The organism is Pelagibius marinus (genome assembly GCF_014925385.1).
In the GTDB taxonomy this organism is placed as follows: domain Bacteria; phylum Pseudomonadota; class Alphaproteobacteria; order Kiloniellales; family Kiloniellaceae; genus Pelagibius; species Pelagibius marinus.
This window is the reverse complement of sequence record NZ_JACSDK010000018.1, coordinates 1-199108: the sequence shown is the minus strand read 5'-3', so window position 1 is coordinate 199108 and position 199108 is coordinate 1. Positions and strand designations below refer to the sequence as shown.

Here is a 199108-nt window from a genome sequence, read left to right as displayed (position 1 = left end):
GGGGGGCGGTTGAGGGGGGCCCCCCCCCCCTACCCATCCTCCCCCAATGGGGGGGGAAGGGGTCTCTATTGCGGCAGCAGCACCTTTTAAGTCCCCTCCCCCTTGACGGGGGAGGGCTAGGGTGGGGGTGATCCCTACCGCACGTTGGTCTGGCCGGTGATCTTGTCGAGGGCCTGGGCCAGGTTTGCCACACTGCGGTCCACGTTGTGCAACTTGTCGAGGCCGAAGAGGCCGACGCGGAAGGTCTGGAAGTCCTCCGGCTCGTCACACATGAGGGGCACGCCGGCGGCGGTCTGCAGGCCCTGCTCAATGAACTTGCTGCCCGACTTGATGCCCGGGTCGTCGGTGTAGCAGACCACCACGCCCGGCGCCTCGAAGCCCGTCGCGGCGACCGACTTGAAGCCGCGCGCGGCCATCAGCGCGCGCACCTTGGCGCCCAACTCCAGCTGTTCGGCCTTCACCTTGTCGAAACCGTAGGCCTCGGTTTCCTTCATGGACTCGCAGAAGCCGCGCAGCGCATCCGTTGGCATGGTGGCGTGATAGGCATGGCCGCCGTTCTCATAGGCTTCCATGATCTCCAGCCACTTCTTCAGATCGCAGGCGAAGGAGGTGCTCTGCGTCACCTTCACCTTCTCCCTGGCCGCGGCGCTCAGCATGACCAGGCCGCTGCAGGGCGAGGAGGACCAGCCCTTCTGCGGGGCGGAGATCAGCACGTCGATGCCCACGGCCTGCATGTCGACCCAGACCGTGCCGGAAGCGATGCAGTCCAGCACGAAGAGGCCGCCGACCTCGTGCACCGCCTCGGCCACCGCCTGCATGTAGTCTTCCGGCAGGATCATGCCGGAGGCCGTCTCCACGTGGGGCGCGAAGACCACATCCGGCTTCGCGTCGCGGATCGTCGCCGTCACCTCCTCGATGGGCGCCGGCGCGAAAGCGGCCTGACGCCCCGCCTCGATCTGACGGGCCTTCAGGACGATGCTCTCGGCGGGGATGTTCCCGGCCTCGAAGATCTGGGTCCAGCGATAGGAGAACCAGCCGTTGCGGATCACCAGCGCCTTCCTGCCCGTCGCCAGCTGGCGGGCCACCGCCTCCATGGCGTAGGTGCCGCCGCCCGGCACCACGGCCACGCCATCAGCGTTGTACACGCCTTTCAGGGTAGTCGAGATATCCCGCATAACACCCTGGAAAGTCTGAGACATATGGTTCAGGGCGCGATCGGTGAAGACGACGGAGTATTCGAGGAGCCCGTCGGGATCGACGTTGGGCAGCAGGGCGGTCATGACTTCTCCAGGTGCGGCAAGGGACTCTGGGGGAAAGGTGAGAGGGCCGCACCATAACGAAAATCGCTGCCGGGGGAAGGTTGGAAATTCGTCGCAGGCGATTAGAACCCTGCTCTGCCGGATAAAGGCTGCTGCTGTACGCCACTCCCCCTCACCCTCCCGCTTCGCGGACCCCTCCCTTTCCCACGAAGGGGAGAGGGTCGCCTAGCCTTTGTGAGATCGGAAGATCGAACTTCGGCGGAGCTGGGTGAAGGAGAACTGCGTCCCTAGCCCGTCACTTCCAGCAGCCAGGCCAGCAGCAGGTCGAACTGCGCCTTGGCGAAGGCCCAGGCTTCCCCGGCCGCCGCCTTGCCGTCGCCCAGCCAATCGTCCAGCCTGCCGCCGAGGCCGTCCAGAGAGCCGGAAAGATCGAGGCTGCTTCCAAATTTCTGATAGGCGAACCAGCCGCCGGCGGCGAGGCCGCCGATCAGCAGCACCCGCTTCAGCGGGCGCAGTAGCGCGCCCAGCTTCTGGCGCCGGGCCAGGGAGCGCAGGGCGCCGCGCTTCCTGTTGGACTGGGCGCCGAGTTCTTTCTGCCACTCGGCGCGGGCCGCGGAGAAGCGCTTGGATTCTTCTTTGCGCCACTCCTCGCGCGCCGCCGAGATCTGGTTGCGGGAGTCTTCCTCCCAGCTCTTTCGTGCTTCTTCCAGCTGCGCCTTGGCCTTGGCCTCGGTCCGGAGGATCGCCTGGGAGACGGCTTCGGAGATGCGCTCCTCGCCTTCCTTGTTCCACTTGGCGAGCGACGTCGCCTCGGCCGCCGCGGCGCGGGTGCGGGAGGCCTCCAGCTCGCCGGCCTGCGCGGCCAGGCGCTGCTCGGCGGCCGCCGCCGTCGCTTCCGCGGCCTCGCGGTAGGAACGCTCGACCGCCAGCTTTTCCTCCCAGGCCTGCTCCAGGAAGTCCTTCTGCTCGGCGAGGTGCTGCTGCAGTTCCGCCTTGCGCGTCGTATGGCCCTGGGTCTCAGCCTCCTCCAGGCGTTCGCGCAGCTCCTGCAGCTTGGTCTCGGCACTGGAGCGGTGTTCCTGCTCACGCGCCAGCTCTTCGCGGAGGCGCTTCTCCTTCGCCTCGGCGTCCTCCTGCCAGCGCGCGCGGGCATCCTGCAGGCGCGCCTCGGCGGCGGCCTCGGCTTCCCGCGCCACGCTCTGCACCGCCTCCGCCACCGCCTTTTCGACCGCGGCGGCGACCTTCGCCTTGCCCTCGGACTCCGCCTTCACCTCGGCGGTGACCAGCTTGGCCTGAGCTTCGGCCAGGCGCGCCTCGGCCTCGGCCAGGCGGGCGGCGAGGCGCTGCTGTTCGGTCTCCGCCTCGGCCCGCTGCAGGCGCGCCGCCTCGGCATAACGTTCGCTGTCGCGCCGCCAATCGGCCTTGGCCGTCTCCAGCCGGGTTTCCGCCCGCGCCTCGGCCTCGCGCCTCGCCTGCTTGGCGGCCTCCTGCACCGCCGCGTCGATGCGCGCGCGGGTCCCCGCCTCGATCTCCTCCGGATCGGGGCCTGCCGCTGCCTCGGCCAGCTGCGCCTCGGCCTCGGCCAGGCGGCGCTGAAGCTCCCGCGCCCCGTTCTCCGCCCGGGCCTCCGCCTCCTGGCGCCGCGCCTGTTCCGCCGCAAGGGCGTCCGCAGCCTCGCGCCGCCCTTGCTCGGCCGCCGCCAGCTTCGCCTCGGCCTCGGCGGCCCGCGCTTCCACCGCGGCGCGCTCTTCCTCCGCCTCCGCCTGCCAGAGTGCGCGCGCCTTTTCCAGGGAAGCGCCGCCGCCGCGCGCCTCGGCGAGAACGAGGCGGGTTTCCAGTTCCTGCACGCGCGCTTCGGCCGCGCCGCGCTGGCGCCGTTCCTCTTCCAGGACGCGCTCGGTCTCTTCCCTCCAGCCGGCGTAGGATTCTTCCAGGCGGGCCACCGCTGCGGCCTCGGCCTCCCGAGTAGCAGCGCTGTGCCGGGCCTCGGCCGCCTCGGCAGCGGCGGCGGCGTCGGCGCGGGCCTGCGCCAATTCCTCGGAAAGCGCCGTGATTTTCTGCTCGGAAGCTTCGGAGGCATCGGCGGCGGCCCTGGCTGCCTGCTCCACCTCCGCCGCGCGCTGCTCGGCCGCCGCCGCGACCGCCGCGGCTTCCGCTCGCGCGCGTTCCAGTTCCTCGGTCAGCCCCGTGATCTGCCGCTCGGACTCTGCGGCCGCCGCGTCCGCGTTCTGCACCGTCTCCGCCACCCGCTGCTCCGCAGCCGCGGCCTGGCGCTCCGCGTCCGCGCGCACGGCGCGCTCGGCCTCCAGCTTTTCCTGCCACTCCTGCTCCAGGCGCCCGGCCTGGTCGGACAGCAGCGCGTCACGCTCCACCGCGGCGGCCTCGCGCAGCTTCTCTTCGGCCTGGCGCTGCTCTTCCTGCAGATCCTCGCGCAGCCGGGCCTCGGCTTCCGAGACAGCTTCGCTCTGGGCCTTGGCCGCCCGGCGTTCGGCAAGTCGCAGTGCCGCCTTCACCCGGCGCTCCATGCGCGCCCGAGGCACCGCGGGCCCGCCTTCCGGCGCCCGCGCCACCCAGAGCGGCAGGTCGAACTGGCCGACGATGGTGGCATTCTCGTCCCGGTCAATGCCGACGACGCGCACTGCCAGGGCGATGGGCGGCTCGACATCCTCAGGCAGCAGCAGCGCCACACCTTCCAGATCGTCGGGGGTCAGCGACCAGCTGCCGTCCTCGTTGCCGTTGCCCTTGGAAAAGCGCGCACGCGCCGGCAGATGCACCACGCGCAGCAGCAGGCGCCGATAGCGGGCATAGGGTGCCAGCAACGGAGCCAGGTCCAGCGGAATGCTGACCAGGGGCTCGTCGTCCTCCGGCAAGGCGGCGGTCATATCGCTCATCGCATCGTCCTTCAGCGGCCCCGCGCTGAACGCGCTTTTCTCTGGGGCCGGCATCGTCTCCGGCGTGTATTCTCCCCCTGAACGAGTAAACCCTTCGTTCATACGCCCACATTTCAACCCCACGCAGAATAGTCCAGGACGACTGCACGGCAGCGTTTATTCGAATTTGAACTAAATGCCCTAGGCGCCTTCTCCGAGCGCAGAAACACAAGCTCGAGCCACGGCGGACAGCCGCCGGCCGGGCTGCTAGGCTGCCCCGGTTCTCTCCCGTGGCCAGGAGCAGTAACCATGAGCAAGACCCCAGAGCCAACCACAGGTGGATGCATGTGCGGCGCGGTGCGCTACGAAGCTCAAGGCAGACCCTTGGGAGTCGCTTACTGCCATTGCCGGAGCTGCCGCAAGCAGACGGGGGCGCCGGTGGTCACCTTCGTTGCCTTCGAAGCGGACAAGGTGCGGTTCCTGAACCGGGAACGGAAGATCCACCATTCCTCGCCGGGCGTGAAACGCGCATTCTGCGATCACTGCGGCACGCCGCTGTCGTGGGAGGGCCCTGCCCGCACCTTCGGCGCAACGATCATCGAGTTCTACATCAGCACCCTCGACGATCCCGATGGCTTCGTTCCCGACCGGCACTGGTTCCACGGCGAACGCCTTCCCTGGTTCGACGTCGCCGACGACCTGCCCCGCTTCCACGGATTGGAAGTGGGCGAAAAGCCCGTGCAGCATGGGCCAGGTCCGTCCCGCGCCGCGGTCGGTCCGGAACCCTGAGGCGCCGGGCCGGGGTGGAAGGTCAGCCGCCCGCCTTCGCCACGAGGCGCTGCTGGACGGCGGCGGAGAGCGCTGCTGCATCCGAACTCGACACCGAGACGTTTTGCCGCCCAGCCGGCAGCTGCCCGGGCGGAACGTCGACGAAGACGTTTCCCCTGCGGCTCACCCCTTGCAGATAGGCCGTGCGCTCGAGAAAGCGCGCCACGTCGCCGTCGGTGTCCGGGGCGAAGATCACCAGATCGACCGCCGCGAGCCCCAGGCCCGCCTCTCCAAGTTCCGCAACGAACCTCTCCACGACGATCGCTTCGGCCTGGCGGTCGGACATGGCGCGGCGCATGCCCTCGAGGTTCGCATGGAAAGCGTCGCTCCAGCTGACGGCATCGACGAAGTAGCCCTCTCGCGACGCGGCCGCCACGCTGCGCCCCCCGCTCCCCAGCGCCGCCGCCACGGTCGCGGTCAGCGACGTCGCCTTCTGTTCGGTCACGATCACCACGACCGGCACGCGCAAGGCCTCGGGTCCGCCGGTGATCGCGTTCACGAGGTTCACGGCGGAGTGGGACTCCGGTCCCTCCAGGCGACAGGTCGTCAGCGCCGGGAAGGAATTGATCTCGTTGATCGCGTAGCCGATCTCCAGCGGTGGTGCCGAGACGTCCGGACAGATGAGATCGAAGCCGCAGACGGGGATGGGAATGGTCGCATGAACCCGCCGCAGAATCCTCTCGTAGTCGGGATGCACCTTGTCCGTGACCTCGATGGTCATGCCGCCGTGGGCGCCGCCGCCGAAGTAGCAGAGGTCCAGGCGCTGTCCTTCCTCGGGCACCGAGTCGGCGGTGAGCCCGAGGTCTCCGTAGGGCGTCTTGCCCTTGCTCTCGATGGCGGCGAGATCGATGGGCGGATAGGCGAAGCGCTTGCCCTTGCCGCGCAGGGGCGAACGGTTCTCCTCGGCGACCAGGTCCCCGATGCTGTCGCGGCCATTCCCGGTGATGTGCGGCGGTTCAAGCTCGAAGGCGTTGACCAGGCGACCATTGACGGCGGTGAGCCGGTAGCTTCTGCCCGGCACGTAGGTCTCGACCAGGAGATCGCGGCTGCGTGGCGCTGCCCGCGCACAGGCGTCCTTCAATTCCGCCTCGGAGCGGACATTGAGACTGACGCCTCTTTGCCCGCCGCCGGTCGCGGGTTTCACCACGACCGGATAGCCGAGATCGGCCGCCGCTTTCCGGGCCCCCTCGAAAGACCTGGCGCGACGCTGTCTCGGCACCCTGATGCCGGCGTCATGCAGCAGCTTCGAGGTCCAGTTCTTGTTCGAGCCGAGCGTATAGGAGATCCAGCTCTCCGGATCGAACATTCCCTTGGTGGCACGATGGGTGCGGGCGCCGAGCCCGAGTTCATAGATCAGGGCGCCGCTCAGCAGGTAGCGGCAGGGAATATCCTGCCGCTGCGCCGCGCGCCAGACGAACCAGCTGTAGAGATCGATCCGGTCGAAGAGATCGTCGAGCCTCCCCGCGACGGTGGCCAGGAGTTCCGCCCTGTCCGGCCGCGCCGGCGCCAGGCCGACGAGCTGCCTGGCCAGGCGCAGGGCGGTCAACGCGATGCTCCGCTCGACGCACTCGAACCACCAGTGCCCCTTCAGGCCCTGCCCGTCACTCTGTCCATAGTGGGTGACGTCGTAGCCGATCTGCCTTTGCAACAGGACGGCGACGGCGGCGATGGCACGGAGGCCGTCGACCGGCGCGCCCTTCGCCAGGTCGGCGAGCCAGGACGGCGCGGGATGCGCGAAAATACAGGGTGTCTCCAGAATCGCGCTGAGCAGGCGTTGCAGGTCGTCGGCGTCGACCGCGGTGCCGGGTCCGGCGGCGACGAAACGAATGATGCTCTTCACACTCGATGCATTGGCGCCGTCCACGAAATAGGCCGTCAGGGTCGGTTGCATGGAGAGTGATCTTTCCTGCCTGCGATGAGCCTAGCGCCTGAGCGACGCGTCCTCGACCAGCCAGCCGCAGAGTTCGGCCAGCGAAATCCCGGCTTGTTCCAGCTGGGCGTCGAAGGTGCCGCCGCCGGCGAAGCCGATGGCCGGCTGGGTGTTGGTCTCCAGCACCACGAAGCCCGCCTGCCCCTTGGACTCGTCCCAGCGCAGGTCGCTACGGCTGATGAAGCGGCAGCCCAGCGCGCGGTGCGCGCCCTCGGCCAGCGCGTAGCAGGCGGCGCGGATCTCCTCGGGCAACTCGGCCGGCGTGATCACTTCCGCCTCGACGATATGGTACTTGGAGTCATAGTCCCACACGCCCCGGGCGGTCTTGATCGCGCTCACGCAGAAGCCCTTGTCGCGCAACACGCTGACGGTCAGGTCCTGGCCCGGCGCGAACTGCTCCACCAGGAACCACTCCGGCAGCTCGGGACCGACGGCCAGCGGCGGCATGGTGTCGTCGAGGACGAAGTGAATGCCGATCGAGGAGCCCTCGGCGTTGGGCTTCAGGACGTAGGGCGGCGCCATGGGGTGGCCGGCCGCCAGCTCGTCGCGGTGGAGCAGCCGTCCCTCGGCGACCGGCAGGCCGGCTTCCCGGTAGACGGCGCGGGAGCGCGCCTTGTCCATGCCGACGGCCGAGGCCAGCACGCCCGAGTGCGTGTAGGGGATCCGCATCCACTCCAGCAGCCCCTGGATGGCGCCGTCCTCGCCCCAGCGGCCCATGAGGGCATTGAAGGCCACGTCCGGCTTCGCTTCCAGCAGCCGCTCGGCGACGTCATAGCCCGCGTCGATCTCGACCGTGTCGTAGCCCGCCTCGCGCAGCGCCGCCGCGCAGTTCCGGCCCATGGTCACAGAGCCCTCCCGCTCGGCCGAGACGCCCCCCGACAGCACCGCCACTCTCTTGCCCGGCATGATCTCCCCTTCCCCCCGGCGGCAGATTTCCGCGCACCTTTATAGCCGCCCTCTTATACCCTGGGGAGAATGTATAGGGGGTAAATCCTTTGGCGCGCTAGCTCCGCGCCACGGGACTGCTGAAGAAGATCCGCCGCAGCTCCCGGCCGCCCAGTTCCCGGCGCAGCACGCCGAAGGCGTTGTAGGCCATGAAGGCGACGCCGGTCCAGATGATGGTCGCCCAGACCTGGTGCACGTCGCGATGTTCGAAGACGCCGGCCACCGCCGCGCCGAAGCCGCCGTATTCGTCCCGTGCCTCGAAAGCCTTTTCCAGCAACAGGGCGGCCATGGTCGCCACGGTGTAGAAGCCCGTGCGCGCCACCACGTCGAAGATGGCGGGCCGATGCTGCAGCCAGCGGCTGATCGGCACCTTCTGCAGCACGATGACGACCTTGGCGGTCACCAGGGCGACCAGCATGGCCGTGGCGAGGCCGCTGAAGCGGATGCCGTACTGCGCCAGCAGCAGCTGCTTCAGCACCATGATCAGGGTGAAGCAGGCGGCGAAGTAGACCGTCACGCCAACCAGCAGCTTCAGTTCATCGGTGAGCCAGTGCAGGAACTTCATGGATCCCCTCCCCGCTTGCCACCCCGGTCGACTGGCGCGCGGGCCCCGTGCCGTCCGGCGACCCCGCGCCCGTGAAGGTTAGCTGATGACCGTCCCCCGTGCCATGGGAGAGCGCGCCCTTCGCCCGAGGGCCTTGCCCTCTTCCCCCTCTCCGCGCTTCACTTGGGACAGAAGGAGGAGACCATGTGCGGGCGCTTCACCAACCAGATCACCTGGCGCGAGCTGGTCGAGCTCTACGAAATCCATGACCAGCCGGCCCTGAACCTCCGCCCGCGCTACAACGTGGCGCCCAGCCAGGACATTCCCATCGTCCGGCCCGTCCCGGTCGAGGATGAAGAAGACGAAGACGCGCCCCGCGAGGTGGTCATGGCGCGCTGGGGGCTGGTGCCCTTCTGGGCGAAGGACCTGAAGGTCGGCTACAAGATGATCAACGCCAAGGCCGAGACCGTCGACGAGAAGCCGGCCTTCCGCAACGCCTTCAAGCGCCGCCGCTGCCTCATCCCCGCCGACGGCTTCTATGAGTGGAAGAAGCTGGATAAGAAAGAGAAGCAGCCCTACCGTCTCTGCCTGCCCGAGCAGCGCGCCTTCGCCTTCGCCGGCCTGTGGGAGGCGAACGACAAGCTGGAAGTCACCAGCTGCACCATCATCACCACAGAGCCCAACGCGGTCGCCGCCGAAATCCACGACCGTATGCCGGTGATCCTGCCGCCCGAGGCTTACGCCGGCTGGCTCTCACAAGCGACCCCGCCCGAAGAGGCCAAGGCCCTCCTCAAGCCCTACGCCGGCGAGATGATCGCCTACCCCGTCGACAAGGCGGTGGGCTCCCCGAAGAACGACGGGCCGGAGCTCATCGAGGAGGCGGCGAAAGACGCCTGACCTTCGCTGTCCGCTTTCGACCCATCGACAGACATGTCAGCCACCCTTGGGCGGCGGTTGCTTTGTTTCAGCCCGGTCCGGCAGCTTGACCAGGGACAACTGCCTGCGCATGATCTGGTCCATGGAACCAGCTCATCCGGGCGATCGCGATGCGTCACGAAAGGCCAGCGAGCCTGACCCGAAGACACCTCCCGGCATGGTCACCCGTATAGATGAGTCCGAGCTTCCTGACGGCGCGCGGCAGTTGTGGGCCTGGTGGTCCGCGGCGGAGAGGCACCCCGTGCCGCCACGGCGGGAAGACTTCGACCCCGTCGAAGTCCCGCGCACCCTGGGCAACATCGCGATCTTCGACGTCGAGCGCGATCCCTGGCGCTTCCGCGTGCGCCTGGTGGGGACGCGGATCGTGGAGGAAACCGGCCGCGACACGACCGGCGTCTATCTGGATGAGTTGGAGAACGTCGAGACAATCACCCTGCGGGCCCGCTGGGCGGCAGAGAACGGCCGCCCCTATTTCGTGCCCCAGGCCCCCGTGGCCTGGACGTCGAACAAGTTCAGGCACTACTCGGCCCTGGCCCTCCCCCTCGTCGACGACACGGGCCAGACCTGCATGATCCTCTACTACATGTCGTTTTCCTGAGGGGTGGGGAGAAGGCCGCCTATCCCGGCGACAAGGCGGTGGGGTCACCGAAGAACGACGGGCCGGGACTGATTGGGGAGGTTAAGGCTTGGCACGAAACACTCTGCTGCGGGACAGTATGCGCTAGAGATGGCTGTCCAGAATTGGCAGAAACACGAAACCGCGGGTGCGCCAAACTGACCAAGGAATCAACAACACATCGAAACTATGCGCAGTCACCGGCGATGCTCCAGTATCCTCTCCGCAAGGTCCTGTGTAATCTCTTCGCCAGGCTCCAATTTGTGTCTTCGAATAGCGCGCTCAAGAACTCGCCTGCAATCCTTAAACAAATTCCGCGGCGTCAAGGTCGTCTGGTTTTCGACGATGTGCGAAATTGCCGCTTCCGAGAAGGGATAGAATGTTCCCTGATAAGGACAATCTACAGGCCTGAAGGTGTTAAGTTGTTCTTTGAGGAATTGGATCGCTTGCCCATCCTCCAGCATGGGCACTTCGATAAAGTCATGCGTCATGCGCTTAAGTAGGTGCTGAGGCATGTAGGCTTCGATTAGCGCAGTAGCTGCCGAAAAACTAAGTATCAAGCCCAGTCCATAAGGGAGACCATTGATCAGTTCGCGAAAGCCGCTGAACACCGGGTCACTCTCAGTAGCCTTCGCATCGAAGAGAATCTCGCATTCGTCAATGAAGATATACACTGACTCAAAAATACGGCGCTCAGGTCGGAGCTCAGAAGTCAAAACGCGGAGCAAATCACCAAGAACCTTCGCTGCCATAAAATCCGAATCGATCTTCCCTTCATACTCGCTACCATCGCATTTGATAGCTCCACTTAGAAAATCGAACACTTTGTCCGGCTGACTAGCACCACGTCGAAGCAGCTGAGCCATGTTGCGATTATTTTTCTTAATGCCTTCAATAGCACGAGGTTCGAAGCTGCTTTTGTTCGGCTCGTCACCAAAACCAGCAGCAGCAGCCAATTCACTAATAGTTATGTCAATCTCTTCCTTAACATTTGCACAAAACACCTTGATGCGATCTCTACCAATTTCGGCAATAATGAATTTGTGTAGCTCTAAGAAATTTAACTTCGCAGACACGCGTGGGCGCTCCACGTATATCGCAAGTGAATTAAAAGTGCTTCCTGGCTTCTCGATCTGAGTTTTGAGATAGCGAAGCGCATGGCTCTTGCCGGCGCCGAGCTCCCCATGAAGCACAAGAAACTCCGTCGAACCGATATCAGATGCGCGGACCCCCATTACGAGATCCATTAGGTCTTCCTTCAGTTCTTCCCGCCCGGCCCAATTGTCCACTGGACCGTCTGGCACGATGGCGAAGGGATCTTGCGTCAGTCCATAATTCGTAAGCACTAGAGTGTTTCCTCTTGCCCTTCAGGGAGTTCGTGCGAAACCCACACATTATACGGCATTGCCCCGCGGTCTCTCATTCGCGCAATTTCGCGATGGGAAGGGGAGCTCCCTCCCACGCCTTCCAGCTCTGCAACGAGTTCATAGTTGCGCTTGAGGCCACCAATTGTGAAGTTTGATGAACCAATAAAGCTTCGAAAAAAACCTCGAGAATAATCAAAATGATAGAGTTTCGCGTGAAGATACGGTTGGGTCCGAATAAATATTTCTACGCCTTCAGCAGCCAAACGCTTCGCAATATCCACTGACAATGCGTTGCTATCCTTTCCAGGCGGTCTTGTTATGATTTGAATGTTCTTTGCGCCTCGACGAAATTGATCAATACAAAAGTCAAGCACGTTATCGAACGGAGAAGGAAGCTGGTCGAAATATGGAGAGCAGATCACTAGACTATCGATTGGTTCGCTCAAAGACGATATGAAACGCTGATAAAAGCTGCGGGTATAATGCACGTCCTGGTAAGTAATCCGATTGCGCTTCGTTTCTTCCATCTTACGTGGCTTCCCTGCTCTTCGCTTTGTAGAAACCAATTGGCCCCTTTCTTGCGGACAAACGCTCGAGCATCGGACGTTTTTGCCTAAAGAGATGTTCGAGAATGTCTTGCCATGCGTAATTAGCGCCGTCCATGTAGGATCGATACTGGATATAGGCAATCGGCAAGTGCAATGACGCTTGCGGTGCGTAGACAAGCTTACCTGCCTCATAACCTTGCATCATTATCTGAGCAGTTTTTTCGATCAGATCTTGCACCTCCGATTCATTGGGCACTCGTGAATTTGCGCGAAATGTTATGTTGTCTTCATAAGGTCCAGCTCGCCGAGCGTTCTCTGGAATCCGCAGTGCCTCCTGCAAGCCACTTGGCGGGCCAAGCCAGAAGTACTCCCCATCTGCCGCGAGCGTTTGCAGTATGTCACCCCCAAGCTCCGTCAGCGATTTTTCCGGCTCGTCAACAAGTCCGAGCCACACGAGCCAATCTTTCCGGGGAGTCGTATGGTGTCGCGCCGTGTTCAATGTGATCGGCGCAATCTCATACTGCGCATTGATCGATTTCTCACGCTTGAGCCAAGGCAGCTGATCGGTGATACGCTTAAGCAGTTGTTGCTCCGGAAAGGCCTCGTACAACCACTCAAGTCGCCGGCAGCGGATTGAGAAATGAAAGTCTTGATAAGCAGCGTGCAAATCAGATGCAGATTCGCATTTCTGGTCCAATATTAGAACTGAGATCAGTGCGTCTGCATCGGCCATAAGGACGATATTCGTGACGAAAAATTTGTAAAAACCGGGGTCGCCGGACTGTGTAGCGCCCATTACTGAACGACCAAGCTGCGTCGGTGCTAGCTTCCTTATCCGCGCATTCCGGTCCGACACAATTTCGACGATTTGCATCGCTGTTGCGAAATCAATTACATCATTTAAGTATTCCTCACTGGGCGTTCGACGTGTTTCAACTTTTTCATCGTGATGACTCACCTTGAGAAAGTCTACGAGTTCAGATTGATAGCCTGATGGTGCGTCCGAGAAGAAATCCAATACTGAAAAGATCCGATTCAGATCGTACGCACCTGTGGTGTAGCCAATGTATCTGGACAAAGATCTAACCAGATAAGATTCGAGCTCGGCACGAGTCCCACGGATTGTCATTTTGGGGTCGCTCCACCGTGGGCGCTGACTCGTGGCCGCATCTTGGCGATAAACGCTCTCCCGCTTGCACTATCTGCAACAATAGCTTCACCAGGCCCAAGGTTTCGAATTATGTCCCCCAGCGCACTAACCTTTTGATTGGCAATCTCATACTCCACAGATGTGCGCGTGGGCATACGCGCAACGGCCGCAGATAAATCAGCATCGAAGCCGAGCGTGTGAGTAATCGTGAGATCAACTTGGCTCATAAGCTTCGAGTTCACGGCCGACGGTTGCTGTGTCGCAAATATCAGGGACAATCCCGCGTCCCTTCCGCGCTTTACGTAGTCTACCAAGGGCCCTGTGGCAGCCGTCGTACCATCAGATGGCACCAGAACATGAGCCTCATCGAGCACCATCCAGAACCGACGCGTCAGATCGGGCAACTCCAATTCTGATTCCCGGGCAGTGCGCAGGGCGACTTTTCGGGCTTGTTGAACTCTACCCATGCGATCTGCAATAAGCCGCGACATCACTCCAACCACGAGACCGCGCACAGACTCGGCGAGATTTCTCATCAGAATGATCGTGAGCGATCCCGGCTTCAAAACATCGTCAATTGAGATACCCGAGGCAGCAACGATGCGTGTTTCTTCGAGGCTTTCAAGGCGCCAACGAACGCCATCCACAGTACTTGTCTGGAAGCTGGACAGGGCGGGGTTGTCACTACAAGCTCGAGCGAGTTCGCCCGGCGTGCTTGGTCCGAGCGATCTCAAGAGCGTGAGCAATGCCTGCCCCATAGCGCTGTATCGATCTAGCTCAAGAATGGCGAGCCAATCGGAACTTGTGAGTTGCTCTGAGGCTAGCGCAAAGGGTTTAGCACCTGGAACCTGCGTGTCACTCGCCTCAGGAACGAGAACACTCACGCTCTGGACGGCTCGTGGCTCCAGTCCCCAGCGACGCAATTCGTCCAATTGTCCCTGATCTTCTTCGATACCTTGGTGCGGAGTGTAAGCAAGTGTCCAAAACTGATCCTGCACGTCAAAGATTATCGCCGCATCGGATGTTTGCTCTGACTGGAGTGCAAAAATTCCTTCAAGAAATATACCTAAATCAAAGCTCTTACCACTTCCTCGACTCCCAAAAATTCCAATAACGTGGGGAAAGCTAATGTCGCAAAGCACGCTGTAGTCGAGAATATTTGAGGTTCGCCCTTGCTCTATAAGTTTACCAACCAGTACCGTTCTTGATTCATCGGATCTCGCCCCACAAATAATCGATTTTCTTTTCGCATCTGCATTGAAATTATTCTGGGCTTTGGTTGTAAACCGCGTCGTTGAGAAGACCTTCTTGTACTTCATTGCGGAGAGTCCTCTAGGACAATCGCGCTATCACCTCGACGAAGAAGAATACGTTGATCGGGTTGCAACACTGACCCTACCCGATCGTATGATGCGGTCGCTGCTACAAATGCGACATTGTACTCTCTAACTAGATGCCGTATGCGCCTGCACACGGCCGCCATTGTAAATGCATCGAGAGGCTCGCAGAAATTGTCTACTGCAACAATCTGGGAATGCTTCAAGAATGCGAGAGCGATCTGAAGGCGATACATCTGGCCAGAACTTAGCGTGCTTACCGGACGTACAAAGAGTTGCGGCTCGGCAAGGCCACATGAAGCCGTCACCTTCAGAAACTCCTCAAGGCCGCCCTTACCAATCAGATCAAGCGATGCTATGTGACCAGGAATACTCTCGAGTCCACCGACGCTAGCAATCCGATTTATCTCGCCAGCAATATGAACCTCTGCATTCTCTCCGCAAATCTCCGTATCGCATGCATGCTTTTGACCATCTGAGAGTTGAGATAGGGCTTGCACCAGCAGAGTCTTACCAGAGCCACTTCCACCGCAAATCAAGGTGATCGTTCCGGGAGCAAGGGTAAAATCGAAGGGCTGAATAATGGTCGCGTCTAGTTCGCTTCCAACAAAGCCAAAGCTGTCTTGCAAGGAGCGCGCCTCACGCGACTGAGCCATCTGAGCGCGCGCGTGTACAGAGATGCCTGTAAAAATGAAGGGCTCTTGCTCCTCAGAGCCCTCCACTGCACAAGGCTCCTTCTCAATGGCCGAACCGACCGTAGCGTAGTGGTTTTCGCAGCGTTCGCTGACAAAGGACTTCGCATTTGTGGTAAGGCCCATGATATAGGAAGGTTTAGGTCTACGGTTAAGCCGATAGAGCGCTTCCCATGTTTCTTGGTCTAGCGTAGACGGGTCAAACTTCAACGAATGGATGACATCCGGGAGCGACTTGTTGGTCTTCTTTAAGTATTTAATAAGCTGCGCGGCATAGCCCCGCTGAAGAGTCATAATCCCCCCCCCACCTTGCGGCATACCCCGGATATCCTCACCCGCTTGAGCGCGTCGGACAAGGTAGCTCATATCCTTTTGAATACGGTGCCCATTGCCTTCAGTTTCACCCATAAACACAAAGCTCTGGCCCACAAACGGATAGTACCGAAGCATGTCTGCTGTAATCTCAATGAACCGCGGCTTGAAGCCCCCAAAAAACCACCTTTGCTCGGCGTATTGAATCGCTGCTTCTAAGAACTCCTTCGCCAGCCCCAAACCGCGGAGTTCAGGATGGATAACAAAGCGCGAAATGCGGCAGATCATGTTAGAGTACTTGCGCGCTGAAGCATGATCCCATCGGCTCCAAAGCAGTTCTCCATTTTCCCGATAGGGATAGTCCAGAAAGCGCTTCCTTGCTGTATTGGCGATCATGCTGGACGACACTTCAATGAATCCAAGAACTGAAGGAAGATCCCAGATATTGGATCTCCCTATGATCGGCACAGTGCGGCCGGCACCACCTCCACCCCGGTAGTGGAACTTGCGAAGCGCCTCAAATTGCTCAAGTTCTTCGAGTGTTTCGATTTCTTTAAACTCGACTTGAATAGTCTTGCCCAAAAATTTCAGCGTGATGTTTCGGATCCAAGCATCGAAAATATTAATCCAAACATCATCGCGTTTGGCTAAAACCCATAGCTCCCCTTCCCGCATCAAGACATGATCGCCTTTTCCAAGTGGCAAGAATCGGCGAGCTTGAAATACGCTGCCATCTGCGAGAGTAAATTTGGAGCTATCTGGCATAGCAACTCGCTTCACGACCTCCGTTGTTCCATCGCATTCATTGGGGAAAATTGGAGTGAACTGAGTATGAAGCATATGCTCTGACATGTGCCCTATTCGTGTTTGCGCGAAACTGAATAGTTCGAACGACTCTGAAAAAACAACACAAAAACTTTAATTGAACTTCTATTACCATAAGTTAATCTAGCATTGAACTTCTTTCCCATTAAGTATCTACAGAAGAGCGTAGCGCTACTTTGATTTTATCCACCATCTACTATACCAAATCTATGTACTGCCATTTCACGACTCTGCATACCGATAAAATGGTAAACTAGGCTGCACTTTATATCCATGCACTGTTGATAGCTCCTGATGCCTATCGACAATGCGCACCGCTTATTTGCTTCTGTGCAATCAGGACACCTAGTAGAGCTGCGGGATATCAAAGTCCCCCTACCCCCTCACCCGCTCCCCCTTCGGGTCGTAGAGCGGCTTAAGGCTGGCTTCCGCCGCGAAGCGGTCGCCGGCCACCTCGATCTCGTAGGCTGAGGCCAGCAGGTCGGCGGCGCTCTCGCCCGGCTCGCCGTGCACGTAGCCCAGGCCGATGGCGGCGCCCAGGTGGTGGCCGTAGGCGCCGCTGGTCAGGTGGCCGGCGATGGTGCCGTCGCGCCAGATGGGCTCGTTGTGGTAGAGCAGCGGCTCGGGGTCCTTGAGCCTGAACTGGACCAGGCGGCGGGTCAGGCCCTCTTCTTTCTTTTTCAGCACCGCGGCGCGGCCGAGGAAGTCGCCGTAGGTGCCGGCGGGCTTCTCCGTCTTCACCGCGAAGCCGAGGCCGGCCTCCAGCACGTGGTCCTCGTCGGAGATGTCGTGGCCGAAGTGGCGGAAGGCCTTCTCGATGCGGCAGGAGTCCAGCACGTGCATCCCACACAACTTGAGACCCTGCGGCAGACCGGCTTCGAGGATCGTGTCGAAGACGTGGCGCGCCGTGTCGGCGGGCACGTAGAGCTCCCAGCCCAGTTCGCCGACGTAGGAGACGCGGTGGGCGCGGGCCTGCGCCATCCCGATCTCGATTGACTGCGCCGTGCCGAAGGGAAAGGCGTCGTTGTCGAGGCGTGACGGCGTCAGCGGCTGGAGCAGATCGCGCGCCTTGGGGCCCATGACGCAGAGCACCGCCTCGCCCGCCGTCACCTCGGTGGCGACGCAGTGCGCGTCCTCGGGGATGTGGCGCTGCAGCCAGGCGAGGTCGCGGCGGCCCACCGCCGCGCCGGTGACGATCAGGAACTCGGTCTCGCTGAGACGGGTGACGGTGAGATCGGCCTCGATGCCGCCGCGCTCGTTCAGCCACTGGGTATAGACGATGCGCCCCGGTTCCACGGCGATGTCGTTGGCGCAGATCTTCTGCAGCACGGCCTCGGCGTCGCGCCCCGCGACGCGGATCTTGGCGAAGGAGGTCATGTCGAAGAGGCCGACGCCCGCGCGCACCGCCCTGTGCTCGGCGGCGGCGTAGTCGAACCAGTTCTGCCGCTTCCAGGAATAGCGGTAGGCCGCGGCCTCCCCTCTTGCGCGCGCCTCCGCCGGCAGGAACCAGTTGGCGCGCTCCCAGCCCGCGGTCTCGCCGAAGCAGGCGCCGTGCTGAGCCAGGCGCTCGTGCAGCGGGCTCTGGCGGACGCCGCGCGCGGTCTCGAACTGGCGGTAGGGGAAGTGGTCGGCGTAGAGCAGGCCCAGCGCCTCCTTGGCGCGCGCCACCAGATAGGTCTTGTTGTTCTGGAAGGGCTGCAGGCGCCGGATGTCCACGTCCCAGAGGTCGAAGGGCGGCGCGCCCGCCTCCATCCACTCGGCCAGCGCCTTGCCGGCGCCGCCGGCCGACTGGATGCCCACCGAGTTGAAGCCGGCGGCGACGTAGAAGTTCCTGAGCTCCGGCGCCTCGCCCAGCAGGTAGCGGTCGTCCGGCGTGAAGCTCTCCGGGCCGTTGAAGAAGGTGTGGATGCCGGCGGTCTCCAGGATCGGCAGGCGCGCGACGGCGGCCTCCAGGATCGGCGCGAAGTGATCGAAGTCCTCCGGCAGCTGGTCGAAGCAGAAGTCCTCGGGGATGCCCGCCATGCCCCAGGGCTTGGCCTTGGGCTCGAAGGCGCCCAGCAGGATCTTGCCCGCGTCCTCCTTGTAGTAGGCGCACTCGTCGGGCACGCGCAGGACGGGCAGATTGCGCGGCAGCTCGGGGATGTCCTCGGTGACGATGTAGAAGTGCTCACAGGCCTGCAGGGGCACGGCGACGCCGGCCATGAGGCCCACGTCCCGCCCCCACATGCCGGCGCAGTTCACGACGTATTCGGCGGTGATGTTCCCCTTATCCGTCTCGACGCCGGTCACGCGCCCGTCCTTCTGCGTGATGGCGGTGACCTGGGTCTGCTCGAAGATCTGCACGCCCTTCTGGCGCGCGCCCTTGGCCAGCGCGTGGGCGATGTTGGCCGGGTCGGCCTGGCCGTCCTTGGGCAGGAAGACGCCGCCGGTCGCGCCTTCCAGGTTCAGGAGCGGGTATTTGGCCTTCACCTCCTCCGGCGTCAGCACCTCCACCTCCAGGCCGAAGGTCTTGGCCATGGAGGCGCCGCGCTTCAGCTCCTCCAGGCGCTCATCGGTCAGCGCGACGGAAAGCGAGCCGTTCTGTTTGAAGCCGGTGGCGACGCCGGTCTCCGCCTCCAGCGTGGCGTAGAGTTCGGCCGAGTACTTGGCGAGCTGGGTCATGTTCGACGTCGCGCGCAGCTGGCCGATGAGGCCCGCCGCGTGCCAGGTGGTGCCGCAGGTGAGCTGCTTCCTCTCCAGCAGCACCACGCCGGACCAGCCGAGCCTGGCCAGATGGTAGGCGACGGAGCAGCCGATGACGCCGCCGCCGACGATGACGGCCCTTGCGTGCTTGGGGGCGTGTTGGGGGAGATCGGTCATGGCATTTCTCTTCTGTTGGCGCTGCGCCTCACCCCCCACCCAACCTCCCCCCATCAAGGGGGGAGGAGTTCAAGCAGGCGGTTTCTATAATCTTCCCCTCCCCCTTCGATGGGGGAGGGTTAGGGTGGGGGTGATCCCCTTTCAGGTTCCAAGCCTTCGCCGCGCCGCACTCACTCAATAGACCGGCGGCGAGATGACCCAGATCACCTCGCAGGGGACCTTGCCGGGATTGCGCCAGCGCGTCGGCTCGCGTTCGGTGCGGAAGGAGTCGCCGGCCTTCAGGTGGAAGTGCCGCCCGCCGATCCACAGCTCCAGCTCGCCGGCCACCAGGTAACCGGTCTCCTCGGTATCGCGGGTGATGACCTGCTTGCGCTCGGCGCCCGGCGCGAAGACGCTGCGCAGCACCTCGAAGCTGCCGCCCAGGTCCGGCGACAGCAGTTCTTCGGTCAGGCCGGTCTCGGCCGAGCCGATGTGGCGCCGCCCGGCGGCGCGCACCACCTGGCCGCGCTCATCCTCGGGCACGTCCTCGTGGATCAGGAACCAGGACAGCGGCGCCTCCAGCGCCGCCGCCAGCGCCCGCAGGTCGTCGATCCCCAGTTCCGAGATGCCGCGCTCCACCTGGCTGAGGAAGCCCACCGAGCGGCCGACCTTCAGGGCCAGCTCGCTGAGCGTCAGGCCGCGCGTCTTGCGCAGCGCCCGCAGGTCCTGGCCCAGCTTTGCGCCCGGCAGCAGCGCCGCGCTGACCTCCACCGCTTTCCGGCTCGCCGCCATGCGGCCCCTCCCCCTCTCGTCATCGCCTTGCCGGAGGGTGACTCCGCTCCTATGAAAATTCCAGTAAAAATTTCACGAGCGAGGCGGTCTTGCGCTGAGGGAATTCCCTCAAATCACGCCCGGAGCCTCACAGGAGTTCAAAGCGGCGGCGGAAGGCCCTATAACTCGCGGTGATAGCGCTCCCATAAGAAAGACCGCACGAAGGAAAACCCGCCCGATGGACCTGACTCCCGACCTCATCCTCCCCGACGACAAGACCGCCGGCCTGCTGATCGGCCGCGCCTGGCTGCCCCCGGCCCACGAAGGCGACACGCCGGGGCCGAGCCCGGTAGTCCTGGACGGCACCCAGGTGCGCGAGCTCACCGCCCTGGCGCCCACCGCCGCCGCCCTCTTCGAGCTCGATGGCCTGGCCGCGCGCATCCGCAAGGCCCTCGGCGCCGGCAGCCTGCCGGTGGTGGGCGACCTTGAGGCCATGCTGGCCAACTCGGCCTGGGACAAGGCGCGCAACGACGTGGCGCACTTCCTGGCGCCGGCGGACCTGCAGGCGCTGCGCGCCAGCGGCGTCACCTTCGTCGACTCCATGCTGGAGCGCGTCATCGAGGAGCAGGCCAAGGGCGACCCGCAGCAGGCCGAGGCCATCCGCGCCGGCATCGCCAAGGAGATCGGCACCGAGCTGGCGGCCCTGAAGCCCGGCTCGCCGGAAGCCGCCCGGCTGAAGCAGACGCTGATCGAGCGGGGGCAGTGGTCGCAGTACCTGGAGGTGGGCATCGGCCCCGACGCCGAGATTTTTACCAAGGCCCAGCCCATGTCCGCCGTCGGCAGCGGCGCGGAGATCGGCATCCTCGCCACCTCGGTGTGGAACAACCCGGAGCCGGAGGTGGCGGTGGTGGTGAACAGCCGCGGCGAGATCCTGGGCGCCACGCTGGCCAACGACGTGAACTTGCGCGACGTGGAGGGGCGCAGCGCCCTGCTGCTCGGCCGCGCCAAGGACAACAACGCCTCCTGCGCCCTCGGTCCCTTCATCCGGCTTGTCGACGAGACCTTCAGCCTGGACGACCTGCGCAACGTGGTGATCGAGGTCGAAGTCGCCGGCGAGGACGGCTTCAAGATCGCCGACAACTATCCCCTGGCCGCCATCAGCCGCGACGTGACGGACCTGGTGGCCCAGGCGCTGAACAGCGACCACCAGTACCCGGACGGCCTGGTGCTGATGCTGGGTACCATGTTCGCGCCGATCCAGGACCGCGACCGCCCCGGCGAGGGCTTCACCCACAAGCTGGGCGACCGGGTCACCATCCGCAGCAGCCAGCTGGGCGCCCTGGTGAACCGGGTGAACCACTGCGACAAGATCGCGCCCTGGACCTTCGGCAGCAGCGCGCTGATGCGGAACCTGGCGGCGCGGGGCCTGCTGTAGCGCCTGCGCCGCCGGCCTCCCGCAACCCTGAATTGATGACCTGCACGCGGCGCAGCCGAGGATCACAAAAACCATGAAAAAACTGCGGCTTTTGGCCGCAACCGCTTTCGCCGCCCCTAATCGTTTGCGTAGATTATCCAATCACAGCGACTAGAGTTGGGCAGCCATGTTGGACCCGCGGCAGGAAGAACTTTACCGCGCCTGGTGCGCAGAGACGGCCCGGTGCCATCACGTGCCGCCCCGTGCCTCCTTCGATCCCGTCGACTTTCCGCGCTGCCTGCCGACGCTGGTGATCTACGAGTTCACCAAGGACGACGCCGTGCGCCTGCGCCTGGTGGGCACCGAAATCGCACAGGTCTGGGGCAGCGACTACACGGGGCGCTGCCTGCACGAGTTCATGGACGGCGACTACCACGACTTCATCCGCGGCCACATCGACCAGTGCCGGGCCGAACGCGTGCCGCTGTTCTCGCACAGCCGTTTCCAGTGGGATCGCGGGCGGGCGTTGGACACGCGGCGCCTGCTGCTGCCCTATGCCGACAACGAAAAGCCCGAGCGGATCGGCTTCGTCCTGCTCAGCCAGGTCTTCGACTACGACAAGACCGGCCCCTCCTTCCCCCTGGTGCGACTGGGCAGCGGCTTCGACTTCTTCGAACTGGATCGCAAGGTGCTGACGCAGCACGGCGCCGCCGCTCCCTGAGCACCAATCGCCGCCATCACCTCTGGACCTGACGCCTTCGCGCCCCCATGTCTCGGGAGGACCTCTCTAAGGAGAGGCGCCGGCGTCTTTGCGCGCCGGGGCTGCCAGAAGACACAGCCAAACGACACAGTTTGACCGAGTACCGGAGATCGCCGATGACCGAGAAATCTCATACCGCCACCGTGTCCATGGCCGGAGAGCCCTATGTCGCGAAGCTCGGCGAGGCCACCATCGCCCTCTCCGACCGTGTCATGATTCTGGAAGAGGTGAACGGCGAGAAGAGCTACCCGCCCGTGGTCTATTTCCCGCTCGACGACATCGACCCGGAGTACCTGGAAGCCACGGACCACCGGACCCACTGCCCCATCAAGGGCGACGCCAGTTATTTCAGCGTGAAGGCCGGCGGCCAGACTCTGGAGAACGCCGCCTGGACCTACCCCGAGCCGCTGCCCCTGGTCGGCGCGGTGAAGGGCTACGTGGCCTTCTATCCCGACAAGGTGAGTGTGAAGAAGGCGGCCTGAAAAAACAGCGCCTTCACTTCCACCATTAGCATCATGCCCGGACTGGTTCCGAGCATCCAGGGGCCGGCGCCATGGCCTATTGCCCTGGACCCTCGGGACAAGCCCGAGGGTGACGATCTGGCGTGTGGGAAAGATCAGATCAGGCGCTTGCGGAGCTGGGAGGAGATGATGTCGATGACCGAGACCACCAGCACCACGACGATGATCACCGCCGCGGCGCGGTCGTACTGAAAGGCGCGGAACGACTCGTAGAAGGTGAAGCCGATGCCGCCGGCGCCGACGATGCCCAGCACGGTGGCCGAGCGCACCAGGGTCTCGAAGCGGTAGAGCGAGAAGCTGCTCCATAGCGGCAGCACCTGCGGGATGACGCCGTAGATCACCTGCTGCAGGCGGCTGGCGCCGGTGGCGCGGATGCCCTCCACCGGGCGCGGGTCGATGGCCTCCACGGCCTCCGAGAACAGCTTGGAGATGACGCCCAGGTTATGGATGAAAAGCGCCATGACCCCGGCGAAGGGCCCCAGGCCCACCGCGGCCACGAAGAGGATGGCGAAGACCAACTCGTTGATGGCGCGGGCCGCGTCCATCGCCCGGCGCATGGGCTGTACGATCCACACCGGCGCGATGTTGTTGGAGGACAGCAGGCCGCAGGGCACGCCGACGATGATCGACAGCACGGAGCCCCAGAGGGCGATCTGCACCGTCTCGATCATTTTCAGAACGAAGGTGTCGAGGTCGGTGAAGTCCGGCGACAGGAAGTCACTGATGAAGACCGCCATGTTGTCGGCGTCGGTGATCAGGAAGGTCCAGCGGTCCACCTCGGCCGGGTAGTAGGAAAGCCCCAGCATCACTGCGATGACCAGCGCCACCCCGGCGCGATTCAGGAAGCCGCTCCAGCGCGGCTGCAGCGCCTCGCGCACCTCCGGCGAGAGATCCTCCAGCCTGGCGGCGGGTGATGCGGCGTTGGCGGTGGCGAGGCTCATCGGCGGCGGCTCACGAAATCAAGGTATGAACGAACGAAGGAGGCTGCCGGGAGCGGCCCTGGCGGACCGCCCCCGGCTTCCCGTGGCTTTAGCTTAGTAGCCGGCTTCGCCGACGATCTTGGCGTAGGCCTGCAGGTCCTTCAGCTTCTCCTCGGCGGCCTTCACGCCCGCCTCGTCGCCGGCGTTCTGGGCCTTGATCTTGGCCTTGAAGGCCTCGATCTGGCGCACGTCGAGCAGCTGCGCGTTGGAAGAGGCCAGGAAGGGGCCCCAGCCGTCGGACACGCTGGCCAGCACCTCACGCTCGCGCTTCACCTTCTCCGCGTCGCCGAAGCGGCCGTACTGCATGAAGAAGTAGTAGATCTTCTGCTTGGCGTCCTCGGCCAGTTCCTTGCGCCACACCATCGGGTCGGAGGGGATCATCGGCGAGCGCCAGATCTCCTTGATGTTGGCGGCGGCTTCCGGATTGGACTTGGCGAGGCGCGCGTAGATCGACTCGGTGTTGTTGGTGGCCACGTCGACCTTGCCGCTGGCGACGGCCATGGCGTTGCCTTCGTGGTTGGAATTGGTGACCCGGACGAAGCAGTCTTCCGGGTTCTTGTTGTTCAGCGCCCAGACGTAGTAGCCGGGGATCGCGAAGCCCGAGGTGGAGTTCGGGTCGCCGTTGCCGAAGGTCAGCGTCTTGTCGCACTTCAGCACGTCGTCCAGGGAATTGATCTTGGAGTCCTTGTTGACGATCAGCAACGAGTAGTAGCCCTTGGAGCCGTCGTCCTTGATGGTCTGGGCGAAGACCTCGCCGCCGGCGCGGTCCACGGCCTCGATGGCCGACTTGTTGCCGAACCAGGCGACATCGACCTTGCCGAAGCGCATGCCTTCGATGACGCCCGCGTAGTCGGAGGCGAAGAAGGGCTTCACCTTCACGCCCAGGCTCTTCTCCATGTCCTTGAGGAAGGGGCTGAAGGACTTCTCGAGGGCCGAGGAGGACTCGGTCGAGATGATGCCGAAGTTGATCTGCTCGGGCATCTCGGCCTGGGCCACGGAGGCGCTGAAGGCCAAGGCCGTCGCAAGACCGGCGGCGGCGGTGGTGAGGGTCTTGAGCATCATTTACTCCTGTTTGACTGATGCGTAGGCGGAAATGAGAGTCAGGCGTTGGCGGCCACGCGGGCGGCGAGGTCGTCCTGGCGGTCCAGCCCGTTGCCCGGATAGGCGCCGGCCGCGGGCCGCAACGGCCCGGCCTTGGCGGGCTCCTTCACGGGGGCCTTGACGAGGTCGAGGCTGCCCGCCGCCACCCCGTAGAGGTTTGCGATGTCGTCCGGCGTGATGCCGCCGGTCGGGCCGTTATGGATCACCCGGCCGTCCTTCAGGGCGATGATGCGGTCGCAATGCTCGAAGGCATGGTCGATCTGGTGCAGGGAGACGATCACCGTGGTCTTGTCCTGGCGGTTGATCTCCCGCAGGGTCGACATGATGAGCTTTGCGGCGGCCGGGTCGAGGGAGGCGATGGGCTCGTCGGCGAGGATAAGCCGGGCCTGCTGGGTCAGTACCCGGGCAATGGCGCCGCGCTGCTGCTGGCCGCCGGACAGCGTGGAGGCACGCTGATGCGCCTGCGCGATGAGGCCGACGCGCTCCAGCGCCTGCAGCGCCATCACCTTATCGCCCTGTGGAAAGAGGCCCAGCGTGCCGCGCCAGCGCGCGATGCGTCCCAGCCGTCCGGCCAGCACGTTGGTCAGCAGCGACAGGCGGTTGATGAGATTGAACTGCTGGAAGATGACGCCGACCTCACGGCGCAGCGCCTCGCTGTTTTCGCTGAAGCGGCCGTCCTTCTGGGTTTCCCTGCCGAAGAGGGCGATACGGCCTTCGGTGCCGCGGTCCATGCGCTCCAGCCCGCAGATGAGGCGGATCAGGGTCGACTTGCCGGAGCCGGAAGCGCCGATCAGGCCCACCATCTCCCCTTCGCGCACTTCCAGGTCGACACCGTGCAGCACGGTCTTGTCGCCGAAGGACTTGCGGACGCGCGACACAGCAATAACGGACATGCAGAGAGCCCCCTGGATACGATGGGCCCGGCCCCAACCGACCGAGCGGATCGCCCCAAGCTCTACAGCCCGCCTGTGACTCTATGATGACAGGATTGCTTCGGTTTCTTTGCGGCTACACGGCACCCGCCGCCGCTGCACCGCCCTATTCCGCCGCGGCTCGCTGCTTTGCCTTGCCCTGCGGCATCGTCCGCGCTTTCTTCCGCTCTTTCAGCTTATGGCCGACGTCGGCGATGGCGTTGATCGCAGGAACCAATTGCTGGCCCAGATCGGTGAGGGAGTACTCAACGGAGGGCGGCGAGGTCGGCTTCACCTCGCGCAGGACGACGCCCTTGGCCTCCAGGTCCCGCAGCCGGGTCGTCAGCACCTTGGCCGAGACCCTGGGGATGTCGAGGCGCAGCTCGTTGAAGCGGCGCGGCCCGCCGCTGAGGTACCAGATGACGTTGGGCGTCCAGGCGCCCTTCAGCACCTCCATGCACTTGGAGAGCGGACACTCGTTGGGCGGCTCCGGGCTGCGGTTCTTACGTATCTTCAAGGCCATGAGGTCACCTTTCCCGCCTCTAAGTTACCATCGGTTACCATTAGTTACTGAACGGATACCCGATAATCGCGTAACAATCAATCAGCAGGTATACAAAAGTAACTCCTGCCCCTACGTCTTCGGGGCGCCGCAGCCGCGGCCGTTTCGAAGAAACAGGAGATCTGCAAGATGAAGCTCTATTACCTCCCCGGGTCCTGCTCCCTCGCCTCCCACATCGCCCTGCGCGAAGTCGGCGCCGATTTCGACCTGGAGCGCATCGACGCCGCCAACAAGAGCGCCGACTTTCTGTCGCTCAATCCCAAGGGCTACGTACCGGCCCTGACCCTGGACGACGGCGATCTGCTGACAGAGAACGCCGCCATCCTGCAGTTCATCGCCGACAGCAAGCCTTCGGCGGCGCTGGCCCCGGCCGCCGGCAGCCGCGAGCGGACCCACCTGCAGGCCTACCTGAACTTCGTCGCCACCGAACTGCACAAGGCGTTCAGTCCTCTCTTCAAGGCCGACAGCGGCGAGGCCGAGAAGGAGGCCGCCAGGAAGAAGGTGCATCAGAAGTTCGACTACGTGAACGACCTGCTCTCCGACGGCCGTCAGTACCTGATGGGCGACAGCTTCAGCGTCGCCGACATCTATCTCTTCGTGGTCGCCAACTGGACGGGACCCACGGGCATCGGCCTGGACAGCTGGCCGAACATCGCCGCCTTCCAGCAGCGCGTCGCCGGGCGCGACGCGGTGCAGGCGGCACTGAAGGCCGAGGGCCTCGCGGCCTGAGCGAGCAGACCATCATGGACGAACGCTTCGGGACGGTAGCGGCCGCCTTGCAGACCTACTTCGACGGCCTCCACCACAGCGATACCGGAAGACTGAAGCAGGTCTTCCACCCGCTGGCCCACTACGTCACGGCGACCGAAGCGGCAGACCAGGGCGGCGAGCCGGTGCATCTGACGATGGCGCAGTACTTTCCCATGGTCGATGCCCGGCCCTCCCCGGCCAGCCGCGGCGAGCCGCGCCGCGACCGCATCGTCTCGCTGGAGTTCGCCGGGCCCGTCACCGCCCTCGCCCGGGTGGAGTGCGCGATCGGCCCGAAGTTCTTCACCGACCTCTTGACCCTGATCTTCGTCGGGGGGCGCTGGCAGATCATCTCCAAGGTCTTCCACTTCGACCTCGACCCGGCAAGCTGACCCAAAGGGAGCAAGCCCCATGCCCTATGTAAACGTAAAGATCACCCGCGAAGGCGCGACGCCCAAGCAGAAGGCGGCCCTGATGCAGGGCATCACCAACCTGCTGGCGGAGGTGCTGGACAAGAACCCGGCGACGACTTTCGTCGTCATCGACGAGGTCGACACCGCCGACTGGGGCATCGCCGGCCTGCCGGTGGAGGAATTCCGCCGGCGGCAAGAAGCGGCTGCGACCTGACCGAAGGACCCTCGAGATAAGTCCTCCACATGACGGCCCGGCAGCTGCAGGCACACTCCACTGTGGTCCCGGCACTTGATGCCGGGACCCATTGCCCTCTCCACTGCATCGAGCTCAATGGAGCTCCTCGCCGAATCGCCTCGCGCTGACGTCGTTGGATCCCGGGGTCAGGCCTGGGATGACGGTCTTTGATATGGCTACTTCCGGCTAGGTTGCTTTGCGTGGTGGGAAAGTACGACCCATGAAGCGGTCGGCGCGCTCGAGGCGGCGCTGCAGGTAGGTCTTGGTCCGCGTCTGCCCCTCTGAGGTGTCACGGCACCAGCGCGCCAGGGTGGCGAGGAAGATAAGGGTCATCCCGATCTCCTCCACCGAGCGGCGCTGGCCCGTGCCGTCGAGCAATGCCGCCTCGCGCCACCACTGCACCGTGCGTGAAGTCCAGGTGACAAGCTTGAGGTTATGGTGGACGTGCACGGGCCAGAGCTTGGCGCGAAACATTTCCGCCGTCACCTTGCGGTGGGGCGCCAGGGCGTCGAGCCAAGTTTCCAGCACGATCTGCAGACGCTCGCGGGCCGGAAGGTCGGCAAAGCCCCGCCTCGGCGGCGCCAGCATGGCCAGGTCGGCTGTCGCAATCCAAGCGTCGGCGATGGCATCGCCGTCGCGGAACTCAGCGCGGACGGCCGCCAGCGGCAACTTCAACCGCTCGGCCACGTGATGCAAGCGGATGTCGTACCAGCCCCAGTCTTCGGCGATGTCCAGGGCCGCTTCGATGATGCGCCGGCGCAGGCCCTGGCTTTCTGCCGCCGGCGGCTTTGATTTACTTTTTGAAGATGGCTTCGCAGCGGCCATGGGAAGTCTCCTGTGGACGATGCAACCACAGGAAAGACTAAGGCCACAGAGGCCACGCTGTCCACCGAGTCAGCCCAGCAGGGCTTCTGCCATCCACTTGTTGAAGCAGTGGGTCGGGCCGTCCATCGCCGGCGAGAAGACGCCTCCCTCGAAGGCCGGCGAGGCGCGCCCGGCCTGCATGCCCTCCACCACGCCGCGGTCCTCCTCGAAGACCGTCATCCACTGGCGGGCGTTGGTGGCGCGCAGGTCGGCGTAGGCGTCGTCCAGCACCGCCTCGTCGAAGTAATAGATCTCGAAGTGCTCGCGCGTGGCGCCGGCGCCCAGCGGCTCCAGCACCACGGTGTAGAAGTGGTCGGAATGGACGCCGAAGAGCACGTTGGGGAAGAGCGCCAGGTACTCCCCGGCGCCGTACCAGCTTTCCGGCAGGCCGGGGTGCGCAGGAAACTGCCGCCCGTCGCCGCTCAGCGCCGGCCGGTAGGCGGTGCTGCCCTGCCCGGCCATGTGCCCCGCCTCCTCGATGATGTAATGGTCCTCCAGGCGGGAGTACTGGTTCAGGGCCGGATGGATCCACGGCAGGTGATAGGCCTCGCAGTAGTTCTCCACCGCCAGCTTCCAGTTGCACTTCACCTCGATGGCAAAGGCCGAGTCGGGGCCGCCGTGGCGCAGGCGCGCCGGGTCGAAGGCCTGCCAGCGCTCGGCGATGGGGGCGATGAAGTCCTCGAAGGGCGGCGCCTCGCCGGAGAGATCGACGAAGACGGCGTCGCACCACACGGCGCTGCGCACCGGTTTCAGGCCGTGCTTCGATTTGTCGAAGCCCTCGCAGGTCTTGGTACCCGGCCCGCCGATGAAGGGCGTGGCCTTCAGGCTGCCATCCAGGCTGTAGCTCCAGGAGTGGTAGCGGCAGCGGATCAGGCCCTTCGACTTGCAGGGGGCGCTGACCAGTTCCAGGCCACGGTGGCTGCAGACGTTGTGGAAGACCTTGATCTCGCCCGCGCGGTCGCGCAGCAGCAGCAGCGGCAGGCCGAGAAGCTGCACCGGCTTCAGGTCGCCGGGCTCGGGCACCCAGTTGCCGACCCCGATGCAGGTCCAGGTCCTGGCCAGCACCTCGTCGCGCTCCACGGCGGCGAAAGCCTCGGAGGTGTAGGCCTCGTTGGGCAGGCCGCAGGCCTCCGCGATCGGCTTCAGAACCTGCTGCAGGACCTGCCGTTTCGCTTCGATTTCTCTGGGGAGCCAGGTGCTCATGAGGGCCGCCTCCGCGCCAAGGGGAATGCCGTGCTTCAGGCTCCACTCTTCCGCGTCGGCTCGGGGCCCGCGACAGGATTTGCGACAGAGGTGTTGCAGGAGCGACAGGGTCGGATCAGTTCCTTGATCTCGGTCATCGACAGCGCCCACGCTCTCCCCGACAACTGACGCTTTGACAAAGCAAGGAGGGCGAATTGCACAAGGATTGGAAGAACGCCAACCAGACTCTGTCGCAGGCCATCACCGACTACCGCAAAGCGTCGCCGGAACTGGCGAAGGCCTTTTCCGGGCTCGCCAACGCGGCGACAACCCCCGGCGAACTGTCGCCGAAGATCAAGGAACTGATCGCCATGGCCATCGGCATCGCCGGGCGCTGCGACGGCTGCATCGGTTTCCACACCGCCGCCGCCATCCGCCACGGGGCGACCCGTGCCGAAGTTTTGGAGACCATCGACGTGGCGATCTACATGGGCGGCGGCCCATCCTACGTCTATGGCGCCCAGGCCCTGGAGGCCTTCGATCAGCTTTCGGCGGGCTGAGGGGAACAGCGGAAGGTTCGGAAAGGCCGTTGAGCCACCAGCGGTTGGCGGTCCCGTGGATGCTTCGGGTGTACCCTCGACTTCCGCTCAGTCGTCGTCCCGGCACTTGTTGCCGGGACCCAGTGCCCTATCCGCACAATGGCCCGCAGCAATTCGTCTCGGGGTGAATGCCAATGGGTCCCGGGGTCAAGCCCCGGGACGCCAAAGGAGCAAGTTACGGCACCGCCCTTAGGTAGCGGATCGGCCGCCCCGCCGAGGCGGCGTTGGCCGCGGCGACGATGGCCTCGGTGCCGATGCGGTGGTGGCCGTAGAGGTCCTGCACCGTGCCGGTCTGCCCGAAGTGCTCGACGCCCAGGGCCTGCACCCGGTGGCCGCGCACCGAACCCAGCCAGGACAGCGTGGTCGGATGGCCGTCCAGCACCGTCACCAGCCCGGCGTCGCGGTCGATGGGCGCCAGCAGGTTCTCGATGTGTGAGCGCGCGTTCACGTCGCCTTCCTGGCGCGCCCGCTCGGCGGCATGCCAACCCGCACTAAGTCGGTCGGCGGAGGTCACCGCCAGCACGCCGACGTCGCGGCGATCCTCGGCGATGAGCCCGGCCGCGGCGATGGCTTCCTCGGCCACCACGCCCTGGTAGGCGATGACCACCTCGCAGTTCGGCCCGGGCCGGCGCAGCCAGTAGGCGCCGTTGATGATGTCGGCCGAGAGGTCGTCGTCGATGGCCCGCTTGGGCTGTTCCAGCTGCCTTGTGGAAAGGCGCAGGTAGACCGAGCCGCCCTTCTCGTCGCGCAGCCAGGGCCCGGAGGGCTCACCCTCGCCGTTCCGCTGCAGGTAGTCGAAGGACCAGCCGAGAATGGTCGCGAGTTCGTCGACGAAGGCCGGCTCGAAGGAGGCCAGGCCGTCCTGGGCCAGCCCGATGAGCGGCGAGGACACCGACTGGTGCGCGCCGCCTTCCGGGGCCAGGGTGACGCCCGAGGGGGTGGCCACCAGGATGAAGCGGGCGTCCTGGTAGCAGGCGTAGTTCAGCGCATCCAGGCCGCGCTGGATGAAGGGATCGTAGAGCGTGCCGATCGGCAGCAGGCGCTCGCCGAACAGCGAATGCGACAGCCCCAGCGCGCCCAGCAGCAGGAAGAGGTTCATCTCGGCGATGCCGAGTTCGATGTGCTGGCCTTCCGGCGACATCATCCATTTCTGCGCCGAGGGCACCTGCTGGTCGCGGAAGGTGTCGGCCAGCGGTGTGCGGCTGAACAGGCCGCGGCGATTCACCCAGGGCCCCAGGTTGGTGGAGACGGTGACGTCCGGCGAGGTGGTCACGATGCGCTCGGCGAGCTGGGACTTCCCGCGGGCGATCTCGTTGAGGATCTTGCCGAAGCCTTCCTGGGTCGACATGACGTCGCCTTCCGGCGTCGCCAGCTTGGCGGGCACCTCCACCGAGGCCGCGTCGTAGCGCCGCCGACCCTCGGCGTTGAAGGGCACTGCCTTGAGGAAGGCTTCGACGTCCTTCTTCGCCGGTGCCATGGCCTCGAAGGGCTCCCACTCGTGGCCTTCGCGCACGCCCAGGGAGACGCGGAAGCTCTCCATCTGCTCCGGCGTCATCAGGCCGGCGTGGTTGTCCTTATGGCCGGCCAGCGGCAGGCCGTAGCCCTTCACCGTGTAGGCGATGAAGCAGACCGGACGGTCATGGTCGACCGAGTGAAAGGCCTCCAGCACCGCCGGCAGGTCGTGGCCGCCGAGGTTGGTCATGAGGCGCGCCAGGTCGTCGTCGCTGCGGCTTTCGATCAGGGCCGTGACCGGTCCCTGATCGCCCAGGTCATCCAAGAGACGTTTTCTCCAGGCCGCGCCGCCCTGGAAGGTCAGCGCCGAGTAGAGTTGGTTGGGGCAGTCGTCGATCCACTGGCGCAGCTTCTCGCCGCCCGGCTCCTTGAAAGCGGCCTGCAGCAGATGGCCGTACTTGATGGTGATGACCTCCCAGCCCATGGAGCGGAACAGCTTGTCGAACTGGCCGTAGAGGTTCTTGCTCGCCACCGCGTCCAGGCTCTGCCGGTTGTAGTCGATCACCCACCAGGTGTTGCGCAGGTCGTGCTTCCAGCCCTCCATGAGGGCTTCGTAAATGTTGCCCTCGTCCAGCTCCGCGTCGCCGACCAGCGCCACCATGCGGCCTTCGGCACGGTTTTTCGACCAGCCCTTCTCGCGCACGTAGTCCTGCACCATGGAAGCGAAGGAGGTGATCGCCACGCCGAGGCCGACCGAGCCGGTGGAGAAGTCGACGTCGTCGCCGTCCTTGGTGCGCGAGGGATAGGACTGGGCGCCGCCGAAGCCGCGGAAGTTCTCCAGCTTGTCGCGCGTCTGGTTGCCCAACAGATACTGGATGGCGTGGAACACCGGGCTGGCGTGCGGCTTCACCGCCACCCGGTCGGCCGGCCGCAGCACGTCGAAATAGAGCGCCGTCATCAGCGTGGCCAGGGAGGCGCTGGAGGCCTGATGGCCGCCGACCTTCACCTCACGCCCTGGGCCCTTGGGACGGATGTGGTTGGCGTTGTGGATGGTCCAGGAAGACAGCCAGAGAACCTTCTTCTCCAGCGCTTCCAGCATCTTCAGGTGGCGGTTGTCGATGGTCGCCATGGCGGATTTCCCGGTTTGAAGGGCGGCTCAGGATGAGAATACGCCAATTTCTCTGGCATTTCATGCCAAATACGCCATTTTTCGTGAATAAACTGGCATTATCACCTATCCATCGCGGCATGGAATGGCATAATATGCCAGCCATGAAACTGGACGCCATCGACCGCAAGATCCTCGACGCCCTGCAGGCCAATGGCCGGCTCTCCAACGTGGAACTGGCCGAGCGGGTCGGGCTCTCCCCTTCCCCTTGCCTGCGCCGGGTGCGCCTCCTGGAGGAGGCCGGGGTCATCAACCGCTATGTCGCGCTCTTGAATCAGGATGCCGTTGGCCTGCCGGTCTCGGTCTTCATCTCCATCAAGCTGGAGCGCCAGCACGAGGAGGACCTGGACCGTTTCCAAGCCGAGGTGAGCAGCTACCCAGAGGTTCTGGAGTGCTATCTCATGACCGGCACCCGCGACTACCTGCTGCGCGTGGCCACCGCCGACCTGGCCGCCTACGAGCGCTTCCTCAAGACCAAGCTGACCCGGGTGGAGAACGTCGCCTCCATCGAGTCCTCCTTCGCCCTGCGCCAGGTGAAGTACACCAACTCCCTGCCGCTGGAGACGACCGGCGGCTGATCAGCCGCCGGGCCACAGAAGGCTGCTTTCCTTTGTGCTGGGCGCACCGTCAAGTAAGGGGCAGTATTTGCCGATAGGATCACGATAGAAACCCGAAAGTGGTCGATGGGGATGCCCTCATGCAGGACGATCAGACGCTTTCAAACCGCTCCACCGAGGGCATGGTTGACTACAATGCGCATTCCTCGGCGCAGCAGTCCATGGTGGCCAACCACGCCGCCACAATCCGCAAGCTTGTCCAGAATATCGGTCCGGTCCGGCCGGAGTTCAGAATAGCCGACTATGGGTGCGGACCGGGCCTCAGCACGATCAACGTCGCCCGCTCGGCGATCGAGGCCTATCGCGAAGTGGAGGGCGACGGACCTGTCGCCGTGTGCCACCTGGACCAGCCCGGAAACGACTGGAACACCTTGTTCACACTCCTTTGCGGCCCGGAGGGCTACCTCGAAGGCCGGACCTGCATCCGAGCGGAAGCTGCAGTGGGGTCATTCTATGACCGGATGGTGTCGGATGAATCGGTCAATCTGGCGACCTGTTTCGCCGCAAGCCACTGGCTCTCCCATGCGGTCCATCTCGACGCTCCCGGCAGCATCTGGTTCGCCGATCTGCAGGGCGAGGCGCGCCGGAAGATGGCGACACTGGCACGCAGTGACTGGGTTCGCTTCCTTCAGCTCAGGGCACAGGAACTGCGGCCGGGCGGCCATCTGCTCGTGTCCACACTCGGATCGGTCCCGGATGCCGACGAGGCCAACGGCGCGGCCGCGTCGGGACGCGGCATCTACCGCGCAATCCAGGCCGCGGCGCAGTCGATGGCCGATGAAGGGCTGCTCGACAAGGCCAGTCTCGATCGCTTCGTTTTTGCGCTCTGGTTCCAGACCGAGAAGGACGCAAGGGACCCGATCGAGTCGGATCCTGTCCTCTCGAAAGCGTTTGAGATCAAAGAGGTATCGGTAAAGCCCGCGCCGGCCAATGCAGATGACGTCTTCGGGGCCCTGATCGGCGACCCGGCCGCCTACGCCCGAAAGTACACCGGCTACATGCGCGCCTTCGCCGACACCACGCTTCGCACGCAGCTCTTCGGTCCGGCAGCCAATGACGTCGAAGAGGCGGACAGCCTGGCGGAGGAGTTCTACCGTCGCTTCGAGGCCCTCTACCGCGAGCACCCGGGTAAGTACAGGTTCGAGCTCTGGAACCTGACCGTCGTTCTGCGCAAACGGCCTTGACCAGAAGGCCCCGCCCCTAGGTCCTGCGCTTCATGTTCGCCTGTCAGCTCCCACCGGAAGTCTGCGTGGATGGCGCAGGTCCCTGCAGTTTGATTACAAGGTCAAGGTCCATCACCGCGCCCTCCAACGCCCGCCGAAGACCTGCAAGCCGTTGATGGGCTTCTTCGATCGGCATTGGTTCCAGCAAGCGCAAAGTTACCTCGGCGAAGACCTGATGTCCGCAACAGCGCGTGCGCAGTTCGGCGAGTTCCGCCGGCTGAATGCCCTCCCGATATAGCAATGCCATGAGAGCCGCCTCCCGCTCGCCGTCCAGGGGATGGTCAATCAGATCGCACACGCAATTCCAGGCCTGCCTTAAGGCGGAAGCGACAACGATCGACGAAACGACGGCCGCGCCGAGAACATCGACCCAGAACGCAACCTCCAGATCCTTCGCCAAGACGGCGGTGGTCAGAAAGATCTGGACAGCGACAAGCAAAACGAAAAGACGGCGGCGCCGGCTGAGCAGGATCCGCTTCGCCTGATCGTCGGGCGCGACATGTGCGTAGACCAGAATGCCGTGCCAGAGCGCAACAAGCGCATTTGAGGTCGCCACAAGGGCGAAACCAAAGGGAGTTATCTCATTGAAACCAGATACGATGACACCGAAAGATTCACCCGCGAGCCAGACGCCGGCAAGGATCGTGCACAAGGCGATGCCCAAGTTGCCGGCCTGGACCGCCTTGCCAGGGCCATACTGAAAGTGACGCGAGGAGTCCCCCTGCAGTCTGCGTGAAAGGGAAACCAGCAAGGTCTCGCGGGTGGCCAGCGCCAAGCCGGCAAGGGATAGGCCGATAAGGCTCAACGAGTTCGAAATCAGCGCCACCGCCAGTAACAGCGCCGCAAACCCAAAATCGGCAATCCGCAGGAACGTCCCGGCATTCATGGTTCTTGCTCCATCAGACTCCCACCTAGTTCGACTCGAGGCCCGTGCTGCCGGTTTCATGAACTGCGATCGTGATATCGGCGTCGGGAATCTGGCTGCGCAATCGGGTCTCGAGTTCGCCGGCGCGTTCCAGGAAATCACTGACCCAGACGCAGCCCGTCGTCGACAGAGTGAGTTCGATATGAGGAAAACTTCCGGCACGACGGGTTCTTCGCTGCGCGATTCCAAGGGTACCGGCTTTTGCCTCATCCAGAATCGAGTCGATGCTGACTGAAAGCTCCGCTTGAACCGCACGGTCGAGCAGATCCGGCAGGCAACTCCAGACCATCCGGGCCCCAATGGCGACCATCAGTACTCCGACAAACGACGCGCCAAGCCCGTCGAGCCAGGCCGCAACCAGCGGGTCCTTCGCCAAGGCGGCAGCGGTCATTGTTGTTTGGACAATGATCGAGGAAAGTAACTTTACCGTACGCGCGCGCAACTGTGCGCTGAAGATCGCCGAGTCGTCGGGCCGTGCCGCCGAAACCATGGCGAACCAGCCCAGGACGTTAATGGTCAGGTTTATGCCGTTGATAACCGCAGCGGTTGCCAGGCCAAGAGGACTCGCGGCCGCTTCTCCGAGCAGGATCGCCCGGACCACCTCCTGAGCAACCCACAGACCGCTGAGCACCAGGCACGCGCCGATCACCAGATTGCACATCTGCTCAAGCTGACCGATTCCGAAACGAAACTTTCCCAGGCGCCCCCGATGCACAGCCCTGAGGACGAAATATGTATAGAACTCGATGGTAAGCATGAGTCCGACGCGGATCGCCTCACTCAGCAGAGAGAGCGACCTTGTCAGCGTAGCGAAAATAATCTGGAGCACGAGAATCGAGAGATCGGCCAGAGCCGTATAGAGGACCGCTCTCTCCTTAGCTATTTGCTCGGGGGTCGGTGCTCCGGCCATGGCTCGGTCGGCCCTCCTAGAGCCGCAGGCGTGCTCTGATTACGTCGATGAGGCCAATGTCGACAAAGTCCACATAAGCGGCAAGACCGACCGGACACTCCTCGAAGCTCTCAGCCTCATGAGAGAAATCGAGCAGAACCTGCGCCACGCCATCGCGGCGGCCTTTGGCGACCGCCGCAAGGTCCGTGCTTCCAAGGGTCGAAGCTGAACCCCGGGTTAGAATCGTCTTTGCCCTGCGAGTCTTGCTTTCGCCTTCCAGGATGACATCCGCCTCCATGCCCATCTTTATCAGCGAGACCTCGGGATCAGCGAGTGGCACGTCTATCATCAGGACCGAACAGTCGAGCCACGCGGCCACGGATTGGCCGTTCACCACCGCAGCGCCCCCCGCCACAGGCTGACTCCATAGAATACTGCCCGGCGGCACGCTGATGCTGGCCCCGCTCATCCTGTCGAAGTCTCTCTGCTTTTCCTCGGCATCCAACTGCACTTCAGTCAGCTCCACCTCCGCTTCTCTCAACTCGAGGCGGGCCCGCTTCTTTTCCAGCTTGAGTTCCAGACGCGAGCCTCGAACCCAGGCCGGATCTTCTCCATTCTGGTCAATGAACACGCCTTTGTCGGCGGCTTGACGGCGGACCTGGGCCTGGTCCAGGCGTTCTTGCAGCTCTGCGAGATAGAACTCCAGGTCCGAGACCCTGATCGCATCCTCGTGCGTGACGATTTCCGAGACCAATCCTTTGTTCAACAATTTCACCTTGCGCGCCGCGATGTCACGCATCAGAACGAGCCGGTCGTTATTCACCTTGATCTTGCGCTTCAAGCTCGCAATTTCGGCATCCAACTGAGCACGAAATGTATCGGCGTAGTCTCCTTTCAGATCGGCACGCTCCCGATCCAACTGTTTGATATCTTCGAGATAGGCCTTGAGCTGATCCACCTTGGCCTGCACCAGTTTAATGCGGAGACCATGTTCCTCCAGCGCATGGCGACTCATGTACACGTTCTCGATGCGGGCGATGACACCGTCGGCACCGACCTTTTGTTCGACACCGGAGGACTGCCAGGTGATCGTGCCTTCGATAGGAGCGGTGGACCAGTTCAACCACGTCGTCACCGTGGCATCCCGGACGATGATGGAGCGCAGATAAGGAGCCATGATCCAACCCGCATAGGCGAGGAAACCGAGGATCCCGATAAAATAGATCCAGCGTCCGGACCTTCTTGCGATCGGTTGGGCAGGCTCAGCCATCGAGACTCTCCAGCGAAGAGGAATCGCAGGCGCCAAGTGCAGCAACATCGTGCTACAGGTTACGAAAGGATATCAACCTCGAACTCGCTTTAGGGTTGAGATGGTAGAATGGAATTTCTTAAATACTATCTAAAGGAGAATTGCCGAAGCGAAGATCGTCATCGACTCCTCCCTCGCCCTGCGCCAGGTGACGTACACCCCACTCGCTGCCGCTGGAGACGACGGGCGGCCCGGCACAAGCGGCCGTCTCATGAGCTTCCGCCGACAACAGAACCGGAATACAAAGTGATGCGTCTTTTCCTGATGCTGTCGGGAGCCGCTGTTTCCGTCGGGGCCCTGCTGTTCTGGATTTACCTGCAGGCCATGGCGAAAGCCTGGCACACCTCAAACGCCAAGCAGTCCATGAAATGGCTGAACAAAGAGGCTCTGCGAATCTTCTGGGTGCCCTTCGCGGCGGGCGCCGCCATCATCTTCATAGGCTGGTCTCTTCCGTGAGCAGGCAATGAAGCGCGGCGCCGTCGCTTTGGCTGCGCTATTTCTGGGTTGCGACCAACAGTCATAACGGATGTTCGATAGATGCGTATTTTCTTGATGCTGCTGGGTGGGGTCATTTGCGCCGGCGCCCTGCTGTTCTGGATCTTCCTGAACGAAATGGCCGCCGGCTTCTACACCAACAACGCCAGCCGTTCCTACGAGTGGCTGACGGAGGAAGCCCTGCTGATCTTCTGGCTGCCCTTCGTGGTCGGCGCCGGTATCGCTTTCCTGGGATGGAAGCGCCGCTGAGGGGGCCGCGCGGCACGAGCGCGCCCAAGCATTTATTCTTCCTCTACAAACGTCGAAGAGCCTGCCGGTGCGGCGGCAGGACGAAATCCCCGACCCCTTTGAGACGGGGTAAGCGGCTAATTACGAGGCCGGGTATTCAACTTATAAAGACCGCGACTCTACTACCCATAGTTAATATTTGGAAATATTATTCACCTTTTATTGTAATACCTGAGTAGTAATACAATTGCTTCTCTAGGGAAGTGCACCATTTGCTCTAATCTCTTGTGAGGAATACCCCCAGAACTCTTGGACCCTGAAAGGCTTTTTTGCTGTGAACGCGGTTCCAAGAATCAAGATCCAACTGAGCGGTCCCCTCCGCGTCGAGAACGGCGACGGCACGGATATCACGCCCCGCGGCAAGAGAGCCAAGGCGCTGATCGCCCTCCTCGCCCTGGCAAAAACCGGCGTGCGCAGCCGCAAGTGGATCCAGGACAAACTCTGGAGCGAGCGCGACGAGGAACAGGGCGCCGCCAGCCTGCGGCAGGAATTGAGCGGGCTGCGCCGGCACTTCAGATCGCTCGGCATAGAACCGATTTCCGCCGACCGCGAGATTGTCCGGCTTGACCACTCTGCCGTGTTGATCGACCTCGCCGACAGCTCCCCCGACGGCCCGACCCAGGAGCTGCTCGAAGGTCTCGACCTCGGCGATCCGGAATTCGAGGATTGGCTGCGTGGAGAACGACAGTTCCGCCGGGACGCGGCCGACAGCGGCGTGAGCGCCGACAGGTCAGTGCCCCTCTTGGTCCGGGAGCCTGCCGCGGACAGCCCGTCTCCTTCCTTGTCGCGGCCCTGTATCGGATTGCACGGCGATTCCCCGGCAGAGCTCGATCCCGAGGTCTGCTCCGTCGGGAACCTGTTTCTCGACATGGCGGCACGCAGTTTCCTGAATGTCGACGCCGTCGACCTCATCGATCTGCGGATTGACCGCGCGCCCGCCACCCAGCTTGGGGCGTCAAGCGGCCCGGACTGGATCCTGCACATGAAGCCGGCAAAGCTGGCCGGCGGCGCCAACCTGTCCGTTCAATTGCACAGGGTCGAGGACGGGCATGTGCTGTGGTCCCAGACCCGCAGGTTCGGCGACGGCGAACTGGCTTCGCCGGAGCAAGTCGATCTTGGCGCCTTCGTGAACGATTCGGTCTTCGCCACGCTGGACCAGATCGTCCGGCCGGCCCGGCCGCACAATGAGACACGCCATGAAGCATCGCGGCTGGCGATCGGGGCGATCTATCAGATCTTCCGCCTTACGGATGCCGACATCGACTCCGCCGAGAAAATGCTGCTGCGCGCCTATGAGCTGGATCCGAAGAGTTCCTATCTCGGCTGGCTTCTCTTCATCAACGCGACACGCCTGGGTGAGCGCCGGGTCGGCCACAGTGGCGCCTTCTGTGAACAGGTCCGCGACTATGCGCGCCGCGCAGAGGAAAGCGACCCCTACAATCCCATCACCCTGGCGCTGACCGCCCATGCCTACTCGTTCATCCTTCGCGACTACCACTACGCCCTGGACCTCGCCGACCGCGCCGTAGCCGCAAACCCGAACCTGGCAATCGCGCGCGACCTGCGGGCACTGACGCTCGGTTATCTGGGTGACGTGGAGCGGGGCTATAAAGACGCGGTGATCGCGCGAAAGCTGGGGGGGCCACCGCCCTACCGCTATTGCATCGACACCACCTGCTGCATCCTCTCAACGCTGAGAGGCCGCTTCGACGAGGGCATCGCGCACGGCAGGCGCGTCCTCGCGCAGCAGCCGAACTACCTGCCCGCGCTGCGCTATACCGCCTCCTGCCAGGGATACATGGGCGAGGGCCAGGAAGCTTACGACACACTGCAGAGAATCCGCGAACTGGAGCCGGATTTCTCCTTGGAGCTGCTTCACGACCGGGACTACCCGATCGCCGGAGTGCTCGGCACCGCTGTTATCGAAAGGGGTCTATCACGCGTCGGCCTGGTGGCGCACCCGAACTAAACTCGGGCGGCGGCTGCGGTCCATTGCCCTAGCGGAGGGAGTGGACCGGCTTGCCGGGAGCCGCTGGGCGAAAGAGGGGGTGGTCCATGCCTACGCTTGCTCAAAGTCTGAGAGATGCCCGCTATCGCATTCGCCACGACGAGTTGCGCGAGTACCAGTTGGTCGCGGGTTTGGAGGCAAATCCCGACTTCAGTGCGGGCCTTCTCGAGTTCCTCATCGCGGGCGAGTACCTGCCATCCTCGGAATTCATCGTCCGCAAGACCACGCGCAGCGAGCTGGCGATATCCCCCAACCTTCTTCTGATCGCGACGGGGGACGCCCCTGAGGAGGAACTTCAGACACGCGTGTTGGCGCTGTCTCTCGGTTCCGCCCAAGGCCGTGGCCGCGGCAGAGGGCGGGGACGCGGCCGGGGGCGCGGCAGGGGCCGCGGTAGAGGACGCGGCCGCGGCCGGGGCCGCGAAGTCTTCGAGCTCGACGCTGAAGCTCTGCCTTCCTGGTACGAGCACCGGGGGCTGTGCCGCTTTGGTCTCAACGATCTGGGGCGGCTGCTCGGCGCGATCTGGGAGAACATCGCGATACCGCCCCCGCCGGGGCCGAGCGAGAGCCTGCTGGAGACAGCCGGCCTCCTCGACCTGCAGGCGGCCTTGGCCAACGACCCGATCAGGCGGGCCGAGATCGAGCGACAGGCAACTTTTGAGATCTCCGACTATACGGCACCGCTCGGCATCGACTCGGCCGGTGGCTTCGAGGCGACGCGGGGGCTGATCATCGCGGTACTGGAGGTCACCGAAATCGTCGGCCTGATCTACAAGGACCGCTTCAACCGCCGGCGGCCGAACATCATCGAGCCGCGGCTGCGGCCCATATTGCCTGTCCCCTCGCATGCCTCCTACCCCTCGAACCACTCCTTCCAGTCCTTCTCGGTAGCGCAGGTCTTCCAGCGCATCCTTCCGGAGCATCCCGGCATCTCGGCGCTCTTCCACCGGGCACGACGGGTGGGAGAAAACCGCGAATGGGGCGGCCTGCACTACTCGAGCGACACCGAGGCGGGCCACGAGCTCGCCGCCCGGGTCGCGCCCTATCTGATCGAAGCGATGGACGGCGCGATGCGCGCGGCCCAGCGCGAATGGCAATAGGCGGAGGGTGTCATGGCCGCGAATCTGCAAGAACAAGGCTTCGAGTTCTACGACTGGTACCACTACCTCTGGCACCTGATTGCGATCCGTGCCGTGCGCGCGAAGCCCGGTGGCGCCGACCCCAACAACGCGCCCGAATTCGACGAGGAAGCAAGGTACGAGATCGAGCCGGACGCCTGGACACTTCTCAATCTTCCCGACGGTATCCTGCCCGGAACGGGCGAGGTCATCGCCATGATCGACACCGGCGTCAACGACAAGCATCCCAATCTCGCGCCGAGCATCAAGCCCAGCGTCGACTTCGCGGTTCACCCCTTCGGCGCCGTCTACGCCGCAGGACCGGCGATCACCGATGCCTCGCCGGCACTGCTCGCACAGGCGAACGTCGCGCAACCGATGAACCGCGGCTTGGAGGACCCACTTGACGCCAGTCTAGTCAGCGCCGCCACCTGGAACTGGGCGAAAGGTTTTCTCGACGCCAACGGCGACGCGTTGATCGACCGGCTGTCGGGCGGTCTCGGCGTTCGGCACCACGATGCCCAGCTGTCCCGCCAGCGCTATGGCGGCCACGGCACGGCCTGTGCAGGTCTCATGGTGGGTCACCCCGCCGCGGAGGCCGGCGGAAACGGGGGTAACGGGGGGAACGGCGCAGATTCCGAATTGCCGGACATCGGACCGGTACCCTACTGGGGGGTCGCTCCCGGCGCGGAAATTCTGCCCATTGTCGTCTCTGCCGAGCCGACGGCGCAGCAGCTCATCTTCGCCTTCCTCTATGCCCGCGACCAGGGCGTGTCGGTCATCCACTTTCCGCGCGAAGCCGCCGACCCGAAGCGTGCCAACCGGTATCGCAGCGACCTCGAGGAGAGCCGCTACGACTCCGATCCGGACCGGCAACTCGCCTGGGACGTCTTCGAAAAGATCCTGGAGGAAGTGAGCAACGAGATTCCCGTCGTCTGCGCCGCGGGCAACAACGGCTACGACCACCTGATCTACCCGGCGAATAAAGCCGACGACAACAACGGCATCATCTCCGTTGCAGGGGTGACATACCTGGCCAAGCGTTCATCCTATTCGAACTACTGCGCCGAAGCCGCGGACTGCAAAGTCACCATTGCCACGCCTTCGGACGACGAAGAGATGTACAACCGTCACGAAGTCCGCCTCGACCGCGAGGCGCCGGGCTGGCGCGACCACAATTTCATGCTTCACCTGGCGGCAAATCCGGGACTGGAAGTCGACTATTCGCCGCAGGGGCTGCTGACCACCGACGTGCCCGGCCCCCGGGGCTACACGGACGGGGTCCTCGAAAGCCTCTCGACCGAGGAACAGGAGAACGACGACCGCTCCGCGCTCTACACGCTCTTCGGGGGGACTTCCGGGGCCTCTGCCATCATGGCCGGCGCCGTCGCCCTGCTGCAGTCGAAGGAGCGCGCGGACACAGGCGCTCCCGCCGACGGAAACGGGGTCAAGGTCGCGGTCAAGGCGAGCGGCAGCCTGAACGTGAACTGGCCGTGGCTGGGTGGAACACCCGCCAATCCGGTGCCTCTGAGTGTCGACAAACCGAACGGCGAGAGCGCGGTAAACGCCGAGCAGCAGTTCGGAAAGGGCGTCATCGACCTCAGCCAGCTGCTGGCCTGACGCACGGCACCCCTTCCGGATGCCGAGACTAGTCCTTTTTTGCGGGGAATTCCGCGGTTTATCGCGAAGTTATGACGATCATTCAACGGACCTCTGACGATGCGCTTGCGTTGTGCGGGCACACTCAAGGGCATCGAAAGCCGCAAAGGCCGGCACCAGAGGAGGTCGCGTGATGAGGTCACTGAACCATGAGGTCAGTCTGCCACGATGCCCCGGCACCGCCCCGGCAGTCTCGCCCGTCCACCTGACACGCACCATGACCACGGTCATGTTCACGGATATGGAAGACTCGACCGGGCTCGCCCGCGCGCTTGGCATCGTCGGCATTGCGATGTACCTGAACCAGAACCTGGCACTGATCCGGGACGTCATCGAAGGCAACCGCGGGACGGTGCTCTGCAGCACCGGCGACGGCGTCTTTGCCTTCTGGGACACGGCCTTTCCGCACTACGCGTCATCGGCCCGGCTCGCGCTTCTGGCCGCAGCCGAGCTGAGCGGCCAGATCGCCGAGGAGAACGCCCACCGCCGTTCGGCAGGCCTGCCCACCCGGCGGGTGCGCATCGGCCTCAATTCGGGCGAGGTGGCCGTGGAGCGTCCCCGAGACGAGTGCGAACCTCCGCGCCTCTACGGCGCCACGATCCACGAGGCGCGCCGTATCGAGCAGGCCGGCAAGAATTTCCAAAACCTCGGAGAGGAAGCGATCATCATGGCGGCCCCGGCAACCCTCAAGCTGGCCGGCATTGACATCGGCCAAATCTGCAACGGGGCCGAGTCCGCCGCATCGCTCGCCGCGCCGCACCCCGCTTTGGGCGCCGACGCACAGGAGTTCGCGGCAACACCTGCCTGCGCGGCCATCCCTCTGCACCCAAGAGACGTTCTGGCGACGCTGCTCGGCTGCCCGAGCAATTGAGCGAAGGCCCGCTTACCGCAATTACGCAACCAACCTGCTTTGGAGTTCGATCGCAGCGGAGGAGCGCTTCGGGCCTCAGCATGACTGCAGACCGGGAACCGGCGACCGCCGCTCCCCTATGGTGTTTCGATCCTGCTGGGTTGCGGCGGCACGCGGGCGATGACGCCCTCGCGGAAGAAGGCCGGGCGGTCCTCCATGGCCGGCACGCCGTGGGGCGAATCCGCGACGGCGCGGGCGGCGGCATGACACTGCGGCAGAAGTGACAAAAATCGAGCATTACCGCAGCGACCTTGTCACACGGCTCCCGAGCACCAAACTTGGTGGCCAATGACTTGACCTTCCATCGCGGGAAACCCTCATCCCTCCCCGCAACAAGCAAGTGGAACCGATTCGCTGGTGATGAACTTAGGCGCGCGCATGATTGCTTCGGCGATGGACCTGGCCCGGATGCTGGCTGTTGTGGCGGCACTGGCCGTAGCGCTCAACCTGCCGCCCGCCCATGCCCATGCAGTCATAGATCCCCTGTCCGGCGGGCAATCGAACACCGATTGTGCCGATCATGGTCTTCCTTCCAGCGGCGAAACCCCTTCGTCCGCCGATCAACGGAACTGCAGCCACCATTTTCACCCGCTGTTCGACACAGTGAGCCTCTCTCTGGACCCCTATTTCTTTGACGTGGTTTCGGTGGGCAGCGCCGAGCTGTCGCAGCAGGTTTTCCACAGCTTCGATCCTCCCCCGCCACGGCAGCCGGGCTGAGTCAGTGACGCACACCCCAGAGCGCGCAACGCCACCGAGCTGACCGGCCGGTCGACTGACGCCTGGGCGTCCCATTCCCATGACATCGTTGCAAAAATCCCGCACGGTGCGCCGCCGTGGCGCAGGCTGCAGCCGCTTCCTTGGCATCAGCAGCACTTACCATGCGACCGTAGTGAACAAAAAGGACCTTATGATCAATGCGAATTGTACTTTCCAAAGCCGTCCTCGCCCTCCTCGCCGCTGCAGCCCTGTCCACTTCGGGCAGCGCCCTCGCCGCCGGCTCGCATTCGGGCGGCCATGGCCACGACGCCGCCATGAGCTTCGGACAGCCGGCCAAGCCCACAGAGGCCGACCGTACCGTCGAGATCGACATGAACGACAGTCATTTCGAGCCGAAGCGCATTTCGGTGCACCCGGGCGAGACGGTCCGCTTCGTCGTCACGAACGCAGGCGAACTGCTGCATGAGTTCAACATCGGCACCGCGGCGATGCACGCCGCCCATCAAGAGGAGATGATGGCGATGATGGACAGGGGCGCTATGACCGCCACCGGCATCAACTACAGTGAAATGGGCAGCGGACACGGGGCCGGCATGGGACATGACGACCCCAACAGCGTCTTGCTGGAACCGGGCGAGACGGGGGAACTGGTGTGGAAGTTTTCCGGGCCAATGGACCTGGAGTTCGCCTGCAACGTGCCCGGCCACTACGAGGCGGACATGCATGGCGAGGTCGTGTTCACTAACCCCCCCAACGCCGGCAGCTGACGAGCGCGGGCGCGCCGGCACCCGCCGGCGCGCCACTCCGGCTCTCCTAACATCCTTGTGAAGGCATGTGACCACCTTCCCTTCGCCGCTTTGACATACTCAGGAACCTCTGCCTGAGTTCTCACCCACTCCTACGGCGAAGGAGACCATCATGCTTCGTATTTCTGCACCATTGCTGGCCCTGACGCTTTCTCTCTCCGCGCCGGGCCTCGCGCTGGGCGCGGCGTCCACGGCCATGCCGATGAAAGCCGAGTCCATGGAACTGACCGGCGAGGTCATCGATACCTGGTGTTACCTCTCGGGAATCATGTACGCCGAGGGCACGGCGCACCATCAGTGCGCTATCTGGTGCGCAGCCGGCGGCGTCCCCGTCGGACTGCTGACCGAAGACGGCGATGTCTACTTCATCGTCGAGTTCGAAGGACGCAGCGACACCCTCGCCGATCCCGGCCTGCTTGAAATCCAGACTCACCAGATCAGCATCGACGGCGATGTCTATGAGCGCGACGGTCTGAAGTACCTCTCGGTCAACAAAGTGCTCAAGGATGAAGGCATCGTGAACCTGACCCATGAAGAATACGGCATCCAGCCGTTCGGGGAGTAGAGCCATGCATCCCAGGACCTTTGCCTTTGTATTGACCGCCGGCATGTTCCTTGCCGGCACCGCGCAGGCCGCCAACAGCTGGGGTCTGCCCAATGAGGAAACCGCGCGCTTCGAGGCCAAAGTGGTCGACGTGCTCTGCGAGCTGAAAGACGATTGCCCGACCGACGGCGGCGCCGGACGCCGGCAACTTGGTCTGCTACTCGACGACGGAACGCTGGTCCTTCCGGTCAAGAACTCGACACCCTTCAGCGGCACGCAGGTCGAACTGCTGCCCTTCCTCGGCAAGAAAGTCGTCGCCGACGGACTCTTCATGACCAACCATGGTGTCAGGCTCTTCGCGCTGCAGTTTGTCCGCGAAGCGCCTGACGGAGAGTGGCGCGGCGCCAACCGCTTTCTCAAGGCCTGGGCCGAGAACAACGGCTACACCGCGGATGCCAAGGAAACCAAACAGTGGTTCCGCCACGACCCGCGCGTCAAGGCGCTGATCGGGGAACAGGGCAAGCTGGGACTGGGGCCGGAAGCCGACAAGGCCTTCCTGGAAGAGTAAGCTGGCCGCTCACTCCCTGCGCACCGTCACAGCCTCGGCAACGGCGGCACACGGGCGATAACGCCTTTGCGGAAGAAGGGCGGGCGATCCTCTATGGCCGGCACGCCGTGGGGCGAATCCGCGACGGCGCGGGCGGCGGCCAGGATATCGGCGAGGTCGCGCTCCGGGTCGGCATCACCGATGAGGTAGCTCCACCTTTCGGGATCGCCACCTGCAGCGCGGAAAGCCAGAGTGACCGGACGGTCGCAAACGGCGAAGCAGTCGACCGGCGCGACGTTGATGTCGGGAATCTCGGCGGTGGCGGTCAGGAGGGACTCGTAAAGGCGGCGGCCGGCGGGGACTTCCCCACCGGCCGCGGACTCAGAGCATAGGCCTTCACAGGATACACAGACCTGCAGGCAGACCGCTGCCACGAAGTACCCTCTGGCGGCCTAAGCCGCCGCGGTGGCGGCCTGCTTCGCCTCGCCGCGCTGCCAGACGTAGCCGGCGACGGTGCCGGCCAGCGACCAGACGACCGCCATCACCACCAGGGAGGCGGCGGCGAAATGGCCGGAGAGCTCGGCCGGAACCTCGCTGACGAAGCCTTCCGGATGGGGCGCGCCGACCACGTGCGGCAGGATCATCAGGACGATGCCGCCGGCGATCGCCCAGGGCTTCGAGATCCTGAGCGCCAGCCACAGGCCGGCGGCCGTCGCAATGGCCGTGGCGATCCACCAGATCTGGCGGTCCTCCAATACCGCCGCGGCCGAGCCCGGCAGTTCCGGGCTGAGCCCCAGCGCCGGCGCGAGACCCGCCGCGGCGAAGCCGGCGATGCCCCACATGAGCCCGCTGCGCGCGGAGATGCGCGCGTCGGCCAGCACCATGACGGAGAGCAGGATCAGCGCGAAGCCGAAGGCCGTGCCGATGGTCACCACGGAGGTAGAGAGCGTGCGCTCCAGGCCGTCGGCAGGCGCCCAGATACCGCCCTCGTCACCATGGTCCTCGCTGGCATCGGCGAGGATGAGCCGGGCGCCGCCGAAAGCAGCGCCCCCTGAATCCGAAGGGGCCAAGCCGGACTGCGCGATGCCCGGCGCCTCGCCGTTCTCGTAGAGCTCGGCTTCGAGGATCAGGGGGGTGGTGGTGAAGTGCTGCAGCACTGCGGTCGCGAGGCCGGCCACGAGGCCGGCGACCAACGCCGCCCAAAGGATGCGGTGAAGCATTGTTCTAATCCAGCGCCGTTGGGTCAGTGGCAGGGAAAGGCCATGGCGTGACGCGTGTCGTGCGCCGCGTTGTGCACCGCCGCCGAGTTGGCGAAGCCGCTGAGGAAAATCAGCCCCAGGCCGAAGGCCAGGGTCGCGGCGGCGATCATGCGCCGGCTCTGAGAGAATGAAGAAGTCTGGGTCGCGGTCTGCATCAAGTCCTCCAACTGCCTATCGTTCTTCGGACAGGGATGCGCTGGAAAGACATCTGCACGGCACGGCTGACCCGCCTGCCACTCCGCCCTTCCGAGCAACCCCGCCCGGAGTGAGAAAAACCCGATGGCAGGTCTCCTGGCTTGCGGGTCTTCGCTCCACTCCGCCTTCCCGGCCCGCGCTGGGGCCAGTGGCTTGTCGGGTGTCGCTCTCCGCTCACAGTTGCGGGGGCAGCCACGGCTTCGGTCCCTATAGGGTACGCCTCACCGTGTTCCCATTTAATCCGCCGTGCCGTTCGGACTGGCGGAACCATCTGAAGCGACATTATCCGCGATTCTCCCCGCCCCGCAACATCTCCGCGCGACCCGCAATGAACGATCCGCGACCAGACGGGCCGACAGTGAGCCCGCATGACGGCGCACGCCGGCAACTGCAGCCGACGCTGCATGGCGTAGAGAAACGGAAAGCGGCGGTGCTAGAACGTGATCAGGCCGAACAGATAAGTGACCCCGACCACGACCACCACGGCGACCAGGATGCCCTCGACCCAGCGCCAAAGACGCCGGCGTTCGCTGCCTTCCTGCTCGCTCTCGATGACCGAACGATACATGCTGTCTCCCTCCCCGTGCGGCTCCTGAATGGCCTTCCTTTCCGGACGGTCCTCTTGGCTTGGGGCGCCATCCCTCGCGGCGCCGGGAACCCTGCACGTAGCCAAAGGATAGCAAAACCCCGATGGGCCGAGAAGCCCTCACGATGCGCCCTCGCCCCGCCGTCGCCGCGCCCGGCCCCGGCAACCCTGGGTAACCGTCTGGCTGCGACATCTCGCTGCGCGCGCCCGGGCCCGCCCCGGCGGCCCGCCAGGCGGCCTCTTCAGAATTTCTTCCCAAGTCGTCGGCAGAAGTGATCGCGACTCCGCAAGTCGGGCGACAGTGCTGCGGCGGTCACCGGTCACGGAACGGGACAGCGAGGTCCCCTTTCCGACAAGTCGCGGCGCTGCAGGGCTTCGAATATTGCAAGCCGGCGCCCATAATCCGAATGATTATTTTTAAAATCACTCCAACATACTACTTTCAGAGAAAATGGCGCAAAATCGTCATTGCGGTGCAACATTTTTGTTGCATTCAAATGCTGGTCCCGGTATCACCGCGCCCATGAGTGACTCCACGAAAAACTCCAAACCGAAATCGGACCGCGCCTACGAGAAGAAGCGCCGGAACTGCCTCATGTGCAGCTCCGAGTTCGTGAGCTCTTGGCCGGGCGAGCGCGTCTGCCAGTCCTGCAAGTCCACCAGCGCTTGGCGCGAAGGCATCGCCGCCTAAGGCTCGCGATCATCCCTACCTGACCCTGTCGCCGCGGCTTTCGACTGCGGCGTCGATTGGTTCCGGGGAAGACTTCACGCAACGGCACGGCCTCCGGCCGCCTCCATTTCGGTATCTGGATACGACAAAAAACCGCGCGGACCCACCGGTCCAGCGCGGCTTTGTCATTTGTGGACCCGCCCCGCCCGACGACGGAGCAAGGCCGCGGCCTTACGACTTGATGTCCAGCAGGCTGTCGGTCAGCTCGTCCTGGGTGCGGATCGCCGCGGCGTTGGCCTCGTAGGCCCGCTGCGCCTGGATCTGGGTCACCAACTCTTCGGCCAGGTTCACGTTGGGAACGGCGGCGACGCCGTTGGCGTCCGCATCCGGGCGGCTCGGGGCATAGACCTCGACCGACGGCGGATCCACCGGGCGAACCTCTGCGCGCACGCCACCGCCGGCGGTGGTCACGTCGTCCACGCGCTTGGGCACGTAGGCCCCCGGCTGTTCAGCCGGGCCGTCCTCGCGCAGCCCGCGGCTGCGCATGTTGGCGATGTTGTCCGCCGAGACCGCCAGGCGCTTGCTCTGCGCCATCAGCCCCGACAGGGACGCCGAAAATCCGGCAATCATGGGCAACCCCTTCGTCCCTTCAAAACACGCCATTCTACGCGCCTGCGATGTCAGGTTCAAATATTTGAATTTTATGTACTTTTTCGGAAAACCCCGGCTTCCGGGGCGGAAAAGCACGCCCTATGCACTGGCCGCAGGGCCGCTGCCCACCTATATAGGGTTGATATATGTCAGGCTGATATAGAATACTCGCCCTCGAATAGTCCCAGACGCGAAATGAAGACCTATGGATGCAAAGACCCTCTGCCTCGGTGTCCTGCTGCGCGGCGAAGCCAGCGGCTATGAGATCAAGAAGGCCTTCGAGGAAGGGCCCTTCAGCCACTTCCACCAGACCAGCTTCGGTTCCATCTACCCGGCGCTGAACGCGCTGAGCGCCGAGGGGCTGATCACCGGCCGCGCCCAGGCGCAGGACAAGCGCCCGGACAAGAAGCTCTACTCCATCACGCCGAAAGGCCGCAGCGCGCTGATCTCGGCGCTGAAGATCGAGCCGGCGCCGGACGTCATGCGCTCCGATTTCCTCTTTATTCTTTCCTTCGCCCAGTTCCTGCCGCCCAGGCGTGTCGGCCACCTGATCGACCAGCGCATCGCCTGGTACCGGGAGGCCCTGGAGCGCATGGAAAGCTGTGCCTGCACCAATACCGTGCCGGCCGGCGCCGCCTTCGTGCGCGGGATGGGCATCGCCGTCTACCGGGCCGCCGCCGACTACCTGGAAGCCCACCGCGCGGAGCTGATCGCCGAAATCAGCGAGTCCGCCACGCTGGTGGCCGAATAGGATCCCGGAAACCCGCAAGTCGGGCGTGAACGAAAACGCCCTTCCCTGCGTATCGTGAACAGACAAAGACATGCAGCTCCTCAATCCACCAACCATGAGCGCCCCCCGATGAAACGCTCCGTCATCTTCGCGGTCCTGCTCGCCGCCGCCGCCGCCCTCTGGGTCCTCTCGGGCCAGTTCGGCGACAGCGGCGCCCAGCCCGAGGCGCAGAAGCCGCCGGCGGACCTGACGGCCCTCGACGAGGCGCCGGCGGTGCGCGTGCGCTCTTCCAGCGCCCGGCCGCACGCGGTCATCGACCTGCTGCGCGGCCGCACCGAGGCCAACCGCCTGGTCGAGATCAAGTCGGAGACCGACGGGCGCATCATCGAGCTTACCGTCGAGGACGGCACCCGGGTCTCGGAAGGCGAGGTCATTGCCCGGATCTCGGCCGGCGACCGCCCCGCCCGCCTGGCCGAAGCCAAAGCGCTGATGGCGCAGCGCAAGATCGAGCACGAGGCCGACCAGAAGCTCTCCAAGAAGGGCTTCCGCGCCGAAACGGCGCTGGCCGCCACCGAGGCCGAGCTGGAAGCTGCCGCAGCGGCGGTGAAGATCGCCGAGGTCGAGCTGGCCTACACCCGCATCCGCGCGCCCTTCGACGGCCTCATCGACAAGCGGGTGGTGGAGATCGGCGACTTCGTCGACCGCGGTGACGCCATCGCCCGGCTGGTCGAGCTGGACCCGATCCTCATCGTCACCCAGGTCAACGAACGCGACGTCCAGCGCCTGGCGGTCGGCGCGCCCGGCAAGGCCCGCCTGATGACCGGCGACACGGTGGAAGGCCGCATCCGCCATATCTCAGCTGTCGCCGACGAGGCGACGCGCACCTTCCGCGTGGAGTTGGAGGTGCCCAATCCCGAAGGCGTCATTTCCGACGGCATGACCGCAGAGATCGCCCTGCCGCTGAGCCGCGTCCAGGCTCACCTGGTCTCGCCGGCCATTCTGACGCTCTCCGATCGGGGCCTGATCGGCATCAAGGCGGTTGATGACGACAGCCGCGTGGTCTTTCACCCGGTCAAGATCGTCGATACCGACAACAACGGCGTATGGATCAGCGGCCTGCCCGACGAGGTTACCCTTATCACCGTCGGTCAGGAATACGTCAGCGACGGCGAGGCGGTACGGGCAATCCCCGAGTCCACGGTGGAAAAGCGGCTGAAGGAGCTGTCGTCTTGAACGCCATCATCGACGCCGCCATCTCCCACAGCCGCACGGTGATCCTGGCGCTTGTCCTGATCCTGGCGGCCGGCAGCTTCGCCTACGTCTCGATCCCCAAGGAAGATTCGCCTGACATCAACATCCCGACGCTCTACGTCAGCGTGAACCACGAGGGCATCGCGCCGGAGGACGCCGAGCGGCTGCTCATTAAGCCGCTGGAAAAACAGCTGCGCGCCATCGAGGGCGTGAAGGAGATGACGTCCACCGCCTACCTGGGCGGCGCCAACGTGGTGATGGAGTTCGACGCCGGCTTCGATGCCGACCAGGCGCTGATCGACGTGCGCGAGAAGGTCGACCTGGCCAAGCCCGATCTGCCGGAGGACGCCGACGAACCGACGGTGCACGAGATCAACCTCTCGCTCTTCCCGGTGCTGACGGTCTCGCTGTCCGGCACGGCGCCGGAGCGGACCCTGCTGCGCATCGCCCGCGACCTGCAGGACCGCATCGAAGGCATTTCCAGCGTCCTGGAAGCCGAGATCGTCGGCGACCGCGACGAGCTGCTGGAGGTCATCATCGACCCCCTGGCGCTGGAGAGCTACAATCTGGACGCCGAGGACATCCTCACCATGGTGTCCAAGTCCAACCGGGTGATCGCCGCCGGCGCCCTGGACACCGGCCAGGGCCGCTTCGCCATCAAGGTGCCCGGCCTCTTCGAGACCATGCAAGACATCATCAACCTGCCGGTGAAGGTGAACGGCGATGCAGTTGTGCGCTTCCGCGACATCGCCAGCCTGCGCCGCACCTTCAAGGACTCCGACGGCTACGCGCGCCTGAACGGGCAGCCGGCCCTGGCGCTGGAGGTGAAGAAGCGCACCGGCGAGAACATCATCGAAACCATCGAGACCGTGCGCGCCGTCGTCGAGCAGGCGCGCGCGAGCTGGCCCGAAACCGTCACCGTGGCCTACAGCCAGGACAAGTCGACCGACATCCGCAACAACCTGCTGGACCTGCAGAACAACGTGCTGAGCGCCATCCTGCTGGTCATGGTGGTGGTGGTCGCGGCCCTGGGCATCCGCACGGCCTGCTTCGTCGGCATCGCCATTCCCGGCTCCTTCCTCACCGGCATCCTGGTGCTCTCCGTCGCCGGACTGACCGTGAACATCGTCGTGCTCTTCGCCCTCATCCTCGCGGTCGGCATGCTGGTTGACGGCGCCATCGTGGTGACGGAGTACGCCGACCGCAAGATGAGCGAGGGCCTGCCGAAGAAGGAAGCCTACGGCCTGGCCGGCAAGCGCATGGCCTGGCCGATCATCGCCGCCACCGCGACGACGCTGGCCGCCTTCCTGCCGCTGATGTTCTGGCCCGGCGTGGTCGGCGAGTTCATGAAGTACCTGCCGCTGACCCTCATCGCTACGCTGTCGGCCTCCCTTGTCATGGCGCTCGTCTTCGTGCCCACCCTGGGCTCGGTCTTCGGCAAGCCGGGCGGCACCGCCGATCCGGAGACCATGAAGGCCCTGGCCGCCGGCGACAGCGGGCACCTGGAGGAGATCCACGGCCTGACCCAAACCTACCTCAGGCTGCTCGGCGGCGCTCTCCGCCATCCGGGCAAAGTCCTGCTGACCGCCGTCGCGGCGCTGATCCTTGTGATCGCCGCCTACTACACCTTCGGGCGCGGCGTCGAATTCTTCCCCGACGTCGAGCCGCCCAACGCGGTACTGCAGCTGCACGCCCGCGGCAACCTCTCGGTCGAGGAGCGCGACCAGTTGGTGCGCCAGGTCGAGCAGGTTGTGCTGGCCGTGCAGCGCGAGCACGGAGAATTCCACGCGATCACCGCCCAGTCCATGGCCTCCTCCGGCCAGCGCGGCGGCGAGGAAGCCGAAGACCTGATCGGCAAGATCACCCTGGAATTCACCGACTGGTTCTCTCGCCGCCCCGCCAACGAGATCCTCACCGAGATTCGCGAGCGCAGCGAGATCTTCGCGGGTGTCCAGGTGGAAGCCCGCAAGGAAGAAGCCGGCCCGCCGGTCGGCAAGCCGGTGCAGATCCAGATCTCCGCCTCCGACCCCGCGCTGATCGAGCCGGCCGCCAAGCGCGTCGCCGCCGGCCTGGCCGACCTCGGCGGCTTCGTCGACGTGGAGGACGGTGCGCAGATTCCCGGCATCGAATGGGAGCTGGCGGTCGACCGCGCCCAGGCCGCGAAGTTCGGCGCCGACATCAGCCTGATCGGCAGCTACGTGCGCATGATCACCAACGGCATGAAGCTGGGCGAGTACCGCCCGGACGACAGCACCGAGGAGATTGACATTGTCGTGCGCCTGCCCGAGCAGTACCGCAATATCGAACAACTCGACCGCATCCGCATGCAGACCTCGGCCGGGCTGGTGCCGATCTCCAACTTCGTCACCCGCGTGGCCAAGCCGCGGGTCGGCCTGCTGCGCCGCTCCGACAGCCGGCGGGCCATGACGGTGAAGGCCGACGTCGCGGAGGGAGAGCTGGTCGACACCAAGGTGCAGGAAGTGCGCAGCTGGCTGGCCGGGCAGGACTTCGACTCGCGCCTCACCTTCGACTTCAAGGGCGAGGACGAGGAGCAGAAGGCGGCCCAGGCTTTCCTCGGCAAGGCCTTCGGCGTCGCCCTCTTCCTCATGGCCATCATCCTGGTCACCCAGTTCAACAGCTTCTACAGCGCCTTCCTGATCCTCACCGCCGTGATCATGTCGACGGTGGGCGTGATGATCGGCTTGCTGGTCACCCATCAGCCTTTCGGCATCGTCATGTCCGGCATCGGCGTCATCGCCCTGGCCGGCATCGTGGTGAACAACAACATCGTACTGATCGACACCTTCGACCGGCTGCGCGAAACGACGGACTCCGTGCGCGAAGCCATCCTGCGCACCGGCGCCCAGCGCCTCAGGCCCGTGATGCTGACCACCATCACCACCATCCTGGGCCTCATGCCCATGGTGCTGGCCACCAACATCGACTTCTTCTCGCGCACGGTGCAGGTCGGCGCGCCATCGACCCAGTGGTGGCGCCAGCTCTCCACCGCCATCGTCTTCGGCCTCACTTTCGCCACCCTGCTGACCCTGGTGGTCACGCCCTCGGCGCTGATGCTGCGGGAAAACCTCGGCCGCTTCGTCCGCCGCCGCGGCACGCGCCACTCGCCGCCCAAGGACCAGGACAAGACGGCCGGTGGCAAGAAGGGCTCCGGCAAGAAGGGGGACGGGCAGATCCCCGCCGCGGCTGAGTAGGGACGCCACGCGGAGGATGCGGGCCAATGCGGGAACTCCGTCTGGAAGCCGTCCACACCCATCTCTATCCGGGACTCACGGGCAGCCTCCACGGCGCGCTCCCGAAGGACGGCCAGGGCGCGACCTGCGAGGTCGCCTTCTCCGACGGCTCGCAGGCCCTGGGGACGCTGGTGATGGAAAACGGCACGCAAGGCGTGCTGGAGACCGGCCCCTATACCACCGCCGCCGGCACGGGAATCCCCGCCAAGCGGTGGCGCGTGGATTTCAGCGACACTGAAAGCGCTCCGGAATTCCGCGTGCGCGCGAAACTTCCCCTATCCTAGGTCCTCGTCTTCGGGCAGGACCGGCTCGTCCGGGGTCTCGGACACGCCGTGGCGCAGTTCACGCCGGTGCTGCAGCACCGCGAGCGGGATGCTTACCAAGTAGGCCAGGGAGATCAGCGAGACGGTAATCCAGGTCTCGCCGATCAGCATGGCCACGAAGATCACCATGCCGACCATGGCGATGAGCCGCTGCGGCGCCTTCAGCTTCAGGCGCTTGGCCGAGAAAGTCGGCACCCGGCTGACCATGAGGATGGCCACGCCCAGCAGGGTCAGCGCGTTGACCGCGTCGTTGCGCAGCACCAGGTCGCCCAGCACAAAACTCAACACCAGGGGCAGCAGCGCCAGGCCGGCGGCGGCAGGGGCCGGCACGCCGACGAAATAGCGCGAGGCCAGCGGCGTCGGCGTTTCCTCGACCAGCGCGGTGTTGAAGCGCGCCAGGCGCAGGGCGCAGCAGGCGGCATAGACCAGGCAGGCGGCCCAGCCGATGCCGCCGGCATCCGACAGGGTCCAGAGATAGATCATCACCGACGGCGTGACCCCGAAGGCGATGACATCGGAGAGGGAGTCGAGCTGCGCGCCCAATTCGCTGGTCGCCCCCATGAGGCGCGCAATGCGCCCGTCCAGGCCGTCCAGCAGCATGGCCACCAGCACTGCCACCACCGCCACCTCCCAACGGTCCTGCAGGGCGAAGCGGATCGCCGTCAGCCCGGAGCAGAGCGCCAGCAGGGTCAGCGCGTTGGGAATCATCCGGTTGATCGACAGGGCTGTCACCCGGCGGCGGCGGAAGCGCGTCATGCTAACGTTCCTCGCCCTGGCGGACAGGTTCGTCGGACTGCAGATCGGCAAGGACCGTCTCGCCGGCGACCGTCGTCTGGTAGGGCACGACCAGCGGTGCGACGCCTTCGGGCAGGAAGACGTCCATGCGGCTGCCGAAACGGATCAGGCCGAAGACCTGACCGGCGCGCACCGGCTCGCCGACCTTCAACTCGCAGATGATGCGCCGGGCCACCAGGCCGGCGATCTGGATGAAGCCCAGGTCGACGCCGTCGTAGGTGGTCACCTTCACGGACATGCGCTCGTTGTCCTCCGAGGCCTTGTCCAGCGAAGCGTTGAGGAACTTGCCGGGTCGGTAGGACAGCGCCGTCACCGTGCCGTCCAGTGGCACGCGGTTGATGTGCACGTTGAAGATGTTGAGGAAGATCGAGATCCGGGTCAGCGGCTCGTCGCCCAGTTCCAGCTCCGGCGGCGGCACCGCGCGCTCGATGGGCAGGACCATGCCGTCGGCCGGCGCGATGACCAGCCCCACCCGCGTCGGCGTCACGCGCGGCGGGTCGCGGAAGAAATAGGCGCAGTAGGCCGCGGCCAGCAGGCCGAGCCAGAACAAGGGCACCCAGAGCAGCCCCAGCAGCACGGCGGCGGCCAGGGCTATTCCGATGAAGGGCCAGCCGGCCCGGTGGATTGGCACCAGAACGCTTCGGAACACGCGGTTTTCCTGTCTGCAGCGGCGATTCGACTAAACCCTACTAGAACACGGCAGGTTTGGCCAAGCAGTCGAAAAATCAAGCTCCGCTGATACTTTACCGATCCTTAAAGCCTGCCGTGCTAACCAAAATACTTCTACGCTGAGGGGAGCTAACACTTTGGACGACAAGGGGATCGAGGGGCGCGATTCAACTGACGCCCAGGAATCAGAGACTCCTGATTCCGGGGCCCAGGACGCCGCCGAGGCGCAGGACGTCAAATCGGCCGTCAAGCAGGTCGCGGAGACGTCCCTGCCCCTGGAGGTCGGAAGCGTCGTTCTCGGCGAAGACGGCCACATCCGCCCTGTCAGCGAAGACCGTCCGCTCCACTTCCGCTTTTCGGCCTGCGGCATCGAGTTCGAAGCCGACCTGGCCAGTAAGACGGCGCCACTGCGCCTGCGCGCCAACCTCGGCAAGCTGCCTTTCAGCGCGGAGTCGCCCGACGGCCGCCGCCTTGCCCGCACGGTGATGGCGGCTACCGACCGGCTGCGCCGCGGCCACATCCTGCTCTCCGAGGAACAGGACATGGTGCTGGAAGGGGAACTGAACCCGCCGAGCCCGCGCACGCCGGTCGCGGTCATCGCCACGGCAGTGGCCTTGATCATCGACTTCAAGCCCTACCTCGACCTGCTGGGCGAAGCAGTGTCGCTGCGCCGTCCGCCGCCGCCGGACGAGGAAGCCGGCACCCCCGTCGAAGCCTGAGCGCTCTCGTAAAACTTCAGTTGGTTTTGGGAACCTCGAAGACCTGGCCTGGATAGATCAGGTCGGGATCGCGGATCTGATCCTTGTTCGCCTGGTAGATCACCGTGTAGCGGAGGCCTTCGCCGTAGGTCCGTCGCGCGATGCGCCATAGTGAGTTGCCGGGTTGGACGATGACGAACTCCTCGTCCGCCTGCGCCACCCGCACCGCCTCGCGCGAGAAGGGCGTCTCGACGCGGGCCAGCACGCTGCCGTCCTGGGCCACGCGGTCGACCCGCAGGGCATGCAGCCCTTCGGCGACCGGATCCTCTGGCGAATGGCTCCAGCGACCGTCGGGGCCGGCGACGGTCTCCCCGACAAGCTGGTTGTCGAGATAGATGCGCAGGCGTGAGCCGTGAGCGGCCCGCCCCCCGACCGTCACCCGGCCGAGTTCGTCGTAGTCGACGCTGTCGAGCACCAGATCGCCGGCGGCGATGCCGTCCTCGGCTTCCGGTCCCTGCTGCAGCACCTTGCTCGCCCCCTCGCCCTGGCGCGGCGTCAGGACCGCCAGGACCTGATCCCGCGCCTTGGGTTTGGCGGGCGCCGCGCTGCTGCTCTGCGCAGCGGCCGGTTCGGGCACCACCACCACGACCACTTCTTCGGAGAGATGGGTCTCGCCCTCGGCGTCCTTGGACTCGATACCGATTTCGTGGCTGCCCGGAGCCAGCGGCTGCTCGGTGACAATGGCCCAGGTACCGCTGCGGTCGGCGTGCGCGCGGCCGAGGGATTCGCCGTCCTCTGTGGTCACGTTCACTTCGCTGTCCGGCTTCGCCCGCCCGGCAATGACCGTCTCGCCGGTCTTCTCCACCCGGACCACATCAAAGCTGGGCGCTTCGGACTCTTCACCGTCCCGCGCGGCGGGGGCCTCGGCGCTTTGCGTCGCCGACGGGTCACGCGGCTTCACCTGCACGATCGGCGTCGAGGACTGCGGCTGGCCGGAAGCGGCGGGCGCCGCGGTGGTTTCGGCGGCTTGTGTTGAAGACGGCGCGGGAGGCGCAGGCGGCGCCGGGGCCTCTGCCTGCGGCGCGGCGCTCTCGGCCACGACCGGCGGTCCCTCTTCCTCTGCGCCGAAGAAAAAGAACCCGAAAATGCCAGCCGAAACGATGACGGCTGCGCCGATGGCAATAAGAACTCGCTGCAAACGCCTAGCCTCCACACCCCCGCGAAACAGCCTAGTACGCGGGCCGGTCCGGCGCAATGCCGGCCACGGTGTCCTCAGGGCATAGGAATTGGCGTTAAGTCTTTGAGATATATCGATATTGCGGTGCGGTCTTCGTCCGTCAGCTGGCTCGTGGCGTTGTCGATGACCTCCCCCATGGAGTCGCTGAGGAAATCACCGTCCGGCGTGATCCCGCTTTTCAGGGCGTAGGCGATGTCCGATTCGCTCCAGTCGCCCAGTCCGCCGGGGCCCGGCGTCAGGTTCGGCACCTTGCCGCCGTCGGGGCCCTGGGGATTGCCTGCCAGTTCCCGCGAGGCGTCGACCGCGCCCAGGAAACCGCGCGGGCTGTGGCACTCGCCGCAGTGACCGAGGTGGCGCACCAGGTAGGCGCCGCGGTTCCACTGTGCGTCCTTTCCGGCTACCGGCTGGAAGGCGCCCGCCTCGAAGAACATCGCCTTCCAGATGCCCAGCGTGAACCGCATGTTGTAGGGAAAGCCCAAATCGTGTGCGCGGTTCTCTCGCGCTACCGGCGGCTGCGCCATCAGGTAGGCGAAGAGGTCGCGCATGTCCTGGTCGGTCATGCCGCTGTAGGAGGTGTAGGGAAAGGCCGGGTAATAGGGATCACCCTGCGGCGAGGTCCCGTGGCGCAGCGCCGTGACGAAGTCGGCCTCGTTCCAGGCGCCGATGCCGGTCGCCGGGTCCGGGGTGATGTTGGGGCTGTAGAAAGTGCCGAAGGGAGTCTTCAAGGGCCGCCCGCCGGCCAACGGCGCGCCGCCGCCCTTGCTGTCGGTGTGACAGGCCAGGCAGCCGGCCGCCTTGAAGACATAGGCGCCACGCGCGACCGCCGGGTCGCTCAAACTCTCCGCGGTCGTCTCTGCGCCGCTTTGCGCCCGCGCCCCGGCGACGGAAACGAGCAGCGCCGCCAGAACCACAAGGCCCGCCGAAAAACACACCACTAGCGCCCTAGACATCGATATCGCAGTTCCCGGGTGACAATCGGAGATCCGTGTTGGGAAGACACCGTATCGAAGAAAGACGGGCACGCGGCCGCGGGGGAAAAGTCCCCCGGGGCCGCGGCCCGGATCGAAGCCCCGACCGTCGGCAGGGGCGGGAAAAGTCCGGCTACTCGACCTTCGGGCCGCGGAAGTCGTCGTGGCAGCCGCCGCAGCCGTTCTTGCCCATGTCGCCGAAGGCCGTCTGGATGGCGCCGGAGTCACCGCCCTCGAAGGCGGCCACCAGCGCCGCGCTCTTGGCTTCGAGGTTCTTCGCATTCTCCGTGAAGCCCTCCCAGTTCAGCCAGATCTCCGGCTTGCCGCGGTTCTTGCCGACGGCGTCCATCTCGTCCAGCGTGGCCTCGGTCTCGAAAGCCGCGGGGATCTTCTGCGACAGTTCGCCGATCTTGGCCGCCGCCGCCTGGGCCTCGGCCGCCGTGCCTTTGGACTCCTTCAGGAAGTCGACGATGGCCTTCATGTTGCCGCCGATCGACTTCATGAGTTCCTGGCGCTCTTTCACCGCCGCCATTTGCTCGGCGCTCGCCAGTTGCACCCGCGCGCTTTCGGACGCCTGAACCAGGGGGGTGGCGCCGAAGGCGACGGCGGCCGCAACGGCGGCGGCCCCGGCGGCTGCGAGAAGAGTGTTTCGTTTCATGTGACCCGCTCCTTCCTTGTCTACGCCACGTGCGGTCAGCAACGGGGCATACTTGTTGTCTAAGGCTTCTCAGCGCGCCAATCCGAGCGGCAATCGGACCCTGCCCCGAGACGACCTGAGGTGGATGGAAATAACAGGCCTGTGCTACAAGGCGAACACGATGAAGTGACGCAACTAAAACACTAGTGATTCGGCGTACGATTTCAACGCCCCCCTGCTTCCCGCCCCGCCGGTAACGAGTTTGTGATCATGGAAATTCAAGCACTTTGCGTCTATTGCGGTTCCGCCAGCAGGGTCCGCGAGAGCCACCTGCAGGCGGCGCGCGACCTCGGCAAGCTTGCCGCGCAGGCCGGCGTCGCCATCGTCTACGGCGGCGGCCGGGTCGGCATGATGGGCGCCGTGGCCTCGGGCGCCATGGACGCCGGCGGCCATGTGGTCGGCATCATTCCCCAGCACCTGGAAGCCCTGGAGGCCGGCAACCGCGACACCGCCGAGTACCACGTCGTCGATTCCATGCACGCGCGCAAACAATTGATGGCCGAGCGCTCGGACGCCTTCTGCGCCCTGCCCGGCGGCTTCGGCACGCTGGATGAAACCTTCGAGATCATCACCTGGCGTCAGCTCAAGCTGCACGACAAGCCGGTGATCCTGGTCAACATCGACGGCTACTGGGACCCGCTGCTCCGCCTGGTCGACCACCAGGTCGCCGAGGGCTACCTGCGCGGCGACCCGGCCGACCTTTTCCTGGTCGTCGACCGGGTCGAGCAGGTCCTGGAGACCGCCGCCCGGGCACCCCAGCCCTCCCTGCCCGACAAGATCGAGCGCATGTAGCCGGCTTCCGGGCCCGGGCAAAGCTCCCGCAGAGCCCTCTTAAAGCACCGGTGGAACCCCTCAGGCGGGCTAATTTCACCCCCGCCCCGCCCCCTATCTTGCAAGGCCGCCGCAGCCTGCTATCTTGCGCCGCAAAAATCGGCCCAGGGCAGCGCGCCCGAGCCGGCCTGGTCAGCACTCCTGGAGGAAAAAGATGGGGAAAATCAAGGTCAAGAACCCGATTGTCGAGCTCGACGGCGACGAGATGACGCGGATCATCTGGGAGAAGATCAAGGAAAAGCTGATCCTTCCCTATCTGGATGTCGACCTGAAATACTATGACCTCTCGGTCGAAAAGCGCGACGAGACGGACGACCAGATCACCATCGACGCCGCCGAGGCCATCAAGGAACACCGGGTCGGCGTGAAATGCGCGACCATCACCCCGGACGAGGCCCGGGTCGAGGAGTTCGGCCTGAAGAAGATGTGGCGCTCGCCCAACGGCACGCTGCGCAACATCATCGGCGGCACCATCTTCCGCCAACCCATCATCATGCAGAACGTGCCGCGCCTGGTGCCGGGCTGGACCCAGCCCATCGTCATCGGCCGTCACGCCTTCGGCGACCAGTACCGCGCCACCGACTTCAAGGTGCCGGGACCCGGCAAGCTGACCATGACCTTCCAGCCCGCCGACGGCGGCGAGGCAAGCACCTACGACATCTTCGACTTCCCCGAGGCGGGCGTCGCCATGGGCATGTACAATCTGGACGAGTCGATCCGCGGCTTCGCCCGGGCCTGCCTGAACTACGGCCTCAACCTCGGCTGGCCGGTCTACCTCTCGACCAAGAACACCATCCTCAAGGTCTACGATGGCCGCTTTAAGGACATCTTCCAGGAGACCTACGACAAGGAATTCAAGGACGCCTTCGAGGCCAAGGGCATCCACTATGAGCACCGCCTGATCGACGACATGGTCGCCGCGGCGATGAAGTGGTCCGGCGGCTACGTCTGGGCCTGCAAGAACTACGACGGCGACGTGCAGTCCGACACCGTGGCCCAGGGCTTCGGCTCGCTGGGCCTCATGACCTCGGTGCTGATGACGCCGGACGGCAGGACCGTCGAGGCCGAGGCCGCGCACGGCACGGTGACCCGGCACTATCGCCTGCACCAGCAGGGCAAGCCGACCTCGACCAACCCCATCGCTTCGATCTTCGCCTGGACCCGCGGCCTGCACTTCCGCGGTGAGTTCGACGGCACGCCCGAGGTGGTGAAGTTCGCCGCCGACCTGGAAAAGGTCTGCGTCGACACCGTCGAGGGCGGCTTCATGACCAAGGACCTGGCGCTGCTCATCAGCCCGGACCAGAAATGGATGACGACCGACGAATTCATGGACAAGCTGGACGAAAACCTGCAGAAGGCCATGGGCTAATTCCATTTTAGGGAGTTCCTTTGCATGAAATCCCTCCTGTCTCTCATTGCTATCGGACTACTTGCCATGACCCTTGAATCCAGCGACGCCGGCGCCGCACCGGATCCCGAAAACGTCTTGGTCATGGAGCTGAAGGACGGCATCGTGAAGATCGAGATGCTGCCGGACCTGGCCCCCAAGCACGTCGAACAGATCAAGACTCTGACGCGCCAGGGCTTCTACGACGGCATCGTGTTCCACCGTGTCATAGATGGCTTCATGGCGCAGACCGGCGACCCGACGGGCACCGGGCGTGGCGGCTCCGACCTGCCGGACATTCCGGCCGAGTTCTCCGCCGAACCCTTCGAGCGCGGCGTGGCCGGCATGGCCCGCAGCCAGAACCCGGACAGCGCCAACAGCCAGTTCTTCATCACCTTCGCCCCGGCGCGCTTCCTCGACCGCCAGTACACGGTCTGGGGCCGCGTCATCGAAGGGATGGAGTTTGTGGACATGATCAAGAAGGCGCCGCGCGGCGACCAGAGCGGCACGGTGCGCGCGCCCGACAAGATCATCTCGCTGAAGGTTGAAGCCGACCTCGAGTAGCGGCGGCGCCTCCTCCCTTGAGGTAACGGCCATGCAGCTGGATGCTTCGGAGGTGGATCAGTTGAGCGGCCTGGCGGAGCTGTTGCTCGGCTACGCCCTCGACCTGGCCGCCGGCATCGTCATCCTCCTGCTCGGCTGGCTGCTGGCCGGCTGGGCAGGTCGCCTGGTGCAGCGCCTGCTCGACCGCACGCCCAACATGGACCGCACCCTGAAGCCGGTGCTGGCCAGCATCGCCCGCTACACGGTGCTGGTCTTCGTCATGGTGGCGGTGCTGGCCCAGTTCGGCGTGCAGACGGCCAGCATCATCGCCCTCCTGGGCGCCGCCGGCATCGCCGTGGGCCTGGCCTTGCAGGGCACCCTGCAGAACATCGCCGCCGGCATGATGCTGCTGCTCCTGCGACCCTTCCAGGTGGGCGAATACGTCTCCGCCGACGGCATCGACGGCACGGTGGAGGAGATCGGCCTTTTCGTCACCACCATGACGACCTTCGACGGGCTCTACCGCTCGGTGCCCAACGCCAAGCTGTGGAACGCCACCATCACCAACTACGACCGGCGCCCGACCCGGCGCCTGGACCTGACCATCGGCATCAGCTACGGCGACAGCATCGAGACGGCCCGGCGCCTGCTCATGGGCCTGCTGGAGGGCGACAGCCGGGTGATGGACGAGCCCGCACCCCAGGTGCTGGTCGGCGCGCTGTCCGATTTCTCGGTGGATCTCATCCTGCGCTGCTGGTGCGCCAAGGCAGACTACTGGCCGCTCAGCTTCGAGCTGCGCCAGGCGGCCAAGGAACGCCTTGAGGCCGAAGGCCTCACCATCCCCATCCCGCAGCGCGAGGTGCGGGTGGTCGAAGAAGGCAAGCTCTCGGACTGATCGCTCAGGAGGCGGCCAGGGCCGCTTCGATGGCCTCGATGGCCTTGGGGGCTGCCGCGCCGTCCGGGCCGCCGGCCTGGGCCATGTCCGGGCGGCCGCCGCCGCCCTTGCCGCCCAGGGCCGCGGAACCGACCTTCACCAGGTCGACGGCGCTGGCCTTGCCGGTGGCGTCCTCGGTAACGGCGACGACCAGCGAGGCCTTGCCGTCGTTCACCGCCACCAGCACCACGACGCCGCTGCCGATCTGCTTCTTGATGTCGTCGGCCAGCGGCTTCAGATCCTTGGCGGGAATGCCGTCCAGCACCTTGGCGGCGAACTTCATCCCGGCCACCTCGCGGACGTCCTCCGCGTTGCCGCCGCCTCCGCCGCCGGTCGCCAGCTTGCGGCGCAGTTCGCCGGTTTCGCGCTCGAGGCGCTTGCGTTCGTCGAGCAGGGCCGAAAGGCGGGCCGGCAGTTCCTCGGGCGCCACCTTCAGCGCCGTCGCGGCATCCTTCAGCAGTTGCTCCTGGTGCTCCACATAGCGGCGCGCGGCGTCACCCACCACCGCCTCGATGCGGCGCACACCGGCGGCCAACGCCGCCTCGCCGGTCAGCTTGAAGAAGCCGATGTCGCCTGTACGGCGCACGTGGGTGCCGCCGCACAGCTCGGTCGAATAGGCTTTGCCGTTCTTGGTCGGGTCGGCCCCGCCCATGGAGAGTACACGCACCTCGTCGCCGTACTTCTCGCCGAACAGCGCCAGGGCGCCCGCCTCGATGGCCTCGTCCGGCGTCATGAAGCGGGTTTCGACCTCGGCGTTCTTGCGGATGCGTTCGTTGACCTCTGCCTCGATGGCCACGACGTCTTCCGGGGTCAGCGGCTTGGGATGGCTGATGTCGAAGCGCAGCCGGTCTTCGGCAACCAATGAACCTTTCTGCGTCACGTGGTCGCCCAGGCGGCGGCGCAGCGCCTCGTGCAGCAGGTGGGTCGCCGAGTGATGGGCGCGCAGGGCCGCACGGCGGCGCCCGTCGACACGCATTTCGACGGCGTCGCCTAGCTTCAGCTCGCCGTGGCTCATCTTGCCGATGTGAACGTGCAGGTCGCCCAGCTTCTTCTGGGTGTCGCGCACCTCCATCTCGCCGCCCTCGGCGCTGAAGACCGCGCCGTGGTCACCCTGCTGGCCGCCGGACTCGCCGTAGAAGGGCGTCTGGTTGGTCACCAGCATGACCTCCTGGCCGGCCTCGGCCTTCTCGACCTCCTTGCCGTCGACCACCAGGGCGACGATCTGGCCCTCGGCCTCCTCGGCGTCGTAGCCCAGGAACTCGGTGGCGCCGAGGCGCTCGCGCAGCTCGAACCAGAGGGCCTCGGTGGTCGCTTCGCCGGAGCCGGCCCAGGCCTTGCGCGCGGCCGCGCGCTGGCGGTCCATGGCCGCGTCGAAGCCGTCGGTATCGACGCTGCGGCCCTGGCCGCGCAGGATGTCCTGGGTCAGGTCCAGGGGAAAGCCGTAGGTGTCGTAGAGCTTGAAGGCGACCTCGCCGTTGAGCGCCTGACCCTCGCCCAGCTTGTCGGTCTCTTCCTCCAGCAGCTTCAGGCCGCGGTCGAGGGTATCCTTGAAGCGGCTTTCCTCCAGCTTCAGGGTCTCGGTGATCAGCGCGCCCGCGCGGTTCAGCTCCGGGAAATGCGAGCCCATCATGCCGGCCAGGGTCGGCACCAGGCGCCACAGCAGCGGCTCCTTGCAGCCCAGCTTGTGGGCATGGCGCATGCCGCGGCGCATGATCCGGCGCAGCACGTAGCCGCGCCCCTCGTTGGAGGGCAGCACGCCGTCGGCGATGAGGAAGGAACTGGCGCGCAGATGGTCGGCGATCACCCGGTGGGAGACCGCGTGCTCGCCGTCCGGGTCCTGGCCGGAAGCCTCGGCCGAGGCCTCGATGATCGAGCGCAGCAGGTCGGTGTCGTAGTTGTCGTGCTTGCCCTGCAGCACCGCGGCGATGCGCTCCAGGCCCATGCCGGTGTCGATCGAGGGCCGCGGCAGCTCGACCCGGGTATCCTTGTCCTGCTGCTCATACTGCATGAAGACCAGGTTCCAGATCTCGATGAAGCGGTCACCGTCCTCGTCGGGGCTGCCCGGCGGGCCGCCGGGAATATGCTCGCCGTGATCGAAGAAGATCTCCGAGCAGGGCCCGCAGGGGCCGGTGTCGCCCATGGCCCAGAAGTTGTCCGAGGTGGGGATGGGGATGATGCGGTCGTCGGGCAGGCCGGCGATCTGCTTCCACAGCTTGGCCGCCTGCTCGTCCTCGGAATAGACCGTCACCAGCAGCTTGTCCTTGGGCAGGCCGTATTCCTTGGTGACCAGGTTCCAGGCCAGCTCGATGGCCAGGTCCTTGAAATAATCGCCGAAGGAGAAGTTCCCCAGCATCTCGAAGAAGGTGTGGTGGCGCGCGGTGTAGCCGACGTTCTCCAGGTCGTTGTGCTTGCCCCCGGCGCGCACGCACTTCTGAGACGTGGTGGCGCGGTTGTAGGGGCGCGTCTCGTTGCCTGTGAAGACGTTCTTGAACTGGACCATGCCGGCATTGGTGAACAGCAGGGTCGGGTCGTTGCGCGGGACCAGCGGCGAAGAAGCCACGATCTCGTGCCCGTTGCGCGCGAAGTAGTCCAGAAAGGCGGAGCGAATTTCGTTACCGGTCGTCATAGCAGATAGATATTATCCCTGAGCTTGCACCGCAAGCTGGAACCCTTCTAAATTTCTTCGCAGCGGGCGGGCAAAGCGCGCGAAAGCGGAGCGTTTTAGCGCGCCCCAGGGGGGCTGTCCACCGAAAGGCCCTTTCGGTCCCCGGGGACCGGCCGGGCGCCCTGCCCCCCTCTGCCTCAAGGATTATCCTGGCAATTGCCGTCCCCTCCCCCTATTTGAGGGGCGCGAGACCAAGGGACACAGCAATGCTCTGGCCAAGCCCCGTCCTCAGGAGTTAGTTTCACTTTATGCCTTCATATACTGCGTTTACTTGCCCGATCCGCGGCACCGCCTCGGCTCGACCTGTTCACCGCCGTGGCGCGCGCCTTGTGGCGGCGGCGCTGCTGAGCGCGGGCCTGGCGGCCCCGGTGGTCCCGGCGGCCGCCCAGGTCCAGCTCCAGATTCCCGACCAACCTGCCCCTCAGGGCCAGGCGCCCCAAGGCCAGGCACCCCAAGGTCAGGCACCCCAAGGTCAGGCGCCGGCCGGCCAGGGCCCGGCCACGGCCCCGGAGCCCGAGCGCTTCGGCGACTGGGTCCGCCGCTGCACGCCGAACCCGCCCAAGGACGCCTCCCCGCCCAAGGAAGGCGAACAGGTCGCCTGCTTCATCACCCAGCAACTGGTCGATCAGAACAGCCAGCGTCCGCTGCTGAAGATCACCATCGGCTTCTTCCGGCCGAACCGCCAGCCCATGGCGGTCATCGCCATGCCGCTGGGCGTGCCCCTGGCCGGCGGCGTCCAGGTGGGCGTCGATGGCAAGGGCATCGCCGGCGCGCCGTTTCAGTTCTGCCGCGTCGACGGCTGCCAGGCCTACCTGCCGCTTTCCGCTGAGGTCCTGAACTCCTTCAGGGCCGGCAATCAGGGCGTGATCCAGCTGCACGCCAACAAGAACCAGCCGATCAACATGCAGTTCTCCCTCAGCGGCTTCACCGCGGGCTTCGGCAGCATCGAATAGCCCGACCGGGCGGGCGAAGCCGGGAAAACCAGGCGCAAAAGCAAAACGGGCCCCTTTTCAGGGGCCCGTTTCGTATCTCTGCGCCGGGGCTCGCGGCCCCCTGGGCGGAGAGGCCTGGAAGCCTCAGGAGGCTTCCGCGGCCTCGCCGTCACCGGCGCCGTCGCCCTCGTCCTCCGGGCCTTCCAGCATCGCCGCCGAGACCAGCCCGGCGTTCTCGCGGACCTTCCGCTCGATCTGCTGGGCGATCTCCGGGTTCTCCTTGAGGAAGGTCTTGGCGTTCTCGCGGCCCTGGCCGATGCGCTGGCCCTCGTAGGAGAACCAGGCGCCGGCCTTGTCGACGATGTTCGCCTGCACACCGAGGTCCAGCAGTTCGCCGGTCTTGGAGATGCCCTCGCCGTAGGTGATGTCGAACTCCACCACCCGGAAGGGCGGCGCCATCTTGTTCTTCACCACCTTCACGCGGGTCTGGTTACCGACCACCGTGTCGCGGTCCTTGATGGCGCCGATGCGGCGGATGTCGAGACGTACCGAGGAATAGAACTTCAGCGCGTTGCCGCCGCTCGTGGTCTCGGGATTGCCGAACATCACGCCGATCTTCATGCGGATCTGGTTGATGAAGATCACCAGGGTGTGCGACTTGGAAATCGACGAGGTCAGCTTGCGCAGCGCCTGGCTCATGAGGCGTGCCTGCAGGCCCGGCAGGGAATCGCCCATCTCGCCTTCCAGCTCCGCGCGCGGCACCAGGGCGGCCACCGAATCGACCACCAGCACGTCAATGGCGCCGGAGCGCACCAGGGTGTCGGCGATCTCCAGCGCCTGCTCGCCGGCGTCTGGCTGGGAAATCAGCAGCTCCTCGACGTTACAGCCCAGCTTACTGGCGTAGGCCGGGTCGAGGGCGTGCTCGGCGTCCACGAAGGCGCAGGTGCCGCCGGTCTTCTGAGCCTCGGCCACCACGTGGAGGGCCAGGGTGGTCTTGCCGGAGCTTTCGGGCCCGTAAATCTCGACGACGCGCCCGCGCGGCAGGCCGCCGATGCCGAGGCCGATATCGAGCCCCAGGGAGCCGGTGGAGATCACTTCCGTCTCGACCACCTGGTCGGCGCCGAGCTTCATGATCGAGCCCTTGCCGAAGGCCCGCTCGATCTGCCCCAAGGCCGCGTCCAACGCCTTTTTCTTGTCCACCGTATCTTTCTCCACCAACCGTAAAGCGCTCTGAGCCATGGGCTGAACTCCCTTATGTCATAGGGGTCGAGGGTCTGCAATGAGGGGAGTTTGTACCAACTTTGTTCTCGTCGACGCAAGGAAAAAGCGGATCAAAATGAGAACATTCCATAAAATTAGAGACAAATTGCCCTAATTTTCAGACCAGAAGCCTGCTGCAGCGCGGAATCGACAGCGGCCTGATTGAGGCGGAATCGGCGGGCGGCCGGGATGGGGAATCGGGGGCGGACTCAGCGGTGGAAGCTGAGCTCTTCACCCGGCACCTCCCTCGCCTCGCCGGCGAGCGGCTTCAGTTTGAACCGCCGTGCTGTCCAGTCTGATCCTGGTGACTTACGGCCGCCTCGCACGTGACCCAATGTGGTCTGCCGCCTTGGTCTGCCCCACGCTTCTCAGAAACGTTTCCGCGGAGTGACTGAATTCATCGATGACAGCGGGATCGGCCCCGGCGGTCAGCAGCAGATCGACCACTTCCGTTGACCCTGCACAAAAAAGCGGGGTCTGCCCCTTTTCACCTATCGCATTGACGTCAGCGCCCGCAGCCAGCAGGGCCGCTACCGCCTCGGCGTCGCCCCAGCGACTGACTAGGTGCAAGGGGGTGTCGCCAAAGATATTGGTGTCGTTTACGCCCAAGGGCGTTTCTCCGAGAAAGCCCCCAGTGCTCTCACATTTTCCGAGGATTTCATCGATCATCTTGCCGGACATTTCCCCAAGGAACTCCTCGTCCCCCGCGCCTGGCTACTCGCCCAGCACTTCCTTCACCTTGCCGGCCAGCTGCTTGAGGCTGAATGGCTTGGGCAGGAAGTGGATACCGACCTCCTCGTCCAGGCGCTTCCTGAAGCTGTCCTCGGCATAGCCGGAGATGAAGATGACCTTCAGGTCGGGGCGCGTCTGGCGCACCTCCTTGACCAGGCTGGGCCCGTCCAGGCGCGGCATGACCACGTCGGTGACCAGGAGGTCGATGGGCTCGCCCTCGCCTTCCAGGATCTCCAGCGCGGTCTCGCCGGAGTTGGCCTCCAGCACGTTGTAGCCCTTGTTGCGCAGGGCCCGGGCCGAGAAGGCGCGCACCGCGTCCTCGTCCTCGACCAGCAGCAGGGTGCCGGCGCCGGTCAGGTCGCGGCGCTCCAGCGCCTCGACGTCCTGCAGGGTGGCGGCGACCTCCTGCTCGGCCACCTGCGGCAGGAAGATGGCGAAGGTGGTGCCGCCGCCGACGACGCTGTCGACGAAGACGTAGCCGCCGGTCTGCTTGACGATGCCGTAGACCGTGGAGAGACCCAGGCCGGTGCCGGCGCCGACCTCCTTGGTCGAGAAGAAGGGATCGAAGATGCGGTCCAGGTTCTCCGACGGAATGCCGATGCCGCTGTCGACCACCTCGATGACCGTGTAGTTGCCCGGCGGCATGGACTCGTCCTTGGACTTGCGCCGTTTCTCCACCTTCTCGTTGCCGGTACGGATGGTCAGCACGCCGCCCTCGGGCATGGCGTCGCGGGCGTTGACCGCCAGGTTGATGATGACCTGCTCCAGCTGGCCCTGGTCGGCCTTGATCATGCCCAGGTCGCGGCCGTGGCTCATCTTCAGCTCGATGTTCTCGCCGATCAGGCGGCGCAGCAGGTGCGACAGTTCGGCCAGGATGTCGGTCAGGTTCAAAAGGCGCGGCTGCAGCGTCTGCTGGCGCGAGAAGGCCAGCAGCTGGCGCACCAGGTTGGCGGCGCGGTTGGCGTTCTGCTTGATCTGCATGATGTCGGCGAAGGACTGGTCGCCGGGGCGGTGGCGCAGCAGCAGCAGGTCGGAGAAACCGATCATCGCCGTCAGCAGATTGTTGAAGTCGTGGGCGATGCCGCCGGCCAGTTGGCCCACCGCCTGCATCTTCTGCGACTGGGCGAACTGGCGCTCCAGGTTCTTCTGCTCCGTTGAATCGATGAAGTGCACCACGAAGCCCGCCAGCGAGCCGTCGCTGCCCTCGGTGCGGTTCACGAAGAGCGTGCAGACCGGCCCCTCGTCGCTGGCCAGATGCACCTCCAGCGGCGGCGCCTGGCGCCGCGCCGGCTGGGAGGCCCCTGCTTTGTGATCCTGGGGCGCCAGCGCCGTCTTCAGGGCCTCGACGTCGCCCTTGGCCACCAGGTCGAAAAGCGAGACCGAGCGCAACGCCTTGGGCTCGCGCCCGACCAGGCGGCCCAGGGCGTCGTTGCATTCCTGGATCGTCCCCTCGGGACCGATCAGGGCGATGCCCGCCGGCGCCTTGGCGAAGAGCTGCTCGAAGCGGTATTCCGATTCCTCCAGCGCCGCGGCCATGGCCATCTCGCGCGACAGGTCGCGCACCACCGAGCGGGTGCGCTGCACCTCGCCGTTCTCGTCGGTCACCAGGTCCTGACGGATGGAGGCGCGGAAGGTCTCGCCGTCGGCGTCCTTCAGCAGCACCTCGCCCTGGGAGGCGCCGGACACCCCGAAGGGGTCGTAGGGCCGCGCTCCCGCGGGCAGCCCCTCGACCACGTCGTGCAGGCGCACGCGGCCCAGTTCCAGGTCGTTGTGGGCCACGCCCAGCCATTCGCAGAGCGTGTGATTGGCGAAGAGGAAGCGCCCCTCGGCGTCGGCCGAGTAGAAACCGACCGGCGCGTTCTCCAGCAGGTCGACGAAGCGCTCCTGCTCCTCGCGCATGATCTGTTCCATTTGGCGGCGCGGGGTGATGTCGTCCACCACCCAGTAGACGTAGCCGGGATGGTCCGGCAGTGGATAGGCGGCGACGAAGCGCCAGTCGTAGCCGCCGTTGCCGGCCCCGTTGGCGGCGGGCACCCGTACCTCGACCTGGCCCAGCAGACCGCGCTTGGCCTGCTCGGCGATCAGTTCGATCTGGCGGCGCGCCTCCGGGTCGCCGGCGACCTGCTCCAGCAGCATCTCGGGGATCGGCCGCTCGTCACCGCCGAAAAAGCTGTCGAGGGCGGCGTTGGCGAGGATGGTGCGCCCGGCGGGCGAGACCACCTGCCAGGGCTTGGGCACGGCGGCAAAGACGGAGGCGCAGAGGCCGCGGCGGCGCTGCCAATACCACATGCCGGCCGCCCCCCCCGCCAGGCCGAGGAGGCCACCAACGACAAATGCAATGAGGCTCAGCAACTGCAGGCCCCTCCCTGTCCTTCCACGCCACGCATAAGCTTCGGAAAACTATCCGCTATTAATTAATGAAGATTAACCATAGGCACCGAGTCGCGAGCAAGACGAATAGCGCGGCGGCGGACATGAACGCTGTGGTTCTGGGGGGCGCCGGGGCGCTCAGCCGGCTCGGCGCGGCGCGAACCTCAGGTGCGGCGTGGAGCCGGCCCATTCTTTACCGCGGAGCGCGGGCGGGCAGGCCCTTCTTCAGGCGCATGACGTAGCCGATGATCTCGGCCACCGCCTTGTAGTGCTCGGGCGGGATTTCCTGGTCGATGTCCACGCTGGCGTGCAGGGCGCGGGCCACCGGCGGGTTCTCGACCACCGCCACGTCGTTCTCCTCGGCCACCTCGCGGATGCGCAGGGCCACGTTGTCGACGCCCTTGGCCACCACCCGCGGCGCCTCCATGGTCCTCTGATCGTACTTCAGAGCCACGGCGTAGTGGGTCGGGTTGGTGATCACCACGTCGGCCTCCGGCACCGCCGCCATCATACGCTTGCGCGCGCGCTCGACGCGGATCTGGCGCAGGCGGCTCTTGATCAGCGGGTCGCCTTCCGACTGCTTGTGCTCGTCCTTGATCTGCTGCTTGGTCATGCGCAGCTCTTTGTGGTGCATGAAGCGCTGGTACATCACGTCGGCCAGCGCAATGATCGTCATCACCGCCAGAACGCCGACAATGATTTTTGCCGCCTCCGTGCGCACCAGTTCCAGAACGCTCTGAACTTCCATGGTCGGAATGACGAGCACGTCGTCGCGGTCCGGCCAGACGATCAGCGCCACCACCACCCCGACGACGGTGAGCTTCAGAACGCCTTTCAGGAAGTCGGCCAGCGAGCGGCTGGAGAACATCTTCTTGAAGCCGCGCTTGAACCCGATGTTGGAGAGCTTGGGCTGGATCTGCTCGGTGGTGACGATGATGCCGTTCTGGATCGTCCCGGCCGCCAGTCCCGCCACCAGGATGATCGCCAGCGGGATCGCGGCCGCCTTGAGAATGCCCAGCGCCGTCCCGCTGAGCACGTCGCGCAGGCCGCCGTTGTCCAGCACGATCATGTGCGGCTGCTCCACGAAGGGCCGCAAAAGGGCGCCGATATCCGACATCAGAGACGGCGAGAAGATGCCGACCACCAGCGCCAGGGCCAGCATCATGAACCAGTGCGAGACCTCCTGCGAGCGGGGTACCTGGCCCTTCTCGCGCGCATCGGACAGGCGTTTGCTTGTCGGGTCTTCTGTTTTTTGTGAATCGTCGTCTTCACCGGCCATCCGCGCCTGCCCCTAGTTCAAGCCCGCGAAGGGCAGCATGACGTCCTGGAAGCCCGAGATGAACCAGCCGATGAGCGTCGGCAGGGCGATCATCAGGATGCCCATGCCGATCAGGATCTGCAGCGGGATGGCGATGAAGAAGACCTGCATCTGCGGCATGAGGCGCGACAGCAGGCCGAGGCCCAGATTGAAGATCAGCCCCACGGCGATGAAGGGCGAGGCGATCTGGAAGCCCAGCAGGAAGGCCCGCGCCACGCCACGGGTGATCATCTGCGAAACGTCGCCCACCAGGATCGACTGGCCCGGCAGGAACAGCGCGTAGCTTTCGATGACGCCGCGCAGCAGCAGGTGGTGCAGGTCGAGGATGATGATGATCAAGAGCGCCAGGGTCGAGAGGAAGGAGCCGGCGATGGAGCCCTGCTGGGCCGCGGTGGGATCGTTGGTCAGCGCGTTGGCCAGGCCTGTCACCGTGGCGATCATCATGCCGCCGATGGAGAGTGCCGCCATGAGGATGCGCGCCAGCGAGCCGAGAAACAGGCCGACGAAGGCCTCGCCGAGGATCAGCAGGAACATCGCCACGGCGCTGTCGGGCAGCGCCGGGATGACCCCTTGCGGCAGGGCCGGCTGGATCACCACCGTCACCGTCAGCGCCAGGAGCAGGCGCACGCGCGGGGAGATGTAGTTCTCGCCGAAGCCGGGCATCAGCATCATGGCGCTGCCCAGCCGCACGAAGACCAGCAGCAGGGCGAAGACTTGATCCGGCAGAAGTTCGGCGAGCATGGGAGAGGCTCCCGCCCTAGCCGAGGGAGATCATGCGATCGAAGAGGCCTTGGGAGAAAGTCGTCAGGCTACTCAGCATGAAGGGCAGCATCAGCATCACGCCGACGAAGATGATGATGATCTTCGGCACGAAGGTCAGGGTCATTTCCTGGATCGAGGTCAGGGCCTGGAACAGGGCGATGGCCAGGCCGACGGCCAGTGCCATCAGCATAACCGGGGCGCCGATCTTCAGCATGACGAGGATCGTCTCGCGGCCGATCTCGATCGCTTCCGTGCCGTTCACAGGGGCCCCCTTCCCTTGCCTGCCAACGCCGCCAAAGCCGTCAGACCGGCATCCGCAGGATTTCCTGGTAGGCCTGGACCACCTTGCCGCGCAGGGCCCCCACGGTCCCCAGGGTCATCCCGGCCTTGGACACGGCCATACCCACCTGGGTCAGGTCGGCCGCCCCGGCCCCCGCCTGGATGGTCTGCTTCTCGCCTTCCAGCATGGTGTCGGCGGCGCGCTCGGCGGCGCGCTGCAGCAGGGAGGAGAAATCGGCGCCGCCGCTGTCGCGCGCCTCCAGGCCGGGCGCGGAACCGCCCTGGCGCAGCATCCGGTCGTAGGCCTGAACAGCCCCGTTGATATTCATGGTCATGGCTCGCTCCTCAGGCGCCCGGTCCTCGGGTGCCTATGGGGGCCGTCCTGGCGGTCGGCGGCGCCCTCCTGGCGCCGCGTAACGGTTGCGCTGGGCTCAGCGCGGGATATCGCCTGCGCCTCAGCGCAGAAGGTCGATCGTCTTCTGCAGCATGGTGCGCGAAGACTCGATGGCCTTCAGGTTGGCCTCGTAGCTGCGCTGCGCCTCGCGCAGGTCGGCCATCTCCATCAGGGAATTCACGTTCGGCAGCAGGACGTAGCCTTCCTCGTCGGCCGCCGGGTGGCCCGGCTCGTAGCGGCGCTGGAAGGCGCTGCGGTCGGCGACGATGGAATCGACGCGTACCGTCTCCAGGCCCAGCGACTGGTTCAGCTCGTTGTCGAAGGTCACCAGCTTGCGCCGGTAGGGCTCGCCGCCCGGCGCCTGCGCCGTGGAGTTGGCATTGGCGATATTCTCCGCGATCACCCGCAGACGCGTGCCCTGCGCCCGCATGCCGGCGGCGGAGATGTTCAGTGACTTCTCAAGATCCATCGCTTCTGCGTCCTAGGCGCTTCGCGTTGTGGCCGATCAGCCCATGCGCCCGCGCAGCGCCATCTTCAACATCGACACCTGCTTCTTGTAGAGGTTGGTGATCGCGTTGTAGTCGGCCTGCGTCTGAGCGACGTTGATGAGCTGTTCTTCCAGGATCACGGCGTTGCCGGAAGGCGCGGTCTCGTAGCGCTGCTTCTGTTCGACGCCACGATTGTCGGCGTTCAGGCTGGAAGTCTGGATATGCCCGGCCCGGGTCGCGTCCGGCTTCATTGTCGGCAGGTAGTTGCGCTCGACCATACGGCGGAAATCCTGCGCCTTCAGATCGTGCGGCACATAGTCCGGCGTGTCGGCGTTGGCGATGTTCTGCGCCAACACCTTCTGGCGCTGGCCGAGCCATTCCATTCGCTTGCCGAGCAGGCTGAAAATTCCGGGTTTCCCGTCCATGACGTTCCTGGCAGTTGCATCGAGCGCCGCTTTCGCCCCCGGCGTCCCAAGGGCCGCGGCCCCAGGACTCCCCCTACTTTTCCGGGGCCTATGGGTCCTATGATCAAGCCTGCCTTGTTAAGAATCAGTAAAACGAGCTAAATTGTGTATATTAACTATAGCCGTGGGCCGGGGGAGGCTGCGGTCTGCGGCGCGGGGGAGCCAAGAGGGCGATGCTTTATCTGACACGCAAAATCGGCGAATCCGTCATCATAAATGACAATATCGAGGTGACCGTGGTCGATATCCGCGGCAAGTCGATTAAGCTTGGATTTACCTTTCCAAGCGATGCGACGGTCCTGCGCCGCGAGATTTTCGAGCGCATCCAGGAAGAAAACCGCGCCGCCGCCGTGGGCGACGACGAGGCCCTGGCCGAGGCGCTCAAGGGCGCTGCGCCGCCGGCGGTGCCGAAAAGCGAGAGCGGCGGCTCTTAACCCCCTCCCCGTCCCGCCGGGGCACCTTCTAAGGGCCTCTGGCGCTTGGCGTTTTTTCCGCCCTTCCGGGCCCGCTGAGGGCTCTCCTCTAACCATTCATTAAGCATGATCGGTCACCATTGGTGAACTGCCGGCGATCCGGGCTGCCCAAGCGGCTGCCCGGGAGCTGTTCGAGCCGGCGGCAGAGCCGTGAATTGCCGGACCGTGAGCCGATGGTGACGCAGAAACCCCGCCCCGAGCGCAGCCTCGCCATCGCGCTGGAGAACGTGACGCCGGACGCTATCGAGGGCCTGGTCCGCAACACCGCCGCGCAGGCGCCCAGGGTCACCGCCAGCGGCCGCGGGGCGGTTGCCGAGCAGATCCTGCAGATTGCCTTCGAGCGCGGCGTGAAGGTGCGCACCGACGCCGATCTGGCCGAAATCCTGGCGGCTGTCGAGGTGGAGAGCGAAATCCCCCTGGCCGCGCTGGCCGGGGTCGCGGAGATCCTCCGCTACCTCTACCAGACGGACCGCAAGCCAGCCGGCGGCCACAGGGTTGAAGGGAAGCAAGCCGGCGCCGCCGCCGGTCACAAGACATACGAGGAGAAGTAAGCGTGAGCCATACAGCCGCCATCGAGTCCGAAATGCATTCCCTGACGGCGCGCTTGCGCAAGGCGCGCCAGGGCCTGTCGACCGGCACCATCGTCGATCTGACGCCCATTGAGGAGGACGTGAAGGGACTCTGCAAGGCGATCGAGACCCTGTCGGCCGACGACAGCCGCCAGCTGCGCCCGCGCCTCTTCGGGCTGGTTGAGGAGGTCAACCAGCTGGGCGAGAACCTGCGCGCCGGCCTGGGCGAGCTGGCGCAGCTGCTGAACGCCGCCAGCGAGCGCCGCAAGGCGCTGACCGCCTACACGGCGCCGAAGACCGACAAGCCCTAGCAGCGCATCAACCGAACCGCCTTGGGGGGCGATTGGGGAAACTTTATGGATCTCGGTGAGTACTTCCGCTTTTTTCTGGCGCTGGCCTTCGTGCTGGTGCTCATCGCCGGCCTGGCGGCCCTGCTGCGCCGCTCGGGCTTCGGCGAGCGCCTGGCCGCGACGCCGAGCAGCGCCGGTCAGCGCCGCCTCAGCCTGGTCGAGGTGCGCCCGCTGGACGCCAAGCACAAGCTGGTCCTGCTGCGCCGCGACGACCGCGAGCACCTGGTGCTGCTGGGCGCGGCCAGCGACCTGCTGATCGAAAGCGATATTCCGGCACCGCCGGTCCAGCCGGCCGAAGCCCAGCCCGGCGCCACGGCCGCCCCGGGCGCTCCGGGCGCTCCGGGCCCGGAAACCCTGGTGACCCGCCTGGCCGGCAAGCTGCGGAGGCAGACGCCGTGAAGCGCATCGCTCCCCTCGCGGCCCTCGCCGTCGTGCCGGTCCTGCTGTTGCTGCTGCCGGGCGAGGCCCTGGCCCAGGCGCTGACCTTCGACCTCGGCGCCGAGACCGCCGGCACCACCACTGGGCGCATCATCCAGCTCATCGCCCTCATCACGATCCTGAGCCTGGCGCCCTCGATCCTGGTGATGATGACGTCCTTTACCCGCATCGTCGTGGTGCTGTCGTTCCTGCGCACGGCCATGGGCCTGCAGCAGACGCCGCCCAATTCGGTGGTGGTGAGCCTGGCGCTCTTCCTCACCGCCTTCGTCATGATGCCGACCCTGGAGGCGGTCTACGACGAGGCCCTGGAACCGCTGATCGCCGAAGACATCACCGAGTTCGAGGCGCTGGACCGCGCCCAGGGCCCGGTGCGCCAGTTCATGCTGGGGCACGTGCGCGAGAACGACCTGCGCCTGTTCCTGGACCTCACCGACGCGAACGAGGTCGAGGGACCGGAGGCGACGCCGATGCGCGCGCTGATCCCCGCCTTCATGATCAGCGAGTTGCGCCGCGCCTTCGAGATCGGCTTCCTGCTGTTCCTGCCCTTCCTCATCATCGACATGGTGGTGGCCTCGATCCTCATGTCCATGGGCATGATGATGCTGCCGCCGGTGATGATCTCCCTGCCCTTCAAGCTGATCTTCTTCGTGCTGGTCGACGGCTGGTACATGGTCGCCGGCAGCCTGGTGCAGAGCTACGGAACGTGAGCGGAAAGTGGGCCTTGCGCCGGTTGCCCCTCTTGCTCAACCTGAAGCAGAAGCTAGACTGCTGCCAGTCCGCATGTTCACTGGTCATCGGTCCGGTCTTCGCCGCCGGTACAGCTTCGAAGGGTACGGGCCATGTGCAGAGTCTTCTTCAGCTTCCTCCTGTTCCTCTCGGTGGCCGGAATGCATTCTGCCAAGGCCGCCGGAACAGAAGATACTTGGCTTTTTCTGAAGAGAAGCGAGTTAGTTCACATTCTCTCACAAGGCAGCGAGAGCACGCCGCCCACCGTGCGGACGCTTAAAGAATTGCTAGATAGCCATCGCCCCGCAGACACGCCGGCTGCGGAGCGGGCCGAGAGCAAAGCTCTTGCTGAAATGGAACGAATGGCGCCGGACTCGATCTGGGTCATGCACGGTTCGGAACTGCCGTTCTGGGTGACCATGGCCGGCGACGACGAGCGAATCCATTCCCTGCGAATCTTAATGCCTGTCGTCAAGCATTCAGAGGAGGAAAGCCGAAGGGCGTTCGAGACGCTGTCGGCTCTCTTCGCGGCGTTACATCCCGGATCACCAGATGCTGCCAACTGGCCGGAGGAAAGCTTCAGGACTGCTTGGGAAAACTACCCTTTGTGGTACAAAAACCTACTGCCCGATCCCGACGATGTCTTTGTGCGACTCACCACCGATGGCGTCACCAGTTCCACATTCGGCGTGCCGCCCAATATCGTCGTATACGACATCACGGTCCGCGAGATCTGCATCCCCATGACGGCATCCGGCAATCCGTTCGAGCACTACGTCTGCTAGATCTCGTTTCATCCCCGCTGCGCCCTCCCGATTTCCCTTCCCTCGCCCGCCGGACCGTTTCACAATGATCCGGTGATCAGGCTCGCAAAGAAGCCGAAACGATAACAGCCGGGAGGACGCGATGATCATCTATCCGGACATCGAACTGCAGAAGGGACGCTGTGTGAACCTCCGGCGGGGCCGTTCGGAGGAGCCTATCGTCTACGATATCGATCCTATCGAGGCGGCCCGGGACTTCGCCAAACAGGGCGCTGAGTGGATCCACGTGGTCGATCTCGATGCCGTCTTCAACCAGGGCGACAACGCGGACGTCATCCAACGGATCATCGACGAAGCCGGCTGCCCGGTGCAGGTGGGCGGCGCGATCCGCTCCATGGAACGGGTCCATCACTGGATCGACGCCGGCGCCCAGCGGGTGGTGCTCGCCACGGCCGCGGTGAAGTCCCCTCACCTGGTCAAGGAAGCGGCGACCAGCTTTCCGGGCCAAGTGGTCGTCTCCGTCGACGCGCGCGACGGCCACGTGGTGGTGGAGGGCTGGCGCGAGGCGACCATCTTCACGCCGATAGAGTTCGCCCGCCAGTTCGAGGACGTGGCGCTGGCGGCGATCATCTACACCGACATCGACCGCGACGACGACCAGCCGGACAGCAGCCTGTCGCAGGTGACCGAACTGGCGGCGGGCATCAAGACGCCGGTGATCGCCAGTGGCGTGGTGAAGTCGCTGCAGGATGTCTCGGTGCTCCAGCATCTCCCCAATATTTCCGGCGTCATCACCAGCCGTGCCCTCTTCGGCGGTGCCTTTACGCTGGCCGAGGCGCTGGCGATCGTCCGGGAACCCGTGCCGGAGCCGGCGCCGTTCCTTTAGGACAGAACCTCTGTCGGCGCCTTGCCGCTCCGCAGCAATCTTCCAAGGCGTGCGGTGGGGCGTGCGGTGGGGCGTGCGGTGGGGCGCGCCTTCATCTGGCACTGGCCCCTGTGCTAGACTGCACCCCACACGCCATACCGGAGCCTGGAAGTTGGGCAGCTGAGGGCCGATGTCGGGTTCAGTGATCTATTGCATCGACGGGGATGACCGCATCTCCGAGGTGAATGAGGAATGGCCGCGTTTCGCTGAGGAAAACGGCGGCGTTGCCGACCCTATGGCCGTCCTCGGGCACAAGCTCTGGGACTTCATTGCCGACGAAGGCAACCGCAGCCTCTACCGCTGCATGGTCCACGAGGTGCGCCAGAAGGCGGCGCCGATCACCGTTCCCTTCCGCTGCGATTCCCCCACCGTCGAACGCCACATGACCATGACCATCGCGCCGGGCAGCCTGGGCGAGGTCGTCTTCGTCGCCGCCCTGCAGTACGCCTTCGACCGTCAGCAGCAGCCCGCCGCCGGCACGCCGGAGAAGGCCCGGACCATTGTCGAGTGCGAAGGCTGCCACCGGCTCTATGCCGGACAAGGTTGGCAGAATTGCTGGGAGGTCATCCGCCAGGGCGATATCGAGATCGACGACCGTCCCATCAGGGTGCTGCACACCCGCTGCCCCGACTGCTGACGGTCCCGCCGGAAAGCCGCACCGGGGCGAGCCTGGACCAGAGAAGGGCGCATAGCGGAAATCCGCCCTTTCGGGAAAACGGCAGGCTGAGGCATCACCGCCACGCAAAGGCCCCCGCATGCCCAACGCAGCCCTATCCGGCGATTGCATCGACTTCATCCACGCACTGCAATACGCCGACATTCCGGAGAGCGCCCGCCATGCGGGACGCCGCCTGCTGCTCGACACCCTGGGCACCGCGGCCGCCGGCAGCGCCACCCGGGCCAGCCGCATCCTGCGCGACCATGCCGCCCGCTTCCACGGCGCCGGCGAGGCCGGCGCGCGCCTGCTCTTCGACGGGCGGCGGGTTGCGCCCCAGGGTGCGGCCCTGGCCGGGGCGGGCAGCATCGATTCCATCGACGCCCACGACGGCCACCGCCTGACCAAGGGGCACGCCGGGGTCACCGTGCTGCCGGCGCTGCTCGCCTTCTGCGACGAGCTGGCGCCCTGCAGCGGCGCGGAGTTCCTGACCCGCCTGGTGCTGGGCTACGAGGTCGCAACGCGCGCCGGGATCGCGCTGCACGCCAGCGTCGCCGACTACCACACCTCCGGCGCCTGGAACGCGCTGGCCGCCGCGGCGCTCGGCGCCCGCGCACTGGGGCTCTCCCGGCCGCAAACCGCCCATGCCCTCGGCATCGCCGAGTACTACGGCCCGCGCAGCCAGATGATGCGGGTCATCGACCACCCGACCATGCTGAAGGACGGATCCGCCATGGGTGCCCTGGCCGGCGTCAGTGCCGCCCTGCTGGCGGCCGAAGGCTTCACCGGCGCACCCGCCGTGACCGTGACCGGTGACGCGACGGCGGCGACCTGGCGCGACCTCGGCCGGCGCTGGACCATCGAGGAGCAGTACATCAAGGCCTATCCGGTCTGCCGCTGGGCCCAGCCGGCGGTGGAGGCGGTGTTGTCCCTCAGGCGATCGCATGACATTGCGTCCCAGGCCGGCGCGCGCGTGACCATCCACAGCTTCACCGAGGCGGTGCGCCTGACGACCCGGCGGCCGCGGACCACCGACGAAGCCCAGTACTCCCTGCCCTTCCCGGTCGCCGCGGCACTGCTGCGCGGCCGCCTGGGTGTCGCCGAGATCGACGGGCCGGGCCTGGCCGACCCGGAGGTGGTGGCCCTCAGCGAGGCCATGGTGTTGGTGGAGGAGCCCGCCTACTGTGCCCGCTTCCCGGCGGAGCGCTGGGCCCATGCGGTCATCGACCTGGCGGACGGTCGCCGCCTGGTCTCCGAGCCCTGCCCGGCGCGCGGCGATCCTGAAACGCCTTTCAGCGATGCCGAGCTGGAAGAGAAGTTCAAGGGGCTGGCGAAGCCGCTGCTGGGCGAAAGAAGATGCGCGGCGCTGGTTGACGCCTGCCGGGCGGTCGACGGCTTCGCCGACAGCGGCGCTTTCGTCGACGGCCTGCTGGCCCCGTTGGAAGCGCCAGCCTTGGCAGCGGCACCCAGCGAAATCTAGTTGAGCTGGCTGAGGTTGCCTTGGCGCAGGCGTTCGCGGTAATTGGTCATGAAGTCCTGTGCCTCGCTCACCTTGCCGAGCTCGTCGGCAATGGAGGTGATCGCGACCTTTTCGCCGTCGCCGACCAGTAGCTTGAAGGTGTCGGCGTGGGGGCCCTTGGCCATGGCCGCGCCATAGCGCCGGTTCAGGTCCTCCAACTCAACCGCCTGGTCCGACAGCATGAGCGCGACAGCCAGGTTCACGACGAGCTGGCTTTCTTCCTCAGCCATCGGGCGGCGCGGCGGCAGCAGGGGGATGAGTTTCGCGAGGGAGGTGACCGCCGAGGGCCATTGGCGCTGACGCCAGTGGATATCGGCGCGCAGGTTTTCCGCATCCAGGCTGTTGTCGCCTTCCAGCAACTTCAGGGCTTCGTCGGTGCGCTCCAGGTCCGACAGGCCGCGGGCGCGCAGCTGGCGGCGCTGCTTCTTCAGCTTGTCGCCGATATCCTCGGCCTCGCTGATCTGCAGTGCATCCAGCGCCGCTTCGGGATTGCGGTCGAGCAGGCGCACCAGCGCCAGGCGGGCGCCGATGCGCGCCTTCTCCTGGCCCTCCAGGCGATAGCGCACCTGGCCTTCCAGCAGCTCCCCGGCGCGATCCAGCAGGTCGACCTCGACCAGGCGATCGGCCAGGGCGGCGATCATGCGGTCGCCCTCGGGACCCACAGGGGTCAGCTCCATGAATTCCTGATACAGCGCCAGGGCGCGCAGCGGCGGCACTTCCGGGTCTCCGGGGCCGCGGTAGATCTCGGCGAAGACTTCGCGCATGCGCTGCGCCGCGTTGCGCGCCGCCGGACTGTCCGGGAAGTTGCTGACCGCCTCGCGCAGCGCATAGAGCGCCTCACGATGGAGGTTCTCCTGCGCGTAGAGATCGGCCAGCTTGCGCAGCAGGGTGAATTCGAAGAGGTCGCCGCGCCAGGCGAAACGCAGGCGTTCCAGCTCGGCAATGGCCGCTGAGGACGACAGCGATCCCAGTTCCATGCCCAGGTCGATCAGCGCCAGGCGGGCGCGCGCCTGGGTGGGGCGGTGCGGCCCGTCGCGGGCCTCGGTCCACAGCTTGCGCGCTTGCTCGGGATCGCCGTTGGCAAGCCGCAGCGCGCCCTGGATGATCTTCACCCGGGCCAGCTCCCGCTTATCGGGCTGGGCGCGCAGCAAGGCGCCGAGCTGTATGGTCGCGGCCTCCAGGTTGCCGGCGCGCAGGAAGGATTCCGCCGCCGCCAGGCCAAGGTCGAAACGCACGTTGCGCGGATAACTGTCGATCAGGTCCAGGGTCTCGGCGAAGCCGGTCGCCGCCGCCTGCCAGTCCTCCGCCTGGGCGGCCAGCGCGGCCTGCCACAGCAAAGCTTCCCGCTCCCCGACCAGGGCCGGATGGGCGAGGCTGACGGCAGCACCGCGGAAATCCTGCAGCAGGATCTGGCTGGCGCCCTTCAGCAGGTGCACTTCCGGGTCCAGCGCCAGGCGCGGGTTCTCCGCCTCGATCACCTCGATCGACCCGAGGGTCTCGCTGTCCAGGCCATGGGCGAAGTAAAAGCGCGCCAGGTCGAGCCGGGCGATACCCAGGCGCTCGCCCTGCAGGCCACGCAGGGCGTGCTGCAGGCTCTGGCGGTTGTCCTGATAGTCCTCGATCCCGCCGCGCCGCCAGGCCGCCAGGTCGAAAAGGCCCGGGCTGTTGCTCAGCGGATCCGCCGCGCGCTCGGCGCTGCGGCGTTCCTCCGCGTTGGAAACCAGCAGCCCGTGACGGTCGCGCACCAGGACGCCGCTGCGGATGGTGGCTACCTCGATCCCCGGGCTCAACGGCTGCAGGGCGATGCCCTGATGGGTCTGCAGACTGCGAAACTGCGGGAAGCTGTACGGCAGGGTCAGTCCCATGCCGGCGCCGCGCGTCGGCACGACCACCAGGCGGTCGCCGGCGTTCGGATCGCTGACCCAAAGCATGCGCCCGGCGCCGATCACCGGGAAGCGGATGCGGGCGACGCCTCCCGCTTCGTCTGTCGGCGACTCGATGACCGGCGCGGCCAGGCCGCGTTCCGGCAGCGGGCTGCGGGGGCGCAGGTCAACCGTCCAGCGGCTGCCTTCGCGGCTGAGCCGGGGTGCCACGGTGGGGGCCGCGCCGATGATCAGGATGGTCGAGCCTCCGTCCTCCATCAGGCGCACCTCGCCCAGATGCGGCGCCGATGCGGCGATGCGCTCGACCACGTCCTTGGGCGCCGGCCGGTCGAAGACGAGCCAGAGGTTCTCGCCGCGCCGGAAGGCCGCCGCCGCCGTGGGGCGCTGCCAGGAGAAAGTCATGACCACCGGCACGAAGGCTTCCGCCTTCGGGCCCTGGGCCCGCGAGGTCATGAAGCTCGGCGTCGGCTCGGTCTTGATGGCGAATCCGCCGCGGGCGCTGTCGGGAATGGCCGCCACCTTGGCCGGCGCGGTCTTCCCCGGATCGCCCTGCGCCTTGATCGGATCGGCCTGAGCGGCTTTCGCGGCCGGCTTGGCCGCGGCCTCGGTGGCCGGTTTCGGCTTGGCGGGCGCGGCGGCTTCCTGTGCCGGGACCTTCGCCGCTGCCGGCGGCGCGGCCGCGGCATGGCGCGGCGGCTGCGCGGAACGCGGCGTCGCCTCCACCTTGCCGCCCATCGTCTTGGGCACCAGCGGTGTCGGCACCGGGCTCTCCGCCACGGCCGGGGCCTTCTCAGCCGCTGCCTCGGCGGGCTTTTCAGCAGGCTTTTCGCTAGGCTGTGGCTGCGGCGTTTGGCGTGGCGTCAGATCCGCCACCTTCGGCTCCGCCGCGTCCGGGGCCTCCTTCGCCGCCGGCGGCGCGGCTTTCTGCTTCTCCGGCCGGGCCTCGGCGAAGATATCCAGCACCACCTTCGCCCCGCTGCGGGTGACCTTCAGTCGGCTGCCCTCGGGCACCTCGACGGTGACGCCGTCCTCGGCGGCGGAGACGCCGGCGACCTGCGCCAGGCGTTCGGGACGCAGGCCGGCGGTATCGAAGTCCGCCGGGCGGTCGAAGACGATGCGCGCGCGCCCGGGCGCTTCCTCCAGAACGCTGCCCACCGGCTCGGCCCAATCGAAGACCAGGCGGCTGAAGCCGCCGTGCTGGCCGCCGCGCACCCGTACCTTGGGCAGCCCGGCTTTCGGCGCCGCCGCGGCGTCCTTCGGCGGTTGCCCGGCCTTTGCCGTCTCTGCAGCCCGGGGGGCTTCGGCCGGGGCCTTCTGCAGGTCGACCACCACCTTGTTGTCGAGGCGGAAGTGCTTCAGCCCGTGGCCGGCGGTCAGCGGCAGGCTCAGGGTCCGGCCGTCGCTGGAGGCCTGCGGCGCGGCGGCATAACCCGCCAGGCCGTCCCGCATCACCCTGCCCTGGAAGTCTGCGGGCTCGCTGAAGCGAATCACCAGGCGGCCGTCCTCGACGCGCGCCTCGTAGTCGACGCGGCGCGGCCAGTCGAAGACGATACGGCCATAGCTCTCATGAATACCGCCGCGAACGGCCACGCTGTCGGCGGCGCCGGCCGGCACGGCAACGGCAAAGATCAGGAAGAGGCCGAAGAGCAACGCCCGCATCAGCGCACCTCCTCGGCGTAGCTGTGCACCACGATATCGACGCGGCGCGCCTGGGCCAGCCGTTCCTCGGCAGACAGCTCGGCGTCGATGTCCTGAAATTGAGCGGCGCCGTAGCCGCGCACGACGATGCTGCCCTGATAACCCAGCTTGGTAAGGCGCCCGGAGACCGCCGCCGCCCGGGCGAGCGAAAGCTCCCAGTTGGAAGGGTAGAGAGACTGCGGCTGGTTGGGGTCGGCGTGGCCGGCCACCTCGATGACGTTGCGCAGGTTGCGCAGCACGCCGCTGAGGGTGAAGACCGCCTTCTCGCCGGCCTTACCCAGCTCGATGGCGCCCGGCGGGAACAGCAGATCGCCGGGTACCGAGATGACGAGGCTCTCCGCCTCTCGGCGCACCTGCGCGCCGCCCAGCACGTCGTTGGCGGCCATCTGCTCCTTCAGCACCGCGGCCAGGTAGTCCAGGTCCGTGCCCGGCACCCGCTCCACCGCGTCGGCCGCCTTGTCGGCGGTCGGCAGGGCGACGGTCACCTCCTGCAGGCTGGGCATCTGCGGCGACAGGGCGTCGACCAGGTTCTGCCAGTCCTCGTCCTTGATCGTCGACATGGAAAACAGCAGCACGAAGAAGGTCAGCATCAGCGCCGCGAGGTCGGTGAAGGTGAGCAGCCAGGCCTGGGAGGTATCTTGGCGCCCGCGGTAGACCAGCAGGCTGCCGGCCATCGTCTGCCAGCCCGCCCCCGCCGGGGGCGGCGCCTTGCGCTCGTCGGACTTGCCGCGCGCCTTGGCGTCTCTGGAGCTGCGCTCGCCGGCCATGTCAGTTCTCCCCAGCGCCCGCCGCCGGCCCCTCGGGCCGGGACGTATCGCTCTGGGGCGTGTCGAGTTGGATGGTGAAGTAGAAGCGCACCTGACCTGTGAAAGACGGCAGCAGGCCGGTGGAAAGGCGCGGCGCCTCCAGGCCCTGCCGCTCCAACTCGCGCACCAGCACGCCGGCGCGCACCAGAGCCTCGCGATGCCCCTCCAGGCCGCTTTTGCGGCCCTGCAGGCCGTACAGCAGGTCCAGGCGGTAGCTGGGCCTGGCGACCGTAGGATCGCCCAGCACGCCGGCAATCAGGCGCAGCGTCTCCGCGCCGTCGGGCAGCAGTTCGCGGCTGCCTTCGGCGAAGAGCTGGTCTTCGGGAATGTCGACCTGCAGGGTCCAACTGCCGGGGCTGTCCTGGCGTTCGACGATTGGCAGGTCGCCGCCGAAAAGCTGATGCAGTTCGTCGATGATCTGCTCGGCGCCCTTGAAAATGTCGAGGGCCGCCGGGCTGCGGCGCAGGTTGACCGTTGACGGCAAGACGCCCTGGAAAGCTTCGCGCACGCTGTCGACGACAGCCGAGCGCTTCTCTTCCTCGAAGCTGGAAAGCGCGTTCAGAAGAATGAAGAAAGCCAGAAGCAGAATCTTCAGGCTCAGCAGGGCGACGATGTGGCTGCTGCTCTGCCGCGAGGCGGGTTGCTTTGCGACGCCGGCCATTGCCGGGTCACCCGAACAGCGCGTCGATATCGTCCTGGCTGATGGCGTTCTCAGGCAGCTGCGGGCCGTTCAGAAGATCCTCGTCGGGACGCGCCGGGGCGCCGCTCGGCGTGGTCTTCTTCTTACCCGGCGCCTTGGCCGGCGCATCGACCTTGAGATCGTCGCCGAAGGCGTGCAGCAGGGCATCGACCTTGGATTCGACCTGCTGCAGCGCGGTCACCACCTTGGTGATGCGCTGGCCGGTGATGTCCTGGAAGCCACAGGCCTCGAAGATCGAGGTCACCGCCGCCGAGATCTGCTCGGCGATCTCCGGCTCCATCTTCTCGGTCAGCGCCTCGATTCCCTCAACAGCCTCGAAAATCTGGTGCGTCGCCTGCTCGGTCGCGCCGACGATGGCCGTCAGCTCGTCCGTGGCCGCAGGAAGATGCTCGGAGTTGATGTCGTCGGGCCGCAGCTCGGCGATCTCGGCGCGGGCGGTGTTGATGTAGCGCGCCAGCGCCTCGATATCGGCATAGACCTTCAGACCGACCGCCGTGAGGTCACCCTCAATGCTGTCGATAACAGACTCGACGATGGTGACGACCTCGGCGGGGTCAAGCGACCCCTCGGTCTTGTGCAGCTGTTGAAGCTGCGCCACGATTTTCTCTTTTACGGCCGTGACAGCCATGACTCGCCTCCTAGCCCAAATACGGGAGCTTCGTTGATCAGGGCTTAGAAGTTGCCGAGAACAGCAGAGAGCTTGGTCTTAAGGGTCGCAGCGTTGAACGGCTTGACGATGTAGTTGCTGACGCCGGCTTCCTTCGCCGCGATCACGTTCTCGGTCTTGCTCTCGGCCGTGATCATGATGAAGGGCAGGTCCTTCAGCTTCATGTCGGCACGGACTTCCGTCAGCAGCTGCATGCCGCTCATCGGCTCCATGTTCCAGTCGGAGATGACCAGATGATATTCCTTGTCGCGCAGCTTCTGCAGCGCGGCGCTGCCGTCGGTGGCTTCATCGACGTTGTTGAAACCAAGCTGCTTCAGCAGATTCCGAATGATCCGCAGCATGGTCTTATAATCATCCACAATGAGGATCGGCATACCCATGTCGACAGACGACATTTCTCTACTCCCGTAATTGATCAAGCTCGCCAAAGGCACTTGTGAACCAGCCGAAAAGCTAGCCAATCGGCGTTAATAGTCGGTAAAAACGTCAAGAAAGCCCGGTCTTTAGGCCTATTCGCGGGGAAGCGGCAGCTCGCGGCGCTGGGCCAGCTCCAGGGTGACCGTCTTAGCCCTTTCCGGGTTCATTTTGGCCAGGATCGGCGCCGACTTCCGCTCTTTCATGCGCTCGACGACCTCCAGGAGCACTTCCATGTCGAGCTCCTCGAAGATTCGCGCGGCTTCTTTGGGCTTCATGCTTTCGTAAATCTTAACGAGGCTCTGCATCTGCGCCTCGGTCTGCTCGTCGTGCTCAACCAGCAGCGCCTCGATGGAGGCCTGCAGGTCCTCCAGCTCGCCGATGCGCTGCTCGATACGCTGCTCGGCCGCCTTCAGCAGTACCTCGCGCTCGTCGATTTCGCGGGCGCGCTGCTCCAGCTCCTCGCGGCGCTGGGAGAGCGACTGCAGCAGCACCAGCTCCTCGTCGGTCATCTGGAAGATGTCGGTCGAGATGTTGGAAATCTGCTCTTCCGGGATCGGCCTTGCGCCCGCGGCGCTGTCGGCGGCGTCATCCGCCATGGCCGGATCGCCGGCCGCGGTCTCCTGCGGCGGCGGCAGGTCGCCGGCGGCGAAGGCCGGCGCCGAGGCGCTGAAGGTCTGCCACAGGCCGGCGAACTTCACCCCCGCACCCAGGGCGGCGATCAGAATGAAGACCGGCAGAAAGCGAAAACGCATCGACGTACCTCGTCGTCAAAAAAGGTTCAGCGGATTGCCTGCAGCGTCCGCATCAGATCGCTGTCGGCCTCCGACAACTTGCGCTTGGCCAGCTTGGCGATACCGCGCGGCGCGCCTTCCTTGGCCGCCAGGCCATCCGCCAGGCCATCCGCCAGGCCCTGGGCGGCGCGCGCCTTGACCGCGTCGAGGGCGCCACTTTCCAGCGCGGCGGCGCCGAGCGTCTCCGGCGCCCTGGGCTGGGCCTGGGGCGCCTGCGGAGCCTGGGAGTGAGGCGGCTTCACGGGCTGCGGCGCCTGCGGCATCTCCTTGCGCAGCGGCGCCACCACCTGGCTGGCCTTCCGCGAAGCGGCGATCTGCACCTCCAGGCGGTCGGCGATCTCGTTGCCCTTCTTCACGAGGAAGGCCATTTCGTCGGCCAGGCGGCAGGCATCGCTGACATTCTTGGCCAGCGCCTGGCCGGCCGTGCCGCTGCCCTCCTTCAGGGCCATCAGTCCGCCCTGCGCCTCGTTGGTCGCGCTGGCGAACTCGGCGAACAGCTTTTCCATGTCCCGCTTCGCGTCACGCAGCAGCGTGAGCTTGCGGTTCAAAGCCACGGCATAGCCGATGGCGACAACCAGCAGCAGGCAGATGACTGCATCGAAAACAAGACCGTAGTCCTGCAGCAACGCCATCAAGACTCTCCCTCCCTCACAATCTTGTCGTTGACCTGCACGGCGATGTGCCCGCCGCGCCGGCCCATGCGGCCGCGGAACATGGGCACGTCGCCGCAGCGCAGCTCAACCTTGGAATTGGGCGTGCAGTTCAGCTCCAGCTGGCTGCCCTCGATCCACTCCAGCACCTGGCCCAGCGGCAGCTCGACTTGGTCCAGCACCGCGTCGATGGTGACGTCGGTCTGCCACAGCTCGGCGGTCAGATGCCCTTCCCAGATCGAGTCACGGCCGAACTTCTCGCCCATGAACATCTGCAGCAGCAGCTCGCGCACCGGCTCCAGCGTGGCGTAGGGGATCAGCAGCTCGATGAGGCCGCCGCGATCCTCCATGTCGACCCGGAGCGTCACCACGATGACCGCGTTCGCCGGCCGGGCGATGGTGGCAAAGCGCGGATTGGTCTCCAGTCGGTCGAAGCGGAAGGTCACCGGCGACAGCGGGTCGAAAGCGGCCGAGAGGTCGGCAAGCACGACGTGGACCATGCGCTCCACCAGGTTACGCTCGATGGTCGTGTAGGGACGGCCCTCGATGCGCATTGCCGCGGTGCCGCGGCGGCCGCCCAGCAGCACGTCGACGATGGAATAGATCAGGGCGCTGTCCACCGTCATCAGGCCGTAGTTGTCCCATTCCTCGGCCTTGAAGACCGAGAGCATGGCCGGCAGCGGAATGGAGTTCATGTGATCGCCGAAGCGCGCCGAGGTGATGTTGTCGAGGCTGACCTCGACGTTGTCGGAGGTGAAGTTGCGCAGCGAGGTGGACATCATGCGCACCAAGCGGTCGAAGACCACCTCCAGCATCGGCAGGCGTTCGTAGGAAACCAGGGCGGAGTTGAGGATCGCCTGGATGCCGGACTCGTCGCCGTCGTCGTCGCCGGCCCCGGCGACGCCCAGCAGGCTGTCGATCTCGCTCTGGTCGAGAACGCGGGTCGAGCCGCCACCGCCTTCGGAGCCGCCGCCATCGGAAGCGCCACCGCCGTCGGCAGAGCCGGCGTCGTCTTCCGCGTCGCCCTCCTCGGCCATGGCTTCCCACTCAGCCATCATCGCTTCTTCGTCGGCCATGTCAGCCCTTAACCCATTGATCTAACGAATTAAATTTCGTCACAACCAGTCCTCTACTGGACCAGCATCTCCTTGAACAGCACGTCGCGCACCTCGATCGGATGGACCGCGGTGTTGACGCGCATCAGCAGCTCTTCGCGCAGGCGCTGCACGCCGGCCGAACCGCGCAGGTCCTCAACCCGCAGCTCACGCAGATAGACCTGGAAATTGTCGACCACGCGCGGCAGCAGATTGGTCAGCTCGGCGCGGTCCTCCTCGCGGGTCAGCTCCAGGCTGATCGAGATCTTGAGGTAGTTGTTCTTCTTGCCGCCGGTGTTCAGGTTGACCAGCATCTGCGGCAGATCGAAAAACACGGCGCGGCTGTCCACCGGCGCCACCTCTTCCTCGACGTGCTCCTTGTTGAGGCCGAGCAGCGGGTCCAGCAGGCCCGCGAAGTAGGCCCCCGCGCCACCGCCGATCAGCAGCAGGAGCGGCAAAATAATGAACAAGACCAGCTTCTTGCCATTGAGGCCACCCTTCGGGGTTGCCTCGATCTCCATATCGCCGAGGTATTGTGTATCCGCCTGATCGGCCATACCGGTCAACCTATTCAGTTATCATGAGTTTTCGCCCAGTCAGAGCCTACGGAACGTTGGTTAAGACTTGGTTGAAAGCGTTGATTTCTCTGGGGACTGCGCCCATCCCGGCCGCCGCGCGCGGGCGGGCTTCGCGGGTTGGAGGCAAGATCTGCCGGGCAAGCTCTGCCACGGCGGCGGCCCACAGCGGCCCCGCCGTCGCCTGCCCGGCCGGCAAAGCCCCGGAATCCCTCGCCGTCGCCCTCTGACCGCTCCTGGCACGCCTCTTGCGTGGAGAGGGGTGCCGGGCAGGAAGCCCAGCACTGCCCAAAAGAGGAAGTCAGGACTATGGAGAACGCCGGTTACATCGCGCTATCGCGCCAAATGGTCTTGCGGCGGGAGATGGATGTCATCGCCAACAACATGGCGAACATCAACACCCCCGCCTACAAGGGCCAGAGCATGCTTTTCGTCGAGTATCTGGAAACCTCGGATTCCGGCGAGAAGATGAGCTTCGTTCAGGACGTCGCCCTGGTGCGCAACCTGACCGAAGGCCAGATGACGACCACCGACAACCCGCTCGACCTCGCCATCGCCGGCGAGGCCTACTTCGAGATCGATACGCCCACCGGGCCCCGTTACACCCGCAACGGCAGCTTCCAGCTCAATGCCGACGGCGAGCTGGTCACCTCCAGCGGCGAGCGGGTCCTGGGCGAAGGCGGCACCGCCATCACCCTGCCGCCGACCAGCCGCGACGTGACGATCACCCGCGACGGCACCATCTCGACCGACCAGGGCCCGGCAGGCCGCCTGCGCCTGGTCAACTTCGAGAACGAGCAGGCGCTGGTGAAGCTGGCCAACGGCCTCTATGACGCCGAAGGCCAGGATCCCCTGCCGGCGGAAGGCGCCGAGGTGCTGCAGGGCACCATCGAGGGCTCCAACGTCCAGGGCATCATCGAACTGACACGGATGATCGAGACGGTCCGGCACTATTCCGCCACGGGCCGCATGGTCAATGACGAACACGAACGCCAACGCCGCGCGATCCAGACGCTCGGCGGCACGGCTCAGGCATAAGCGAGGCTAGAGAGATGCGATCACTGAACATCGGCGCGACGGGGATGCTGGCTCAGCAGCTCAACGTCGAGGTCATCTCGAACAACATCGCCAACATGAACACCACCGGCTTCAAGCGGCACCGGGCGGAATTCCAGGATCTGCTGTACCAGAACCTGCGCCGCGTCGGCTCCGCCTCCTCCGATGCCGGGACCATCGTGCCGACCGGCGTCCAGCTCGGCCTGGGCGTGAAATCGGCGGCGATCTACCGCATTTCCGGCCAGGGCAACATCCAGCAAACCGAGAACCCGCTGGACCTGGCGATCAACGGCCGCGGCTTCCTGCAGGTCGAACTGCCCAGCGGCGAGACCGCCTACACCCGCGCCGGCAGCCTGCAACTCAGCCCCGACGGCGACATCGTCACCGCCGACGGCTATGTGGTGCAGCCCGGCATCACGGTGCCGGATGACGCGGTGTCGATCACGGTGAACGAGAGCGGCGAGGTCTACGTCGACCTGGACGGCCAGGTGGCCCCGGTGCGCGTCGGTCAGCTGGAGCTCGCCAACTTCGCCAACGAGGCCGGCCTCGACGCCGTCGGCCAGAACCTGCTGATGGAGACCGCCGCTTCCGGCCAGGCCTCCGTGGCCACCCCGGGCTCGGCCGGCTTCGGCCTGATGATCCAGGGCGCCCTGGAAACCTCCAACGTCAACGTGGTCTCGGAGATCACCAACCTGATCACCGCCCAGCGCGCCTACGAGATGAACTCCAAAGTCATCGAGTCCTCGGACGAGATGATGCGCACCGTAACGCAACTGCGCTAAGCGGGAGGCTGAAGATGCGTAAAACGACAGCTTCCCTGGCTCTCCTGGCCCTGCTGGCTGCGGCGCTGCTGCTGCCGCTGCCGCAGGCCCGGGCCGAGACCGCCGCCCCAGATTCCGCGGGGCAGGATCTGCTGACCCTGCGCGCCGGCAGCGTGATCGAGGACGACGTGGTCCGCCTGCGCGACCTCTTCGACGGCATCGCCGACCCGGCGGTGGCCGAGACCCCGGTGGCCAAGGCGCCGCAGCCGGGCGCCTCGATCGACGTCGGCGCGCGCTGGCTGGCCGCCGTGGCCAAGGCCCACGGCCTGCCCTGGCAGCCGCGCTCGCGCTACGAGCGGATCAACCTGCGCCGCGACAGCCACGACATTGCCGGCGAGGAGATCGAGGAAGCCCTGCGCACGGCCCTGGCCGACCAGGGCCTGGATGGCGAAGTGCGTCTCTCCTTCGACCAGCCGGGCCTGCGCCTGCGCCTGCCGAGCACGGCTGAGCGCAGCCTGCGGGTCACGCGCCTGACCCTCGATCCCTCCTCCGGGCGCTTCCTGGCCCACGTGGTGGCTCCGGCCGCCGGCGAGCCCAAGGCGACCCTCTCGGTCACCGGCCGCGCCCTGGAAATGACGGAGGTGCCGGTGCTGACCCGCCGCGTCAATCCCGGCGAGGTCATCCGCGCCCGCGACATCGAGTGGATGAGCGTCCAGGCCAACCGCCTGACCCGCACCACGGTGGTCGATGTCGCCAGCATGATCGGCATGAGCCCGCGCCGGCCGATCCGTGCCCAGGACCTGGTGCGCAGCACCGACCTGCAGTCCCCGGTCATGGTGACCAAGAACACCCTGGTGACCATCCGCCTGCAGACCTCGCGCATGCAGCTTACGGTCCAGGGCCGGGCGCTGGAAGACGGCGCCGAGGGCGACGTCGTGCGCGTCATGAACACCAAGTCCAATACCGTCGTGAACGCCGTCGTCGTCGGCGGCGGCAGTGTGATCGTGGTGCCCGCCACCGTCACCGCTGAACGCTAAGGGGAGACAGGTAGATGTCCCGAAACAGCGAGCCCAAGATGAAGAAAGCCCTGAAGCTGGCCCTCAATGCCGGCCTGATCGTCGCCGCCGGTCTCACTTTGAGCGCCTGCAACATGATGAACCGCCTGGCCGCGGTCGGCGAGGAGCCGCAGCTCTCCACCATCCAGAGCCCGGCCCCCCTGGCCGCGCCGCAGGCGGTTTCCCTGCCGATGCCGGCGCCCCTGCCGATCGAGCGGCAGCCGAACTCCCTGTGGCGTCCCGGCTCCCGCGCTTTCCTGAAGGACCAGCGGGCCAGCAATGTGGGCGACATCCTGACGGTGATCATCGAGATCGCCGACAACGCGGCCATCAGCAACACCACCACGCGCGCGCGCGCCAACGAGGAGAGTTCCTCGGCCAGCGCCTTCCTGGGCTACGAGACCCAGCTCACCCGCATCTTCCCGGACGCCATCGATCCGACCAACCTGGTCGACCTGGACAGCGATTCCTCCAGCTCCGGCACCGGCGGGGTCAACCGCAACGAGTCGATCAACCTGCGCGTCGCGGCGCTGGTCACCCAGGTGCTGCCCAACGGCAACCTGGTGCTGGCCGGCCGCCAGGAGGTGCGGGTGAACTTCGAGAAGCGCGAGCTGCAGGTCGCCGGCATCATCCGTCCGGAGGACATCACCTCGACCAACACCATCGACTACGACCAGATCGCCGAGGCCCGCATCGCCTACGGCGGCCAGGGCCAGATCTCCGACGTCCAGCAGCCCCGCTACGGGCAGCAGGTCTTCGATATCCTCTGGCCCTTCTAAGTCCTGCTTCGCATCCTCCATCGCAGGCAAAAAAGGGCCGCGTCCTCGGACGCGGCCCTTCTTCTTTCCGCCGGTCAGCCGATACCCCAGAAGAGGTCGACCATATCCCTGACCTAGCGCCACAGTTTCCTGCCGGAGGGCTCATCGCCGCGGCGCAAATTCCATAGAAATTTCACGGTGATCCAAACCGCAACGCAAAAGGCGATTGCGACAGGAACCACACTGACGAAGATGGTGATGGCATTCATGGAGACTGTCCGCGGCGGCAGAAAAGAGGCGACACCTAAGGTCAACGCTCGCAACCGGCATAAGCAACCGCCTGTGTCGGTAAGAAGAAGGCGATCATCTTCGCTCCGTGCTCTTCTTCCATGACCCGAAAGAATGACGCCCCACTTAGACCGGACATGACAGTGGTGGATTCCTTGCCGACAATGAAGAAGCCCTCCCTGTCGTTCTCGCCAGTGAGACCGATCGGCGAGTCCTCCTCAAAAAACCGAGCACTCAAGTATCCGGCGAGGTAGCTGTCGCCAACCGCCATAGATTCGATCCTACCTCTGAGCAGGCTGGTCTTGCCGCCATGACTCGGTGAACGAACAGCTACAGTTTGGATCGTAGGGGTGATATAGGTGAGAAAAAGACCGTCGCCCATACAGACCTCCCTATGGACGTCCTGAGCGTCCACATGGTTTCCGCCAAGTCCTATCAAGCAAAGGGCGAGAGCAAGCGTTTTCAGACGGATCAATTGACTCGCTCCTGTTCAAATTCTTTTGCGCTTCGCTTTCCAGACGTTACCCGGGCTGGGAAAGTCGCAGCGGGTTTTCGGTGAGCTTTTCAATGAGGGCCTCGGCACGGTCGATCAAGCGATCGTCTCCGATGAAGTATATCGCACCATCCTGCAGCCCTAGGCGCTGGCCCGGGACTGCGTTCTCACAAGTCAGGTACACGTGCCATTGAAACATCAGGGCAAAGAAGATCAGCAGAATGAGCTGCTCGCGGACGGCTTTGGGGTCATCGACCGCTACGTCACCGAACAGGAACGACCTTTGCGTGCCGATGTCCCACCGCTGTTCGGCGTTGAAGACCAAGCGCTCGAACACCCGGTGTTCGTCGTCGCCCACAGGCACTGTCGAATTGTCCACCTGGAAGAGGACCCAATCCTTCGGAGCAAGCCAGTCCAGCAGATGACCTGCGAGGACGTAGAGCTCGAGCGCTCCTGGCGGAGCGAGATATACCCGATAGGGGCACTTTTCCGACCCGAGTTCATTCAGACCGTTCCACGAACCGATTTCGAGGCCCAGCGGCCGAAGAAGGTCGTTCGCCTCGGTCTGCGACAGCACCCGCATGATCAGCTCCCCAATTCGCATCCCGAAGCAAAAGCCCGCGCGTCCGGCCTCAGTGAAGACGGACTACATTGCCAGCATGGTCGAAATGGCATCCCAGATACCCCGAAGCCATCGCCGAAAATTACCCGGGTCCGTGTCGTGGAGAACCAGGCGATAGACGAATGCGCCGGTGACACAGACGGCGATAACAAGGCCGACGACTAGGAGCGTCAAATCTGAAGGGTACATGAGCAGTTCCAGGAGCGCGTCGCGTCGGAGACCGGGAGTTCAACCTCAGGTTCCCATGTCATTCCCTACCAGAACGTTAACTCCTGCATCCCCGCCGGCAGGCCCGGGGGGGTTGGCCCGATGTGGCGCCGGGGGGCATGAAGGGAGGAAAAAAGGGCCCGCGTCACCGCCGCGCCCCTTTCTTGTTCTGGGTTACTGCTTCTGGGGGAAAGCAGACCTACGTAAGGCTCTCAGTCGTCCCGGTGGGTCCGTTCCATGCGCTCATGCCGTTCCTGCGATTCGATCGACAGGGTGGCAATCGGCCGGGCCTCGAGGCGGCGCAGGGAAATCGGCTCCCCCGTCTCCTCACAATAGCCGTAGGATTCGTCCTCGATCCGCCTGAGGGCGGCGTCGATCTTGGAGATCAGCTTGCGCTCGCGGTCGCGAGTGCGCAGTTCCAAGGAACGATCGGTTTCGAGAGACGCCCGGTCGGCAATGTCCGGTTCTTGCAGAGAGACCTCCTGCAGGTGCTGCAAGGTCTCACCCGATTCGCGTTGCAGGTCCGCCTTCCACTGCAGCAGCTTCTGGCGGAAATACTCACGCATCTTCGGGTTCATGAACTCTTCGCCCTCTTTGGGACGGTAGTTCTTCGGCAACTTCACAGTCATCCCTGGTCCCGTAAATGAGTACCAAACGCGCCGGGAGTATATGGAATTTGCCTAGCCCGGCAAGTCCTTGGAATCATCAATTTTTCTTGGGCGAAATTCCGCGGTTTCCCGCCGGAAATTCGGCCCCCGGGCGCCCTCAGCGCCCCCGCTTGGCCAGCTCCACGGCCGCCCGAATCTCAATTTCGTTAATGATTTGAGCGAGTTTCGGGTCGTCGACCGTCTCCTGGTGCTGCTTCAGCATGCCGGCCAGATTTTCCAGGTGGGCCAGCGGCACCTCGCCCAGCATGAGGGCGATGCGCAGTTCCTCCAGCTTGTCCAGCAGGGATTCGGCGCGCCGGCGGGCGCGTCGGCGGCCTTCCGTAGAGTCGCCGACCTCCTGCACCGCCAGAAGGGCGTTCAGGGCCGAAACCGGCGAAGACCCGGCCGGCGCGGCGCTCTGCGAGGGACCCTCGGCCAGGGCGCGGGCGAAACCGCCGCCGCCGGAAGGGGCCGCGCGGCCGCCGCGGGAGGTGGAGGTGGTCTTGGGGCCGGAAAAACGATCGATCTTCATTCAGAACCCTGAGCTCGAGCTTCTGAGCAGACACTGCGCCCACGCGGTTAACAACGCGTTAAACCTCTGAAAAACCGGCAGGAATTTCCTACCCGCCCAGGCCGGTTTTTGCCGCGGCGGCCCGGCGGCGCCCGCCGACGCCCCTCCGGCGGGCCCGGAAATCCGCCATTTCCGCCAGATTCCGGGAAATCAAGAGTTGGCACGGGATTCGCATTGAGACTGGGGAGTCCAAAGCCCTGGGAATGTATTTGATGCCCACTGCACGTTTTCATATCGCCGCTCTCCGGCCCCGCCTGCCCCGCCTCGGCACGTCCCTCCACGGCGCGCTCTCTGAGGCGCTGACGCTGGCCTTCAGCCTGGTTCTGGCGCTCGGCCTGGTCCTGGACGGCACCGCCGCCCGCGCCCAGACCGTTTCCCGGATCAAGGACGTGGCCGACTTCGAAGGCGTGCGCGACAACCTGCTGGTCGGCTACGGCCTGGTGGTCGGCCTCAACGGCACCGGCGACGACCTGGACAGCGCCGTCTTCACCCGTGAGAGCCTGATCGGCATGCTGCAGCGCCTGGGCGTGAACGCGCGTGACGAGGACCTGGACACCGACAACGTCGCCGCGGTGATGATCACCGCCGACCTGCCGCCCTTCTCCCGCCAGGGCACCCGCATCGACGTGCAGGTCTCCGCCCTGGGCGACGCCGAGAGCCTCCTGGGCGGCACCCTGCTGGTGACGCCGCTGCTGGGCGCCGACGGCGAGGTCTACGCCGTGGCCCAGGGCCAGGTGGCGGTGGCCGGCTTCAGCGCCGCGGGCAACGCCGAGACCATCGTTAAGGGCGTGCCGACCTCCGGGCGTATCGCCAACGGCGCGATCATCGAGCGCGAGCTGGGCTTCGAGCTGGAACAGCTGCGGACGGTGAAGCTGTCCCTGCGCAACCCGGACCTGACCACCGCGCGGCGCATCGCCGACGCGATCAACGACTACACCGGCGAGGCCTCGGCCCGCTCCGTCGACCCGACCACCGTGCAGATCAGCCTGCCGGCCCGCTACAACGGCCAGGTGGTGTCCCTGATGACCGACATCGAGCAGCTTCGGGTGCACACGGACCAGCCGGCCCGGGTGGTCATCGACGAGGCCTCCGGCATCATCGTCATGGGCGAGAACGTGCGCATCAGCACGGTCGCCATCGCCCAGGGCAACCTCACGATCCGGATCACCGAGACACCGCAGGTCAGCCAGCCCAACGCCTTTTCCAACACCGGCAACACCGAGGTGGTGGACCGCACCGACATCCAGGTCGACGAAGACGGCGACAGGCGCCTGGCCGTGGTGCCCTCCGGCATCAGCCTGCAGGAGCTGGTCAACGGCCTCAACGCCCTGGGCATCGGCCCGCGCGACATGATCTCCATTCTTCAGGCGATCAAGGCCGCCGGCGCCCTGCAGGCCGAGATCGAGGTGCTGTAGTCATGGATCAGACCGCAATCACCGCCGCCCTCACCCGCTTCCGGCCCTCGCCGGCTGAGAACGCGGTCTCCCTGAAGCAGTCCAAGCGGGCCGCCGAGGAGTTCGAGGCGCTGTTCATCTCCGAGATGTTGAGCCCGGTGTTCGAAAACCTCGACACCGGCGGCCTCTTTGGCGGCGGCCAGGGCGAGAAGATCTACCGCTCCCTGATGGTTCAGGAATACGGCAAGGCCATCGCCAAGGCGGGTGGCATCGGCATCGCAGACACGGTGCAACGCGAAATCCTCAGAATGCAGGAGAATCAGCAATGACCGAGATCCAGGCCGACGCGGCCCCGCCGACCCCGGAGGAACTGCGTCAGGTGATCCACATTATCGAGGACCTGACGGCGGTGATGAGCCGCGAGGTCGAGCTGCTGCGCGCCATGCGGGTGCGCGACTTCGGCGAGTTGCAGGACCACAAGCTGGGCCTGGTGCAGTCCTACGAGAAGCAGACCGAGAACCTGCGCAGCAATCCGGCTTTCGTCGCGGCCATCGATCCGCTGCTGCGTGACGAGCTGACCGACGTCATGGAGCGCATGCACGAGGTGATGAGCGAGAACGAGATGGCCATCAACGCGGCGCGCACCGCCAACCAGCGGGTCGCCACCGCCATCGTCAAGGCGGTGGAGGAGGAGCAGAGCGAAAGCGCCGGCTATTCCAACCGCGGCAGCACCAGCAAGTCGAGCGGCAAGCCGCCGGTTTCCGTGCAGATCGACCAGCACCTCTAAGCCCCGAAACCCGAGACAGCGGATCCAACTGCCCGGATTTCCAGCGAGACACCGAAAATGACGCTCAGCATCGCCCTCTTCAACGCGCTCAGCGGCCTGCAGGTCAACCAGACGGCCCTGCAGGTCACCTCGAGCAACGTGGCGAACGTCAATACGCCCGACTACGCGCGCAAGGTCCACGATCAGCAGAACCGCGTGCTGGGGGGTGTCGGCGCCGGCGTCGAGACCGCGCAGATCGTGCGCCGCATCGACCAGTTCCTGCGCCGTGACCTGATGGAAGAGACCACCGTGGTCGGCAACGCCGAGGTGCGCGCCGACTACCTCAACCGCATGCAGACGCTCTTCGGCTCGCTGGGCAACAACAACGCCCTCGGCAATTCGATCACCGACCTGGCGGTGGCCATCGAAAACGTGGCCAACAGCCCGGAGGTCGCCGCCCACCGCTTCGACGCGGTCAACGAGGCGGTCGAATTGGCCCAGTATTTCAACAGCATGGGCGACCAGATCCAGCAGCTGCGCACCCAGGCGGACGGCGAGATCAACGCCGCGGTCGATGCCATCAACACCGCGCTGCAGGTCATCGCCGACCTGAACGCCCAGATCGCCAACAACCTGGTCAAGGGTCAGCCGGTCGGCGACCTGGAGGACCGCCGCGATGTCGCGGTGAAGACCATCTCCGAATACATGGACCTGCAGGAGTTCACCGACTCCAGTGGCCAGATCCGGCTGTTCACCGCCGCCGGCCGCTCCCTGGTCACGGGCGCCACGGTCAGCACCCTGTCGTACACGATCACCCCCTACATGACCGCCAACGAGACCTATCCGGCGACCATCAGCGGGATCTACCTGAACGGGCCGGTCAACGACATCACCTCTGAGATTTCCACCGGCAAACTCGGCGCCCTGATCGAGATGCGCGACCAGGCCCTGCCGGCCATGACGAACGAACTGGACCAGCTCGCCGCCCAGATGCGCGACGAGGTGAACCGGGTTCACAACCGCGGTGCCAACACCCCCTTCGGCCTGGGCACCGCCGCCGGCGACCCGGCGGCCATGTATGGCTCGCGCGAGATCACCAACCCGGCCGGCGCGCTGACCCTGGGCTCCGACGTGACCTTCGCGATCCTCGACGCCACCGGCAACGCCGTCATCGCGCCGATGACCATCGCCGCCGGCGCCACCACGCCCAACGCCATCCAGACGGCCATCGACGGATTCCTGACCACGGCGCCCGGCTACGGCACGGCCGCCTGGAACGCCAACCGCATGGAGATCAAGCTGGAGCCCGGCTATCGCCTGGCGATCCTGGACAACGGTCCGGTCGCCGACATGGGCGATGCCACCATCACCTTCGATGCCGACGGCGACACGGTGACCGAGGACTACCTCGGCTTCTCCAACTTCTTCGGCCTCAACGACCTCTTCGAGACGCCGGCCCTGACCGGCGGCGTCCTGGCCATGGAGAACCAGGGCAGCGATCTGGGCATCTCCAGCACCATGCAGGTGCGCCAGTCGATCATCGACGATCCCTCCTACCTGTCCCGCGGCATGCTGCGCGGTACCGTGCCGAACCTGACCCTCGGCGTCGGCGACAACGAGATCGCCCAGCAGCTGGCCAACGCCTTCGGGCAGAACTTCGACTATGCCAGCATCGCCAACGGCCCCTCGGCGGTCAGCACGACCTTCTCGGGCTATGCCGGCGAGATCCTGTCGTTCAACGCCTCGCAGACCGCCTCGGCCGATGAGGCCCTGAATTTCGAGACCTTCTTCTTCGAGGACCTGCAGGCCAGGTTCAACTCGGAGGCAGGCGTGAACCTCGACGAGGAGCTGGCCAACATGACGATTTTCCAGAACGCCTACAACGCCTCGGCGCGCCTGGTCCAGGCGGTCGACGAGATGTTCGACACCCTCTTGAGCCTGGCCTGAGGTTAGGAGACATCCAATGTTCCGGGTAGCCAACTTCGCACAGCACCAGCTGACCCTGTCCTACACCATGCGCACGCAGGGCAACGTCGCCGACCGGCAGATCCAGATCGCCAGCGGCAAGGTGGCGCAGCAATATTCCACCATCTCGGCCGACTCCAACCAGCTGGTGAACGTGGAGCGCGCGGTCGCCCGTACCGAGCAGTTCAACCGCAACATCGATCAGGCCCTGACTCGCCTGAGCATCATGGAATCCTCCGTCGGCACCATGGTGGACCGGGCGATCGAGGTGCTGTCGATCATCAGCTCGGCCATGTCCGGCCAGAACATCGGCGACGTGCCGCTGCAGGCATTTGCGGCCACCTTCCTGGCGGAGGCGGAATCGCTGCTCAACACCCAGCACGAAGGCCGCTTCCTTTTCGCCGGCGCACAGACCGACAACCCGGCCGTCGACCTGGCTGACGTCACCTACACCCCGCAGGCGGGCCTGCCGGGCGTCTTCACCGCCGACTTCAACTACTACCAGGGCGACAACCTCCAGCTGGCCGTGCGCAGCGACGAGACCTTCGAGACGACCTACGGCATCACCGCCGACGAGCCGGCCTTCGAGGAGTTGCTGCGCGCCCTCGCCTATATGGACTATGCCGGCGCCAACCTGGACGACGCGGTGCTGGAGGAAGCCTACAACCTGATGAAGTCCGCCGTCGACGGGCTCAGCGATATCCGCGGCCGGATCGGCGCCAGCTCCAAGGTTCTGGAAGCCGCCAAGGACGGCCACGAGGACTATCTGACCTACACCACGAACCTGGTCTCGACCTTGGAAGACGTCGACGTCGCCGAGGCCACGACCCGGCTGGCGCAGGACGAGGTGCAGCTCCAGGGCTCCTATCTGTCGCTGTCCAGAATCAGCGAGCTGAGCCTTCTCAATTATTTGAGATAAATACCTGAAATAGCGATTTCGTAACCAGATTGGGCCGATAATGAGGCCCTCAAGAGTAAGGAGTTAACTATGCCCCGCGAGACTCAGGCAGCCAGGATGGCAGCTCCAGCCAGCCACGGCGGGTACGCCTCGGCGCCTCCCTCCGGTGCGGAACAGACGACGACCGTGAAGACGCGGTTCGGCGTCATCGAATTCGACCTTAACCAGGCCTTAACCTTCCCGAAGGGCATCCCCGGCTTCGTCGGATACAATTCCTTCGGCCTGGCCATGATCCCCAGCGAGACGCAGTCCAGCTTCATGCTGCTGCAGGCCCTGGAGCCGGACGACCTCTCCTTCATCGTCCTGCCCTACGAGCCCGCCGCCGGCCTGATCGAGCCCAAGGACCTGGACGCTGCCCTGCAGCACCTGAACCTCCCCGTTCAGAACTGCGCCATCATGCTGATTGCCACCTTCCGGCGCATGGGCAACAGCTTCGAGACCTCGGTCAACATGCGCGCGCCGATCTTCATCGACACGGCAAATCGCCAAGCCTGGCAGTACATTATGCCCAACGACCGCTACGAAGTGCGCCATACCCTGTAACACGTTGAGATATGCACTGAAAAAGGCGGCGTCCTGAGGGCGCCGCCTTTCTTCTTTGAATGGTCTGCCGCTCAGGCCCCGCGGCAGTGGCTGTTGGAGGCGCCAAAGGCGCGGCCCTCCGCGATGCGCGAGAAGGCGAAGAGATCCCGCTCCGCCAGCGATGCCTCTGCCCGGCGTCCGGATGCCGCCAGTGTTCTGGCGGCAGCGATTCTCACTCCTTCAACTGGGCGAGCACCTCTTCCAATGCGGCAATAGCTTCTGCCTTGTCTTGCTTTGTGAGATCTACCAACACCCGCAGACCGTCCCGCTCCTGCAAGACCACCCGGCCCTCCTCAACGAGTTCGCCATAGGTGCCGACCACCTTGTAGGTACTGATCGGCCGGACGAAACCCTTCACCGTCATCGGCGGCTGCTCTTCGGTCAGCACAATATCCTGAATCAGGGAGTTCGTTTCGTGCGCCAGCAGGATACTCCCGGGCTCAGCGGCGGCTTCCAGTCGCGCGGCAAGGTTCACTTGATTGCCGATTATCGTATAGTCGAGGCGGTCACGGCTGCCGAAGTTGCCGACCGTACAGTATCCTGTGCATATTCCCATCCGGATACGGAAAGGTCGCTCCAGGCCCCGGTCGCGCCATTCCTTTTCGAGCTCTCTCATACGCCGCTGCATGGCGATGGCCATCATGACGCAGGCCTTGGCATCTTCTTTGACGCCCTTGGTCTCCGGGTCTCCAAAGAACAGCAGCATGGCGTCACCGATATACTTGTCGATCGTCGCCCCATAGTCTAGCGCAATGGCCGACATCTCGGTCAGGTAGTGGTTGAGGACAGCCGTCAGCTCCTCTGATTCAAGGTTGTCGGTGGTTTCGGTGAATGCCGCGATATCCGAGAAGAAAATCGTCAGCTTCTTGCGCTTGGAAACGATCTCTACGCTTTGCTCGCCGCTGAAGATGGATTTATAGATCTGCGGTGAAAGATACTTGGCAAGCTTGGACGACAGGGCTTCGAGCATTTCGTTCTTTTCGAACACGAGCTTGCTGGCTTCCTCCGCGCGCTGCTTTGCTTCCACCAGCTCCCGCTCCGCTCGTTTCTGCTCGGTAATATCCGTCATCACTGTAACTGTGCCGCCGCCAGCCACCGGACTTCGGCGAATGCGATAGGTTCGGCCATCGGGCTTCAAGTCTTCGAATGTCCTGCCCGACGGATTGCGGACACTTTCCAGCCGCTCGGCAACCAAAGCCTCGGTGTCGCCCTCACCGTAGTAGCCATGCTCTGCGAGATAACGCAGAAATTCCGCATAAGGCCTTCCGGGCTCCAGTAACTCCTTGGGTGCCGGATACATTTCCAAGATCCGGTCGTTACGCGCAATGATGTCCAGGCTCGCGTCAGTGTAGACCAGCCCGCCCGGCATATTGTCGAGGGCCAGATGCAGCTGCTTCTCTTTCTCCGCCAGGGTCCGTTCGGCCTGCTTCTGCTCCGTGATATCCGTCATCGCCGTGACGGTGCCCCCGCTGGCGACCCGTTGTCGCCGAACCTGGTATACCCGGCCGTCGGGGGTTACGTCCTCGAAAGTCTTGCCGGATGGGTTGCGCAAGCTATCGACGCGTTGAGCGACGAGAGCCTCGACATTGCCTTCGCCGTAGTAGCCATTCTCAGCCAGAAAGCGAAGAAAGCTTGGATAGGGGTGCCCAGGCTGAAGCAACTTGGCGGGCACGCTGTACATCTGCTTGAATCGCTCATTGCAGAAGACGATGTTGAGGGCCTTGTCGGTGTAGACGAGCGCACCCGGCATGTTGTCCAAGGCAACATGGAGTTGCGCCTCCAGGCTCCCGGCGTCCGATGCACCTGCAATGTGCTTGGTTTTTGGCTGTGCCACGGCGTTCCTCGAGGCCAATTGCAGCTGGCCGTTTGTGCCAAAGCATATCGCCAGAGGAGCCTGCGGGATCGCTACCGAACATTGCCGGCCAGGCCCGGCCCGTGCTCTATGACTGAAATGCTCTCATGGCCGACATTCGCGGGACGAAGACTGCAAGCTAGCAGGAGTAGATGGCGTTGGTTCCACATCTGGCTCCGTGACGTCGAAGGAGGTCAACAATGTCCTCGTAGCCCATGCGAGTCGCGTCATCCAATGGCGTAATGTCCGCGCCCTCACCGTAGTTTACTTCAGCTCCAGCGTTGATCAGGAGCTCGACGATTGACTTATCGCCAGCCAGGGCCGCCGCGGAGAGCACAGCCCAGCCGTTGAAGTCTCTGGCGTTGACGTTGGCACCCTTGGCCACCAGAAGCTGAGCAACCTTTGCTTTTCCCGCATCTGCGGCCCAATGCAGCGGCGTCTTTTCTGACAGGTCTCTCTCGTCCACGTGGGTGCCAGACGCGATCAGGTGTTCCACCTCCTCTGCGTCTCCCGCTTTGGCCGCGTGATGAATCGGCCCCGCCGAGACAGTGGATTGGAAACACAAGGGAGACAGAAAGATCACCGTACCAACAGTCACACACCATGAAGCAATTCGCATGATGCACCTCCGGTACTGGCGGAAGACCGACGGCGGATTATAGATCGGATTGCTGATGGGAGTCGAATGGGTGAATCCGACGCAGTACGACACGCCCGGTCGGCATGAACCTCCGGGTGCATTCGACAGCAGTGGCGCTGCGAAGGATGACGTCCTCTCCACAGGGGTTCAGGGACATCGCGGTTAGTTGCATCGCCTTGGTTTCGGAGAGCACCGCAGCGGCATGATTCTGCCGTTTTTCCGCGGCCTAAGCGCGCAGCTGCACCTGGCCGCTGTGGCCGTTGGAGGCATCGGAACGGCGGTCCAAAGCCAGGCGCGGAACAGACGACGACCGTGAAGACGCGGTTCGGCGTCATCGAATTCGACCTTAACCAGGCCTTAACCTTCCCGAAGGGCATTCCCGGCTTCGTCGGCTACAATTCCTTCGGCCTGGCCATGATCCCCAGCGAGACGCAGTCCAGCTTCATGCTGCTGCAGGCCCTGAAGCCGGACGACCTCTCCTTCATCGTCCTGCCCTACGAGCCCGCGACCGGCCTGATCGAGCCCAAGGACATCGACGCTGCCCTGCAGCACCTGAACATCGCCGTTCAGAATTGCGCCATCATGCTGATTGCCACCTTCCGGCGCATGGGCAACAGCTTCGAGACCTCGGTCAACATGCGCGCGCCGATCTTCATCGACACGGCAAATCGCCAAGCCTGGCAGTACATCATGCCCAACGACCGCTACGAAGTGCGCCATACCCTGTAAGGCACAGGAAACAGCCATAGAAAAAGGGCCGCCTTCCAGGCCCAGCCGTTTACTAAAGGTGGGGAAGGTGATGGCCACAACCCCCTCTGCGGGTGCTTTCTTCCCAAGTGTTCGCCATGAGCGAGAACGGCCTGCCGGGTGGTCGCTACCGCAGGATGTAACCATATTTTCACTGAGGGAACTTCTGAAATACTGTTACCATGACAGGTTGTTGTCCTGGCTTCAGGCGGCGAACGCGACAAGATCGCGAGGCGTCGAGCTGAACGGCCAACGAACCACTCCCGGTTGGTGCTGCTATGCCAAGGTCAAATTGGCGAGTCGGGCGGTCGGGGGACTTCATGTCGAGGAAGTCTGTCGCGGCGCTGATCATCCTGCTGCTTACAGCGGCCGCCGGCGTATCGACTGAGGCCACGCCGGCGGATGCCGCCCTGGTGGCGCACCTTCGAGACCCGCCGGTCCAGCAGATATACGCTCCGGTCTTACCTGATCAGCCGAGAACAACGGTGGAAGTGGCGCCCATCAAAACCGTCGTCCTGATTTGCTCGAACACTCTCTCACGATCGCAGTGTCAGCCCTCCACCGCCCTGGACATCCTGGTGGCTCCTGGTGCGACAACCTTCGGTCTCTGCGGCCTTCAGGCTCAGGCCTACATCGCCAACTCGACATTGGCGCAGGAGCTATCAAAAGACTCCTTCCTGAAGATCATCTGTACCCGTCAGAAAATTGCGCCAACCGTCGCTTGGCCGAAAAAATAGTCAAAGGCACCACCAGTCGCTCGCCAGGTGAGAAGTCCTTAGCAGATCTATCAGGCGAAGGACTCGCTTGCCTCACTGTCCTCCCAAGAAGATTTTTGCTTCATAATGACTTCACCCGAACCCTATGGTTTCCGCGGTGTGCCCATCAGACGTTCTTGGAGAATCACCACGTTTGGTAAACGCCTGGCCTTCCAGGCGGCCCTTCTTTTTTGCCGGCTCGCGGGAAGTTCCCGCCTCAGCCCTTGAGGCGGGCCTCCAGCGCACGCGCCATACGCTCCATCAGTACCGACCAGGGCTCGGTCCAGTGGCGCTGCCAGTGAATGTGGTGGGGCACGCCGTACTCACCCTTTGGCGGCTGGTTGCGGCAGCTGCCGCCGGCGGTCATGAGCCAGACTTCCTTGCCGACCGCCTCGGCGATGCGGCTGGGTGAGGACGCGGTCGACAGCACCATGTCCATCTGCGCGGTCAGGGCGAAGGCCGCCTCCATGTCGTTCTTGAGATCGATGTCGTCCCAGCGGTGGATCTTGATGCCGAAGCGCTCCTCGGCCTCGGCGATCTCCTCCTCGCACTCGTCATAGAAGAGGTTCACGAAAACCAGGCCGGGAATACGGAAAATCGGCTCCCACATCTCCAGCCGGGTATAGTGAATGTCGCGATCGCGGTGGGACATGCTGCTGCGCCAGCAGATGCCGAGCCTGAAGCCATCCGGCAAAGCGGCGACCCGCTCGGCCATCTCCTTCATCCGCTCGGCATGCGGTTCCAGGTAGCCCTTGGCCGACTTGCTGCGCTCGCCGCAAGCGAAAGCCGCCTCGATGTCGTCTTCCGGATAGGTCTTGCAGGCGATCTCCTCCTCGGTCAGGGGAAAGTACTGCAGCAGGTTGCCTTCAGGAAGATGGACATCGAAGTCCGTGCGCTCCAGGTCCGCCTTGGCGTCAACATTGTCCGGCAGTATCTCGGCACCCGGGAAACTGCGGGCGAAGATCGGGAGCAGGCGCTCGTCAGCCTCAATGGCGACCTCGCCGGCAACCTCGATCATATGCGGGAAACGGCGGCTGAAGTCGATTTCGTCACCCAGGCCCTGCTCGCGCCACAACATTATCCGTTTGTCGGAGATGTCTTCACCGCGCCAACGGGGTTGCCGGAAGTGACGGACCGGCTTGCGCAGGTTGGCTGTCAAACCGGCGTCGAAGTAGTCCCACGACTCCTCGAAATAGCCGTTGCGCCACAGCGAACGCGCCAGGGAGAACTGCAGACCCGGCTCGTTGGGGCACAACTCCACGGCCCTGCGGAAGTTTTCCAGGGCCTTTTCGCCCTTTCCCTGCTCGAAGTACACCAACCCGCGATTATGGACGAACTCACCCCGGTCGGGCGCCAGCTCGATCGCCTTGTCGTAGTGGCTGCCGGCCTTGTCCAGATCGTGCAGCAAGCGCAGCGCGTTGCCGCAGTTGAAGTAGCTGCTGGCAAAGCTCGGCTCGAACTCCATGGCCTTGCGGAAGTTGGTCAGCGCCAGCTTATAGCGATGCTGATCCATGTAGACGTTGCCCAGGTTCGAATAGGCGGCACCGCTGATAGGGTCGAGCTCGATGGCCTTCTTGCCGTAGCGAATGGCTTCGTCGAAATCCCCCAGCTGGCGTTTGACCATGCAGAGGTTCAGATAGGCCTGCGGGATGCGGGGGTCCGCTTCGATCGCCTTGTGGCAAGATTTCTCCCCAAGCTCGTATTTGCCGTTGTCGATGGCGATCTTCGCCAGATTGACGTGTGCCTCGGCGTAGTCCGGCTTGAGCGCCACCGCCATGCTGTAGGCGTTGATCGCCGCCGACACATCGCCCTGCATCTTCTTGATCAGACCAAGATGATAGAAGGCCTTGGCGTCCTTGGAGTTGAGACGCACGGCCGTGATGAGCGCGTCCACCGCCTGGTCCAAAACGCCAGCGTCGATCAACAGGATCCCAAGGTCCCGATAGGTGCTGCCGTTGTGCGGGTCCAGCGCGAGCGCGCGGCTGTATACATCGACGGCCTGGTTGATCTGTCCCAGCCCGTAGAGGACCTTCGCGTAGATCGACTGCACCTCTACGTTGTCCGGCGCCGCCTCCAGGGCGCGCTTCATCAGCTTGTCGCCCTCCTGAAAGCGGCGCTGGCGCATGTAGCAGAAGCCGAGCATGGCGGTCGCTACCGGGTTGCCGCGATCGGCCTTAAGGACCCGCTTCAGCATCTCGATTGTGCTCTTCACCTGCCCGGAATCGAACTTCTCCCAGGCGACCGCCATCATCTTGCTGACGTCGCGCTGGGAGCCGATTCGCCTGCCGTCGCCGGGGCGTGACTTGCCGCCGCGCGGCGCGCGTTTGCTTTTGGCGATGTCGGGAGCTGACTCTTGCTGACTCATTCGATCCTGCTCAAAGAGGGCTGAAATTGCTGCACCAACGGCGTCCGGCCGGCGCAGGCCGCATGCAGCCTCCACATTAAGCAGTCATTTACTAAGAGACCCTTTAAAACCCCCGCGGCCTTCGCCTCGAGAGCCGAAAATTCGGCTCTCCGGGCCGCTGCGAGGCCGCAGCAGCCAGCGGGGCTCAGATCGAGAGCGTCACCGAAGAGGACTGCGGGGCGTCATGCTCGTCCCCCTTCGCTGCCTGGCTGTCCGAACCGGCACCCTGCCCGGCCTGGCGCTCGCTCTTGGCCAGTTCCGCCCAGCTCGCCCGCACTTCGCCGAGGGCATTGGCGACCTCGTCGCAGGCCTTGGCGGAATTGGACATATTAACCTGCTGAAGATCGCGGAAGATCGTATGGTAGAACTGGTCGAGCATCAGGGAGATGTCGCCGCCGTTCTCAAAATCGAGATGAGACTGCAGGCCCAGCAGGATCTGGCAGGCCTTCTGTGTCGCATTGAAGCGATCCTCGATACGACCCTCTTCAATGGCCACCTTCGCCTTGTTCACTTCCTTGATCATGCCGTCATAGAGCATGACGACGGCGCCCAGCGACGACGTCATGTTTGAGGCAGCCTTGTAAGCAGAAAGGGCGCTGTAGGGTTCCATCACGTTCCCGACTTCAACTATTCAACCGTACTTCTTGCCCGACCCGCCCGCGGCAGGCGATTCGATCTAGTCGTCGCCGCTCTTCAAGAATGCCGAGAGTTGGTCGGCCACGGCCTGGGCCTGGGCTATGGCTTGCTCCATGGCGGAGTACTTTTCGATCAGCGCGGTCTGATAGAGTTCCAGGCGGCTCTCCAGAGCCAGGATCTTGTCGCTGTAGTCGTCGCTCAGGGCGGAGAGGCGATTCATCTCTTCGATGATCAGGCCGTCGCCGGCGCCGACATAGTTCTCGAGGTGCTGGTAAAGGCTCTCGGCGATGCCGGTCGACGTGGTGATCGTGATGTTCTCGGCGGCCGCGCCGGCGTCAGAGGTGTCGCGCGCGTAGGCCAGGGTCATGCCCTCGTAGATCGTGCCTTCCAGGCCCCGCAGCGTGCTTCCGGACACCGCAAAGGCATCGACACCAGCGACCTGAAGATTGGTGCCATCGATGACGCCGCCGGGATCGACAATCGTGAAGGTTCCAACCTCCAGCAGTTGGCTACGGCTGACCAGCCGGATGTCGGCAGAACTGGACTGGAAGCCGAACTCAAAGACACCTCGGACTTCGTCGAGCTTGTCGATCAGGTTGGCATCCAGGGTGCCGTCGTCGATGTTCAGCAACCCGTCCGCATCCAACTCGATGCCTACGCCGCGCAGGGTCGCCAGTGCGGTGCTCCCCACTCCGCTTACCAGGTCCGACAGGTCACTGCCCAAATCGCGGCCCAAGGAGCGCAGCAAGTTGTCGCCGAAGAGGATCGCAGCGGAGTCAATCTCCCCCTCCTCCGAGACCTCCTGCTGGGACAGCAGGAAGGACTTCACGTCGTTGTAGGCCGTGACGAAATTCTCGATCTGTGCCCGCGCTGCCGAGAGATCGTTCTCGATCTCCAGCGTGATCGTGGTGCCTACATCGGCCTTGTAGAGGTCGATCGTGACGTCATCGATCAGATCATCGATTTCGTTGCTGTCGCGCTCGATCACGGTGGCAATGCCATCGAGATACAGCTGCGCCGGCTGAAAGGCCTGCAGCTCGGTAGTGAAGGTTGCACCGTTGTCAGCGGAGACACTCAGCGCCGCGAGGGTGGCACCGCCGTTGTCACCGGTAATCTCGATCGCCTTGTTGGTTTCCTCCGCCGTGAGGACGATGCGGTAGTCGCCATCGGCGATCTTCACCGAAGAGGCGCGCACGCCCGTCGTGCCGGACACCGCATTGATCGCATAGACGACATCCGCGGCGGTCATGCCGGCGGTAATGTCGACCGTCTCGGTTGTGCCGCCGGCAAGGCCAATCGTGAGCGTTTCGGTCACGCCAAGGGCGGTCGACACATCGGCCAGCGCGCTGCCCGAGACCTTGTGGGCCTCGGCGAGCTGCTGCACGACGATCTCGTATTTGCCGGCCACGGCCTCGTTGGTCGCCGTGGCGCCCAGGATATCGGTCGCCGGCGTGGTGGTGTCGGAGGAGACGAAGGCGGACTTCTGCTCAAAGACGTTATTGAGGATGCCCGAAGAGCCAGGCGGACTGCGCAGGCCGTTGACGGCGGACTGCAGCGTGCTCAGCAGGCTTACGAACTCTTTGAAGGCTGCAATGCGGGTATCGTTTTCCGAGATCTTGTTCTCGAGCCGGTCAATCGGGATGCGCTTGACGGCGAGTGAAGCCTCGATGATGGCAGCCGTGTCCAGGCCGGAAAACGAGCCGGTCAGCAGCGGGGAGTTCCCGACAAAGGAAACCGTGCCTTGTGTTCCTGCGAGAGCCATAACACTTCTCCTACGCCCCCAATTTCACGCCCCAGACTACTGCGGTATTTGCTTAAAACCCGTTAAAATTTCTTGGTTATCAATGTTTTAAGCTATACCGAAATTGACTTCTTCGGGCTCTTCCCGACGCCCTGGAGGACCTCCTCCACACTCCGGAAAGCCTTTTCCGGCGGGAATTCGACCAGGATATCGCCGTTCTGGCGGTCATAGACCCGGACGATCAGCCGGCCGCTGTCCTGGTCCTTGTAGGTGGTCAGGGCTGAGTTGGGCGCCGCCTGCTGGTGCACCGGCTTGCTGGACCGCCCGCTGGCCTGCACGGCCTCGGGGCTCTCAACCTTCTCCGGTGTCGCCGTCCTGGTGTCGACCGGCGGAACCTTCGCCAGATCTGGCTTGGTGTTGGGTGTCGCCGTCGAAGGCGCAGTGTTCTTGATCGTCGTGTCCATCTGCCAAAGCCCTCCTTAGGTGGGCTCGCCGGACCGGTCGGGTGTGGGCCCGAAGACCCACACCCGCCCAGACAATCCGAGCTTACTGCAGAACGCGCAGCAGGGACTGCGGGATCTGGTTGGCCTGGGAAACGGCCGAAACGGCCGCCTGGACCAGAACCTGGTTGGAGACGAGCTTGCTCTGCTCGGCCGCCAGGTCGACGTCCATGATGGACGACTTGGCCGCGTCGATGTTCTCCAGCGAGGTCGCGACCTGCTGACCGCGGAACTCGAAACGGGAGATCAGGGCACCGACGTTCGCCCGAGCCTCAGAGATGAGGTCGATCGCGGCGTCGACCGCCGTCATCGCCGCAGAGGCAGCAGCAGCCGTGCTCACGCTCATGCCGGTCAGGCTGAGACCCGCCGTGCCGTAAGTCGCGGCGCCGGACAGGGCGCTGTAGTCGATCGTGATGTTGTCACCCAGGTTGGTGCCGACGAAGTAATCGGTCGTCGTGACGTCACCGTTGAGCAGACCATCGCCGTTGAAGCGAGTGGTATCCTGGATGCCGTCGATTTCGGCCAACAGCGCCTGGAACTCGGCGTCGATGAAGCCACGCTCCGTATCGGTCGGCACACCCGACAGCGACTGGGCCGCCAGGGCCTTCATACGCTGCAGCACATCGCCGATACGGCCGAGACCACCATCGGCCACCTGCAGCACCGAGGAACCCTGGGCGGCGTTGATGCCGGCCTGGGTCAAGGCCGTCACGTCAGCCTTCAGACGGCTGCCGATGGCGAGGCCAGCGGCGTCGTCAGAAGCCTTCACGATACGGGAGCCCGAAGCCAGCTTGCTGACCGAGCTCTGCGCCATGGACGAATTGTAGTTCAGGAAACGAAGGGCGGAGTTCGCCGCCGTATTGGTAGCAACAACAGGCATTGTGATGTTCCTTCTACTTGAAGAGTTTTCCCCTCTGCTTCCTGCAGAAGGGTCGGATTGCGGCCTACTTGGCCTGTGGTTCCCTGCGCCCGACACAGCCGGCACAAAGTTCCGTCATCCCTTACGCAAGGGGGATGCCAGTTTTGGTATTTCTGCGCGATGTTTTTTTGTTTCAGGGATTTAGATGGAAACGTTCAGATTCAGAACGCGCTCCATGGGATCCCAAAGCGGCAAGAACTGCCGGGTCGGCTAGGCAAAATTTGCCGTCGGACCTCTCGTCGAGGCAAGACTTGCCGACCAGAAGGTGAACAGAGTCTTAACACCGGGCAGGCCCGGAAGCCGGGACGGGCGGCGCGCTGCCTGCGGCGCCGCCCGGTCGTGACCCTTGCCCGCTGCCCTCTCCTCTGGAAGTCGCTACTGCAGCAGCCTGAGGAGTGTCTGGGGCAGTTCGTTGGCCTGGGAGAGTGCCGAGACCGAGGCCTGCACCAGGACCTGTGACGAGACCAGCTTGCTTTGTTCCTCCGCCAGGTCGACATCCATGACCGAGGATTTGGCCGCGTTTATGTTCTCAAGTGACGTGGCGATCTGTTGACCTCTGAACTCGAAGCGCGAGACCAGACCGCCCAGGGTCGCCCGCGCCTCCGAGACCAGGTCGATCGCGGCGTCGACCGCCGACATCGCGTTGCCGGCCGCCGTCACTGTGTTGGCGCTCTGCGCAGCCAGGCCCAGATCCGCCGCCGTATAGCCCGCAATCGGGGACAGAGTGCCGAAGTTGACGGTGATGACGTCGCCCACTTCGCTGCCGACGAAGTATTCGATCGGCGTGGCCGCCCCGGGGCTGCCGTCGAGCAGCGAGTTGCCGTTGAAGCGCGTGGTGGTCGCCATGGCGGTGATTTCCGACTTCAGCTGCTGGAATTCGGCATCGATGAAGCCGCGCTCCGTGTTCGAGGGCACGCCCGAGAGCGACTGGGCGGCCAGCGCCTTCATGCGCTGCAGCACGTCGGCAACGCGTGCCAGGCCGCCGTCGGCCACCTGCAGCACCGAGGCGCCCTGGGAGGCGTTGACCGCCGACTGGCGCAGCACCGTGGTGTCGGCCAAAAGACGCGTGCCGATGGCGAGACCGGCAGCGTCGTCGGAGGCCTTCACGATGCGCGAGCCCGAGGCCAGCTTCGAGACCGAGCTGGCGGACATCATCGAGTTGAAGTTCAGGAACCTGAGCGCCGAGTTGGCCGCCGTGTTCGTTGTTACTGTAGGCATGGGTCTACTCCAATCACCTTAGGGGCAGAGCCCCGAGAACCGGCTTCCTGCCGGTAAAAATTGCGCCGCCCAAAGGGCTTAGGCGCAGCCTGACCCTATCTATGCAGCTATCGTGCCATTTCCTGCGCCTCCTCTTTTACGCATAAAATCAATTAGTTATGCGGAGAGATGCGGCGCGCGGAGACTGCGCGGTAGTCCAGATGGGAAGAGTTTTCTAGGTAATTGTGGCAAAGTCTGCCGGGTGCGGCGCGGCTGGCGGGCCGGGGAAGCGGCGTAAGAAGGTCGAAACCCAAATAAGTCCGGGACGGGGCACCTTCTTGGCCCCCCGCCCCGTTCACCTCTGCCCAAAGAGGTGTGTCTACTGCAGCAGCCTGAGGAGTGCCTGTGGCAGCTCGTTGGCCTGGGAGAGTGCCGAGACCGAGGCCTGCACCAGGACCTGTGACGAGACCAGCTTGCTTTGTTCCTCCGCCAGATCGACATCCATGACCGAGGATTTGGCCGCGTCTATGTTCTCAAGTGACGTGGCGATCTGTTGACCTCTGAACTCGAAGCGCGAGACCAGACCGCCCAGAGTCGCCCGCGCCTCCGAGACCAGGTCGATCGCGGCGTCGACCGCCGACATCGCGTTGCCGGCCGCCGTCACTGTGTTGGCGCTCTGCGCAGCCAGGCCCAGATCCGCCGCCGTATAGCCCGCAATCGGGGACAGAGTGCCGAAGTTGACGGTGATGACGTCGCCCACTTCGCTGCCGACGAAGTATTCGATCGGCGTGGCCGCCCCGGGGCTGCCGTCGAGCAGCGAGTTGCCGTTGAAGCGCGTGGTGGTCGCCATAGCGGTGATTTCCGCCTTCAGCTGCTGGAATTCGGCATCGATGAAGCCGCGCTCCGTGTTCGAGGGCACACCCGAGAGCGACTGCGCGGCCAGCGCCTTCATGCGCTGCAGCACGTCGGCGATGCGCGCCAGGCCGCCGTCGCCCACCTGCAGCACCGAGGCGCCCTGGGAGGCGTTGACCGCCGACTGGCGCAGCACCGTGGTGTCGGCCAGGAGGCGCGTGCCGATGGCGAGACCGGCGGCGTCGTCGGAGGCCTTCACGATGCGCGAGCCCGAGGCCAGCTTCGAGACCGAGCTGGCGGACATCATCGAGTTGAAGTTCAGGAACCTGAGCGCCGAGTTGGCCGCCGTGTTCGTTGTTACTGTAGGCATGAGACTACTCCAATGACCTTAGTGGGCAGAGCCCTGAGCGCTGGCTGCTTGCCAGCATCTCCTGCCCCGGGACGGACCCGGAAGCAGGTGGGCGCCCTGTCATCAGCATAGATCGTGCCAATTTTAGATATCCTCTTTTCCTCTATATTTTTCATACGATTAGAGGAGCTTTCCGAGGCGACTCCAGGCGGAAAATTTTTTCTCCGGTTGGAAATTCCTGCACCGCTTGGCGGGCAAAGACTTCCCGGTGCAATGCTCGTGGAGCCACACCGCGGGGCCGCGCCGCTGCGCGCCCCGGCCCGGCGCCGGCGCAGCGCGCGGCCACCGCCTGCCGGAGCGACACCTTATAAGACTCCCAGCCTCTCCATCGCGCGCCTCGCCCGCACCGCGGTCCGGCCGACCGGGCAAAGCTTGTCCTGTCACCCTGCAAGAACTGCCAGGCAGGAAAGGCCCCGCCCCGGCCCGTGGCCTGCGGCGCCTTGCGGACAACCGCAGGAAACAGCCGGTTTTCAACAAGCAGCCGACTTGGCCCGCAACTTGCGTTCTATCTGCCGTGACTTGGAGTGGCCGGACGTTACCCGTCCACCGCTCCGCAGCCCCCGAAGCAGTCAGGCCGCCTGGCGCGGTCCCTGCCTCGGGGAAGCAACACGGAGATAGAACCATGCCGCTTACCGCTACCGATGCCTTTCGCAGCGAGGTGAAGAGGGCCCGTCCGACGGAAGTCGTCGTGATGCTCTACAACGAGGCCATTCTCTCGCTGACCGCAGCGATCAAAGCCATGCAGCAGAACGACATCGAGGAACGCTGCAACCGCGTCAACGTGGTGACCGAGATCGTCGGCACCCTGCACATGAGCCTGGACATGGAAAAGGGCGGAGAGATCGCCGAACAGCTCGGCCAACTCTACCGCTTCGTTCTGGCACAGCTCATCCGCATCAACATCCACAGCGACGCCGAGGGCGCAGCGAAGATCATCGATCTCCTGAAGCCCCTGCGCGATGCCTGGCAGGAAGTCGACCAGCGGATGGCCGAAGGTGCGGACGAGGCTTCGATGGAAGCCACCATTCTGCGCCGCCTGGAAGCCGCCGGCTTCCGCCTGGACGTACACGCCGCCTAATTCGGCTCAGACCTAGAAAGATACGCGGACCAGTCGATGCAAGCTATCGCTCCGGACTTCTATACGCCTTTCGGCGGCCGATCCTCGACACACAAAGAGGATCGCGCCGGCGACGGGATGTTTGACAGCCTCCTCCGCGAAGAGGAAGCGCGCTACGAAAATGACACCCGCTCGGCACAGGAGAGGACCGAGGCGACCCGCCCGGTCCATGAAGACTCCTATGACGACTACGGGCATGAGGAGGCCTTGCGCGACGAGCCCGTCGAGGAAGCGCGCGAGGAACTGCCGGAGCAGCCGGCGGACGACTACGAGGCGTCCGGCGAGAGCGAGCCGGAAGCGGACGACAGCCAGGCCGAATCCCATGAGGCGGCCCCGGCCGACGCGTCGCAGGAGAACGACGCGGCCGAGGCGACGACTGCGGACGACGGCGGGGATAGCGCCGACGCCACGGCCGAAACGCCGGTCGATGGCGAGGCCGCAGCCGCGGCCACGGAAGCCGGTGCCCCGGCGACCGGTCCCGCCAGGAGCGGCGCGCCCGGCGCGCAGCAGGCAAATGCCGCCGCCTTCACCGTGCCGGGTCAGGACACCAGGGCCAACACGCCCGCCGGCGTGAAGACCGAAAAGACCGGCCCGGCTGCCGCGGCCCAGGGCACACCGGCGAACGCCGCAGCGACCGCCGCCCAGAGCGCGACGGACCCGGCGACCACTACTGAAGAGACGACCGCCCTGCCGGCCAGCGCCGCCGCGCCGGCGGCCAAGGCTGCCGGAAAGGCCTCGGAGACCGCGACTTCGAAGGCCGCCAACCCGACCGCCGAGGCCCACCGTCAGTCCCCGAGCGCCCCACCGGCGCCGCCGGCCGAACCCGGCAAACGCCCGGCAGCCGGCACCCCGGCAGCCGCTGTCGGCCAGGCCGTCACCGTTGAGACCAGCGAGGGTCTGAGCTCGCGTCCGAGCGTCACCCTGGGCGGCGGTTCGGCGACCGCGGCCCTGGCCCAGAACGGCGAGACCCCCATCCCCGCCGCCAAGCAGGCCAAGGGTAACGGAGCCGCCCCCGACGGCGCCCAGCAGGCCACCGCCGCCAACAAGCCCGCCCCCCAGGCCGGCCAGGCGACCAAGGGACAGGACATCGCCGCAGCCGCCAGCGACAAGGCGGCCCAGGCCCTTAGCCCGGCCGCCACCTCCGGCGGATCGGACGGCGCCGGCGCCAGCACGCAACAGCCGGCGGGCATGACGCCCATGACCGGCGCCGCGGCCCCGGCCGGCGGCACGGTCCATAACACCAGCTTTGCCGAGACCCTGGCCAACGCCCGCAACGGCGCCGCGGCGGACCCCGCCGAGCAGATCGCCGTCCAGGTGCGCCGCGCCCAGGTGGCCGGACAGGAGCAGATCAACATCAAGCTCCACCCCGCCGAACTGGGGCGCATCGAGGTGAAGCTTGAAAGCAACCAAGACGGTACCCTGCGCGCCGTCATATCCGCCGAGCGGTCCGAGACCCTGGACCTGCTTCAGCGCGATGCCCGGGGCCTCGAGCGGGCGCTGCAGGAGGCCGGCGTGAAGACCGACTCCGGCAGTCTCAACTTCAACCTCCGGGGCCAGAACCAGGGCCAGGAACAGCAGGCCGGCGGCGACAGCGCCGCGGGTCGCGGTTCCTTCGACTCCGCCGCCCGGAATGCCGGGGCCGGCGAAGAGGCCCAGCCCGTCACCCCGCAGCCGGCGTCCTATCACGACGGCGCCCTGGACATCCGGGTCTGAGGCGGAAGGAGACTGAATCATGGCGATCGAAAGCGTACGTGAGCCGGTCAACGGCGTGGAGTTCAAGAGCAGCGACGCCAGTTCGCTGACCAACGGGTCGTCGTTGGCCGAAACCTTCGACACCTTCCTGACGCTGCTGACCACGCAGCTGCAATACCAGGACCCGCTGGACCCGATGGACACCAACGAGTTCACCTCCCAGCTGGTCGAGTTCACCAGCGTCGAGCAGGCGATCTCGACGAACAAGAAGCTGGATCAGCTGCTTGCCCTGCAGGATGGAATGCAGCTGAACGATGCGGTGAACTACATCGGCAAGACGGTCGGCGCAGACGGCATCATCCTGATGCTGCAGGACGGCCAGTCGACAATCACCTACGACCTGGGCGCCAACGCCGCCCAGGCAAACATCCTGGTGATCGACGAACAGGGCAACACGGTCCGCACCATCGACGCCGACACCGATGTCGGCCACCACGAGGTCGTCTGGGACGGCCTCGACGACGACGGCGAGCCCCTCGAGGACGGCCTTTACGGCTTCCTGGTCACAGCGATCGACAGTGAAGACAACCCGGTACCGCTGGTGCAGGGCACGGCAGGCCAGGTGACCGGCGTGAAGCTGGTCAACGGCGAGGTCGTCCTGGAGATCGATGATCTGGAAGTGGCGCTGAGCGACGTCCTGACCATCGAGCAGTAGACCGCGGCCCGCCGCACAGAGCTGATGCAACGAATTTAGAGTTTTCGAGCAACAAGAGAGCTGATTTCAGGCCCGGAAGTGCCCCTCCAAATGGCAGCTGACCGGCCCTAACCAAGGAGACGAAGTCATGAGTATCTACGGCGCCATGTTTGCCGGGGTGTCCGGTCTCGCCGCACAGAGCAACGCCCTGGGCATGATCTCGGACAACATCGCGAACGTGAACACGATCGGCTACAAGGGCACCAGCGCGCGCTTTTCGACCCTGGTCACCCAGGCCGCGACGCAGACCACCCATACGCCGGGTGGCGTGATGTCCTCGCCCTATTCCTTCATCGACCGCCAGGGCCTGCTCCAGGGCTCGGCCTCGGGCACCGACCTTGCGGTTGCCGGCCAGGGCTTCTTCGTGGTCAACGAGGCGGCGAACCCGGGGTTCAGCGACGACTTCTTTTTCACCCGCGCCGGCTCCTTCAACCCGGATGAGAGCGGCAACCTGGAGAACGCGGCGGGCTACTACCTGCAGGGCTACAACCTGCGCACCACCACCCCGCCCCCCAGCTCCAGCACCTTCACCGGCCTGGAGACGGTGAACATCTCGAACCTCTCGGGCAGCGCCGCGGCGACGACCGGTATCTCCCTGGGCGTCAACCTGCCCTCCACGGCCGCGGTTACCGACAGCTTCTCGGTGACGGCCCAGGTCTTCGACTCGCTGGGTAATGCCCACGACATGGACATCACCTTCACCAAGACCGCGCTGAACACCTGGTCCTGGACCGCCCAGAACCCGACCATGCTGGGCGTCGGCACGGCCACTGCTACCGGCACGGGCTCCATCACCTTCGATACCGACGGCACGCCCCTGTCCTTCACGCCGGCCGCCCCCAGCGTGACCCTGACGGGCTTCACCACCGGTGCCGGCAACTCGACCGTCACCCTGGACCTGGGGACGGTGGCCGGTACCGACGGCCTGACCCAGTTCGCCGGTAACTTCACAATCTCGAACATCGATCAGGACGGTGTCCGCTTCGGCAACTACACCGGCATCACGATCAGCGAGGAAGGCATCGTCACAGCCCTCTTCGACAACGGGCAGAGATTGGACATCTACCAGCTGCCACTGGGCATGTTCCGAAATCCCAACGGCCTGGAGGCCCGCACCGGCAACGTCTACCTGGAAACCGACCGCTCGGGTAACTTCCAGCTGAACCTTGCCGGCAACGGCGGCGCCGGCGATATCGCCCCGGGCGCCCTGGAATCCTCGACCGTCGACCTGGCCGAGGAATTCACCAAGATGATCATCACCCAGCGCGCCTACTCGGCGAACACCAAGGTCATCACAACCGCCGATGACATGCTGGAAGAACTGATCCGCGTTAAGCGCTAAAGCTGAGGCCTGAGGGGCCGTCTTCCCCGGGATGACAAATAAAATTTCATCCCGGGGAAGACCCTCCGGCAGCTGCCGGACCCCTCATCCCCAGGGTTTGCGCTGTTGCGGCCGTTAAGATTAAGGAAGGCTTCAAGTTCTCTCAATCTTAGCTTAACCGCCTGATTTAGCGAATTTTAAACAGCGCCAGCCTATCTTAGCGGGACCACAGATTGAATTTGAGAGACAGGATCTGTTCGATGTATTCCGACAGTTCAGGTAGGCCAGCCAACGTGATTGGGCCGGCAGGCAAGCCGCTCAGCTTGGACGACCTTCCGCCGCCGTCCACGAAGCGCTGGGTGATCCGCCGCAAGGCCGAGGTCGTCACTGCGGTGCGCGCCGGCCTGCTCACCTTGGAAGAGGCTTGTGAACGCTACAACCTCTCTGTCGAGGAATTCCTGTCCTGGCAGAGCCTGATCGACAAGCACGGCATGCGCGGACTGCGCACCACGCGCCTGCAGCAGTACCGTCGTCATCTGGCCAGCCAGGCCGAGAAGATGAGCGACAACCGCTCCAGCTCCTGACCAGCGGCGCGCTGCGCGCCGGCATTGAATTTCAGCTCTCTTGAAAAACCCCGCCGGACCTTCCGGCGGGGTTTTGCTTTGACGGCCTTAAGCTCCCGTTAATCACCTTCGCCAAGGCGCCGCGCGGGCCCGGATTCAGCAGGGGGAAAATTCTTCCCATCAGCTAGGCAATTATTGCCCGCTGTTAACGTGACCTTTACCGGGAGCAATTAGCCTAAAAATTCAAGCCAGCCAATGCGATGAACCGGTTTTCGGCTGGCTTGTGGAAGCCTCTGGTCGACGGCTTCCGAAGCTTAGGTCGATGACGCATCAGGACGGTCAATTTTGAACTCTCTCTTTGAGACACTGAAGAGTCTGGGCCCGGCCCGCCTCGGCATGATGGCGGCGGTCGCGGCAGGCATCATTGCATTCTTCATCTACCTGACCAGCCGACTCGCCTCGCCGGAGATGTCGCTGCTCTATGCCGACCTCGACACGCAGGACAGCGGACAGATCATCGCCCGTCTGGAGCAGATGAACGTCCCCTACCGCATCGGCGAGGAAGGCGGAAAGATCTTCGTCCCGCAAGACCAGGTCGGCCGCACCCGCGTGGTCATGGCCGAGGACGGCCTGCCCAGTGGCGGCTCGATCGGCTACGAGATCTTCGACCGCTCCGAGGGCCTGGGCACCACGAACTTCGTCCAGAACATCAATCATGTGCGCGCGCTGGAGGGCGAGCTGGCCCGGACCATCCGCTCGGTCTCCTCGGTCAAGCAGGCGCGCGTGCATCTGGTGCTTCCGCGGCGCGAGCTGTTCAGCCGCAATCGCCAGGAGCCCAGCGCCTCCATCGTCCTCATGCTGGGCGGCAACCGCACCTTGGACGGACAGCAGGTCAGCTCGATCCAGCACCTGGTGGCCGCGGCGGTGCCCGGCCTGAAGCCGGCCATGGTCTCCATCATCGACGATCAGGGCAACCTGCTGGCCCGCGGCACCGAAGAAGGCAACGTGTCGCAGACCGCCGGCCGCGCCGAGGAAATGCGCGTCGGCTACGAATCCCGCCTGGTGCGCACCATCGAGGAAATGCTGGCCCGCTCCCTCGGCCCCGGCAACGTCCGCGCCCAGGTCTCCGCCGAGATGGATTTCGACCGTATCACCGAAAACGCCGAGATCTTCGATCCGGACGGCCAGGTCGTGCGCTCCACCCAGGTGGTGGAGGAGCAGGCGACCAACCAGGACGGCGCCCCCGCCGGCGTGACGGTGGGCAACAATCTGCCAGACGCCCTGCCGGAGCTCGACACCGGCAGCGGCAGCCAGAGCCAGACCTCGCGCACCGAGGAAACCGTCAACTACGAGATCACCAAGACGGTCAAGACGCACATCCGCGAAGCCGGCATGGTGCGCCGCCTCTCGGTCGCCGTCATGGTCAACGGCAAGACGGTCCAGGACGCCGAGGGCAACCCCACCTACGAACCGCGAAACGCCGAGGAGCTGGAGAAGATCACCGCTCTCGTCCGCTCCGCCGTGGGCTACGACGAGGGGCGCGGCGACACTATCGAGGTCGTCGAGATGCCCTTCATCGAGGTCGCCGGCGCCGACGGGACGCTCGAGGAGAACCTCTTCGGCCTGACCAAGGCCGACCTCATGCGGATCGCGGAGCTGCTGGTCCTCGGCGTGGTCGCCGTGCTGGTACTGCTGCTGGTGGTGCGCCCGCTGCTCGGTCGCCTGCTGGAGGTCGACGAAGAGAGCCTGACCGAGGGCGGCCCCGCCCTGCTGCCGGACGGCAGCCCGCAGCCGGCCCTGATCGGCCCGGACGGCCGGGAAATCCCGCGCCTGCCCGGTGATCCGGGCACCGTGGTCGCCACCCGCGTCGGTGAGGAAGGCGGCGGCAAGAACATCGCCAGCGAAATCGACCAGATGATCGACCTGAACCAGGTGGAAGGCCGCGTGCGGGCCTCCTCGGTCAAGAAGATTGGCGAGATTATCGAAAAGCATCCGGAAGAAGCCGTGAGCATCATCCGCGGCTGGCTCCACGCAGACTTGTAAGGCGGACTAGACCCCATGCGCGTACGCGAAGACATCCAAAGCATGAGCGGCCCGGAGAAGGCCGCCCTTCTCATGCTCGCCGTCGGCGAAGAGAACGCCGCGCGTCTGTTCGGCATGATGGACGACGAAGAGATCCGCGAGCTGTCACAGGCCATGGCCAACCTCGGCACCGTGACCTCTGAGCTGATCGAACAGATGCTGGTCGAGTTCGCCGACCAGATTTCGACCACCGGCTCGGTGACCGGCAACTACGACAGCACCGAGCGCCTGCTGATGCGTGTCCTGGACAAGGACAAGGTCGACGGCATCATGGAGGAGATCCGTGGCCCGGCCGGTCGCACCATGTGGGACAAGCTGGCCAACGTCAACGAGATGGTGCTCGCCAACTATCTGAAGAACGAATACCCGCAGACCGTCGCCGTGGTGCTGTCCAAGATCAAGCCGGAGCACGCCGCCAAGGTGCTGGGCGTCCTGCCCGAGCCCTTCGCCATGGAAGTGGTGATGCGCATGCTGCGCATGGAGGCGGTGCAGAAGGAGGTGCTGGACGACGTCGAGCGCACCCTGCGCAACGAGTTCATGTCCAACCTGGCGAAGACCAACCGCCGCGACTCCCACGAGCTCATGGCGGACATCTTCAACTACCTGGACCGCACCCTGGAGACCCGCTTCCTGACCGCGCTGGAGGAACGCAACCGCGATTCCGCCGAGCGCATCAAGGCCCTGATGTTCACTTTCGAGGACCTCGGCAACCTGGATCCGGGCGGCGTGCAGACACTGCTCAGCGCCTCCGACAAGTCCAAGCTGGCCACGGCGCTGAAGGGCAGCTCGGAGACGCTGCGCGACTTCTTCTTCTCCAACATGTCCGAGCGCGCGGCCAAGATCATGAAGGAAGACATGCAGGCCATGGGCCCGGTCCGCCTGAAGGACGTCGACGAGGCGCAGATGTACATGGTCGCCACCGCTAAAGACCTGGCCGAGAAGGGCGAGATCATCATCAGCGAGAATAAGGGAGAGGACGAGCTCGTCTACTAACAGGGCGGGAGCGGCGCGATCATGGGCACCTTCGAAAAATATCTCTTCGACACCTCTTTCGAGACCGAGCGCGAGCGCGAGGCGAAAGCGCGTGCCGCCGCCGAGGCCGAGGCGACCGCCGCGCCCCCTGCCCCGACCTTCAGCGAAGAGGAACTGGAAGCCGCGCGCCAGGCCGCCTTCGCCGAGGGCAAGGCCGCGGGTCTGGCCGAGGCCGAACAGTCCCACGCCAAGCGGCTTGCCGACAGCGTCGCCGACCTGCCCCCGCATTTCGACCGGCTGGCCCAGGAACTGGAGCAGCTGGAGACGGAGCGCCGACGCGGCTCGCTGGATGCCGCCGTCACCGTAGTCCGCAAGATCTTCCCGCGCCTGGCGCGCGACGGCGGGCTGGAGGAGATCCGGGCGGTGGTGGAAGCCTGCCTGGAGCGTCTGCGCGACGAGCCGCGCCTGCTGATCCGCTGCGCCGACTGCGACCTGGACCCGCTGCGCGAGCGCATCGAGAGCAGCACCAGCCGCGGCAGCTTCGAGGGCAAGCTGGTGTTCCTGGTCGACGAAACCATTGCCGCCGGGGACGTGCGCGTCGAATGGGCCGATGGTGGCGCGGAGCGCGACCAATCCGGCCTGTGGAAGGAAATCGACACCATCATCGCCCGCGCAATGGCCCCGGCTCCGCCGCGCCCGACGGCGCAGCCCCAGGATCAGGCCGGGGATCAGGCCGGGGATCAGGCCGAGGGGCAGCCTCAGGCACAGCAAGACGAAACAGTGGCGCCCAAGAGCGCCGAATCCCCTTCCCAGCCGCAGGCCGCGGCTGAGATCGAGCCGCTCCGGCGGGCACAGAGCGCCTAGCGGCGACAGTTGATTAGGAGGTCTCCATGACCGAAGACGAAACCCTGGATCTCGCCGATCTGGAAGAAAGCACTCCCGAGATGGAGATGCAGGAAGAGGACGACGGCAGTCTTCCCGAGGCCGGCCGGCCGCCGACCAACGCCAAGGAACTGGAAGCCGTCTACGATATTCCGGTCCAGGTCTCCGCGGTACTGGGCAAGGCCAACATGCAGGTCAGCCAGCTGCTGAAGCTGGGCCGCGGCGCCATCGTGGAACTGGACCGCAAAGTCGGTGAGGCCATCGACATCTACGTGAATAACCGTCTGGTCGCCCGCGGCGAGGTCGTCGTGGTGGAAGAGCACCTCGGCGTGACCATGACGGAAATCATCAAAGTCGACCGTAGCGGCAACTAAGTCGGCTTTCGGAATCCAGGATCATGGTCGATACCCAGACAACCGGCGCCGAGGCGCAGCCGACCGCGGAAATGAAGATTCCGCGGATCAGCCCGTCTATCGACTTCGCCACGCTGCTCGGCGTGGGCGGCGCTTTCGCCATGATCGCCGGCGCCATGGTGCTGAGCGGCCAGGCGGCGGCCTTCCTGGACATTCCCTCGATCCTGATCGTCATCGGCGGCACCTTCCTGGTGACCACGGTCTCCTTTAGCCTGACCGAAGTCGGCCAGGCCCAGGGCCTGATGTTCCGCGCCGCGATCTACCACGCCGACTCGCCGGAAGACGCGGTCCTGCAGTCGCTCTACCTGGCCGACCTGGCCCGCAAGCGCGGTCGCCTGGCCCTGCAGACCATCACCGAGAGCCTGCACTACGCGCCTTTCCTCTACCGCGCCATCTGCATGGTCGTGGACGGCATTCCCGCCGACGAAGTGGAGCGCGTGATGAGCCGCGAGACGGAGGCGACCTTCGAGCGCCACCAGCGCGCCGCCGGGGTGCTGCGCCGTGCCGGCGAAGTGGCGCCGGCCATGGGCCTGATCGGCACGCTGATCGGCCTGGTGCAGATGCTCGGCAGCCTGGACGACCCCTCCACCATCGGCCCGGCCATGGCGGTGGCGCTGCTGACCACCTTCTACGGCGCGGTGCTGGCCAACATGGTCTTCAATCCACTGGCCAGCAAGCTGGAGCGCAACGCGCAGATCGAGTCGACGGTGTGCCAGATCTACACCATCGGCGCGGCCTCGATCAGCCGCCAGGAGAATCCGCGGCGCCTCGAGATGATGCTGAACACAATCCTGCCGCCCGCCGAGCGGGTTGCTTACTTCGATTAGTCAGATTTGAACCGGAACTAACCTTTAGGGACTTGGAGAGAAGGCATGCGGCTTCTCATTGTGGGAACACTGGACGGACACATCGCCACGGCCGGCAAGCTGGCCCTGGAAAGCGGCGCAAAGGTTGCCCACGTCGACGACATCGACGCGGCGCTGACCGCGCTGCGCTCAGGCCAGGGCGCGGACATGGTCATGGTCGAGGTCAACCTGGACATCGGCACTCTCTGCAAGAGCCTGAAGTCCGAGCGGATCTCGGTGCCGGTCATCGCCTGCGGCATCGGCCCGGAGCCCGCCGCCGCCGCCGACGCCATCCGCGCCGGCGCGCAGGAGTACGTCCCCCTGCCGCCCGACGCCGAGCTGATCGCCGCCGTCCTCTCCGCCGTTTCGGAGGAGACCAGCACCCTGGTGTTCCGCGACCCGGCCACCAGCGCCGTGCTGCGCCTGGCGGAGCAGGTTGCGCCGTCGGACGCCAGCGTCCTCATCACCGGTGAGTCCGGCACCGGTAAGGAGGTCATGGCCCGCTTTCTTCACTCCAAGTCCAAGCGTGCCAACCAGCACTTCATCTCCGTCAACTGCGCCGCCATCCCCGAAAACCTTCTGGAATCCGAGCTCTTCGGCCACGAGAAAGGCTCCTTCACCGGCGCCGTGACCCGCCGCATCGGCAAGTTCGAGGAAGCCAACGGCGGCACCCTTCTGCTCGACGAAATCTCCGAGATGCATCCGCGCCTGCAGGCCAAGCTGCTGCGCGCCATCCAGGAACGCGAGATCGACCGCGTCGGCGGCGGCCAGCCGATCAAGGTGAACATCCGCCTCATCGCCACGTCCAACCGCGACCTGGAGGAAGAGGTCAGGAACGGCAACTTCCGCGAGGACCTCTACTTCCGCCTCAACGTGGTCAACATCCAGCTTCCGGCCCTGCGCGAGCGGCCCCAGGACATTCCCATCCTGGCCCAGCACTTCGCCGCCAAGTACTCAGAGGCCAACGGTGTGCCGACGATGGATGTGACGCCGCCGGCCATGGAGGTGCTGAGGGCCCACCATTGGCGCGGCAACGTGCGCGAACTGGAGAACACCATGCACCGGGCCGTGCTGTTGGCCCAGGACGGCAGGATCGGCCCCGAGGCGATCATGCTGACCGGCCAGAACCTGAACCGGCACCAGCAGGCCGCCGAGGTCGAAGCCGACACCGACGAGAACGGCGGCGAGGCCAAGCAGCTCGTCGGGCGCACCGTGGCCGACGTGGAGAAGGACCTGATCCTCGACACCCTGGAGCACTGCCTGGGCAACCGGACCCATGCCGCCAACATCCTCGGCATCTCGATCCGCACCCTGCGCAACAAGTTGAAGCAGTACAGCCAAGACGGCGTGCCCGTGCCCCTGCCCGGCGAGGGCGAGCGCTCGACGGCTTGAAGCTGACGGCTTGAAGCGATCGCGCAGGGAGCGGAAGGCACCCCGATATGGCTGAGACAAACACAGAGGCGAGCGCCGGCGGCGGCCAACTGGCTGCGGTCGTCAATGCGCTGAAGCGCGGCGACATCGCTCTGGCGCTGGGCGTCGTCGCCATCCTTGTGGTGCTCATCCTGCCGCTGCCGGCTTGGACGCTGGACCTGTCGCTGGCGATGTCCATGACCTTCTCCGTCCTCATCCTGATGACGGTGCTGTTCATCACCAAGCCGCTGGAGTTCAACTCCTTCCCCACGGTGCTGCTGATCGCAACCATGCTGCGCCTGGCGCTGAACCTGGCGTCGACGCGGCTGATCCTGGCCAATGGCCACGAAGGCACCGACGCCGCCGGACAGGTCATTCAGGCCTTCGGCAGCTTCGTGATGAGCGGCAACTTCATCATCGGCATCATCATCTTCGGCATCCTGGTGATCGTGAACTTCATCGTCATCACCAAGGGTTCCGGGCGCATCGCCGAGGTCTCCGCCCGCTTCAGCCTGGACGCCATGCCCGGCAAGCAGATGGCCATCGACGCCGACCTCTCCGCCGGGCTCATCGACGAGACCGAGGCGCGCAAGCGCCGCAAGGAGCTGGAGGACGAGAGCAACTTCTTCGGTTCCATGGACGGCGCCGCGAAGTTCGTGCGCGGCGACGCTATCGCCGGTCTGATGATCACCTTCATCAACGTCATCGGCGGCATCATCATCGGCGTCGCCCAGCAGGACCTGACCTTTGGCCAGGCGGCCGAGACCTATACCGTGCTGACCGTGGGCGACGGCCTGGTCAGCCAGATCCCGGCGCTGATCGTCTCCACCGGCGCCGGCCTGCTTGTCTCCAAGTCGACGTCCACCGGGTCCATGGACAAGGCCCTGATCGGCCAGCTGGGCGGCTATCCCCGCGCCCTCGGCCTGTCGTCCTTCCTGATGCTGTCGCTGGCCCTGCTGCCCGGGATCCCGGCGGTGCCCTTTCTGGCGCTCTCCGGCCTGGCCGGCGTCGGCTGCTGGTTCGCCAGCAAGCGCAATAAGGCGGCCGCCGACGCCGAGTCCAAGGCCATCGCCGCCCAGACGGCCACGCCGATCGCCGAGGAGCCCATCGCCAACGCCCTGCAGATCGACCAGGTCCGCCTGGAACTGGGTTACGGCCTGCTACCCATGATCAATGGCCAGGGCGGCCAGCGCCTGACCGACCAGATCAAGTCCCTGCGCCGCCAGCTGGCGCAGGAGATCGGTTTCGTCATGCCCTCGGTGCGCATCCAGGACAACCTGCAGCTCCCGGCCAACACCTACGTCATCCGGGTCAAGGAGATCGAGGCCGGGCGCGGCGAGCTGCGTCCCAACATGCTGCTGGTCATGGACCCGCGCGGCGAGAAGATGCCCCTGCCCGGCGAGGAAACGGTGGAACCGACTTTCGGTTTGCCGGCCATGTGGTGCGACGAAGGCAGCCGCGAGGAGGCCCTGTTCCGCGGCTACACCGTCGTCGATCCGCCAACCGTGGTGACCACCCACCTGACCGAGCTGATCAAGGACAACATGGCCGAGCTGCTGTCCTACGCCGAAACGCAGAAGCTGCTCGACGAGCAGGACAGCGAGCAGCAGAAGCTGATCGCCGACCTGATCCCCACGCAGATCACCGTCGGCGGACTGCAGCGCGTCCTGCAGAACCTGCTGGCCGAGCGCGTCTCGGTGCGCGACCTGCCGACCATCCTGGAAGGCGTCTCGGAGGCCTGCGGCTATACCCGCAACGTGACCGCCATCACCGAGCACGTGCGTGCCCGCCTGGCCCGCCAGATCTCCAACGATTCGGTGAACCACGAGGGCTTCATCCCGATGATCACCCTCTCGGCGCAATGGGAGCAGGCCTTCGCCGAGGCGATCGTCGGCGAGGGCGAAGACCGCCAGCTCTCCATGGCGCCGACCCGCCTGCAGGAGTTCATCGGCGCCGTGCGCCAGATCTTCGAGCGCCACGCCATGATGGGCGAGAGCCCTGTCCTGCTCACTTCACCGCCGGTGCGGCCCTTCGTGCGCTCCATCGTCGAACGCTTCCGCCCCTCCACCGTGGTGCTCTCGCAGAATGAGATCCACGCCAAGGCGAAAATCAAGACGCTGGGTCAGATCTGATGCTGCTGCGCACCTTCACAGCGAGGACAGCCGCCGAGGCGATGCAGCAGGTCCGCGACGTGCTGGGCGAAGAGGCGATCATCCTGTCGACCAGCGACGACGACGACGGCATCAAGGTCACCGCCGCCCTGGAACAGGCCAACGGTGCCGCGGCCGAAAGCGCGCCGGCGCAGGCGCCGGAACTGGAGGCCGCCGACCGCATCGCCGCGGTGCTGGACCACCACCGGGTGCCACGCGGCCTGACGGACCGCCTGCTGAACGCCGCGGTCAATACCAGCACGGACGACTGGATGATGGCCTTCGCCGCGGCGCTGGATCACGAACTGGGCTTCCTGCCGCTGGGCGACATCGGACCGGAACATCCGATCATGCTGGTCGGTCCCTCCGGTGCCGGCAAGAGCGTTACCGCCGCCAAGCTCTGCGCTTGCGCGCGCCTGGCCGAGGGGCGGAGCCTGCTCATCACCATGGACGGCGGCAAGGCCGGAGGCCGCGCCCAGGCCGAGACTTTCACCCAGGCGCTCGACGCGCGGCTGGTCTGCGCCGACGACGCCACGGCGGTGGGTGCCGCGGCCAGGGCGCGCAAGGGCGACGAGATCGCCATCATCGACACCGTCGGCTGCAACCCCTTCGACGCCGTCGAGCGCGAGGCCCTGCGCGAGGCCGCGGAGGCCGCTGGCGCAGCCATGGCGCTGGTGCTGCCGGCCGGCGGCGACCCGGCCGAGGCGGCGGACATGGCGCTCGCCTTTGCCGAGAGCGGCGCTCGCAGCCTGATCCCGACCCGCCTGGACGCGGCGCGCCGCTTCGGCGGGTTGATCAGCGCCGCCCACGTCAGCGGCATGGGTTTCCTCGCGGCGGGCGTTTCCCGCCACATCGGCGGCGGCCTGATCGCCGTCAATCCGGTTTCCCTGGCGCGCCTGCTCAGCGCCCAAGGCCCCTTCCAGGCCACCACCCTTCTCGCGGCGGACTAACAGCATGATCGAAGCCCCCATGATGGAACGTGAAGAGCAGCAGAAGACCTGCGCGAACATGCTGGCAGTCGCCTCCGGCAAGGGCGGCGTCGGCAAGACCTGGCTGTCGGTCACCCTGTCCCAGGCGCTCGCCCGCGACGGCAAGCGCGTGCTGCTGTTCGACGGCGACCTGGGCCTGGCCAATGTCGACATCCAGCTCGGCCTGCACCCCTCCAACGACCTTGGCGGCGTCCTCGACGGCAGCTACGAGCTGAAGGAAGCGGCGACCCATCACGACACCGGCGGCTTCGACGTCATCGCCGGGCGCTCGGGCACCGGCAGCCTGGCCAACATCCCGGCCGTGCGCCTCAAGCAGCTTATGAGCGACCTGACCGACCTGGCACCGTCCTACGACCGGGTGATCCTGGACCTGGGCGCCGGCCTGGAGCGCACGGTGCGCGACCTCGCCGCCGTGGCCCGCACCACCCTGGTTGTGGCAACCGACGAGCCGACCTCGCTGACCGACGCCTACGCCTTCATCAAGCTGGCGCACATGCAGAACCCCGAGGCGGACCTGCGGGTCGTCATCAACATGGCCACCTCCCCCGCCGAGGGCGAACGCACCTACGCCACCCTGCTGAAGGCCTGCGAGTCCTTCCTGAAGATCTCGCCGCCGCTGGCCGGCGTGATCCGCCGCGACAGCAAGGTGAAGGACGCCATCCGCCACCAGGTGCCGCTGCTCATCCGCCACCCAAACTCGCAGGCGGCAAGCGATATAGAGGCCCTGGCCGGGCGCCTCAACAGCAAGAATTGAGGGGCCCTGCGGCATGAGCGATATCTTCGCCACGCTTGCCGCAGGAACCACGCGTCCCGCCGCGACCGGGAGCGGTGAGACCGCCGTGCGGGTGGTCGACCCCTCGCCGGAGCTGGCCCGCCTCGCCACCGGAGAAAACCTGCGCGGGACGGTGGTCGGCAAGGACGACCATGGCCACCTGCTGGTGCGCACGCGCCTCGGCGTGCTGCAGCTTGCCGCGACCCGCGCCCTGCCGGTCGGTACCGAGGTGGTGCTGCAGGTGCGCAGCGTCGGACCCCAGGTGATGATAAACCTCCTGCTGCTGGACAGCGCCGGCGCCGCCGCGTCCAACGCCGGTGCCCCGGGCCAGACGCCGCCGGGCGTCGCGTCGCCACAGGCGCCGCTCTCTCACACGCTGCCGCCCAATCCCCACGACCTGGTGCAGCCCACCCAGGTGCTGCGCGGCGTCCTGCACGCTGCCCCACCGGTGCCGCTGCTGGCCGGCCTGCCGACCGCCCAGCCGGGCGCCGAACTGCTGGTGCGCATCCTGGCGCTGGGAGTGCAGTCGCAAACGGCCGGGACCACGCCGGGAACGCTGGCGGCTTCGCGACCATCCGGCACCGCCGCAAATCCGGCCGCTGTGCCCGCAACAGGTCCAGCCCCCGGCTTGGCGGCCGGTCAGGTGGCCGGGCAGCTTCCCGGCCAGCCCCCGGGTCAGCCGGGCGGACAGGGCGGCGGCCCCACGGCGCCGGCGGCGCCCGCGGGCGCCCCGGCCGCGGGGTCGGCCGGCAGTGAAGCCGGCACCCCGGCCACAGGCGCTCCGCAGAGTTCGCCGCCCGGCACCGCCGCTCCCAGCCCCCCTGGCACAGGCAACGCGGCGAACGCGGCGACGGCGGGCCTACGCCTGGCGCCGCAGACGCCGGTCGCGAACTCCGGACACTCCGTCGCCTCGGCCTTGCAGAACCTCTCCACCGAGGCCGCGGTCCGTGCCGCCGGTGCTCCCAGCGGCCCGCAAGGCCCCTCCCAAGGCGCTCAGGGCGCTGCGGCCGTCCCCGGCGGCGGCGACGCCTCCGGGGCGGGCCTGCGCCTGACCGGGCTGGTCACCGCCACCACCAGCAGCGGCCAGCCGATCCTGCACACGCCGCTGGGCACGTTGACCCTGGACACCCGCGCCGCCCTGCCCCCGGGCAGCAGCCTGGCGCTGCAGATCACCCTGCCCGCCGCGCAAGACACTCCGGCCGCCCGCGCCCTGGCCGCCGCCTGGCCCAGCCTGGAGACGCTGGAACAGACCATCTTCCACGGCCTGCAGGCGGCGCAGGTGGAGGCGGTCGCCCGCGCCCTGCCGCAGGTCGGCCCGCGCCTCGCCTCCGGTATGCTGTTCTTCCTCTCGGCCTTGAACCAGGGCAACCTCGGCGGCTGGCTGGCGCCGGCCACGGTCGGCGCCGAGCGCGCCGAGCACGGCGACCTTTTCGAACGCCTGGGCCGTGAGTTCGCCGGCCTCAATCGCCCGATCGACACGCCGGCCGGCGAGTGGCGCTTCGTGAACCTGCCGCTGTGGAGCGAGCAGGGCCTGCGCGAGCTGCGTTGCTTCTTCCGCCACCAGGACCACGGCGGCGGCCAGGACGGGAAAGGCGGCGACAAGGCCACCCGCTTCGTGCTGGAACTGGAATTGGAGCGTCACGGCGAGCTGCAGCTCGACGGCCTGGTGCGGGCGCGGCGCTTCGACCTGCTGCTGCGCAGCCGCCGCCCCCTGCCCGCCCTGGTGCGCGGCGACCTCATGGCCCTCTTCGCGGAAGCCAACGCCATCGCCGGCTACACGGGCCAGCTCGTCTTCCAGGCTTCACCTGACTGGCTGCAGCTGCTGGCGGCACAGTCCGCCGCCCAGCCCCACGACGGCCTGAACGTCTGACTTTCGGTTTTTCCGGCTAACCCTGTGCGCCGCCCGCGGCCTGCCGGCGGTGCAGGTCGATGCCCAGTTCGTCGGCCGCGTTCTGTTCGCGGCGCGACTGCTTCATTGCCTCGCGGCGCAGGTGGTTGTCGTGCGCCGTCTCGTACTTCTTGAATTCCTGGAAGGCCTGAGCGATCTCGTCGCGCGCCAGGGCGATGGAGCGATCGACCTCGTCGATGGAGCCCTCGATCTTGCGGCGCCGGTCGACGGTGGCCTTGATGAAGGCCGGCAGCGAAACGCTGGTGACCTCCGAGCGCTCGGCCGCGGCCTGCTCGCGGGCCAGCTCGGCCTCCAGCGACTCGATGTTGCCCAGCAGCTTGCCGCGGAACCGTTCCAGTTCCGCAAGCTTCTGACGCTTCTCGTCCAGATTCCAACGGTGCAGCCGCACCAACTGATCAAGAGCACTCACCGCAATTCAACTCCTAACAAAACCACTGTCTCTGGGGGCCCAGGCTCTAAGTGCCGGGAACGGCGCTTTTCGCCTGGGCCAGGTTAAGCGCCGCGGCCATGCGGTCGCGGCGTTTCTTGAAATCACCTTCGCCCGGCTGGCGCCCCGACGGCGCCTGATCCGCCGGACCATCCGCAGCCTGGGCCGGGGCAAGGCCACCCTCCGGCATCGCCATCTGGGCCGCGGCCAACCCCATCACCTGGATGTCTTCCGGGGTCGCCTGAGGCGCCGCGGCCTCAGCGGCGGGGTCAGGCATGCCAAGCAAGGCGGCGAGCTGGCTGTAGCCCTCCGCCAGGTGGCTGATCTCGTCCTTCTTCTGGCCGAGAAAGGCTTCCAGGGCGTCGTTGTAGTGGATCGCCTCATCAACCGCCGGGTCGCTGCCCTGCTTGTAGGCGCCGATGCGAATCAGCTCGGCCATGTTCTCGAAGGTCGACAGCAGGTTACGCGCCCGCCCCACCAGGGCGTTCTCGCCCTCGCTGTTGCAGTCCGGCATGGTGCGCGAGACGCTGCGCAGCAGGTTGATGGCCGGATAGCGGTTGCGCTCGGCCACCGCGCGCTCCAGCACGATGTGGCCGTCCAGGATGCCGCGCACCGCGTCGGCGATGGGCTCGTTGTGGTCGTCGCCCTCCACCAGCACGGTGAAGAGGCCGGTCACGGAGCCGTCCTCGATGCCCGGACCGGCGCGCTCCAGGAGGCGCGGCAGCTCGCCGAAGACCGAGGGGGGATAGCCCTTGCTGGCCGGCGGCTCGCCGGCGGAAAGCCCGATCTCGCGCATCGCCATGGCGAAGCGGGTGACGGAATCCATCAGGCAGAGGACGTCCTGGCCCTCGTCGCGGAAGTACTCGCTGAGCGCCATAGTCAGATAGGCCGCCTGGCGGCGCATCAGCGGCGGCTCGTCGGAAGTGGCGACCACGACTACCGAGCGGGCCAGGCCCTCCGGTCCCAGGTCGTCCTCCAGCCATTCCTGCACCTCGCGGCCGCGCTCGCCGATCAGGCCGATGACGTTGACGTCGGCCTCGGCATAGCGCGCCAGCATGGACAGCAGCACGGACTTGCCCACGCCGGAGCCGGCGAAGATGCCCATGCGCTGGCCGCGGCAGCAGGAGAGAAAGGTATTGATGGCGCGCACGCCCAGGTCGATTTTGCCGCCCAGACGTTTGCGGCTGTGGGCCGGCGGCGGCGAGGCGCGCAGGCTGTAGGCGGCCGGCCCGTCGGGCAGCGGCCCCTTGCCGTCGATGGGCTCGCCCAGGGCGTTGACCACGCGGCCCAGCCAGGCGCTGGAGGGCCGCACCAGCGGCTCGCTCTCCAGGACCTCCGCCTTGCAGCCCAGGCCGACCCCTTCCAGGGAGCCGAAGGGCAGCAGCAGGGCGCGGCGCTGGCGGAAGCCGATGACCTCGCAGATCACCCGGCGGCCTCCCTGGGCGTGAATGGCGCAGCGTGAACCTATGGAAAGAGCCTGCTCGAGGCCCGCGACCTCGACCAGCATGCCGAGCACCCCGGCGACCCGGCCATACAGGCGGTAGTCCGCCAGTTGACCGATTTCCTTAACGACGGTGGAAACGACCATCCAGTAATTCGCCTGAGGGCCCCCCTGGCCTGAGAACAACGACCTTTCATGGCAGTCTCGGGTATCGGGCTTAAGGTTGGGTAAAATTAAGAAAATCGACGATCGGGGGTGGCGCCGAAACGGAGAGAGATCGCTTGTCTACCGTCGATCAACGATAATTAACGCTGGTAAGAATTTATTAACAATGCTTCGGCAAAATGGTTAATAATCAAATCCCAGGGGAACTATACAGGCATTAGGTCACCACCATGAGAGTTCTGCTTGTCGAGGACGATACCGCCACAGCCCAAGGCATCGAGATGATGCTCCGGTCGGAGGGCTATGTGTGCGACACGACCGATATGGGCGAAGACGGCCTTGAAATCGGAAAACTCTACGATTACGACATCATCATCCTAGATCTGATGTTGCCGGATATGGACGGTTACGAGGTGCTGCGGCGTCTCCGGGCCGCCCGGGTCAAGACACCGATCCTGATCCTCTCGGGCCTCAGCGGCCTCGATGACAAGATCAAGGGCCTCGGCGTCGGCGCCGACGACTACCTGACCAAGCCGTTCGATAAGCGAGAGCTGGTTGCGCGCATTCAGGCCATCGTCCGCCGCTCCAAGGGCCATTCTGACTCGGTGATCTCCACCGGCAAGCTGACGGTCAATCTGGATACCCGCACCGTCGAAGTGGAAGGCCAGCCCCTCCACCTGACCGGCAAGGAGTACGGGATCCTGGAGCTGCTGTCGCTGCGTAAAGGCACGACCCTGACCAAGGAGATGTTCCTCAATCATCTCTACGGCGGGATGGACGAGCCGGAGCTGAAGATCATCGACGTTTTCGTCTGCAAGCTGCGCAAGAAGCTGGCCAACGCGACCGGCGGCGACAACTACATCGAGACCGTCTGGGGCCGCGGCTATGTGCTGCGTGACCCGGTCAGCACCGACGGCGCCGAGCCGGCCAAGCACGCCGCCAACGCCTGACCCCCAAGGGGGAACCCCAGGCAAGACACGCTTTCGCCCCCCCCCGGGGGGCCGGGAGAAGATCATAGAAAAGCCCGCTATCCTATTGGGATAGCGACCTTTTCTCTGCATACTTAAAGCGAAACCTGAAGATCGCCCCCGGCGCCGCTGCAGGCGCCCGCGGGGCTCAGCCGACTTTGCGGTCCAGGTTGGCGTTGCCGTTGGTCAGGCGATAGATACCGCGCTGGCCGGGCACCACCTCGAAGGAGTCCGAGATGCCCAGCACCGTCTCGGCGCCGCCCAGGTAGAGGTAGCCGTCGGCCGGCATGATCTGGGCGATGCGCGACAGCACCTGGCCCTTGGTCGCCTGGTCGAAGTAGATCAGCACGTTGCGGCAGAACACCACGTCGAAGGTACCGAGCGACGTGGGACCTTCCAGCAGGTTGAAGGGCCGGTAGGAGACCATGTTGCGGATTTCCTCGCTGATCCGCCACTTCTCCCCTTCCTGGGTGAAATGCTTCATCAGCAGGGTGATCGGCAGGCCGCGCTGGACCTCGAACTGGGAATAGAGACCTTCCTTGGCCTTGTTCAGGATCTCCGTGGAGAGGTCGGTGGCGACGATCTCCACCTTCCAGCCGGCCAGCTTCGCCGCTTCCTCCTTGAGGATCATGGCCAGGGTATAGGGCTCCTGGCCGCTGGAGCAGGCGGCGCTCCAGATGCGGATCTGCTTGCGCGCGGCCCGGGCTTCCAGCAGGTGCGGCAGGACGATGTCCTTGAACTGATCGAAGGGCCGGTTGTCACGGAAGAAGAAGGACTCGTTGGTGGTCATGGCCTCGGTCACGTCGACCAGCAGGCGCTCGTCCTTGTTGCTGCGCAGGGCGGCGATCAGGGCGTCGAAGCCGTCCAGGTCCCACTTGCGCGCGACCGGGTTGAGGCGGCTCTCCAGGAGATAGGCCTTCTCCTGGGTGATCACCAGGCCCGAGCGCTGGTAGAGCAACTGGGCGATAAATTCGAAATCGTTCACATTCATGCCGCTGACCTCATGACCAACTTGCGGACGCTGGGGCCGATCTCCTTGATCGGCAGAACGGCTGAACACAGACCGCTCGTGGCGACGGCTCCCGGCATGCCCCATACAACGCTGGTGGCTTCATCCTGCGCAATGACCGTGCCACCGGCCTCTACCACCTCGACAGCGCCCTTCTGCCCGTCGGACCCCATCCCCGTCAGGATGATGGTCAGCAGGCCGGAGCCATAGATCTTCGCCAGGCTGCGCAGCATCGGATCGACCGCCGGCCGGCAGAAGTTCTCAGGTGGGTCTTGATTCAAATGAATGACGCTATCGCCGCCCTCGTGCTCCACCACCATGTGGAAGTTGCCGGGCGCCAGATAGATCTGGCCGGCATTGATCTTCTCCCCGTCCTGCGCCTCGGCGCAGGGCACGCCCGTGGCGCGGCCGATGTGCTCGGCCAGCAGAGTGGTGAAGGTCGCCGGCATGTGCTGGGTGATCAGGATGGGCACCTTGACCGCCGCCGCCATGTCGCGCAGCACCTCCAGAAGGGCCTGCGGGCCGCCGGTCGAACTGCCGATGGCGATGAGCCGCGGCAGCGCCAGCGACGGCTTGCGCAACTCAATCCTGCGCGCGGCCGCGATGGGCGCCGGCGTCGAGCTCTTGCTGGCGACGGGGCGCGCAGCCACAGCCCGGCCCGCCGGCCGCGCCGCCGCGGCCAGGGCCTTGACCTTCTCGGTCAGCTCGCGCTGAAAAGCGTCCTTGGAAGTAAGCTCGCTGGTCGAGCTCGGCTTGGGCAGATAGTCCGCCGCGCCGGCCTGGAGGGCGCGCAGGCTGACTTCCGCGTTCTTGCGGGTCAGGGTCGAGGCCATGACCACCTGCACACCCGGCTTCTTCTCCAGAAGCTTGGGCAGGGCCGTCAGGCCGTCCATGACCGGCATCTCGATATCCAGGATGATGACCTCGATATCGTGACGGTCCAGGGACTTGATGGCGATTTCACCGTTGCCGACGGAAGCGACCACCTTGATGCTGGGGTCTTCCTCAAGCGACCGGGTCAGCAAGCCACGAATGACCGCCGAATCATCCACTACCATTACGCGGTAGGGATCACCGGTACTTCCGTCAGTGCCGCCAGGGGCGGACTTGCTGTCTGGCATCAGATGAGACCTACCTGGACGAACTTCGATTCAATGATGTCGCTATCAAAGGGCTTCATGATGTACTCGTTGGCCCCGGCCTCCATGGCCTTCTTGATATGCTCCATATCGTTCTCGGTGGTGCAGAAAACCACGACCGGCTGGTCAACGTCCTGCATGGCCCGCAGTTCCTCCAGGAACTCCAGGCCGTTCTTCACGGGCATGTTCCAGTCGAGCAGCACCGCGTCGGGCATGTTGCGTTGACAAGCTTCGATCGCCTTCTGGCCATCTTCGGCTTCATCGGTCGCGAAGCTAAGGCCTTCGAGGATCTTGCGCGCCACCATGCGCACCACTTTGGAGTCATCGACGATCAAACATGACTTCATTTTCCAGCTCCACTAGCATCCGGCCGCCGTGCCTTGTCGACACTCTTTTTCTTGGCAGTCGGCCCCATATCGCAGTCTCTTATCAGGCCGCCTGGACGCGGTCGTAGTCCAGCAGCCTGTTCACGTCGAGCACCACCAAAAGCTGGTCGTCCAGCCGGTAGATGCCCAACGAGTAGTCGCGGAACTTTGGGTCCAGGGTCGGCGGGTTTCGCTCCCAGGCGGAGCCCTTGAGCGCCAGCACCTCGCCGACCGAGTCGACCATCAGGCTATAGAGCTCGCCTTCATGCTCGGCGACGATGCTCATCGACGCCTTGCGGTCGCGCGGCGGCAGGCCAAGGCGCAGGCGCACGTCCATCGCCGTGACGATGCGGCCGCGCAGATTCAGGGAGCCGGCAATCTCAGGCGGCGCCAGCGGGATCCGCGTGATGTTGTGCGAACTGAGGACGTCCTGCACCTTCAGCACGGGAATTCCGAACAACTGGTCGGCAATGGTAAAGGTTACGAAGTCTTCCGTATCCGCGACCGCGTCGGCCATGGGCGTGCGTTCCACCGCGCCTTCGTCCTTGGGACTGCTCATGCCGCACCTCTCAGTTCAGCCAGGGTATCGTGTAGAGTGTTCAACAAGGCGTCGCGGTCGGTCTTCGCGACGTAGTCCTTGAAGCCGGCCTCACGGCCGCGCGCCAGGTCACTCGGGTTGGAGAAGCTGGAAAGCGCCACGATCGGCGTCTCGGCCCAGCGGGTCTCCGCGGTAATCTTGCGAGCGAACTCGAAGCCGTTCATGCCCGGCATCTCGATGTCGGAGATGATGACGTCGAAGTCCTCGCCGGCTTCGCAGAGCTCAAGCGCGGCGTCGGCCGACTCGACGCAGACCACATCATAGCCGGCAACCGTCAGCAGAGGCTGCAGCAGGTTCCGGAAGAAGGGGCTGTCGTCGACGACCAGCAGGCGGCGGCCATGGCCTTCGCCGTCCAGGGTCTCACGGTCGGCCTGGAACCAGTCGTGGAAAGCCAGCGTCAGGTAGTAGCCGGCGTCGATGATATCGGTTGCCTTGCCGTCGATCACGGCCGTGCCGACATAACCCTCGCGCTCCGAGGAGAGCTCGATGTTCATACGGCCTTCGACGATATCGACGATCTCCTGAACCACCAGGCCCATGGTGCGCTTGCCGTCGGCGAAGACCAGAACCGGCTGGCGGCCTTCGGACTCCAGCTTCTGCGAGGGGTCCATCATCACCAGCGGCATCAGCTGGCCGCGGTACTGCACCACGTACTGGCCGTTCGAGAACTCGACCTGCTGCAGATCGATCTCCTCGAGCCGCGCCACCAGGGCCAGCGGCACCGCCTTGGGCGTGGCGTCCACCGCGCGGAAGATCAGCATCGCGACGCTGTCGGAACTGCGCGCCATGTGGCGGCCCTTGGCGTTGTCCTCGGCACCCTCGGCGACCGAGATCTCGCCGGTGGCCGCGGCGATGCCGTTCGGATCCAGGATCATCACGACGCTGCCGTCACCCAGGATGGTGTTGCCGGAGAAGAGCTGAATGTTGCGCAGGATCGGCGCCACCGGCTTGACCACGATTTCCTCGGTATCGAAGACGCGGTCGACGATGATGCCCATGGAGTAGTTGCCGATCTGGGCCACGACGATGAAGACCTCCTCGTCGTCGGTGCCCTTGACCGCATCGGCCTTGGCAGCCTCCTTCGGCGTCGCGCCGGACTCGGCCTCCGCTGCCGGCTTGGTCTCGGTGACCGAGGCCGACAGAGCGTCCTTCGCCGCCTTGGCGGTGTTCTCGCCGTCCAGCTTCAGCAGATGGCGCAGGTTCACAAGCGGCAGCAGACGGTTGCGCAGGCGCAGGACCGGGGTGCCGTTGATGCGCTCGATGGTGTGCTCGGTGTGGGCGGAAGCGCGCACCAGCTCGACCACCGACAGCTGCGGGATGGCGAAGCGCTCCGAAGCGCACTCGACGATCAGCGCCGAGACGATCGCCAGGGTCAGCGGGATCTTGATGACGAACTTGGTGCCGCGGCCCTCGACCGAGGTCAGCTCGATGGTGCCGCCGATCTTCTCGATGTTGGTGCGCACCACGTCCATGCCGACGCCACGGCCCGAGACGGAAGTCACCGCAGCCGCCGTCGAGAAGCCGGCCTTGAAGATGAACTGCTGGATCTGCTGCTCGCTCATCTGATCCAGCTCGGCCTCGTTGGCCAGGCCGTTGTCGATGCACTTCTGCTTGATCTTGTCGACCGACAGGCCTTTGCCATCGTCGGCGATCTCGATGATGATGTGACCGCCCTCGTGGAAGGCGTTCAGGGTCACCGTGCCGATTTCAGGCTTGCCAGCCTTCAGGCGGTCGGCCGGCACTTCCAGGCCGTGGTCGGCGGAGTTGCGGACCATGTGGGTGAGCGGATCCTTGATCAGCTCCAGCACCTGGCGGTCCAACTCCGTCTCGGCGCCCTTCATCACGAGGTCGATCTTCTTGTCGAGTTCGTGGGCCAGGTCGCGGACGATGCGGGGCAGCTTGGCCCAGGCATTGCCGATCGGCTGCATGCGCGTGGCCATCACGCCTTCCTGCAGCTCGGAGACCACGTGATTCAGGCGCTGCAGCGGCGCGGCGAACTCGCTTTCGCTCTGGCTGCGCAGGATCTGCAGCAGCTGGTTGCGGGTCAGCACCAGCTCGGAGACCATGGTCATGAGGTTCTCGAGCACGTCGACATTGACGCGCAGCGACTGGTTGGCGACGGAGCCTTCCTTCTTGGCCTCGGCAGCCGCCGGTTCCTTCTCGGCCTGCTTCGGCGCCGCTTCCTTCTTGGCAGCGGGCTCCTTCTTCGGCGCCGCTTCCTTCTTGGCAGCGGGTTCCTTCTTCGGCGCCGCTTCCTTCTTCGGCTCCTCGGCCTTCACCGGCTCCGGCTCGGCTTCGGCTTCGGCTTCGGCTTCAACTTCGGCCTCAGCGCCGGCGGCTTCCGCCTCGGCAGCTTCCTGGGCCGCCTTCTCGGCCGCCAGCTCGGCCGGCCCCTTGGCGTTCTGGAACGCGAGCTCCAGTTCGTCGAGGGTGGTATCACCGCCGCCGCTTTCCTCGGCCGGCGCTTCCTCGGCAGCCGGCGCAGCCTCGGCCGGCGCAGCGTCGCCGTCGGCGAAGGCGTTCAGACGGGCGATAAGATCGGAATCGTCACCCTCCGGCTCCGCCTCGGTCGCTTCCAGCTGCTCCAGAAGGGCGCGGATGTTGTCGAGGCATTCCAGGATCAGGGTGACCGCCTCGGGCGTGACCTCCAACTCGCCGTCGCGCAGCTTGCCCAGCACGTTTTCGCCGGCGTGCGCAACGCTCTCCAGACGCGGCAGCCCCAGGAAACCGCAGGTTCCCTTGATGGTGTGCATCAGCCGGAAGATGTTGCCCAGCAGCTCTTTGTCGTTCGGGTTCTGCTCGAGCTGAACCAGCTCGACATCGAGCTCCGCGAGGCTCTCGTTGGTCTCGGTCAAAAATTCGCTTAGAAGATCATCCATCGCCACAGTCCTACGCTTTGCCCGGAAAGTGGGCGCTAAGTCCGGGCGATCACTGCTGTTAACCAATGCCCCCGAATTGACGCTGAACAGTGCCAAACATAGATTAAGAAGCCCTTACTTAACTCTCGGGAACCGCAGGGGAATTGCCGGATAGAGCGGATTTGCGTCAAAGCTAAAGAGGCGCGATCACAGGCAAAAGCATCCCGCCAACGTAGCGCCTCAAGCCCATGAAACTGAACGATGTGAGTAACCCGATCGCGAAGCCCCTCTCCCTGGCGCGCGGCCGCCGCTCCCGGCGCCGCTTGACCCAAATCCCGCTATTCCGGCCGCCGTGCTTGGGTCCCTATGCCTTGCCGGGGGCGGCGATATGTGAGACAGGACCAGGGATGATCCAGCTTCGCCCAATCCCGCCGGCGGCGGTGGCCTGAGTGGCCGAATCCCCGCCGCTTTCCCCCTCCATCGATCCGGCCGGGCCGTTCGACCAGCGGCCGGGCCGCCCGCTGCGCCGCGGCCGGGGCAAGTTGCGCCGGCCCTGGGCGCCCCTCACCTGGCTTTCGATCGCCGTCGCCGGGCTGTTCCTCGTTCCTGTCGTCAGTGTGCTCTTCAGCCTCACCCAGTCGGGCGACGGCACCTGGAGCCACCTGGCCAGCACCGTGCTGCCCCGCTACCTCTTCAACACCGCCGTCCTGGTCGGCGGCGTCGGGATCGGCGTGCCCCTGCTGGGGGCCGGGACCGCCTGGCTCGTCACCATGTGCCGCTTTCCCGGACGCCGCGTCTTCGAATGGGCGCTGATCCTGCCGCTGGCGGTTCCCGCCTATGTCATGGCCTATGCCTATACCGACTTCCTGCAGCCAGCGGGCCCGGTACAGACCCTGCTGCGGGACCTCACCGGCCTCAGCTACCGGGAATACTGGTTTCCCGAGGTGAGGTCGCTGGGGGGCGCCGTCGCCATGCTGACCCTGGTGCTCTATCCCTACGCCTACATGCTGTCGCGCGCGGCCTTTCTCGACCAGTCGGTCTGCGCCCTGGACGTCAGCCGCACCCTCGGCTGCGGCCCCTGGGCGACTTTCTTCCGTGTCGCCCTGCCGCTGGCCCGGCCGGCGATCATCGCCGGCACCGCCCTGGCCCTGATGGAGACGCTGGCCGACTTCGGCACCGTGTCGTTCTTTGGCGTGCCCAACTTCACCACCGGGATCGTGCGCGCCTGGATCTCCTTCGGCGACCGCACCACCGCGGGCCAGCTTTCTTCGATTCTGCTGATCTTCGTCTTCCTGGTGCTGCTGCTGGAGGTGCAGAGTCGCGGCCGGGCGCGCTTCCACCACGCCACCGACCGCTATCAGCAGCTGCCCGGGCACCGGCTGAAAGGCCTGAGCGCGCTTGGTGCCTTCCTGGCCTGTCTCCTGCCGCTGTGCTTCGGCTTCCTGCTGCCCGCCGGCATTCTCCTGACCATGGCCCTGGCCGCCGGCGACCAGCAGTTCGGCAAGCGCTATCTGGAGCTGGTGGGCAACAGCGTCACCCTGGCCGTGGTCACGGCCATTCTGGCCGTGGGCCTGGCGACCCTCATGGCTTATGGGCGCCGCCTGCAGGGCGGCCCGCTGGTGCAGGCCGCCAATCGCCTGGCGGCCATGGGCTACGCCATTCCCGGCACCATCATCGCCGTCGGCGTGCTGGTGCCCTTCGCCGCCTTCGACAACACCCTGGACGGCTGGCTGCGCGCCACCTTCGGTATCTCCAGCGGGCTGCTGCTGACCGGCAGCATCGCCGCCCTGGTCTTCGCCTATCTCGTCCGCTTCCTGGCGGTGTCGCTGAACACCGTCGAGTCCGGTCTGGGCAAGATCCGCCCCTCCATGGACGATGCCGCGCGCGCCCTGGGCGTGCGCCCTCTCAGCACCCTGGCGCGGGTCCACGCGCCGATGATGTGGCCCTCGCTGCTGACCGCTGGCCTGGTGGTCTTCGTCGACGTGATGAAGGAACTGCCCGCCACCCTGGTGATGCGCCCCTTCAACTTCGACACCCTGGCGGTGCAGGCGCACAACTTCGCCGCCGACGAGCGCCTGACCGAGGCGGCCACGCCGGCCCTAACCATCGTCGCCGTAGGAATCCCGCCGGTCATCCTGCTGAGCCGCGCCATCGCCCGCGGACGGCCGGGCCGAAAAGCGCCGCCGCGCAGCGCCGGGGCCCTCAAGAAATAAGGGCTCCCAGAAACCTGGGAGCCCTTTTTCCGGCCGGGCCGGCGGCATGGACGCCGGCCCAAGATCGCGGCCCAAGATCGCGGCCGGGGATCATGGCGCGGAACTAGTTCCAGCCGACGCTGTCGAAGATCATCTGCGCCTTCGCCTGGTTCTTGCCGTAGACCGAGACGTTGACCGGATCGACCTTGAAGTCGCCCAGCTCCTTCAGCGCCTCGTTCGGCTCCACGCCCGGCACCACGGGGTACTCGTTGTTGCCGTCGGCAAAGTAGCGCTGCGCCTGCGGACTGGCCAGGTACTCCAGGAACTTCACCGCGGCCGCCTTGTGGGGCGCGTACTTCAGCACGCCGGCAGCGGAGATGTTGACGTGGGTGCCGCGGCCGTCCTGGTTGGGAAAGACCCAGCCGATCTTGTCCGCCAGCCCCTTGTCCTTGTCGCTGGGATTGATCATCAGGCGCACGAAGTAGTAGGAGTTGGCCACCGCGATATCGCACTCGCCGGCGCCGAGGCCGCGCAGCTGGTCGGTGTCGCCACCCACCGGCTTGCGGGCGAAGTTGTCGACCACGCCCTGGGCCCAGGTGCGGGCCCCCTCCTCGCCGTCCGCCGCAATGATCGAGCTGAGCAGCGACTGGTTATAGACATTGGAACTGCTGCGGATGCAGACCTTGCCCTTCCACTTGGGATCGGCTAGGTCCTCGTAGTCCTTGATCGCGCCCGGCTCAACGGTGTCCTTGGCGTAAAAGATCAGGCGCGCGCGGGCCGAAAAGCCGTACCACAGGCCCTCGGGATGGCGCAGGTTCTCCGGCACGGCCTTGTCCAGCGCAGCGGACTCAACCGGCTGGAACAGCCCCGCTTCCTCGGCGCGCCAGATGCGCCCCACGTCGACCGTCAGGAAGACGTCGGCGGGGCTGTTCTGGCCCTCGCTCTTGATGCGCTCGATCAGGGCGTCGCCCTCACCTTCGATGCGATTGATCTCGATTCCCGTCAGCTCGGTGAAGCCCGCGTAAAGCGCTTCATCGGTCTGGTAGTGGCGCGAGGAATAAAGATTGAGCACTTCCTGCGCCTGGGCCGGCAGGCCGCTCGCCAGCATTGCAACACTGATCGCAGTCCCCAGGACTGCGCGCCGGCAAAAGTTCATCGTATACCTCCTTGATTTTCCTGGACTTCGGACCTCCGGAGCATCGGGCGGGCGTATGTCCGTTCCCGGCCATTCGATGATGGCCTCTACGCGAGCAGTTAATGAAAATCATTCGCATCTGTCAAGCGGCCCCGAAGCCACCCCCGCAATTGCCGCAAAACCTTGCTGTTTTGCACGCTCGCCCCCCTCGGGGCCGGTCAACCCTTGGCTTAGAATTGGCTTACTTCACAAACCGATAGTTGGCGCAAGTAACCTTAAATTAAATCCAGTGCGCTAATGAGTTTCCTACTTTGGAAAGGCGTGCGCAGCAGCGAGCGTCTGTGTGAGGAACTCTATTGGAGCCAACAACATGTCTTTTATGAAGGGAATCGTGTCCGGCCTCGCGGGTGCGCTGCTTGCCACGGCTGCCTGGGCCAGTGAAGCCCACGTCGCTCCGGCCACCGACTTCGCCAAGAGCACGGTCAAGCAGTGGATCTCGAACGACACCGTGATCAACGCCGTCAAGGCGCAGAACGCCAAGCACGCCGGCCTCAGCCAGGGCGACATCGACAACATGGACAAGGACTGGCGCGCCCAGACCGACGCCGGCAGCAAGCCGATGATCGACGCCGTCCTCAGCAACGCCCTGTCCGGCTACCTGCGTCAGCAGAAGGACAGCACCCAGGGCCTGGTCACCGAGGTGTTCGTCATGGACAACCGCGGCCTGAACGTCGGCCAGAGCGACGTCACCTCCGACTACTGGCAGGGTGACGAAGCCAAGTGGCAGAAGACCTACAGCGCCGGTCCGGACGCCATCTTCGTCGACGAGGTCGAGATGGACGAGTCGACCCAGACCTTCCAGTCGCAGGTCTCCATGTCGATCGTCGATCCGGCCACCGGTGAGGTCATCGGCGCCATTACCGTCGGCATCAACGTCGACGCGCTGTAAGTTTCGCCAGGATTGTTAAGTACCTGGCGAATAGTGAGATTATCCGTCCAGGCAAGACTCTGTAAGGGGTGGATTTGATGAGTAAACCTCAGAAATCACAGTCTGCGAAGACCACGAAAGCTGGTCATTCAAAGACGAGCCTGGGCGGATTCTCTCGCCTTTCCGTGGCCCGCAAGGTCATCCTGACCGCCGCGACCACGGCGACCCTGATCCTGGTTGCCCTGGTGGCCATCAGCATCAGCCAGACCAACAAGCTTGCCCTCACCACCGGCGAGGCCGGCTTTGCGACCATGACCCGCCTGATCGCCAACAACGCGGCCGGCGGCATCCGCTGGAACAAGCCCGACGCCATCGAGACGGCCTACATCGACTTCGCGAACGCGGAAGACTCCGTGATCGCCAACGTGGTTGCCCTCGATAAGGACGGCAACGAGCTGATCCGCTTCAATCACCCGACGCTGACCCAGGCCGATCTGACCGCCTTCATCGGCGAGGCCAAGGGATCGTCGGAGCGTCATTTCGTGGAGCTGGAAAACCACGTCCTGGTGTCCAGCCCCGCCCTCAATCCCAAGGACGGCTCCTTCATCGGCACGGTGATCATCGCCTGGTCGATCGAAGAGCTGAACGGTCACATCCAGTCCGCCGCCGTGCAGCAGGGCGCCATCTCGGTCGCCGCCCTGGTGATTCTGATCGGCCTGCTCGGCTTCGTCACCAGCCGCCTGATCGGCAAGCCGCTGGCGATGATGACCACCACCATGGGCAAGCTGGCCGACGGCGACACCTCCGTCGAGGTGCCGGCCATGGACCGCCGCGACGACATCGGCGACATGGCGCGCACGGTCGAGACCTTCAAGACCAACGCCATTGAGCTGGAGCGTTCCACCGCGGCCCGCGAGGCCGAGAAGGCCAAGGCCGAGGAGGAAAAGCGCCAGGCCATGCAGAAGCTGGCCGACGAGTTCGAATCCAGCGTGCGCGGCGTTGTCGACAACGTCACCAGCGCCTCCGGCCAGGTGCAGTCGACGGCGCAGTCGATGTCCCAGACCGCCGAGCAGACGAGCCAGAAGACCGCCGCCGTCGCAACGGCCACCGACCAGGCCGCCAACAACGTGCAGACGGTCGCCAGCGCCGCCGAGGAGCTGACGGCCTCGATCCAGGAGATCGGCCGCCAGGTGGCCCAGTCGACGAAGATCGCCAGCGACGCCGCGGATCAGGCCCGCACCACCAACCAGGAGGTCGGTGCCCTGGCCGACGCGGCCCAGAAGATCGGCGACGTGGTCACCATGATCCAGGACATCGCCGAGCAGACCAACCTGCTGGCCCTCAACGCCACCATCGAGGCGGCGCGCGCCGGCGAGGCGGGCAAGGGCTTCGCGGTCGTCGCCTCCGAGGTCAAGCAGCTGGCCACCCAGACGGCCAAGGCGACCGAGCAGATCGCCCAGCAGATCAACGAGATCCAGAACGCCACCGGCGGCGCGGTGGATGCCATTGCCAAGATCACCTCGACCATTGAGGAAGTGCACGGCATCGCCAACGGCATCGCCGCGGCAGTCGAGGAGCAGAGCTCGGCGACCGAGGAAATCTCCCGCAACGTGCAGGAGGCTTCGGCCAGCACCAGCGAGGTTTCCGCAAACATCGGCGACGTGACCTCGGCGGCGGCCCAGTCCGGCAACTCCGCCAAGACCATGCTGACCGCGGCCAACGAGCTGGCCGAGCAGTCGAAGAGCCTCAGCAACCAGGTCGACCACTTCCTCGCCAACATTCGCGCGAGTTAAGCGAGAAGGCTCTTTCGGGGGCCCTGTCGGGGGTAAAGAAAGCGCCAGCAGTGCTTCCATGCGCTGCCGGCGTTTTTCTTTGGCCCCTGCCCTGCCTCGCCCTGACCGAGCCGGCGCGGGGCGCGGATCAGCCCGCCTTCGCCAGGGTAGCGCTGAAACGGACGCTGCCGCTGCCCGGCGTCTCGATTTCGAGCTCGCTGCCCAGGCGCAGTGCCATGAGGCGGGTGAAATAGCCGTGGACGCCGCGTGGGCTGAGTTCTTCCAGGTCCACGTTCTCCTGCAGGCCGACGAGGGATTCCGGCCGCAGGTGCGCATCCTGCCCCTTGGCCGTCACGACGCAGTCGATACCCTGAGCCCCCGGCGAGATCTCCACGCTCAAAGTGCCGCCGCGGGGCAGCGCCTCGTGGCCCAAGGCGATCATGTTGAGCACCAGCTTGGCGATGCCGTCGGGCGCGCCCTCGGGCGCCTGGAGCAGCGTCCATTCCAGCTTGGAGCGCGAAGTCTCCAGCAAGGCGGCGGCCAGGTCTCGCAGCGGCGTGTAGTCGGGTCCGACGCGCGCGCCCGCCATGCCGTAGGCCAGGCGAAAATACTGCAGGATGTTCGATGCCTGCCGTGCGGAATTGGTGGTCAGCTGCATGGCGTCATCGGCCATGCCGAACTCGTCGTCGGACAGCAGCTCCAGGCCGTTGCCGATGGCCCCGATCGGGCCCACAAGGTCGTGGCAGAGACGCGAAGCCAGAAGTTCCGCAACGCGCACGTCAATCTTCAAATCCATCAGCCTGCAATCCCCCAAGATGATCTCGGATGGGCTGGACGTTTCCGCAGCCCGCGCTTCCTTATACACTAAGCCGCAAGCTACACTAAAGACGTAGGCGAGACCGGAGACCGAGGGAATGCAGAAAACGGGAGCACGGCCGGCGTGAGCGCCACCCACCACCTGACGCCCGGTATGCGGGTGCGCCATCCAAGCAAGCCCGACTGGGGCCTGGGGCAGATCCAGTCGGTGATCGACGACCGGGTCACCGTGAACTTCGAGCATGCCGGCAAGCTGCTGATCATTGCCTCGCAGGTGGAGCTGGAAGTCGTCCCCGACGACGCTTCCTAGAATGCCGCGCGCCATGCTTCTCCACGCCGCCCCCAGCCTGACCGCCACCTTCCTCCGGGGCGCCCTGCTGCCGCTTCTGCTGGCCCTGCTGTGCCTGGCGCCCCCTTCGGCGGCCCAGACGGCGACCGAGCAGTCGATCGCCGACCAGGCGCTTCACCAGGCGGCGCGCAGCGACGACGCGGAGCTGGCGGGCTACGCCCTGGAACGGGGCGCCGACCTGGAGGCGCGCGACCAGCTCGGCAACACGCCGCTGCAGGTCACGGCCATGCACGGCAGTCCGGCGGTGACGGAGCTGCTGCTGGCCCGCGGCGCCGATCCCGCCGCGGCGACGCCCGACGACAACTGGACCGCCCTGCACTACGCCGCCTACGAAGGCTATGACCGGGTCGCCAAGCAACTGGTGGAGGCCGGCGCGCCGGTCGACGCGCGCGAGAAGGACCACGGCAACATGCCGCTGCACATCGCCGCGCGCCGGCTGAAGCGGCCGGTGCTGGCGGTCCTGCTCGCCGCCGGGGCCGAGGTGGACGCCCGCGATGAAGTTGACGGCAACACCGCGCTGATCAACGCCGCCTTCGATCCCCTCGGCACGTTGCTGGTGGCGGAGCTGCTGGCGGCCGACGCCGACCCGAGCCTGGCGGCGAAAGACGGCACCACCGCGTTGATCGCCGCCACGGGCGCCGGGGCGGAAGGCAGCTTCCAGCTATTGCTGGCGGCCGGGGCCGATGCCGGGGCGCGTCGCAGCGATGGCCGCTCCGCCCTGCACATCGCCGCCGGTCGGGGCCGGACCAAGCTGCTGCGCGCCCTGCTCGACAGCGGCATCCCCGTCGACCAAAAGGCCAACGAGGGTGAGACGGCGCTGGGCGAGGCCATTGAGGCGGCCCAGGTCGACACGGTGATCGCCCTGCTGGAGACGGGCGCCGATCCCAACCTGCCGGGGCGCAGCGGCCGCCCGCCGGTGGTGCTGGCCGCGGCCGCGGGTCAGGCGGGAGCGCTCTACGTGCTGCTGAACCACGGCGCCGATCCCAATGCCCGCGAGATCGAGACCGGCAACACCGCGCTCATGATGGCGGCCAACCGGGCGCGCCTGGAAGAAGTGAAGCTGCTGCTGCAGGCCGGAGCGGACCCGACCTTGAAAGCCAAGGACGGTTGGACCGCCCTCGCCGCGGCCGACATGATCGGCGACAGCGAAATCGTCGAGCTGCTGCGCCTGGCCGGCGCGCGCGAATAGCCCGCCGCTAGAGGCGGACGTTCGAGGTGGAGTAGACGTCGGCGGACGTCATGGGCATGCTCGACAGAACCACCGCACCCAAAACGGCGATCAGGATGGCGGCGACGGCGCCTGCAATGATCGATTTCATAATCCTACAATCCTCAACAAAGATAGCGTCCAAGTTACTTGGTGCTTTGGGCTGCCTGCCTCAGTTCGCCGCCCCCTCGGCGGCGGTTATGCTCTTCAGATAAGTGATGAGATCTTCACGGTCCTTCGCCGAGGGCATGCGCTGCAACGGCATCTTGCTGCCCGGCGTGAAGGCGTCCGGACCCTCGGCGAAGAGCCGGTCGATGGTCTCCTCGGTCCAGACCAGGTTGCTGTGGGTCAGGGCGTCGGAGTAGTTGTAGCCCTCGATGGTGCCCGCGCGCCGGCCGAAGACGCCATAGAGCGTCGGCCCCGCGCGGTGGCCGCCATCGGCGGTGACGGTGTGGCAAGCGGCGCACTTGCGGAACAGCTTGGCGCCGCGCGCATCGGCTTCGCTTGCAGCGGGAAGTTCCGGCAAGGCCGCGACTTCCTCGGAAGCGCCCACTTCGCTGCGGGTCTCCAGATCCCAGATGCGCGTCACCTCGTCGGCGCCGGCGGAGAGCAGGCGCTTGCCGTCCGGGGTGAAGGCCAGGGCCCAGACCGGCTGGCTATGGCCGTAGAGCGAGGCGATGATGCGCCGCTCCTCGATGTTCCAGAGGTTCACCGTGCCATCGACCCCGCCGGAGGCCGCCAGTTGGCCGTCGGGCGAAACCGCCACGGCGAAGACGGGACCTTCGTGGCCGCGCAACTCGGCCAGTTCGCGGCCGCTGTCAAGATCCCAGAGGCGCACCGTCTCGTCCACCGAGGCCGACAGAGCGCGCTTGCCGCCCGGCAGGAAGACGACGGCGTTGACGCCGAAGTCGTGTCCTTCCATGAGGCGGCGCAGGCGCGGCGCGCCGCCGTCCTCCGGCAGTTCATAGTAGCGTATCGCGGAATCGTAGCTGCCGCTCAGCAGACCGTGTCCGTCGGGTGAGAAGGCTACCGCATTGACGTTGCTGCGGTGGTCGTCCAGCACGAATAGCTGCTTACGGCCCGCCAGATCCCACAGCCGTACCGTGTGGTCCCAGCCGGCGGAGGCCGCCAGGCGGCCATCCGGCGAGACGGCCACCCCCGCCACCTTGCCGCCGTGACCGGTGAAGACGTGCAACAGCTTGCCGCTCTGCAGGTCCCAGAGGCGCAGCGTCCCGTCGTCGCTGGCCGAGAGCGCCTTGTGGCCGTCTTCCAGCAGCGCCACCGCATTGACCGCGCCTTCGTGGTCGTCCAGCACCTCCAGCGCCTGCTGGCTCTCCAGGTTCCACAGGATGACGCTGTAGTCGAAGCTGGCGGAAATCACCTGGCGGCCGTCCGGCGACACCGCGACGCCCTTCACGAAGCCGCCGTGCCCGCGCAGCTCCGCGCCGGCCGGCGTAACACCCCAGGCCGCCGCCAGGCAGAACGCCGCCACAAAGAGCGCCAAGGGGGACAGCCGCGCCAGGGGACGCGGCCGGGACGCGGCGGGGCGCGCTGCGCTAGTCGATCTCGAAGGGCTCGCGGGCAACGGACTGACCTATCTTCTCCACCAGGGGCGCGACCATGGCGCGGGCGACCCGCTCGGTCTCCGGCCCGGAGAGCCGGTAGTAAGCATCGCCCTGCCAGGCCACCTTGCCGCTGCTGCGCTCGCGCAGGACGGCATTGATATGAAACACGCTGCTGTCCACGTCGGGCTGTTCCTGCCGCCCGCCCAGGACGCTGTCCTCCTCCAAGGACCAGACGTTGACGCTGACGTCCACCCCGCTCTCGGTGACCTCCGCCGAACCAAGGCTGGGGCCCTGCGGCACGTCCTCGGCCGGGATGATGCCGCTCTCAAAGAGTAACAGATAGTCCGCCCGCGCTTCGCTTTCCACCCGTCCGCGCTGTTGCGCGGCGAGCTGAGCCTCGAAGTCCGCCTTGACCCGCAGGTTCAGGCCGCTGTCGTCGTAGGGAGAGACGCCCCCCCCCGGCATCTCGGGCGGCTTGCTGAAGACCTGCGCGGTCAGCATGCCGGGGCCGGCGTCCGGCGCGCGCGCCGGAGCCTGCTGGGCGACGGCACCTTGGGGCAGCCCCAGCAGCAGCGCCAGTCCGGCGATCGTCGCTGTTCTGGCCAGAATGGTCATGCCGCCCGCACTTTGCTCCGTCGTGGGGATTGCCGGCCGCGCCTGCGCGCCCTCACCTTTCGCCCCCGGGCGGGAGCGGCGGCAGGGTATAGCCGCTGACGCCGTGCTGGAACGAGGAGACCAGATTCCCGCTTTCCTGGTCGACCGCCAGCAGATGCACCTGGAAGGCGCCGTTGCTGTTGCCGCCGGGCTGCATGACGGTCACCAGCCAGACCTTGCGGCCGTCACGCTCGCCGGCGCGGACCTTCAGGACCTGCACCCCGTAACGCTCGGCGATGCTCTTGGCGGCGGCTTCCTGGCTGACCGCCGCCTGAGCGGCGGGGAGAAGCGGCGCCGCCGTCAGCACGCCGGCACAGGTAAGCGCCAGAAAAAGACTGCGATACCGCTTGGCCATGAGGCTCCCCATATCTATTCAGCCGGTTGCTGCGCCTCCGAACCGCTGCGCACCTCCTGGACCCAGAGGGAGTGGTGCTCCTTGGCCCAGTTCAGATCGACCTGACCGCTGCCCATGGCCTCGAAAGCGCCTTCCATCCCCAGCGAGCCGATGTAGATGTGGCCGATGATGATGGCGATGAGGATCAGGGCGACGACGCCGTGCCAAAGCTGCGAAAGCTGCATCTCCTGCATCATCGTCAGGTCGGTCGGCAGGCCGAGGCCGAAGATGTTCAGCACCTCGAAGGTGCCGCCGAAGAACGCGAACTGGAAGGGGAAGAGCAGCGCCAACCCGGAAAGGCTGATAGAGACGCCGCCCAGGATCACCGCCCAGAAAATCAGCTTCTGGCCGGCGTTGAACTTGCCCGCCGGCGGATGCACGCCCTTCTTGAAAAGGCCGCCGCCCACCGCCAGCCAGTGCAGGTCCCGCTTGCCCGGGATATTGCGGCCGACCCAGAGGAAGAAGATCAGCACCACGCCGACCATGAAGGCGAAGGACAGGAAGTTGTGCGCGTACTTACCGGCGAGGGTGATGGCGGCGAAGATGTCCAGGCCGAGAATCGGCAGCAGCACGTGGCGGCCATAGAGAATGTTGAGCCCGGTCAGCGCCAGCACGATGAAGGAGGTGGCGGTGATCCAGTGGGCCGTGCGCTCGATCATGTTGAAGCGCTCGATGGTGGTGCCGCTGGGGCCGGCGTCGATGCGGATGCGACCGCGCACGGCAAAGAACAGGGCGATCAGCGCGACAATGCCGAGCATCGCCCAGGCGCCGTAGACCGTCACCGGGCCGTTGCGCACGGCGCGCCAGTTGTCGCCTTCGGACTGGATCAGCTGCCCGGCCTGGGCATTGGGAATGGTGACCGAGCCGGTTTCGCCGCGGCGGATCGCCCGCCAGAACTCGCTGTCGGCGGTATTGCCCAGGACGTTGCCCGGAACATTGCCGGCCGTCGGGCTTTCGGCCGCCGTGGTGTCTGCGCCCTGCGCCCGGGCCGGCGCCGTCGGCGCGGTCACCGCCACGACGGCGGCCAGCAGCAGCAGGAAGCCGAAGATAAGGGAAAAGGCGCTGCGCCGCGGGCGCAAGACGGAGGCGATCATGGTATTTCCTCTCACCGAGCTACATCTCTTCATCGTCTGGGAGCAACGAAAGGGAACCTCCCCTAAACGGGTCAGCCGCCGCTTTGCATCATCGCGCGGGAGCGCAGTTCATCGCGCTTCTCGTCGCTCAGCGGGCTGTCGGCCTTGCCGAGATAGGTGCCTTTTTCATAGCGCAGGATGCGTCCCTGCTCGGACTCGTCACAGGCCGCCAGGGCCAGGACAAGGCCGGCGCCGGCGACGACAGGTATTAGCTTGTGCAGGACCATCAGGTCTTCTACCTCCAATCGAGGCAATAAAATCAAACGGGTTATGGTTAATATTTCCTTACGGAAGCCGGGCCCCCATGGGAAAGGGGGGCGGCGCCAAGCGCCGCCCCCATCCCAAACCGGGGCCTAGAAACGCTCCCGATTAGTCTGACCAGGCCTCAGGCTCAAGAACCCGACTTCTGGTCGTAGGCCGTACCCCAGCCCCAGGCGCCCGACCCGAAACCGCGGGCGACGACGCGCTCGCGATAGATGTCGGACACCACGTCGCCGTCGCCGGCGAGCAGAGCCTTGGTCGAGCACATCTCCGCGCAAAGCGGCAGCTTGCCCTCGGCCAGACGGTTGCGCCCGTACTTCTGGAACTCGGCGGAGGAGTTGTCCTCCTCGGGTCCGCCGGAGCAGAAGGTGCACTTGTCCATCTTGCCTCGGCTGCCGAAATTGCCGGCCTGCGGGTACTGCGGCGCTCCGAAAGGACAGGCGTAGAAGCAGTAACCGCAACCGATGCAGAGATCCTTGGAGTGCAGTACCACACCGTCTTCGGTCTGGTAGAAGCAATCCACCGGGCAGACGGCCATGCAGGGCGCGTCGGAACAGTGCATGCAGGCCACGGAGATGGACCGCTCACCGGGCTTACCATCGTTGATGGTGACGACCCGGCGCCGGTTCACGCCCCAGGGAATTTCATGCTCGTTCTTGCACGCTGTGACACAGGCATTGCACTCGATGCAGCGCTCAGCGTCACAGAGGAATTTCATTCGTGCCATGATTCAACTCCTCCCTTAAGCCGGCTCGACACGGCAGAGCGTGACCTTGGTTTCCTGCATATTGGTCACCGAGTCATAGCCGTATGTCTGTGCCGTATTGCTGGCCTCACCGAGTACATAAGGATCGGCGCCCTTCGGATACTTGTGGCGTTGATCCTCACCTTGCCAGTGACCGCCGAAGTGGAAGGGCATGAAGACCACGCCGCGTCCCACTCGTTCGGTCACCATCGCCTTAACCTTGACCTTGGCGCCCTCAGGGCTGTGCAGCCAGACCATGTTGCCGTCGCGGATGCCGCTGTTGTTGGCGTCCACGGGGTTGATCTCGACGAACATGTCCTGCTGGAGTTCGGCCAGCCAGGGGTTGGAGCGGGTTTCATCGCCGCCGCCCTCGTACTCGACCAGACGGCCGGAGGTAAGGATGGTCGGGAAGTCGGCGGAGAAATCCTGGTCCTGGATCGACTTATAGAGGATCGGCAAGCGGTACATCTTGCGATCGGAATAAGTCGGATAGTCAGCGACAAGATCACGGCGCGGGGTGTAGAGCGGCTCGCGGTGCAGCGGCACCGGATCCGGGAAGTTCCACACCACGGTACGCGCCTTGGCGTTGCCGAAGGGCGCGCAGCCATGCTTGATGGCGACACGCTGGATACCGCCCGAAAGGTCGACCTTCCAGTTGGTCTTGTCGCCGGCGATGGCTTCGATGGTCGAACGCTCCTCGTCGGTCAGGTCCTTGTCCCAGCCCAGCTTCTTCAGCATGGCCATGGTGAACTCGGGATAACCGTCCTTGATCTCCGAGCCGACCGGATAGGAGCCTTCGGCGAGCAGGTTGTCGCCGTCGCGCTCCACGCCGAAACGGGCGCGGAAACAGAGGCCGCCTTCGGCCACCGGCTTGGAAGGATCATAGAGCACCGGGGTGCCCGGGTGCCCCATCTCGGGAGTGCCCCAGCAAGGCCACGGCAGGCCGTAGTAGTCGCCGTCGGCAGGACCGCCGCGTGCCTGCAGCGTGGTCTTGTCGAAGGTCTGCTGGTTGGCCATGTGGGTCTTGAGGCGCTCCGGCGACTGGCCGGTGTAGCCGATAGTCCACATGCCGCGGTTGATCTCGCGAAGAATGTCCTCGATCAGCGGAACGTTGTTCTCGACCTTGATGTTCTTGAACATCTCGTCCGCAAAACCGAACTTCTTGGCGAAGAGATACATGATCTCGTGATCGACCTTGGACTCGAAGAGCGGCTCGACGATCTTCTCGCGCCACTGCAGCGAGCGGTTGGACGCGGTCACGGACCCGTAGGTCTCGAACTGAGTCGCCGCCGGCAGCAGGTAGGTGCCGTCCTTTCGGTCGTTCATCACCGCAGCCATCGTCGGATAAGGATCGACGATGACCAGCAGGTCCAGCTTCTCCATCGCCTTCTTCATGTCGGGCAGACGGGTCTGCGAGTTCGCCGCGTGCCCCCAGAAGACCATGGCCCGGAGGTTATCCGGCTGGTCGATATTTTCCTTCGCCTCAAGGGTCAGGTCGAACCAGCGCGACACGGGCACACCGGCCTTCGACATGAAGTCCTTGTTCTCGAAGCGGTTGACTAGGTACTCGTAATCGACGTCCCAGACCCTGGCCCAGTGGTTCCAGGCACCCGCCGAGAGACCGTAGTAGCCCGGCAGGGTGTGGCACAGCACGCCGAGGTCGGTCGCACCCTGCACGTTGTCGTGGCCGCGGTAGATGTTGGTGCCGCCGCCGTTGGTGCCGATCACGCCGAGGGCGAGACCGAGGATGCAGTAGGCCCGGGTGTTGTTGTTGCCGTTGGTGTGCTGGGTGCCGCCCATGCACCAGATGATGGTGAAGGGACGGTTGTTGGCCAGCGTCCGCGCCACGCGCTTCAGCTGAGAGCCCGGCACGCCGGTAACGCGCTCGGTCTCCTCGGGGTTCCACTTGGCGACCTCGGCCTTGATCTGGTCCATGCCCCAGACGCGCTGGCGGATGAACTCCTTGTCCTCCCAGCTGTTCTCGAAGACATGCCAGAGGATGCCCCAGATCAGCGCCACGTCGGTGCCGGGGCGGAACCGCACGTATTCATCGGCGTGCGCGGCCGTGCGCGTGAAGCGCGGGTCGCAGACAATGAAGGGCGCGTTGTTCTGCTCCTTGGCCTTCAGCATGTGCTGCATGGCCACCGGGTGAGCCTCGGCCGGGTTGCCGCCGATCTGGAAGATGGCGCGCGAGTTGTGGATGTCGTTGTAGCTGTTCGTCATCGCGCCATAGCCCCAGGTGTTCGCAACACCTGCGACCGTGGTCGAGTGACAGATACGCGCCTGGTGGTCGCCGTTGTTGGACCCCCAGAAGGCGTAGAACTTGCGGAAGAGATAGGCCTGCTCGTTGTTGTGCTTCGCAGAGCCCAGCCAGTAGACCGAATCGGGGCCGGATTTGTCGTAAATCTCCAGCATCTTGTCGCCGATTTCGTCGATCGCCTGTTCCCAGGAGACCTTCGTCCACTTGCCGTCAACCAACTTGGTCGGATGCTTGAGGCGGCGTTCGCCGTGTGCGTGTTCACGCACCGATGCGCCCTTGGCGCAGTGCGCACCGAGGTTGAAGGGGCTGTCCCAGCCGGGTTCCTGCCCGACCCAGACGCCATCCTGGACCTCAGCCATGACCGTGCAGCCCACAGAGCAGTGCGTGCACACGGATTTGACGATCTTTACATTGCCTGTCGCCGATTGGGCGCTCGCCTTTTTCACCATCCCGAGCGGAACCGAAGCCGCGGCGACACCACCTGCCGCCAGTCCGGATCGCTTCAGGAAGGTACGGCGGTCAATGGCGCTACCGGCAATACCGGCTACCGCCTTTGACAAACGGGGGCCATTCGCAACCCCATTCGTCCGTTTGGTAAGCATTGACCTCTCCCTGTTAAGAGTGAGTTGGTACGGAAGGGCTCCTGCCGGAAATCTCCTTAGCGAGCCCGAGAAGCACTCAGCCGGGCCGGTTTAGAACCGGGCCAGCTCGTAGTATTTCCGCACGTGGTCGGTTTCCGCGTAGCCGGAACCCTTCGACGTCGGCGAGACCGCCTCGACAGCGCCCGCCTGGGAAGCTGTCACGGCAATCGCGGCCGCACCGGCACCTAAGCCGGCCTTCTTGAAGAAGTCGCGACGACCCGCGTTGATCTCTTCCTTCTTGCTCAACGGTCCACCCTCCTTTGTCGTGGTGACCTTGTTATTGTTGCAGCGGATGGGCCTAGAGGACCGCTGCCTTCCCGAATTCCGCCCTCCTGCCCGGCGCAGCCGGACCGGCGGGCGATGGCTCTAGGCCGCCATGTCGAAGGCCTGGGTCTCGATCGCCAGAAACAGGCGACCGATGGTGCCCACAGGCATGTAGAGCACGGCCGACTGGGCCGCCTGCAGGTCCTCGAAGAACCGCGGCGCCCAGCAGCCGATATGGGTGTCGAAAAACTCGCGCTGCACCGCCAGCTCGGCGGGCTCGCCGAAACCGCCGGTGATGAGCCCGGCCATCATCTCGCAGAGCGCGGCGATGTGGTCTTCCGGCTCGGCGACATCGTCGGCGCGGGCGATCTGCAGCTTGGCCATGTCGCCGCGCAGCCGCGCCAGGGGCTTCTCGTGAAGGAAGCCGGTGAGATAGTAGGAGGCAAAGGGCAGCAACTCGCCCTGGCCGATGCCGACGAAGAGGTCGAAGTATTCCTGCTTGGCCGTTTCCACGGTGGTGCCGCGGGCCGCCGCCGCCAGGGCCCTGATACCCTGCCCCAGCTCCGAATCGTCGCCTTCCAGGCCACGCAGCATCTGCAGCAGTTGCTCGTTCGGCTCGCGCGAAAGCAACTGCGCCAGCAGCGCGTACCATCCGGCCCGCAGCTGGTCTTCCTCGGATATCTGAACCTGCGCCGCCATGCTACCCAAGCGCGACACTCTCCCAACCTTTGATGAGAGGCCGGTTTTCTGTCAACGAAACCGAGTACCGATCAGTACTCCCAAAGCTCCGCGGAACCAACTCTCTCGGCCCTATATCCCTGATTTTCCCAGGGTTTTTTCTTAGAACCTTTCGAATTAGACCCCCTTTGAGCAGCAACTGTCAACAAAATCGCATGTTGCATTGCACAAGTCGCCACACACGAAAAGCGGTCATTCTTCCTGGCTTTCCAGCGGTTTTTGGTGAAGCGCGAGCGAAAGAAAACACAACCTATACGGGTTACTAACGATCAGGATCACCCCAGCGCCGCTGAAGGGCGGAACGCTGCGCCGCGCGGGGGCCGCCGTGGCGTCGAGTCGGGCTGGCGGTGACGATCGGATCGCCGGGATTGCGCGTCTTGGCGCCGGCGGCTCCCTGCCCCGCCGGCACGGCCGGCTCTCCGGTCCCGGCGTCGGGCAGCGCCGCCGTCTCCGCAGGGTCGGACTGCGCCAGAACGGCGGCCTCCCCCGGCTCTTCCCCGGCGGCCGCCTCCTCCGGCTTGTCGGCCTCTTCCTTGTCTTCCTCTTCGCCGAGCACCATGCCCTTGCCGACCTGGTAGATGGTCTTCAGCCCCTCCACCACGGTGCCGGCGTTGGTGTAGTCGAGGTCGTAGTCGTTGAGGCGGTCGAGATGGCCGAACACCGGGTCCAGGCGCCACAGCTTGCGCAGGGCGCGGCGGCGCAAGGCGTCGGGAACGCCGTCCTTCAGGAAGACCGTGAAATCGGAGCCGGCATCCAGGCTGTCGATGTCTGGCAGATCTGCCGGGTCGATCTTGCCGTCGTCGCCGGTCGGCAGAGCCTCCCGGCCGGAATCGGTCGCGGCCAGGGCGGCCGCCTCCTCGGGCGGCCGGTCGGCGCACTGTGGCGCCTCGGCCTCCGCCTCCCGCTTGCGCTGCGACCAGCGGGTGAGGAAGTTCTTGTCGTCGTCACGATCCCCTTTAGCCATGATTTCCTCTGACGAACCTCAAGGACTGCGCCGGGCCTTCGGCGGCAGGGAGACCGGCGGGCAGCGGCTGAACAGCTCGTCGCCGGGCGCGGCTTTCTTGCGCTTGCGCTTGGTGAAGACCTCGTCCACGTGGTGGGCCTCGACAAAGGCCTGAAGGAAGGCGGCGACGTCCTCGGGCATCGGCACGGCCTCGACGATCTCTTCGCCGCTGTCGAGATAGTCCTGCGCCTCGTAAGGGCTGGCGGTCACCAGGAAGGGCAGGTAGTCGTGCGGCGAATCCGGATCGTCGTCACGGCGCAGCAGCACGTAGATGCTGGGCGGGGTCTGCGAGAGGTTGACTTTGTAGGCTTCGGTCTCGGCGCGGAAAAGCTCGAGGCGAAGAGTGCCGCAGTGGTACTGGGTCCAGCCCTCGCCCTGGCGCAACTCCGTCCAGTCGCCCCGGGAATCCAGCGCCGGCGCGCCGGGGATCACCGCCACCGGGCGCCAGATGAAATCGCTCCAGGGGTGATCGGAGCGCTGCCGCTCGATCACCACGCCAAGCGGCATGGTTTCGCTTTTCTCCATGACCTCCGCATTCCAGCCCTGACCCGGCCCGGGCGCCGCCCGAAACCAATTAGCCCGAAAACCGGGCGGCGCAAGTCCGCCGACCGTTCCAGGACCAGCGTCCCAGGACCGGCAGGCAGTTAGGCGACTGCTGCAGAGGGTATGACTTTGCCGGGCGCTTGGCCAGTGCGCTCAGCGGGTGCGCTCAGCGGGTGCGCTCAGCGGGTGCGCTCAGCGGGTGCGCTCGGCAAGCCTGCCGGGTGAAGACGCGCAGCACCGAGGGCGGCCCGGGATTCCCGGACCGCCCTGCGGCGATGATGCCTTCAACGGGTAGAGTGCCGTCAGTTCCAGGCCGCGGCCTGCGCACCGCCGGTCATCTTGGCCGAATAGGAGCGCGCCATGCGGACGTAGTAGGCGACCTCCTCGCTCTTGGCCGCGCAGCTGTCCAGCGCGCCGTAGACGGCAATCTGCAACAGTCCGCTCAGCTGCTCGCCCTCGATGTGCCGGCGGCCGGCCTCCTGCAGCGGACTGCAGGCGTCATTGAGCTGCTCCTCGACCGTGTAGAGCGCGTCCAGCAGGGGCAGGTCGTGGCTCTCCGCCTCGACGATGGTCTGGGCCAGATCGCCGGAGACCTGGTTCTGATAGGTGAACACCGCCGCGGCACGATCCTCGATGGTCTCGTCGATCAGCATCGGCACCACCAGGGAGTGCGCCGCACTCACCGAAGTACCGATCGCCGCCATGGCAACGACCGTGGCCAAAACGCGCTTCTTGAAACGGCCCCTGTGCTTGAACCGAGTCTTCTTGTTTGAAATGCCCATATCTCTGTCCTCACCTGAAGCTTCGCATCGCATTGCCGGGCGGGCCTTGTTGTTGCCGCGACACCTTTTCTCCGCCGGTGTCACGGCCGGCCTTTTCCGGCGCTTACTCTCGCGTGAAACAGTCTGGGCGATTTAGCCTTTCCCGAATCTTACCGCCGCCCGGAGACCCTGGGTTTGTCACAGAACCCGCCAAATTGACGCAAATAGGCGGCAGGCAGGGCGCGGAAACAGGCCGCTTTCCAGGCGCCCGAAGCGGCGTGGATTCAGGTCAAGTTAGACGGCAATTTTAGACAACTGCCCAAGACGACCGGACAGCTCAGCTGGTGGCCCGCAGCTTCAGCTTCAGGCCGACCACCTTGTAGATGTCGAGGCCGGTGATGTTGGCGATCTCGCGAAACGACAGCGAGGTCTCGCGCAGCAGGGTGGCGGCGTGGCGGTAAGGGTTCATGCGCCGCTGCTTGGTCTTGCGCGCCTGGGCGACACTCGAGGTCACGGCCTTGCGCAGTTCCTCGGCATCCAGGCCGCGCGACTGCGCGGCGCGCAGGGCGGCCTCGCGCCGCGCCTTGTCCTCCATGATGAAGTTGTCCATCAGGTGGACGGCGCGCGCAAAGCGGTCGAGGGATTCAGGATTGAAACCCAGGTCGTCGGCCATGTGCTCATCGCCGCGCGGCGGCTCCTGCGGCGGCGGTTCGTCGATGCCGCCGGCCGCGGCTTCGTCCAGCGTCAGGCCGAAACGCTTAGCCAGCCGCTCGGCGGCCGCCAGGGCATTCGACCTTTCGCCCTCGAAGGGGCTTTCGGCCGCCAACTGCAGCAGATTGTGAAAACGCTGCCGCTCGGCTTCTGTGAATCCGGCTGAAATATCAGCCTCCTCAAACGAAAAACGAAATACGCCAGTATAGCACCAAGGGTTAGCAAAGCCCAAAAGCCTGCCACGGCGCCTCGGGGAGGCCCCACCTCGGTTCTATGAAGCTTGAATGAAACTGAAATCGGCGACTTAGCCGCGCTTGTTGACCTCGCGGATCCGCTCGCGCAGCCGGCGCGCGAAGGCGGCCGGCTCCTTCACCGGATCGACTTCCCCCGCCAGGTCGCGCAGTTCGTCGCGGGCCGAGGCGAGGCGCGGCTTCACCGAACTCTCATACGTCTCCGCCGCTTTCTCCTGAACCTGCGGATCGGCGGCGATCCGTCTCGCCGCGGAGACCAGCAAATTTCGCAACAAGGCCACGTCACTCTCTCCTTACCTGAAGCCGCCGCTTCAGACCCCGGTATGACCCAAATCCCGTCGGCGGCATCGGGCCCATTGAAATCAGCAGACCGCCGGCTCTTCAAGGCTCTTTTCGAAGCGCCGCACCGCGCGGCTGACGGTGCTGTAGTGTACGCCGAAATGCGCGGCGATGCTGCTCTGGCTGTAGGCGCCGCTCAGATAGGCCCGCGCCATGGCCTCCTCGCGGCTGGACGCCTCGGCGGCGAAGCTCTCCAGGGGAGGCGGCGGGGCCTGCCACTGGGCCTTCGGGATCTCGGCCAGGTTGCCCCGGCCGGCCGCCTCGGCGGCGGCGCGCTCACGCATCTGTGCAACGAAGTCCTCGGAGCCGAGAAACACCTGGTGGCGCAGGTTCTCCCTGACCGGCGGACGGTCAGCGGCGGCGATGTCCGCCGCGCAGCGTCGGCGCGCCTCGGCAAGGTCTGGCGTGGGCGGATCGCCGGCGTAGAGCGCCAGCAGGTCGTCCACCGCCAGCCAGTCCGGCGCCGCCCGCCCCTGCGGCAGGCGCCCCAGCAGGGCGCGGCAGGAACTCCAGCGCCAGGCGGCGGCGTCTTCGGCTAGGCCCAGTTCCAGGGGCCGGCGCAGGGTGTCGCGGCAGACCGCGGCGACGAAGCCCGGCTTTTCCACCATGACTGCCCGGTAGCGGCCCTGGAACAGGTGGCCGCCGACGCCGTGGCGGCGGTTGAAGGCCTGGGTGTAGCGCCCGTTGATCTGGCGCATGCCGCGCGCCAGCGTCGGGCGGCGGGTCTCCACAACCAGGTGATAGCGGTCCGGCAGCAGGCAGTAGGCCAGGCAGCGCCAGTCGAAGCGTTCGCAGGCCTGGCCGACGATCTCCAGGAAAAGCTCGGAATCCTCCGCCGCCCGGAACACCGTCTGACCGGCATTGCCGAGGGTGGTGAGGTGATAGACCGCGCCGGGCAGTTCGAGGCGAAGGGGCCGTGCCATGGCGCGATTCTAGCGACTTTTCCGCAAAATCCAAGACCTGACCCTTGTTTCGGCCAGTCTTAGGCTTGGGTCGGGGCTGGTCGCAGGCCACCGAGCGGGCGCAAGGCGCCGCCACGGGCGAAAGGCTGGCTGGTGGGAGCTTCGGGGGGAAATGATCGGTGGGGTGCCGGATGGGCGCCGGCACCCCACCGGTCCAGGGACTGGGTGATCCCTGGTGTTCCGGAGCGCTGGGAGATGGGGTTAGCTCTCCGGAACGGGGCAGGTCAATGATGAGGAACTTAGCCCCGCTCTGTTTCTGCGGGATTTCGCGGGCCCAGGTTTTTTGTTTCTTTCGCTTCACTTTCCTCCCTGAGCGGCCGGCCGCCCCCGCCCGAAAAATTCTCTTCGCGGATGAACGCCGGTGCCGGTGCCGGCGACCCACGTCATGCAGGTCACGCTTCGCGTCCAGGCAGGACTTACCCGCGAACACGAAGGAGATGGACCATGACGCATTCTGTGATTTCCGTCCCTCTGCACCGCGTGTCGGTGCTCTTCGGCAGCGCCCTACTTATTGCTGCCGCCTTCACCGTTGTACTGCCCCATGACAGCCACGCTGCCGGCGGCGCCAAAGCGGTGTTCCAGCGCACCAAGCCGCATATGAGCTACAACCCCGCCCCCGGCCGGCCGCAGGGCCCCACCAGCCTGAAGGGCCAGGTGCCCGAGCTGGCGGACTGGTACTGCGGCGAGGGCTCCGGGCCCGGTGGCCATGCCGTCTGTACGCAGGACCTGATCGATTCCTGCAGCGGCACCTACGTGCCGCCGAAGACCAACGGCGAGCACCAGACCTGGGGCATGTGCCACGAGTCGAGCGGCTGAGGTTCAGCCTTCAGGGGCGCCGGAACAGCGCCGGCGCCCCGTTTTTCCCACGACCTGCCGCAGCGCCCCGGGTAAACTGGGCGCCATGCGCTTTCTGACCGCTGCACGCCTGCTCGTCGTCCTGGCCGGCCCGCTGCTGGCCGGCGCCTGCGCGCCGGCGGACAACAGCGCACCGGCCCTGACCAGCGAGGAAGCGCAGGCGCTTCAGGCGCAGCTCAGCGAAGCGGTGGCCGCCTACCGAAAAATTCTACCCCTGCGCATCCACGAGAAGGGCGAACTGGTGAGCATGACGACCGAGGACCTGGGCCTTACCCTGGTCTTCCGGTTTGACGACGTCGGCTCGGGGGGCTCGGGGGGCTCGGGGGGCTCTGGCGGGCAGCAAAGCTTCGCCGACGGTGTCGCCCGGAACATGATGATCGGCCTGGGCTGCGCGAGCCCCAGGATCTCGGACCTGCTGGCCAAGGGCGTGGTGGTCCGCTATCGCTTCTACGACGCGCAGGACAACCTCTTCTTCAAGCACGACCTGAGCGAAAGGGACTGCACGACCTGACGGCCGCGCCGCCGTCTATTCGAACTCCATCTGTTCGAAGACACGTCCGGCGTTGCGCTTGGACAGCTCGTCGAAGGTGTCGAGGTGGGCGTAGGGCGATTGGTCGACATAGAAGGCGTCCTCCAGGCCGCCGCCCTCGTCGAGCAGCTTGCGGATCTGCCCGCGCAGAAACACCAGGTAGTCCTTCGTGTAGCGGCGCACCTGATCCATGTTGGTCGGATGGCCGTGGCCGGGAATGACATAGGTCGCCTGCAGGGCCTCGAAGTTCTCCCAGCTCTCCAGCCAGGCGGCCGTGCCCGTGTCCTCGAAGATCGGCAGCAGGCGTTCGTGGAAGGCCATGTCGCCGGCGATCACCAGGCTCTGCTCGGGCAACCAGACGGCGATGTCGCCCGGCGAGTGGGCGGGACCGAGGTTCTTCACCTCGATGCGGAAGCGGCCCATCTCGATGACCTTCTCGTCTTCGAAGGTCTCCGTCGGGCCCTGCAGCACGGTGCCTTCCGCCTTCTCCTTGTTGTAGCCCTGCATCTGCTCGAGGCTCTGCGGCCCGCGGTCTTCGAACTCCGCCGCCGCTTCGCTTTGCGCCAGGATCGGCACCTGCTGCTCGGCCCAATAGGCATTGCCGAGCATGGCGTGGCCCTGGCCGTTCTCGTTGATCACCAGCTTCACCGGCTCGTCGGTGACCTGCTTGATCTCCTCGTGCAACGCCTTGGCGAGCTGGACGCAGGCCCCGCCGTTGACAACGATGACCCCCTCGCCCGTGACGATGAAGGAGAGGTTGTTGTTGTGCCCTGAATTCTCATAGCTGGGCGGCGCGGTGGCGCCGATGGCCGACCAGACGTGAGGGATCACCTCCACCGGTTTGCTGTAGAGAACGGACTGCGGGTACTGGTCGGGAATGTCCTCGCTGGCAGCGCAAGGCGACGCCGCGGCGAGAAGGAGAACCAGGACCGGGATCTGAAAACGCATGCTGGAACTTCCCCTGACTTGAAGATACGCAACGGGCCGGCACCTCCCAGCAACGGCGCCGGAAAACAACGCACCCGCCGCTGCCCGCGACGACCGCGGGAGCGGCGGGGCGACGTGAGGTGAACTACGGCCTGACGTAGGCGTAGCCTTCCTCCTGCAGTTCGACCAGGCGCACGACGCCCGACGGCACCGTGCGCGCCTCGGAAAGCAGGGAGACCTCCTTGCCTTCCTTCTTCGCCATACCCTTCATCGTGTTGCCGCAGGCCGAGAAGGTGAGACCGTCGATCTCCAGCGCCATGGCCGAAATGCGGTCCGCCACCGGCGAGGTGTCGGCGCGCAGCATATGCAGACCGGGACCGTAGGCCACCACTTCGATCTCCACCGACTGGCCCTGGGACTCGTAATACTGTTTCACGTTCTGCACGTTGTTCAGCGCCATGTTCATGCGCTTTGGGTCGCTCTCGTCAACGTGCACGGCAACCTTGTGCATCTGCTCCGCCGCGAAAGCCGGCGCGCTTTGCACGAGCTGTCCCGCGAAGAGCGACGCACCAAAGACAAGACCAAGAATGAGCCCGAAAAGCAGACGGGGCATTGGTGTTCCTCCCAGTTCTTCGTTTTTCGTTCACGGCAATATGTCGGTCCCGCGACCAGCGAAGCTTAGAGAGAGCGACGGTCGAAGCGGGATCACATATTCGTGTATATAAATATTACTATAAGAAGACACGGCTGGGTATTGTTTTCCGGCGCGGCGGGTCAAGACTATTGTCCCTATCGACAGCGCGCGGCACCCTGCCTACCTCAGGGACGCGCAGATCATCGGGACAAAATAGTCTCATGGCCAAGAAGCCCCGCTCCTACAAGCCGGTCTCCGGCTTCGTGCTGCCGCGCTTTGCCGGTATCCCCACCTTCATGCGTCTGCCGCACGTGCCGCTGGAGGAAATCGCGGCCGCCGGCGACATCGACATCGGGCTCATCGGCGTGCCCTGGGACGGCGGCACCACCAATCGCGCCGGCGCCCGTCACGGCCCGCGCCAGATCCGCGATCTCTCGACCCTGATGCGCAACGTGCACCACGTGAGCGGCATCAAACCCTTCGACATGGCGAACTGCGCCGACCTGGGGGACACACCGGTCAACCCCATCGACCTAAACGATTCCATCGGCCGCATCGAGGCCTTCTACCGCGAAGTTCACGACGCCGGCGTGCTGCCGCTCTCGGCCGGCGGCGACCACCTCATCACCCTGCCGATCATGCGCGCCATCGCCGGCGAGCGCCCGCTCGGCATGGTGCACTTCGATGCCCACACCGACACCAACGACCGCTACTTCGGCGAACACAAGCTGACCCACGGCACGCCCTTCCGCCGCGCCATCGAGGAAGGCCTGCTCGACCCCAAGCGCACAGTGCAGATCGGCATTCGCGGCTCGCTCTACACCGCCCAGGATATGGACTGGGGCTACGAACAGGGCATCCGCGTCATCACCATCGAAGAGTACTTCGACCTGGGCGTCGAGGCGGTGATCGCCGAGGCCCGGCGGGTGGTCGGCGACGGACCCACCTACCTCTCCTTCGACGTCGACGGCCTGGACCCGGTCTATGCCCCCGGCACCGGCACCCCGGAGATCGGCGGCTACACGACCCACGAGGCCCAGCGCATGATCCGCGGCCTGCGCGGCGTTAACCTTATCGGCGGCGATGTGGTGGAAGTGGCCCCGCCTTTCGACCCTTCCGGCGCCACTGCCCTGGTCGGCGCAACGCTTATGTATGAGATTCTCTGCCTGCTCGCGGAAATCGTCGCAAAGCAGTAAAAATTCTCTTAAAATACAAGGCAGTGATAGAGGCTTTGGTTAACGCTCCCGGGCTGAGTGGCTGGCGGGAAATCGAGGAGCGATCGGGCCGCAAGACAAAGAAGCCACAACAGCAAGAGGCGAAGATGCACAGGCAAACGAGGAACAGAAAGCAGGCGCGGGCGCGCGCCGTGTCGACCTCCGCCCGGCGGCAGTCGGCACTGCTCGGCGTCGTCATCACAATCCTGATGGCCCTGCTGCTTTTCATGTGGGCCGAGCAGGCCCGCGCCGCCGTGGGCAGCGCGGTCATCACGAACAAGCAGGCCGAGGAAACCCTCGCCATGGCGAAGTCGCCGCGCGAGGTCTTCGTCGGCCGCTGGTACGGCGAGGACAAGACCGGCAGCGCCGTCACCAAGCGCTGGCTGGTCGACGCCTTCCCCGACGGCGTCTTCCGCATCACCTTCCGCTTCTACGAAGAGGACGGCAGCTACCGCGAGCAGGTCGAAGTGGGTGAGTGGGGCATCTCCGGCCCGGTCTACTTCCTCTCGACCAAGGGCTGGGTCGACGACGGCATGTTCCTGAAGGCCGACACCAGCAACGGCCAGCTCTACGACGCCTACAAGATCCTGAAGCTGGAGCAGCAGGTCTTCGAGTACGAGCACTTCATCAACGGCAACCGCTACCAGGTGCGCCGCGTCGACACCGGCTTCACGCTGCCCGAATAAGGACTCTGCCTAAGGCGCGTAGTCCACAGGCAGCGCGGTGGTGTACTTGATCGCCTCCATGGCGAAGCTGGAACTCACGTCGAACAGCGGCACCGCGGCGATGAGCCGCTTGTAGACAGCGTCGTAGGCTTTGATGTCCGGCACCACCACCCTCATCATGTAATCGATCTCGCCGCTCATGCGGTAGAGTTCCACCACCTCCGGGATCCGCGTCACCTTCTGGGCAAAGTCCTTCAGCCATTTCTCGTCGTGCTGGCTGGTGCGGATGGCGACGAAGACGGTGACCCCGACGTTCATCTTCTCCGGGTTCAAGAGGGCGACGCGCCGCTCGATGATCCCTTCCGCCTCCAGCTTCTGAATCCGCCGCCAGCAGGGCGAGGCCGAGAGGCCGACCCGCTCGGCCACCTCCGCCACGGGCAGGTCGGCGCTCTCCTGCAGCAGCTTCAGGATTCTCCGGTCTATATCATCCATGGAACAAAATTCCACAAAAATTCGAAATTGAGAGATAATTTACTACTAGTTACCTGCAATTGCGGTGAATTTGCAAGCCGATTTCGCCGCCGCCGGCTTATTCTTGGGGGCCGCTTGAGTTTGGAGACCGACAGCCCGTGTCCTTTCGAGACCTCTTTACCGAACACCCGGCCAGCGTCGGGGAGACCTACTGGCAGCATCTGGCCTCGGCCTGGGGTTTTTCCTGGCGCATGATGCTGGCCTCCCTCGCCTGTCTCATCCACGCCCTGCTGCCCTTTCTCTTCGTGAAGACCGGCAGCCGCGCGATCACCGGCCTGCACGACCGCATGGTGGTGAATCGCCACCGCCAGCCGGCCCAGCGCGCCAGCGACTCTCCGGCGCCGGAAAACGCCAGCCGCTCTACCGCCTGAGTCCGCGCGCCCGCGCCTGCCCCGGCGCCCCACCCTGCTTGACGGGGAGCCGCCAAGCCGCCACTAAGAAGACTGGTTCGAGCTAGCGGCGGGATCCGGCCTTTTGCGTACACTTCTCTGCCTGGCGGCGCTGTCCTGCGCCCTGAGCACCGCCGTCCAGGCGGCGCCGGCAAGTCTTCTGGCCGATCATCCCCTGAACGGCAGCCTCTGGGACACGGGCAGCGGCCGGCCCACGAACGAAGAGACCCTGCTGGCCGCGGCCGCAGCCGCCGACTGGGTTCTGGTCGGCGAAAAGCACGACAACGCGGAACACCACCGCCTGCAGGCCCGCATCGTCGGCGCCCTGGGACGCCTCGGACGGCGCATGGCCGTGGTCTGGGAGATGGCAGAACCGGAACAGGCCGAGGCGCTGGCCGCCGCCCGCCTGGAAGAGGTCGACAGGCTGGGCACCGCGCTGGGGTGGGAAGCGCGCGGCTGGCCCGCCTGGGCCGAATACCAGCCGATCGCCGAAGCGGCGCTGGCCGCGCAGATGCCGATGTTGCCGGGCAAGCCTTCCCAGGCCCAGGTACGCGCCCTGGCGAAGGGCGCCAGCCTGCCGCCGGAAACCGCTGAACGGCTGGCCTGGCCGCGGCGCTATCCCGCGGAGGCTGAAGCGGACCTGCTGGAGGAACTGGCCGCCAGCCATTGCGGCAAGCTGCCCGTGGCGGCGCTCGCCCCCATGGCCGAGGTGCAGCGCTTCTGGGACGCCTCGATGGCCGATGCCATGCGCCGGGCCACGCAGCCACCGATTGACGCCGAAGGCGCGATCCTCATCGCCGGCAGCGGCCACGTGCGCGAGGACCGCGCCGTGCCCTGGCACCTGGAGGGCGAGAGCTTCACCGTCGCCCTGGTGGAGGTCGTCGCGGGACGCGACAGCGCGGCGGACTATCCGGCCTTCGATCCGCAGCTTTTCGATTTTGTCTGGTTCACGCCCAGGGTGGACGACAAGGATCCCTGCGAAGCCTTCCCGGACTAGGTCAGTTCTTCGCGCGGAATCGCGCCAGGGTGTCCCCGGCGCCGTCGAGCAGCAGCAGGTTGTCGTCCTGCAGGCGATAGCCTCGGGTGCCGTCGAGGGCGCTCAACAGGCGATCCTCCTGAACCATGACCGGTTCCGGGCAGGCGATCCTTGTGGAGCCCAGATTCCCGAACGACATTGCCTGCCCGTCGATGATTACCGAGCCGAAGTAACCGTTGCAGCCGGTGTGGCCGCTCACCTTCCCGTCAGCGGCAACCTGCAGGCTCGACTGGACCTGCGGTGCGGCAGGCAGTCCTTTCATCTCTTCCGCCACCCAAGTGCGGTCAAACAGCGGCTCCGCCGCTTCGTTCGTATCGACCGGGCCAAGAGCACAGGCCGCCAACCCTGCCGCGGCCAGCGGCAAGAGCGAGAGATTCCAGGCACGCAGGTTCAAGACGCAGCTCCCTTTACTTACTCCGCCGCCTACCCACGGCGGCCAATCAGGCTATCCCCGACTCGCTCGGGAATGCTACCACTCTCTGTACTGGGTAACCTATTCCACTGTCTGAAAGGATCGGCCATATGCTACCCGCCGCTGCCGCCCCCCGTAGAGCAGGCTTCGGTTTCGTCTTCGGGACGTTGCTCGCCGCGCTGGCTGTGACCGCCGCCGCCCCCGCAATGGCCCAGGATGCCGCGGCATCAGGCCACCGCAAACTGGCCCTTCCCCTCGCCAACGCCGAGGAGGGCCTGAAGCTCTTCGTCGGCAAGGGCTGCGTCGTCTGTCATTCCGTCAACGGGGTCGGCGGCAAGGCGGCGCCCGCGCTGGATGCCGCCGGCGACGAACCCTACTTCGACGTCTTCGACTTCGTCGCCCGAATGTGGCGCGGCGCCCCGACCATGATCCTGCTGCAGGAAATGGAACTGGGCTATCAGATCGACTTGAGCGGCGAGGAACTGGCGCACCTGGCAGCCTTTGCCTCCGCCCCCGAGGTGCAGAGCCGCTTCAGTGAAGGCGATATTCCGGAGGTCATCCGCGACTGGATGGTTGACGAGGTCTATGAGGAACTCGACCCCGACAACATGGCCCGCTGAAGCGCCCCGGGGCGCCGGCGGCAAGTCTGGGTCCAAGCAGCGAGCAACAGCAGGATGACGACAAGAGGCGGGCGCTGTCTTTGCGGTGATGTGACCTACGAGTACAATGGGCCGGAGAACTGGCGGGCCTACTGCCATTGCGAGAGTTGCCGGCGCAACACGGCGTCGCCCGTAACCGCTTTCTTCGGGGTGCCGCGGGCTGCCTGCCGCTTCACCGGCAAGGCGCCGTCGGTCTACAAATCATCGCCCGGCGTCCGCCGTCTCTTCTGCGGGCGCTGCGGTTCCCCCATGGCCTATGAGTCCGATCGCTTTCCCGACGAAATTCACCTCTACGCCGCCAGCCTCGACAGGCCCGAGGACTACGTCCCGCAAGGCCACGTCCATTGCGCCGAGCAACTGCCGTGGTTCGACGTCAGGGACGATCTGCCGCGCTATCCGGGCGGCAGCAGCGGCGACTAGAACCTAGGCAAGCCTCCAAATAGCACTTCCTCGCCCAGTCAAGGGCCCGTAATACTTCGTGTTGGGTGCTTTATTGATTTCAATAGCTTCCATGGGTCTTCATATTGCATTAAAGAAGAACTGCTTGGTAGCTGGTCGGTTGGAATCGCGGTCGGCAAGATGAGGCGGAAAGGTCCGCTTGTCGGCCCAAACAAAAGCAGGGTTCAGTGGTAAAGATCGCGTTGGAAGAGATTCCCGACACGGCTTGCGAAGAGGTGCGCTTCTTCTGCGACTACTGGCTCGGCCTCAAAGGGGATGCACAGCTACCCTCCTGCGACGTCCTCGACCCGCTCGATTTCTTCACCTACCTGTCGCGCGTTTTCATCGTCGAAGGGCGCACCATCGAGGAGCTGCAGGTGCGCCTGGCCGGCACCGTCTACCGAGAGCTTTACGGCTTCGAGGTGACCGGCAAGAGGGTGACCGAGCTGATTCCCTTCGACAACCGGGGCGATATCTCGCTCAGCTACGGGCGCTGCATGCAGGAGAGGACTCCTGTTTACGATGTGAACAGGATGACCTGGCGCGAAAGGGGATCGGAGGTCCAGTTCGAGCGGATTCTGTTACCTTTCGGGGACGAGCTGGGCGTCGAGCGCATTCTGGGATTCGCACAGTTCTTCGACAGTGACGGTAAAAAAATATTTACCTAATACTCACCATCGTTAACCATAAACCTCCACTAGGTTTTGTGTAAACAAAACGTTTACACAATAGACTCAATTTTATTTTAATTTTATCCAAGTAACCTCTTACTCGTGGTTGCGTGAATTCCGGGAATTCACTGACGCAATCTGCGAGGGGGGGTCATGCTTGAGTCGTCGATATCCGAAGCTGGAGTCCTAGTCCCGCCGCTTCACCGGGAAGAGGACGGCTACACAATTGCCGGCTTCACAGCGGCCGACGCTCCCGACATTCCACGCGCTTTCCGGGCGGTCTACGGCGAGGATTACCTCAGCCCCCTGGTCTACGATCCCGCGGCCTTCATCGAGCTGATTGCCTCCGGCGAACAGATCTCGCTCATCGCGCGCGATCCCGAGGGCGATATCGCCGGGCACATAGCGCTGGCCTTCTCTTCGCCCAACCGCGGCGTCGTCGAACTGTGCCAGGGCATCGTCACGCCGGAGCACCGCAAGTCCGGCATCTTCGTGCGCATGATCGACCGCGCCCTGGACTTCGCCCGCACCACATTGGGCGCCCAGGCCATCCTCGGCATTTCGCTGACCAACCACATCGTCTCGCAGAAGGTGGTGTGCAAACTGGGCTTCCGCGACGTGGGCATGGAGGTCGACTACGTGCCCCAGCGCATGCTGGTCCAGGAAGGCGCCGCGGGCCCGGCCGCCACCCTGCTGCAGTACCTCGACCTGGGGCGCAGCGTGCACGCGCCCTGCCACCTGCCACCGTCCTATGCCCTGTGGTTCGCCCGCCTGCTGAACGACGCCTCGATCAGCGGCCACCGCCAGATCACCCTGGCCACCGGCCTGGACCAGCGGCCCAGCATCTGTGAGAACAAGGACATGCCGCGTTTCGACATGGCGCGCCTTGTGGTGCGCCGCGCCGGCAACGACTTCTGGACCCTGGTCGGCGACCACGAGGCCCGCGCGGAAGCCGAGGGGCGGCGCAGCTTCCAGGTCTTCATCGGCCTCGGCACGCCGGAAGGCGCGGCCGCGGTGGAACTGCTGCGCGGCTGGGGTTACGCCTGCAGCGGGCTGATGCCCGGCTACCTGGAAGGCGGCCAGCATGTCGCCATCATGTACCGCAGTTTCGAGGAGCCCTACTTCGAGGGCATCCAGCTGCACAACGCCGGGGCCCAGCGCCTGCTGGACAGCGTGCGGGCCGACTGGCAGCGCGCCGAGCGCCTGGGCGCCGAACTGCGCCACGCCTTTGTCGACGAAGCGGTGGAGGCGCCGAGCCAGGCCGCCCTGCCGATGCTGCCCGACAGCGCCCGCGCGCCGATGGAAACCACCATGCAACTGCTCGGCCTGGGCGGGCGCGTACCCTTGCAGAACGGCGGCATGACGCCGGTCGACCTGGAAGGAGAAAGCGACGCGGGCGATCCGCGTATCCCGATCCCGGAGGACGCCCCGCAGGACGAGGCAGGCACGGACAAGCCGCGCGGCGCCGCCCTGCAGTAGCTCCGCCGCGCAGTAGCGACAGCGGCCTAGAAGTTGCGCGCTGTCATCGCCTTCTGAATTTCGTAGATCGAGCCCACCGTCGGCGGCTGCGGCTGCGGCAGGCGCACCGGCACCGCCGTCAGGCGCGGCCTGATCGTTCCCTCCCCGCACAGCAGCCGGCTGTCGTATTCCTCCAGCCCCTCGAAGGCCGACATGGAGCCTTGGATCGGGAAGGCATCGGCCGAGGTGATCTCGTAGAACAGCATGCGCCGGTCGCGCGCCGAGCGGTTGGGCGCGGAGCCGTGCAGCGCGCGCACGTGGTGCAGCGAGATGGAGCCGGCCGGCCCCGTCAGCGTCGCCGCGTCGCCGGCGTGCAGACCGTTGGCGGCCAGGCTGACGGCTCCGGCGAAGTAGCCGCCCGCATGGTGATCGTAGACAGGCCCCTTGTGACTGCCGGGAAAGACCATCAACGGCCCGTTCTCTTCGGCCATGTCGTCCAGGATGACGCCGACGGCCAGGATGTCGTCGTTGGTGTGGGGATAGAAGGCCCAGTCCTGGTGCCACTCCACCGCCGCCCCGTAGCCCGCCGACTTCATGTTCAGCTTGGAGGTATGCAAGCGCAGGTCGGGGCCGATGAGATCGCGCACCGGCGCCAGGATCCAGTCGGAACGCATCAACTCCGCGAAAGCCGGCGACAGCTTGTGCGGCAGCTTGATGCGGCGCACCCGCGGGTTCTCCGGCGTGTGACTGTCTTCCAGGTCCAGGCGTTCGTCGGAGGCGGTCATGCCGCGCGCCTCCCGGACGAAACGGGCGATCTCCCCGTGCAGCCGTTCCAGCTCCTCGGCGGGAACGCGCTCTTCCAGCAGCAGATAGCCGTTGTCTTCGTAGAAGCGAACCTGCTCTTCGCTCAGCACTTCGCGGCCCATGCCGCCTCCTTCCGCCGACACCTACGGTCGTCAGCATACACCCGATCGACAAGTTCCTGCATAGCGGCAAACGGCCGAAGGGCTACTCCGTGAGGGCGTCCTTCACGGTCTGCAGCTTGTTGGCCAGGTGCTCCTTCAGCAGCACCGCCAGGCGCTTGGAATCGCGCGCCTTCAGAGTCTCCAGGATCTTCTCGTGCTCGTCCACGGCCTTGCGCCAGCGCGCCGGCGACATGTTGGCCATGTAGCGCGCCCGGCGCACCCGGCCCGAGAGGCTGAGCTGCATCTGCGCCAGCGTCGGGTTGCGCGCGGCGTCCAGGATCATCTGGTGGATCTGCTCGTTGAGCTTGAAGTAGTCGCGCAGCGCGCCGGCCTCGTACTTCACCACCATGCGGTCGTGCAGTTCCTGAATGCGGTCCAGCTCGGCATCGGTGATGTGCCGGCAGGCCAACTCGCCGGACAGCGCCTCCAGGGCCCCCATGATCGGAAAGGCCTCGTCCAGGTCGGCCAGGGTCAGCTTGGCCACGGCGCAGCCGCGGTTGGGCGTCAGCAGCACCAGGCCCTCGGTCGCCAGCACCTTCATGGCCTCGCGCAGCGGCGTGCGCGACACGCCGAACTGCTCGCAGAGCTCTTTCTCCGCCAGCTTCTCGCCCGGTGCCAGCTCGCCCTCGACGATCATGTGGCGCAGGCGGTCGGCCAGCTCGTTGTGAAGCGGGCGCCTTTGGATGGGGGCTGCAACTTCGATGCTCATGCCTACGTCCTCTTGGTCCACCCTAGTTTAGCGCAAGATCGGAGGATTCGCGAAGCAGGCGCGCGACGTGAATGGCCTCCCGTCCCGCGCCGTCGGCGATCTGGTGCCGGCAGGAGGTGCCGTCGGCGACGACCAGCACCTCGGCGACGGCGGCGCGCACCCGCGGCAGCAGGCTGAGTTCGCCCATCTTGCGGGAGATCTCGGCGGTCTCCGCCTGGTAGCCGAAGTTGCCGGCCATGCCGCAGCAGGACGACTGGACCAGCTCCACCTCCAACTCGGGAATGAGGGCCAGGACCTCCTCGATGGGCGCGACCGCGTTAAAAGCCTTCTGGTGGCAGTGGCCGTGCAGCAGCGCGCTGCCGCCCGGCAGCGGGGCCAGCGGCAACTCGAAGCCGCCGCCCTCCGGATCGAGCCGAGCGGCGATGAACTCCTCGAACAGCATGACCTGCTTCGCCTGCTCCGCCGTCCACTCCCCGCCCAGCAGCGCCGGGGCCTCGTCGCGGAAGGTCAACAGGCAGGAGGGCTCCAGCCCCACCACCGGCACGCCTCGATCGACGGCGTGGCCGATGACCGTGAGGCTGCGTCTCATCTCCGCCTTGGCCTCCTCCACCAGGCCGGCGGCGAGGAAGGAGCGTCCGCAGCACAGCGGGCGGCCGCCGTCGTCGGGCTTCGCCTCCACGGGCGCGAAGCCGCCGCGCCGCAGCACCGTCTCCGCGTCGCGCAGGTTGTCCGGCTCGAAGTAGCGGTTGAAGGTGTCGGCGAAGAAGATGACCTCGTCACCCTGCATCGGCAGGTCTTCCTGACGGTAGACGTCGCCGCGCCAGCGCGGCAGTTTGCGGTCGGCGGCGAAGCCGAAGAGGCGCTGCGACAGGCCGGCCAGACCCGGTAGCCGGTCGCGCAGGTTCAAGAGCCAGGGCGCCTTGGACGCATAGGGCGCGTAGCGCGGCAGGTAGGCGACCAGCATCTCGCGCAGGGCCACGCCCTGCTTCTCGGCGCGCGCCGCCAGCACCTCGATTTTCATCTTGGCCATGTCGACGCCGGTCGGGCACTCGCGCTTGCAGCCCTTGCAGGAGACGCAGAGCGACAGGGTCTCGGCCATCTCGTCGGAGGTAAAGGCCTCCGGCCCGAGCTGGCCGGAGATCGCCAGGCGCAGCGTGTTGGCGCGACCGCGCGTCAGGTCGCGTTCATCGTGCGTGACCTTGTAGGAGGGGCACATGACGCCGTCGGCCTTGCGGCAGGCGCCGTTGTTGTTGCACATCTCCACGGCGCCCTGGAAGCCGCCGCCGGCGCCCGGGTAGGCCGACCAGTCGAAGATGGTCCCGAACTCCGGCACCCGGTAGTCCGGCGCGAAGCGGAACAGCTCGCGGTCGTCCATCTTCGGCGGGCGCACCACGCGGCCGGGATTCAGCAGCCCCGCCGGGTCCATGCGATCCTTCACCCACTCGAAGTCCTGGACCATGCGGTCGCCGAACATCTCGCGGTGGAACTCGGAGCGCACGATGCCGTCGCCGTGCTCGCCGGAGTGCGAGCCCTTGTATTCGCGCACCATCTCGAAGGCTTCCTCGGCGATGGCGCGCATGGCCTTCACGTCCTGGTCCAGCTTCAGGTTCAGGACCGGGCGCACGTGCAGGGTTCCGACCGAGGCATGGGCGTACCAGGTGCCGTCGGTGCCGTGCTTGTGGAAGATCTCGGTCAGGCGGCGGGTGTACTCGGCCAGGTCGGTCAGCTCCACTGCGCAGTCCTCGACGAAGGACACCGGCTTCCGCTCGGCCTTCATGGACATCATGATGTTGAGGCCCTGCTTGCGGACCTCCCAGATCTGCTTCTGGAAGTCGGCGTCCACGGCCTCCACCACGCCGCCGTCCTTCTTGCCCGGGTCCTCCCAGCGGTAGCCGAGCTGCGCCATGAGATCGCCCAGCGCCTTCAGGCGCCGCAGGTTCTCGTCCTGGTCCTCCTCGGCGAACTCGACCAGCAGGATGGCGCCGGGCTCGCCGCGCACGAAGCGGTCGACCACCGGGCGGAACATCGGGATGTCGCGGCTCAGCTCGATCATGTTCCTGTCGACCAGCTCCACCGCCGTGGGTCCGAGGGTCACCAGGTGCTGGGCCGCGTCCATGGCGTCGTAGAGCGTCGGGAAGTGGCAGGCACCCAGGGTCTTGTTGGCCAGGATCGGCGACAGCTTCAGGGTCAGGCGCTCGCTCAGCGCCAGCGTCCCCTCCGACCCCACCAGCAGATGCGCCAGGTTGTTGGTGTCTCCATTCGGAACCAGGGCATCGATGTTGTAGCCGCCGACCCGGCGCAGCACCTGCGGGAAGCGCGCGCGGATCTCCTCCGCTTCGCGCCCGCCGAGGTCGAGCAGGTCCTGAAACAGCGACGCCACTGCGTTGTTCTCCGCGAGGCCCTGGCCGGCGTCGCGACGCACCTCGCCGAAGGTCGCCTTGCTGCCGTCGGCCAGCAGCGCGTCGATCGAGGCGACGTTGTCGCGCATCAGGCCGTAGCGGATCGAGCGCGAGCCGCAGGAATTGTTGGCCGCCATGCCGCCGATGGTGGCGCGCGAGGCGGTGGAGACGTCGACCGGAAACCACAGGCCGCTGGGCTTCAGGGCCGCGTTCAACTGGTCAAGCACCAGGCCGGGCTCGACCACGCAGGTCTGTGTCTCGCTGTCGACGGAGATCAGGTTGTTGAGATGCTTGGAGAGGTCGACGACCACGGCGCGGTTCACCGTCTGACCGCACTGCGAGGTGCCGCCGCCGCGCGGCAGCACCGGCACCCCCGCCTCCCGCGCGATCTGCAGGGTCGCCTCCACGTCGGCCCAGGACTTCGGCACCACCACGCCCAGCGGCACCACCTGGTAGACCGAGGCATCAGTCGCATAGCGCCCACGGCTGAAGAGATCGAAGAGGACCTCCCCTTCGATGTGCTTTTCCAGGCTTCTGGCCAGCTCGCCGCCGCCACTCATTGTTGACAATCGCCCCGGATTTGTATTTTGTATTCATAATTCATAACGGCAAAGCCCCCCGGGACGCAAGGCCTACGCGAGCGTCCGCAATCTGCCGCAAGGGGCGGGGTGGGGCGGTCGACAGGGCCGGGAAAGGCCGATAGGGGAAGCATGCCAGGGCGTCATTTTCTTCAGATTCCAGGACCCACCAACGTACCGGACCGCGTGCTGCGGGCCATGGACCTGCCGACCATGGACCACCGCGGGCCGAAGTTCGGCGCGCTGGGCCAGCGCGTGCTGGACGGCATGCGCTCCATCTTCAAGACCGAGGGCCGGGTGGTGATCTACCCCGCCTCCGGCACCGGCGCCTGGGAAGCGGCCCTGGTGAACACCCTCTCGCCCGGCGACCGGGTGCTGATGTTCGAGACCGGCCACTTCGCCACCCTGTGGAAGGGCCTGGCCGAACGCCTCGGCATCGTGCCGGAGTTCATCGCCGGCGACTGGCGCAGCGGCGCCGACCCGGCGGCCATCGGCGCGCGCCTGGCCGAGGACAAGAACCACGAGATCAAGGCGGTCTGCGTCGTCCACAACGAGACCTCGACCGGCTGCACCAGCCGCATCGACGAGGTCCGCAAGGCCATCGACGACGCCGGCCATCCGGCCCTGCTGATGGTCGACACCATCTCCTCGCTGGCCTCCATCGACTACCGCCACGACGAGTGGGGCGTCGACGTCACCGTGGCCGGCTCGCAGAAGGGCCTCATGCTGCCCCCGGGCCTTTCCTTCAACGCGGTGAGCGAGAAGGCGCTGGCGGCCTCCAAGACCGCGAAGCTGCCGCGCTCCTACTGGTCGTGGGAGGAAATGCAGGGGCCTAACGACAAGGGCTTTTTCCCCTACACTCCGGCCACCAACCTGCTCTACGGCCTGGCCGAGGCCGTCGACATGCTGCAGGAGGAAGGCCTCGACAACGTCTTCAAGCGTCATGACCGCCATGCCGAGGCAACGCGCCGCGCCGTGCGCGCCTGGGGCCTGGAGGTGCTGTGCAAGAACCCGCGCCACTATTCCAGCTCGCTGACCGCGGTGCTGGTGCCGGAGGGCCACAGCGCCGACAACTTCCGCAAAGTGACGCTGGAAAACTTCGACATGTCGCTCGGCAACGGACTGTCCAAGATCGCCGACAAGGTGTTCCGTATCGGCCACCTGGGCGACTTCAACGATCTCATGCTCATGGGCAGCCTCTCCGGCGTGGAGATGGGCCTGGAGCTGTCCGGCATTCCCTACCGCCGCGGTGGGGTGCAAGCGGCCCTCGGCTATCTATCGGGCCAGGACCAGTCTTTGGCGGAGGGTGCCGCCGAGTAAAACAAGACCAACAACCACCCGCGCAAAATCGCGATAACGAGAAACAGAATCCTGGGGAGGAAACTATGCGAATTCTTGGACTTGTAAGTGCCGTTGCCGTAACGGGGCTGCTCGCCGGCCCGGCCGCTGCGGCAGGCCTGACCCTGAAGTTCGGCCACGTCGGCGCGCCCGGCTCGCTGTTCGAAGCCAGCGCCAACGAGTTTGCCCGCTGCTCCAATGCCGCCCTCGGCGACAAAGCGGAGGTGCAGGTCTTCGGCTCCTCGCAGCTGGGCAAGGACAGCGAGTTGCTGCAGAAGCTGAAGCTCGGCCAGGTGACCTTTTCCCTGCCCTCTTCCGTCATGTCCTCGGTGGCCGACGAGTTCGGTATCTTCGAGATGCCCTACATCATCAAGAGCCGTGAGCATATGAAGCGGGTTCAGGACGCGATCCTGGAGAGCAAGCTGCAGCCCGCGGTCAAGGCCAAGGGCTACCGCATTCTCGGCGTGTGGGAGAACGGCTTCCGCAACATCACCAACAACACCCGGCCCATCAACAAGCCGGCCGACCTGGACGGCATCAAGCTGCGCACGCCCAAGGGTGCCTGGCGGGTGAAGATGTTCAAGCTGTACGGCGCCAATCCGACGCCGATGGCCTTCTCCGAGGTCTTCACTGCGCTGCAGACCGGCGTCATCGACGGCCAGGAGAATCCCTACGCGCAGATCTGGTCGGCCAAGTTCCAGGAGGTGCAGAAGTACCTCTCGATCACCGGCCACGTCTACACGCCGGCTTACCTGCTGGTCTCCGACAAGCACTTCTCGGCCCTGCCGGACGATGTCCAGGCCGAGCTGACAAAGTGCGCGACCTCGACGCAGGACTTCGTCTACAAGACGGCCGCGCAGCTTGAAACCGACCTGCTGGACAAGCTGAAGGCCGGCGGCATCCAGGTGAACATCGCCGACAAGGACGCCTTCATCGCCGCTTCCAAGCCGATCTACACCGAGTTCGCCTCCTCCATCGACGGCGGGCAGGAGATGATCGACACCGTGCTGAAGCTCGGCGAAGGTTCCTGAGGTCCTGATCCAAGCCCGGGGCCCTTACGGTCCCGGGCTTCTTCTTTCCTGAAGTACGCTGCCGGCCCCGGCCGGCGTGATTTGTCCCGCCCGTTGAGATAGCATCACGGGTGGCGCCTTGAGGAGTTTGCCCGCCGATGCTGAGGGCCGCCCGCCGATCCCTCGAGTGGATCCTCGAATGGATCACCATCATCCTGATGATCGCCCTTTCCGTGGTGGTCATCATCGCTGTCTCTTTCCGTCTGGTTGGTGACTCCCTGTCCTGGTACGACGAGGTCGCCGCGATTCAACTATCCTGGGTGACCTACTACGGCGCGGCGCTGGCCGCGCTGAAACGCAACCACATCGGCTTCGACAGCGTGCTGCTGGCCATCCCCATGCCGGCGCGCATGGTTGCCGTGGCCCTGGCCGAGATCACCGTCATCGGCTTCTTCGCCATCATGACCTGGGCGGGCATGGAGGTGCTGAACGTGCTGGAAGGCAGCTACCTCATCTCCCTCACCTGGGTGCCGATCCAGCTGACCCAGTCGGTGATCCCCATCGGCGGCGCGCTCTTCATCCTCTGCGAGCTCATCAGCCTGCCGCACTACTGGCGCATGACCGCCGCCGGCATCTCGCTGGAGCACGCCGAGATCGAAGAGGAAGTCGAACACGAACTGAAGCAGGCGGGAGGGCGCTGACCATGCTGATGTTCGTGATCTTCGCGGCCCTTGTGCTGATGATCTGCCTCAACGTGCCGATCGCAGTTGCCCTCGCCGTCTCCGCAGTCATCGGCCTCGTCGCCACCGAAGGCACCGGCAGCCTGGTCACCGTCGCGCTCGACATGTACGACGGCTCAACCAAATTCTCGCTGATCGCCATCCCCATGTTCGTGCTGGCCGGGGCCATCATGAACGCCGGCGGCATTACCGACAGGCTGATCAACTTCGTCTCCGCCCTCATCGGTTTCGTGCGCGGCGGCCTCGCCATGATCAACATCGGCGTGTCGCTGTTCTTCGCCGAGATCTCCGGCTCGGCGGTCGCCGACGTGGCGGCGCTGGGCTCGATCCTCATCCCGCAGATGAAGAAGCGCGGCTACGGCGGACCGCTCTCCGCCGCCGTCACCTCCTCCTCGGCTTCGCTGGCAATCATCATTCCGCCCTCGATCCCGATGATCCTCTACGCGGTCTCCGCCGGCACCTCGGTGGAACAGCTCTTCGTCGCCGGCGTGGTGCCCGGGCTGATCGGGGCCGCCGGCCTGATGGGCGTCGCCTATGCCTTCGCCCGGCGCTATGACCTGCCGGTCGAGGAAGCCTTCGACATGGCGCGCCTGCGCCGCACCTTCGTCGAGGCCCTGCCCGCCTTCACGCTGCCGGTCATCATCCTGGGCGGCATCTTCGGCGGCTTCGTTACCGCGACCGAGGCGGCGGGCCTGGCGGTTATCGCCGCGCTGCTGGTCGGGCTGTGGTACCGGCAGCTCGACATCCGCCACCTGAAGCGCGCCATGCTGGACGGCGGCATGCAGACGGCGGTGGTCATGCTGCTGGTCGCATCCTCCGTCCTGATGGGCGGCTTCCTGACCCGCGCCCAAGTGCCGCAGGACCTGGCCGCGGCGATCCTCGACTTCACCGACAACAAGTACGTCATCCTGCTGATCCTCAACGTCTTCTTCCTGATCATCGGGTTCTTCCTGCACTCCGCCGCGGCGATCATCCTGGTGGTGCCCATCGTCATCCCGCTGATCGCGGCGGCAGGCATCGACCCGGTGCACTTCGGCCTGGTGGTGACCCTCAACCTCGCCATCGGCCAGCAGACGCCGCCGGTGGCCAGCGTGCTGATCACCGCCTGCGCCGTCGCCAAGGCCAACATCTGGGAGGTCTCGAAGGTCAACATCTGGTTCATCGCCGTGCTATTGGTGGTGCTGATGATCTGCACCTACGTGCCGGCCATCCCCATGTTCCTGGTCGAGTACTTCTACAGGTAGGATGATTTCATGAGCGACGAACTGCTCTACGAGGTGCGCGACGGCGTCGGCTTCGTCACCTTCAACCGGCCGCAGGCGCGCAACGCCCTGACCTTCGCCATGTACGAGGGCCTGGCGGAGATCTGCGCGAGCGCCGCCGACAAGGGCGAGGCCAAGGCCCTGGTGTTCCAGGGCGCCGGCGACAAGGCCTTCGCCGCCGGTACCGACATCGCCCAGTTCCGCGATTTCAAGACCCCGGAAGACGCCATCCAGTACGAGCAGAAGATCGACAGGGTGCTGACGGCGGTGGAGCGCTGCCCGCTGCCCACGGTGGCGGCGCTCGCCGGAGCCTGCACCGGCGGCGGCGCGGGCATCGCCGCGGCCTGCGACATCCGCATCGCCGCGCGCGACTTGAAGTTCGGCTTTCCCATCGCCCGCACCCTGGGCAACTGCCTCTCGGCCATGAACCTCGCCCGCCTCTCCGCGCTGATGGGCGCCGGGCGCGCCAGGGAGGTCATCTTCACCAGCCGCCTGGTCGGCGCCGAGGAAGCCTTTGCGGCGGGCCTCGTGACCGAGCTGCTGGACGACAAGGCGGCGGTCGAGGCGCGCGCGGCGGAACTGGCCGCGCAGCTCGCCGGGCAGGCGCCGCTGACCCTGAAGGCGACCAAGGAAGCCCTGCGCCGCCTCACCGCGGCCGCCGCCGAGGTGGAGGACGAGGACCTCATCGTCCTGTGCTACACCAGCGCGGACTTCCGCGAAGGCCTGGAAGCCTTCCTCGCCAAGCGCAAACCCGAATGGAAGGGCCGCTGAGGTGCCCGGGGAGAAAACCGGCCCTCTGCAAGGCTGCCGCGTCGTCGAGCTGGCCCACATCATGGCCGGGCCGGTCTGCGGCCTGATGCTGGCCGACATGGGCGCCGAGGTCATCAAGGTGGAGAAGCTGGTCGGCGACGACACCCGGCGCATGCTGCCGCCCGACATCAAGGGCGAGCCCGCCGCCTTCATGATGATGAACCGCAACAAGCGCGGCATCGCCCTGGACCTGAAGCAGCCCGAGGCGAAGGAGGCGCTGCTGCGCCTGCTCGACCGCGCCGACGTGGTGATCGAAAACTACCGCAAGGGCACCATGGAAAAGCTTGGCCTCGGCTACGAAACGCTGAAAGCCCGCAACCCCGGCCTCATCTACTGCGAGATCTCCGGCTTCGGGCGGACCGGCCCCTACGCCGAGCGCGGCGGCTTCGACCTCATCGCCCAGGGCATGTCGGGGCTCATGTCGATCACCGGTGAGGGCCCGGGCCGCCCGCCGGTGAAGGTCGGCGCGCCGGTCACCGACATCACCGCCGGCATCCTGGCCGCCATGGGGGTCTCCGCCGCCTATGCGCGCAAGCTGCAGACCGGCGAGGGCCAGAAGGTCGACACCTCCCTCTTCGAGGCCGGCATCGTCCATACCTACTGGCAGTCGGCCATCGCCTTCGCCACCGGCGTCTCGCCGGGGGCCATGGGCTCGGCCCATCCCCTCAACGCGCCCTACCAGGCCTTCCGGACCGCCGACGGCTGGATCAACATCGGCGCCGCCAACCAGAAGAACTGGGAGCGCCTGCTGGAGATCCTCGACCACCGCGAGCTGCGTGACGACCCGCGCTTCCTCTCCAACGACAAGCGCATGGCCAACCGCCAGGCCCTGGAGGCCGAGCTCAACAAGGTCTTCGAAACGCGCAGCACCGACGACTGGCTGCAGGTGCTGGAGCAAGGCGGCTTCCCCGCCGGACCGGTGCTCTCCGTCGGCGAGATGCAGCAGGACCCCCAGGCGCTGGCCCGCGAGATGATTGTCGAGACCCAGCATCCGGTCGCCGGCGCGGTGAAGAGCATCGGCCTGCCGGTGAAGTTCTCGGAGACGCCGGGCGGCGTCGAACGCCCGGCCCCGCTGCTCGGCCAGCACAGCCGCGAGATCCTCGCCGAGCTCGGCTATTCCAAGGCCGACATCGACCGCCTGGTCCAGGAAGGCGCGGCCATCGACACGCCGGCGCCCTCGCCCCTCTAGCCCCAACGCAGAAAGCAAGCCATGCCCGAGCCGATCAGCCTCGCCCAGGCCAACGCCATCATCGAGATCACCTTGCGGAAGGCGGCCGAGATGAAGCTGAAGCCGCTGACCGTCGCGGTGCTGGACGCCGGCGGCCACCTGAAGGCGCTGGCCCGCCAGGACGGCACCTCGACGCTGCGCCCGGAGATGGCCCAGGGCAAGGCGCGCGGCGCCGTCGCCATGGGCCTCGGCTCCCGTGCTCTCTTCAAGCGGGCGCAGGAACAGCCCTTCTTCATCCAGTCCGTCAACGCGCTTTGCGACGGCTCCCTGGTGCCGGTGCCCGGCGGCGTGCTGGTGCGCGACCCGGCTGGCGTCATCGTCGGCGCCGTGGGCGTCACCGGCGACACCTCCGACAACGACGAGGCCTGCGCCGTCGCCGGCATCGAAGCGGCGGGATTTACGGCCGATCCCGGCTGAGCCCGGCGCGGAGCTACGGCGCCGGCCGCTTCCCTGTTTCCTCCCCCGACCTACGACCAAAGCCGCTGATGCCGGCAATAAGCCTTTGGACCTATATTCAGCTTGCCGGGCTGATTGCTACCCTGGCTGCAAATAGAACAAGTCTAAGGTGGCCCAACAACACCTTGGAAAGGCGGGAGGAAAGAATGCGAATAATGTGCAAAGCCATCGCGCTGGCCGTCGCCCTGGTGACGCTCGTCAGCCTGCCCGCGCTGGCCGGGGAGACGGTGCGTGTCGGTGTCCTGAAGTTCGGCACGGTGAACTGGGAATTGACCACCATCAAGCGTCACGGCCTGGACAGCAAGAACGGTATCGAGCTGGAGGTGCTGCCCCTGGCCAGCGGCCAGGCCGCCAAGGTGGCGCTGCAGGCCGGCGAGGTCGACATCATCGTCTCCGACTGGCTCTGGGTGTCGCGTCAGCGCGCCGAAGGCAAGCCTTACACCTTCGTGCCCTTCTCCTCCTCCGTTGGCGCGCTCATGGTCCCGGCGGACTCCGACATCCACTCCCTCGCCGACCTGAAAGGCAAGAAAATCGCCGTCGCCGGCGGACCGCTGGACAAGAGCTGGCTGCTGCTGCGCGGCCTGACGCAGCGCCGCCACGGCTTCGACCCGGCAGAGGAGAGCGAGCCCGTCTTCGGCGCACCGCCGCTGCTGGCGAAGAAGGCCGAGCAGGGCGAGGTCGACGCGGTGCTGAACTACTGGCACTACAGCGCACGCCTGGAGGCCAAGGGCTTCCGCCGCGTCATCGGCGCCAACGAAGCCGCCATGGCGCTGGGCGCCAAGGGGCCGATCTCGGCCATCGGCTATGTCTTTGACGAAGGCTGGGCGGCGCAGAAAACCGCCGCCGTACGCGGCTTCGTGCAGGCCTCGCGCGACGCCAAGGAGCTGCTGCGCAGCTCCGATGCCGAGTGGGAGACCCTGCGCGAGATGACCAAGGCCAAGGACGACGCCACCCTGATCGCACTGCGCGACCGCTTTCGCGAGGGCATCCCCTCGCGCCCCTTGAGCGAGGAGATGGCCGACACCGCGGAGGTCTACAGCTTCCTCGCCGAGTTGGGCGGCGATAAGCTGGTGGGTGAGTCCAAGACCATGGCGCCGGGCACCTTCTGGCCGGTGCTGGTGAACGGGTCCTAAGCGCCCGGCGGAACGGGCGCCCATGGACAGGCAGAGCGATATCGGCAGGCCACGCGATTCCCGCGCGCCCCTGCGGCTGCTCTCCATTCTCGCCTTCCTCGCCCTCTGGGCGGGCGCGGCGGCGCTGGCCGCCTCGCCCGAGGTGCCGGGGCCGGTGCAAGTCTTCGGCTTCCTCGTCAAGGAGGCCGCCAGCGGCGAGCTGTTCTACCACCTGACCGTCACCCTGGCGCGGGTCGCGGCCGCCTTCCTCATCGCCATGTTCATCGGCACCGCCATCGGCGTGGTGATGGGCCAGAGCCGCAACGCCGACCGCCTGCTCGACCCCTGGGTCATCCTGCTGCTGAACCTCCCGGCGCTGGTGGTCATCGTGCTCTGCTACATCTGGATCGGCCTGACCGAGGCCGCCGCCGTCACCGCGGTGGCGATCAACAAGATCCCCAACGTTGTGGTGACCCTGCGCGAAGGCGCCCGCGCTCTGGATCCCAAGCTGACGGAAATGGCCCGGGTCTTCCGCTTCTCGCGCGGGCGCATGCTGCGCCATGTGGTGCTGCCGCAGCTGCTGCCCTTCATTGCCGCGGCCGGACGCTCCGGGCTGGCGCTGATCTGGAAGATCGTGCTGGTGGTGGAACTGCTGGGCCGCTCCAACGGCGTCGGCTTCCAGATCCACCTCTACTTCCAGCTCTTCGACGTGGCGGCGATCCTCGGCTATGCCCTGGCCTTCGTCTGCGTCATGCTGCTCATCGAATTCCTCGCGGTTCAACCTCTTGAAACACATCTCAATCGCTGGCGGCCCCGGGCAGCGTCCCGGGCGGCTTAAGGTCAGGATCGACAGTAAGACCTTCCGCTCCGCCGAGGGCACGGCGGCGGAGGTGCTGCGCGACTTCAGCTTTGAGCTGCGGCCGGAGACTTTTACCTGCCTGATCGGCCCCTCGGGCTGCGGCAAGACGACGACGCTGCGCCTCATCCTCGGTCTGGACCAGGATTTCGCCGGCGAGATCGAGCTGCCCTCCCCGCCGCCGCGCCTGGCCGCGGTGTTCCAGGAGCCGCGCCTGCTGCCCTGGCGCACGGTGGAGCAGAACGTGCGCCTCGCCCTGCCGCCGGCGGCCGGGCGCACCGTGGATCTCGACGGACTCTTCGCCACCCTGGGTCTGCAGGACCTGCGCGGGCGCTATCCCGAGGAGCTTTCCCTCGGCCTGGCGCGGCGCGTGGCCCTGGCCCGCGCCTTTGCCGTGATGCCGGATATCCTGCTGCTGGACGAGCCCTTCGTCTCCCTGGACGAGCACACCGCGGATCGTCTGCGTGCCCTGTTGCTGGAACTGTGGCGGACGCAGGCCACCACCGTCCTGATGGTCACCCACAACGTGCGCGAGGCCGCGCGCCTGGCCGACCGGCTGTTGCTGATGAACGGTCATCCCGCCCGCATCGTCGGCGACGTCCCCGTGCCACTGGCCCGCGCCGCGCGGCAGGGCGAAGAGCTGCGCCGCTTCCTGGACGAGCTGACCCGCGCGCACCCGGAAACGGTCCTCGCCTGAGGACTATTTACCCCTCATTCAGCGGGTCTGACTCCCCCCTGCGGGCATTTTGCGGCGCAGTAACAAGGAGGTGCAGGCAAAGCCCGCTAAACCGCTTAATACTATGGTTCTATCGACAAGAAGCGGGCGTCTTCGCAGACTTTCCACGCTAACCAGCGCCTTGCTTTTACTGCTCGGTTTTCGCCTCGAAACCGCGCACGGCTTTCTTGAGCAACTGCGTGCCAACAACACACATCAGGGGACGGGAAATGCAAAGGTTTAAACTCTTGGCGGCCTTGTCTGCGGTCGCGCTGACCGCTTCATCGGCTGCGCTCGCCAACGAAGGGCTCCTAAAAATGCAGGAGAACGCCAGCGACTGGGTGATGCCGCTCGGCGACTATTCCAGCACGCGCTACAGCGAGCTCGACCAGATCAACAAAGGCAACGTGGGCGACCTGCAGGTCGCCTGGACTTTCTCTACCGGCGTTCTGCGCGGCCACGAAGGTGGTCCCCTGGTCGTCGGCGACGTCATGTACGTCCACACGCCGTTCCCCAACAAGGTCTTCGCCTTGGACCTGAACGACAAGGGCCGCATCATCTGGAAGTATGAGCCGCGCCAGGATCCGAACGTTATCCCGGTGATGTGCTGCGACACCGTCAACCGCGGCGTCGCCTACGGCAACGGCACGATCTTCCTGCACCAGGCCGACACCACCCTGGTCGCGCTCGACGCGGCGACCGGCGCGGTGAAGTGGTCGGTGAAGAACGGCGACCCCGGCAAGGGCGAGACCGGCACCTCCGCGCCGCTGGTGGCGGGCGACAAGGTGCTGATCGGCATCTCCGGCGGCGAGTTCGGCATCCAGGGCCACGTCACCGCCTACAACATGAGCGACGGCTCCGTTGCGTGGCGCGGCTATTCCGTGGGCCCGGACGAGAACATCCTCGTCGACCCGCAGAAGACCACCCACCTGGGCAAGCCGGTCGGCAAGGACTCCGGCATGAACACCTGGGAAGGTGATCAGTGGAAGCTGGGTGGCGGCGCCACCTGGGGCTGGATGTCCTATGATCCTGAGCTGAACCTGGTCTACTACGGTTCCGGCAACCCCGGCACCTGGAACCCGGTGCAGCGCCCCGGCGACAACCGCTGGTCCATGACCATCTTCGCCCGTGATCTCGACACCGGCATGGCCAAGTGGGTCTATCAGATGACCCCGCATGACGAGTGGGACTATGACGGCGTCAACGAGATGATCCTGGCCGATCTGAACATCGGCGGCACGGAACGCAAGACCCTGGTCCACTTCGACCGCAACGGCTTCGGCTACACCCTCGACCGTGTGACCGGCGAGCTGCTGGTTGCCGAGAAGTACGATCCGGCCGTGAACTGGGCGACCCACGTCGACATGGCGACCGGCCGTCCGCAGGTGGTGTCTGAGTACTCGACGCACCAGAACGGCGCCGACGTGAACTCCGAGGGCATCTGCCCGGCGGCGCTCGGCTCCAAGGACCAGCAGCCGGCGGCCTTCTCGCCGAAGTCCGGCCTGTTCTACGTCCCGACCAACCACGTCTGCATGGACTACGAGCCCTTCCAGGTCTCCTACACCGCGGGCCAGCCCTATGTCGGCGCGACCCTGTCCATGTATCCGGCCCCCGGCGGCGACCACCTGGGCAACTTCATTGCCTGGGACGCCACCAAGGGTGAGATCGTGTGGTCGAACCCGGAGCCCTTCTCCGTGTGGTCCGGCGCTCTGGCGACGGCTGGTGACGTGGTCTTCTACGGCACTCTCGAGGGCTATCTGAAGGCGGTCGACCCGGCGAACGGCAAGGAGCTGTTCAGCTTCAAGACCCCCTCGGGCATCATCGGCAACGTCAACACCTTCTCGCACGGCGGCAAGCAGTACGTGGCCGTGCTGTCGGGCATTGGTGGCTGGGCCGGTATCGGTCTCGCCGCGGGCCTGACCGAGGATACCGCCGGTCTCGGCGCGGTGGGGGCCTACAAGTCCCTGTCGAGCTACACCAACCTCGGTGGACAGTTGACGGTGTTCGCTCTCCCGAACTGAAGGCCTCCCTGTGAAAAGTCCTGAAGCTTAGAACACCTCTTGCGGGCCGATGATCTCCATCGGCCCGCATCCTTCTGGGGGACAGGGTCACAAAGAAGCCCGCCCCGCCCCGGCGCAAGTCGCGCCGGTCAACCACCTACCCTGGGAGACGAAACTTAATGCGTTTATGGAAGACGACGCTGTCGCTGGCGAGCGGCGCCATGATGGCCATCGCCATTCTGTCTAACGGCCCCGCCGCCGCGCAGAGCGGCGAGGTCGATTGGGAAAAGCAGCCCTACATCATCAAAGACGGCAAGGTCGACTACGGCACCTACAACGGTTTCCGCCGCTATCATTCCTTCTGCCACGTCTGCCATGGCCCCGACGCCATGGGCAGCAGCTACGCGCCGGCCTTGAAGGATTCGCTGAACGCCATGACCTACGACGAGTTCCTGGAGGTGGTGGTCAACGGCCGCGAGAACCTTTCCGCCGGCAAGGAGTCGGTGATGCCGGCCTTCGCCGAGGCCGAGGACGTGATGCTCTACATCGATCACATCTATGCCTACCTGAAGGCCCGCGCCAACGACGAGGTCGGGCGCGGCCGTCCCAAGCGCCTGCCCGCCGACGACGATCCGGTCTTCCAGGAGTGGAAAGCCAGCCAATGACCGCTGCGCTGCGCTCGCGGTTTACTCGTTTCTGCGGCCTCTGCCTCGCCCTCGCGGTGACGGCGGGGGCCGCCGAACGGGCCGCCGCGGCGACCGGCGAGGTTGTCGACCTCAGCAAGCTGCGGGTCTGCGCCGACCCCGGCAACCTGCCCTACTCAAACGACCAGGGCGAGGGCTTCGAGAACAAGATCGCGGAAATGATCGCCCGCGAACTCGACGTCCCCCTGGAATACACCTGGTTCCCACAGACCATCGGCTTCGTGCGCATGACCCTGGCGGCCAAGCGCTGCGACCTCATCATCGGGGTCGCCACCACCAACGAGCTGATGCAGAACACCAACCCCTACTACCGCTCCAGCTACGTCATCGTGCACCGCGCCGACATGGAACTGAAGGACGGCGGGCACCTGGACGACCCGGCCTTCGCAACCGCGCGCCTCGGCATCCAGCCGCGCACGCCGGTGGCGACGCTGGTCGCGCGCTACGGCCTCTTGACCCGGGCCAAGCCCTATCGCCTGATCGTCGACACCCGGCTGGAGAAACCGGCACGGGCCATGGTCGAGGACGTGGCCAAGGGAGAGATCGACGCCGCCCTCGCCTGGGGGCCGCTGGCCGGCTACTGGGTGAAGGAACTGGCGCCGGACCTGAAGATCACGCCGTTAGCGCCCGATGCCAGCCACGAGCGCCTCGACTTCCGCGTGTCCATGGGCATCCGCTACAACGAGCCGGACTGGAAGCATCTGCTGAACAGGATCCTGGAAAAGCACAAGGCGGAGATCGAGGCCATCCTCACCAGCTACGGCGTGCCGCTGCTCGACGAGCAGGGCCACTTGCTGCAGAAAGCCGGCCTCGACCCTGCCCAGAGCTTCGCGCCGGAGCCGGAAGGCTACCGCATGAGCGACTACCGCGCGCCGGTGCCGGCGGCCCTGAAAGGCGCGCGCACCGTCGACGTCGCCGGCCTGCAGGCGCTGCTGGCCAAGGAGGACGCGCTGCTGGTCGACGTCATGCCGACCCAGCGCAAGCCGGAGAAGCGGCCCGCCGATGCGATCTGGCGCGATCCGGAACGCGACACCATCAAGGGGGCGGTCTGGCTCGCCAACATGGGTTTCGGCCGGCTCGACGAATCCGAGGAAGCGGCCTTCAAAGCGGAGTTGGAACGCCTGGCGGGCGACAGGAATCGGCCCATCGTCCTTTTTTGCGAGCCGGACTGCTGGATGTCATGGAACGCGGCAAAACGGGCACTTAGCTACGGATTTAGGAATATCGTCTGGTTTCCCGGCGGGGCGACCGCGTGGCGAAACGCTGGATTGGAGGGAAATTTGGTGACACCATGGCGCCCATAGAAGCGCCTCGAGCGACGATTTAGTGGGAGGAGTGCGGCAGTGACGCTACTCCTTGTGGCCTTTTAATAAATTTTTAGGCCTTCTGATTAGGATATTGCGTCATGGATTCGACCCACGGCGCAAAATCCGTTTCCACCAAGGAGCGGCAAGCGCCCCAGAGTAAGGTGGAGATTGCATGTACGAAGTTCTGATCGTCGCCTGTCTGATCACCAGCCCCGCCGACTGCAAGACGTTCGAAGTACCGCTGTATCACTACGAGACGCTGCACCAATGTTCCGTCATGGCTCAGCTAAACGCGGTCGAATGGGCCTCGCACGAGCCGGATTGGAGAATCCGGCGCTTTATCTGTGCGCCGATGGGCTCGGCCATTTAGGCACTGAGCAGAACCCCGGGGCGCGACAGCGTCCGGGGTTGAAACGGCGCACGATCCTGCGCGCCACAGCGGCCCTGGCCCTGGGAACCCTGACCGGCCTGCTGCTGCCGGCCGTGCCTGGCGGCGCCGCCGCCCCGGCGGCGCTTCCCTTCACCGAAGTGGCCGAGGGCATCTTCGTCCGCTTCGGGGTACACGAAGAGGTCACCGCCACCAACTGCGGCGCCATCGCCAACATCGGCTTCATCGTCGGCGAGGACAGCGTCGCCGTCATCGACAGCGGCACCACCCGCGCCCAGGGCCTGGCCCTGCGCGAGGCCGTGGCCGCCGTAACCGACAAGCCGATCAGCCACCTCTTCACGACCCACGTACATTTCGACCACAGCTTCGGCCTCAGCGCCTTCGCCGATCTGGAACTGCGCTCCATCGGCCACCGCAACCTGCCGCGGGCCCTGGCCGAACGAGGCCCCTTCTACAGCGAGATGCTGGCCGGCATCTGCCCCGACTTCGCCGGCACCGTGGTGGTGCCGCCGGGCGAGACGGTGGACGACAAGTTGGAGGTCGACCTCGGCAACCGCCCGCTGCGCATCACCGCCTGGCCGACGGCACACACCAACACCGACCTGACAGTCTTCGACGTGAAGACCGGCACGCTGTGGAGCGGCGACCTGATCTTCGCCGAACGCCTGCCGACCCTGGACGGCAGCATCCTCGGCTGGCTCAAGGTGCTGGACGAACTGCTGCCGGAGGAAGTCGTGCGGGTCATCCCGGGCCACGGCCCGGTCAGCGACGGCCGCGCCGCCCTGGCCAGCGAGCGCCGCTACCTGGAGACCCTGCGCGACGAAGTGCGTATGGCCATCCGCGAGGGCCTCGACATTCCGGAAACCCTGGCGCGGATCGGCAGCGGCAATCCGCAGCACTGGCAGGTCTTCGAGCACAACCACGGGCGCAACATCGTCAGCGCCTATACCGAACTGGAGTGGGAATGATGAATTTCGCGCCGACAGCCTCACGCCTCCCGGAGCCGCGCCGCCTGGCCGCGGCGCTCTGCGCTCTTCTGCTCGGCGCCCTGCTCACGGTCTCTGCCGGCAGCGCCCGGGCCGGAAACTCCGCCTGGGACGACATCCGCAGCGAGCTGTACGGCGCCGAACAGACCTTCCAGCCGGCCGCCGGCGTGATCGAGCTGGAGGCGCCCTACCGCGCGCTCGACGCCTCGACCGTGCCGATCACCGTCACCGCCAAGATCCCGCAGAGCGAAGAGCGCTACATCCGCAGCCTGACCCTGGTCGTCGACGAGAACCCCGCGCCCATCGTCGGCACCTTCCACTTCTCGCCGGCCAACGGCATCGCCAGCATCTCCACGCGGGTGCGGGTCAATGCCTACACCAACATCCGCGCCATCGCCGAAACCAACGACGGCACGCTCTACATGGCCGCCGAGTATGTGAAGGCCTCCGGCGGCTGCTCAGCGCCCGCCTCCAGCGACCAGGAAGCGGCCATGGCGCGCATGGGCAAGATGAAGCTGCGCCAGCTCGGCGCCTGGCGCCTGAACGAGACCGCCGAGGCGCAATTCCAGGTGAGTCACCCCAACTACTCCGGTTTCCAGCAGGACCAGGTCTCGCAGCTCTGGATCCCGGCGCACTACGTGCGCGCCATCACACTGACCCTGGGCGAGCGGGAGATCCTGCGCTTCGACGGCGACATCTCGATCAGTGAGAACCCGACCTTCCGCTTCTTCGTGAAACCCCAGGGCTCGGAGGTGCTCCACGCCAAGGTGGTCGATTCCGAGGACAAGGTCTTCGAGCAGTCCTGGCCGATCCAGGTCGAGCCGTCCTCTTGAGTCCCCGGCGCCTCCTCCCGGCCATCGCCGCGCTGCTGCTGTGGCCGGCGGCCTCCGGCCTTGCAGAAGCCGCGCCGACAAAGGTGGCGGTCTTCGACCTGGAGCTCTACGACACCAGCCTGGAAGGCGAGATGCGCGGGCGCGATCCGGCGGAGGCGGCGCGTCTGGAACAGCTCAGCGCCCTGCTGCGCGAGGCGGTGGCCGAGCGCGACGACATGCTGACAGTCGACACCGCGCCGCTGCGCCAGCGCCTGGCCGCCATGCCGGCGCTCTACAGCTGCAACGGCTGCGAGACCAAACTGGCCGCAGAGCTGGGGGCGGAACGCTCGATCAGCGGCTTCGTCTACAAGATCTCCACCCTGATCCTCTACATCACCGTGGCGGTGCGCGATACCGAGAGCGGCAGGCTGCTCGAGGAAAAGAGCGTCAGCATTCGCGGCAACACCGACGAATCTTGGCGTCATGGATTGCAATACCTTCTGAAAACTCAGATACTTACATCCGCCAAAAAGTGATGGGGATGCGACCGCGGCCGGGCCTCTGATGCCTTCGAGAACCGCGGCGCCACAAGGGAGTGGGCTGATGGACGCGGCGCCGACGCAAGACGCCTCAAACCGAGATGCCGCCGACCAGCCGGCGGTCCCCGTGCTGCGGGTGACCGGACTGTCCTATGCCTACGGCAAGACCAAGGCCCTGGACGACGTCTCTTTGGAGCTGAGTTCCGGCCGCGTCACCGCCCTGCTGGGACCCAACGGCGCCGGCAAGACCACCCTCTTCTCGCTGATCACCGGCCTCTTCGACAGCCGCCAGGGCGCCATCGAGATCGCCAGCCACGCCATTCGCCGCGCCCGCAGCAAGGCGCTGGCCCAGCTCGGCATCGTGTTCCAGGCGCAGACGCTGGACCTCGACCTCTCCGTCGAGCAGAACCTGCGCTACTTCGCCGCCCTGCGCGGCCTGCCCGGCGGCACGGCGCAGCAGCGCATCGCGGCGCTGCTGGAGGAGATCGGCCTCACCGAGAAAGCCAAGGCCAAGGTGCGCACTTTGAGCGGTGGGCAGCGCCGCCGGGTGGAGGTCGCCCGCGCGCTGCTCGACCGCCCCGCCCTGCTGCTGCTGGACGAACCGAGCACCGGCCTCGACATCTCGACACGCCGCTGGCTGGTCGAGCACATTCACCGCATCGCGCGCGAGGACGGGATCGCCATCCTCATGGCCACGCACCTGGTCGACGAGGTGATGCCGGAGGACGACCTGCTGGTGCTGAACAAGGGCCGCATCGTCGCCCGCGGCCCGGTCGAGCAAGTGATCCGCCACAGCGGCGGCGCGGACCTGGACGAAGCCTTCACGCGGCTGACTGCGAAAGGAGAGGCGCCGTCATGAACGCCGCCCACGCCGGCCGCGCTTTCCGGGCCATCCTGTGGCGCGAGCTGCTGCGCTTCGTGCAGCAGCGCGAGCGCTTCTTCGCCGCCCTGGTGCGCCCCCTGGTCTGGCTGCTGGTCTTCGCCGCCGGCTTCCGCGCCACCCTGGGGCTCTCCATCATCCCGCCCTACGAGACCTACATCACCTACGACGTCTACGTGGTGCCCGGGCTGATCGGGCTGATCCAGCTCTTCAACGGCATGCAGAACTCGCTCTCCATGGTCTACGACCGCGAGATGGGTTCCATGCGGGTGCTGCTGTCGACGCCGCTGCCGCGCGGCTATCTGCTCGTGGCGCGCATGCTCTCGGGCACCGCGGTGTCGATCATCCAGGTCTACGCCTTCCTGGCCATCGCCGCGCTGTGCGGCACCGAGCTGCCGCCCAGCGGCCTGCTGCCGCTGCTGCCGGTGCTGGTGCTGACGGGCCTCACCCTCTCGGCGCTGGGCATGTTCCTCTCCTCGCGCATCCGCCAGCTGGAGAACTTCGCCGGGGTCATGAACTTCCTGATCTTCCCGATGTTCTTCATGTCATCGGCGCTCTACCCGCTGTGGCGGGTGCGCGAAAGCAGCCTGCTGCTCTACGAGCTCTGCCGCTTCAATCCCTTCACCTACATCGTGGAGCTGGTGCGCTCGACCCTCTACCTGCAATTCAACGCCACGGCCCTGGCGGTGGTGGTCGGCACCCTGCTGGTCTTCGGCGCGGCGGCGCTCATCGGCTACACCCCGGCGCGCGGCGGACCGGCGGCGGGCCGCGGCGGGGGGTAGCCCCTACAGCGCCTTGAGGATACGGGCGTGATGGCGCAGGTGGTCGTCGATGAAGGTGGCGATGAAGAAGTAGGAATGGTCGTAGCCGTGCTGCATGCGCACCTTGGCCGACTGCCCGGTTTCCTTCAGCACCGCAACCAGACGCCAGGTCTGCAGCTGCTCCTCCAGAAAGGGGTCGGCATCGCCCTGGTCCACCAGGATCTGCGAGGAAAAGCTGCGCTCGCGCAGCAGGTGGCAGGCGTCGTGCTCCTGCCAGCTGGCCTCGTCGGGACCCAGGTAGGCGCTGAAGGCCTTGCGGCCCCAAGGCACTTGGCTGGGCGCGACGATGGGCGCGAAGGCGGAGACCGACTTGAAGAGCTCCGGGTGCCGCAGCGCCAGGGTCAAAGCGCCGTGTCCGCCCATGGAGTGGCCGAAGATGCCGACCGCCTCCGTCTTCACCGGAAAGTTCTCGGCGATCAGGGCCGGCAGTTCCTCGCTGACGTAGCTGTACATCTTGAAGTGCTTCGACCAGGGCTCCATCACCGAGTCGACGTAGAAGCCCGCGCCCTGGCCCAGGTCATAGTCCGGCGCGTTGGCGACGCCGTCGCCGCGCGGTGAGGTGTCCGGCGCCACGATCATGAGGCCGGTTTCCGCGGCCATGCGCTGAGCGCCCGCCTTGACGGTGAAGTTCTCCTCGGTGCAGGTCAGGCCGGAGAGGTAATAGACCACCGGCACCGGGCCGGACTTGGCGGCCGGCGGCAGATAGACGCTGAGACGCATCCGGGTGCCGGTAACGCTGCTGTCATGGGCCAGCGTCAGCTGCGTTCCGCCGAAACACAACGCGCTCTCGACCTCTTCGAAAGGACTCGACGACGAAATTCCATGCCGCTCACCGGCACTCACGACCTCTGGCATATTTTACATCCGTTGCGGGGGGGGGCAACGCTCCATGAATTCATGGCTATCCGGTTGCCGTCCGGCGAAGGAGCGGTCCACTGCGCCGCCGCTTCGCCGGTTCCGGCCACTAGGGGTTCAATAGACGACGACGGAGCGGATGGACTTGCCCTCGTGCATGAGGTCGAAGCCCTTGTTGATCTCGTCGAGGGGCATGGTGTGGGTGATCAGGT

At 65.5% G+C, this 199108-nt stretch carries 204 protein-coding genes and 1 riboswitch; of the genes, 104 read left to right on the top strand and 100 right to left on the bottom strand.

Annotated features, from left to right (window positions below; translation table 11 throughout):
- Nucleotides 1-134: 134 nt before the first annotated feature.
- On the bottom strand, nucleotides 135-1280 hold the full coding sequence (locus tag H7X47_RS23200; protein ID WP_193371152.1) for an aminotransferase class V-fold PLP-dependent enzyme: 1146 nt from the start codon (nucleotides 1278-1280) through the stop codon (nucleotides 135-137).
- A 266-nt stretch (nucleotides 1281-1546) separates the two neighbouring features.
- Nucleotides 1547-4150: a coiled-coil domain-containing protein gene (locus H7X47_RS23195; protein ID WP_193371151.1), complete on the bottom strand. Its 2604-nt coding sequence runs from the start codon at nucleotides 4148-4150 to the stop codon at nucleotides 1547-1549.
- Between the two features lie 288 nt (nucleotides 4151-4438).
- On the opposite strand from H7X47_RS23195, the gene H7X47_RS23190 reads away from it, so the two are divergent.
- Nucleotides 4439-4918 carry a GFA family protein gene (locus H7X47_RS23190; RefSeq protein ID WP_193371150.1) on the top strand — a complete coding sequence of 160 codons (480 nt, stop codon included), beginning with the start codon at nucleotides 4439-4441 and terminating at the stop codon, nucleotides 4916-4918.
- 22 nt (nucleotides 4919-4940) lie between these two features.
- On the opposite strand, the gene H7X47_RS23185 is transcribed toward H7X47_RS23190, so the two are convergent.
- From H7X47_RS23185 to H7X47_RS23175, 3 genes are all read right to left on the bottom strand, one after another.
- The gene (locus H7X47_RS23185) at nucleotides 4941-6848 is read right to left on the bottom strand and encodes an ATP-binding protein (protein WP_193371149.1); all 1908 of its coding nucleotides are present in this window, start codon (nucleotides 6846-6848) and stop codon (nucleotides 4941-4943) included.
- Between the two features lie 30 nt (nucleotides 6849-6878).
- A complete protein-coding gene (locus H7X47_RS23180; protein ID WP_193371148.1) occupies nucleotides 6879-7793 on the bottom strand; it encodes a D-alanine--D-alanine ligase in 915 nt (304 codons plus the stop codon).
- A gap of 97 nt (nucleotides 7794-7890) precedes the next feature.
- A complete protein-coding gene (locus tag H7X47_RS23175) occupies nucleotides 7891-8397 on the bottom strand; it encodes a hypothetical protein (protein WP_193371147.1) in 507 nt (168 codons plus the stop codon).
- Between the two features lie 183 nt (nucleotides 8398-8580).
- Here H7X47_RS23175 and H7X47_RS23170 point away from each other — a divergent pair, with 183 nt between their 5' ends.
- Together H7X47_RS23170 and H7X47_RS23165 are read left to right on the top strand one after the other, a co-directional pair.
- Nucleotides 8581-9273: an SOS response-associated peptidase gene (locus H7X47_RS23170; protein WP_193371146.1), complete on the top strand. Its 693-nt coding sequence runs from the start codon at nucleotides 8581-8583 to the stop codon at nucleotides 9271-9273.
- Nucleotides 9274-9469: 196 nt separating this feature from the next.
- Nucleotides 9470-9910, top strand: a complete 441-nt coding sequence (locus tag H7X47_RS23165; protein WP_193371145.1) for a PAS domain-containing protein — start codon at nucleotides 9470-9472, stop codon at nucleotides 9908-9910.
- A 215-nt stretch (nucleotides 9911-10125) separates the two neighbouring features.
- Here H7X47_RS23165 and H7X47_RS23160 read toward each other — a convergent pair whose 3' ends face one another.
- The 7 genes from H7X47_RS23160 to H7X47_RS23130 form a co-directional block, all read right to left on the bottom strand.
- Entirely contained in the window at nucleotides 10126-11274 is a 1149-nt protein-coding gene (locus H7X47_RS23160; protein ID WP_193371144.1) for an ATP-binding protein, read from the bottom strand.
- A complete protein-coding gene (locus H7X47_RS23155; RefSeq protein WP_193371143.1) occupies nucleotides 11274-11822 on the bottom strand; it encodes a phospholipase D family protein in 549 nt (182 codons plus the stop codon). Before H7X47_RS23155 ends, H7X47_RS23160 begins: the two co-directional genes overlap by 1 nt.
- Nucleotide 11823: 1 nt before the next feature.
- Nucleotides 11824-12861, bottom strand: coding sequence for a hypothetical protein (locus tag H7X47_RS23150; protein WP_193371142.1), 1038 nt, complete (start codon nucleotides 12859-12861; stop codon nucleotides 11824-11826).
- A gap of 107 nt (nucleotides 12862-12968) precedes the next feature.
- Nucleotides 12969-14312 (bottom strand): ATP-binding protein, encoded by a 1344-nt coding sequence (locus H7X47_RS23145; RefSeq protein WP_193371141.1) that lies wholly within the window; start codon nucleotides 14310-14312, stop codon nucleotides 12969-12971.
- Nucleotides 14309-16186, bottom strand: coding sequence for an ATP-binding cassette domain-containing protein (locus H7X47_RS23140; RefSeq protein WP_193371140.1), 1878 nt, complete (start codon nucleotides 16184-16186; stop codon nucleotides 14309-14311). Before H7X47_RS23140 ends, H7X47_RS23145 begins: the two co-directional genes overlap by 4 nt.
- 348 nt (nucleotides 16187-16534) lie before the next feature.
- Complete coding sequence (locus tag H7X47_RS23135; RefSeq protein WP_193371139.1) at nucleotides 16535-19018, bottom strand: GcvT family protein; 2484 nt, start codon at nucleotides 19016-19018, stop codon at nucleotides 16535-16537.
- A 174-nt stretch (nucleotides 19019-19192) separates the two neighbouring features.
- Complete coding sequence (locus H7X47_RS23130) at nucleotides 19193-19789, bottom strand: helix-turn-helix domain-containing protein (RefSeq protein ID WP_193371138.1); 597 nt, start codon at nucleotides 19787-19789, stop codon at nucleotides 19193-19195.
- Between the two features lie 217 nt (nucleotides 19790-20006).
- On the opposite strand from H7X47_RS23130, the gene H7X47_RS23125 reads away from it, so the two are divergent.
- From H7X47_RS23125 to H7X47_RS23115, 3 genes are all read left to right on the top strand, one after another.
- Nucleotides 20007-21203, top strand: a complete 1197-nt coding sequence (locus tag H7X47_RS23125) for a fumarylacetoacetate hydrolase family protein (RefSeq protein WP_193371137.1) — start codon at nucleotides 20007-20009, stop codon at nucleotides 21201-21203.
- A gap of 166 nt (nucleotides 21204-21369) precedes the next feature.
- Nucleotides 21370-21903 carry a PAS domain-containing protein gene (locus H7X47_RS23120; RefSeq protein WP_193371136.1) on the top strand — a complete coding sequence of 178 codons (534 nt, stop codon included), beginning with the start codon at nucleotides 21370-21372 and terminating at the stop codon, nucleotides 21901-21903.
- Nucleotides 21904-22058: 155 nt separating this feature from the next.
- On the top strand, nucleotides 22059-22424 hold the full coding sequence (locus tag H7X47_RS23115) for a DUF427 domain-containing protein (protein ID WP_193371135.1): 366 nt from the start codon (nucleotides 22059-22061) through the stop codon (nucleotides 22422-22424).
- 134 nt (nucleotides 22425-22558) lie between these two features.
- Here the strand turns inward: H7X47_RS23115 and phnE are convergent, their stop codons facing one another.
- From phnE to H7X47_RS23095, 4 genes are all read right to left on the bottom strand, one after another.
- Nucleotides 22559-23404 carry a phosphonate ABC transporter, permease protein PhnE gene (gene phnE / locus H7X47_RS23110; RefSeq protein WP_193371134.1) on the bottom strand — a complete coding sequence of 282 codons (846 nt, stop codon included), beginning with the start codon at nucleotides 23402-23404 and terminating at the stop codon, nucleotides 22559-22561.
- A gap of 93 nt (nucleotides 23405-23497) precedes the next feature.
- Nucleotides 23498-24505 (bottom strand): phosphonate ABC transporter substrate-binding protein, encoded by a 1008-nt coding sequence (gene phnD / locus H7X47_RS23105; RefSeq protein WP_227010725.1) that lies wholly within the window; start codon nucleotides 24503-24505, stop codon nucleotides 23498-23500.
- Between the two features lie 38 nt (nucleotides 24506-24543).
- Nucleotides 24544-25437, bottom strand: coding sequence for a phosphonate ABC transporter ATP-binding protein (gene phnC, locus H7X47_RS23100; RefSeq protein ID WP_193371133.1), 894 nt, complete (start codon nucleotides 25435-25437; stop codon nucleotides 24544-24546).
- Between the two features lie 145 nt (nucleotides 25438-25582).
- Nucleotides 25583-25978: a winged helix-turn-helix transcriptional regulator gene (locus H7X47_RS23095; protein WP_193371132.1), complete on the bottom strand. Its 396-nt coding sequence runs from the start codon at nucleotides 25976-25978 to the stop codon at nucleotides 25583-25585.
- Between the two features lie 168 nt (nucleotides 25979-26146).
- On the opposite strand from H7X47_RS23095, the gene gstA reads away from it, so the two are divergent.
- Genes gstA through H7X47_RS23080 form a run of 3 tightly spaced genes read left to right on the top strand, consistent with a single transcriptional unit; the run spans nucleotide 26147 to nucleotide 27391 of the window.
- Nucleotides 26147-26746, top strand: a complete 600-nt coding sequence (gstA, locus tag H7X47_RS23090; RefSeq protein ID WP_193371131.1) for a glutathione transferase GstA — start codon at nucleotides 26147-26149, stop codon at nucleotides 26744-26746.
- A 14-nt stretch (nucleotides 26747-26760) separates the two neighbouring features.
- The gene (locus H7X47_RS23085; protein ID WP_193371130.1) at nucleotides 26761-27156 is read left to right on the top strand and encodes a nuclear transport factor 2 family protein; all 396 of its coding nucleotides are present in this window, start codon (nucleotides 26761-26763) and stop codon (nucleotides 27154-27156) included.
- Between the two features lie 19 nt (nucleotides 27157-27175).
- Nucleotides 27176-27391, top strand: a complete 216-nt coding sequence (locus H7X47_RS23080; RefSeq protein WP_193371129.1) for a tautomerase family protein — start codon at nucleotides 27176-27178, stop codon at nucleotides 27389-27391.
- A gap of 207 nt (nucleotides 27392-27598) precedes the next feature.
- Here the strand turns inward: H7X47_RS23080 and H7X47_RS23075 are convergent, their stop codons facing one another.
- Complete coding sequence (locus H7X47_RS23075; RefSeq protein WP_193371128.1) at nucleotides 27599-28237, bottom strand: hypothetical protein; 639 nt, start codon at nucleotides 28235-28237, stop codon at nucleotides 27599-27601.
- A gap of 69 nt (nucleotides 28238-28306) precedes the next feature.
- Complete coding sequence (locus H7X47_RS23070; RefSeq protein ID WP_193371127.1) at nucleotides 28307-29479, bottom strand: aromatic ring-hydroxylating oxygenase subunit alpha; 1173 nt, start codon at nucleotides 29477-29479, stop codon at nucleotides 28307-28309.
- Nucleotides 29480-29673: 194 nt separating this feature from the next.
- Here H7X47_RS23070 and H7X47_RS23065 point away from each other — a divergent pair, with 194 nt between their 5' ends.
- Entirely contained in the window at nucleotides 29674-30018 is a 345-nt protein-coding gene (locus H7X47_RS23065) for a carboxymuconolactone decarboxylase family protein (protein ID WP_193371126.1), read from the top strand.
- Nucleotides 30019-30232: 214 nt separating this feature from the next.
- Here the strand turns inward: H7X47_RS23065 and H7X47_RS23060 are convergent, their stop codons facing one another.
- On the bottom strand, nucleotides 30233-32638 hold the full coding sequence (locus H7X47_RS23060; RefSeq protein ID WP_193371125.1) for a thiamine pyrophosphate-binding protein: 2406 nt from the start codon (nucleotides 32636-32638) through the stop codon (nucleotides 30233-30235).
- 134 nt (nucleotides 32639-32772) lie between these two features.
- Between H7X47_RS23060 and H7X47_RS23055 the strand changes: the two genes are divergently transcribed.
- A complete protein-coding gene (locus tag H7X47_RS23055; protein ID WP_193371124.1) occupies nucleotides 32773-33255 on the top strand; it encodes an Lrp/AsnC family transcriptional regulator in 483 nt (160 codons plus the stop codon).
- A 119-nt stretch (nucleotides 33256-33374) separates the two neighbouring features.
- Entirely contained in the window at nucleotides 33375-34478 is a 1104-nt protein-coding gene (locus H7X47_RS23050; RefSeq protein WP_193371123.1) for a class I SAM-dependent methyltransferase, read from the top strand.
- A gap of 43 nt (nucleotides 34479-34521) precedes the next feature.
- On the opposite strand, the gene H7X47_RS23045 is transcribed toward H7X47_RS23050, so the two are convergent.
- From H7X47_RS23045 to H7X47_RS23035, 3 genes are read right to left on the bottom strand one after another with little or no spacing between them, the layout of a single operon-like run.
- Complete coding sequence (locus H7X47_RS23045) at nucleotides 34522-35403, bottom strand: cation efflux transmembrane domain-containing protein (protein WP_193371122.1); 882 nt, start codon at nucleotides 35401-35403, stop codon at nucleotides 34522-34524.
- A gap of 25 nt (nucleotides 35404-35428) precedes the next feature.
- Nucleotides 35429-36352 (bottom strand): cation diffusion facilitator family transporter, encoded by a 924-nt coding sequence (locus H7X47_RS23040; protein ID WP_193371121.1) that lies wholly within the window; start codon nucleotides 36350-36352, stop codon nucleotides 35429-35431.
- Nucleotides 36353-36368: 16 nt separating this feature from the next.
- Nucleotides 36369-37601, bottom strand: coding sequence for a coiled-coil domain-containing protein (locus H7X47_RS23035; RefSeq protein ID WP_193371120.1), 1233 nt, complete (start codon nucleotides 37599-37601; stop codon nucleotides 36369-36371).
- A 288-nt stretch (nucleotides 37602-37889) separates the two neighbouring features.
- On the opposite strand from H7X47_RS23035, the gene H7X47_RS23030 reads away from it, so the two are divergent.
- The 6 genes from H7X47_RS23030 (at nucleotide 37890) to H7X47_RS23005 (ending at nucleotide 44076) form a co-directional block, all read left to right on the top strand.
- Complete coding sequence (locus H7X47_RS23030; protein ID WP_193371119.1) at nucleotides 37890-38096, top strand: hypothetical protein; 207 nt, start codon at nucleotides 37890-37892, stop codon at nucleotides 38094-38096.
- Nucleotides 38097-38177: 81 nt separating this feature from the next.
- Nucleotides 38178-38384 carry a hypothetical protein gene (locus tag H7X47_RS23025; RefSeq protein ID WP_193371118.1) on the top strand — a complete coding sequence of 69 codons (207 nt, stop codon included), beginning with the start codon at nucleotides 38178-38180 and terminating at the stop codon, nucleotides 38382-38384.
- Nucleotides 38385-38697: 313 nt separating this feature from the next.
- Entirely contained in the window at nucleotides 38698-40392 is a 1695-nt protein-coding gene (locus tag H7X47_RS23020; RefSeq protein ID WP_193371117.1) for a hypothetical protein, read from the top strand.
- Nucleotides 40393-40478: 86 nt separating this feature from the next.
- Nucleotides 40479-41528 (top strand): phosphatase PAP2 family protein, encoded by a 1050-nt coding sequence (locus H7X47_RS23015; RefSeq protein WP_193371116.1) that lies wholly within the window; start codon nucleotides 40479-40481, stop codon nucleotides 41526-41528.
- Nucleotides 41529-41540: 12 nt separating this feature from the next.
- A complete protein-coding gene (locus H7X47_RS23010; protein WP_193371115.1) occupies nucleotides 41541-43166 on the top strand; it encodes a S8/S53 family peptidase in 1626 nt (541 codons plus the stop codon).
- A 256-nt stretch (nucleotides 43167-43422) separates the two neighbouring features.
- The gene (locus tag H7X47_RS23005) at nucleotides 43423-44076 is read left to right on the top strand and encodes an adenylate/guanylate cyclase domain-containing protein (protein WP_193371114.1); all 654 of its coding nucleotides are present in this window, start codon (nucleotides 43423-43425) and stop codon (nucleotides 44074-44076) included.
- 116 nt (nucleotides 44077-44192) lie between these two features.
- Here H7X47_RS23005 and H7X47_RS23000 read toward each other — a convergent pair whose 3' ends face one another.
- Nucleotides 44193-44342, bottom strand: a complete 150-nt coding sequence (locus H7X47_RS23000; RefSeq protein ID WP_193371113.1) for a thioredoxin domain-containing protein — start codon at nucleotides 44340-44342, stop codon at nucleotides 44193-44195.
- 130 nt (nucleotides 44343-44472) lie between these two features.
- Between H7X47_RS23000 and H7X47_RS22995 the strand changes: the two genes are divergently transcribed.
- From H7X47_RS22995 to H7X47_RS22980, 4 genes are all read left to right on the top strand, one after another.
- Nucleotides 44473-44832: a hypothetical protein gene (locus H7X47_RS22995; protein ID WP_193371112.1), complete on the top strand. Its 360-nt coding sequence runs from the start codon at nucleotides 44473-44475 to the stop codon at nucleotides 44830-44832.
- A 197-nt stretch (nucleotides 44833-45029) separates the two neighbouring features.
- Nucleotides 45030-45599 carry a cupredoxin domain-containing protein gene (locus H7X47_RS22990; RefSeq protein WP_193371111.1) on the top strand — a complete coding sequence of 190 codons (570 nt, stop codon included), beginning with the start codon at nucleotides 45030-45032 and terminating at the stop codon, nucleotides 45597-45599.
- Between the two features lie 151 nt (nucleotides 45600-45750).
- Nucleotides 45751-46203 carry a hypothetical protein gene (locus H7X47_RS22985; protein ID WP_193371110.1) on the top strand — a complete coding sequence of 151 codons (453 nt, stop codon included), beginning with the start codon at nucleotides 45751-45753 and terminating at the stop codon, nucleotides 46201-46203.
- Between the two features lie 31 nt (nucleotides 46204-46234).
- Nucleotides 46235-46750, top strand: coding sequence for a hypothetical protein (locus H7X47_RS22980; RefSeq protein ID WP_193371109.1), 516 nt, complete (start codon nucleotides 46235-46237; stop codon nucleotides 46748-46750).
- A 26-nt stretch (nucleotides 46751-46776) separates the two neighbouring features.
- On the opposite strand, the gene H7X47_RS22975 is transcribed toward H7X47_RS22980, so the two are convergent.
- From H7X47_RS22975 to H7X47_RS26215, 4 genes are all read right to left on the bottom strand, one after another.
- Nucleotides 46777-47163, bottom strand: a complete 387-nt coding sequence (locus H7X47_RS22975; RefSeq protein WP_319633667.1) for a DUF1636 family protein — start codon at nucleotides 47161-47163, stop codon at nucleotides 46777-46779.
- 18 nt (nucleotides 47164-47181) lie between these two features.
- Nucleotides 47182-47949 (bottom strand): CbtA family protein, encoded by a 768-nt coding sequence (locus tag H7X47_RS22970; RefSeq protein WP_193371108.1) that lies wholly within the window; start codon nucleotides 47947-47949, stop codon nucleotides 47182-47184.
- A 23-nt stretch (nucleotides 47950-47972) separates the two neighbouring features.
- Nucleotides 47973-48143: a CbtB domain-containing protein gene (locus tag H7X47_RS22965; RefSeq protein WP_193371107.1), complete on the bottom strand. Its 171-nt coding sequence runs from the start codon at nucleotides 48141-48143 to the stop codon at nucleotides 47973-47975.
- Between the two features lie 109 nt (nucleotides 48144-48252).
- Nucleotides 48253-48470: riboswitch (cobalamin riboswitch) on the bottom strand.
- Nucleotides 48471-48616: 146 nt separating this feature from the next.
- Nucleotides 48617-48751, bottom strand: a complete 135-nt coding sequence (locus H7X47_RS26215) for a hypothetical protein (protein WP_264373113.1) — start codon at nucleotides 48749-48751, stop codon at nucleotides 48617-48619.
- Between the two features lie 541 nt (nucleotides 48752-49292).
- Here H7X47_RS26215 and H7X47_RS22960 point away from each other — a divergent pair.
- Nucleotides 49293-49460: a hypothetical protein gene (locus H7X47_RS22960; RefSeq protein WP_193371106.1), complete on the top strand. Its 168-nt coding sequence runs from the start codon at nucleotides 49293-49295 to the stop codon at nucleotides 49458-49460.
- 210 nt (nucleotides 49461-49670) lie between these two features.
- Here the strand turns inward: H7X47_RS22960 and H7X47_RS22955 are convergent, their stop codons facing one another.
- Entirely contained in the window at nucleotides 49671-50069 is a 399-nt protein-coding gene (locus tag H7X47_RS22955; protein ID WP_193371105.1) for a flagellar basal body rod protein FlgC, read from the bottom strand.
- A 226-nt stretch (nucleotides 50070-50295) separates the two neighbouring features.
- Between H7X47_RS22955 and H7X47_RS22950 the strand changes: the two genes are divergently transcribed.
- From H7X47_RS22950 to H7X47_RS22935, 4 genes are all read left to right on the top strand, one after another.
- Complete coding sequence (locus tag H7X47_RS22950; RefSeq protein WP_193371104.1) at nucleotides 50296-50841, top strand: PadR family transcriptional regulator; 546 nt, start codon at nucleotides 50296-50298, stop codon at nucleotides 50839-50841.
- Between the two features lie 108 nt (nucleotides 50842-50949).
- Entirely contained in the window at nucleotides 50950-52053 is a 1104-nt protein-coding gene (locus H7X47_RS22945; RefSeq protein ID WP_193371103.1) for an efflux RND transporter periplasmic adaptor subunit, read from the top strand.
- A complete protein-coding gene (locus tag H7X47_RS22940) occupies nucleotides 52050-55283 on the top strand; it encodes an efflux RND transporter permease subunit (RefSeq protein WP_193371102.1) in 3234 nt (1077 codons plus the stop codon). Before H7X47_RS22945 ends, H7X47_RS22940 begins: the two co-directional genes overlap by 4 nt.
- A 26-nt stretch (nucleotides 55284-55309) precedes the next feature.
- A complete protein-coding gene (locus H7X47_RS22935) occupies nucleotides 55310-55606 on the top strand; it encodes a hypothetical protein (protein WP_193371101.1) in 297 nt (98 codons plus the stop codon).
- On the opposite strand, the gene pssA is transcribed toward H7X47_RS22935, so the two are convergent.
- Entirely contained in the window at nucleotides 55598-56401 is an 804-nt protein-coding gene (gene pssA, locus H7X47_RS22930; protein WP_193371100.1) for a CDP-diacylglycerol--serine O-phosphatidyltransferase, read from the bottom strand. The two genes, H7X47_RS22935 and pssA, sit on opposite strands and share 9 nt — an antisense overlap.
- 1 nt (nucleotide 56402) lies before the next feature.
- Entirely contained in the window at nucleotides 56403-57089 is a 687-nt protein-coding gene (locus tag H7X47_RS22925; RefSeq protein WP_193371099.1) for a phosphatidylserine decarboxylase, read from the bottom strand.
- A gap of 157 nt (nucleotides 57090-57246) precedes the next feature.
- On the opposite strand from H7X47_RS22925, the gene H7X47_RS22920 reads away from it, so the two are divergent.
- Nucleotides 57247-57828, top strand: a complete 582-nt coding sequence (locus H7X47_RS22920; protein WP_193371098.1) for a hypothetical protein — start codon at nucleotides 57247-57249, stop codon at nucleotides 57826-57828.
- Between the two features lie 16 nt (nucleotides 57829-57844).
- On the opposite strand, the gene H7X47_RS22915 is transcribed toward H7X47_RS22920, so the two are convergent.
- From H7X47_RS22915 to H7X47_RS22905, 3 genes are all read right to left on the bottom strand, one after another.
- On the bottom strand, nucleotides 57845-59005 hold the full coding sequence (locus H7X47_RS22915; RefSeq protein WP_193371097.1) for a LysM peptidoglycan-binding domain-containing protein: 1161 nt from the start codon (nucleotides 59003-59005) through the stop codon (nucleotides 57845-57847).
- Between the two features lie 74 nt (nucleotides 59006-59079).
- Nucleotides 59080-59994, bottom strand: a complete 915-nt coding sequence (locus H7X47_RS22910; protein WP_193371096.1) for a cytochrome c — start codon at nucleotides 59992-59994, stop codon at nucleotides 59080-59082.
- A 151-nt stretch (nucleotides 59995-60145) separates the two neighbouring features.
- Complete coding sequence (locus H7X47_RS22905) at nucleotides 60146-60670, bottom strand: c-type cytochrome (RefSeq protein ID WP_193371095.1); 525 nt, start codon at nucleotides 60668-60670, stop codon at nucleotides 60146-60148.
- Between the two features lie 249 nt (nucleotides 60671-60919).
- On the opposite strand from H7X47_RS22905, the gene H7X47_RS22900 reads away from it, so the two are divergent.
- The 4 genes from H7X47_RS22900 (at nucleotide 60920) to H7X47_RS22885 (ending at nucleotide 64365) form a co-directional block, all read left to right on the top strand.
- The gene (locus H7X47_RS22900; protein WP_227010724.1) at nucleotides 60920-61501 is read left to right on the top strand and encodes an LOG family protein; all 582 of its coding nucleotides are present in this window, start codon (nucleotides 60920-60922) and stop codon (nucleotides 61499-61501) included.
- Between the two features lie 193 nt (nucleotides 61502-61694).
- On the top strand, nucleotides 61695-62909 hold the full coding sequence (locus tag H7X47_RS22895) for an NADP-dependent isocitrate dehydrogenase (RefSeq protein ID WP_193371094.1): 1215 nt from the start codon (nucleotides 61695-61697) through the stop codon (nucleotides 62907-62909).
- Nucleotides 62910-62975: 66 nt separating this feature from the next.
- Nucleotides 62976-63491: a peptidylprolyl isomerase gene (locus H7X47_RS22890; protein WP_227010723.1), complete on the top strand. Its 516-nt coding sequence runs from the start codon at nucleotides 62976-62978 to the stop codon at nucleotides 63489-63491.
- A gap of 31 nt (nucleotides 63492-63522) precedes the next feature.
- The gene (locus H7X47_RS22885) at nucleotides 63523-64365 is read left to right on the top strand and encodes a mechanosensitive ion channel family protein (protein ID WP_193371092.1); all 843 of its coding nucleotides are present in this window, start codon (nucleotides 63523-63525) and stop codon (nucleotides 64363-64365) included.
- Between the two features lie 4 nt (nucleotides 64366-64369).
- On the opposite strand, the gene alaS is transcribed toward H7X47_RS22885, so the two are convergent.
- Nucleotides 64370-67030, bottom strand: a complete 2661-nt coding sequence (gene alaS, locus H7X47_RS22880) for an alanine--tRNA ligase (protein WP_193371091.1) — start codon at nucleotides 67028-67030, stop codon at nucleotides 64370-64372.
- 368 nt (nucleotides 67031-67398) lie between these two features.
- Here alaS and H7X47_RS26210 point away from each other — a divergent pair, with 368 nt between their 5' ends.
- A complete protein-coding gene (locus H7X47_RS26210; protein ID WP_193371090.1) occupies nucleotides 67399-68022 on the top strand; it encodes an invasion associated locus B family protein in 624 nt (207 codons plus the stop codon).
- A 123-nt stretch (nucleotides 68023-68145) separates the two neighbouring features.
- On the opposite strand, the gene recA is transcribed toward H7X47_RS26210, so the two are convergent.
- From recA to flgB, 9 genes are all read right to left on the bottom strand, one after another.
- Nucleotides 68146-69240, bottom strand: coding sequence for a recombinase RecA (gene recA / locus H7X47_RS22870; protein ID WP_193371089.1), 1095 nt, complete (start codon nucleotides 69238-69240; stop codon nucleotides 68146-68148).
- A 330-nt stretch (nucleotides 69241-69570) separates the two neighbouring features.
- Complete coding sequence (locus tag H7X47_RS22865) at nucleotides 69571-69942, bottom strand: ankyrin repeat domain-containing protein (RefSeq protein ID WP_193371088.1); 372 nt, start codon at nucleotides 69940-69942, stop codon at nucleotides 69571-69573.
- 33 nt (nucleotides 69943-69975) lie between these two features.
- Nucleotides 69976-72345: a hybrid sensor histidine kinase/response regulator gene (locus tag H7X47_RS22860; RefSeq protein WP_193371087.1), complete on the bottom strand. Its 2370-nt coding sequence runs from the start codon at nucleotides 72343-72345 to the stop codon at nucleotides 69976-69978.
- A 211-nt stretch (nucleotides 72346-72556) separates the two neighbouring features.
- Nucleotides 72557-73642 carry a flagellar biosynthesis protein FlhB gene (flhB, locus tag H7X47_RS22855; RefSeq protein WP_193371086.1) on the bottom strand — a complete coding sequence of 362 codons (1086 nt, stop codon included), beginning with the start codon at nucleotides 73640-73642 and terminating at the stop codon, nucleotides 72557-72559.
- Between the two features lie 12 nt (nucleotides 73643-73654).
- Complete coding sequence (fliR, locus tag H7X47_RS22850) at nucleotides 73655-74422, bottom strand: flagellar biosynthetic protein FliR (protein WP_193371085.1); 768 nt, start codon at nucleotides 74420-74422, stop codon at nucleotides 73655-73657.
- A 16-nt stretch (nucleotides 74423-74438) separates the two neighbouring features.
- The gene (fliQ, locus tag H7X47_RS22845) at nucleotides 74439-74705 is read right to left on the bottom strand and encodes a flagellar biosynthesis protein FliQ (RefSeq protein WP_193371084.1); all 267 of its coding nucleotides are present in this window, start codon (nucleotides 74703-74705) and stop codon (nucleotides 74439-74441) included.
- 40 nt (nucleotides 74706-74745) lie between these two features.
- Nucleotides 74746-75057: a flagellar hook-basal body complex protein FliE gene (gene fliE, locus H7X47_RS22840; protein ID WP_193371083.1), complete on the bottom strand. Its 312-nt coding sequence runs from the start codon at nucleotides 75055-75057 to the stop codon at nucleotides 74746-74748.
- A gap of 120 nt (nucleotides 75058-75177) precedes the next feature.
- Nucleotides 75178-75585, bottom strand: a complete 408-nt coding sequence (gene flgC / locus H7X47_RS22835) for a flagellar basal body rod protein FlgC (protein ID WP_193371082.1) — start codon at nucleotides 75583-75585, stop codon at nucleotides 75178-75180.
- A gap of 36 nt (nucleotides 75586-75621) precedes the next feature.
- Entirely contained in the window at nucleotides 75622-76029 is a 408-nt protein-coding gene (gene flgB, locus H7X47_RS22830; RefSeq protein ID WP_193371081.1) for a flagellar basal body rod protein FlgB, read from the bottom strand.
- Nucleotides 76030-76241: 212 nt separating this feature from the next.
- Between flgB and csrA the strand changes: the two genes are divergently transcribed.
- The 9 genes from csrA (at nucleotide 76242) to H7X47_RS22785 (ending at nucleotide 82448) form a co-directional block, all read left to right on the top strand.
- The gene (csrA, locus tag H7X47_RS22825) at nucleotides 76242-76502 is read left to right on the top strand and encodes a carbon storage regulator CsrA (protein WP_193371080.1); all 261 of its coding nucleotides are present in this window, start codon (nucleotides 76242-76244) and stop codon (nucleotides 76500-76502) included.
- A gap of 212 nt (nucleotides 76503-76714) precedes the next feature.
- Nucleotides 76715-77092, top strand: a complete 378-nt coding sequence (locus H7X47_RS22820) for an EscU/YscU/HrcU family type III secretion system export apparatus switch protein (RefSeq protein ID WP_193371079.1) — start codon at nucleotides 76715-76717, stop codon at nucleotides 77090-77092.
- A 2-nt stretch (nucleotides 77093-77094) separates the two neighbouring features.
- Nucleotides 77095-77421, top strand: a complete 327-nt coding sequence (locus H7X47_RS22815; RefSeq protein WP_193371078.1) for a hypothetical protein — start codon at nucleotides 77095-77097, stop codon at nucleotides 77419-77421.
- Nucleotides 77422-77466: 45 nt separating this feature from the next.
- A complete protein-coding gene (locus H7X47_RS22810) occupies nucleotides 77467-77859 on the top strand; it encodes a FliO/MopB family protein (protein WP_193371077.1) in 393 nt (130 codons plus the stop codon).
- Nucleotides 77856-78605, top strand: a complete 750-nt coding sequence (gene fliP / locus H7X47_RS22805; protein WP_193371076.1) for a flagellar type III secretion system pore protein FliP — start codon at nucleotides 77856-77858, stop codon at nucleotides 78603-78605. Before H7X47_RS22810 ends, fliP begins: the two co-directional genes overlap by 4 nt.
- A gap of 132 nt (nucleotides 78606-78737) precedes the next feature.
- The gene (locus H7X47_RS22800; protein ID WP_193371075.1) at nucleotides 78738-79409 is read left to right on the top strand and encodes a hypothetical protein; all 672 of its coding nucleotides are present in this window, start codon (nucleotides 78738-78740) and stop codon (nucleotides 79407-79409) included.
- A gap of 121 nt (nucleotides 79410-79530) precedes the next feature.
- On the top strand, nucleotides 79531-80274 hold the full coding sequence (locus H7X47_RS22795; protein ID WP_193371074.1) for a 1-(5-phosphoribosyl)-5-[(5-phosphoribosylamino)methylideneamino]imidazole-4-carboxamide isomerase: 744 nt from the start codon (nucleotides 79531-79533) through the stop codon (nucleotides 80272-80274).
- Nucleotides 80275-80443: 169 nt separating this feature from the next.
- Nucleotides 80444-80950, top strand: a complete 507-nt coding sequence (locus H7X47_RS22790) for a hypothetical protein (protein WP_193371073.1) — start codon at nucleotides 80444-80446, stop codon at nucleotides 80948-80950.
- 118 nt (nucleotides 80951-81068) lie between these two features.
- Nucleotides 81069-82448: an MmgE/PrpD family protein gene (locus tag H7X47_RS22785; RefSeq protein WP_193371072.1), complete on the top strand. Its 1380-nt coding sequence runs from the start codon at nucleotides 81069-81071 to the stop codon at nucleotides 82446-82448.
- Here H7X47_RS22785 and H7X47_RS22780 read toward each other — a convergent pair.
- The 9 genes from H7X47_RS22780 to H7X47_RS22740 all read right to left on the bottom strand — a co-directional run bounded on the left by H7X47_RS22780 (nucleotide 82445) and on the right by H7X47_RS22740 (nucleotide 91750).
- Nucleotides 82445-86029 carry a tetratricopeptide repeat protein gene (locus H7X47_RS22780; protein ID WP_193371071.1) on the bottom strand — a complete coding sequence of 1195 codons (3585 nt, stop codon included), beginning with the start codon at nucleotides 86027-86029 and terminating at the stop codon, nucleotides 82445-82447. The genes H7X47_RS22785 and H7X47_RS22780 overlap by 4 nt on opposite strands.
- Nucleotides 86029-86835: an OmpA/MotB family protein gene (locus tag H7X47_RS22775; protein ID WP_193371070.1), complete on the bottom strand. Its 807-nt coding sequence runs from the start codon at nucleotides 86833-86835 to the stop codon at nucleotides 86029-86031. Before H7X47_RS22775 ends, H7X47_RS22780 begins: the two co-directional genes overlap by 1 nt.
- 1 nt (nucleotide 86836) lies before the next feature.
- Nucleotides 86837-87535, bottom strand: a complete 699-nt coding sequence (locus H7X47_RS22770) for a flagellar motor protein MotB (protein ID WP_193371069.1) — start codon at nucleotides 87533-87535, stop codon at nucleotides 86837-86839.
- Nucleotides 87536-87542: 7 nt separating this feature from the next.
- Nucleotides 87543-88202 (bottom strand): protein phosphatase CheZ, encoded by a 660-nt coding sequence (locus H7X47_RS22765; protein ID WP_193371068.1) that lies wholly within the window; start codon nucleotides 88200-88202, stop codon nucleotides 87543-87545.
- A 44-nt stretch (nucleotides 88203-88246) separates the two neighbouring features.
- Nucleotides 88247-88636, bottom strand: coding sequence for a response regulator (locus H7X47_RS22760; protein ID WP_193371067.1), 390 nt, complete (start codon nucleotides 88634-88636; stop codon nucleotides 88247-88249).
- A gap of 114 nt (nucleotides 88637-88750) precedes the next feature.
- On the bottom strand, nucleotides 88751-89410 hold the full coding sequence (locus tag H7X47_RS22755; RefSeq protein ID WP_193371066.1) for a MotE family protein: 660 nt from the start codon (nucleotides 89408-89410) through the stop codon (nucleotides 88751-88753).
- Nucleotides 89411-89436: 26 nt separating this feature from the next.
- Nucleotides 89437-90081, bottom strand: a complete 645-nt coding sequence (locus H7X47_RS22750) for a DUF6468 domain-containing protein (RefSeq protein ID WP_193371065.1) — start codon at nucleotides 90079-90081, stop codon at nucleotides 89437-89439.
- Nucleotides 90081-91175 carry a flagellar motor switch protein FliM gene (fliM, locus tag H7X47_RS22745; protein WP_193371064.1) on the bottom strand — a complete coding sequence of 365 codons (1095 nt, stop codon included), beginning with the start codon at nucleotides 91173-91175 and terminating at the stop codon, nucleotides 90081-90083. The genes H7X47_RS22750 and fliM overlap by 1 nt, the downstream gene beginning before the upstream one ends.
- A 53-nt stretch (nucleotides 91176-91228) precedes the next feature.
- Nucleotides 91229-91750: a flagellar basal body-associated FliL family protein gene (locus H7X47_RS22740; protein WP_193371063.1), complete on the bottom strand. Its 522-nt coding sequence runs from the start codon at nucleotides 91748-91750 to the stop codon at nucleotides 91229-91231.
- Between the two features lie 327 nt (nucleotides 91751-92077).
- On the opposite strand from H7X47_RS22740, the gene flgF reads away from it, so the two are divergent.
- The 4 genes from flgF to flgH are packed head-to-tail and all read left to right on the top strand — an operon-like array spanning nucleotide 92078 to nucleotide 95419.
- Nucleotides 92078-92806, top strand: coding sequence for a flagellar basal-body rod protein FlgF (flgF, locus tag H7X47_RS22735; protein ID WP_193371062.1), 729 nt, complete (start codon nucleotides 92078-92080; stop codon nucleotides 92804-92806).
- 14 nt (nucleotides 92807-92820) lie between these two features.
- Nucleotides 92821-93606, top strand: coding sequence for a flagellar basal-body rod protein FlgG (flgG, locus tag H7X47_RS22730; protein WP_193371061.1), 786 nt, complete (start codon nucleotides 92821-92823; stop codon nucleotides 93604-93606).
- A 14-nt stretch (nucleotides 93607-93620) separates the two neighbouring features.
- A complete protein-coding gene (flgA, locus tag H7X47_RS22725) occupies nucleotides 93621-94622 on the top strand; it encodes a flagellar basal body P-ring formation chaperone FlgA (protein WP_193371060.1) in 1002 nt (333 codons plus the stop codon).
- 14 nt (nucleotides 94623-94636) lie between these two features.
- On the top strand, nucleotides 94637-95419 hold the full coding sequence (gene flgH, locus H7X47_RS22720) for a flagellar basal body L-ring protein FlgH (RefSeq protein WP_322096530.1): 783 nt from the start codon (nucleotides 94637-94639) through the stop codon (nucleotides 95417-95419).
- Between the two features lie 113 nt (nucleotides 95420-95532).
- Here flgH and H7X47_RS26205 read toward each other — a convergent pair whose 3' ends face one another.
- From H7X47_RS26205 to H7X47_RS22700, 5 genes are all read right to left on the bottom strand, one after another.
- Complete coding sequence (locus H7X47_RS26205) at nucleotides 95533-95667, bottom strand: hypothetical protein (protein ID WP_264373111.1); 135 nt, start codon at nucleotides 95665-95667, stop codon at nucleotides 95533-95535.
- Nucleotides 95668-95708: 41 nt separating this feature from the next.
- Entirely contained in the window at nucleotides 95709-96068 is a 360-nt protein-coding gene (locus H7X47_RS22715; RefSeq protein WP_193371059.1) for a hypothetical protein, read from the bottom strand.
- Between the two features lie 139 nt (nucleotides 96069-96207).
- The gene (locus H7X47_RS22710) at nucleotides 96208-96762 is read right to left on the bottom strand and encodes a hypothetical protein (RefSeq protein WP_193371058.1); all 555 of its coding nucleotides are present in this window, start codon (nucleotides 96760-96762) and stop codon (nucleotides 96208-96210) included.
- 458 nt (nucleotides 96763-97220) lie between these two features.
- A complete protein-coding gene (gene dksA / locus H7X47_RS22705) occupies nucleotides 97221-97637 on the bottom strand; it encodes an RNA polymerase-binding protein DksA (protein ID WP_193371057.1) in 417 nt (138 codons plus the stop codon).
- A 136-nt stretch (nucleotides 97638-97773) separates the two neighbouring features.
- Nucleotides 97774-98187, bottom strand: coding sequence for a flagellar assembly protein FliX (locus H7X47_RS22700; protein ID WP_193371056.1), 414 nt, complete (start codon nucleotides 98185-98187; stop codon nucleotides 97774-97776).
- A 251-nt stretch (nucleotides 98188-98438) separates the two neighbouring features.
- Here H7X47_RS22700 and H7X47_RS22695 point away from each other — a divergent pair, with 251 nt between their 5' ends.
- The 6 genes from H7X47_RS22695 to fliW (H7X47_RS22670) all read left to right on the top strand — a co-directional run bounded on the left by H7X47_RS22695 (nucleotide 98439) and on the right by fliW (H7X47_RS22670) (nucleotide 103852).
- Nucleotides 98439-99641, top strand: a complete 1203-nt coding sequence (locus H7X47_RS22695; protein ID WP_193371055.1) for a flagellar basal body P-ring protein FlgI — start codon at nucleotides 98439-98441, stop codon at nucleotides 99639-99641.
- Nucleotides 99642-99643: 2 nt separating this feature from the next.
- Nucleotides 99644-99949 carry a rod-binding protein gene (locus tag H7X47_RS22690; protein ID WP_193371054.1) on the top strand — a complete coding sequence of 102 codons (306 nt, stop codon included), beginning with the start codon at nucleotides 99644-99646 and terminating at the stop codon, nucleotides 99947-99949.
- On the top strand, nucleotides 99946-100407 hold the full coding sequence (locus H7X47_RS22685; protein WP_193371053.1) for a hypothetical protein: 462 nt from the start codon (nucleotides 99946-99948) through the stop codon (nucleotides 100405-100407). The genes H7X47_RS22690 and H7X47_RS22685 overlap by 4 nt, the downstream gene beginning before the upstream one ends.
- 57 nt (nucleotides 100408-100464) lie before the next feature.
- The gene (gene flgK, locus H7X47_RS22680; protein ID WP_193371052.1) at nucleotides 100465-102333 is read left to right on the top strand and encodes a flagellar hook-associated protein FlgK; all 1869 of its coding nucleotides are present in this window, start codon (nucleotides 100465-100467) and stop codon (nucleotides 102331-102333) included.
- A 16-nt stretch (nucleotides 102334-102349) separates the two neighbouring features.
- On the top strand, nucleotides 102350-103270 hold the full coding sequence (locus H7X47_RS22675; protein WP_193371051.1) for a flagellin: 921 nt from the start codon (nucleotides 102350-102352) through the stop codon (nucleotides 103268-103270).
- 96 nt (nucleotides 103271-103366) lie between these two features.
- A complete protein-coding gene (gene fliW / locus H7X47_RS22670) occupies nucleotides 103367-103852 on the top strand; it encodes a flagellar assembly protein FliW (protein WP_193371050.1) in 486 nt (161 codons plus the stop codon).
- A gap of 211 nt (nucleotides 103853-104063) precedes the next feature.
- On the opposite strand, the gene H7X47_RS22665 is transcribed toward fliW (H7X47_RS22670), so the two are convergent.
- Entirely contained in the window at nucleotides 104064-105725 is a 1662-nt protein-coding gene (locus H7X47_RS22665; RefSeq protein WP_193371049.1) for a PAS-domain containing protein, read from the bottom strand.
- 157 nt (nucleotides 105726-105882) lie between these two features.
- Nucleotides 105883-106362 (bottom strand): ankyrin repeat domain-containing protein, encoded by a 480-nt coding sequence (locus H7X47_RS22660; RefSeq protein ID WP_193371048.1) that lies wholly within the window; start codon nucleotides 106360-106362, stop codon nucleotides 105883-105885.
- A gap of 333 nt (nucleotides 106363-106695) precedes the next feature.
- Here H7X47_RS22660 and fliW (H7X47_RS22655) point away from each other — a divergent pair, with 333 nt between their 5' ends.
- Nucleotides 106696-107112 carry a flagellar assembly protein FliW gene (fliW, locus tag H7X47_RS22655; RefSeq protein ID WP_193371047.1) on the top strand — a complete coding sequence of 139 codons (417 nt, stop codon included), beginning with the start codon at nucleotides 106696-106698 and terminating at the stop codon, nucleotides 107110-107112.
- 338 nt (nucleotides 107113-107450) lie between these two features.
- Nucleotides 107451-107867 (top strand): hypothetical protein, encoded by a 417-nt coding sequence (locus tag H7X47_RS22650; RefSeq protein WP_193371046.1) that lies wholly within the window; start codon nucleotides 107451-107453, stop codon nucleotides 107865-107867.
- A gap of 235 nt (nucleotides 107868-108102) precedes the next feature.
- Here the strand turns inward: H7X47_RS22650 and H7X47_RS22645 are convergent, their stop codons facing one another.
- From H7X47_RS22645 to H7X47_RS22615, 7 genes are all read right to left on the bottom strand, one after another.
- Nucleotides 108103-110250, bottom strand: coding sequence for a tetratricopeptide repeat protein (locus tag H7X47_RS22645; RefSeq protein WP_193371045.1), 2148 nt, complete (start codon nucleotides 110248-110250; stop codon nucleotides 108103-108105).
- A 184-nt stretch (nucleotides 110251-110434) separates the two neighbouring features.
- Nucleotides 110435-110899 (bottom strand): flagellar export chaperone FliS, encoded by a 465-nt coding sequence (gene fliS, locus H7X47_RS22640; protein ID WP_227010722.1) that lies wholly within the window; start codon nucleotides 110897-110899, stop codon nucleotides 110435-110437.
- Nucleotides 110900-110965: 66 nt separating this feature from the next.
- Complete coding sequence (gene fliD / locus H7X47_RS22635) at nucleotides 110966-112687, bottom strand: flagellar filament capping protein FliD (RefSeq protein WP_193371043.1); 1722 nt, start codon at nucleotides 112685-112687, stop codon at nucleotides 110966-110968.
- Nucleotides 112688-112779: 92 nt separating this feature from the next.
- A complete protein-coding gene (locus tag H7X47_RS22630) occupies nucleotides 112780-113130 on the bottom strand; it encodes a FlaG family protein (protein ID WP_193371042.1) in 351 nt (116 codons plus the stop codon).
- A gap of 82 nt (nucleotides 113131-113212) precedes the next feature.
- A complete protein-coding gene (locus H7X47_RS22625) occupies nucleotides 113213-114046 on the bottom strand; it encodes a flagellin (RefSeq protein WP_193371041.1) in 834 nt (277 codons plus the stop codon).
- A gap of 414 nt (nucleotides 114047-114460) precedes the next feature.
- A complete protein-coding gene (locus H7X47_RS22620; RefSeq protein WP_193371040.1) occupies nucleotides 114461-115303 on the bottom strand; it encodes a flagellin in 843 nt (280 codons plus the stop codon).
- Nucleotides 115304-115661: 358 nt separating this feature from the next.
- The gene (locus tag H7X47_RS22615; RefSeq protein ID WP_193371039.1) at nucleotides 115662-116504 is read right to left on the bottom strand and encodes a flagellin; all 843 of its coding nucleotides are present in this window, start codon (nucleotides 116502-116504) and stop codon (nucleotides 115662-115664) included.
- Nucleotides 116505-117165: 661 nt separating this feature from the next.
- Between H7X47_RS22615 and fliS (H7X47_RS22610) the strand changes: the two genes are divergently transcribed.
- The 15 genes from fliS (H7X47_RS22610) (at nucleotide 117166) to H7X47_RS22540 (ending at nucleotide 134375) form a co-directional block, all read left to right on the top strand.
- Nucleotides 117166-117621, top strand: coding sequence for a flagellar export chaperone FliS (fliS, locus tag H7X47_RS22610; RefSeq protein WP_193371038.1), 456 nt, complete (start codon nucleotides 117166-117168; stop codon nucleotides 117619-117621).
- Nucleotides 117622-117738: 117 nt separating this feature from the next.
- Complete coding sequence (locus tag H7X47_RS22605) at nucleotides 117739-119373, top strand: flagellar hook-length control protein FliK (RefSeq protein WP_193371037.1); 1635 nt, start codon at nucleotides 117739-117741, stop codon at nucleotides 119371-119373.
- A gap of 19 nt (nucleotides 119374-119392) precedes the next feature.
- Nucleotides 119393-120067, top strand: coding sequence for a flagellar hook assembly protein FlgD (locus H7X47_RS22600; RefSeq protein ID WP_193371036.1), 675 nt, complete (start codon nucleotides 119393-119395; stop codon nucleotides 120065-120067).
- A 127-nt stretch (nucleotides 120068-120194) separates the two neighbouring features.
- Entirely contained in the window at nucleotides 120195-121448 is a 1254-nt protein-coding gene (flgE, locus tag H7X47_RS22595; protein WP_193371035.1) for a flagellar hook protein FlgE, read from the top strand.
- Between the two features lie 239 nt (nucleotides 121449-121687).
- Entirely contained in the window at nucleotides 121688-122011 is a 324-nt protein-coding gene (gene sciP, locus H7X47_RS22590; protein ID WP_193371034.1) for a CtrA inhibitor SciP, read from the top strand.
- A gap of 324 nt (nucleotides 122012-122335) precedes the next feature.
- Complete coding sequence (gene fliF / locus H7X47_RS22585; protein WP_193371033.1) at nucleotides 122336-124033, top strand: flagellar basal-body MS-ring/collar protein FliF; 1698 nt, start codon at nucleotides 122336-122338, stop codon at nucleotides 124031-124033.
- Between the two features lie 15 nt (nucleotides 124034-124048).
- Nucleotides 124049-125065 (top strand): flagellar motor switch protein FliG, encoded by a 1017-nt coding sequence (fliG, locus tag H7X47_RS22580; protein ID WP_193371032.1) that lies wholly within the window; start codon nucleotides 124049-124051, stop codon nucleotides 125063-125065.
- Nucleotides 125066-125086: 21 nt separating this feature from the next.
- Complete coding sequence (locus H7X47_RS22575; protein ID WP_193371031.1) at nucleotides 125087-125908, top strand: FliH/SctL family protein; 822 nt, start codon at nucleotides 125087-125089, stop codon at nucleotides 125906-125908.
- 86 nt (nucleotides 125909-125994) lie between these two features.
- On the top strand, nucleotides 125995-126300 hold the full coding sequence (fliN, locus tag H7X47_RS22570; protein ID WP_264373114.1) for a flagellar motor switch protein FliN: 306 nt from the start codon (nucleotides 125995-125997) through the stop codon (nucleotides 126298-126300).
- Nucleotides 126301-126323: 23 nt separating this feature from the next.
- Complete coding sequence (locus H7X47_RS22565; RefSeq protein WP_227010721.1) at nucleotides 126324-127166, top strand: motility protein A; 843 nt, start codon at nucleotides 126324-126326, stop codon at nucleotides 127164-127166.
- A 45-nt stretch (nucleotides 127167-127211) separates the two neighbouring features.
- Nucleotides 127212-128576 (top strand): sigma-54-dependent transcriptional regulator FlbD, encoded by a 1365-nt coding sequence (gene flbD / locus H7X47_RS22560; RefSeq protein ID WP_193371029.1) that lies wholly within the window; start codon nucleotides 127212-127214, stop codon nucleotides 128574-128576.
- Between the two features lie 47 nt (nucleotides 128577-128623).
- A complete protein-coding gene (gene flhA / locus H7X47_RS22555; protein WP_193371028.1) occupies nucleotides 128624-130726 on the top strand; it encodes a flagellar biosynthesis protein FlhA in 2103 nt (700 codons plus the stop codon).
- Nucleotides 130726-131694, top strand: a complete 969-nt coding sequence (locus H7X47_RS22550) for a flagellar biosynthesis protein FlhF (RefSeq protein ID WP_193371027.1) — start codon at nucleotides 130726-130728, stop codon at nucleotides 131692-131694. Before flhA ends, H7X47_RS22550 begins: the two co-directional genes overlap by 1 nt.
- A 4-nt stretch (nucleotides 131695-131698) precedes the next feature.
- Nucleotides 131699-132487, top strand: a complete 789-nt coding sequence (locus tag H7X47_RS22545) for a MinD/ParA family protein (protein WP_193371026.1) — start codon at nucleotides 131699-131701, stop codon at nucleotides 132485-132487.
- Nucleotides 132488-132500: 13 nt separating this feature from the next.
- Nucleotides 132501-134375, top strand: a complete 1875-nt coding sequence (locus H7X47_RS22540) for a hypothetical protein (protein WP_193371025.1) — start codon at nucleotides 132501-132503, stop codon at nucleotides 134373-134375.
- 16 nt (nucleotides 134376-134391) lie between these two features.
- On the opposite strand, the gene H7X47_RS22535 is transcribed toward H7X47_RS22540, so the two are convergent.
- Entirely contained in the window at nucleotides 134392-134823 is a 432-nt protein-coding gene (locus H7X47_RS22535) for a flagellar FliJ family protein (protein WP_193371024.1), read from the bottom strand.
- A gap of 46 nt (nucleotides 134824-134869) precedes the next feature.
- On the bottom strand, nucleotides 134870-136429 hold the full coding sequence (fliI, locus tag H7X47_RS22530) for a flagellar protein export ATPase FliI (protein WP_193371023.1): 1560 nt from the start codon (nucleotides 136427-136429) through the stop codon (nucleotides 134870-134872).
- A gap of 248 nt (nucleotides 136430-136677) precedes the next feature.
- On the opposite strand from fliI, the gene ctrA reads away from it, so the two are divergent.
- Nucleotides 136678-137397: a response regulator transcription factor CtrA gene (ctrA, locus tag H7X47_RS22525; RefSeq protein ID WP_193371022.1), complete on the top strand. Its 720-nt coding sequence runs from the start codon at nucleotides 136678-136680 to the stop codon at nucleotides 137395-137397.
- Nucleotides 137398-137563: 166 nt separating this feature from the next.
- Here ctrA and H7X47_RS22520 read toward each other — a convergent pair whose 3' ends face one another.
- The 5 genes from H7X47_RS22520 to H7X47_RS22500 all read right to left on the bottom strand — a co-directional run bounded on the left by H7X47_RS22520 (nucleotide 137564) and on the right by H7X47_RS22500 (nucleotide 143405).
- The gene (locus H7X47_RS22520; protein ID WP_193371021.1) at nucleotides 137564-138406 is read right to left on the bottom strand and encodes a CheR family methyltransferase; all 843 of its coding nucleotides are present in this window, start codon (nucleotides 138404-138406) and stop codon (nucleotides 137564-137566) included.
- The gene (locus H7X47_RS22515) at nucleotides 138403-139545 is read right to left on the bottom strand and encodes a protein-glutamate methylesterase/protein-glutamine glutaminase (RefSeq protein WP_227010720.1); all 1143 of its coding nucleotides are present in this window, start codon (nucleotides 139543-139545) and stop codon (nucleotides 138403-138405) included. Before H7X47_RS22515 ends, H7X47_RS22520 begins: the two co-directional genes overlap by 4 nt.
- Nucleotides 139545-139910 carry a response regulator gene (locus H7X47_RS22510; RefSeq protein ID WP_193371019.1) on the bottom strand — a complete coding sequence of 122 codons (366 nt, stop codon included), beginning with the start codon at nucleotides 139908-139910 and terminating at the stop codon, nucleotides 139545-139547. The genes H7X47_RS22515 and H7X47_RS22510 overlap by 1 nt, the downstream gene beginning before the upstream one ends.
- Before the next feature lie 82 nt (nucleotides 139911-139992).
- Complete coding sequence (locus tag H7X47_RS22505; protein ID WP_193371018.1) at nucleotides 139993-140487, bottom strand: chemotaxis protein CheW; 495 nt, start codon at nucleotides 140485-140487, stop codon at nucleotides 139993-139995.
- The gene (locus H7X47_RS22500; protein ID WP_193371017.1) at nucleotides 140484-143405 is read right to left on the bottom strand and encodes a hybrid sensor histidine kinase/response regulator; all 2922 of its coding nucleotides are present in this window, start codon (nucleotides 143403-143405) and stop codon (nucleotides 140484-140486) included. The genes H7X47_RS22505 and H7X47_RS22500 overlap by 4 nt, the downstream gene beginning before the upstream one ends.
- Nucleotides 143406-143833: 428 nt before the next feature.
- Here H7X47_RS22500 and H7X47_RS22495 point away from each other — a divergent pair, with 428 nt between their 5' ends.
- The gene (locus H7X47_RS22495) at nucleotides 143834-145597 is read left to right on the top strand and encodes an ABC transporter permease (protein ID WP_319633666.1); all 1764 of its coding nucleotides are present in this window, start codon (nucleotides 143834-143836) and stop codon (nucleotides 145595-145597) included.
- 103 nt (nucleotides 145598-145700) lie between these two features.
- Here the strand turns inward: H7X47_RS22495 and H7X47_RS22490 are convergent, their stop codons facing one another.
- Nucleotides 145701-146684, bottom strand: coding sequence for a Fe(3+) ABC transporter substrate-binding protein (locus H7X47_RS22490; protein WP_227010719.1), 984 nt, complete (start codon nucleotides 146682-146684; stop codon nucleotides 145701-145703).
- 397 nt (nucleotides 146685-147081) lie between these two features.
- Between H7X47_RS22490 and H7X47_RS22485 the strand changes: the two genes are divergently transcribed.
- Together H7X47_RS22485 and H7X47_RS22480 are read left to right on the top strand one after the other, a co-directional pair.
- Complete coding sequence (locus tag H7X47_RS22485) at nucleotides 147082-147660, top strand: hypothetical protein (protein ID WP_227010718.1); 579 nt, start codon at nucleotides 147082-147084, stop codon at nucleotides 147658-147660.
- 164 nt (nucleotides 147661-147824) lie between these two features.
- Nucleotides 147825-149432, top strand: a complete 1608-nt coding sequence (locus H7X47_RS22480; RefSeq protein WP_193371015.1) for a methyl-accepting chemotaxis protein — start codon at nucleotides 147825-147827, stop codon at nucleotides 149430-149432.
- Nucleotides 149433-149559: 127 nt separating this feature from the next.
- Here the strand turns inward: H7X47_RS22480 and H7X47_RS22475 are convergent, their stop codons facing one another.
- Nucleotides 149560-150207, bottom strand: a complete 648-nt coding sequence (locus H7X47_RS22475) for a histidine phosphotransferase family protein (RefSeq protein ID WP_193371014.1) — start codon at nucleotides 150205-150207, stop codon at nucleotides 149560-149562.
- A gap of 144 nt (nucleotides 150208-150351) precedes the next feature.
- Between H7X47_RS22475 and H7X47_RS22470 the strand changes: the two genes are divergently transcribed.
- Together H7X47_RS22470 and H7X47_RS22465 are read left to right on the top strand one after the other, a co-directional pair.
- A complete protein-coding gene (locus H7X47_RS22470; protein ID WP_319633665.1) occupies nucleotides 150352-150537 on the top strand; it encodes a DUF3553 domain-containing protein in 186 nt (61 codons plus the stop codon).
- 13 nt (nucleotides 150538-150550) lie between these two features.
- Nucleotides 150551-151765, top strand: a complete 1215-nt coding sequence (locus H7X47_RS22465; RefSeq protein WP_193371013.1) for an ankyrin repeat domain-containing protein — start codon at nucleotides 150551-150553, stop codon at nucleotides 151763-151765.
- 7 nt (nucleotides 151766-151772) lie between these two features.
- On the opposite strand, the gene H7X47_RS26200 is transcribed toward H7X47_RS22465, so the two are convergent.
- From H7X47_RS26200 to H7X47_RS22390, 16 genes are all read right to left on the bottom strand, one after another.
- On the bottom strand, nucleotides 151773-151895 hold the full coding sequence (locus H7X47_RS26200; protein WP_264373110.1) for a hypothetical protein: 123 nt from the start codon (nucleotides 151893-151895) through the stop codon (nucleotides 151773-151775).
- A gap of 60 nt (nucleotides 151896-151955) precedes the next feature.
- On the bottom strand, nucleotides 151956-153287 hold the full coding sequence (locus tag H7X47_RS22460; protein WP_193371012.1) for a c-type cytochrome: 1332 nt from the start codon (nucleotides 153285-153287) through the stop codon (nucleotides 151956-151958).
- A gap of 52 nt (nucleotides 153288-153339) precedes the next feature.
- Nucleotides 153340-153963, bottom strand: a complete 624-nt coding sequence (locus tag H7X47_RS22455) for a hypothetical protein (protein ID WP_193371011.1) — start codon at nucleotides 153961-153963, stop codon at nucleotides 153340-153342.
- A gap of 52 nt (nucleotides 153964-154015) precedes the next feature.
- Complete coding sequence (locus H7X47_RS22450) at nucleotides 154016-154357, bottom strand: hypothetical protein (RefSeq protein WP_193371010.1); 342 nt, start codon at nucleotides 154355-154357, stop codon at nucleotides 154016-154018.
- Between the two features lie 14 nt (nucleotides 154358-154371).
- Complete coding sequence (locus H7X47_RS22445) at nucleotides 154372-155490, bottom strand: formate dehydrogenase subunit gamma (RefSeq protein WP_193371009.1); 1119 nt, start codon at nucleotides 155488-155490, stop codon at nucleotides 154372-154374.
- Between the two features lie 71 nt (nucleotides 155491-155561).
- Nucleotides 155562-155756, bottom strand: coding sequence for a hypothetical protein (locus H7X47_RS22440; RefSeq protein ID WP_193371008.1), 195 nt, complete (start codon nucleotides 155754-155756; stop codon nucleotides 155562-155564).
- Nucleotides 155757-155920: 164 nt separating this feature from the next.
- Nucleotides 155921-156517, bottom strand: coding sequence for a formate dehydrogenase FDH3 subunit beta (fdh3B, locus tag H7X47_RS22435; RefSeq protein ID WP_193371007.1), 597 nt, complete (start codon nucleotides 156515-156517; stop codon nucleotides 155921-155923).
- Nucleotides 156518-156532: 15 nt separating this feature from the next.
- Complete coding sequence (locus tag H7X47_RS22430) at nucleotides 156533-159397, bottom strand: formate dehydrogenase subunit alpha (RefSeq protein ID WP_193371006.1); 2865 nt, start codon at nucleotides 159395-159397, stop codon at nucleotides 156533-156535.
- Nucleotides 159398-159487: 90 nt separating this feature from the next.
- A complete protein-coding gene (locus H7X47_RS22425) occupies nucleotides 159488-159682 on the bottom strand; it encodes a twin-arginine translocation signal domain-containing protein (protein ID WP_193371005.1) in 195 nt (64 codons plus the stop codon).
- A gap of 120 nt (nucleotides 159683-159802) precedes the next feature.
- On the bottom strand, nucleotides 159803-160399 hold the full coding sequence (locus H7X47_RS22420; RefSeq protein ID WP_193371153.1) for a TorD/DmsD family molecular chaperone: 597 nt from the start codon (nucleotides 160397-160399) through the stop codon (nucleotides 159803-159805).
- A gap of 301 nt (nucleotides 160400-160700) precedes the next feature.
- Nucleotides 160701-161402 (bottom strand): DUF3306 domain-containing protein, encoded by a 702-nt coding sequence (locus tag H7X47_RS22415; RefSeq protein WP_193371004.1) that lies wholly within the window; start codon nucleotides 161400-161402, stop codon nucleotides 160701-160703.
- A gap of 18 nt (nucleotides 161403-161420) precedes the next feature.
- Entirely contained in the window at nucleotides 161421-161966 is a 546-nt protein-coding gene (locus H7X47_RS22410; protein ID WP_193371003.1) for a DUF3305 domain-containing protein, read from the bottom strand.
- 320 nt (nucleotides 161967-162286) lie between these two features.
- Nucleotides 162287-162706: a hypothetical protein gene (locus H7X47_RS22405; protein WP_193371002.1), complete on the bottom strand. Its 420-nt coding sequence runs from the start codon at nucleotides 162704-162706 to the stop codon at nucleotides 162287-162289.
- A 376-nt stretch (nucleotides 162707-163082) separates the two neighbouring features.
- Nucleotides 163083-163571: a hypothetical protein gene (locus tag H7X47_RS22400; RefSeq protein WP_193371001.1), complete on the bottom strand. Its 489-nt coding sequence runs from the start codon at nucleotides 163569-163571 to the stop codon at nucleotides 163083-163085.
- A 189-nt stretch (nucleotides 163572-163760) separates the two neighbouring features.
- A complete protein-coding gene (locus H7X47_RS22395; RefSeq protein ID WP_193371000.1) occupies nucleotides 163761-163988 on the bottom strand; it encodes a hypothetical protein in 228 nt (75 codons plus the stop codon).
- 81 nt (nucleotides 163989-164069) lie between these two features.
- Nucleotides 164070-164969: a transposase gene (locus H7X47_RS22390; RefSeq protein ID WP_193370999.1), complete on the bottom strand. Its 900-nt coding sequence runs from the start codon at nucleotides 164967-164969 to the stop codon at nucleotides 164070-164072.
- Between the two features lie 483 nt (nucleotides 164970-165452).
- On the opposite strand from H7X47_RS22390, the gene H7X47_RS22385 reads away from it, so the two are divergent.
- The gene (locus H7X47_RS22385) at nucleotides 165453-165824 is read left to right on the top strand and encodes a hypothetical protein (RefSeq protein ID WP_193370998.1); all 372 of its coding nucleotides are present in this window, start codon (nucleotides 165453-165455) and stop codon (nucleotides 165822-165824) included.
- An 85-nt stretch (nucleotides 165825-165909) separates the two neighbouring features.
- Complete coding sequence (locus tag H7X47_RS22380) at nucleotides 165910-166374, top strand: hypothetical protein (RefSeq protein ID WP_193370997.1); 465 nt, start codon at nucleotides 165910-165912, stop codon at nucleotides 166372-166374.
- Between the two features lie 15 nt (nucleotides 166375-166389).
- Here H7X47_RS22380 and H7X47_RS22375 read toward each other — a convergent pair whose 3' ends face one another.
- Together H7X47_RS22375 and H7X47_RS22370 are read right to left on the bottom strand one after the other, a co-directional pair.
- Nucleotides 166390-167340 carry an MBL fold metallo-hydrolase gene (locus tag H7X47_RS22375; RefSeq protein WP_193370996.1) on the bottom strand — a complete coding sequence of 317 codons (951 nt, stop codon included), beginning with the start codon at nucleotides 167338-167340 and terminating at the stop codon, nucleotides 166390-166392.
- A 124-nt stretch (nucleotides 167341-167464) separates the two neighbouring features.
- On the bottom strand, nucleotides 167465-167932 hold the full coding sequence (locus H7X47_RS22370; RefSeq protein ID WP_193370995.1) for a DsrE family protein: 468 nt from the start codon (nucleotides 167930-167932) through the stop codon (nucleotides 167465-167467).
- 242 nt (nucleotides 167933-168174) lie between these two features.
- On the opposite strand from H7X47_RS22370, the gene speB reads away from it, so the two are divergent.
- Together speB and H7X47_RS22360 are read left to right on the top strand one after the other, a co-directional pair.
- Complete coding sequence (gene speB, locus H7X47_RS22365) at nucleotides 168175-169149, top strand: agmatinase (protein ID WP_193370994.1); 975 nt, start codon at nucleotides 168175-168177, stop codon at nucleotides 169147-169149.
- Nucleotides 169150-169274: 125 nt separating this feature from the next.
- Complete coding sequence (locus H7X47_RS22360; RefSeq protein ID WP_193370993.1) at nucleotides 169275-169853, top strand: hypothetical protein; 579 nt, start codon at nucleotides 169275-169277, stop codon at nucleotides 169851-169853.
- A 9-nt stretch (nucleotides 169854-169862) separates the two neighbouring features.
- Here the strand turns inward: H7X47_RS22360 and H7X47_RS22355 are convergent, their stop codons facing one another.
- On the bottom strand, nucleotides 169863-170324 hold the full coding sequence (locus H7X47_RS22355; RefSeq protein WP_193370992.1) for an Lrp/AsnC family transcriptional regulator: 462 nt from the start codon (nucleotides 170322-170324) through the stop codon (nucleotides 169863-169865).
- 137 nt (nucleotides 170325-170461) lie between these two features.
- Between H7X47_RS22355 and H7X47_RS22350 the strand changes: the two genes are divergently transcribed.
- The gene (locus tag H7X47_RS22350) at nucleotides 170462-170734 is read left to right on the top strand and encodes a DUF6356 family protein (protein WP_193370991.1); all 273 of its coding nucleotides are present in this window, start codon (nucleotides 170462-170464) and stop codon (nucleotides 170732-170734) included.
- A 103-nt stretch (nucleotides 170735-170837) separates the two neighbouring features.
- A complete protein-coding gene (locus tag H7X47_RS22345; RefSeq protein WP_193370990.1) occupies nucleotides 170838-171749 on the top strand; it encodes a ChaN family lipoprotein in 912 nt (303 codons plus the stop codon).
- A 1-nt stretch (nucleotide 171750) separates the two neighbouring features.
- Here the strand turns inward: H7X47_RS22345 and H7X47_RS22340 are convergent, their stop codons facing one another.
- Nucleotides 171751-172182 carry an META domain-containing protein gene (locus H7X47_RS22340; protein WP_193370989.1) on the bottom strand — a complete coding sequence of 144 codons (432 nt, stop codon included), beginning with the start codon at nucleotides 172180-172182 and terminating at the stop codon, nucleotides 171751-171753.
- Nucleotides 172183-172310: 128 nt separating this feature from the next.
- Here H7X47_RS22340 and H7X47_RS22335 point away from each other — a divergent pair, with 128 nt between their 5' ends.
- The 4 genes from H7X47_RS22335 (at nucleotide 172311) to H7X47_RS22320 (ending at nucleotide 175447) form a co-directional block, all read left to right on the top strand.
- A complete protein-coding gene (locus H7X47_RS22335; RefSeq protein WP_193370988.1) occupies nucleotides 172311-172820 on the top strand; it encodes a c-type cytochrome in 510 nt (169 codons plus the stop codon).
- Between the two features lie 54 nt (nucleotides 172821-172874).
- Entirely contained in the window at nucleotides 172875-173279 is a 405-nt protein-coding gene (locus H7X47_RS22330; protein WP_193370987.1) for a GFA family protein, read from the top strand.
- A gap of 206 nt (nucleotides 173280-173485) precedes the next feature.
- Nucleotides 173486-173965, top strand: a complete 480-nt coding sequence (locus tag H7X47_RS22325) for a PAS domain-containing protein (protein ID WP_193370986.1) — start codon at nucleotides 173486-173488, stop codon at nucleotides 173963-173965.
- A 156-nt stretch (nucleotides 173966-174121) separates the two neighbouring features.
- A complete protein-coding gene (locus H7X47_RS22320) occupies nucleotides 174122-175447 on the top strand; it encodes a GNAT family N-acetyltransferase (RefSeq protein ID WP_193370985.1) in 1326 nt (441 codons plus the stop codon).
- A gap of 26 nt (nucleotides 175448-175473) precedes the next feature.
- Here the strand turns inward: H7X47_RS22320 and H7X47_RS22315 are convergent, their stop codons facing one another.
- From H7X47_RS22315 to H7X47_RS22305, 3 genes are all read right to left on the bottom strand, one after another.
- Nucleotides 175474-176352 carry a phytanoyl-CoA dioxygenase family protein gene (locus H7X47_RS22315; protein ID WP_193370984.1) on the bottom strand — a complete coding sequence of 293 codons (879 nt, stop codon included), beginning with the start codon at nucleotides 176350-176352 and terminating at the stop codon, nucleotides 175474-175476.
- A gap of 82 nt (nucleotides 176353-176434) precedes the next feature.
- On the bottom strand, nucleotides 176435-177100 hold the full coding sequence (locus tag H7X47_RS22310) for a GntR family transcriptional regulator (RefSeq protein ID WP_193370983.1): 666 nt from the start codon (nucleotides 177098-177100) through the stop codon (nucleotides 176435-176437).
- 22 nt (nucleotides 177101-177122) lie between these two features.
- Entirely contained in the window at nucleotides 177123-180059 is a 2937-nt protein-coding gene (locus H7X47_RS22305; RefSeq protein ID WP_193370982.1) for an FAD-binding and (Fe-S)-binding domain-containing protein, read from the bottom strand.
- 150 nt (nucleotides 180060-180209) lie between these two features.
- Here H7X47_RS22305 and H7X47_RS22300 point away from each other — a divergent pair, with 150 nt between their 5' ends.
- From H7X47_RS22300 to H7X47_RS22255, 10 genes are all read left to right on the top strand, one after another.
- Entirely contained in the window at nucleotides 180210-181397 is a 1188-nt protein-coding gene (locus tag H7X47_RS22300; RefSeq protein WP_193370981.1) for a pyridoxal-phosphate-dependent aminotransferase family protein, read from the top strand.
- A 65-nt stretch (nucleotides 181398-181462) separates the two neighbouring features.
- On the top strand, nucleotides 181463-182446 hold the full coding sequence (locus H7X47_RS22295) for a TRAP transporter substrate-binding protein (protein WP_193370980.1): 984 nt from the start codon (nucleotides 181463-181465) through the stop codon (nucleotides 182444-182446).
- A gap of 137 nt (nucleotides 182447-182583) precedes the next feature.
- The gene (locus H7X47_RS22290) at nucleotides 182584-183126 is read left to right on the top strand and encodes a TRAP transporter small permease (protein ID WP_193370979.1); all 543 of its coding nucleotides are present in this window, start codon (nucleotides 182584-182586) and stop codon (nucleotides 183124-183126) included.
- A 2-nt stretch (nucleotides 183127-183128) separates the two neighbouring features.
- A complete protein-coding gene (locus H7X47_RS22285; protein WP_193370978.1) occupies nucleotides 183129-184409 on the top strand; it encodes a TRAP transporter large permease in 1281 nt (426 codons plus the stop codon).
- Nucleotides 184410-184418: 9 nt separating this feature from the next.
- Complete coding sequence (locus H7X47_RS22280; protein WP_193370977.1) at nucleotides 184419-185198, top strand: enoyl-CoA hydratase; 780 nt, start codon at nucleotides 184419-184421, stop codon at nucleotides 185196-185198.
- Nucleotide 185199: 1 nt separating this feature from the next.
- Nucleotides 185200-186426, top strand: coding sequence for a CaiB/BaiF CoA transferase family protein (locus tag H7X47_RS22275; RefSeq protein WP_193370976.1), 1227 nt, complete (start codon nucleotides 185200-185202; stop codon nucleotides 186424-186426).
- Nucleotides 186427-186447: 21 nt separating this feature from the next.
- Nucleotides 186448-186882 (top strand): GlcG/HbpS family heme-binding protein, encoded by a 435-nt coding sequence (locus H7X47_RS22270; protein WP_193370975.1) that lies wholly within the window; start codon nucleotides 186448-186450, stop codon nucleotides 186880-186882.
- A 194-nt stretch (nucleotides 186883-187076) separates the two neighbouring features.
- Complete coding sequence (locus H7X47_RS22265; protein ID WP_227010717.1) at nucleotides 187077-188054, top strand: ABC transporter substrate-binding protein; 978 nt, start codon at nucleotides 187077-187079, stop codon at nucleotides 188052-188054.
- A 22-nt stretch (nucleotides 188055-188076) separates the two neighbouring features.
- Complete coding sequence (locus tag H7X47_RS22260; RefSeq protein WP_193370973.1) at nucleotides 188077-188871, top strand: ABC transporter permease; 795 nt, start codon at nucleotides 188077-188079, stop codon at nucleotides 188869-188871.
- A complete protein-coding gene (locus H7X47_RS22255; RefSeq protein ID WP_227010716.1) occupies nucleotides 188819-189586 on the top strand; it encodes an ABC transporter ATP-binding protein in 768 nt (255 codons plus the stop codon). The genes H7X47_RS22260 and H7X47_RS22255 overlap by 53 nt, the downstream gene beginning before the upstream one ends.
- Nucleotides 189587-189752: 166 nt before the next feature.
- Here the strand turns inward: H7X47_RS22255 and H7X47_RS22250 are convergent, their stop codons facing one another.
- Nucleotides 189753-189905 carry a hypothetical protein gene (locus H7X47_RS22250; RefSeq protein ID WP_193371162.1) on the bottom strand — a complete coding sequence of 51 codons (153 nt, stop codon included), beginning with the start codon at nucleotides 189903-189905 and terminating at the stop codon, nucleotides 189753-189755.
- Between H7X47_RS22250 and H7X47_RS22245 the strand changes: the two genes are divergently transcribed.
- The 9 genes from H7X47_RS22245 (at nucleotide 189835) to H7X47_RS22205 (ending at nucleotide 198002) form a co-directional block, all read left to right on the top strand.
- Nucleotides 189835-191625 carry a methanol/ethanol family PQQ-dependent dehydrogenase gene (locus tag H7X47_RS22245; RefSeq protein ID WP_193370971.1) on the top strand — a complete coding sequence of 597 codons (1791 nt, stop codon included), beginning with the start codon at nucleotides 189835-189837 and terminating at the stop codon, nucleotides 191623-191625. The genes H7X47_RS22250 and H7X47_RS22245 overlap by 71 nt on opposite strands.
- 158 nt (nucleotides 191626-191783) lie before the next feature.
- Entirely contained in the window at nucleotides 191784-192269 is a 486-nt protein-coding gene (locus H7X47_RS22240) for a c-type cytochrome, methanol metabolism-related (RefSeq protein ID WP_193370970.1), read from the top strand.
- Nucleotides 192266-193612: a quinoprotein dehydrogenase-associated putative ABC transporter substrate-binding protein gene (locus tag H7X47_RS22235; RefSeq protein ID WP_193370969.1), complete on the top strand. Its 1347-nt coding sequence runs from the start codon at nucleotides 192266-192268 to the stop codon at nucleotides 193610-193612. The genes H7X47_RS22240 and H7X47_RS22235 overlap by 4 nt, the downstream gene beginning before the upstream one ends.
- Before the next feature lie 175 nt (nucleotides 193613-193787).
- Complete coding sequence (locus H7X47_RS22230) at nucleotides 193788-193985, top strand: hypothetical protein (RefSeq protein WP_193370968.1); 198 nt, start codon at nucleotides 193788-193790, stop codon at nucleotides 193983-193985.
- 38 nt (nucleotides 193986-194023) lie between these two features.
- Nucleotides 194024-194971 carry a quinoprotein relay system zinc metallohydrolase 2 gene (locus H7X47_RS22225; RefSeq protein WP_193370967.1) on the top strand — a complete coding sequence of 316 codons (948 nt, stop codon included), beginning with the start codon at nucleotides 194024-194026 and terminating at the stop codon, nucleotides 194969-194971.
- Nucleotides 194968-195822 (top strand): quinoprotein dehydrogenase-associated SoxYZ-like carrier, encoded by an 855-nt coding sequence (locus H7X47_RS22220; RefSeq protein WP_193370966.1) that lies wholly within the window; start codon nucleotides 194968-194970, stop codon nucleotides 195820-195822. Before H7X47_RS22225 ends, H7X47_RS22220 begins: the two co-directional genes overlap by 4 nt.
- Complete coding sequence (locus tag H7X47_RS22215; RefSeq protein WP_193370965.1) at nucleotides 195819-196337, top strand: DUF3280 domain-containing protein; 519 nt, start codon at nucleotides 195819-195821, stop codon at nucleotides 196335-196337. The genes H7X47_RS22220 and H7X47_RS22215 overlap by 4 nt, the downstream gene beginning before the upstream one ends.
- Before the next feature lie 67 nt (nucleotides 196338-196404).
- Nucleotides 196405-197199: an ATP-binding cassette domain-containing protein gene (locus H7X47_RS22210; RefSeq protein WP_193370964.1), complete on the top strand. Its 795-nt coding sequence runs from the start codon at nucleotides 196405-196407 to the stop codon at nucleotides 197197-197199.
- Nucleotides 197196-198002, top strand: a complete 807-nt coding sequence (locus tag H7X47_RS22205; protein WP_193370963.1) for an ABC transporter permease — start codon at nucleotides 197196-197198, stop codon at nucleotides 198000-198002. The genes H7X47_RS22210 and H7X47_RS22205 overlap by 4 nt, the downstream gene beginning before the upstream one ends.
- A 3-nt stretch (nucleotides 198003-198005) precedes the next feature.
- On the opposite strand, the gene fghA is transcribed toward H7X47_RS22205, so the two are convergent.
- Nucleotides 198006-198896, bottom strand: a complete 891-nt coding sequence (gene fghA / locus H7X47_RS22200) for an S-formylglutathione hydrolase (protein ID WP_193370962.1) — start codon at nucleotides 198894-198896, stop codon at nucleotides 198006-198008.
- Nucleotides 198897-199108 lie beyond the last annotated feature (212 nt).

Bases quoted from the DNA above. Each gene is read 5' to 3' on its own strand.
- H7X47_RS23130 (WP_193371138.1), bottom strand. From the start codon at position 19,789: ATGGCGGCGAGCCGGAAAGCGGTGGAGGTCAGCGCGGCGCTGCTGCCG.
- H7X47_RS23035 (WP_193371120.1), bottom strand. From the start codon at position 37,601: ATGGCTGAGCCTGCCCAACCGATCGCAAGAAGGTCCGGACGCTGGATC.
- H7X47_RS22790 (WP_193371073.1), top strand. From the start codon at position 80,444: ATGTCGGGTTCAGTGATCTATTGCATCGACGGGGATGACCGCATCTCC.
- H7X47_RS22700 (WP_193371056.1), bottom strand. From the start codon at position 98,187: ATGAAGATCGATCGTTTTTCCGGCCCCAAGACCACCTCCACCTCCCGC.
- H7X47_RS22985 (WP_193371110.1), top strand. From the start codon at position 45,751: ATGCTTCGTATTTCTGCACCATTGCTGGCCCTGACGCTTTCTCTCTCC.
- H7X47_RS22320 (WP_193370985.1), top strand. From the start codon at position 174,122: ATGCTTGAGTCGTCGATATCCGAAGCTGGAGTCCTAGTCCCGCCGCTT.
- H7X47_RS22210 (WP_193370964.1), top strand. From the start codon at position 196,405: ATGGACGCGGCGCCGACGCAAGACGCCTCAAACCGAGATGCCGCCGAC.
- H7X47_RS26205 (WP_264373111.1), bottom strand. From the start codon at position 95,667: ATGAATGCCATCACCATCTTCGTCAGTGTGGTTCCTGTCGCAATCGCC.
- flgC (WP_193371082.1), bottom strand. From the start codon at position 75,585: ATGGATCTTGAGAAGTCACTGAACATCTCCGCCGCCGGCATGCGGGCG.
- H7X47_RS22755 (WP_193371066.1), bottom strand. From the start codon at position 89,410: ATGCGTTTTCGCTTTCTGCCGGTCTTCATTCTGATCGCCGCCCTGGGT.
- H7X47_RS22565 (WP_227010721.1), top strand. From the start codon at position 126,324: ATGGTCGATACCCAGACAACCGGCGCCGAGGCGCAGCCGACCGCGGAA.
- H7X47_RS23070 (WP_193371127.1), bottom strand. From the start codon at position 29,479: ATGAGCACCTGGCTCCCCAGAGAAATCGAAGCGAAACGGCAGGTCCTG.
- H7X47_RS22265 (WP_227010717.1), top strand. From the start codon at position 187,077: ATGTGCAAAGCCATCGCGCTGGCCGTCGCCCTGGTGACGCTCGTCAGC.
- H7X47_RS22205 (WP_193370963.1), top strand. From the start codon at position 197,196: ATGAACGCCGCCCACGCCGGCCGCGCTTTCCGGGCCATCCTGTGGCGC.
- recA (WP_193371089.1), bottom strand. From the start codon at position 69,240: ATGGCTCAGAGCGCTTTACGGTTGGTGGAGAAAGATACGGTGGACAAG.
- speB (WP_193370994.1), top strand. From the start codon at position 168,175: ATGGCCAAGAAGCCCCGCTCCTACAAGCCGGTCTCCGGCTTCGTGCTG.
- H7X47_RS22600 (WP_193371036.1), top strand. From the start codon at position 119,393: ATGGCGATCGAAAGCGTACGTGAGCCGGTCAACGGCGTGGAGTTCAAG.
- H7X47_RS23120 (WP_193371136.1), top strand. From the start codon at position 21,370: ATGTTGGACCCGCGGCAGGAAGAACTTTACCGCGCCTGGTGCGCAGAG.
- H7X47_RS22770 (WP_193371069.1), bottom strand. From the start codon at position 87,535: ATGGCCGGCGTCGCAAAGCAACCCGCCTCGCGGCAGAGCAGCAGCCAC.
- H7X47_RS22970 (WP_193371108.1), bottom strand. From the start codon at position 47,949: ATGCTTCACCGCATCCTTTGGGCGGCGTTGGTCGCCGGCCTCGTGGCC.
- H7X47_RS23170 (WP_193371146.1), top strand. From the start codon at position 8,581: ATGTGCGGGCGCTTCACCAACCAGATCACCTGGCGCGAGCTGGTCGAG.
- H7X47_RS23040 (WP_193371121.1), bottom strand. From the start codon at position 36,352: ATGGCCGGAGCACCGACCCCCGAGCAAATAGCTAAGGAGAGAGCGGTC.
- H7X47_RS22550 (WP_193371027.1), top strand. From the start codon at position 130,726: ATGCTGCTGCGCACCTTCACAGCGAGGACAGCCGCCGAGGCGATGCAG.
- H7X47_RS22740 (WP_193371063.1), bottom strand. From the start codon at position 91,750: ATGGCCGATCAGGCGGATACACAATACCTCGGCGATATGGAGATCGAG.
- flhA (WP_193371028.1), top strand. From the start codon at position 128,624: ATGGCTGAGACAAACACAGAGGCGAGCGCCGGCGGCGGCCAACTGGCT.
- H7X47_RS23140 (WP_193371140.1), bottom strand. From the start codon at position 16,186: ATGTCAGAGCATATGCTTCATACTCAGTTCACTCCAATTTTCCCCAAT.
- gstA (WP_193371131.1), top strand. From the start codon at position 26,147: ATGAAGCTCTATTACCTCCCCGGGTCCTGCTCCCTCGCCTCCCACATC.
- H7X47_RS22500 (WP_193371017.1), bottom strand. From the start codon at position 143,405: ATGGATGATCTTCTAAGCGAATTTTTGACCGAGACCAACGAGAGCCTC.
- H7X47_RS23200 (WP_193371152.1), bottom strand. From the start codon at position 1,280: ATGACCGCCCTGCTGCCCAACGTCGATCCCGACGGGCTCCTCGAATAC.
- H7X47_RS22900 (WP_227010724.1), top strand. From the start codon at position 60,920: ATGGAAATTCAAGCACTTTGCGTCTATTGCGGTTCCGCCAGCAGGGTC.
- H7X47_RS22445 (WP_193371009.1), bottom strand. From the start codon at position 155,490: ATGATCGCCTCCGTCTTGCGCCCGCGGCGCAGCGCCTTTTCCCTTATC.
- H7X47_RS23045 (WP_193371122.1), bottom strand. From the start codon at position 35,403: ATGAATGCCGGGACGTTCCTGCGGATTGCCGATTTTGGGTTTGCGGCG.
- flgK (WP_193371052.1), top strand. From the start codon at position 100,465: ATGACGCTCAGCATCGCCCTCTTCAACGCGCTCAGCGGCCTGCAGGTC.
- H7X47_RS22260 (WP_193370973.1), top strand. From the start codon at position 188,077: ATGGACAGGCAGAGCGATATCGGCAGGCCACGCGATTCCCGCGCGCCC.
- H7X47_RS23155 (WP_193371143.1), bottom strand. From the start codon at position 11,822: ATGGAAGAAACGAAGCGCAATCGGATTACTTACCAGGACGTGCATTAT.
- H7X47_RS22490 (WP_227010719.1), bottom strand. From the start codon at position 146,684: ATGCTGGCGAGCGGCCTGCCGGCCCAGGCGCAGGAAGTGCTCAATCTT.
- H7X47_RS22715 (WP_193371059.1), bottom strand. From the start codon at position 96,068: ATGGGCGACGGTCTTTTTCTCACCTATATCACCCCTACGATCCAAACT.
- phnE (WP_193371134.1), bottom strand. From the start codon at position 23,404: ATGAGCCTCGCCACCGCCAACGCCGCATCACCCGCCGCCAGGCTGGAG.
- H7X47_RS23145 (WP_193371141.1), bottom strand. From the start codon at position 14,312: ATGAAGTACAAGAAGGTCTTCTCAACGACGCGGTTTACAACCAAAGCC.
- H7X47_RS22315 (WP_193370984.1), bottom strand. From the start codon at position 176,352: ATGGGCCGCGAAGTGCTGAGCGAAGAGCAGGTTCGCTTCTACGAAGAC.
- H7X47_RS23060 (WP_193371125.1), bottom strand. From the start codon at position 32,638: ATGGCGACCATCGACAACCGCCACCTGAAGATGCTGGAAGCGCTGGAG.
- H7X47_RS22330 (WP_193370987.1), top strand. From the start codon at position 172,875: ATGACGACAAGAGGCGGGCGCTGTCTTTGCGGTGATGTGACCTACGAG.
- H7X47_RS22765 (WP_193371068.1), bottom strand. From the start codon at position 88,202: ATGGCTGTCACGGCCGTAAAAGAGAAAATCGTGGCGCAGCTTCAACAG.
- H7X47_RS22285 (WP_193370978.1), top strand. From the start codon at position 183,129: ATGCTGATGTTCGTGATCTTCGCGGCCCTTGTGCTGATGATCTGCCTC.
- fdh3B (WP_193371007.1), bottom strand. From the start codon at position 156,517: ATGGCACGAATGAAATTCCTCTGTGACGCTGAGCGCTGCATCGAGTGC.
- dksA (WP_193371057.1), bottom strand. From the start codon at position 97,637: ATGACTGTGAAGTTGCCGAAGAACTACCGTCCCAAAGAGGGCGAAGAG.
- H7X47_RS22955 (WP_193371105.1), bottom strand. From the start codon at position 50,069: ATGATTGCCGGATTTTCGGCGTCCCTGTCGGGGCTGATGGCGCAGAGC.
- H7X47_RS23005 (WP_193371114.1), top strand. From the start codon at position 43,423: ATGACCACGGTCATGTTCACGGATATGGAAGACTCGACCGGGCTCGCC.
- H7X47_RS22280 (WP_193370977.1), top strand. From the start codon at position 184,419: ATGAGCGACGAACTGCTCTACGAGGTGCGCGACGGCGTCGGCTTCGTC.
- H7X47_RS22370 (WP_193370995.1), bottom strand. From the start codon at position 167,932: ATGCCCCGTCTGCTTTTCGGGCTCATTCTTGGTCTTGTCTTTGGTGCG.
- H7X47_RS22575 (WP_193371031.1), top strand. From the start codon at position 125,087: ATGGGCACCTTCGAAAAATATCTCTTCGACACCTCTTTCGAGACCGAG.
- H7X47_RS23195 (WP_193371151.1), bottom strand. From the start codon at position 4,150: ATGAGCGATATGACCGCCGCCTTGCCGGAGGACGACGAGCCCCTGGTC.
- H7X47_RS22990 (WP_193371111.1), top strand. From the start codon at position 45,030: ATGCGAATTGTACTTTCCAAAGCCGTCCTCGCCCTCCTCGCCGCTGCA.
- H7X47_RS23095 (WP_193371132.1), bottom strand. From the start codon at position 25,978: ATGGCCTTGAAGATACGTAAGAACCGCAGCCCGGAGCCGCCCAACGAG.
- H7X47_RS22615 (WP_193371039.1), bottom strand. From the start codon at position 116,504: ATGCCTACAGTAACAACGAACACGGCGGCCAACTCGGCGCTCAGGTTC.
- H7X47_RS22675 (WP_193371051.1), top strand. From the start codon at position 102,350: ATGTTCCGGGTAGCCAACTTCGCACAGCACCAGCTGACCCTGTCCTAC.
- fliE (WP_193371083.1), bottom strand. From the start codon at position 75,057: ATGACCATGAATATCAACGGGGCTGTTCAGGCCTACGACCGGATGCTG.
- H7X47_RS22775 (WP_193371070.1), bottom strand. From the start codon at position 86,835: ATGGCCGGCGAGCGCAGCTCCAGAGACGCCAAGGCGCGCGGCAAGTCC.
- H7X47_RS22545 (WP_193371026.1), top strand. From the start codon at position 131,699: ATGATCGAAGCCCCCATGATGGAACGTGAAGAGCAGCAGAAGACCTGC.
- H7X47_RS22760 (WP_193371067.1), bottom strand. From the start codon at position 88,636: ATGTCGTCTGTCGACATGGGTATGCCGATCCTCATTGTGGATGATTAT.
- H7X47_RS22865 (WP_193371088.1), bottom strand. From the start codon at position 69,942: ATGTCCGGCAAGATGATCGATGAAATCCTCGGAAAATGTGAGAGCACT.
- fliW (WP_193371050.1), top strand. From the start codon at position 103,367: ATGGCAGCTCCAGCCAGCCACGGCGGGTACGCCTCGGCGCCTCCCTCC.
- H7X47_RS22785 (WP_193371072.1), top strand. From the start codon at position 81,069: ATGCCCAACGCAGCCCTATCCGGCGATTGCATCGACTTCATCCACGCA.
- flgA (WP_193371060.1), top strand. From the start codon at position 93,621: ATGCGTAAAACGACAGCTTCCCTGGCTCTCCTGGCCCTGCTGGCTGCG.
- H7X47_RS22235 (WP_193370969.1), top strand. From the start codon at position 192,266: ATGACCGCTGCGCTGCGCTCGCGGTTTACTCGTTTCTGCGGCCTCTGC.
- phnD (WP_227010725.1), bottom strand. From the start codon at position 24,505: ATGATGCTCAAGACCCTCACCACCGCCGCCGCCGGTCTTGCGACGGCC.
- H7X47_RS22305 (WP_193370982.1), bottom strand. From the start codon at position 180,059: ATGAGTGGCGGCGGCGAGCTGGCCAGAAGCCTGGAAAAGCACATCGAA.
- H7X47_RS22625 (WP_193371041.1), bottom strand. From the start codon at position 114,046: ATGCCTGTTGTTGCTACCAATACGGCGGCGAACTCCGCCCTTCGTTTC.
- H7X47_RS22220 (WP_193370966.1), top strand. From the start codon at position 194,968: ATGATGAATTTCGCGCCGACAGCCTCACGCCTCCCGGAGCCGCGCCGC.
- H7X47_RS22300 (WP_193370981.1), top strand. From the start codon at position 180,210: ATGCCAGGGCGTCATTTTCTTCAGATTCCAGGACCCACCAACGTACCG.
- H7X47_RS22375 (WP_193370996.1), bottom strand. From the start codon at position 167,340: ATGCGTTTTCAGATCCCGGTCCTGGTTCTCCTTCTCGCCGCGGCGTCG.
- H7X47_RS22780 (WP_193371071.1), bottom strand. From the start codon at position 86,029: ATGCGGGCGTTGCTCTTCGGCCTCTTCCTGATCTTTGCCGTTGCCGTG.
- H7X47_RS23180 (WP_193371148.1), bottom strand. From the start codon at position 7,793: ATGCCGGGCAAGAGAGTGGCGGTGCTGTCGGGGGGCGTCTCGGCCGAG.
- H7X47_RS22450 (WP_193371010.1), bottom strand. From the start codon at position 154,357: ATGGCCAAGCGGTATCGCAGTCTTTTTCTGGCGCTTACCTGTGCCGGC.
- sciP (WP_193371034.1), top strand. From the start codon at position 121,688: ATGTATTCCGACAGTTCAGGTAGGCCAGCCAACGTGATTGGGCCGGCA.
- H7X47_RS22620 (WP_193371040.1), bottom strand. From the start codon at position 115,303: ATGCCTACAGTAACAACGAACACGGCGGCCAACTCGGCGCTCAGGTTC.
- H7X47_RS23050 (WP_193371123.1), top strand. From the start codon at position 33,375: ATGCAGGACGATCAGACGCTTTCAAACCGCTCCACCGAGGGCATGGTT.
- H7X47_RS22465 (WP_193371013.1), top strand. From the start codon at position 150,551: ATGCTTCTCCACGCCGCCCCCAGCCTGACCGCCACCTTCCTCCGGGGC.
- H7X47_RS23190 (WP_193371150.1), top strand. From the start codon at position 4,439: ATGAGCAAGACCCCAGAGCCAACCACAGGTGGATGCATGTGCGGCGCG.
- H7X47_RS23075 (WP_193371128.1), bottom strand. From the start codon at position 28,237: ATGGCCGCTGCGAAGCCATCTTCAAAAAGTAAATCAAAGCCGCCGGCG.
- H7X47_RS23055 (WP_193371124.1), top strand. From the start codon at position 32,773: ATGCCAGCCATGAAACTGGACGCCATCGACCGCAAGATCCTCGACGCC.
- H7X47_RS22540 (WP_193371025.1), top strand. From the start codon at position 132,501: ATGAGCGATATCTTCGCCACGCTTGCCGCAGGAACCACGCGTCCCGCC.
- H7X47_RS22270 (WP_193370975.1), top strand. From the start codon at position 186,448: ATGCCCGAGCCGATCAGCCTCGCCCAGGCCAACGCCATCATCGAGATC.
- H7X47_RS23010 (WP_193371115.1), top strand. From the start codon at position 41,541: ATGGCCGCGAATCTGCAAGAACAAGGCTTCGAGTTCTACGACTGGTAC.
- H7X47_RS22910 (WP_193371096.1), bottom strand. From the start codon at position 59,994: ATGTCTAGGGCGCTAGTGGTGTGTTTTTCGGCGGGCCTTGTGGTTCTG.
- flgH (WP_322096530.1), top strand. From the start codon at position 94,637: ATGTCCCGAAACAGCGAGCCCAAGATGAAGAAAGCCCTGAAGCTGGCC.
- H7X47_RS22335 (WP_193370988.1), top strand. From the start codon at position 172,311: ATGCTACCCGCCGCTGCCGCCCCCCGTAGAGCAGGCTTCGGTTTCGTC.
- fliM (WP_193371064.1), bottom strand. From the start codon at position 91,175: ATGGCCGACGAAGAAGCGATGATGGCTGAGTGGGAAGCCATGGCCGAG.
- fliN (WP_264373114.1), top strand. From the start codon at position 125,995: ATGCAGGAAGAGGACGACGGCAGTCTTCCCGAGGCCGGCCGGCCGCCG.
- H7X47_RS22690 (WP_193371054.1), top strand. From the start codon at position 99,644: ATGGATCAGACCGCAATCACCGCCGCCCTCACCCGCTTCCGGCCCTCG.
- H7X47_RS22385 (WP_193370998.1), top strand. From the start codon at position 165,453: ATGACGCATTCTGTGATTTCCGTCCCTCTGCACCGCGTGTCGGTGCTC.
- H7X47_RS22800 (WP_193371075.1), top strand. From the start codon at position 78,738: ATGTGCAGAGTCTTCTTCAGCTTCCTCCTGTTCCTCTCGGTGGCCGGA.
- H7X47_RS22960 (WP_193371106.1), top strand. From the start codon at position 49,293: ATGAGTGACTCCACGAAAAACTCCAAACCGAAATCGGACCGCGCCTAC.
- H7X47_RS22685 (WP_193371053.1), top strand. From the start codon at position 99,946: ATGACCGAGATCCAGGCCGACGCGGCCCCGCCGACCCCGGAGGAACTG.
- phnC (WP_193371133.1), bottom strand. From the start codon at position 25,437: ATGTCCGTTATTGCTGTGTCGCGCGTCCGCAAGTCCTTCGGCGACAAG.
- H7X47_RS23025 (WP_193371118.1), top strand. From the start codon at position 38,178: ATGCGTATTTTCTTGATGCTGCTGGGTGGGGTCATTTGCGCCGGCGCC.
- flgE (WP_193371035.1), top strand. From the start codon at position 120,195: ATGAGTATCTACGGCGCCATGTTTGCCGGGGTGTCCGGTCTCGCCGCA.
- H7X47_RS22515 (WP_227010720.1), bottom strand. From the start codon at position 139,545: ATGCCAGACAGCAAGTCCGCCCCTGGCGGCACTGACGGAAGTACCGGT.
- H7X47_RS23165 (WP_193371145.1), top strand. From the start codon at position 9,470: ATGGTCACCCGTATAGATGAGTCCGAGCTTCCTGACGGCGCGCGGCAG.
- fliS (WP_193371038.1), top strand. From the start codon at position 117,166: ATGCCGCTTACCGCTACCGATGCCTTTCGCAGCGAGGTGAAGAGGGCC.
- H7X47_RS22750 (WP_193371065.1), bottom strand. From the start codon at position 90,081: ATGGCGTTGCTGCAGGACTACGGTCTTGTTTTCGATGCAGTCATCTGC.
- flgG (WP_193371061.1), top strand. From the start codon at position 92,821: ATGCGATCACTGAACATCGGCGCGACGGGGATGCTGGCTCAGCAGCTC.
- csrA (WP_193371080.1), top strand. From the start codon at position 76,242: ATGCTTTATCTGACACGCAAAATCGGCGAATCCGTCATCATAAATGAC.
- H7X47_RS23125 (WP_193371137.1), top strand. From the start codon at position 20,007: ATGGACCTGACTCCCGACCTCATCCTCCCCGACGACAAGACCGCCGGC.
- fliD (WP_193371043.1), bottom strand. From the start codon at position 112,687: ATGGCTCTCGCAGGAACACAAGGCACGGTTTCCTTTGTCGGGAACTCC.
- H7X47_RS22660 (WP_193371048.1), bottom strand. From the start codon at position 106,362: ATGCGAATTGCTTCATGGTGTGTGACTGTTGGTACGGTGATCTTTCTG.
- H7X47_RS23175 (WP_193371147.1), bottom strand. From the start codon at position 8,397: ATGAAGTTCCTGCACTGGCTCACCGATGAACTGAAGCTGCTGGTTGGC.
- ctrA (WP_193371022.1), top strand. From the start codon at position 136,678: ATGAGAGTTCTGCTTGTCGAGGACGATACCGCCACAGCCCAAGGCATC.
- H7X47_RS22630 (WP_193371042.1), bottom strand. From the start codon at position 113,130: ATGGACACGACGATCAAGAACACTGCGCCTTCGACGGCGACACCCAAC.
- H7X47_RS22650 (WP_193371046.1), top strand. From the start codon at position 107,451: ATGTCGAGGAAGTCTGTCGCGGCGCTGATCATCCTGCTGCTTACAGCG.
- fliS (WP_227010722.1), bottom strand. From the start codon at position 110,899: ATGGAACCCTACAGCGCCCTTTCTGCTTACAAGGCTGCCTCAAACATG.
- H7X47_RS23085 (WP_193371130.1), top strand. From the start codon at position 26,761: ATGGACGAACGCTTCGGGACGGTAGCGGCCGCCTTGCAGACCTACTTC.
- H7X47_RS22895 (WP_193371094.1), top strand. From the start codon at position 61,695: ATGGGGAAAATCAAGGTCAAGAACCCGATTGTCGAGCTCGACGGCGAC.
- H7X47_RS22355 (WP_193370992.1), bottom strand. From the start codon at position 170,324: ATGGATGATATAGACCGGAGAATCCTGAAGCTGCTGCAGGAGAGCGCC.
- pssA (WP_193371100.1), bottom strand. From the start codon at position 56,401: ATGACGCGCTTCCGCCGCCGCCGGGTGACAGCCCTGTCGATCAACCGG.
- H7X47_RS22820 (WP_193371079.1), top strand. From the start codon at position 76,715: ATGGTGACGCAGAAACCCCGCCCCGAGCGCAGCCTCGCCATCGCGCTG.
- H7X47_RS22455 (WP_193371011.1), bottom strand. From the start codon at position 153,963: ATGACCATTCTGGCCAGAACAGCGACGATCGCCGGACTGGCGCTGCTG.
- H7X47_RS22475 (WP_193371014.1), bottom strand. From the start codon at position 150,207: ATGGATTTGAAGATTGACGTGCGCGTTGCGGAACTTCTGGCTTCGCGT.
- H7X47_RS22245 (WP_193370971.1), top strand. From the start codon at position 189,835: ATGCAAAGGTTTAAACTCTTGGCGGCCTTGTCTGCGGTCGCGCTGACC.
- H7X47_RS22965 (WP_193371107.1), bottom strand. From the start codon at position 48,143: ATGCAGACCGCGACCCAGACTTCTTCATTCTCTCAGAGCCGGCGCATG.
- H7X47_RS23015 (WP_193371116.1), top strand. From the start codon at position 40,479: ATGCCTACGCTTGCTCAAAGTCTGAGAGATGCCCGCTATCGCATTCGC.
- H7X47_RS23115 (WP_193371135.1), top strand. From the start codon at position 22,059: ATGACCGAGAAATCTCATACCGCCACCGTGTCCATGGCCGGAGAGCCC.
- H7X47_RS22890 (WP_227010723.1), top strand. From the start codon at position 62,976: ATGACCCTTGAATCCAGCGACGCCGGCGCCGCACCGGATCCCGAAAAC.
- H7X47_RS22795 (WP_193371074.1), top strand. From the start codon at position 79,531: ATGATCATCTATCCGGACATCGAACTGCAGAAGGGACGCTGTGTGAAC.
- H7X47_RS22505 (WP_193371018.1), bottom strand. From the start codon at position 140,487: ATGAGCAGTCCCAAGGACGAAGGCGCGGTGGAACGCACGCCCATGGCC.
- H7X47_RS22380 (WP_193370997.1), top strand. From the start codon at position 165,910: ATGCGCTTTCTGACCGCTGCACGCCTGCTCGTCGTCCTGGCCGGCCCG.
- H7X47_RS26215 (WP_264373113.1), bottom strand. From the start codon at position 48,751: ATGTATCGTTCGGTCATCGAGAGCGAGCAGGAAGGCAGCGAACGCCGG.
- H7X47_RS22810 (WP_193371077.1), top strand. From the start codon at position 77,467: ATGGATCTCGGTGAGTACTTCCGCTTTTTTCTGGCGCTGGCCTTCGTG.
- H7X47_RS22605 (WP_193371037.1), top strand. From the start codon at position 117,739: ATGTTTGACAGCCTCCTCCGCGAAGAGGAAGCGCGCTACGAAAATGAC.
- H7X47_RS23135 (WP_193371139.1), bottom strand. From the start codon at position 19,018: ATGACCGATCTCCCCCAACACGCCCCCAAGCACGCAAGGGCCGTCATC.
- H7X47_RS23185 (WP_193371149.1), bottom strand. From the start codon at position 6,848: ATGCAACCGACCCTGACGGCCTATTTCGTGGACGGCGCCAATGCATCG.
- H7X47_RS22885 (WP_193371092.1), top strand. From the start codon at position 63,523: ATGCAGCTGGATGCTTCGGAGGTGGATCAGTTGAGCGGCCTGGCGGAG.
- H7X47_RS23030 (WP_193371119.1), top strand. From the start codon at position 37,890: ATGCGTCTTTTCCTGATGCTGTCGGGAGCCGCTGTTTCCGTCGGGGCC.
- H7X47_RS22695 (WP_193371055.1), top strand. From the start codon at position 98,439: ATGCCCACTGCACGTTTTCATATCGCCGCTCTCCGGCCCCGCCTGCCC.
- H7X47_RS22420 (WP_193371153.1), bottom strand. From the start codon at position 160,399: ATGGCGGCGCAGGTTCAGATATCCGAGGAAGACCAGCTGCGGGCCGGA.
- H7X47_RS22935 (WP_193371101.1), top strand. From the start codon at position 55,310: ATGCGGGAACTCCGTCTGGAAGCCGTCCACACCCATCTCTATCCGGGA.
- H7X47_RS22310 (WP_193370983.1), bottom strand. From the start codon at position 177,100: ATGAGCATCGAAGTTGCAGCCCCCATCCAAAGGCGCCCGCTTCACAAC.
- H7X47_RS22230 (WP_193370968.1), top strand. From the start codon at position 193,788: ATGTACGAAGTTCTGATCGTCGCCTGTCTGATCACCAGCCCCGCCGAC.
- fliG (WP_193371032.1), top strand. From the start codon at position 124,049: ATGCGCGTACGCGAAGACATCCAAAGCATGAGCGGCCCGGAGAAGGCC.
- H7X47_RS26200 (WP_264373110.1), bottom strand. From the start codon at position 151,895: ATGAAATCGATCATTGCAGGCGCCGTCGCCGCCATCCTGATCGCCGTT.
- H7X47_RS22710 (WP_193371058.1), bottom strand. From the start codon at position 96,762: ATGCGGGTGCTGTCGCAGACCGAGGCGAACGACCTTCTTCGGCCGCTG.
- H7X47_RS22415 (WP_193371004.1), bottom strand. From the start codon at position 161,402: ATGGCTAAAGGGGATCGTGACGACGACAAGAACTTCCTCACCCGCTGG.
- H7X47_RS22485 (WP_227010718.1), top strand. From the start codon at position 147,082: ATGTCTTTTATGAAGGGAATCGTGTCCGGCCTCGCGGGTGCGCTGCTT.
- fliI (WP_193371023.1), bottom strand. From the start codon at position 136,429: ATGGTCGTTTCCACCGTCGTTAAGGAAATCGGTCAACTGGCGGACTAC.
- H7X47_RS22290 (WP_193370979.1), top strand. From the start codon at position 182,584: ATGCTGAGGGCCGCCCGCCGATCCCTCGAGTGGATCCTCGAATGGATC.
- H7X47_RS22950 (WP_193371104.1), top strand. From the start codon at position 50,296: ATGGATGCAAAGACCCTCTGCCTCGGTGTCCTGCTGCGCGGCGAAGCC.
- H7X47_RS22390 (WP_193370999.1), bottom strand. From the start codon at position 164,969: ATGGCACGGCCCCTTCGCCTCGAACTGCCCGGCGCGGTCTATCACCTC.
- H7X47_RS22645 (WP_193371045.1), bottom strand. From the start codon at position 110,250: ATGAGTCAGCAAGAGTCAGCTCCCGACATCGCCAAAAGCAAACGCGCG.
- flbD (WP_193371029.1), top strand. From the start codon at position 127,212: ATGCGGCTTCTCATTGTGGGAACACTGGACGGACACATCGCCACGGCC.
- H7X47_RS22240 (WP_193370970.1), top strand. From the start codon at position 191,784: ATGCGTTTATGGAAGACGACGCTGTCGCTGGCGAGCGGCGCCATGATG.
- fliR (WP_193371085.1), bottom strand. From the start codon at position 74,422: ATGCTCGCCGAACTTCTGCCGGATCAAGTCTTCGCCCTGCTGCTGGTC.
- H7X47_RS22945 (WP_193371103.1), top strand. From the start codon at position 50,950: ATGAAACGCTCCGTCATCTTCGCGGTCCTGCTCGCCGCCGCCGCCGCC.
- H7X47_RS22410 (WP_193371003.1), bottom strand. From the start codon at position 161,966: ATGGAGAAAAGCGAAACCATGCCGCTTGGCGTGGTGATCGAGCGGCAG.
- H7X47_RS22440 (WP_193371008.1), bottom strand. From the start codon at position 155,756: ATGGTCCTGCACAAGCTAATACCTGTCGTCGCCGGCGCCGGCCTTGTC.
- flgB (WP_193371081.1), bottom strand. From the start codon at position 76,029: ATGGACGGGAAACCCGGAATTTTCAGCCTGCTCGGCAAGCGAATGGAA.
- H7X47_RS22510 (WP_193371019.1), bottom strand. From the start codon at position 139,910: ATGAAGTCATGTTTGATCGTCGATGACTCCAAAGTGGTGCGCATGGTG.
- H7X47_RS22520 (WP_193371021.1), bottom strand. From the start codon at position 138,406: ATGAATGTGAACGATTTCGAATTTATCGCCCAGTTGCTCTACCAGCGC.
- H7X47_RS22295 (WP_193370980.1), top strand. From the start codon at position 181,463: ATGCGAATTCTTGGACTTGTAAGTGCCGTTGCCGTAACGGGGCTGCTC.
- flgF (WP_193371062.1), top strand. From the start codon at position 92,078: ATGGAGAACGCCGGTTACATCGCGCTATCGCGCCAAATGGTCTTGCGG.
- alaS (WP_193371091.1), bottom strand. From the start codon at position 67,030: ATGACGACCGGTAACGAAATTCGCTCCGCCTTTCTGGACTACTTCGCG.
- H7X47_RS22360 (WP_193370993.1), top strand. From the start codon at position 169,275: ATGCACAGGCAAACGAGGAACAGAAAGCAGGCGCGGGCGCGCGCCGTG.
- H7X47_RS22430 (WP_193371006.1), bottom strand. From the start codon at position 159,397: ATGCTTACCAAACGGACGAATGGGGTTGCGAATGGCCCCCGTTTGTCA.
- fghA (WP_193370962.1), bottom strand. From the start codon at position 198,896: ATGCCAGAGGTCGTGAGTGCCGGTGAGCGGCATGGAATTTCGTCGTCG.
- H7X47_RS23080 (WP_193371129.1), top strand. From the start codon at position 27,176: ATGCCCTATGTAAACGTAAAGATCACCCGCGAAGGCGCGACGCCCAAG.
- H7X47_RS22905 (WP_193371095.1), bottom strand. From the start codon at position 60,670: ATGAAACGAAACACTCTTCTCGCAGCCGCCGGGGCCGCCGCCGTTGCG.
- flhB (WP_193371086.1), bottom strand. From the start codon at position 73,642: ATGGCCGGTGAAGACGACGATTCACAAAAAACAGAAGACCCGACAAGC.